Origin of the sequence: Inhella gelatinilytica, from assembly GCF_016093295.1 — a bacterium.
Lineage (GTDB): Bacteria > Pseudomonadota > Gammaproteobacteria > Burkholderiales > Burkholderiaceae_C > Inhella > Inhella gelatinilytica.
Genome location: NZ_JAEDAL010000007.1, coordinates 1 through 167,371, shown reverse-complemented (window position 1 = coordinate 167,371; position 167,371 = coordinate 1). Strand labels below are relative to the sequence as shown.

Below are 167,371 nucleotides of genomic sequence, written 5' to 3'. Positions count from 1 at the left end.
CAGCCAGATTGCGAGCTTGTCAACGGCCCAAGTAGTGGGTCTGGCATCCGAGGACTTTGGTGCCTTCGGTTCGAAGGAACTGCAGTCCTTCACTTCCAGCCATCTGGCAGCGCTCGGGACGGATCAGTTGGCCGGCTTGACCTCGGATCAGTTCGGTGACCTATTGACCACGCAATTGCGCGGCTTGGATTCCGCGGACATCGCAGCACTGACAACCGATCAGTTGGCCGGCTTCAACACGGCTCAGTTCGCCAGTCTGACCACGACTCAAGTTAAGGGGCTAGAGTCCGACGACCTCAGCTCGTTCGACTCCAGCGACCTGCGCGCATTCACCACGGCGCAAGTCGCCGCACTCGGGACGGAACAGTTGACGGGGCTCAATTCCGACCAATGGGCGATGCTGACGAGCCTACAGGTCACAGCCCTCGGCACGGCCGGAGTCGCGGCCCTAGAGAGTGATGATCTTGCCGCGATGACGTCGGTTCAGTTCGGGGGCTTCACCTCGGCGCAGTTGCAAGCATTGGATACCGTGCAATTGGCCGGTCTGGAGTCAGCGGACTTGTCCAAACTGAGTACGCTGCAACTGAAGGGCTTGGATTCGGACGATGTCAGCGCGCTGACGTCCGACCAGCTAGACGGTTTGACGTCGGCTCAAATCGCCAGCTTGACCACGGCGCAAGTTGTGGGCTTGGCATCCGAAGACTTCGCAGCCTTCAGCTCGACCGAGTTGCGCTCCTTCACCTCCAGTCAGTTGGGGGCATTGGGCACCGACCAGTTGGCGGGTATCAGTTCGGTCCAGATGGGCCAACTGACGACCAATCAATTGCGAGGCCTGGACTCGGCAGATGTTGCAGCACTCTCGACGGATCAGTTGGCAGGCTTGGCAACCGATCAGATCGCCAGCCTCACAACCGTACAAGTTTTGGGACTCGAGTCGGATGACTTTGTCGCCTTCAGCTCGTCCGATCTGCGTGCCTTTACGACTGCACAGATCGCCGCGATGGGTACAGAGCAATTGGTTGGTCTGGATTCCACACAATGGGCCAGCTTAGCCAGTACGCAAATCACGGCGCTGGGAACGGATGGCATCGCCGCCATCACCAGCGAAGACTTCGCCGCACTGACGACCCTTCAAATGGCAGGCTTTAGTTCTGCGCAGATCAACGCGATCGCGACCGACGCGTTGGCAGGTTTGGGGTCTAGCAATTTGGGCGCACTCAACTCTCTCCAAATCGATGGATTGAGCACCGATCAGATTGCGAGCCTCACGTCAGCTCAGGTGGTGGGTTTCGACACCTCTGACCTCGCCTCGATGGACATGGCGCAGGTCACGGCGTTCACCACCGATGCTGTGGCAGCACTGAATACGGCCCAGGTCAACGCTATGTTCCTGGCGACGCCGATCGTGCTTGACTTGGATGGCAATGGCATCCAGACCTTGAATGCTGCAGAAGGCGTGAACTTCGACCTGAACGGGGACGGGCAAGCCGCTCGTTACGGTTGGGTTGCCGGGCAGGACGGCTTCTTGGTCATGGACCGCAACGGAGACGGGCAAATCAACGATGGCCGAGAGCTCTTTGGCTCAGGCACTCGCTTGGCAGATGGCTCGCGCGCAGCAGATGGCTTTGTGGCCCTGTCAGCGGAAGATAGCAACCACGATGGCCGTATCGACGCCTCAGACACCAACTTCAGCAAGCTGCAGGTGTGGGTGGATGCGGACCGCGACGGGGTAACGGACGCGGGTGAGTTGAAGTCGCTGACCGAACTGGGCATCACGAGCATGAGCCTCGGGGCGACCAAGGGCACAGAAGTCGACAACGGCAACCTGTTGGGCCTGGTCTCCAGTTTCACCAAGGCCAACGGTGAAACCTCAGCCATGACCGACGTCTGGTTTGCCAAGGATGCTGCGCTGCCCACAGCCGAAGAGCTTGTCGCACCGGCTGAAAAGCCGCTGCCCTTGCCCGAGCGGACCGACGGCACTCCAGCCACCGCAGCGATGGAGCCGCCAAGCGCACCGCCTCCGCACCATGGCTGGCGTCATCCAAGACAGGACGATGAAGATCCGAGTGTGATCCTGCCGCTGTTCTAAAGGACAGTATTGGGGCTGACCGCCCCTTGATCAGGCCCCAGAGGGAGCGTGTTCACACGCTCCCTTTTCTTTTGTCTGACGCTGAACTGGGGATGGGACCCCGTGCAAATCAGTGGACTAGGGGCCTTTGCACCTCACTATGCTCCAGAAGGTCATCATTGGGGTACCCAGTCAGCATGGATGGTGTAGAAGAACCCTTGGTCAGCATCTTGATCCCAACCCACAAGCGGCCGGACTATCTGCCGTTGGCGTTGGAGAGTGCCCGTCGCCAAACCCATGTCCATTTGCAAATTGTCATCAGCGACAACAGCGGGGATGACAGTAGCCTCAACTCCATTCGAGACCAACTCGCGGCAGACCCTCGCGTGGAATACCACGTACAGGAGGGCGGCGGTGCTTGGGAGAACTGGAGCAACGCGCTACGGCAGGCGCGCGGCACCTATGTCAACTTCCTGATGGATGATGACCTGTTCCACCCCACCAAGGTGGAGCGCATGGTCCGCTACTTCGAAACCTTTCCGACGGTGGGGCTCGTCACCTCATTTCGACAGCTGATCGATGCGGCTGGCAACGAATTGCCACCCCTACCGGGCACCACCCGCTTGTTCGATCGCGACATGGTGGTCATCGGCCAGTCAATGGGGGACTTCATCCTTCGACATGGCATGAACCTCATCGGAGAACCCACCACCGCCATGTACCGCCGCTCGGATCTGGGTGCGGGCTTTGGGCGGTTTTGTGGACGTCAGTACGAAATCATGACCGACCTGTCGACCTGGATGGAGTTGATGCACGGTCGCCATTGCGTGTACATCTCCGAGCCACTGAGCTCCTTCCGAATTCACGGCGGACAGGATCAACGTAAAAAGACGACCGCCATCAAGGCCAACATGGAGTGGTTGCAGCTATTGATGGATGGGCACAAGCATGGGCGATATATCGTGGACCCCGCTGAGTTCCGCGTCATGCTGGCACACAAGCTGGGAATCTTGGTCCCCTACCTCACCGCCCAGCATGCGGACCTGCAGGCAGGGGACTACGACATCGAAGAGATGCTGCACCAGTTCCGGACCGCGTTTCGTTGGTTGCTGCAAGCCTAAATTTCAAGCCGCCAGATGAAAACCCGCCCTTACGTCATCGTCACTCCCTCCTACTGCGTCAGTGCTGGTGTTCGAGTGATGCACACGCTATGCCATGAACTCAATGCGCTGGGGTTGGATGCAAAGTTGTTAATCACCAGCAACCTGTCGCCCAGCCCAGCGGAAATGCTCAACCCCGCACTCAACACCCCCTGCATCAACCCAATTTTTGAGCGAGCGTGGCCACGGCTACAGGACGAGGCCATCGTGATCTGCACCGATGGTTTTCCGGGAAATCCCTTCGGCGCCAAACACGTCGTGCGCTACGTTTTGGGCAAAGAAATGCCCCGCGAGACGGACAACCCGGAGGAGTTCCGGGTGTACTACTCCAAGGCCTTTCCCGCACAGCGCGCGGGGCGTCATGCGGTGCTGTACCTGCTCCCCATCGACTTGGCGCTGTTTAACGCCAACAACGTGGTTGAGCGCCCCCAGAACATGCTCTGGCTCGGCAAGGGCGCGCGCTTTCTGAAGGATACGCACGAGGGATGCATCCCCATCACCTACAGCTGGCCGCCCACGCGGCCCGAATTGGCGTTTCACCTGCGCAGGACCTCACGCCTGTATTCCTATGACGCCGTCAGCGCCACCAATTTGGAAGCCGTGCTGTGTGGTGCAACGGTGGTGTTGAAACACCTGAGTTACCACGACTGGACGTGGACCCGAGCGGACATGGAAGCCATGGAGCAAGGAACCGGCGGTTTTGCTTTTGGCGACTCAGACTATGAGCTGGATCGGGCGGAACGGACGCGCCAAGAAACGATGGAGCGAATCCGTTATCACCAAGCTTCTTTCAAAATGCGCCTCCTTGAATTTGTGGAAGCGACGCAATACCGATTCCGAGCGAATTGACGCTCGTTGCGGAGGCAGCCTGGAGCAGCGATTTGAACGCCAGCATCCGAAGACTCCGGTATTTCAAAGCCTGTTACGCGATTTGCCTCGCAGGGCTGTGGTTAGGATGAGCTCTCGCGTGGCCTCACGCTACCGGAGCGCCTTTGTCCATCCCGCACCAAATCCATCTCGCCAATGGGCACCAGTGCCCCTCGGTTCCAGGTCAGAGTTTGCTGGACAGCGCTGCCCAAGCGGGTCTGATACTCGAACACAGTTGCCGCACAGGTCGATGCGGCAGTTGCAAGGCGCGCCTCCTGTCGGGCACCGTGAGTCCCCTGGCCGCCAGCCCCAGCCTCACATTAGACGAGCAGGCTGAAGGCTGGGTGCTTACTTGCACGTCCTCGGCAAGCTCAGATGTCAGTTTGGACATTGAGGACTTGGGGGAGCTCGCAGCGCTCAAACTGATGACGGTTCCCGCCCGCATCGACACCTTGGAGCACCTGAGTGAGTCCGTCTTGCGGGTGCGTTTGCGCCTCCCCCCTCAGCACGGATTTCGCTACCTCGCCGGGCAATATGTCAACATTGTCGGCCCCGGAAATATTAAACGCCCCTATTCCATTGCCAACGCACCGGCATCCGACGGAAAACTGGAATTCCATATTAAGCGAATCCCAGCTGGAGCCATGAGTGAGTACTGGTTCGAAAAAGCCAAACCTGGAGAATTGCTTCGATTCGAAGGGCCACGTGGCAGTTTTTTTCTGCGCCCGGTTGGCGGCGCTCGACTGATCTGCATGGCCACCGGGACGGGGTATGCGCCCATTCAGGCATTGCTGCAAGAACTGGCAACGCGACCTGCCTCCGAGCAACCCTCTTCGATTCATTTGATTTGGGGTGGGCGTCAACCCGCCGATTTTTATTTGGCTCCACCGCGTTTGGGTCCGGGTTCCCCGCCCGTGAACTTCATTCCAACCCTTTCACGCCCCCATGCCGACTGGACCGGGGCGCGGGGCTATGTGCAAGACATCGTGAAGCAGAAAATAAAGGACCTGGGGAACACCTGGGTCTATGCCTGTGGATCCGATGCGATGATCACCAGTGCTCAGTGCCTCCTGGAGCAGGCGGGTTTACCCAGAAAGCATTTTTTGTCTGATGCGTTTGTCGCGGCTTAATCTGCAGCATCCGCTATTTTCAAGGGATCACATATGAAAGCTGTCATTCTTGCTGGTGGTTTGGGGACTCGCCTAAGCGAGGAAACCGCCACGCGACCCAAGCCCATGGTCGAGATTGGCGGAAAACCGATTCTTTGGCACATCCTAAAACATTATTCCCACCATGGAATAAATGATTTTGTGATTTGCTGTGGATACAAAGGTTATGTAATCAAAGAATTTTTTTCAAATTATTTCTTGCACATGTCCGACATCACCTTTGACATGCGATCCAACCGAATGGAAGTGCACAGCAAACGGGCCGAACCCTGGAATGTGACCCTGGTCGATACGGGAGATGCGTCCATGACAGGGGGCCGTCTGAAGCGGGTGGCTAAATATGTGGAATTGGATGAGGCTTTCTGCCTGACGTACGGCGATGGCGTGAGTGATGTCGACATCACCGCCAGCATCGACTTTCACAAGTCTCACGGTCGACTGGCGACGCTGACGGCCACCTACCCTCCTGCCCGTTTCGGAGCACTGGATCTGGACGGCAACCGAGTCAAGAGCTTCAAAGAAAAGCCTTTCGGTGAAGGGGGCATGATCAACGGCGGCTTTTTCGTGCTCAATCCCAAAGTCCTTTCACTGTGTCAGGATGACAGCACGATTTGGGAGCGTGAGCCCCTGGACACGCTGGCCAATCAGGGTGAGTTGATGGCGTACGAACACCATGGTTTCTGGCAACCCATGGACACGCTGCGCGACAAAATCCTGCTCGACGACCTCTGGGCCTCCGGAAAAGCCCCCTGGAAAAAATGGGACTGATCGCGCCGTCCTCCGCAGGGGCAGCGGGCGTCGACCCCGCGTTTTGGCGCGGTCGCGTCGTGCTCCTAACCGGCCACAGCGGTTTTAAGGGCAGTTGGCTCAGCCTGTGGTTGCAGGCCCTGGGCGCCAAGGTTCATGGCTTGGCCCTCCCCCCGCCCACCACGCCCAGCCTGTTTGAAACCGCTCACGTCGCCGAAGGGCTGGCCAGCAGCGCCTGGGTGGACATCCGCGATGGGGCTGCAGTGCAAGCCCGTTTTGAGGCCGTGCAGCCAGAGATCGTCTTGCACCTCGCGGCGCAACCATTGGTCCGGCTTTCGTATGACCAGCCCGTGGAGACCTACGCCACCAATGTGATGGGGACGGTCCATCTGCTGGAGGCCGCCCGACGCACCGCCAGCGTGCGGGCCATCGTCAATGTCACGACGGACAAGTGCTACGAGAACCGTGAATGGGTCTGGGGCTACCGGGAAGAAGAGCCCATGGGAGGCCATGACCCCTACTCCAACAGCAAGGGCTGCGCCGAATTGGTCAGCAGCGCCTACCGCCGCTCGTTCCTCGCCGGGGCTGGGATTGCGCTGGCCACAGCCCGCGCGGGCAATGTGGTGGGCGGCGGGGATTGGGCGGCGGACCGATTGGTGCCCGACATCCTCAAGGCATTGCAAGAGGACCGCCCGGTGTTGATCCGCAACCCCCACGCTATCCGCCCCTGGCAGCATGTGCTGGAACCTCTCAGCGGCTACTTGGTGCTGGCTCAGGCCCTGATTGAGCAAGGTCAAGCCACCGCGCAAGCCTGGAACTTTGGGCCCCGCGACCAGGATGCCCGACCCGTGCAATGGATCGTGGAGCGCCTGTGTGGTCTCTGGGGCGGGCAAGCCCGCTGGACCCTGCAGCCAGGCGATCATCCGCACGAGGCCCACTTCCTCAAACTGGATATCTCCAAGGCCCGGCAGCACCTCGGTTGGCAGCCGCGCTGGGGATTGGAAGAAGCGCTCGCCCGCATCGTCCAGTGGCACCAAGCCTGGTTGCAAGGCCAGGACCTGCGGGCCCTGTGCCTGCAACAAATCAACGACTACCAAGCTTCACCATGACGACTTCCACGCCCGTTCAGTTTCAGCCCCGCCAGGACGCCTTGCGCCAGCAAATCGCCGAACTGGTGCAGCAGTACGCCGAACTGGCCCACGCACCCAAGCCCTTCGTCCCCGGTGAATCGGCCGTCCCCGTGTCGGGCAAGGTGATCGGCACGATGGAACTCCAATACATGGTGGACGCCGCCCTCGACGGCTGGCTAACTACTGGGCGGTTCAATGCGCGATTCGAGCTGCGACTGGCTCAGTTCCTGGGTGTCAAGCACGTCCTGACGGTGAACTCCGGTTCGTCAGCCAACTTGGTGGCGTTCTCCACACTCACCAGTCCCAAGCTTGGCGCCCGGGCCATTCAGCCCGGGGACGAGGTAATCGGTGTGGCGGCCGGCTTCCCCACAACGGTTAACCCGATCCTGCAATTCGGCGCCGTGCCCGTATTCGTGGACGTGGACCTGGCCACTCACAACATCGATGCCAGCCTCATCGAGGCCGCCATCACGCCCAAAACCAAGGCCATCATGCTGGCCCACAGCCTGGGGAACCCGTTCAACCTGGACGTGGTCACGGCCCTGTGCAAGAAGTACCAGTTGTGGCTGGTCGAGGACTGCTGTGACGCGCTGGGCGCCACCTACAAAGGCCAAATGGTGGGCACGTTCGGCGATATCGCCACGTTGAGTTTTTATCCAGCCCACCACATCACCATGGGGGAAGGCGGGGCCGTCTTCACCAACGACGACGAACTCAAGTCCATCGCCGAGTCCTTTCGCGACTGGGGGCGGGACTGCTACTGCCCCCCCGGTAAAGACAACACCTGCAACAAGCGTTTTTGCTGGACCAAGAAGGAGCTGGGCGGCGATCTGCCGGACGGGTACGACCACAAGTACACCTACAGCCATTTGGGCTACAACCTGAAAATTAGCGACATGCAGGCCGCTTGCGCCTTGGCCCAAATGGAGCAAGTGGAGGCCTTCATCGCCAAACGCCGCGCCAATTTCGATTACCTGAAGGCCCGCCTGCAAAGCTGTGCCGAGTTTCTGCACCTTCCCGAGGCCACGCCCCACGCAGAGCCCTCGTGGTTTGGCTTCCCGCTGATCCTGAAGGAAACGGCCGGCGTCGCCCGCACGGACTTGATCCAGTATCTGGAACAAAACAAGATTGGGACGCGATTGCTGTTTGCGGGCAACTTGACCAAACAGCCCTACATGGCCGGCCGTAACTTCCGCGTGGCCTCCAGCTTGGCTAATACAGACGTGGTGATGAACCAAACCTTCTGGCTCGGCACCTTCCCGGGCTTGGACACGCCGCAGCTGGACTACATCGCCGACAAGCTCGAGGCGTTCTTCGGCCTGAATTTCTGACGCCATGAATCCCAGCGCGCTCCCCTCCCCCCTGCTCCTGCTGCACCCCGCAGACGATGTCTTCATCGCGCGCAGCCAACTCGTGGGTGGGCAAACGGCTGAGGGCCTCACCGTCCGCGGACTGGTCCCGGCTGGGCACAAGGTGGCGCGCCGCGATCTGGCTGCCGGCCGCGCCGTTCGGCGCTACAGCCAAGTGATTGGCTTCACGCTGCGCGACATTGCGGCCGGGGAACACGTGCACGTGCACAACCTGGGCATGGGGGATTTCGAGCGCCACGCAGTGATCGGAGCCGACGTGACCCCGGATCGCCCCCCCCTTCAGACAGCGTTCATGGGCATTCGCCGGCCCAACGGTCAAGTTGCGACGCGCAACTACATCGGGGTTTTGACCAGCGTGAATTGCTCGGCCACCGTGGCGCGCGCCATTGCCGACCACTTTTCTCACCCCTTCCATGCGCGCCGGGCCGACGGTCCACTGGCGGCCTTTGCGCAGGTCGATGGCGTGGTTGCCCTGACGCACGGAAGCGGCTGCGCCATGGACGATCAGGGGCTGGGCTTGCAGGTGCTGCGACGCACTCTGGCCGGCTATGCGCGGCATCCCAACTTCGCCGCCATATTGGTCGTGGGTCTGGGTTGTGAGTCCAACCAGATTGATGCACTGCTCGCGGCGGAGGGCCTGGAGCCCGGCCCACTCCTGCAGACCTTCAACATTCAAAGTCTTGGGGGCACCAGTGCCGCCGTGGCGCGTGGCGTCGAACTGATCCGCGCGTTGCTGCCCGTGGCCAATGCCGTGCACCGCGAACCCTGCAGTGCCGAGCACCTGATCGTTGGCCTGCAGTGTGGCGGCTCCGATGGCTATTCCGGCATCAGCGCCAACCCCGCGCTCGGGCAGGCCGTGGACCGCCTGGTGCAGCACGGCGGCACGGCCCTGCTCAGCGAAACGCCGGAAATCTATGGTGCTGAGCACCTGCTGGCCCGCCGCGCCATCAGCCCGGCCGTGGGCGAAAAGCTGGCCGAGCGCATCCGCTGGTGGGAGGCTCATGTGGCCCAGCATGGTGGCAGCATGGACAACAACCCCTCGCCCGGCAACAAGGCGGGCGGGCTGACCACCATCCTTGAGAAGTCCCTGGGGGCCGTGGCCAAGGGCGGCACCAGCAATCTGGTGGACGTCATCGAGTACGCACAGCCGGTTCGGCGTTCGGGCCTGGTCTTCATGGACACCCCGGGCTATGACCCGGTCAGTGCCACCGGCCAGGTTGCCGGCGGCGCCAACTTGATCTGTTTCACCACCGGTCGCGGTTCAGCCTATGGCTGCGCCCCGGCGCCCTCGCTCAAACTGGCCACCAACACCGCCCTGTGGCAGCGCCAGGCCGATGACATCGACCTCAACTGCGGCGACATCATCGACGGCCGTTGTGACATCGACACCATGGGGGCTCGTATCTTTCAGGCGCTTCTGGACACGGCCTCCGGCCACAAAACCCGCAGCGAAACCCACGGCTACGGCCAGAGCGAGTTCACGCCCTGGCCGCTCGGCGCTGTGATGTGAAAACGCCCTCGATCCTATGAATTCCGACACCGCTGACACCGTCAAAGTCTCCGACTACCTCTGTGGACGCATCCCCGAGTTGACCGGGTCGCACCATGCCTTCCTGCTTTCGGGGGGCGGCATGATGCATTTGCTCGATAGCGTGGGGCGCAGCCCCCTTCAACCCTTCGCCCTCCACCACGAGCAAGCCGCCGGTATTGCGGCCTATGCCTATGGCCGCACGCTCAACACCACGGGGGTTTGTTTTGCCACCTCGGGGCCGGGCGCGACCAACGTCCTCACGGCAGTGGCCGGTGCCTGGAGCGACAGCGTGCCACTGCTGGTGGTATCTGGCCAGGTGTCGACCCTGTTTTCACAGCGGCCCTACGGGCTGCGTCAGCGAGGGTTCCAGGAGTTCAACATCGTCGATGTCGTGGCGCCAACCACCAAATACGCGCGCTACATCGAACGGGCTGCCGATGTGCGCTACGAGTTGGAGAAGGCCTGCTACCTCGCTCGCGCGGGTCGCCCAGGGCCGGTTTGGTTGGACATTCCCCTGGACATACAAGCCGCCCGCGTTGACCCGAAGACGCTGCGCGGTTTTGACCCGGTGGCCGAAGACCTGGACACGCTGAACCCACCACCGCCGACCGGCTTTGTCGACTCGGTGCTGGACAAGTTGCGAAGCGCCAAACGCCCGCTGATTGTGCTGGGCCATGGCATCTGGCTGTCCGGCGCCCAGGACGACGCGCGGCGCTTGCTCGAGCGCCTGCGGGTGCCCGTTCAGAGCACGTGGAATGCGATGGATGTGGTGCCGGATGACCACCCGCTGTATTTCGGTCGTGCCAATGCCTACGGGCCGCGTTTCGCCAACTTCATCATTCAGAACGCTGACTACATCCTGTCCATCGGCGCCCGGCTGGGTGTCCAGCACACGGGGTACAACGTCGAGGCCTTCGCGCGCGAAGCCTTCCTCGACATGGTGGAACTCGATGAGGCCGAGGCCACCAAACCGTTCTTGGGAGTTGACCGCTTCACCCGCTGCGACGCCGCCGCACTCATTCAAGCCCTCAACCGTGCGTTGTCGGACGACAGGGTGGCGGCCCCCACGGAGTGGCTGGCCTACTGCCAGCGCATGCGGCGCCAATACCCCGCTGCGCCCACGCTGGCGCAGGTCCGCGACGAGCCCTATGTGGATCCGTATTACTTCGTGGACCAATTGAGCGAGTTGGCTCCAGACGATGCGCTGGTGCCGCTGGGTTCCTCCGGCACCTCGTTCACCGTGTCAGGGCAAGCCTTTCGCTGCAAGGCGCGTCAGCGGGTGTTTCATGCCAAAGGCATGGCCGCCATGGGCTTTGGGATGCCGTCTGCCATCGGCGCCAGTGTGGCTCTGGGCAAAAAGATGGCCATCACCCTGGTCGGCGACGGGGGATTCCAGCTCAACATCCAAGAGCTGCAAACCATGGTGCACCACCCATTGCCGATCAAGATCTTCGTCATCAACAACAACGGCTACCACGCCATCCGGGTCACCCAGGAAGGCTATTTCAAAAGCCATTACGTCGCGTCAACGGCTGATACGGGTGTTTCCCTGCCGGAGCTGAGCCGCATTGCACACGCGTACGGCCTGGCTTACCGCCGCATTTCAAACAATGCGGAAGTGAGCGAGCACATTGCCGCCGCGCTGTCTCACCCTGGGCCCGAAATCATCGAGGTCATGGTGGACCCCGCCAAGCACCTGATGCCCAAGCTCGGTTCGGCCATTCGCCCGGACGGCACCATGGTCTCCCGCCCCCTGGAAGACCTGCTGCCCTTGCTGGACCGGGACGAGTTCCGCGCCAACCTGTTCATTCAACCCCTCGAGTGGTAACCGCAATGAAAACCAAAGTCCTGTTCATGGGGGCCGGCGCCATCGGGCGCGGCTACCTGCCTTGGACACTCGATGAAGCCCGCCACGAGTTCATCTTCATCGACAGCAACCCCGCCATCGTTCAGCGCATGCGCGACGTGGGGTCGTATTCGACCTACCGGGTCAAGGACGACACCTATGAGCACAAGCGCGTCCAGGTCAAAGCGGCCTACACGCCGGCAGAGTTCCGCCTGGCCGAGCATCAGGATGCCGTGGCCTGCTTTTTCTCGGTGGGCCCGCGCAACGTCGAAAAGGTCGCCCCCCTGCTGGCCGGCGCCGCGTTTCCCTTGATCCTGTGTGAGAACGAGCCGGAGACCGTGACTTGGGCCAAGCGAATTCTGGGGCATGACCGCATCTACTTCGCGGTGCCGGACGTCATCACCTCCAACACCGCCCCCGCCCACCTCCTGGCCGAGGACCCCTTGGCCATCACCACCGAGAACGGGGTTCAGTTCATCGAGCAGGGCCCGTTTGATCTTCACGGCGAGATGACCCTGTTGCCGCGCGAGGAGTTGCTGCGCCACCAATGGACCCCCAAGCTTTACCTGCACAACACCCCGCACTGCATCACCGCCTACCTGGGGGCATTGATGGGCTGCACCTATGTGCATGAGGCCATGGCCCACCCCAAGGCGGCTCAGTTGGTGGAAGGGGCGATGAACGAAATGCTGCAGGCGCTCAAGCTCTTGTGGGACATCCCGCACGATTTTCTGGATTGGTATGCCCAGAAAGAGCTGTCACGCTTCCGCTGCCAGTTGCTGTTCGACCCAGTAGCGCGGGTGGCGCGCGAACCGCTTCGCAAGTTGGAGCTTCACGGCCGTTTGATCGGCGCCGCCCAAATGTGTCTGACGCTGGGGGTACTGCCTCAAAACCTGCTCAAGGGCATCGTGGGGGCGCTGCTCTTCGAAGACGTCCACGACCCCGACCACCACATTCGCATGATGCACGAGGCCATGGCCACGAGTGATTTCAACCGCTATGTGCTGGGCCTGCGCCCGGGCGAGCCGCTGGACCTGATGCTTCGTGAACACATGACGGCCATCACCGCCGAACTGCGCAGCCTGCCGAGGAGAACCGCATGAGCGCGACTGAACACAGCGCCTGGATCCAGGTCGCCCTTGAGGCCGTGTTGGCGGGTGCCAAGCTTGCCGAAAACGCTGCCGCAGCGCAAACGATCCAGCAAAAAGACAGCCTGCGGGACATCGTCACCAACACAGACAGCCGCATCAGCGAACTGCTGTTGCATCACTTGGGCCAGACTGGCCTCCCGGTGGTGTCTGAAGAGGACACGGCAGCCGCACCCGCAACACCCCGCTTCTGGGTCGTGGACCCCATCGACGGCACAGTCAACTTTGCCCACGGTTTGGCGACCTTTGCGGTCAGCGCCGGACTGGTGGAAGACGGCCAGTGCCAGCTGGGCGTGGTTTGCGCGCCCAAATTGGACGAGTTGTACTTCACGCTGAATGCCGACAAGGCTTTGCTCAACGGGCGCCCGTTCACCCATCCCCACCGGGGCGTGGACGAAGCGTTAACGGCCGCGAGCTTCAGCGCACGGGCCGCCGCCGCCCAGTACACGCTGTTCCAGCGCGTCAACGAGAGCACACGCGGATGCCTGCGCACCGGCAGCGCCGCCCTGAACGTGTGCTGGGCAGCGGTGGGTAAGCTGCAAGCGGCCTACGGCTTCGACGCCAAACTGTGGGATGTGGCCGGTGCGCTCGCGGTAGCACGGGCCGCCGGTTGCGAAATCCGACTGCGTCCGCACGCCGATCCCATGCGGCTCGATTACATCGTCGGCTCGCGCGAGGTGGTCGAGCACCTGGCGAGCCTGGCCCACGACACGAAACTCTGGACCCGTTGAGGCCAACATGAACCAAGCATTTCACGAAGTTCCCGTCGTCTTGCTGTGTGGCGGCCAAGGCGTGGTCTTGGGCGAAGGGCAAAACCAGCGCCTGAACAAGGCCTTGGTGCGCGTCAACGGCAAGCCGCTGTTCTGGTGGGTGGTGTTGCATTACGCCCTGCACGGTGGGCGCCAGTTTTGGCTCGCAGCCGGGCTGCAAGCCGATCAGTTCCACAAAGTGTTGCGCGAGGAATGCGGCGCCCACGCCGATCCGATCCAGCCCGATACCTACTGTGTCGACTTGGGTGCGCAAAAGCTGCAACTGCATGTGGTTCACACGCCGCCAGAAGCCAACACCGCCGAACGCCTGCTCGCCTGCAAGCCGCACCTGGAACACGCAGCGCGATTTGCGCTCACCTATTCGGACACCCTCAGCGATGTGGACCTGAGCGCCGAGTTGGATTTCCACGCTGCGCAGCGAACGGTGGCGTCCCTGGTCTCCACGCAATGCCCCGTGCGCTTTCGTATCCTGGGCATGCGCCAGGGCCAGACCATCGTGCGTGCGTTTGCACCCAAGCCGGTGATCGAAGCGGCTGCCATCAATGGCGGTTACTACCTGTTTACCTCCCAAATCTGGGATCCGGTCTATGGGCTTGACGGGAATGCGGCGTTAGAGGCAGCACCGTTGGACAAGCTGGTGGCGCAGCAGCAACTGACCGCGTTTGAGCACCGCGGACAGTGGCAGCACTGCGACGCCGAGCGCGACCTCGCGCCCTTGCACCGCATTGCTCAGCAACTTGCGGCGCGATTTGCGGCGCGATTGGAGGGCTGAGCGCCTTGAGCGCCATCACCCCGGCCCAGATTGCCCTTCTGGATGGCAGCCTCGCCGCTGTTTTGCCGCGCGTCACGCTGGGCGGGTTGGCTGGGCGGCGCTTGTTCATCACGGGGGGGACCGGCTTCTTCGGGCTCTGGCTGCTCAGCGCCCTGCGGGCCCTGAACGCCCAGGGGCTGGGCCTCCACGCGTGTGTGCTGTCGCGCGACCCTGGGCGATTCCTTGGCCGGCACCCGCAGTTCGCGGGCCAGCCCTGGCTCCAATTCACCGCGGGGGATGTGAGGGACTTCCAAGCGCCTCCGGGATGCTTCGATGCCTTGATCCACGCGGCGACAGAAACGTCCATGGCCGTCCATGCCCAACCGCAACGCATGCTGGAGGACATTGTGCTGGGCACCCGCCGCGTGCTGGCCTTTGCAAGGGAGGCCGGTATTCAACGCTCGCTGCTGGTGAGCTCGGGGGCCGTCTATGGCCGCCAGCCGGCGGATTGGACGCATCAACCCGACGAATCCCCCCTCGCTTGCAACCCCCTGCTCCCGAGCAGTGCCTATGGCGAGGGCAAGCGGGTCATGGAATTGCTGGGAGCCATTTGTCAGCAGGACCATGGCGTGGCTTCTGTTGTGGCCCGCTGCTTTGCCTTCGCCGGTCCTGGCTTGCCGCTGGATGCTCACTTCGCCATCGGCAATTTCCTGCGCGATGCCCTTCAGGGCACCCACATTACCGTCCAAGGTGACGGCACTCCGGAGCGCTCCTACCTGTACGGCGCCGATTTGGCGCTCTGGCTGCTCAAGTTGCTCCAGGACGGTGATGCAGGGCAGTCCTACAACGTGGGCAGTGACCTTGCGCTCAGCATCGCCGATTTGGCCTACCAGGTGCGTGATCTCGTGGCCCCCGGGCTCGCAGTTCAGGTGTTGCAGCCGAGCCCCCCAGACGCCGGCCCTCCGCAGCGGTACGTGCCCGCCATCCACCGCGCACGGGCTCTCGGCTGCGCACCCTGGACGCCATTGGACGAGGCGATCCGCCTCAGCGCTGCCTACTGGCGTGCTGGGTAAGGCCTGTTGGTAGGCGCCAGACAATAGCGCCCATGCAGGTCTCCACCGTTCGCACCCAGCTTCAGGCCCTCGGCGCCAAACCTGAACATGTCAGCCGCGTGCTGCGGCATTGGTTGCAGGCCATCCCCCTGACCCAGGGCCGACGGGCCCTGCAGCATTATTTGCCGGCAGCGCTGCTTGAGGCCCTGCCCCGTTTGATGGCGGAGTGGTCGGGCTTGCTGCGGATCCACACCCAGGCACCGGGCGCTGACGGGTCCGAGCGGCTGTTGCTGGAACTGCAGGACGGTCAGTCAGTCGAAGCAGTGCTGCTGCCCCAGCGCAGCAAGGCCTGGGGGTTGTGCGTCTCGACCCAGGTGGGGTGCGCCGTCGGTTGTCGGTTTTGCATGACTGGCCGGAGTGGCTTGATTCGCCAGTTGAGCAGCATGGAGATCCTGGCTCAGGTGGCCCACGCGCGCACCTTGCGGACCGTGAACAAGGTGGTGTTCATGGGCATGGGCGAGCCCTCGCACAACCTGGAGGCCGTGTTCGAAGCCATCGAGACCCTGGGCACCGAGGGCGGCATCGGTCACAAGAATTTGGTTTTTTCCACGGTGGGGGACGAGCGTGCCTTTGAACGGCTCTCCGCCGCGCGTGTCAAGCCGGCCCTGGCCCTGTCCTTGCACACCACCGACGCTGCACAGCGCACGGACTTGTTGCCCCGCGCACCGGCCCTCAGCCCCGCTGAATTGGTGGCCCGCGCCGACGCGTACGCCCGTTTGAGCGGCTACCCGGTTCAGTACCAATGGACCTTGCTGGCCGGGGTGAACGATAAGCAAGAAGACGAAATCGTGTCCCTGCTCCAGGGGCGCTACGGGGTGCTGAACCTGATCCCGTTCAACCCAGTGGAAGGCCTGCCCTTTCAGCGGCCCGAGGCCGAGGTCAGCCGCGGCCTAATTCGGCGACTCCACCAGCGCGGCATCTTGGCGAAACTGCGCGATTCAGCCGGCCAGGATGTGGAAGGCGGCTGCGGCCAGCTGCGGGCCCGGATTCAGGCCGAACGCCCCGTGCGTCTCCAGCTGCGCCCCGCCCCGTCGCGGGCCTAAAACCAAAGCCAAAGTCGCCAGAGCCATCCGGGCAGCCGTACGTTTCTGGGGCAGTAGTGCTGCCGCAGTGCCAAGTCTGAAATGCGTGTAACTGTCTGCATATACAGTACTGTACATTCATACCGTTTTCGTGACAAGCTTTTCTTCGCTCGAATTCCTCCCCTAGAATCCGCCTCGCTCAGGAGAGCGTCCCGAAAAGGGGCCGCCGAAGGCGCAGGCTGGTCACCAGCCGAACGCTCAGGCAAAAGGACTGGGCAACCTGCATTCCTGCAGGTTCCGAGCTGGAGAGAGGCGAGCCCCCGTGGCCGCCCACCGAAGGGGCAAGCGGTCTTTATCGCCAATCTCTCAGGTAAAGCGGACAGCAAGGGCAAGCCGGCAAACCCACAAGGGTTTGCTTTGATTTGACTTGTCCCAAGGACCGCAATGACCGCTCTGCTCAAAACCCCTTTGCACGCGCTGCACGTCGAACTCGGCGCCAAGATGGTGCCCTTCGGCGGCTATGACATGCCCGTGCAGTACCGCGAGGGCATCCTCGCCGAGCACCGCCACACGCGAACCGCGGCGGGCCTCTTTGATGTCTCGCACATGGGCCAGCTGCGCTTGGTCGGTGCGAACGCCGCCGCCGCACTGGAAACCCTGGTGCCGGTGGACATCGTCGATCTGCCGGTCTTTAAGCAGCGCTATGCGCTCTTTACCGACGCAAACGGCGGCATCCTCGACGACCTGATGGTGTGTCGCCGCCCCGATGACCTGTTCGTGGTGGTCAATGCCGGTTGCAAGGATCAGGACACGGCTCACCTGCAAAAGCATTTGAGCGCCCACTGCGACGTGATTCCAATGCCCGAACGCGCGCTTCTGGCTCTGCAAGGCCCCCAGGCTGTGACCGCTCTGGCCCGCCTGGCCCCTGGCGTCGAGAAGCTGGTTTTCATGGATGGCGGCTTCTTCAAGCTGGGTGGCTTCGAGGTCTTCCTGACCCGCTCGGGCTACACCGGCGAGGACGGATTTGAAATCTCCATGCACGAGCGGGACGCTGAGGCGATCGCCCGCCTGCTGCTCGATCAACCCGAGGTCAAGCCCATCGGCCTGGGCGCCCGTGACACCTTGCGCCTGGAGGCCGGCCTGTGCCTCTATGGCCACGACATCAGCACCGCCACCACGCCGGCGGAGGCCGCATTGACCTGGGCGATCCAGAAAGTGCGTCGCAGTGGCGGTGCACGCGCCGGCGGTTACCCCGGTTACGAAGTCATCGACGCCCAACTGCCCAACACGCAATCCAGCCCGAAGCCAGCGATGCGCAAACGCGTCGGCCTGGTATCGAATGAAAAGATGCCCGTGCGGGAAGGCGCCAAGCTGATCGATGCCAACGGGACCGAGTTGGGTTCGGTGACCAGCGGCACCCTGGGGCCCACGGTGGGTCACTTGGTGGCAATGGGTTACGTTTCCACCAGCCATGCAGCGCTCGGAACCGAGATCTTCGCTCTGGTCCGCGACAAGCGCGTGGCCATGACCGTCGCCCCCACCCCCTTCGCCCCTCACCGCTATTTCCGCGGCTGAACGGTTTGTTTTCTCCTCAAGGACTCCTGTCATGACGATCAAGTACACCCCCGACCACGAATGGATCGACGTTCACGGCGATGGCACGGCCACCGTCGGCATCACCCACCATGCGCAGGATGCGCTGGGGGATGTGGTGTTTGTTGACCTGCCCGAAGTGGGCAAGAGCTTTGCTCCCAAGGAAATCGCTGGCGTGGTGGAATCTGTGAAGGCGGCCGCCGACGTGTACATGCCGGTCACCGGCGAGATCGTGGCGGTCAATGAGGACCTGCGCAATGATCCGTCTCTGGCCAACAGCGATCCACTCAAGTCGGGTTGGTTCTTCAAGGTTAAGTTGGCGAATCCGTCTGAGTTGGACGCCATGATGGACTCCACCGCCTACGACGAACTGCTGAAGAACGCCTAAGCCCCGCCCCAGCCCACGGCCCGCCCCCGCGGCGGGCCGTTTGCCATCTGCCGCTGCTGACTGCCCCCCACGATTGCCATGTCCACGCCCCTGCACCTGCTCGAAGACGCCACCGAATTCCACGCCCGTCACATTGGTCCCGATGCTGCCGATGAGGCCGTGATGTGCGAGGCCATCGGCGTCGCCTCACGCGCCGCCTTGATCGACAAAGTGGTGCCTGCCAGCATCCGCCGCGGCAACGCCATGGACCTGCCCGCCGCCTGCACCGAACAGCAGGCATTGGCCGAACTGAAGGAACTCGCGGGCAAGAACCAAGTGCTCAAGAGCTTCATCGGGCAGGGCTATTACGGCACCCACACGCCCGGCGTGATCCTGCGCAACATCCTCGAGAACCCCGCTTGGTACACCGCCTACACGCCCTACCAAGCCGAGATCTCTCAGGGCCGCATGGAAGCCCTGGTGAACTTCCAGACCATGGTCTGCGACCTGACCGGCATGGACATCGCCAACGGCTCCATGCTGGACGAGGCCACCTCGGCGGCCGAGGCCGTGACCCTGGCCAAGCGCTCGGTCAAGAGCAAGAGCAATCGCCTCGTCGTGGCTGGCGACTGCCACCCGCAGACCATTGAAGTCATCCGCACCCGCTGCGCGCCGCTGGGCCTGACGGTGGACGTGGGCATGGCCCCCGAGCTGATGAAGGACGGCGACTACTTTGCCGTCGTCTGCCAATACCCCAGCACCACCGGTCTGATCCATGACCTGAAGGCCACGGCCGAGGCCGTGCATGCCGTCGGTGCCGCCCTGATCGCCTGCGCCGACCTGCTGGCCTTGACCCTGATCCAAGCCCCGGGCGAGTTCGGCGCCGACATCGTGGTGGGCAACACCCAGCGCTTCGGCATGCCCATGGGCTGCGGCGGACCGCACGCCGCTTACCTCGCTTGCAAGGACGCCTTCAAGCGCTCCATGCCTGGGCGCTTGGTGGGCGTCTCCAAGGATTCGCAGGGCAACCCGGCCTACCGCCTGGCCCTGCAGACCCGCGAGCAGCACATCCGCCGCGAGAAGGCCACGTCCAACATCTGCACCGCGCAGGTGCTGCCGGCCGTGGTGGCCTCGATGTATGCGGTCTATCACGGCCCCCAGGGCCTGAAGCGCATCGCCGAGCGCGTGGCCCGCTTCACCGCCGTGCTGGCCAAGGGCCTGAGCCAAGCCGGCATCAAGGTCGTCACCCCGGCTGCCTTTGACACCATCACCGTCGAGTGCGATGCCGCGGCCGTGATGGCCCGCGCCTTGTCCGACGGCGCCAACCTGCGCCAGTTGAGCCCCCAGCATGTCAGCGTCGCGCTGGATGAAACCACCACCCGCTCCGATGTGGAAGCCCTGTGGTCATGGTTCGCCCCGGAGGCCAACCTGGACCTGGCGGCGCTGGCCGACACCGTGGACAGCCTGATCCCGGCCCATCTGCGCCGCGCCTCGGCGTATCTGACGCACCCGGTGTTCAACACCCATCACAGCGAAACCGAGATGCTGCGCTACATCCGCAGTCTCTCCGACAAGGATTTGGCTCTAGACCGCGCCATGATCCCGCTGGGCTCCTGCACGATGAAGCTCAATGCCACTTCGGAAATGATTCCGATCACCTGGCCCGAGTTCGCGCAGGTGCATCCCTTCGCCCCACAAGACCAATTGGCCGGCTACACCGAGCTCAATGAGCTGCTGACGGGCTGGCTGTGCCAAGCCACCGGCTACTCGGGCATCAGCCTGCAACCCAATGCCGGCTCGCAAGGTGAATACGCGGGCCTGCTGGCCATCCAGGCCTGGCACGCCAGCCGCGGCGAGGCGCACCGCAACATCTGCCTGATCCCCGAATCGGCCCACGGCACCAACCCGGCCTCGGCCCAGATGGTGGGCATGCAAGTGGTGGTCACCAAGTGCGACAAGGAAGGCAACATTGACTTGGTGGACCTGAAGGCCAAGTGCGAACAGCACGCCGCCAACTTGGCCGCCATCATGATCACCTACCCCTCCACCTATGGCGTGTTCGACACCCATGTGAAGGAGATCTGCCAGATGGTCAAAGCCCATGGTGGCCGCGTCTATGTGGACGGCGCCAACATGAACGCCCTGGTGGGTGTGGCGGCCCCGGGCCAATTCGGTGGGGACGTCTCCCACCTGAATTTGCACAAGACCTTCTGCATTCCCCACGGCGGTGGCGGCCCCGGCGTCGGCCCGGTCTGCGTGGTCGAAGATCTCGTGCCCTTCTTGCCGGCGCATCGCACGGCCGGCCTGGGCGCGGAAACCAACATCGGCGCTGTCTCGGCCGCGCCGCTGGGCAATGCGGCCGTGCTGCCCATCAGCTGGATGTACATCCGCATGATGGGCGCCGATGGCTTGCAGAAGGCGACCGAGACCGCCATCCTGTCGGCCAACTACATCGCCGCGCGCCTGTCCGGCCACTACGACATCCACTTCAGCGGCGGCATCGACGGCGTCAAGGGGGGTGGCGTGGCCCACGAGTGCATCTTGGACCTGCGCCCCTTGAAGGACAGCAGCGGCGTGAGCGCCGAAGACGTGGCCAAGCGCCTGATCGACTACGGCTTCCACGCGCCCACGCTGAGCTTCCCGGTGGCCGGTACCCTGATGGTGGAGCCGACCGAGAGCGAATCGCGTTACGAGCTGGACCGTTTCATCGACGCCATGATCCAGATCCGTCACGAAATTGCCGACGTCGAAGCCGGCAAGCTCAGCCGCGAAGACAACCCGCTGGTGAACGCCCCGCACACCGCTTTGGTGTGCAGCGCCAACGAGTGGACCCACGCCTACCCGCGCGAAGTGGCCGCGTTCCCGGTCCCCAGCCTGCGCCGCGCCAAGTACTGGGCGCCCGTGGGCCGTGTGGACAACGTGTACGGTGACCGCAACCTGTTCTGCAGCTGCGTGCCGATGAGCGCGTTCGCCGACGAGCAGGCCTAAGGCCTAAGCCCTACCCCCGACCGCACCCCAGGAGCCCCCATGGCCGTTTCGGTTTTTGACCTTTTCAAGATCGGTATCGGCCCCTCCAGCAGCCACACGGTCGGCCCCATGCGGGCTGCCCGGCTGTTTGGTCTGCGCCTGCAGACCGAGGGGCTTTTGGAGCGGGTGGCCCGGGTCCAGGTCGTCCTTTACGGCTCTTTGGGCGCCACCGGCAAGGGGCATGGCAGCGACAAGGCCGTGCTGTTGGGCCTGGCAGGTCACGAGCCGGACGTGGTGGATGTGGAGGCCATCCCTCGCTACCTGGAAGCGATCCGCGCCGGGGCTTTGGATTTGATTGGCCAACACCGCGTGGCTTTCAACGAGAGCACGGACCTGGTCTTCAAACGCCGAGAGTCCCTACCCTTCCACGCCAATGGCATGCGCTGCATGGCGTTCGACGCCAGTGGGGCCGAATTGGCCAACCGGGTGTACTACTCGGTGGGTGGCGGCTTCATCGTCAGTGACGAGGTGGCGGCCGACGGCAGCAAGCAAAAGGTCATCGCACCCGATGCCACCGTCCTACCCTACCCGTTCAAGACTGGCGATGAACTCTTGGCCCTGGCCAAGCGCCACGGTCTGTCGATTGCCGAAATCATGCGGCGCAACGAGGCGCACTGGCGCCCCGAGGCCGAGACCCATACCGGCTTGCTGAAAATTTGGCAGGTGATGCAAGACTGCGTGGCCCGCGGATGCCGCACGGAAGGCATCCTGCCCGGGGGCTTCAAGGTGAAGCGCCGGGCGGCGGATTTGCACGGCAAGTTGACCGCCAACCCAGAGGCCGCGCTGCGGGACCCGCTGCAGGTCATGGACTGGGTCAACCTCTACGCGCTGGCGGTCAATGAAGAGAACGCCGCCGGCGGTCGCGTCGTGACAGCACCCACCAATGGCGCGGCCGGCATCGTGCCCGCCGTGCTGCACTACTACTCGCGCTTTGTGCACGGCGCCACCGAGCACGGTGTGGTGGACTTCCTGCTCACCGCGGCCGCGATCGGCATCCTCTACAAAGAAAACGCCAGCATCAGCGGCGCCGAGGTGGGCTGCCAGGGCGAAGTGGGTGTGGCCTGCTCGATGGCCGCCGGTGCACTGTGTGCCGTGATGGGTGGCACCCCCGAGCAGGTGGAAAACGCCGCCGAGATCGGCATGGAACACCACCTGGGGCTGACCTGCGACCCCGTTGGCGGCCTGGTGCAGATTCCCTGCATCGAGCGCAATGCGATTGCGTCCGTCAAAGCCATCAACGCCGCGCGCATGGCCTTACGGGGCGATGGCACCCACTTTGTCAGCCTCGACAAAGTCATCAAGACCATGCGCGACACCGGCGCCGACATGATGACCAAGTACAAGGAAACCGCCCGCGGCGGTTTGGCCGTCAACATCGTCGAATGCTGATCGTTTGCCCTTCGCAATCCGGGTTCACCCGGTTTGCGCAGGGGCGTGACGCGGTACGCTTCAACGCATGAGTGCTCTTCTTTCGCCCCAGGAGGCGCGCCTCTTTGCCGCCACCCGGGTGATGACCGTTCACGAGTCGGACGCCATGCGCCGCGTTTCGCGCGCCCTGCTGGGTCAATTGGGGGTTCAGCACTTGCTGGAAGCGGCCGACGCCGCGCAGGCCCAAGCCCTGCTGAAGGATCAGCGGGTCGACATCGTGTTGTGCGATTGGCAACTTCCCGGTGAAGATGGGCTGGCCCTGCTGCAAGCTTTGCGGGCCAGCGCCGCGCATCGGTTGCTGCCTTTCGTGCTCATTACCGGTGAAACCGACCGCGATGTGTTGCAGCACGCCGTCAGTGCGGGGGCCAGTCACGTCTTGGTCAAGCCCTACAACGCCTCGACGCTGGCGGACCGCATTCGCCGGGCCATGGCCTCGGCGGCGCGAATCAAGCCCGAAGACGCGGTGCCCGCCCATTCCGGCGCGCAAAAGAACCGTTCCACCATTCTGGTCGTCGATGACGCGCCCGAGAACCTGGAGATGCTCGCCGCCCTGCTGCGCGATGACTACCAAGTCAAGGTCGCCATTTCTGGCGAGCGAGCCCTTCGCATCTCTCAAGGGGAGACGCCGCCAGACCTGATCTTGCTGGACGTCATGATGCCCGGCATGGACGGGTTTGAGGTGGCGCGGCGGCTGCGGGCGCATCCCGTGAGTGAGCACATTCCGGTCGTGTTCGTGACGGCGCAAACCGACAGCGAAACGCGACAGCGCGGCTTGGAGATGGGGGCCATCGACTTCGTTCCGAAGCCGATCGATCCCGCCCAACTCATGCTGCGCATTCGAAATTTCCTGCGCTACGTGGACCTGCGACGCCAAACCCAGGCCGAAGTCGATTCCATGCTGGAGCGTGCTCAGCTCGAAACCGACGCCCGCTTGCTGGCCAGCCAGGATGTACGCAGCCCATTGGCCACCGCCCTGGCGTTGCTGCAGCCGTTGCTGGAGCGGGCCGACCCCGAGTGGCACGAAGACCTCTTGGGTGTCGAAGAGAACCTTTTAGCCAGCCTCAATGCCCTGCACCTGTCCACCGAACTGATTCGCATTGAAAGCGGCCAGTACACACTGCACACCCGGGCCGTGCAGCTGCCGAAGGTGCTTCAGCGCGTGGTGCGTTTGAACCAACAGGCTTTCCTGGCCAAGGGCCTTCAATTTGAGTTTGCCGGGCGAGCAGGCGTACCAGCCAATCGACCGCAAGCCAGTGGGGACCCCTTGCTGTGTCACACGCTGTTTCATGAGCTGTTGGAAAGCGCGGGGCGTCTGGCGACCCCAAATTCACGCATTACCGTGACGATTGCCGACGAAGATCCCATTCAAGTAGGTATTCGGTTTACCGCGACCTGGGCGCCCGGAACCGAAGCTGCGTTCTTTCGCAAGGAATCCACCCAGGTGTGCCCCGGCTATGCCGCCAAGCGCTTGGCCGAGATTCAACGCGGGGGGGTCACATTGGACGTACAGGGCGACACGTCGCTGTTGACCGTGGTGCTCTTGCGGGCCGCACAAACCTTTGAGCGCGGCTAGCTGCGCTCAGCGATTGCGCCGTTCGCGCCGCTCGTTGCGGCGCTCTTCAATGGCCCGGCACTCGGCGTGTTCGGCGTACGCCGGTCGATCGCAGTGTGTTTGGATGCAATGCCAGTAGGCAAACAGCTGCCGGCCCTCACAGGCCTCGCGCGGATCCAAGGCCCCCTGAGCGCTGGCCCCAGCCGTCGCCGGGGCTGGCCCCCGACCTGACGAGCTCCCCCCACTGCTGGGCGCGCTGCTGGCGCTCCCTCCGACCGGCTTGGTCCGTGCGGCAACCGATGCCCGCGCCGCAGCGGGCAGGGCACCTCCAGCGCCAGTCTGACCCGGGCCTGCGGTCCGAGCGCTGTCCTGGCGGTTGGGTACGCCCGAACCCGCCGTAGGGCCCACGACCGGGCCTACCGCCGCGACCATGGGCTGGGCCCCACCCGGTGCAGCGGATGCCCCCAACCCTGAGGGGCCGACCGCCGCCAGCCCACTGGCCGGAACGGGACCCACCGACACCGAACTTGCCGAGCTTGCCCCACCCGCAGCCGCCGTGGCGGGCGCGCTGGCCCCCAGGCTGGAAGCCCCGAGGCCCGCGCCCTCACCCGGCGGCGTTCGATTCGCCAACACCGCCCAGAAACCCACCAACAGGGCAGCCGCACCGCCGCCCAGGGCCATCACGATCCAGTTCCGACCCCAGCCACTGACTTTGGGCGCGGCGGAACCCAAACCACCGTCTGCGGTTTGTTCACTGCCACGCCTGTCCCCCGCCGAGTGCCGGTCGGACGCCGAGCGCCGGCCAGCGGCCGCCTCATGCCCGCCCTGCGCGACTGTCGGATCCAAAGAGGGCAAGTGGGTTCGCACGGGCACGATCACTTGGGTGGGTTCGTAGGCCCGCGGGTCGACACCTGGGCTGGCCAGGATCGGTGGCGCCGGCTTGGGCCGCAACGGCACGGTGACTTCCCCTTTGAGCGCCCGACGCAATTCGGCCACTGATTTGGGGCGGTCCGCGGGCCGCACGGCCAGTGCCCAATCAATGGCCGCGCGAAACGGTTCAGAGTGCGCCGACCAGGCGTCCTGGTGAGCCAGCGGCATGGTCTCGTCGACCACGGCCCGGGTGGTTGCCAGGGGGGGTGGCTGGCCCGTCAGCAGGTAATGCATGACGGCACCGACCGAATAGATATCGGTCCAAGGCCCCTGCTTCAACGTGGTGGTCTCACCGTACTGTTCGATGGCCGCGTAGCTGGGCTTGAAGATCGCCGTGAGACTGTGGGTTCGCTCACCGATGACCTGCCGAGCCGCACCGAAATCCAACAGCATGGGCGACGCGCCATCGTGAAGCATCAAGATGTTGTCCGGGGCCACGTCTCGGTGAAACACGTGATCGGCATGCAAGTGCTCCAGCGCGTCCAGCAGCGGCAGCATGCGCTGGACGATCCAGGCTTCGTCCGGGGGCTCCGTCAAGCCTTCCCGCACTTTCTTCAAGGTATGGCCTTCCAGGTACGGCATCACCATGTACGCCGTCCCGTTGGCTTCCCAAAACCGGTACACGCGCACCAGGGCCGGGTGATCAAAACGCGCCAGTAGCCGGGCTTCATTCACGAATGAGCGAAGGCCCACCTCAAACGTGTCGCGCATCGCAGCGGACCGCACACTGATGGCTGCCGTGATGCCCCGTTCGGCCAATTGCGCGGGCATGTACTCTTTGATCGCCACGCGGCGATCCAGCGCGTGGTCCTGGGCCAAGTAGACGATGCCAAAACCCCCGACCCCCAGTGTGGCAAGGATCTCCAACTCACCAAACCGGGTCCCGGGTGGCAAGGCGTTGGGGTCCTCCAAAAGCGAGTCGAGCGGGTCGTTCATACCGGTTGAGGTGTTCAAGGGTGCACCTTACCTCAAAGAAAAAGCCCGCCGGAGCGGGCTTTAACGGGCGGCCACCCAAAGCGGGGGTCAGTGGCGATCCGCCGGCATGGCGGCCAGGGCCACCGGCTGGGCCTCGGCTTGCGCCTCCGTTTTGCGCTGGCGCCGAGCGAGGTAGCTGTACAGGACCGGCACCACGATCAAGGTCAGCACCGTGGAGGTGATCACCCCGCCGATGATGGCCCGACCCATGGGCGCCTGGATCTCCCCCCCATCGTTCAAGGCCAGCGCCAAGGGGAGCATGCCGAACACCATGGCCGCCGTGGTCATGATAATCGGCCGCATGCGGGTCAGCCCCGCCTCGACCAGGGCCTCCGTGACGGACAAACCGGCCTTGCGCATTTGGTTCGCACGGTCCACCAACAAGATCGCATTCTTGGTGACCAGACCCATCAGCATCACCAATCCAATCATGGAAAACACATTCAGGGTGGAGCCCCACAGCAAGAGGGCGACCATCACGCCAATCAGCGCCAGGGGCAGGCTGGCCATGATGGCGAGGGGTTGCACAAAGCTACCAAACTGACTGGCAAGCACGATGTAGATGAAGATGGCGGCCAGTGCCATGGCCTGCAGCAAGCCCCTGAAGGCCTCGGCCTGCTCCTTGCTCTGTCCGCCCACATCAAAGCTCAGCCCCGGCGGCAGTTCCGTTTCCTTGATCAGGCGATCTACCTCCGCGCTCACCTCACCCAAACTGCGACCATCCACACCGGCAATGATGGCTTCGCGGCGTTGCAGGTTTTGGCGACGAATCACCTCCGGATTCACAGCCGGTTCAATGGTGGCCACTTGATCCAGTGCGATTGGCGATCCGTCCCGGGCATAGGCCACCGGCAGCTTGGCCATCTGGTCCACCCGTTCGCGCATTTCTTTGGGCAAACGCAGATTGACTTCGACCTGGCTGCCATCTGGAGCCGTCCAATACGTGGCCGCATCGCCGTTGACGTAGGTCCTGAGTGCGGCAGCAATTTGCGGGGCAGTCAGACCCAGCTCCCGTGCAGCCGACTCCTTGAGCTTCACCGCGAAAGCAGGCAAGCCTGGCTTGGTCGTGGTTTCCACATCCACCGCACCCTTGATTTTGCGCAGCCGCGCAGCAAAGTCTTCGGCCGCCTTGGCCAGGGCTTCGCTGTCGTTGCCCAAGATGGCCACGTAGATCGGCTTACCGAAGCCCACGGAAAGTTCCACACCCGGAATTTGCTCAATGGCTTGGCGCGCAGCCGCTTCGAACTCTTTCTGGCTGCGCTTGCGCTCCTTTTTGTCTTTGAGCGTGATCTGCAATTGGGATTGGGCGCGGCCGGTGGAGAAACCCTCACCGCTGGCACCGACGATGGTCGAAACCGCTTTGACCTCCGGCATCGCCGCCACGATTTGCTCGACCTGTTGCGCCTTGGCGTTTGTGCGCTCCAAGCTGGATCCCGTGGGCATGCGAAGGTTGATCTGGGTGAACCCCTGGTCCGTTTCAGGCACAAATTCGCTGCCCACCACACCCGCTAGGCCCAAGGCCACGACGAAGCTGAAGGTGGCTCCCCACATCACCACGCCTCGCGGGGTCAAGGTGGCCATGCGCCAGCGGCGAGCTTGGCTCCTGTCGCGTTCGCCCTGCGCGTTGAATGGACGGGCATAGACCGGAACCGGGCAAATCCACGCGCGGTAGCGACGCCCGCTCAAGGCCCAGCGAATGCTGCGCTCATAGGCTCGGTGCAAGCCGTCCATCACGCGATCGCTGACATCCAGCAAGCGACCGATCGCCGGGCCAATGAAACGGGTACGGCGCATGCTTTCTGGGCCCGGGTCGTGCCACACCGCGGACAGCATCGGGTCCAGCGTGAAGCTAACAAACAGGCTCACCAACACCGCCACAGCGACCGTGATGCCGAACGGATAGAAGAATTTGCCGATCACACCCCCCATGAACGCCACCGGCACAAACACCGCACAGATGGCAAAGGTCGTGGCCAGCACAGCCAATCCGATTTCGTTCGTCCCTTCAAACGCCGCCTGACGGTGGCTCTTGCCCATGGCCACGTGGCGCACGATGTTCTCGCGGACCACGATGGCGTCATCGATCAGGAGGCCAATGACCAGTGACAGCGCCATCATGGTCATGAAATTCAAGGTAAAGCCAAAGGCATAAACCGCAATGAAGCTGGCGATCACGGCAATGGGCAGGGTCAAGCCCGTGATCACGGTCGAGCGCCAGCTGTGCAAGAACAGGAACACGATGGCAATCGTGAGCAACGCACCTTCGATGAGCGTGTGCTTGAGGCCATCCAGTGAGCCTTTAACAAAGTCGCTGGTGGAATAAATTTCCCGCAGCTCGATGTCGGCCGGCAAGTTCTTGCGCAGCTCGGCCATAGCCTCCTTGACCGCCTCACCCGCTTTCACGATGTTGGCATCCTGCTGCTTGAAGATGTTGAACGTCACGGCGGGTTGACCATCGATGCGTGACAAGCTGTCCGGCTCTCGTTCCCGTTCGGTCAGCGTGCCCAAGTCATTCAACGTGAGAGCCAAATTACCCCGTCGAGCCACCACGACCTGCCCAAAGGCTTTGGGATCGCGAACACGCCCCTCAACACGCAGGGAAGACTCGACCTGACGGTCACTCAGGAGGCCCACAGCTTGGTCCAGATTGGCCTCACGCAATGACTGAGCCACTTCCGACGCCGTCACGCCGTAGGCTCGCAGTCGCTGAGGATCCAAGTCAATACGGACCTCTCGGCTGGCTTGGCCGGAAACCCCGACGACCGCCACCCCTTCGGCACGCTGCAGCCGCTTGGCCACGGTCTGTTCGGCGATGAACGACAGCTCCCGCAGGCTGCGCGTCTTGCTGATCAGGGCCGCCACCGTCACGGGCTGATTGCCCTCCTGGAACCGGTTGATCATGGGTGCCTTAACGTCGCGAGGAAACGCCGACTGAGCCAGCGCGACCCGGTCCCGCAAGTCCTGCATGGCGCGATCCACTGGGGTGTCCAGCGAGAACTCCACGCTCATCTGAGCGCGGCCTTCGAAGCTGCGCGATTGAATGCGCTTGACCCCCGCGATGGTGTTGACGGCTTCTTCCAGCGGCTTGGCGACTTCCCGCTCCACAGCCTCCGGGTTGGCGCCGGGGTAGCGTACGTCGATCCAGGCACCGGGCAAGTTGATCTCGGGCATGTTCTCCACGCCCAGTCGCCCATACGCAAACAAACCGAGAACACACAAGGCCACCATCATCATGGTGGCGAAGACGGGGTTGTTGATGGAAACGCGGGTCATCCACATGGCAATCCCCTCAACGGTCCAGCGCCGCGACCTTGGACGCCGTGGCGTCGATCTGCGCCTTGGTGCCTTCGCGCAGGTTCGGATACTGCGCCGCCAATATCTGCGCCTTGGCGTCCACGCCGGTCAGGATCTCCACCCGGCCTTCCTGAGCATCCGTTCTGCCGGTGGTGACCAACCGGCGCTTCAGCGCCCCCTGATCGATGACCCAAACGGCCTGCTGACCGGTGGAGCCCACCAGCGCGGTCGTCGGCACGGTCAATCGCGGCGCTGGATCGTCCAGCGTGACCGTCGCAACCGCGTACTGTCCCGCCCGCAGCTGTTCGCTCGGATTCGGAACCGTGAGCGTGACGCCAATCGAGCGCGTCCCCGCCTCAGCGGCCGGACTGATCCGCGCCACGCGGGCTTGAACCGGCTCACTCTGCCCCTCAATCTGAACCTTGGCGACCATGCCGGGCTTGAGCCGACTGACCTCATGGGTCCCCACCAATCCAGCCAGTTCCAACTGGGACAGGTCAACCACGGTCACCACGGCCTGCTCCAGTTGCAGCTTTTCCCCCGGGACGGCGTGACGCTTGGCCACCCAGCCGTTAATCGGAGCGGTCAGTGAGGCTTGGCGCAACGTGACCTGAACGGTCTGCAACTGAGCTTGCGCAGCGGCCAGATTCGCACGGGCCGTATCCAACTGACTGCGGCTGGTCTCCAGGGCCGTCGGTGCAATGAAGTTTTGGCGCGCCAAGCTTTCATTCGCTTGGTGACTGCGCTCCACCTGCGTGGCTTGAGCACGCATGGCCTCAACGGATGCCGCCCGCTCATTCACGCGCTGGCGCAAATCCTCCAGGTCCAAAGTCCCCAGGCTCTGCCCTGCTTTGACCCGGCTGCCCTCAGGAGCCGTCAAAGCCAACAAGGTGCCGCCCCCTTTGGCGCGCACGATGGCCGTATTCGGTGCCACCAAAGGCCCACTGAATTCGATGCGAGCGCGCAGGGTCTCCAGTTGGGGTTGAACCACCTCGGCTGCGCTGAAGCGCAGCACCTTATCGGCCTTCTTCTCCTCTTTCTTGGGCGTCGGGTCAGCGCTGGCCCCGACTGCGAAGGTGGCGGCAACCGCCAAAGCCAATACGGTCAAACCACCGACCGTCCACAGTCGGTTGCGAGATTGGGTGAGAGTGCGAACTTGCATGGTGACCCCTGCATCTTGAAAACGAACGGATGCTAGGAATCAGGCGGTGACAGCGCACGCCAGGAGCGACCAATTGCAGGCCGGGGGCGACGAAATGCGCCCAGCCCGGATCAGACGAAGTCGGGTTTGCTAGGTTTACAGGTGCAAACCCGGCACCGCCGGCACCGGTAGCTCCACGTCCGCCCCTTGTGCCCGCTGCTGCAGCGCAGCGTCCATCAGCACCAAGGCCAGCATGGCCTCGGCAATGGGCGTCGCTCGGATGCCGACACAGGGGTCGTGGCGGCCGTGGGTCACCACGGTGGTGGACGCGCCGCTTCGATCGATGCTGGATTTCTCGAGACGAATCGAACTGGTGGGCTTGATGGCTAGGGTCACCACCAGGTCTTGACCGCTGCTGATGCCCCCCAGAACGCCGCCTGCGTGGTTGCTCGCAAACCCGCCGGGATGGATTTCGTCCCCGTGAAGGCTCCCGCGCTGGGTCACCACGCCGAAACCGTCGCCAATCTCCACCCCCTTGACGGCGTTGATTCCCATCATTGCGTAGGCGATCTGCGCATCCAGTTTGTCAAACAGTGGCGCGCCCCAGCCGGCCGGTACGTTCTGCGCCTCAACGCGCAGCTTGGCCCCCACGGAGTCGCCGCTCTTGCGGAGCTGATCCATGGCCGACTCCAGCATGGGCAAGGCCGAAGTGCTGGCGGCGAAAAATGGGTTTTGCGCCGTTTGGCTCCAGTCGTCGACGGGGATTTCGACATCCCCCAACTGCACCATGCACCCACGCACTTCAGTCCCGTAGCGCTCTCGCAACCATTTTTTTGCTACCGCGCCAGCCGCCACCATGGGCGCGGTCAAACGTGCCGAACTGCGCCCTCCCCCCCGCGGATCGCGCAGACCGTACTTGCGCCAATACGTGTAGTCGGCGTGACCAGGTCGAAACGTGTCGAGCAGATTCCCATAGTCTTTGCTGCGCTGATCCTCGTTGCGGATCAACAGTGCAATGGGCGTCCCCGTGGTCACCCCCTCGTACACGCCGGACAAAATTTCCACCCGGTCCGCTTCTTGACGCTGGGTCACATGGCGACTGGTGCCCGGCTTGCGCCGGTCCAGATCCGGCTGGATGTCCTCTGCGCTCAGCGCAAGACCCGGCGGACAGCCGTCAATCACGCACCCGATGGCAGGGCCATGGCTTTCGCCGAAATTGGTGACGGCGAACCAGCGCCCGAATGTGCTTCCACTCATTTGGCCATTCTAGAAATGAGCAGGGCGCCCACTGGGCGCCCCTTCTTTGGCGGCGAAAGCTCCTTACAACTTGGGTTCGGCCGCGTCTTCCGCGCCGACAGGCCAATCGCGGATATAGGCCTTGAGCATGCGATTCTCAAAGTCTTGGGCGTCCACCACCGCCTTGGCCACGTCGTAAAACGAGATCACGCCCATCAGGTTCTTGCCATCCATGACGGGCATGTAACGCGCATGGCGCCCCAGCATCATGCGGCGCACTTCGTCAATCTCGGTTTCTGGCGTACAGGTCAGCGGGTGGTCGTCCATCACGCTGCGCACGATCTGCGTGCCCACATTGCCGCCGTTCTTCACCACGGCGGCAATGACTTCGCGAAACGTCAGCATGCCCACCAACTCACCAAACTCCATCACCACCAGCGAGCCGATGTCACGCTCGGCCATCACGCCCAAGGCCTCCGCCAGGGACATGTCCGGTGCCGCCGTGAACAGCGTGCCGCCTTTGACTCGAAGGATGTCAGCGACCTTCATGATTGGCCTCCAAAAGTAGGGTCCCGATCCGATGGGGCCAACATAGCACACAATGCCCGCCCCGCCCTCCTGGGGCGCACCCTCGAACTCCTATGCCCGGCCCCCTTGATCCTGGTTTTGACACCCTGGCCCTTCACGCAGGCGCCAGTCCGGACCCCGCCACCGGCGCGCGCATCACGCCTTTGCACTTGAGCGCGAGCTTTGTGTTTGACAGCAGCGAAGAAGCCGCAGGCCTGTTCAACCTGGAGCGCAGCGGCCACGTGTACTCGCGCTTGTCCAACCCCACCACGGCGGTCTTCGAGGAGCGGATGGCGGCACTGGAGGGCGGCGTCGGGGCCATCGCCACGGCCAGCGGGCAGGCAGCCCTGTGGCTCGCCATCGTCACGATCTGCGGTGCGGGGGGGCACATCGTCGCCAGCAGCCAACTCTATGGCGGTTCGCACAACCTGCTGGCCTACACACTGCCCCGTTTGGGCATCCAAACCACGTTCGTGCCCCCGGGCGATTTGGATGCCTGGCGCACCGCCATTCGGCCCGAAACCCGCCTGTTGCTGGGTGAATCCCTCTCCAACCCCGGTATGGACGTGTTGGACATTCCGGCCATCAGTCAGATCGCCCACGCGGCCGGTCTGCCGCTCTTGGTGGACGCCACGCTTGCCACGCCGGCGTTGCAGCGCCCCATCGCGCTCGGGGCGGACTTGGTGATGCACTCGGCGACCAAGTTCCTCTGCGGCCATGGCACCGTGGTCGGTGGGGTGCTGATCGACTCCGGCCGTTTCGATTGGATGAAGTCGGGCAAGTTCCCGGAACTCACCGAGCCGTACGCGGGCTTCCATGACATGGTGTTCGCGGAAGAGTCCACCGTGGGCGCCTTCTTGCTGCGGGCCCGGCGCGAAGGCCTGCGCGACTTCGGCGCCTGCATGAGCCCGCACACGGCCTGGCTCTTGCTGCAGGGCTTGGAGACGCTGCCGCTGCGCATGGCGCGCCACGTCAGCAACGCCCAGGCCATCGCCACCTTCTTGGCGGCCCAGTCGCAGGTCAAGCAGGTGGGCTACCCCGGCCTGCCCAGCCACGACGGCCATGATTTGGCCCAAACCCTGCTTCCGAAGGGAGCCGGCGCAGTGTTCAGCTTCGAGATCGAGGGCACGCGTGCCCAGGGGCAAAAGTTGATCGAGTCTCTCAAGCTCTTCAGCCACCTGGCCAATGTGGGCGATGCGCGATCGCTGGTGATCCACCCCGCCAGCACCACTCACTCGCGCATGGACGACGCGGCGCTGCGCGCAGCCGGCATTGGCCCCGGCACGATTCGCCTCTCCATCGGCCTGGAAGATCCGGCCGACCTCATTGCCGATCTCAAAGTGGCCCTCAAGGCTGCCTTCAAATGATGGAACTCTGCGTTCAAAACCGGCGGGTCTACGCTTACACCGGGGGCAAGCCCTTTGCCCCCAACCTACCGTGCGTGGTCTTCCTTCATGGCGCGCTACATGACCATTCGGTCTTCACGCTGTTGGCGCGCCACTTCGCCCACCGTGGGTATGCCGTCTTGGCCGTCGACCTCCCTGCGCACGGCCGGAGCGAAGGCCCACCGCCGAGCAGCATCGAGGCTGCTGGGAGCTGGGTTCTCAGCGTGTTGGACGCTGCCGGGGTGGAATCTGCGGCGCTGGTCGGCCACAGCATGGGTTCACTCATCGCCCTGGAAGCCGCCGCACAAGCCCCTGCCCGAACGCGGCATCTGGCCCTATTGGGCACCGCCGCGCCGATGGCCGTGAGCGACGCCTTGCTCAAGACCGCAGCCCAGGATCCGTTGGGCGCCATGCGCATGGTGAACACCTTCAGCCACAGTGGCATTGCCAGCAAACCCGGCTACCCGGGCCCCGGCGCCTGGCTGCATGGCAGCAACCAAGCCTTGATGGAGCGAACCCAAGCGGGCTGGCCCAACGGAAATCTTTTTTTGCACGATTTCGAACTGTGCAACGGCTACTCGGGTGCGCCCGGTGCTGCAAGTCGGGTTACTGCCCCAACCACGGTCGTGATCGGGCAGCAAGACGTCATGACGCCAGCCCGGGCGGCCAAACCGTTGATCGACACCCTCAAGGCCCAGACGGTTCACCTGAACTGTGGCCACGCAATGATGCAGGAGGACCCCGAAGGCCTTCGGGCCGCGCTGGCAAGTGCGTTGAAGTAAGCGCTTAGAACCGGTAGGCGATACCGCCGTCCCAGCCCCACTGGGTTGCCCGTTCGACCAGCGGCGACCGGGCCGCCGGTCCGAGTAAGCGGTCCAGCGACAGGCCGCCAAAGCCCATCCAATGCCGCCCGTATTGCCGCTGCCAGCCAAGATACAGGCTGGCGTTGCGCAGCCCGGCCCCAGGCCGGTAAGCGACCCAACCGGGCGTACCGGTCGGAACACCAAAGTAGCTTTGCTGGTAGCGGCCACTGCCTGCGACGATCTGCGCCTGCAAGCTCCACTGCCCGCCGAACGGCAGCAGACTTGCCAAGCGGGGCAACTGCTCACGCAGGCCCAACTGAAGCAAGGCGCCCCCCGCGTGGCCCAACAGGTCGGGCGCGACCGACAGCGTCCAATCGCGTGCAGCGGTTTGGTGCCACGTCAGTGCCGCTCGGGCCCGTACGGTCGCACGGACGCTGGGCAAGGCCGCCAACCGGTCGCTCAACTCGTCCGAGCGCCCCCGGTCCAAACGCAGGCCGAGTTGAAAACTCAGATCAGCGTCATCCAACAGATCCAAGCTCAGCCCGGAGCCCGAGCGCTCGCCCAGCAAGCCGCTGGCCCCCCCGCTGGATAGCTGCACCGCGCCCAAGCGCACCGCCAGCATCGGGCGAACCGATAGGCTTCTTTCCCGTTGACCGAAATACACCGGCCCTGAACTCAGGCGTAGACCGATCAGGCTGGGTACGGTTTGATCCAACCCCCATACGGCCTGGGCCGAGGGGGCGGACCAACACACCGCCACCAACAGCCCTTGACTCACTGTGCGCATGCTCACCATGCGCATAGGCTACCTCAGGCCGTGCGCCTCAGGTTATCCAGCATGTCTTTGACCATTTCAGCCAAGCCGAAATCAGCCTTCCAACCCCACTGCGCGCGGGCAACCGAATCGTCAATGGAACGGGGCCAACTGGCCGCGATCTGTTGGCGGAAATCCGGCTCACACTGCATCACAAAGTCTGGCAGATGACGGCGGATTTCCTCCGCAATCTCGTCGGGTGTGAAGCTGCATCCAGCCAAGTTGTAGCTGCCGCGCTCCCGGATGGCATCGCTTGGCGCCTCCATCAGCTCCAACGTGGCGCGGATGGCGTCGGGCATGTACATCATGGGCAGACGCTGGTCGGCCGCCAAAAAACAGGTGTAGCGCCCCGTCTTGAGTGCTTGATGAAAGATGTCCACGGCGTAATCCGTGGTGCCGCCGCCCGGCGGGGTTTTCCAACTGATCAGCCCCGGATACCGCAAGGAGCGCACGTCCACCCCATGCATACGGTGGTACCACGCGCACCAGCGCTCACCGGCTTGCTTGCTGATGCCGTAAACCGTTGTCGGGTCCATGGCGGTGGTTTGGGGCGTGTGATCCTGGGGCGTGTTCGGGCCGAACGCGGCAATGCTGCTGGGCCAGAAAATACGCTCCAACTTGTGCGTGCGAGCCAACTCCAGCACGTTGAGCAGGCCCTTCATGTTCAGGTCCCACGCCCACTGGGGGTGCTTTTCCCCTGTGGCCGACAGGGCCGCGGCCAGCAAGTAAACCTGCGTGATGTGGTGCCGCTCGACGATGGCAGTTAGCGCCGCTGCATCGGTGCAGTCCAGCATCTCGTGCCGCAACTGCGGCAGCCGGCCCTGGGGGGCGATGTCACTGGTAATAACGTTTTCATTGCCGTGGCGTTCGGCCAGGGCTGCAGCGAGCTCGGTGCCAATCTGGCCGTTGGCCCCAACGATGAGGATGCGGGTCGTGCTCATGGACATCAAGCTCCAATCAGACCCAGTTCACGGCCAGCCTGGGTAAAGGCGGCCAGTGCTTTCTCCAGGTGGTGGCGATCCAGCGCGGCACTCATTTGGGTACGAATCCGGGCCTGACCCTTGGGCACCACGGGGAAGAAGAAGCCCACGGCATAAACGCCCAATTCCAAGAGACGCGCCGAGAGCTGCTGCGCTTTGACGGCGTCGTACACCATCACGGGCACGATGGGGTGAGTACCGGGCTTGATGTCGAAACCTGCCGCGGCCAGTCCCTCGCGCCAGAAACGGGTGTTTTCTTCCAGCTTGTCGCGCAAGGCCGTGCTGCCTTCGATCAAGTCCAACACCGCCAGCGACGCGCCAACGATGGCCGGAGCCAGGGTGTTGCTGAAGAGATAGGGGCGCGAGCGCTGGCGCAGCAACTCAATCACTTCCTTGCGCGCCGCTGTGAACCCGCCGCTGGCTCCGCCCAGCGCCTTGCCAAAGGTGCCGGTGACGATGTCGATCTGGCCGAACACACCGCAGTGCTCGGGCGTACCGCGGCCCGTCTTGCCCAAGAACCCGCTGGCGTGGCACTCGTCGATGCCCAAGAGCGCGCCGTACTGGTCGCACAGGGCGCGGATTTCCTTCAACTGGGCGATGGTGCCGTCCATGGAGAAGACACCATCGGTAAACACCATCACATGCCGAGCACCTTGGGCACGCGCCGCCTGCAACTGCTTCTCCAGGTCGGCCAGATCGTTGTTGGCATAGCGGAACCGCTGAGCTTTGCACAGGCGAATGCCGTCGATGATGGAGGCGTGGTTCAGCGCATCGGAAATGATGGCATCCTGCTCGGAAAGCAGGGGCTCGAAGAGCCCGCCATTGGCATCAAAGGCGGCGGCGTAGAGGATGGCATCCTCACACCCCACGAACGCCGCAATGCGACGCTCCAGTTCTTTGTGGATGTCTTGTGTCCCGCAAATGAACCTCACAGAGGAGAGGCCAAACCCGTGACTGTCCAGCGTCTTGTGAGCCGCGGCGATGGCATTGGGATGACTTGAGAGCCCCAAATAATTGTTCGCACACAGGTTGATCAGTTCCCGGCCGTCCGTGGTCTTGACCACGGCGCCCTGCGGGGTCGCCATCACCCGTTCACATTTCATCAGACCAGCGGCCTCAATGTCCTTCAGTTCGTGCTGGATGTGGGCGTAAAACGCGGCGGTGCTGGTCATGTTCGCTCTCCTGACGCAAAATGCATTAAATCGAACGTTGTTCACTATATCGAACGTTCGTGCACTAAGGCAAGCTTTTTATGAACGACATCGATCTGGCTCAGCCGCCTCAAGTCGGGGATGCGCTGGCACAGCTGCGGGCTCAACGCCAACTCACCCTGGATGAGCTCAGCCGTCGTGCGGGGGTTTCAAAGTCCATGCTCTCGCAGATCGAACGCGGCCAAGCCAACCCCACGGTGGCGGTGGTGTGGCGCTTGGCGCAGGCACTTGGGGTCGAGCTCAGCACCCTGCTAGACGGTGCCAAGTCCAACGAACGCGGTATCGACCATGTGGTGGCCCACGCCACGCCGGGGCTTACCAGCCCCGATGGCTTGGCTCAGTTGCGCATCCTTGGTCCCATCGAGTTGGCAGGTCAGTTCGAGTGGTACGAATTGACCGTCCAACCCGGTGGCGTGTTGGCATCACAAGCCCACGAACCCGGCTCGCGGGAACATGTCAGCGTATTGAGCGGCGAATTGGAGGTCGAATCAGGCCCGAATTGCCAACGTCTCCTCTCAGGCGAGACCGCACGCTACGCGGCAGACCAGCCGCACGCCATCCGCAATGCCAGCACTGAGCAAGCCGTGGCGCTTTTGGTGGTGCTCCACCCCTAACGTAAAAATGACACTAATGTCATGGTACGGCTCCCCCCCGCGGGCCCAATCCGCACCATGAGGATCTTGCTGATCGAAGATGAAGCCGGCATCGCCGACTTTGTGCGCTCAGGGCTTGAGACCCGGGGCTTCAGCGTCTGCTGGGAAGCGGACGGACGGAAAGGCCACATGCAGGCCCTTAAGCCCGATTGGGATGCCATCGTGCTTGACTTGATGCTTCCAGGGCGGGATGGCTTGGACATTCTGCAAGACTTGCGCCAGCGTCACATCAATACGCCCGTCTTGCTCCTCACCGCCCGAAACGAATTGGGAGACCGCATTCAAGGTCTTGCTCTGGGAGCAGACGACTACTTGGCCAAACCGTTCTTTGTCGAGGAGCTCGCCGCGCGCCTGCACACGGTCTTGCGACGGTTTAAGGGCGAGCGCCAATCCGAGTTGCAAGTCGGCGCATTGCGCCTGGATCGCATCACCCGAAGTGTTCAGCTAAGTGGCCGTGAGGTCGAATTGACGGCTCGAGAGTTCAGCTTGCTGGAGTACTTGATGCGCTCGCCGGGCGAAGTCTTTTCCCGGGCCCAACTCTTGGAACACGTCTGGGGCTACGACTTTGACCCTGCCACCAATGTGGTGGATGTTTGCATCAAGCGCATCCGCGCTCGACTCGCTGAATTCACCCCGACCGATGCCCATGGCGTCGAGCCTTTGATTGAGGCCGTCCGGGGCGTGGGCTATCGCTTTCGCCGTATCGACTGATGCGGCTTCATTTCCGCCTCTTCCTGCAAGCCAGCTTTGTGGTGCTCGTCACGGCTGCTGCGCTCCTGCTTATCGGCGGGCATGAACTGCGCAAACTCGAAATTGAGCAATTGGAAGAACGGCTGTGCATGGAGGCCCGTCGCTTGGGAAACCCGCGTCGCAGTACCGAACCCGAAGCGCGGCTCTTTGATGACATCTTGCGCAAATTGCGCCTGGACAGCCCCGACCAATTGCGCATGCACTGGCAAGACGGGGCCGCCGTCGCAAAGGGTCAACCAGACAAATCGCCAGAAACGGCGTGGTTTGGTATCCAAGCTCAACTGAAGTGGGATCCGGCCGTAGGACGGGACGCACCCGGCTCAGGGCGCACCGACCCCCGTGGCCGATGCGAAACCGCGGAAGTGCAAAGCACCAGCGCCGAATGGGCTGTCGTTCGGATTGAAACTCGGGCTGGTACCGGCTATCTCGCAGCCCAACTCACGTCGCTGGACGACGAGCTTAAAGCCCTTTGGCAGCGAACCTTGCAAGTGATGCTGCCGCTGGCCGTACTCCTTGCAGCGGTGAGCGCAGCGGGTCTCGCCATCACCATGATGCGCCCTGTCCAGCGGCTTCGCGAGGCAATGCGTTGCCTCACGCCGCAAGAGTTAAGTCGCCGGTTAACCGCCACCGGCGAACCGTCCGAGTTTCGTGAGTTGATTGCCGCCTACAACGACATGGCCGAACGCTTGGAAGCCAGCTTTCATCAGGCCTCTCGTTTCTCAGCTGATGCCGCGCACGAGCTTCGCACCCCGCTCACCATCCTGCAGGGGCGTCTGGAGCGTGCCATTGAAGCCACCTATGGGCGGGCCGTTCAAGCGGAATTGGGTGCGATCCTGGAGGAAGTCACGCGCCTCACCGGGATATCTCGCAAGCTGCTGCTGCTTTCGCGCGCCGATGCCGGCCGCCTGGACCTGCACCGTGAGCCCGTCAACTTGAGCGCTTTGCTGGACAACCTCGTCGCTGATGCGCACATGCTGAGCGATGAGCGGCAGCTCGACGTCAAGGTACCGCCTGGGCTGGTGGTTAGCGCTGACGCCGTGCTGCTGCGTCAGCTGCTCAACAACTTGCTAAGCAATTCCCTGCGGCATGGGCTGACCCAGGGGGCCCTGCAAATACACGCGCGCGACCTGGCGACTGGCGTAGAGGTCACCTTCAGCAACGCCACTTCGCCACTCACACCGGCCCAGCGCGCCCGCTTCTTCGAGCGCTTCTATCGGAGTGACGCGGCCCACAGCCGCCAGGTGGACGGCACCGGATTGGGCCTGAGCTTGGCTCGAGAAATTGCGCGCGCTCACGGCGGGTCGCTGAGCCTTCTGGATACCTCAAATGATCGTGTGACCATGCAGCTGATCCTGCCGCGCTAACTGCAGCCGCACGCTCAAGCGCGTCCGGCGACAAATGACTGCAATGTCATGAATCGTCGCGCTGCCGTTTCTAGCATTTCCCACGAAGTTCACGTTGAACTTGCCGCAGGGAATCACCATGCCCCACCCTTCTACGATCTTCAGCATTCCCTGCGGAGCGTTCGCTGCCGCAGCGGCACTGACCCTCGCCGCCTGCGGCGGAGGCGGCACCACAGATGCAGTCCCCGCACCTGCACCTGCCCCTGCACCTGCACCTGCACCTGCACCTGCACCTGCACCAGGTCCCGCCGGCTTTTCACTCGCCAGTCCGCTGGGGGTTGATGGCAGCGAATTGCCCGCCGACTACACCTGCGACGGGCCCGGCTCCAGCCCGCCGCTTGCCTGGGCCAATCCGCCCGCCGGCACCCGCGAGTACGCGCTCTTGATGAGCACGCTCCCTGGCGATGGCAGCATCAAGTACAACTGGGTGCTCTACAACATCGCCGCCAGCCGCACGGCTTTGGCGCGTGACGCCTTCGGCGCCGGCACGCTCGGTGTCGGCAGCGACGGGCCGATGGCGGCCTACCAACCCCCCTGTTCCCAAGGACCGGGTGCCAAGATCTACACCTGGACGCTGTACGCGCTGTCCGCCAGCCCGACCCTGGCCAGCGGGCCCGTCACGGGCGCCCAATTGGAGGCCGCGCTGGCGCCCCTGACCTTGGGCAAGGCCACGCTCAATCTGAGCTATGCCAGAACCGCCGCTTCCAGCGGCAGCACCGCACCCTGTGCGCTGGTGCGCAATTCAGTGGCGGTTTCCACCACCGGGCGCCCGACGGTGGGTTGCGACGCCAGCTACGCCTACATAGGCTCGGACGGCTTGACGAGCCACACCATGATGGACGGCATCACGGCCACCAACCTGCAAGTCCCCATTGCGCAAAACTTCTACGGCACCAAGGCCTGGCGCATTCCCCTGAACCCGGCCGTGGCCGCCACCTCCACGTCGGCCGTGGACGGCCCGATCGGCATGGCCATCAACGGTGTGCCCATCTTCAACCCCTGCAAGCAAGGCGGCTGCCAAAACGGCGACACCAAGGTGCTGGGCGAACTGGACGTCTGCAACGGCCACGCGGGCCGGGCGGACGACTACCACTACCACGCCGCCCCCGTCTGCCTGATGGCCACCAAGCCCGCGAGCTATTGGGACACGCACCCGCTGGGCTGGGCGCTGGATGGCTTTGCCATCTACGGCTACAACAACGCCGATGGCTCACCGGCACAACGCGACGGTGTGTGCGGCGGCAACACCAACCCAGTGAGCAATGGTCCCGCTGGCTACAGCTACCACGTGACCGACGCGTCGCCCTACGTGCTCTCGTGCTTCCGCGGCACCCCCAGCCCGGACCTGGCCGGACAGAGCGCCAAGTTCAGCCCCATGCGCCAGCCCCCGGTGACGCCCTTTGGTGTGTCGCAAATGACACTGACCCAAGATCCGTCAGATGGCTACCAAGTGCTGCAGTTCACGAGCGCACGCAGCTTCACCACCACGGAAACGGGCAGTGACAGCTATGCCAACGGACCGGGCACCTATCGAATTCGCTACCAGCGCCTCGCCGGTGCAGCCTTGGAGACACTGCTCGCCCAAACCGCCAACAAGGGCAAGTCCGCCTGCTGGAACTTCCAGTTCACCAGCGGCGCAGGCACCCCCACGCAGCCCACCATCACCTACTGCCGCTGATGCGACCGAGGAGAAGCGTCATGAAGTTCTGGATGGTTTGTCTCTGGCTGCTGATCGTGGGGCTTGGGTCCAGTGCGGCACAGGCCCACGAGATGGAGGCGGACCGTCTCACCCTGGTACGGCGCCACCCGCAGCAGGTGAGCCTGCGCTTCCATATGGACCTCGTCAGCCTTATGCACCGCAGCCTCGCACCGCAGTTGAGCGATGCGGAGTTCCTCGTCCAGACGGCGGCGCTGGATGCCGCCGCCTTCCGCACACAGTTTGAACGCCTGCAGCTCCGGATCCAGAGCAGCACCCAATTGGCACCCGCCCAGGGCGCTTGGCAAGCCCCCACACAATGGCAATGGCCCACGCCCAGCCGGGTGCAAACGCTGATCCAGCAACGCGCCATGCAGTCGGTCGTGGCCCCACATGACCACGCACACGGCCAGACCCTGGAGGTGAGCGCGGAGTGGCTGTCCAAAGCCCCCACGGCCGCCGTTCAACTGCGTTTGCCCCCCGAACTGCCGCGCGTGCTGGTGGTGCACTACGAACCCCAGCAACGCTGGGTGCGCAGCGCCCCCGCGGAGAAACCGCCCCTCTTCCGCTTTTGAAGCGCCTTTGAAAAGATCTCACCCATAAGCCCCCAGCTCTACACCTGCACTGCCTGGCTTTTGCTGAGCCTCAGCACCGGCCTCCACGCCAACGACGCCCCACCGCCGCGCGGCGAGCCGCCGGCGGAACAGCGCCGCCCACCGCGGGACGGCGACCGACCCCGCTCCCCGCGTGAGGGCGCACAGCGCTATTCGCTGCAGCAAGCCATGTCGGATCGCGCCCAACTCCACACCATTGCGTTCAGCGGTTTGGCGTTTTTGACAGGCGACTTTGCGGCGGACACCTTTCTGCCCCCGGGCAAGGTCTCGGACTATTTCGGCTTTCAATACATGCGCGACATCGATGCCGTGCAGGGAGGCCACAGCCCGGCCTTTCTGACGCGGATCGCCTTCAACACCCTGGCCATCTTGACGCCGGCACAGCGTGCCCAATTGATCGAGGCGGCCAAGCAGCAGCAAGCCGATGTCCGACGCTTCGCCCTGTTGCGCCTGCCGTTGATCCAGGCCTTCCGCCAAACCCTGGAGCGCAGCGGCCCGGCCGCCAAGGCCCCTTTGAGTCGTGCCGCCGTTGTTGCCCATTCCGCGGCCTTGTATGAACTCGACGGTCGGATCGCATGGGCCCGTGCCGACGCCATGGGCCAAGTCATCCAGGGCCTGAGCGCCGATCAGCGAGCGCAATTGGCCCGCCTGAAATTCGGCGACTCACGCACCTGGCCCGATGCACCCGACCCCGCAGAGCGCCGCAGCCTGCCCCACGACTTGGACGTGGCGATGATGACCCACGCCAGCGAGCTCTTTGCCTGGCAAGGGGGCAGCCTGGAGGCCGACACCTACTTCTGCCCCGAACGCCACGCCATGTACTTCGGCGGCTTTGGTCTCAAGACCGCGCCAGCCCTTGGCAAGCAAGACTTCTCCATCAGCACAGCGCTCACGGGCGACTCCGGCGCCGACTTCCTCACCCTGCTCAGCCCCACCCAACGCGCGCTGATCGAGGCCCTGCCCGACCGCCAGCGCGCCCAGTTGCAAGAGATTGCGTCGGTGCGGCGCGAGATCGCGCATGAGTTGCGGCGTTTCCTGGTTGGCGAGCGCCCCGACGCGCAAAGGGTCCAGACCCTTTCGCGCCGCTACGGCGAACTGGACGGTGAATTGGCGTACCTGTACGTGCAAGCCTTCGCCCGGGTGGGGCAGGACCTCAACCCCGCACAACGCAGCGCGCTGCAGCAGCTGCGCGCCCGCAGCCCCCACGACCCGCGCGACCCCAAGGGCCCGTTCCTGTATGCCGCGCCGTTGGATGCCGCAGGGATGGCGGAAGCGACAAGGACCGAGGGCTTCTTTGGCGCGGACAAACGCTGAGGCGCACGGCATGGCGCGGGCACGGGCACTGCGCCATCCGCCTGGCTCGCGCCGCGGTCGTTTACGCGGTCCACCGCCATGACGCCGATGTCATCGTCTCGCAGGTGCACCGGCCTAGATTGGACGCATCCAGACTACACACGAGCGCAGCCATGTGGCCCTCCCATTCGAAATCAGCGTCCATCCCTCGGCAGCACCGCGTCTGCGTCCTTGCTGTGGCGGCCTGCCTACCGGCCTGCGGTGGCGGTGGCGAGGAGCTCTCCGCAACAGCGAGCGAATCGCACCGTCAGCCCCTTTCGGTCGCCGTTCAGCCCGCCGCCCCGATCGCCCAGCCTTCCGCGGCAATTGACACAACACCCACCTATGACAGCCTCAGCGGCATGCTGTCGCTCACGGGCGTTCCGGTCAACATCGAGGGAGGCCGCACCTGCTACGACGCCAGCTTGCGCACCCTGTCCACCGCCCCCACCTACCGCCTGGAAGTCACCTCCGCCACCGCCCGCTCCTGCGCCAACCCCCTGCCGGCGTGGGGTGGGTTTGATGCCGCCACGGGGCTGCTGACACTCACCGGCTTGCGCGTGGTCATGGGGGCCGACAGCCGTTGCTTCAACGTCGAACTCACCCAGCGCGCGGCACCCACGCTGCAATTCGAACTGACCGGCGCCAGGGCAATGCCCTGCGACGACCCCAGCGCGCAATTCACGATGGCGCAAACCCTGTCCGACGGGGCGCAACGCACCACCCTGGCCTTTGCAGGCTTGGCCCTGCTGACCGGCAATCTCGAGGCGCAGTCGTTCTTCCCACCCGGCAAGGTGGCCGACTACACCGGCTTCCAGTACCTGCGCGACAACGACCCAGACAACATGGGTCACAACACCAGCTTTCTCACGCGCATCGCCAACAACCTGTTGTTCATCCTGAAGGACGAGCAGCTCGCCAAACTCAAGGCGCTCGCCGCAGCGCAATTGCCCCTGAGCAACGAGTACGGACTGCGCCGCTTCGCACTGATGAAAGCCTTCCGACGACTGGCCGATGGCGACTTGCCCCTGGGCAGCCCCGGTCTGAATTTGGCGGCGGTTCAAACGGCCTCGCGTGAGTTGTATCTCTTGGACGGGCAAATCGCCTTCGACCGCGCGGTTTTGTACGCCGACATCCTGCGCTCGCTCGATGCCACGCAACTGGCCTACTTGGCGGCAATGAAAGGCAAGGGCTGGTCCTCCTGGCCGGACGTCACGGACGCACAGGTGCGCAACAAGCTGCAAGGACTTCCCGCTGGAACCGCCGTGGCTGTCATGACCTATGCAAGCGATCTCTACAGCTGGTGGGCCGGTTCCCTGGCGGCTGATGTGTACTTTTGTCCCGAGCGGCACGGCACCTATTTCGGCTCGTTCTACATCAAGGACGCCCCTGCCATCGGGCACGAGGGCTACAGCATCGACGAACAACTCACAGCCACCGCAGGGGCCGTGCTGGTCGATGCCGGCTTGGGCTACGTGAACCCCACGCAGGCCCAGCTGATGTCCAGCCTGGTCGATCGCCAGCGTGGCCATTTGTACGGCACCCCGGGGGCGAACATCGTGGAGGTGCGGACCGAGATCGCCACCTTGTTGCGTTCGCTTCAGGATCCCCGCACCTCACCACAAACCGTTCAAGCGCGCGTGCAGGAACTTTCGGCCCGGTATGGCGATCTCGACGGCGCCAACAACCACGCCTATGCCACCGTCTTCGCGGCCGTTAAGAACTCGCTCAGCGCGGAACAGAAGACCAAGCTCACGGCCCTGCGCAAGACCATCCTGTCGGGCCGCTATGCGGACGGAACCGCGTTTGACTTCTCGGGGGCCGCAACAGCCTACCTCTATGCCGAGCCCATCAAAGACAGCACGGTGTTGGTGCCCTACCTGGCCAACAACGACCGCTTCTTTGCCGCCCCGTGAATGGAAAGGCGCGCTCGAAAGCGCGCCCTGACTCTTGCGGCAAAGCCTATGCCGACCGATGGATGATCGAGCCCGGTCTGTCCCATCCAGCCTCCTTCAGTCGCTGGACCAGGGCCGACCGATCGTCGGCGCTCAGATTCGCCAAGTCATAGCCGCCCAGAATGTCTTTCAGCGTCTGCAGTTGTTCCAGATTGGCCGGACGAGGCGCGGGCCCTGCCTCGGTTCTCTCCGGGTGCAGATCGGCAGGATTGAAGCCCGCGGAAGCGATCGCCTCGCGCAGCGCGGGGCCTCTTTGGATCCCCGCCGCCGAAAAGGCCTTCTTGATCGCCTCCACATCGCTGCCACTGAGGGCGTTGGCGTCGTACTTCTCCAAGACGGCAAAGACCTCGGCCCGTTTCTCGGGACTCAGCGGCGGCTGCCGAGGCGCTTGCCTTGAGGCATCCAGCGCAGGTGAGGGGCTTGCATTGACGTTCAGCATGTGAGTCTCCTGGTTGAGCTATTGAAAATCACGACCGGATCCGACCCACCGCACTGGGCGTCCGAGCGGTACCGAAGCGATGACCGTCTCCCAAAGGGAGGTCCTCACCCCGGCATCGAGCACTCTCTCTCAGGCCGCCCACCCGACGATGACACTTCGGTCATGTCAGCCGACCGAGCATCCGATCCGCCCGGGGCCGGCAGACAGGCCAACCCAACGGCGAATGGACGAACCCAGCAAGTGCACACGCGGCCGGCTCGGGGGCATCGCCCCCTTTCGGTCGGCCGCGCAAAAGGCTCTCAGCCCCCGTCAAGGCGCACTGGCCGCGCGCTGGCTCGGCTTGGCTCGGCCGGCCGCCTGATCGGCCTTTGCCGCCGAGCGCGCAGCCTGCAATTGCGCCTTGTCCCGCTGCAACGCTGCGCGATCGGCCGCCACTGCCGCCCGATTGCCCGCGGCCTTGTCGGCGCGCAGGCGGGCCTTGTCGGCCTCGAGTTGTTGCTTGGCCTCCGCCACCGCGGGCTTGGCGTCTTTGGCCACCGCCGGGGCACAGAGCAGGAGTGCAGATGACAGCGCGAGGCCGGCCGCGCGCAGGATGGATGGAATGACGTGGAATCGGTGCATGGTGCCTCCTACGGCTGAGGTTGACGGGACAGCCTCATTGCAACCCGTCATGCCGCCGGGCGGATGACAAGGCTGTCACCCGACGGTTCCATGACGCACTTGTCATTCACCCAAGGGCCAGGGTTCCTAGCATCGAGCCCGAGATGAAGCCCTGATTGGGGCAATCAAGGAATCCCATGCCCATGCGTCGCCCCCCTCGCCACCCGAAACCCTCCCCGCGCTGGGCCAGCCTGGGGGCGGCTCTGCTGGTCTTGAGTGCTTGCGGCGGCGGTGGCTCGGCCGAGAGCCCAGCGCCCGTGCCTGTGCCCACGCCAGCCCCCGCGCCGAGCCCGGCTCCAGCCCCCACGCCCGCACCCAGTCCGGCTCCGGCTCCGGCTCCTGCGCCAAGCCCAGCTCCGGCACCCAGCCCCGCACCGGCACCCAATCCAGCGCCGGCGCCCGGCACCAGCAGCTTCCGCGGCAACGTGGTGTTGGGCTCGCCGACCGACAGTGGCATCAAAGCCAACGTCTACGCACCCGATCAGTCGGGCACGGTGTGGCTGGCCTACGGCACGCGCTCGGGTGCGCTCGACACCCAAACAGCGGCCCAGCCTCTGCAGGCGGGGCAGCCGCTTGAGATCGCCTTGACCGGGCTGAGCGCCAACACGCGCCACTACTACCGCCTCTACTTCCGGCCCACCGACGGCACGGCGGGCGCTCCTGGTGACGAAGCCAGCTTCATGACTGCGCGCCCCGCCGGCAGCAGCTTCACGTTCGCCCTGCAGGGCGACTCGCACCCCGAGCGGCTCAAGTCCCAGTTCGATCCGGACCTCTACACGCGCACCCTGACAACGGCCGCGGCCGACCAGCCCGACTTCTACGTGCTCATGGGGGACGACTTCAGCGTCGACACGCTGGACCCCACCACCATCGACTCCGCCAAAGTACGGGAGCGTTACACCCTGCAGCGCCCCTACCTGGGCCTGATCGGCCGCCAAGCCCCGCTCTTCCTCGTCAATGGCAACCACGAACAAGCCGCGGGTTACCTGCTCGATGGCACAGCCAACAACGTGGCGGTGTGGGCGCAGAACGCCCGCAACAGCCTCTATGCGCAACCGGCCCCGGATGGGTTCTACGGCGGCAACCCCACCCCTGTGCCGCACATCGGCTTGCTGCGCAACTACTTCTCATGGACCTGGGGCGACGCACTCTTCGTGGTCATCGACCCCTATTGGCACTCCCCCGTCGCAGTGGACAACGTGTTTGGCGGCTCGGACAAGCGCAGCAACATGTGGGATGTGAGCCATGGCGACGCCCAGTACCAATGGCTGCAGCGCACGCTGGAGGGCAGCCGGGCCCGCTACAAGTTCGTCTTTGCGCACCACGTGATGGGCACAGGCCGTGGTGGCATCGAGCTCGCCAAACAGTGGGAGTGGGGCGGCGAAAGCGCCAACGGTCAGTTTGACTTCCCCCTGAAGCGCCCCACATGGACCGAGCCCATCCACCGTCTGATGGCCCGCACCGGCGTGACGATCTTCTTTCAGGGGCATGACCACATCTGGGTCCGGCAAAAGCTGGACGGCGTGACCTATCAGACCGTCTCCGAGCCGGCCGACCCGAACTACACCCTGTGGAACGCCGACGCCTACGCAAGCGGCGAGAAGTTCCCCAACAGCGGCTACACGCGTGTGCGGGTCGCCCCAGACGGCGTGCAGGTGGACTACGTTCGCTCGTACCTGCAGCGCGACGAATCCGCCACCCGTGTCCACGGCTCCACCGCCTTCAGCTACCGCCTGCCATGACCACCACCACCCGCATGCGCGCCTTGAGCGCCACCCCACTGCTGCTTGCCCTGCTGGCCTGTGGCGGCGGTGGGGGCAGTTCCGCGCCCGAACCCGCTCCGGTGCCTGCGCCGACACCCGCACCCGCGCCTACTCCAGCGCCTGCACCCACTCCGGCACCCACACCTGCGCCCAGCCCGGCTCCAGCACCCGCGCCCGCTCCCGCGCCCACACCTGCTCCCGCGCCGGCACCGTCGGCTGCCTTCGATGGCACGGTCCTGCTCGGCGCACCCACGCTCAGCACCATCACGCTCAAGCTGCTCTCCGCCACCCAGTCCGGCCAAATCAGCGTGGCCTACGGGCCCGCCAACGCTGGGGCCCTGCAGCAGACGGCCAGCAGCGCCTTGCAGCCGGGCGTCCCGCTGGAAATCAGCCTGTCCGGCCTGAGCGCCGACACGGACTACCGCTATCAGGTGCAATTCCTGGCGACGGGTGCGGGCGCCGCCAGCACCACTGGTGAGGCGCGCTTCCACACCGCCCGCGGGCCGGGCAGCTCGTTTGTATTCACCCTTCAAGCGGACTCGCACCTGGACGAGAACTCCAGCCTGCCGGTGTACCAGCGCACCCTGCAAAACGTGCTGGCGGACCGCCCCGATTTCCACATCGACTTGGGCGACACCTTCATGACGGAAAAGCACAGCGACCCCCTGGTGGCCCTGGTCGACGACGCCGACAGCCCCGAGGTGGTGAACCGTCGCTACGTGTACGAGCGCACCAATTTCGGTGCCATCAGCCACTCCGTGCCGCTCTTCTTGGTGAACGGCAACCACGAAGGCGAGCTGGGCTGGCTCGCGCCCAGCAACAGCCCCAGCAACCTACCTGTGTGGGCCACCCAGGCCCGGCAGCGCTACTTTGCCAACCCCCAGCCGGGCATCTTCTACCGCGGCGACACCCTGCCCGACCCCCTGGTCGGCGCACGAGCCGCCTACTACGCATGGACGTGGGGCGACGCCCTGTTCATCACCCTCGACCCCTACTGGAACAGCCGTGCGCAGGCCAGCAAGGATGGCTGGAACCTCACGCTGGGGGAACGCCAGTACCGCTGGCTGGCCGACACCCTGGCCAGCAGCACCGCCAAATACAAGTTCATCTTCATCCACAACCTGGTCGGCGGCCTGGACGGCCAAATGCGCGGCGGCATCGAGGCGGCCCCCTTCTACGAATGGGGGGGCAAGAACGCCGACGGCAGCGAAGGCTTTGCGACCCACCGCGCCGGTTGGGGTGTGCCCATCCACACCCTGCTGGTGCAGCACAAGGTGTCGGCCGTGTTTCACGGACACGACCACCTCTACGTGAAACAGCAATTGGACGGGGTGGTGTACCAAGCCGTGCCCCAACCCAGCGCCGTGAACTTCTCCAGCGGCGCAACGCTGGCGCGTGACTACCACTACAACTCTGGCACCATTCAAAGCAGCTCGGGCCATTTGCGCGTGAGTGTCGGCCCCAGCGGCGTCACCAGCGAGTACGTGAGGGCCTGGCTACCCAGCCAAGAAACCAGCACCCGCCGCAATGGCCAAGTGGACGACCGATGGACCGTGACACCCTGATCCCCGCCCTGCGCAGCCTGAGACGCCTGGTGTGGGGTGTCAGCGCCCTCGTCGGCTTGGCCCTGACGGGCTTCGCGCTCGCGCAGCCCGACGGCGGCGACACGCGCAAGCGCCAAGGGCCCCCACACCAACCCGCCCCCTTTGTCGCGCAACCGGACGTGGACGTCATCTTGGGGCGCCCGGACCTGCGCGGCGTCACGGCCCTGGTGTTGTCCCACCGGCGCGATGTCGAGGTGCATTGGCGCCACGGCCCCCAGGGCAGCCCGATGGACACCCATCACGTCCTGCGTCTGGTCAAGGGGGACCCCAAGCCCTTGGTGCTGACCGACTTGGCACCGCATCGCGCCTACCGCTACACCCTGAGCGATGCCGATGGGCACCCGCTGGCCAGCGGGCACTTCCGCACCGCACTCCCCGCCGGCAAGACCTTTGGTTTCACGGTCAGCGCTGACACGCACCTCGACCAGAACACCGACCCGGCGCTGTACGAACGGGCGCTGGGCCAGGCGCGTGCCGCCGCGCCGGACTTTCACATCGACCTGGGGGACACCTTCATGGTCGACAAGCACGCCAACCGCGTAGCGGCCGCCCAGCAGTACCTGCAACAGCGGCACTACTTCGGGCAACTGGGCGTGCCGCTGTTTCTGGTGCTCGGCAACCACGACGGCGAAGACCGCAAGCTCTTGCGCAGCGGCACCGAGAGCCTCGCCGTCTTTGCCAATCAACTGCGCAAGCGCCACTTCCCCAACCCGGAGCCCGATGGCTTCTACAGCGGCAATTCGCAACCCGACCGCCATGCGGGCCCGCTGCAGGACTACTACGCCTGGACCTGGGGCGACGCACTCTTCGTCGTGCTCAACCCCTATTGGCACGGCAGCGCCAAGCGTGGTGAAGAGCGCTGGGACCTCACGCTGGGTGAGCCCCAGTACCGCTGGTTGCGAGACACGCTGGAGCGCAGCCGGGCACGCCACAAGCTGGTGTTCGTGCACCAACTGGTGGGGGGTGCCGATCGCCAAGGCCGCGGTGGCGCCGAGGCCGTGCCCTATGGCGAGTGGGGCGGCCTGAACGCCGATGGCAGCCCGGGCTTTGCCCAGCAGCGCCCCGGCTGGGAGGAGCCCATCCACACTCTGCTGGTGCGCACGGGCGTGAACCTGGTGCTGCACGGCCACGACCACCTCTATGCCTACCAGCAGCGCGATGGCATCGTGTACCTGGAAGTGCCCCAACCCGGTCATCCGGGTGACCGACACGAGGGCGATGCCTATGGCTACCGCGAGGGCGTGATCCGTGGCGACGCCGGCATTCTCAAAGTCCTCGTCAGCCCCGACCAACTGAACGTGCATTACCTCAGCGCCGCCCGACCCGGTCAGGTGTTGCACGCCTTCCACGTCACCCCGCGCACCCCATGAGCACCCTCTCCACCTGCCGCTGGGCCGTCGGCCTGCTCCTGCTCGCCCCCCTGCTCGGCACCGCCCAAGACGAGAAGCCGCGCCGCCAGGGGGCGCGCACGGCCCTCGCCCTGCCCGCAGATGTGGTTGAGCTGGAGCGGTTCAGCGTGATCTTGGGCCGCCCGACGGCGCACTCCATCGCCCTCAGCCTGCTCAGCCAATCCGACACGGAAGCCCAGGTGCAGCACCGACCAGCTCACGCCCAGGATTGGGTGAGCGGCCCCTGGCTGCGACTCACGGGCGCGGTACCCCAGGAAGTGGAATTGGCCGATCTCGCGCCCAATCAGGCCTACCGCTACCGGGTGCTGTTGCGGCCCAACGCCCAAGGGCCCTCGCGGATGGGTGCGGAGCACAGCTTCCACACCCAACGGGCACCCGGCAGCCGCTTCGTGTTCGAGTTGCAAGGCGACTCCCACCCCGAGCGCGGCCATCAGTTCCATCCGGAGCTCTACGCCCAAACCCTGCGCGCGGCGGCAGCGGATCGGCCGGACTTCTATCTCACCCTCGGGGATGACTTCAGCGTCGACACCCTGCCCGAGCGCACCGCCGCCACCGTGGCGCAGCGCTACCAACTCCAGCGCCCCTTCTTGGCCCTGGTTGGGCAAACCGCCCCGCTCTTCTTGGTAAATGGCAACCACGAGCAGGCCTCGAGGGCCAATCTCGACGGCAGCCCTCACAACGTCGCCGTCTGGGCGCAAACGGCGCGCAACCGCCTCTTCCCCCTCCCCGCCCCCAACGCGTTTTACAGCGGCAACACCACGCCGGTGGAACACATTGGCTTGCTTCGCGATTACCACGCTTGGACCTGGGGGGACGCGCTGTTCGTCATCATCGATCCCTACTGGCACAGCCCCCAGACCGTGGACAACCCGCTGGGCCATCGCGACAAGGCCGGAGGCGGACGCCCCGCCGGCGACTCCGCCGAAGGGCCGGGTGCGGCGCTCAAAGGCAAGCGGGACCTCTGGGCCATCACCCTGGGAGAGGCGCAGTACCGCTGGCTGGCCGAGACCTTGGCCAGCAGCTCGGCCCGCTTCAAGTTTGTCTTTGCCCACCACGTGCTGGGCACTGGGCGCGGCGGGGTGGAGATGGCCGGCCTCTACGAGTGGGGCGGCAAGGACCCGCGAGGCCGCGACGAGTTCGCCCAGCGACGCCCCGGTTGGCCCCTGCCCATCCACGGGCTTTTTGTGAAGCACGGCGTGACGGCCTTCTTCCAAGGCCACGACCACGTGTTTGTGCGGCAGGAACTCGACGGCGTGACCTACCAAACCGCACCTGAGCCGGCCGATCCCAACTACGCCGCCTACTTCTTCGACCGCTACCGCAGTGGTGACCGCCTGCCCAATTCGGGGCGCATCCGCGTCACCGTAGAGCCTGATCTTGCACGTGTCGAATACCTTCGAAGTTGGCTGCCTGGGGAGCACCCTGCCGGCCAATCGGCTCAGTCACCGGCCTTTGTCTATGAGCTCAGGCCGCGTTGAGGAACAGATGTCCCAGACCTAACTACTTGACCTGGATTCGATTGACGTAATCGATCAATGTCAGGATGCGCGCCCGCACATAGGCTTCGGGGTCGTAGGGGACTTCACCGTAGTATTCCCCTGCTTGCAGGCGGAGTTCACGCCCCCAGACGGGCATATCACGCGTGCCGTGAGCTGCAATTGCCCCGCCTTCAATGACTTCATACATGCGCGCAATCGGCAGCACCCCGCCATTGCGCTTGGCTAGAAGCGTCAAGTCCGTCGCGCTCTTGGTTAACAGTCCCGCGACGGGTCCATTGCCCTTGCCGGTCACGCCATGGCAGGACGCACATTTAGCTTCGAACTCTCGCTTGCCGATATCCACCCGCTCCGGCTTGGCCTGCGCCAAGGCCCCAGAGGCGAGTGCGGCGAGCACGAAACTGACGAGATATGGGGCAACTTGAATCATGAGGCTCTCCTAATGCCCTTCAAGCATGAATCCGACCTGCTCATAAGGCTTTGATTTGCCGCAAACGCTCGGCATGCTTTTTCAGGCTGACTACACTGACAGTTGACCCGCTGAGAGCCCCTCGTGTCCTTGATTCGTCCCGATACCGCAACCCAGCGCATCGTTGATGCCATCACCACGGCCATCGTGGAGCGTCGATTGATGCCCGGCACCAAGTTGGTGGAGCAGCAGTTGGCGGATCACTTTCAGGTCAGCCGTACCCTGATCCGGCAGGCGCTCAACCAACTCAGCCGGAATCACTTGGTTCGCCTAAGACCCGGGCGTGGGGCCTTCATTGCGGAGCCCAGTATCGAGGAGGCCCGTCAAATCTTTGAAGTGCGACAGGCGTTGGAGCAGCAACTGATCCGTCGCATGTGCGCGCAAGCGACCGAACTCGACATTGCCGCCCTTCGCGCCCATCTGGTCGAAGAGTCACAAGCCCTTCAAGGCGGCGACGTTCCGCGTCGGACCCGTCTTCTGGCTTACTTTCACGTTCTGCTGGCTCAGCGCGCGGGGAACCTCGTCTTGGCCGATTTGCTGGCGGAGCTCTCGGCGCGGTGCTCCCTCATCGCACTGATGTATCAAAGTCGTCACGCCGCAGAGCACTCGGTCCACGAACATCAAGCCTTGGTGGATGCCATCGAACGACGGGATGCACCGGCGGCGGAACACCTGATGCACTGCCATTTGGGTCATGTTGAACAGGGCTTGCAGTTGCAACCCCGCTCGACGGACTTGGGCGCAGCACTGAATCGTCACATCACCTGAGCAGATCCATGCGCACTTTTGTTTCCCTGGCGCTCTGCGCGCTGAGTTCATGGGCCCAGGCCCAACCCCTCAAGGTCGCCACCTGGAATTTGGGCTGGCACCTGGATAAGGAGCTGGCGGCCCAATGGCGCGCTTCGTGCAGTGCACCGTTTGAATTGAATCCCCAGACCGGCCGATGGCAAGCGGCGGAGCGGGGGACCGCCGAAACCAAGAAGGGGTGGGAGCTGCCGTGGGGGCGCAACGCGCCCATTGAGTGGAACATTGGCAAGTTACCCCCCTGCAATGTGTGGGAAGTCCAGCGTCAAGCAGTCCCTGTGGAATTGGCAGCCGACACGCAGCGACGCGAGCGCTTGCAATCGGTCCTGAGTCAAGTCAGCGCAGATGTCTGGGCTTTCCAAGAAGTCAGTGGAACGGCGGCTGTGCAGCAGCTTCTGGGGCCGGACTACCGAGTGTGCAGTTACTCGGGTCACAAGGTGCAACGGCTTGCCCTGGCTTGGCGCAAGAGTCTGGGCGAAGGAAGCTGCGACGTGGAATGGCCCTTGGCGCTCCTGGACCGTCCCGAAGCCGAGCAACTCCGCCCTGGACTCGCGCTCACTTTAAATATGAACGGAAAACGCTGGCGATTTCTGACGGTTCACCTCAAGTCCTCCTGCGTTTCGCCCTTGGATGGCCTAGGCGCTTCCAGTCGAGGGCAGTTGGAGGGTGACGACCCCGCCTGTCAAGCCCTCCAGGCCCAGGTGGCCCCGATTGAATCCTGGGTCGAAAAATCGGCACAAGGGATGGATGCTCTGGTGTGGATGGGGGACTTCAACCGAAATTTGGCGCATGAAGACGCCGAACCCCTGAATCGCCCCGTGCGCTCCGACAGTTCAGACGCAACGCAGCCCCTGGTGCCCCCCGCACGCAGCCGCAACCTGTGGCGAGAAGTGAACGATGAGCGCCCCTCGGGCATGCCCCAACTGACGTTGCTGGAGGTTCATTGTGACGAACCCGCCTGCCTGCTAGCGCGGCGCGAAGCGATTTCCCGCGAAGCCTATGGTCAAGTCCGCAACACCTTGGGCTGCCGTAACCCCCTGGGGTTGGACCACATCGTGGTTTCCGCTGGCCTTCGGGCGCCCGAAGGCGCACACAAGGTTTCATTGGGCGCCTGGGGAAGGACCGAGGTCAAGCCAGGTGAAACCGCGGCCTTGGCCCTGTCGGATCACTGCCCTCTGACCGCGGTTTTGACAGGCCCTTAAGCGCACTTGCTCTGGCACACACCGTGTCAGGGCTCAGGACGTGCGGGCTTGATGCCCCAAGTCCGTCTGTCGCCGATCGGCAATCCCCAGCAGCACCGCTACCGAAGTGCGCTCCCAACCACTGGCCCGCCACAGCGCCTCAGAAGCCAGGGTGCGCGGCACGAGCAGTGCATGCAAGAGCGGACTGGCGCTGGTTTCATGGGGATTGCGCAGCAGGACCAACCGCTGGGCTCCTTCCTCTTCCAAACGTGCAACCCAATCCAATCGCCGCAGCGCTTCCAAAACGGGTTCCAGTTGCAGTGGATCCACCCGTTGCGCCTGGGCCAAGGCCAACGGCGTCGCACCGGCGGCCCCACGCTGCTGACGCCCCCACAACTCCCGGATCACACCCAACGCCAACTCATAGTCCACCCCCGGCCCCGGCGGGCGATAAATCAAGCCTTGCGTCAAGCCGGGTGCATTCGCCGCCACCAAGGCACCCATCAATACCACCACCCAGCCCAAATACACCCAGATCAAAAAAATAGGCAAAGTGGCAAAGGCCCCATACACGGTGGCATAGCTCGGGGCGTAGTGAATCCAAACACTCAGTCCCCACTTTCCAACGCTCAGGCCCACCGTCACAAAAAGTGCCCCCAAGACTGCGTGGCGCCAACGCACCAACGTGTTCGGGACATAGCGAAAGAGCGCCGCCACGGCAAGCAGCATCACGACCGCCTGAACGCCATCCAAAAAGGTTTCCATGCCCCCTGGGAGGCGCGTAACGAGGCCCCGGCTCGCTGAAATGGCATAGCTGGTCAAGGCCAAGCTACCCCCCAGCAACAGCGGTCCCAATGTCAGCGTTGCCCAATAAACCAAGACGCGTTGCCCCATGGGACGCGGACGCTGCACCCGCCAGATGGAGTTCAGTGTGCGATCGATGGTCAACATCAAACCCACGCCTGACAGCCCCAAAGCGATGGCACCCACGGTCCCCAAACCCTTGGCCTTCCCAGCAAATGCGGTGAGGCTTTTCAGCACGGGCCGCGCGATGCTGTCCGGCACCAAGTTCGAGAGGAAATACTGCTCCAGCGCCTTTTGAAACGCACCGAACACCGGAAACGCCGTAAAAAGCGCCAAACCCAGGACGATCAAGGGCACCAAAGAGATCAGCGTGGTGAACGTCAGTGAGCCCGCGGTAACGCCAAGACGAAGCTCGCGGAACCGCAATCGGACGCCCGCCCAAGACGCCACCCAGGGCCATTCACGCAAATCACGCCAACTGCCGGCCAATAGACGCAGCCACCCTGCATGCCGCAAAGTTCGGTATCGAAAGTGCATGCGCCGCAGTGTAGAGAGCCCCTTCGTACACTTCCCGCATGGACACCCTTTCTCCCGTATCGAATTCCAACCCCCCCAGCGCAAGAGCCCGTGGAAGCCGTTCGGCAACGCTTACGGCTGTGGTGGCGCTGATTGCATTGGGCGTGCTCTGGGAGACCCTGTGGGCGCCGACCGGTAGCGGTCGGTTGGCCATCAAAGTGTTGCCCCTGTGTTTGGCCCTCCCGGGCCTTTTGCGTTATCGGCTTTATACCTACCGCTGGCTTGCACTCCTGGTCTGGCTGTACATCGCGGAGGGCCTGGTGCGGGGTCCCAGCGGTGTCGGCGTTGAAGCTGCCCTGGGCTGGATCGAGGTCCTGCTGGGATGCCTGGTTTTTGGCTCCGCAACCGCCCACATTCGTTGGCGATTGGCCGACGGTCGGGCCCAGACCGAATCAGCCTGAGTGCACAAGGTGTTCAACGCACAGGTGCTGGCTCTCCAGCAAGAGTTCGGTTCGGAACAGGTTCTGAGCGGCGCCGAAAGCGAGCCCTTTAACCAGGAACCCCGCGGGCGGTTCATGGGTCAAGCCGACTTGGTGCTTCGGCCCCGAACCCGCAGTGAAGTACAGGCCATGGTCCGTGCCACCGCGCGGATGGGTTTGCCGCTGGTGGCGCAAGGCGGTGCCACGGGGCTCGTGGGGGGCGCCACCGCGCAACGCGGCGAAGTCTTGCTGTCTTTGAAACGACTGAATCAGATCCGTCAGTTGGATACCGTGGGGCTCTCGGTGACCGCCGAAGCGGGCTGCATCCTCGCCGATCTGCAGCGCGCCGCGGCTGAAAAGAACCTTTTAATGCCCCTGAGTTTGGCGGCCGAGGGTTCCTGCACCCTGGGTGGGAACTTGGCGACCAATGCGGGCGGAACGCAGGTTCTGCGCTGGGGCAATGCCCGGGATTTGTGTTTGGGCCTTGAGGTGGTGACCGCTGATGGCGACTGTTGGTCCGACCTGGATGGCCTGCGCAAGGACCATCGCGGCCTGAACCTGCGCGACCTGTTCATCGGCAGCGAAGGCACGCTGGGCATCATCACCGCCGCCGTCATGAAGCTGGCACCCGCGCCGCGCAGCCGCATGGCGGCGTGGGTCACCCTGGATTCGCTGGCCCAGGCGCTGGACCTGCTCTGCAGCGCACGCACCGTGCTGGGAGACGCCCTGTCCGGTTTTGAGGTCATGGGCGAGGCCGCACAAACCTTGATCGCCCCCCTGCCCCTGCCCGTTGCGCCTTGGGCGGTGCTACTGGAACTTTCCAGCCCGCGAGACGAGGCGCCCGTGCGCGAGGACTTGGTGGCCTGGTTGGGCCAAATGCTGGAGCGGGCTTGGGTGCGCGAGGCCTGTGTGTCGCATAGCCTTGCGCAATTTCAGGCGTTTTGGGCCCTGCGCGAATCGATTCCCGGCGCTCAAACCCGCGCGGGGGGTAACCTCAAGCACGACATTTCACTGCCGCTGCGCTGCATTCCCCAATTCGTCCATGAATGCGAAGCCGCGCTGGCCCAGCACTTTCCGGGTGCGCGTCCCGTCGTCTTTGGGCATCTGGGAGATGGAAACCTGCACTACAACATCGCCCCCCCCGAGGGCCAGACACTGGCCACCTTCAGCGCTCAGGAGCCGCTGATCAATCGGGTGATATTCGATCTGGTTGCGAAACACCAGGGATCCTTCAGCGCGGAGCATGGCATTGGTCGACTGCGAGCTGAGGAACTGGCCCATCGAGGCAACTCGACGGGCCTGGCGCTGATGCACCGCATCAAGCGCGCTTTAGACCCTCAGAACCGACTCAACCCAGGACGGGTGCTGCTTGCCTCGCGCCCCGACGGCCCCTGAGCCGCTGAACCAGCCCCCAGGCGCCCCACCCCACCAAGACCAGCGGTGCCAAAGCCAGCAGCAGGATCGACACCAGGATGCGGCCGATGACCTCCAAGCCCGTCACGCCCAGCGCGTAACCCCGGCCTCGAGCGGCAAAGCGCGTGCGGAAATTCGCCGCCATCTTGCCTTTGAAGATTTCGAGCGAGTCATAGAAGCTTGGCACCATCAAGAGCGTCAGCACCGTCGAGGTGATCGTGCCACCGATGATGGCCACCGCCATCGGACGGTAGAACTCGCCCCCTTCACCCACCCCAATGGCCACGGGCAACATGCCCGCGATCAGCGCGAAGGTGGTCATCAAAATCGGACGGAACCGCTTGCGCCCGGCGTGCATGAGTGCCTCTTCACGATCCACACCGGCCTTTTCCTCCTGTCGCGTGGCGTCGAGCAACAAGATGGCATTTTTGGCCACCAAACCCATGAGCATGATGACGCCAATCAGGCTCATCAAGTTCAGCGTGCCCTTGGTGAGCAGCAGGGCCAGCACCACGCCGATCAGCGAAAGCGGCAGCGAGAACATCACCCCCAGCGGCGCACTGAAGCTATTGAACTGAATCACCAGCACAAAGTACATCAGCGCAATGCCCGAGAACAACGCGGTGACCATGGCAGTGAAGACCACCTGCTGATCGCGGGCCGAGCCCGCCAGCTCAATGCCGTAGCCCGGTGGGAAGTCGATCTTTTCCGCCATCTTCTTGGCCTCAGCGGTGATTTCGCCAGGCGACCGGCCTTGGGCATTGGCGCTGACCGTAATCATGCGCTTGCCATCGGCGTGCTGAATCTGCGAGGGACCCTTGCCCATGCGCACGGTAGCAATCTGGTCCAACGGCACCATGCGGTTGCTGCCCGCCACCGCAATCGGCAGGCGCTCAATGTTGCTGGCATCCACCCGATCCTGCGGGTGCAAACGAACGGCCACATCCCGCGTTTCACCGGCCGGATCGACCCAATCCCCCACCTCAACGCCCGCAAACGCCACGCGCAACGCTTGGGCCGCATCGGCCACCGAGATGCCCAGTTGGTTGGCCAAGCCTCGGTCGAGTTCGATCTGCAACTCTTGCTGCGGATCCTGCTCGGAGTAGCCGATGTCCACCGCCCCCTTGATCGTGCGCATTTGCTGCATGAAACCGGTGGTGATTTCCTGCAGCTTGCGCGTGTCTGCCCCATAAAAGCGGATTTGGACCGGCTTCTGGGCGCCGTTGTTCAGGTCATCCAGAACCACGAACTCAGCCCCCACCAGCGTGGCCATGCGCTCGCGCAGTTCAGACGCCACTTGGGTGGCCGAGCGCTTGCGCTCCGTGCTCTTGCCGATATCCACGTAAATCCGGCCACCTGCGGCGTTCGGATAGGCGCTGGTGTGCCGCGCTTCCTTGATTTGACGCGCCTCGGTCGCGGCTGCATCCAGCTTGCGCTTGCTGTACTCCAGACTGCTGGACGCTGGCGTGCGCACATCAATGGCCAGGAAACCCGCATCCGCTGCGGGCAGGAAGGACGACCCCCCCCAAATCGCCTGCGCCCCACAAGAGGCCTGCAAGGTCGTGACGGCGATCAGCGACATCAGCAGCCGGTGCTTCAGGGCCCAGGCAATGACCTTGCCATACCGGTCCGCCTGGTGGTCAAACCAGTGGTTGAAGCGCTGCAAGAGGGCGGAAATCCCCTTCTTGGGCGCCTCGTGATAGCCCGGAGGGTCTCCCCAGTACGCGCTCAACATCGGATCCAGCGTAAAGCTGATGAGCAAGGACACGAGAACCGAGGCCACCACCGTGAGGGCAAAGGGCTTGAACCACTGCCCTGGGCCCGATCCCATGAAAGCCACGGGCACAAAGACCGCCACGATGGCAAACGTGGTCGCGGCCACCGCCAGCCCAATCTCAGCTGTCCCCTCGCGCGCCGCCGTCACCCGATCACTGCCCCGCTCCATGTGGCGCACGATGTTTTCTCGGACCACGATGGCGTCATCGATCAAGACGCCGATGGCCAAGGACAGGCCCAGCAGGCTCATGAAATTGAGCGAAAAACCCATCAGCCAAACCGCAATGAAAGCGGCCAGCACCGAAGTGGGCAGTGACAGCGCGGTGATCAGCGTCGAGCGCCAGCTGTTGAGAAAGACATAGACCACGAACACCGTCAGCCCGGCACCAAACACCAAGGCATGAATCACGTTGTACAGGCTGCTCTCTGCATCCTTGCCGCCGTCTTGCGTCACTTCCATCAGGGTGCCGCCAGGCAATTCCTTCTTGATTTCATCGACAAGTTTGCGTACCTCGTTGGCCACCGTCACCGTCGAAGCCTCACGCGATCGCGTGATCGAAAGGCCCACGTTGGGTTTGCCATCCCTGAGGCTGAAGCCGGTCAGGTCGGCAAAACCATCCCGCACCGCCGCGACTTGCCCCAAGCGCACCACATCGGTTCCGCGGCGCTTAACCACCATTTGCTCGAATTCAGCGGGCGACTCGATGCGGCCAACCAAGCGGATGCTTTGATCCGCAAATTCACCACGCACTTTGCCCACCGGGGCCGTGGTGTTCTGCGCCCGCAACGCCGCGACCACCTCAGTGACGGAGACACCAAATTCGCGAAGTTTTTCTGCGCGCAGCAGGACCGACAGCTCCCGGCGTAGGGCCCCGTTGACGTTGACGACGGCCACCCCAGGAATGCCGCGGAATCGTTCGGCCAACTTGTCCTCGACCAACCGCGACAGCTCCGCATGGTTGAGCGAAGTGCTGGTGAGCGCAAGCTGCATGATGGGTTGCGCGCCCGGATCAGCGCGCGTGATCACGGGCTCGCGAATCTCGGTCGGCAACTTGTGGCGCACCGACGCGATGGCATTGCGCACCTCATCTGCCGCCTCAATCATGTTTTTCGAGAAATCGAACACCACGGTGATGCGCACACCGCCTTCGACCGCCGCAGACTGCGTTCGGTCGACGCCCGAGATCGAGCTCAAGGATTTCTCGATTCGGTTCAGCACCTCCCGCTCGGCCGTGTCGGGCGACGCGCCGGGATAGCTGATATTGACAAACAACAGCGGGGGCTCGATGTCTGGGAACTGGTTGACGCGCAGTTTGGTCAACGCCAACACCCCAAGCAACATCATCCCAATGATGACCACAACGGTCGCAATGGGTTTGCGAATACTGAAATTGGACAAGAACATGGACGGCTCCGGTCCTTAACGTTGAGCGGCTGAAGCAGACGATGCAGCGGCTACCGGAGGCGTCTTCTGGCCTGCCCGTCGGAGGGCCTGCCCGTCAGCCAACTGCCCTGCTGGGCTGCGCAACACTTCATCCCCCAACTTAAGGCCCGACTGGATCACCCATTCCCCCCGACGCGCATCGCGTTCACCCAGTTGCACCGACACCTTCTTCAGTCGGTCTCCGTCCAGGCGCCAGACGAACGCTTCCTCGCCCTGACGAACCAAGCTCGATTCCGCCAACACCAGGGCTGACTTCGCGCCCGTATTCACCCGACCTTCGGCATACAACCCAGCGACCTTTGGCGCTTGGGCGGGGTTATCAAAGCGAGCCATCACTTCGACCTGACGCGTGGTGGGGTTGGCTGCCGCATCAATGCGCTCGAGTTTGGCGCTGTACTCACCTTCTGACACGCCATTCACGCGCAAGGCCACGGCCTGTCCGACGCGAATTTCGCCCAACCGATCGGCACTGACCTGCCCTTCAAATCGAAGCGAGCGCGGATCGACCACCTTCACAATCTCACGGCCCACTTGCACTGTGTCACCCACGGAGACCTTGCGCTCGCTGACCACCCCATCAAACGGCGCTTTAATTTCCGTTCGGGTCATTTGCTGTTTGGCGCTCACCACGCGGGCGCGCGCCGCGGCCAGCTCTGACTGCGCGGCATTCCGCCGCAACTCGGCATCCTCCAACGCCTGCATCGACGTCATGCCTTGTTGGTTCAAGGTGCGCTGGCGCTGCAAAACCCGTTCCGTTTGTTCAAAGCTTTGCGTGGCGGCTCGGAGTGCCTCTTCCGCACTGGTCAGGTTGTCACGGATGGCGGTGCTGTCCAGACGCACGATGACGTCCCCCTGGCGGACGGGTTCGCCGTTGTCTTTGGTCACCTGGAGCACAACGGCTGCAACCTCCGCCCGCAGATCCGCTCGGCGGGCCGCCTGAATGGAGCCCGTGAGCACCGGACCGCCAATCAGTCCATTGCTGCCCACCGTCACCACGTCTTCCGCTGCGATCTGGAGCGTGGCACTCGGCCCCGTCTTGTCTTTGTTCTTGGCGTCGGGGCGTTGGCAGGCCGTCAGACTCAAGGCCAGAACGAGAGCGGACAACAACAAGGGCTTGCGTTGGGTCAACATGGAATTTTGGGCTTATGGGAAAAAGCGCAGCTTAATGCGCACGTGGCAACCCTGCCAATCCACAGGGATGAAGCGCATGCTTTGGGGCGCGAGCGGCGGGATTTGAGGGGCGATTGGCGACGCCCGTGAGAACAGGCCATGTGCGCCTCAGGCGATCGTCACGGTCGCGCTGACGGGGAGACGATCCAATTCACCGGCCACTGGCCCTGGTTGACCTTCTGCAGCCACATCAGCCCAATCAGGGTTTTGGCATCCGTCACCCGTCCCTCGGCGCAGGCGCAATCCAGCTCCTCTGCCGTCATCAAGACGGGTTCGACAAATTCGCCCGGATCAAGCTCCTGAGGGCCCGCAATCAAACCACGCGCAAGAAAGACGTCAATTCCCTCGGTGGAATAAGCAATGGCATTGTGCAAAACCCCGACATGGGCCCATTCGCTGGCGACGTAGCCGGTTTCTTCGCGCAGCTCCCGCTGCGCGCAGGCCAGGGCACTCTCCAGCGGATCTTTCTTGCCTGCTGGGAACTCCAGCATGACTTGCCCCATCGGGTGACGGTACTGCCGCTCCAAGACCAGGCGCCCATCCGCCAGAAGCGGAACAATCATGACGGCACCCGGGTGCACGATGTACTCCCGAAAAGCCGACGTGCCGTCTGGCAGGCGCACCCGGTCACGCCGGACCTTGAGAAAGCCGCCGTCTAGCATGGCCTCCCGAGAAAGCAAGTGCTCCGTGAGGTCAGTCACTGGCTGTAGCGTGACGTCGCAGATACCGCCATACAAATCCAGGGGCGGCGAAAGTCAACAGCAAACAGAGCAGGACCACATAAAAACCCCACTCTTGGGCGTGCCGTTGGCCCATGCGGGCTTCCACGGTCCAGGCCATCACCAGCCAAACCGCCCCCAACAGCAGCAATTCAAGCAAACGCCATCCGAATGCGCGGTTGGGCCGCAGCGGCCCAATCAGCAAAACCCGGGTGCTCATGAAGGGCAGATTGGCCGCTAGCACCAGCAAGACCCAGAGTGCGGCCGTCGCTGCCATCGCTAGTTAGCCAACCAAGGTGCCAACGATGGCCTGCTTGCAGGCTTCCATCAGGGCGGCGGGCAAGACACCCAAAGCCAGTACGGCGACCCCATTCGCCGTGAGCAGCGCCTGGACATCCCAGGGCGCTTGAATTGGCTGGCGGTCTTGGGGCGCATCGAACCACATGACTTTGATGACACGCAAGTAGTAGTAGGCGCCAATCAGCGACAGCACCACGGCGGCCACCGCCACTTGGTAGTACAGCGCTTCCTGCGTGGCGATCATCGCCTGCAAAACAGACAACTTGGCGTAAAAACCAACGGTCATTGGGATACCCGCCAGCGAAAGCATCAGCAGTGTCATCACACCGCCAAACCAGGGGCTTCGCTGGGCCAATCCCGCGAAGTCGCTGAGTTGTTCGGCCTCATGGCCCTGGCGAGCCAGAAGCATGATCATGCCGAAGCTGCCGAGTGTGGTGAGCACATAGGTCACGGCATAGAAAAGCGCCGAGCTGTAGGCGCTGGCGGCAGGCAGCGCGTCCCCTTTCACCACACCACTGGCCAGTGCGAGGAGCATGAACCCCATTTGGGCAATGCCGGAATAGGCCAACATGCGTTTGATGTTGGACTGAGCAATCGCGACCACATTGCCCACGACGAGCGACAACACGGCGAGCACCAGCAACATCTGTTGCCAATCCACGGCCAGTGCGAACAGACCCTCCACCAACAGGCGAATGGTGATAGCAAACGCCGCGAGTTTGGGGGCTGTACCGATCAACAACGTCACGGCGGTCGGGGCGCCCTGGTAGACGTCAGGAACCCACATGTGGAAAGGTGCCGCACCCAACTTGAACGCCAAACCCGCCACGATAAAGACCAGTCCGAAGACCAGCACGCCCTGATTGAGCCCCCCCGCTGTCACGACAGCAAACACCTGCGGAATGGACAGCGAGCCCGTCGCACCGTACATCATGGACAAGCCATAAAGTAGGAAGCCACTGGCCAGAGCGCCCAGCACAAAGTACTTCATGGCCGCTTCCGTGCTCACCGCGTGGTCACGCCGCAGGGCGACCAGGGCATACAACGAAAGGCTCATCAACTCCAGGCCCAGGTACACCACCAGGAAGTGGCGTGCGGAGACCATGATGCACACCCCGAGCACCATGAAAAGGCTCAAGGTGAAAAACTCACCTTTGAGCAACTCACGTGCTTGCGCATAGGGGCGCGACAACAGCAATACGCCGGCGGTGACGAGTGCAGCAAAACCCGCCAACAAGTGCCCCAGGGGGTCGACCGACACGAGGTCCTGGAACGCCACGAAACGCCCCCCCGCCTGGAAAGCCTGCAAATGCATACCGCCGACCAGCAGCAAAGTCAATTGCGTTAGCCAATAGGTCACCCGACGTGCGGGATCTTTGACCCACAGGTCCACCATCGCCACGAACAAGGCCATGCCCAGCAGCAGCAGCTCCGGCGTCATGACCGACCAATTCATGTTCGTCATCTTGTCGTCCTCGATCGCTCAGGGCAGCTTGGAAACCGCGACGTGGCGCAGCAGCTGATCCACCGAGGCGTTCATCACATCGGTAAAGGGCTTGGGATAGAGGCCCATCGCCAGCACCGCCAGGGCCAAGATGCCCAGCATCCAAAATTCGCGCGCACTCAGGTCGCTCAATACCTTCACGTTGTCATTAGCGACCGCGCCAAAGTAGACGCGCTTGACCATCCACAGCGAGTAGGCGGCGCCAAAGATCAAGGCCGTGGCCGCGAGTGCGCCAATCCAGAAGTTGAACTGCACCGCACCCAGGATCACCATCCACTCGCCAATGAAGCCTGCCGTTCCCGGCAACCCGCAATTGGCCATGGCAAACAGCACGGCAAAGGCTGCAAACTTGGGCATGGTGTTGACCACGCCCCCATAGGCCGCGATTTCACGTGAGTGGACACGGTCGTACAGCACGCCGATGCAGAGGAACATGGCACCGGAAACAAAACCGTGGGCAATCATTTGCACCAAACCGCCCGCAACTCCGAGTGGATTGAAGAGGAAAAAGCCCAGCGTCACAAATCCCATGTGCGCCACGGACGAGTAAGCCACCAACTTCTTCATGTCTTTTTGCACCATCGCCACCAGACCGACGTAAATCACGGCAATCAGCGACAACGTGATGACGAATGGCGCGTAGGCATGGGCCGCATCGGGCGTCACGGGCATGGAGAAGCGCAAGAAGCCATAGGCCCCCAGTTTCAGCATGATGGCAGCCAGCACCACCGAGCCACCGGTCGGCGCCTCGACGTGTGCATCCGGCAACCAAGTGTGCACCGGCCACATCGGCACCTTGACCGCAAAGGCGGCGAAGAAGGCAAAGAACAGCAGGGACTGCGCATCCATGGCCAGCGGCAACTTGTGCCACATCAGGATGTCAAAGCTACCTACGCCATTGACCTTGGCGCTTTGGAAATAAAGGTACAGCAGGGCCAGCAGCATCAAGAGCGAGCCCGCCAAGGTGTACAAGAAAAACTTAAAGGCGGCATAGACACGCCGCGGCCCGCCCCATACGCCGATGATCAGATACATCGGGATCAGCGTGGCCTCGAAGAAGACGTAAAAGAGCAAGCCATCGGTTGCAGCAAACACACCGATCAAGAGGCCCGACAAGATCAAGAACGCGCCCATGTATTGGTTCACGCGCTCTTCGATCACGTCCCAAGCCGCCACCACCACGATGATGGTGATGAACGCAGTGAGCAACACAAACCACACCGAGAGGCCATCCACGCCCAGCGCGTAGTGGGCATTGAAGCGGTCAATCCAACGTGCCGACTCGACAAACTGCATCGCGGCCGAAGCCGTATCGAACCCAGTGATCAGCGGCAGTGTGACCGCAAAGCTCGCCAGCGCCGACACAAGTGCCAACCAACGCACCAGACCCGCCTGGCTGGGACGGCTGAGCGTGAGCATGAACGCCCCACACAGCACTGGCAGCCAGATCGAAAGACTCAACCATTGCATTTCTTGTTCTCCGGCTTCTCGCTCACTGGCCCAGCAATGCGCGCAATTGCGGCGCAATCGTGGGCCACAGCTTCCAGCTCATCAGACCCACCACGCCGAGGATCATGGCGAAGGCGTAGGCCGTCAGGTGGCCGCTCTGGATGCGCCGCATCCAGGCTGCCAGACGCCCCACCACTTTGGCCGAGCCATCAATGGCCACCCCGTCGATCAGGGCTGCATCGCCGCCCTTCCACAACCCAACGCCCAAACCTCGAACCGCGCGGGCCAAAATTTGCTCGTTGATCCAATCCATGTAGTACTTGTTCTCCATCACCGTGATCAGCGGACGCAGCACGCGAGCGCACGCCGCGGGGATGCTGGGCTGCAGGATGTAGAACCAGTACGCCACCGCCACCCCAGCCAGAGCCAGCCAGAACGGCAGCGTGGTGAACGCGTGCAAGCCCATGGCCATGGCGCCATGGAAATGCTGCTTGAGGAGGTCCATCGCCCCGTGGGCCGTCGTATTGACCGTGATGGCATCCGCGAAGAACGTGCCGTGCACCATGGGTTCGATGGTGAAGTAGCCAACGAGCAGCGAAGGAATGGCCAGAGCCACCAGCGGCAGCCAAACCACCCACGGCGTTTCGTGCGGCTTCTCGCCCGGTGCCAAACCATGATGGTGGTCGTCACCGTGATGGTCATCGTGCCCAGGGTGGGCATGGCCGAATCGCTCCTTGCCGTGGAATACCAGGAAATACATGCGGAAGGAGTAGAAGGCCGTGACAAACACCCCCACCGTCACCGCAAAAGCCGCAAAGTGTGCGCCTGGCAGGGCGCTGCCATGTACGGCCTCGATGATGGAATCCTTCGAGTAGAAGCCCGACAGGAATGGCGTGCCAATCAGGGCCAAGGAACCGATCAGGCTGGTGATCCACGTGATGGGCATGTACTTCCTCAAGCCACCCATGTTGCGGATGTCCTGATCATGGTGCATCCCGATGATGACCGAGCCCGCTGCCAGGAACAGCAGCGCCTTGAAAAACGCATGCGTCATCAGGTGGAAGACCGCCACCGAATACGCCGACACACCGAGCGCAACCGTCATGTAGCCCAGCTGCGAGAGTGTCGAGTACGCAACCACGCGCTTGATGTCGTTCTGGATGATGCCCAGGAAGCCCATGAAGAGCGCTGTGATGGCCCCCACGACCAGCACTACGTTCAGCGCCGTATCCGACAGCTCAAACAGCGGCGACATGCGGCTGACCATGAAGATGCCAGCCGTCACCATGGTGGCGGCGTGGATCAGCGCCGAGATCGGCGTCGGGCCTTCCATCGAATCGGGCAGCCACACATGCAACGGGAACTGTGCTGATTTGCCCATTGCACCGATGAACAGGCAGATGCAGGCCACCGTGATCAAGCGCCAACCGTCGTCGCCCCACAGGGGCAACGGGAAGGCAATGGCTGCCAGCGCGTCTTTTTTGGCGAAGATTTCGGCGTAATTCAACGAGCCGGAATAGGCCACCAGCAGGCCGATGCCAAGAATGAAGCCAAAGTCACCCACGCGGTTGACCAGGAAGGCCTTCATGTTGGCGAAGATCGCCGTTGGTCGCGTGTACCAGAACCCAATCAGCAGATAGGACACCAGACCCACCGCCTCCCAGCCGAAGAACAGTTGCAGCAGGTTGTTGCTCATCACCAGCATCAACATGCTGAAGGTGAACAGCGAGATGTAGCTGAAGAAGCGCTGGTAGCCCGGGTCTTCTGCCATGTAGCCGATGGTGTAAATGTGCACCATCAGAGACACCGAGGTCACGACCACCATCATCATGGCCGTCAAGCCATCGACGAGGAAACCAATTTCCATCTTGATGCCGCCGACCACCATCCACTCATAGAGCGTTCCGGAGAAACGGGCGCCATCCAGGGCCACGGCCTTGAGCGTGACCAGGGAAATGGCCGCCGCAATGGCCACCCCCAGAATGGTCACCATGTGCGCACCGCGCCGGCCAATGGTTTTGCCGAACAAGCCGGCCAAGATGCAGCCGATCAGCGGAGCCAGGGGCACCCAGAGCAGCAGGTTCGGATTGAGCATGGGCGTGGTCATCGGATCAGCCCTTCAGAGAATCCAGCTCATCCACGCGGATGGAGCTGCGGTTGCGGAACAGCACGACAAGGATGGCGAGACCAATCGCCGACTCCGCCGCTGCCACCGTAAGGATGAAGAACACAAACACCTGACCGGCGATATCCCCCAGGAAATGGGAGAACGCAATGAAGTTGAGGTTGACAGCCAGCAGCATCAACTCAATCGCCATCAGCAGAACGATCAGGTTCTTGCGATTCATGAAGATGCCAATGACCGAGAGCGCAAAGAGCAAGCCGCCCAGCGTCAGGAAATGGCCGAGGGTGAGTTCCATCACGCGGCTCCTTCTTCTTTTTGAGACTGGGCCGGCTTGACTGCGTTCATCTTGACCAAACGGACCCGATCCTTCGCTTTGACTCGCACCTGCTGGCCGGCGTCCTGCCAACGTGCATCTTTGCGCTCGCGCAGGGTAAGCGCGATGGCGGCAATGATTGCCACAACCAGCAGCACCGCAGCCACTTGAAGCGGATACAAATAGTCGGTGTAGATCGCCACACCCAGCAGCTTGCTATTGCCGAGCTTGAGCGCCTCCGCAGGCAGGGCGGCTGGCTGACTCACCTGGAAGCCGCCCATCAGGACCGCTGCCATTTCCAACGCCACAACCACCCCCACCACGGCGGCCAACGGCAGGTGCTTCCAAAAACCCTGCCGGACCTTGTCGGTTTGGGAGTCCAGCATCATCACAACAAACAAGAACAGCACCATCACGGCACCGACATAAACCAACACCAAGGTGATGGCCAGAAATTCAGCCTTTAGCAGCATCCAAATGCAGGAGGCATTGAAGAAGGCCAGTACAAGAAAGAGTGCCGCATGCACGGTGGACTTCGCGGTAATCACGCGAAAGCTGGCACCCAGCAAGATGGCTGAAAACAGAAAGAACAACGCGGTGGTGATGTTCATAGTTATTACGGCCTCAGTACCTCAGCGGTACTTGGCATCCGCCTCCTTGGCTTTGGCGATCAGCGGCTCGTAGCGATCACCCACCGCCAGCAGCATGTCCTTGGTGAAGTACAGATCTCCCCGCTTCTCACCGTGGTATTCAAAGATCGGCGTTTCAACGATGGAATCGACCGGACAGCTTTCCTCGCAGAACCCGCAAAAGATGCACTTGGTCAGGTCAATGTCATATCGCGTGGTACGCCGCGTGCCGTCGTCCCGTACGCCGCTTTCAATCGTGATGGCCATCGCGGGACACACGGCCTCACACAGCTTGCAGGCGATGCAACGCTCTTCCCCGTTGTCATAGCGGCGCAGGGCGTGCAGTCCGCGAAAGCGGGGGCTGAGAGGGGTTTTTTCTTCCGGGAACTGAATGGTGATGTTCGGTGCCAGGAAGTGTCGGCCGGTCAGGGCCATGCCCTTGAACAGCTCAATGAGCATGAAGCTCTTGAAGAAATCGATGAGTGCACTCACTGCTCAGGCCCTCATTTCCAGATATTCCAGGGGGACTGGATCCACAGACCCACCACGATCAGCCAAACCAAGGTGACCGGGATAAAAATCTTCCAACCCAGACGCATGATTTGGTCGTAGCGGAAGCGGGGGAATGATGCGCGAACCCACAGGAAGAGGGTCACAACCACGAAGGTCTTCGCGAACAACCAGAACCAGTTCCACAGGGCCATGGTGTTCTGAATGAACACCGGGGTTTCAAGGCCAAAAAGGGCAAAACTCACTGGCGCCGCCCAGCCCCCAAGGAACATCGTCGCCGCCAAGACGGAAACCAGCCACATGTTGGCGTACTCAGCCAAGAAGAACATCGCAAACGACATGCCCGAGTACTCGATCATGTGGCCGGCGACGATTTCCGACTCACCTTCGACGACGTCAAACGGGTGACGGTTGGTTTCAGCCAGTCCCGCGATGAAGTAGACAACAAAGATGGGGAGCAACGGCAGCCAGTTCCAACTCAAGAAACCCAGCCCCATGTCAGCAAACTGACCTTTGGTTTGCCCCAACACGATGTCCGTCATGTTCAGGCTGCCGGTCACCATCAAGACGACGACCAGTGCAAAACCCATCGCAATCTCGTAACTGACCATCTGAGCCGACGCCCGCATCGCCCCCAAGAAGGCGTATTTGGAGTTGGAGGACCAACCAGCAATGATGACCCCATACACCTCAATGGACATGATCGCCATCAAGAACAGCAGGCCCGCATTGATGTTTGCCACGGCCGCTTCCGGACCGAACGGAATCACTGCCCATGCTGCCAAGGCCGGCATGATGGTCATGATGGGGCCCAGGAAGAACAAGCCCTTGCTGGAGGCCGTGGGCAAGATGATCTCTTTGAAGATCAGCTTGACCGCATCCGCAATGGGGGTCAGCAGCCCATAAGGGCCAACGCGGTTGGGGCCCGGTCGAAGTTGCGAAGCCGCAATGCCCTTGCGCTCCCACAACGTTAGGTATGCAACCAAAATCATCAACGGCGCAACCACCGCAACGATTTTGATCAGGGACCAAACGACAGGCCAAAGAATGCCCAGAGTTTGCGATCCCCAGACGTTGAACTGGTCAATCATCACGCCTTCTCCACGGTGATGGCGGCAAATCCAGCACCCAGACTGACCGTCTGGGTCAGGCCGCCAGCGACACGGACGACGCCATCCGCCAAGTTCGCATTGCACTGCACAGGCAAGACCGCATGCCCTTGACCTTGAGATACACGGACCAAGTCACCGTCCGTCAGTTGCAGTTGCAGGGCCAACGAGCGCGAAATCTGCACCCCGGACGCCTGACGGCCGTCCCGAGTGGCTTGGAGGCTCGGGGCTTCACGCACCAGCATGTCCGCTGCGTAGATGGGCAATTCATTCAAGCGCACCAAGCCAGCCGGCTCGGTCGATGGAATCTGCAGTGCCGCCACCTCAGCACTCTGCGCATTCAGGTTCACCGAGGCTCTAACGGACTCGCTGCTTTCATAGTCGAATCCCGGAAGTCCCAGATGATTGGCCAGGACGCGCAGCACTTTCCAACCTGGGCGCGTTTCACCCAAGGGCGGCACAACGCCCACGAAGCTTTGAGCCAGCCCTTCCGCATTGACGAACGTGCCTGAAGTTTCGGTGAAGGGCGCCATCGGCAACAGCACATCCGCCAGATCCAACAACGAATCCGTCCGATGCGAACTCAGCGCCACCACCATGTCGGCTTGCGCCAACGCGGCGTGGGCTGCTTGGGGATTGGCACTGTCCAGCAGCGGGTCCACACCGACCATCAAAACGCCTTGAGCTGGCGCCTCGCCCAACAGGGCTCTCGCACTACGCCCGCCGGCACCCGGTGTTGCACCGACCAGTTGGACACCCACAGCGTTAGCAGCCTGGCCCAGAACCCCAACCGTAGCCCCGACCTGTGCCGCGATCCACGCGGCGAGCGCGTACAGCTGGCTGGCTTGCGGGTGTTCCATCGCGGTATTGCCGAGCAAGACCGCTTTTTCTTGCCCTTGACGCAGGGCCTGCGCAAGGCGAAGCGCCTCGTCGCTGACCTGTGCAACCGGAACCGGTGCGGCGATACCCTGGCCCAGCACCAAGGCCGACGCGACTTCGGCCATGAATGACAACCAGCGGTCGGGAGCACAAGTGGCGTGCTGATGAACCGGCATGGCCCAGTCATCAGCCACCGCATGCAGGCTCAGCACCGCGGCGCCATGACGCGCCGTTTGGCGGATCCGCTGAGCGAAGAGCGGGTGCTCCTTGCGCAGGTTCGAGCCAATCACAAACACCGTATCCAGGTGCGACAGGGAGGCAATCGAACGTCCCAGCTGGAACGCACGCCCCGCTCCGGCTCGCAATGCGTCGTCTTGCTGACGCAGCGCCGAATCGATGTGCTCGCTACCCAGCGCACGCATCAGCTGCGCGCTTAGCGCGGCCTCTTCCACAGTGACATGCGGTGACACGAGTGTGGCCAGGGCGCCGCCCTGTTGCTTGACCCCCTGAAGGCCTTTGGCGGCGTAATCCAGGGCCACGGCCCACTCCACCTGCTGCCAAGCGCCGTCACGCTTGATCATGGGGCGCGTCAGACGGCTGTCGGCATTCAGGCCTTCGTAGCTGAAACGATCACGATCGGCCAACCAGCACTCGTTGACAGCCTCGTTTTCATGCGGAACAACACGCATAACGCGGTTGTTCTTGATCTGGACGATCAGATTGGCACCGGTGGAATCATGCGGACTCACCGACTTGCGCCGAGCCAATTCCCAGGTCCGGGCGCTGTATCGGAAAGGCTTGCTGGTCAAGGCCCCAACGGGGCACAGGTCGATCATGTTCCCCGAGAGCTCGGAATCCACACTTCGACCCACGAAGGTGGTGATCTCAGCGTGCTCGCCACGATTGGGCATCCCCAATTCCATGACGCCGGCCACTTCCTGCCCAAAGCGAACGCAGCGCGTGCAATGGATGCAGCGGCTCATCTCCTCCATGGAGATCAGCGGACCCACGTTCTTGTGGAATACCACCCGCTTTTCTTCAGCGTATCGACTCTTGCTGCCCCCATAACCAACCGCCAAATCTTGGAGTTGGCACTCTCCACCCTGGTCGCATATTGGGCAGTCCAATGGGTGGTTGATGAGCAAAAACTCCATCACACCCTGCTGGGCTTTTACCGCCTTCTCCGAGCGTGTGCGCACCACCATTCCCGGGGTCACCGGCGTTGCACAGGCGGGCAGGGGCTTGGGGGCCTTTTCAACCTCCACCAAGCACATGCGGCAGCTGGCTGCGATGCTGAGCTTCTTGTGGTAACAAAAGTGCGGTACGTACGTCCCCACCTTTTCGGCCGCATGCATGACCATGCTGCCTTCCGGAACGGCCACTTTCTGACCGTCAAGTTCGATTTCAACCATCTCAGGCGGCCTTCTTCACGTTGGCGGCTTCGATCTTCTGCACGAACTCGTGCTTGAAGTTTTTGAGCATCGCTCGGACCGGCATGGCAGCCGCGTCACCCAGGGCACAAATCGTGCGACCTTGAATGTTGTCCGCCACACTATTGAGCAGGTCAATGTCCTCCGTGCGACCTTGACCGTGCGCGATGCGTTCGATCACACGGTGCATCCACCCTGTGCCTTCTCGGCACGGCGTGCACTGCCCGCAGCTTTCGTGCGCATAGAAATACGACAGACGCAACAGGCTTTCCACCATGCACCGACTGTCGTCCATCACGATCACAGCCCCCGAACCCAGCATGGACCCCGCCTTCGCGATCGAGTCATAGTCCATCGTGCACTGCATCATGACGTCAGCAGTCAGCACCGGTGCCGAGGAGCCCCCGGGAATCACCGCTTTGAGCGTGCGGCCCTTGCGCACGCCACCCGCCAACTCCAGGAGGGTGCTAAAGGGTGTCCCCAGCGGAACTTCGTAGTTACCAGGTCGCTCCACATCCCCAGACACCGAGAAAATCTTTGTGCCCCCGTTGTTGGGCTTCCCGATCTCGAGGTACGCCGGCCCCCCGTTTCGGATGATCCAGGGCACCGCGGCAAAAGTTTCAGTGTTGTTGATGGTGGTCGGTTTACCGTACAGGCCAAAGCTGGCTGGGAACGGCGGCTTGAAGCGCGGCTGGCCCTTCTTGCCCTCGAGCGACTCCAACAGCGCCGTTTCCTCACCGCAAATGTAGGCACCAAAACCATGGTGAGCGTGCAGCTGGAAGCTGAAAGCCGAACCAAGGATCCTGTCACCCAACAGACCCGCTGCGCGAGCCTCTTCCAGGGCGGACTCAAAGCGCTCATAAACCTCGAAGATCTCGCCGTGGATGTAGTTGTAGCCCACGGAGATTCCCATCGCATAGGCGGCGATGGCCATGCCTTCGATCACGGCGTGGGGGTTGTACATCAGGATATCGCGGTCCTTGCAGGTCCCCGGTTCCCCTTCGTCCGAATTGCAGACCAGGTACTTGGCGCCCGGGAACTGCCGTGGCATGAAACTCCACTTCAGACCCGTGGGGAAGCCCGCACCGCCACGACCGCGAAGACTCGACGCTTTGACTTCTGCAATCACTTGCTCAGGCGTCATGCCGCCGTCCGCAGCCAGGATTTTTCGCAGCGCTGAATAACCGCCACGCGCCTCGTAGTCCTTCAAGCCCCAGTTCTTGCCGTTCAAATCGGCGTAAATCTGTGGCTGGATGTGACGCCCGTGAAAGCAGGTGTGCTCGCCGGTGCTTTGAAATTTGGAAAGGTCGAGCATGGTTCTCAGGCCTTCTTCAGCACGTCCAGCAGCTCATCCAGCCGCTCATGGCTCATGTAGCTGCACATTTGACGGTCGTTGACCAGCATCACCGGCGCGTCGGCACAAGCCCCCAGGCATTCGCACTGTTGCACGGTGAACTGGCCATCGGCGGTGGTACCACCGGCTTCGACACCCAGCTTGTCCAGCACGTGCTGCAAGGCCTGCTGCCCGCCACGTAACTGACAAGGCAGGTTGGTGCAAACGTTCAGCTTGAACTTGCCCACCGGCTGCTGGTTGTACATGTTGTAGAACGACGTGACCTCGTGCACGGCGATCGGCGCCATTCCCAGGTACTGGGCCAGCGCCTCTTCCGACTCGCGGGACACGTGGCCCTCTTCCTGCTGAATGATGGACAGGCAGGCCATGACGGCCGACTGCTTTTGTTCTGCAGGGTATTTGGCGACTTCGCGATCCCAACGGGCGCGCGTCGCATCGGTCAATTGATAGCTGCTCATCGATCGATCTCGCCGAACACGATGTCCATGGTGCCAATGATGGCCACCGCGTCCGCCAGCATGTGACCGCGACTCATCTCGTCCATGGCGGCCAAATGGGCAAAACCCGGGGCCCGAATCTTCATGCGATAGGGCTTGTTGGCGCCATCACTCACGAAGTAAATACCGAACTCACCCTTGGGGTGCTCAACGGCCGCGTAAGCCTCACCGGCCGGGACGCGGAAGCCTTCTGAGAAGAGTTTGAAGTGGTGGATCAACTCTTCCATGTTGGACTTCATGGATTCGCGCGCCGGGGGTGCCACTTTGTGGTTTTCTGTGATCACCGGACCGGGGTTGGCCTTCAGCCAGTCCACGCACTGCTTGATGATGCGATTGGCCTGCCGCATCTCTTCCATCCGAACCAGATAGCGGTCGTAGGTGTCCCCATTCACACCGACCGGGATATCGAAATCCATGCGGTCGTACACGTCATAGGGTTGGTTCTTGCGCAGATCCCACGCGATGCCCGAACCCCGCAGCATGGCGCCGGTAAAGCCCAGGTTCAGCGCGCGCTCGGGCGTCACAACGCCGATCCCGACGGTGCGCTGCTTCCAAATGCGGTTGTCCGTCAGCAGGGTTTCGTAGTCGTCGACACAAGCCGGAAACCGCTTCGTAAAGTCGTCAATGAAATCCAGCAACGTTCCTTGGCGGTTGTCATTCAAACGCGCCATCGTTTTTGCGTTGCGCACCTTGCTCGCTTGATACTGCGGCATGGTGTCCGGCAGATCGCGATACACGCCACCGGGTCTGAAGTACGCCGCATGCATGCGCGCCCCAGAAACCGCTTCGTACATATCGAAGATGTCCTCGCGCTCGCGGAAGGCGTAGATGAAGATGTTCATCGCGCCGCAATCGAGGCCGTGACAACCGAGCCACAGCAGGTGGTTCAGCAAACGGGTCAGTTCGCTGAACATCACGCGGATGTACTGCGCACGCACCGGAACGTCGATCCCGAGCATCTTCTCTACTGCCAAACAGTAGGCGTGCTCATTGCACATCATCGAAACGTAGTCCAGTCGATCCATATAGGGCAACGACTGGATATAGGTCTTGCTCTCCGCCAACTTCTCAGTGGCACGATGCAGCAGACCGATGTGGGGGTCGGCGCGCTGAATGACCTCGCCATCAAGCTCCAACACCAAGCGCAGCACACCGTGGGCTGCGGGGTGCTGCGGACCAAAGTTCAGCGTGTAGTTTTTGATTTCGGACATGGTGCTCACAGACCCCCGTAGTGGTCTTCGCGGATGACGCGGGGCGTGTTCTCGCGCGGTTCGATCGTGACCGGTTGGTAAATCACCCGCCGCTGCGCAGCGTCGTAGCGCATTTCCACATGACCAGAAACCGGGAAGTCTTTGCGCATGGGGTGGCCAATGAAGCCATAGTCCGTCAGGATGCGCCGCAAGTCTTCATGGCCTTCGAACAAGATGCCATAGAGATCAAAGGCTTCCCGCTCAAACCAATTGGCCGCTGTCCACAACGGCGTCACCGAGGCCACCACAGGAAGATCGTCCTCGGGTGCAAAAACTTTGAGTCGAACCCGCTGGTTCAAGGTGACCGACAGCAAATGACTCGCAACGCAGAAGCGAGGCCCTTCCCAAGGCTTAGCGCCATACGTCGCGTAGTCCAGCCCACACAAGTCAATCAGCTGCTCGAAGCGAAGTTCGGAGTGATCCCGCAAAGTCTTCGCTGCGCTGAAGTAATCAGCCGCCGAGACCTCGACGGTCAGTTCACCCAATGCCCGAGTGAGCTTCTTGACCCGCTCACCGAGCGCATTTTTGAGGCTGGATTCCAGCCGATCCAAACAAGGTGCTGTCGTCATAAGGTTTAGCGGGCAATCGTGTTTTCGCGCCGAATCTTGGCCTGCAATTGCAGGATGCCGTACAGCAGGGCTTCAGCCGTCGGGGGACACCCAGGAACGTACACGTCCACTGGCACCACCCGGTCACAACCGCGCACCACCGAATAGCTGTAGTGGTAGTACCCACCGCCGTTGGCACACGAGCCCATACTGATGACCCAGCGCGGCTCGGCCATTTGGTCGTACACCTTGCGCAGTGCGGGAGCCATTTTGTTGCACAAGGTGCCTGCCACGATCATCAGATCGGACTGACGTGGACTGGGGCGGAACAACATCCCAAAGCGATCGATGTCATACCGCGCGGCGCCGGCGTGCATCATCTCAACCGCACAACAGGCCAGCCCAAAGGTCATTGGCCACAGCGAACCGGTCTTGGACCAGTTCATCACTTTGTCAACCGACGTGGTGACAAAGCCTTCTTTCAGAACGCCTTCAATGCCCATTGCTTATTCCCAGTCCAGCGCGCCTTTTTTCCACTCGTAGGCAAAACCCACGACGAGGATGGCGAGGAAAACCATCATGGCCCAGAAGCCCGCGGGACCAATTTCCTTCAGCGTGATGGCCCAGGGAAAGAGGAAGGCGATTTCAAGGTCAAACAGAATGAACAGAATGGCCACGAGGTAATAGCGCACATCAAACTTCATGCGCGCATCTTCAAAAGCCTCGAAGCCACATTCATAGGGGGAGTTCTTGGCCGCATCCGGTCGATGGGGCCCGACGAGCGCACCCAAAACTTGGGGGATGACCCCCACGGCCGCGCCGACCAGGATGAAGAGGATGACAGGGAGGTACTGTTCCAAATTCATGGTCTTTATTGCTACAGACAAAACCGCAGCATCTTATTCGCTAGAAACGAAAACGGGCGCCTGGCTTTTTGTGCTCTGCGCCCGTCTTTGCGATTGGTCAACCCTTGGGTTAACGCTTAATTTGGTGCGGTCGGCGAGACTCGAACTCGCACAGCTTTCGCCACTACCCCCTCAAGATAGCGTGTCTACCAATTTCACCACGACCGCTTTACTAACCCTTCACAGCGCATGAGGATTGCCTGCTGTAAAGAGCCTTGCATTCTATACCGAAAAAATCGCTTATTGCGATGCTGCGGAAGCAGGAGTCGATGCAGCCGTCGGTGCCACAGGGATAGCCGCCGCGCCCGTCTGGGGTTCAGACGCCACCACGGCCGGCGCCGCATCCAAGATCGAGCCCTTGTCCTCCGAGCTGGCGCGCCGTTGTGTGCCGGTGTAGGCAAGCACCAAGGTGCAGGCAAAGAACAGGGTGGCACACAGGGCCGTTGCCTTTGACAACACGTTGGCGCTGCCGGTCGCACCAAAAAGCGTGCCCGACGCCCCAGCGCCAAAGGAGGCGCCCATGTCTGCGCCTTTGCCGTGCTGCATCAGCACCAAGATGATCATTGCCACGGCACTGATCAGTTGAACGGCCAAAACCAGGTTGAGTAGAAATTGCATGTTGAGATCCTCAGTAAATCAGTGTCCCGCGCGGCAAATGGCGTCGAAGTCCGCCGCTTTGAGGGCGGCTCCCCCAATCAGCCCCCCGTCGATGTCGGGCTGGGAGAACAGTTGGGCAGCATTCTCAGGTTTGACGCTACCGCCATACAGAATGCGAACCTGGGCCGCCGCGGGCGTCGCCGCCAGCAATTGCTGACGCAGCCGGGCATGAACTTCTTGCGCCTGCTCAGGGGTCGCCGTCAGCCCCGTTCCGATGGCCCAAACGGGTTCGTAGGCCACCACCACCTCGCCAATTCGCGCACCCAAATTGCGGATCAGGGTGCCGAGCTGGCGCTGAACCACGGCCTCGGTGTGACCCGCCTCGCGTTCCGCCCGTGTTTCCCCGACGCACACGATCGGAATCAAATCCTGGGCCAGCGCCGCTTTCGCTTTGGCAGCCACCAGCTGATCGTTCTCTGCGTGATACGTCCGGCGCTCGCTGTGGCCGACGATGGCATAGCGCGCGCCAAACTCTTTGAGCAGGGTAGCCGAGACCTCGCCGGTGTAGGCCCCTTGCCCGTTGTGCGCCGACACGTCTTGCGAACCCCACGCGATCGGGCTGCCGCTCAGCAGGCGTTCGCATTGCGCCAAATAAGGCAGCGGCGGGCAAACCACCACATCACTCGACCACGGTCCAAGACTCTTGAGATCGCTCAGCAAGGACTCAACGAATGCCTTACCACCGTGCATCTTCCAGTTGCCGACCACCAAGGTCTTGCGCATCTTCACACTCCTCAATTCCACCGCAGCACCAGTTTGCCGACATGTGCGCCAGCCTCCAGCGCCTCATGCGCCCTCACCACGTCCGCGGCGGGAAAGACCGCAGCCAGGACGGGCTTGATTTGCCGCGTCACCAACAACGGCCACACTCGATGCCGCAACTGCTCGGCAATCGCCGCCTTGAAGGCGTTGGCGCGGGGTCTCAGCGTCGAACCGGCAATCCGTTGACGCTTGCGCAGCAGCAAGCCCGCATCCACTTCGGCCTTGGTGCCACCCTGTACGGCAATCACCTGGATACGACCATCTTCCGCGAGACAGCGCTGATCTCGCCCCAAATAGTCCCCGCCCACCATGTCAAGAATGAGGTCAGCGCCCCGCCCCGAGGTAAGGGCCAACACCTCGGAGACAAAGTCCTCTTCACGGTAGAGGATTGCGGCATCCGCACCCAATGCACAGCAAGCCGCTGCCTTTTCTTTGTTGCCCACCGTGACCAAAACGTGCGCACCGAAAGCTTTCGCCAACTGGATCGCCGTGGTTCCAATGCCGCTCGATCCCCCATGGATCAAGAGCGTTTCACCGGCGCGTAGGTTTCCTTGATCAAACAGGTTGGACCAAACTGTGAAGAAGGTCTCCGGAAGACCCGCCCCCTCCTCCAGGGTCCACCCCGCGGGCAGGGGCAAGCAGTGACTGACCGAGGCCACGCAGCGCTCGGCATAACCACCGCCACCAACCAGAGCCATCACCGCATCGCCCACCGCCAATCCTTGGGCGCGCAGCGCCGCTGGGTCGCCGGACAGCACATGGCCAGCCACCTCCAAGCCAGGCAAGGAACTACAACCCGGTGGTGGCGGATACAGACCTCGGCGTTGCAACAGATCGGGGCGATTTAGCCCAGATGCCACCACACCGATCAGGCATTCCCCTTCGCCAGTCCGTGGCTCTGGGCACTCGATCATTTCGAGTACTTCAGGACCGCCGGGTTGGCGAATGGCAATACCCTTCATGGGCCGTCTTACTCCTGTGCAGGCGCGGCCGCCGGGCGCTCCAGCAACGCCTTGATCGAGAGCTTGACGCGGCCCTTCTCGTCCGTATCCAGCACCTTGACCTTAACGATCTGGCCTTCCTGCAGCACATCGGTCACCTTGCCGATGCGCTGGTGGGCGATTTCGCTGATGTGAACCAAGCCATCCTTGTTCGGGAGGATTTGCACCAGGGCGCCAAAGTCCAAGATCTTGACGACCGGACCTTCGTAAGTCTGTCCCACCACGGCTTCGGCCGTGATGTCTTCGATGCGCTTCTTGGCCAACTCGGCCTTGGCGGCATCGGTCGAAGCAATGGTGATGGTGCCGTCTTCGCCAATGTCGATCGTGGTGCCAGTTTCTTCCGTCAACGCACGGATGGTGGCACCGCCCTTGCCGATCACGTCACGGATCTTCTCGGGATTGATCTTCATGGTGTACAGACGCGGTGCGAATTGCGACACCTCGGTGTTGGCGCCCGCGACGGCTTCCACCATCTTGCTCAAGATGTGCAGGCGGGCTTCCTTGGCCTGCGCCAGTGCCACTTGCATGATCTCTTTGGTGATGCCTTGGATCTTGATGTCCATTTGCAGCGCCGTCACACCCCCGGTCGTGCCGGCCACCTTGAAGTCCATGTCACCCAGGTGATCTTCGTCACCCAGGATGTCGGTCAGGACGGCAAACCGGTTGTCTTCCTTGATCAGGCCCATGGCGATACCGGCCACGTGTGCCTTCAGGGGCACGCCGGCATCCATCATCGACAGACAGCCGCCACAGACCGAAGCCATCGACGACGAGCCGTTGGACTCGGTGATTTCCGACACCACGCGCAAGGTGTACGGGAACTCTTCCTTGCTGGGAAGAACGGCCATCAGCGCACGCTTGGCCAGACGGCCGTGACCGATCTCGCGGCGCTTGGGGCTGCCCACGCGACCGGTTTCGCCGGTGGCAAAGGGGGGCATGTTGTAGTGCAGCATGAAGCGGTCGCTGAACTCTCCCGCCAGGGCGTCGATCAACTGCGCATCACGGTCGGTGCCCAAGGTGGTGGCCACCAAGGCCTGGGTCTCGCCGCGGGTGAACAAAGAAGAACCGTGGGTGCGCGGCAGCACGCTGTTGCGGATCTCGATCGGCCGCACGGTGCGGGTGTCGCGACCGTCAATGCGCGGCTCACCGGCCAAGATCTGGCTGCGGACGATCCGGGCTTCGATTTCGAACAACAGGTTGTCCACTTCGACGCCGTCGAACTCGGTGCCAGCGGTTTTGAGGGACTCTTTAACCGCGGCGTAGGCGGCGCGGCAGGCCTCGGTTCGAGCTTGTTTGCTGCGAATTTGGTACGCGGCGCGCAGCTGCGGCTCGGCCAGCTCGGTCACTTGGGCAATGAAGGGTTCGTTCTTGGCGGGAGCGGCCCAGGTCCAGGTCGGCTTGCCGGCTTCACGCACCAATTCATGAATCGCGTTGATGGCGACCTTGCCGGCGTCATGACCGAACACCACAGCGCCCAGCATCACTTCTTCGCTCAGTTGGTCGGCTTCCGACTCGACCATCAGCACGGCCGACTCGGTACCGGCCACCACCAAATCCAGCTTGCTGTTGGCCAGCTCGGTCTTGCCGGGGTTCAGCACGTACTCGCCGTTCACGTAACCGACGCGGGCAGCGCCGATCGGACCGTTGAACGGAATGCCAGAAACCGCCAGAGCGGCACTGGTGGCGATCATGGCGGCGATATCCGCCTGCACTTCAGGGTTCAGGCTCAGGGTGTGAATCACCACCTGAACTTCATTGAAGAAACCCTCCGGGAACAGCGGACGGATCGGACGGTCGATCAGGCGACTGGTCAGAGTCTCGAGCTCGCTCGGGCGACCCTCACGCTTGAAGAAACTACCGGGGATCTTGCCGGCGGCATAGGTCTTCTCGATGTAATCGACCGTCAGGGGGAAAAAGTCCTGGCCGGGTTTCGCCTCTTTGCGCGCCACGACGGTGGCCAGCACCACGGTGTCGTCGATGTTGACCAGCACAGCACCGGTGGACTGACGGGCGATTTCGCCCGTTTCCATCGTGACCGTGTGTTGGCCCCATTGGAAGGATTTGGTGACTTTATTGAACAAGCTCATGGGAACTCCAGTGGAAGGTCTAAACCGGGCTCAACAAGCCGTTCGCCATGTCATTCCCAAAATGCCCAACGAGCACTTTGGGGATGGCATGCGGTCACGGGTTGCGTGGTCTCCGGTGGGGATGAAGAAAGAGCCTGCTTTCGGCAGGCTCTTTCAGGCAGCAATTACTTGCGCAGGCCGAGCTTCTTGATCAGCTCAACATAGCGGCCGCTGTCACGATCCTTCAGGTAAGCCAGCAGGCGCTTACGCGAATTGACCATCTTCAGCAGGCCGCGACGGCCATGGTGATCCTTGGGGTTGGCCTTGAAGTGCGGCGTCAACTCATTGATGCGGGCGGTCAGCAGCGCAACTTGCACTTCGGGGCTGCCGGTATCGTTGGCAGCACGGGCGTTGGCCTTGACGATTTCGGCCTTGTTGATATCAGCGACGGACATGATGTTTCCTTCGAGCGGAAGCCGTCGTGCACTCCGATGTCAGGAGCGAACCGAACGGTTTCCAGGTTGAACTTGCGAGCGGAGGTGAAACCGACCCCCGTCGTGCGAAGCATCGCCTACCACGCCAACGCAGTACGTTGGCACAATAGAAGAAGCCTATGAGTATATCAGGACATCTCGAGCGGCCACCGCGGCCGAATTTCGAAACTGCCGGTAGAGAGTGGCGGCAGTGGCGTACCCCTCCCCGCCTCCTGGTTCATGGCCGCCGCAAGGGCGATCATGGCGCCGTTGTCGGTGCACAACCCCAATTCGGGATAGTGAACCCGGACAGCGCGCCGACTACACGCCTCGTTCAACTGGGCACGGAGACTGGCGTTGGCCCCCACTCCGCCTGCCACCACCAAGCGTTTGAGCCCGGTTTGCTTCAGTGCGGCCAAGCTCTTCTTCACCAGCACCTCCACGATGGCCGCTTGCGTGGACGCGGCCAAATCAGCCCGTGCACTGGCGTCTTCGATGGGGAGCCTTTTGGCCTGTGTCATCACCGCAGTTTTGAGGCCCGCAAAACTGAAATTCAAATCCCCGCTGTGCAGCAGTGGCCTCGGTAACGGAAAGGCATCCGCACGCCCCTGTTCCGCCAACCGGGACAAGTGCGGCCCGCCGGGATAGGGCAAGCCCAGGAGCTTCGCACTCTTGTCGAATGCCTCTCCCGCCGCATCGTCGATGGTTTCGCCGAGCAATTCGTAGGAGCCCACGTCACGGACCCACATCAACTGCGTGTGCCCCCCTGACACCAACAAACACACGAACGGAAACTCGGGCGGATCCTCCGACAAAAAAGGCGAAAGCAGGTGACCCTCCAGGTGATGGACGGGCAATGCCGGGATCCCCAAACTGGCCGCCAAAGCGACCGCAGCCCCCGCCCCGACCAGCAGCGCCCCCGCCAATCCCGGCCCCTGGGTGAACGCGACGGCGTTCAGGTCTTGCAGGGTCAGCCCGGCGTCGCGCAGCACTTGCCGGGTCAGCGGCACCACGCGACGGATGTGGTCTCGAGAAGCCAACTCGGGAACAACCCCCCCATAGGCTTGGTGCATGTCGATTTGACTGTGCAATCCCTGGGCCAAAAGGCGCGGCCGCACACCCCGTGCACACTCCACGAGTGCGACACCGGTTTCATCGCAACTGGATTCGATACCCAGAACGCGCCAAGGCTCCACGGCCGTCAAACCTTTTTTTCCTTGGCGTGGTTGATGGAATACTTGGGGATCTCCACCGTCAAGTCCTCGCGCCCAATGATGGCTTGACACGCCAAGCGCGAATCGGCCTCTAGGCCCCAGGCGCGGTCCAGCATGTCCTCTTCACCCTCTTCCATTTCCGAGAGCGAAGCAAAGCCTTTGCGCACGACCACATGGCAGGTCGTGCAGGCGCACACCTGGTCGCAGGCGTGCTCAATTTCGACCCCATGGTCCAAGAGCGCCTCGCAGATGGAAGTGCCCGGCGGCGCCTGAACGGTGCGGCCTTCTGGGCAGTACTCCGGGTGCGGGAGGATGGTGATGGTGGGCATGTGAGTTAGATCTCCTCAACTGAGCGCCCAGCCAAGGCGGATTGAATACTGCGGTTCATTCGAGCCGCCGCAAAACCTTCAGAGCCCTTGGCAAGGGCCGCCACGGCGGCCTCAATGGCGACCGCATCACCTTGGCCCATGGCGCTGCGCAAAGTCCGAAGCAAATCATCCAAGTGCTGGCGATCCAGCACCGGCACCAAATCGCCGTCGACGGCCAGAGCGGACTCCGTCGCCATGCACAAACGCTCCCCCTCTACCCTCGCTTCGCGGAGTTGGCGAGCCTGCCGATCCCCGTGCGCACTGGCAAATCCGTCCCGGAGCATGGCCGCAATTTGCTCATCGCTCAGGCCGTAGCTGGGCTTAACACTGATGGCCGCTTCCACGCCCGACAGGATTTCGCGCGCCGAGACTGACAGCAGGCCATCCGCATCCACTTGGAAACTGACCCGTATGCGCGCCGCGCCGGCCGCCATCGGCGGAATGCCACGGAGTTCGAAACGGGCCAGCGAGCGACATTCACTCACCAAGTCGCGCTCGCCTTGAACGACATGGAGCGCCAAGGCGGTTTGCCCATCTTTGAAGGTCGTGAAGTCCTGCGCTTTGGCAATCGGCAAGGTCGCGTTGCGCTCAACAATGCGCTCGACCAGCCCCCCCATGGTCTCCAGCCCCAAGGAAAGCGGGATTACATCCAATAGCAGCAATTCCCCATCCGGCGCATTACCCGCCAAGGCATTGGCCTGAACTGCTGCGCCAAGCGCCACCACCTCATCCGGATTCAGATCCGTCAGCACCGGCCGCCCAAAAAGCTGGCTCACTCGTTCGCGAATGACGGGCATTCGGGTGGATCCACCAACCATCACCACACCCTGCACATCGTCGGCCGCCACCGCAGCATCACGGAGAACGCGACGCACCACCGACAGTGTGCGATCCACCAGCGGCTTGGTCAGCCCCTCGAACTGCTCGCGCGACACCGCACAGCCCACGGCACCCGAGTCCAAAACCAGCTCAAGCTCAGTCGCTTCCACCTCGGACAAACGCTCTTTTGCCTGTCGTGCCGATGACCGTACGCGTTGACGATCCGCCGCGCTAACCGCCGTTCGGTGCGCTTGGCTCAACGCCCAATCCGCCAACAACTGATCGAAATCATCCCCCCCCAAACGCGCATCACCGCCGGTGGCAACCACCTCAAAGACGCCGCGTGTCAATCGCAGCAACGACACATCGAAGGTGCCCCCACCCAGGTCATAGACGGCATATAGACCCTCTGCGCTGCGGTCAAGCCCATAGGCGATTGCCGCTGCCGTGGGTTCATTGATCAGCCGCAGCACTTTGAGGCCCGCCAGCTCGGCAGCATCTTTGGTGGCTTGCCGCTGGGCATCGTCGAAGTAAGCGGGAACGGTGATGACCGCACCGTAAAGCTCGTCATCGAAACTGTCCTCAGCACGCTGACGAAGTGTGGCCAATATTTCCGCCGACACCTCGACGGGCGACTTGGCCCCCTCTCGGGTTTGAACCGCCACCATGCCTTGCCCTTCCTCCAGGGCATAGGGCAACTTGACGGCCTCCGTCACATCCGCCAACTGCCGACCCATCAGACGTTTGACCGAGGCAATCGTGTTCGCCGGATCAGCGGCTGCATTCGTCACCGCGGCCCATCCCAGCGCCCTCCGCCCTTGTCCCAGGTATTGAACAACGGAGGGAAGGATGACGCGCCCTTCACTGTCTGGCAGGCATTCCGGGTGCCCGTGACGGACGGCAGCGACCAACGAGTGTGTCGTACCCAGATCCATGCCGACCGCGATTCGACGCTGGTGCGGGTCGGGGGATTGGCCGGGCTCAGAAATCTGCAACAGCGCCATGGTTCAGCGTCTAGCTTTCAAATGGGAAAGAGCGCGTCACGGCGGCGCTCAATGTCTTTTAGGAATCGGGCGACGAACATCAGCGACCGTACCGCCTGAGCCGCCTGGTTGGGGCACCCGTCGGGGCTGTCCAGTTCCCGGGCGACCGTGTCGAACAGGCCGCGTTGGCGCCGGTGTACACGGGCCTGAAGCGCATCAATGCCCGCCTCATCCTCCGCCTCGTCCAGGCACTCGCGCCACTCCATCTGTTCGCCGAGGAAGGCCATGCACATGTGGGTATTGCTCTCTGCCTGAATCGGCGCCCCACGCAACTCACACAGGTAGGCCCCACGGGCCAGCGGATCTCGCAAACGCCGGTAGGCTTCATTCACTCGCAAGGCCCACTGCATGGCCTGAGCCTGCGTCGCCGCACCCTGCCCCACATGGCGATCAGGATGAACCTGAGCGGCCAGTCGCTTCCAACGGGCATCCAAGTCGGTTCGCTCCACTTGGTAGCGAACCGGCAGGCCAAACAGTTCGAAGTCGTTGCTCGACAGCTGCATCGGAATCAGTGAAGAAATGAAAAAAGCGCGGCCTCGCACCGCGCCTTCACACCCTGCAGGGGTTAAACACGGAAGGATTCACCGCAACCGCAGCGGTCTTTCTCTTGCGGATTGCGGAACTTGAAGCCTTCGTTAAGGCCCTCTCGAACGAAATCCAATTCAGTTCCATCCAAGTACGCCAGGCTCTTCGGGTCCACCAAGACTTTGACGCCCTGATCCTCAAACACCACGTCCTCAGGGGAAACCTCGTCGGCGTATTCCAGCTTGTAAGCCATCCCCGAACAGCCCGTCGTTTTGACACCCAAGCGCACCCCCACGCCCTTGCCGCGACGCGCCAAGTATTTGGTGACATGCCGTGCCGCCGCTTCCGTCAGGGTCACTGCCATTTCAGGCCTCCTGCGTATTTTTGGCCCGGTAATCCGCCACGGCTGCTTTGATGGCATCTTCCGCCAAGATCGAGCAATGAATCTTCACGGGCGGCAAGGCCAATTCCTCCGCGATCTGGCTGTTCTTGATGGACAGTGCTTCGTCCAGGCTCTTGCCCTTGACCCACTCTGTCACCAACGAACTGCTCGCAATCGCCGAACCACAGCCATAGGTTTTGAAGCGTGCGTCTTCGATGAGACCTGTCGCCTGATTGACTTTGATTTGCAGCTTCATGACGTCGCCGCAAGCCGGTGCGCCAACCATACCGGTGCCCACCGCCGCATCGCCTTTTTCAAAGCTGCCCACATTGCGGGGGTTCTCGTAGTGATCCACCACTTTGTCGCTGTATGCCATGTCAACTCTCCACTATCAGTGCGCGGCCCACTGGATGGTCGACAAGTCGACGCCATCCTTGAACATCTCCCACAAGGGTGAGAGGTCGCGCAGTTTGGCCACCCGGTCCTGAAGCAAGCGAACCGCCGTATCGATGTCTTCTTCGGTGGTGAACCGGCCAATCGTCATGCGCAGCGACGAGTGAGCCAACTCATCGGAGCGGCCCAACGCACGCAGCACGTAACTGGGTTCCAAGCTGGCAGAGGTACAGGCCGAACCCGACGAGACCGCCAACTCTTTCACGCCCATGATCAACGACTCCCCTTCCACATAGTTAAAGGAAATGTTGATGTTGTGCGGCACCCGACGCTCCAAGTCGCCGTTGACGTAAGACTCTTCAATCGAGGCCAACCCCGCCAGCAATCGCTGCTGCAAAGCCCGCACGCGCGACAATTCCGTCGCCATCTCCTCCCGCGCAATGCGAAAGGCCTCGCCCATACCGACGATTTGATGGGTAGGCAGCGTACCCGAGCGCATGCCCCGCTCGTGACCCCCACCATGCATCTGCGCCTCCAAGCGCACCCGCGGTTTTCGACGAACGTAAAGAGCGCCGATCCCTTTGGGGCCATAACTCTTGTGGGAAGCCAGACTCATCAAGTCAATCGGCAAGGTCGACAGGTCGATGGGCATCTTTCCCGTCGCCTGCGCGGCATCCACATGGAAAATGACCCCCAACTGTCGGCACAGCGCGCCCAGGGCCGACAGGTCCTGAATCACCCCGATTTCGTTGTTGACCGCCATAACGGACGCCAAGATCGTTCCAGGCTTGCTGACCGCAGTCTTGAAGGTCTCGTAATCCAGCAGGCCGTTTGGCAACACATCCAGATAGGTCACGTCGAAACCGCGGCGCTCCAACTCGCGGCACGTGTCCAAGACCGCCTTGTGCTCCGTCTTCACGGTGACGATGTGGTTGCCGCGGGTCTTGTAGAACTCAGCAGCGCCCTTCAACGCCAGATTGTTGCTTTCGGTTGCCCCACTGGTCCACACAATTTCCCGCGGATCGGCCTGAATCAGGGCCGCCACTTGCTCCCGCGCTTTTTCGATCGCTGCTTCGGCCTCCCAACCATAAGCGTGACTGCGTGAGGCCGCATTACCAAAATGCTCGCGCAGCCAGGGAATCATGGCGTCAACCACACGGGGGTCCACCGGCGTGGTGGCACCGTAATCCAGATAAATGGGCAAATGAGGAGTCATGAGAGAACTTACTTGCTCAGCACCGTGCCGAGATCAAAAACAGAATTGGGGGCGTTCACGCGGATGGGCTTGGTCAGCGGCGACGGCTGGAAAGCCCGTTTGATCGAACTCACCGGGATTTCTTCGACCGCCACGCCTTTGGCGCGCTGCTCTTCGACGATCTGCCCCAGGCTAACCCCAGAGAGAAAGTCCAGCATGCGCTCGTTCAACCGGGTCCACAAATCGTGAGTCAAACATGCCCCCGTGTCGTGACCCATGCAGTTTTCATGGCCACCGCAGCCCGTCGCATCCAGCGCTTCATCCACGGCTTGAATCACGTCAGCCACCGTGATGGTGTTGCTCGAGCGCGCAAGGGTGTAGCCCCCACCGGGACCCCGCGTCGACTCCACCAAGTCCGCGCGCCGCAGCTTGCCAAAAAGCTGCTCCAGGTAAGACAGCGAAATTTGCTGTCGTTGCGCGATAGCCGCCAAGGAAACCGGCCCGCTGTGTTCGCGCAAAGCCAAATCAACCATGGCGGTCACGGCAAATCGACCTTTGGTGGTCAGGCGCATGGCGTCACTCCCTCAGAGGAAACGGTGGCACGGAGCCCTTGATCAGGGCATACCCTTGTAATTGTCGAGCATTTTAGTCACCTATTTCAGGAGCGGATCAAAACAAGCTGATGGCCGCCATAGCGATACCCTATGAAACTGGCGGCGAGTCTAGGCATCTCTCTTGCTGGCACCCAACATTTGCTCTTTGAATTGCGCCAATTGATCCCGCAGTCGTGCTGCCTGCTCGAACTCCAGGTTGCGGGCGTGTTCCAGCATCTGGCGCTCAAGTTGCTGAATGCGCCGGCCGAGTTCTTTTTCACTCAAGCCCTCGACGCCTGGGACCACAGGCGCTGCCGCGACATCGCGCCCCCGATCCGACACCACGCCGTCAATCAAGTCCCGCACCCGTTTGGCAACACCGCGCGGCGTGATGCCGTGCTCCGCATTGAACGCCAACTGTTTGGTGCGACGACGTTCGGTCTCTTGGAGCGCCCGTCGCATCGAGTCCGTCATGCGATCGGCATACAGAATGGCCTGGCCGTGAAGGTGGCGGGCCGCCCGCCCAATCGTCTGAATCAGACTGCGCTCACTGCGCAGAAAGCCTTCTTTATCGGCATCCAGGATGGCCACCAGTGAAACCTCGGGAATGTCAAGGCCTTCCCTCAAGAGATTGATCCCGACCAGCACATCGAAGGTCCCCAGGCGGAGGTCGCGGATGATCTCCACACGCTCCACCGTGTCCACATCGGAATGCAGGTAGCGAACTTTGACGCCGTTTTCGTGCAAGTAATCGGTCAACTGCTCGGCCATGCGCTTGGTGAGCACCGTCACAAGCACCCGTTCCTGCACGTCAACGCATTTGCGAATCTCGCTGAGCAGGTCGTCCACTTGATGAGTGGCTGGTCGAACCTGCACCACGGGATCGACCAACCCCGTCGGCCGCACCACCTGCTCGACAACTTGTCCAGCTTGACGCTTCTCGTAGTCCGCCGGTGTTGCCGAAACAAAGATCGCCTGGCGCATCTTGCGCTCAAACTCTTCGAACTTCAGAGGGCGGTTATCAAGTGCTGAAGGCAGGCGAAATCCATACTCCACCAAAGTCGTTTTGCGTGCCCGATCCCCGTTGTACATGGCCCCGAACTGCCCGATGGTGACGTGGCTCTCGTCGATGAACATCAAGGCGTCAGCCGGTAAGTAGTCCACGAGCGTCGGCGGGGCATCACCCGGCGCAGCCCCGCTGAGGTGCCGTGTGTAGTTTTCAATACCCTTGCAGTGCCCGACTTCCTGAAGCATCTCGATGTCAAACCGGGTGCGCTGCTCAATCCGCTGGGCCTCCACCAATTTGCCGTCCTTCAGAAACTCCCCGACACGCTGGCGCAGTTCTTCTTTGATGGTTTCCAGGGCCGCCAAAACACGCTCCCGTGGCGTCACGTAATGGCTGCTCGGATACACCGTGAACCGGGCCAACTTCTGCTGAACCCGCCCCGTCAAAGGATCGAAAAGACTCATGCTTTCGACCTCGTCGTCGAACAGCTCGATGCGCAGCGCCAATTCCGAGTGTTCGGCCGGGAAGACGTCCACCGTGTCGCCGCGAACGCGGAAATGCCCCCGCGTGAATTCCAGTTCGTTGCGGCTGTATTGCATCCGCACCAACTGCGCAATCAGGTCACGCTGACCCAGGGTGTCGCCGATTCGCAGGGTCATGACCATTTGGTGATAGTCGCTCGGATTGCCAATGCCATAGATGGCTGAAACCGATGCCACGATGACCACGTCCCGCCGCTCGAGCAAACTCTTCGTGCACGACAGGCGCAATTGCTCGATTTGCTCGTTGATGGCGCTGTCCTTTTCAATGAACAAGTCCCGCTGTGGGACGTACGCCTCCGGCTGGTAGTAGTCGTAATAGCTGACGAAATATTCAACGGCGTTCTTGGGAAAGAACTCACGGAACTCGCTGTAGAGCTGGGCAGCCAGCGTCTTGTTGTGGGCAAACACGATAGCCGGTCGCCCCATGCGAGCGATCACGTTGGCCATGGTGAAGGTCTTGCCCGATCCCGTCACCCCCAACAGGGTCTGGTAAGTCAGCCCATCCTGTAGGCCTTCAACCAACTGCTCAATCGCGCGCGGCTGGTCACCGGCGGGCGGAAACGGTTGGTGCAACTGAAAGGGAGAACCCTCAAATTGCACCCATTCGCCCGCGGGTGCTGCAGTGGTTTCTGACATGACGGGGCCGAGTGAGAAAAACCGCGAAGCTTACTTTGACCGCGCCAAAATTCACACCTTGCCTCTCGTCGCCGCCGGGAAATTCGATTTCCATGTTGCAGCGCACCATTTGAGGCAAGATGCACCTTCCTCTCGCTCGGATCCCCTCCATGCTGTACCAACTCTACGAAGCCCAGCGGGCACTGCTCAGCCCATTCGCCGAGGCCGCCTTGGCCGCCGGGCAGTTGTACAGCCACCCGCTGTCTCCCTTTGCCCATGGCCCCCTGGCGCCCCGTGTGGCAGCGGGCCTGGACCTGATGCACCGCCTGGCCAAGGCCTACGAAAAGCCCCCATTCGCCATCGATCAGGTTGAGGTCAATGGCGTTCAGGTCGCCGTTCAAGAGCGCGTGGCCATCGAAAAGCCGTTTTGCCGTCTGGTCCGCTTCAAACGTTTCACTGACGATGCCGAGCAACTAGAGCGCATGAAAGATCAGCCCACCGTACTGGTCGTGGCGCCCCTCTCCGGACACCACGCGACGCTCTTGAGAGACACGGTGAAGCAACTACTCAAGGAACACAAGGTTTACATCACCGACTGGATCGACGCGCGCATGGTGCCGCTGGATGTCGGGCCCTTCCATCTGGATGACTACGTAACCTATGTACGCGAGTTCATCGATCACATTGGCCCCCATGCTCACGTGATCTCGGTTTGCCAACCCACGGTGCCCGTGCTGGCAGCGGTCTCTTTGCAGGCTTCAGCGGGGGGCGTCGTCCCTCGCTCCATGACGATGATGGGGGGCCCCATCGATGCCCGCCGCAGCCCCACGGCCGTCAACAACTTGGCCATGAACAAGAGTTACTCCTGGTTCGAAAACAACGTGATTTACCGCGTTCCGAGCCATTTCCCCGGCGCCGGACGTGCGGTTTATCCTGGCTTCTTGCAGCACACCGGGTTCGTGGCGATGAATCCAGGGCGACACCTGTCCAGTCATTACGACTATTTCCTCGACTTGGTGCGCGGCGACGAGGAGTCGGCCGAATCGCATCGAGTCTTCTACGACGAGTACAACGCCGTACTGGATCTGCCTGCGGAGTATTACCTGGACACCATCAAGACCGTGTTCCAAGACTTCGCCTTGGTCAATGGCACCTGGGTGGTTCGTGGCGAACCCGTTCGCCCTCAGGACATCCGCAATTGCGGTTTGCTGACGGTGGAGGGGGAGTTGGATGACATTTCCGGGGCGGGGCAGACCCGCGCAGCACACGATCTGTGCACCGGGATCACCAAAGATCATCAGCACCATTACGACGTCAAGGGCGCCGGCCACTACGGGATTTTTTCGGGCCGACGTTGGCGGGAACACGCGTACCCCGTCGTGCGCGACTTCATCCGAGCGCATGACCGCCGTCAGCGCAGCGTTCCGGTCAAAAAACAAAGGCGCATGGCTTGATGTCTTGGCAGGATTTGAGTGCCCATCTTCTGGATGCCCTCCCGCAGACCCAGTGCACCCGCTGTGGCTACCCCGACTGCCAAGCGTACGCCGAGGCCATCGCACGGGACGGTATCGCCATCAACCGTTGTCCTCCCGGTGGGCAGGCGGGCGTGGTGCGCCTGGCTGAAATTACCGGGCGGGCTGTGATTGCGCTCGACCCAACCTGTGGCATCGAGGCCGAGCGCGCCGTCGCGTACGTCGACGAAGCTTGGTGCATTGGCTGCACGCTCTGCATCAAAGCCTGTCCGGTCGATGCCATCGTCGGCGCGGCCAAAGCCATGCACGTGGTGCAAGCCGATGCCTGTAACGGCTGTGAACTGTGCCTGCCCGTGTGTCCCGTCGACTGCATTCGTATGGACCCCGTCGCGCCAGGCCTGACGGGTTGGGCTGCCTGGAGTGCGGACCAAGCCACTGAGTCGCGCCGGCGTTATCAACACCACAAGGATCGGCAGCCCGAGGCGGCACGCCGGCAAGCCGAGCGCTTGGCACACAAAGCGGAGGCCAAACTGGCCCACCTGCCCGATGCGCTCAAGCACCCCGAATCTGCAGAACGCAAACGGGCCACGGTTGAAGCCGCCCTGGCCAAGGCCCGTGCACGCGCAGCGGCGCGAAACGGCTCATGAAATCGGGGGCAGTTGAAGCCTTCTTCGCCACGCTTCAGGCTGCGAATCCGCATCCTGAAACGGAACTGATTTACGCCAGCACCTTCGAACTGCTGATCGCTGTCCTGCTGTCTGCCCAGGCCACCGACGTCGGTGTCAACAAAGCCACACGGCGGCTCTTCGCCATGGCCCCTACGCCGGCGCGCATGCTGAAACTGGGTGAAGCCGGCGTCATTGATTGCATCAAGACCTTGGGGCTGTTTCGTAGCAAAGGCAAACACGTGATGGCCACCTGCCAGCGCCTATTGGCCGAGCATGGCGGCCAGGTGCCACCGGACCGCGACGCGCTGGAAGCCTTGCCGGGCGTCGGCCGAAAGACAGCCAACGTCGTGCTCAATGTGGCCTTTGGTCAGCCCACCATGGCGGTCGATACCCATATCTTTCGCGTGGCAAACCGAACCGGGCTGGCGCCCGGAAAAACGCCGCGGGCGGTCGAAGAAGCCCTGCTACGCCGTATTCCACCGCCCTATCTTCTGCACGCCCACCATTGGTTGATTCTTCACGGCCGCTACGTCTGTCAAGCCCGTCAACCGCAGTGCGCAAAATGCGCCGTGCGGCCCCATTGCGACCAGGGCCGCACGGCCTAAAATCAACCTCTTTCGTGCCCGCTTTGACCATGGCCCCGCTTCCCGACTTGCTTGACCGCGTTGAACGATTGCTGGTGCGCCATGAGGAACTGGCCCGCACCAACGCGCTGTTGAACGACCAGATCACGGCCATTACGCAAGAACGTGACAGCCTGCGCTCGCGTCTTGCTGCCGCCCGTAACCGGGTCGATCAATTGCTCGCTCGACTGCCGGTCGAAACGCCAGGAGACCCGGCGTGAAGCAAGTGGATGTCAGCATCATGGGGCAGGCCTATCGGTTGTCTTGCCCGCCTGGTGGCGAAGCTGCCTTGACCCAAGCTGTGGCGGCAGTGGACCGCGAAATGTGTGCCATTCGTGATGCGGGCAAGGTTCGCGCACGGGAACGCATCGCAGTCCTGGCGGCACTGAACCTCGCCTTCCAGCTGGCTCAGCCCTCGCGCACGGCAGCATGGATTGACGCCAGACCCCAAGCTGAGGGCGGCGACGTGCCCGATTTGAGTGATTTGTTGCGTCGTTTAGATCAGGCGCTCGCCGCGGACGGCAACCTCCTCTGACACAATCTCCCTTGTCCATTGCGTTCGCGCGGGCTCTATATTTCCTTGAACCGATGCTCTTGTGAGCTTGGGCTTGGAACATGCCCAGCGGGCGTGATCGTCTCGCGTCAGATGAACCCGAAGCTCGGCTGACCTCGCCCACCTGAACCACCCTGGGTTCAGGAATGCGGTCCGCGGTGCGCGATGGACACCCCCAACCCCTTCCACCACGCTGCATTCCATGCAAACTTGGCTCATGAAATCGGAGCCCGATGAGGCCTCCATCGACGATTTGGAGCGGGCGGGGCGACTGCCCTGGACGGGTGTCAGGAACTACCAAGCACGCAACTTCATGCGCGATGAGTTTCGACTGGGGGACCGGGTGCTGTTCTATCACTCGTCCTGCCCCGAGCCGGGCATTGCGGGTTTGGCGTACGTGGCCTCGGCCCCCTACCCAGACCCCACGCAGTTCGATGCAAACAGCCCTTACTTCGACTCCAAATCGACCCCAACAAACCCTCGTTGGCTGCTGGTGGATGTTCACTTCGATCGAAAGACCGCGCTGCTTCCGTTGCAAGCACTCAAGGAGCACCCGGGCCTCGCCACGCTGCGCATCCTGAAAAGAGGAAATCGACTGAGCATCACCCCGGTCACTGACGCCGAGTGGCAGGTTTTGGAAGGGCTCCTCGCGTGACCGCCGCGCTAATGCTAGGCCTGATTGCACTGGGAATCGGGACGGGCTTTTTGGCCGGTTTGCTGGGTATCGGGGGCGGCATGGTGATGGTGCCAATTCTGACGGTCCTGTTGGACGGTTTGGGCGTCGCAGCGGACCAAGCTGTCAAAGTCGCCATTGCGACCTCCATGGCCTGCATCAGCTTCACCTCGTTTTCCAGTTTGCGTGCGCATCACCGCCGGGGTGCCGTCCGTTGGGATTGGGTTCGCCAACTGGCCCCCGCCATGGTGATCGGAGGGTGGGTGTGCGGAGGCGCACTCTTTGCCGCGCTCAAGGGGACTTGGTTGACCGGTTTTTTTGCGTGCTTTGTCGGCTTTTCCGCCCTCCAGATGTGGCAAGGCCCCCGACCCTCGCAGGCCGCAGATCAGGTGCCTCCTCGAGGACTCGTTTGGGCGGTCGGGGCCTTGATCGGCCTGTTCTCGGGCCTCGTGGGTGCGGGAGGCGGGTTCTTGACCGTGCCCTTCCTGAGTTCCATGGCGGTGCCGCTTCACCAAGCCGTGGCGACCAGTGCCGCAACGGGATTTCCCATCGCTGTCGCGAATTCGCTGGGTTATCTGCTGAGCGGCTGGCACTTGCCCAGTCCCGTTCCCGGGCTCTGGGGCTACTTTTACCTGCCCGCACTGGCGGTCTTGATTCCGTGCACCATGGTGACGGCACCCTTGGGCGCGCGGGCGGCGCACGCACTGCCCGTGGCCAAACTCAAAAAGCTGTTCGCCGGCTTGCTCGTGCTGCTGGCCACCTACATGGGCTGGCGCGCTGTGCAGCTCAGCGTGTAAATCAAGCCCTGAAGGGAATGGACGCCAGCGCCATCTGCTGGCCCCCGCGGCTTTGCGCCGCCTTCAGCGCACGCTGCGCCGCAGCAATCAACTCTCCCGCCGATGCGGCACTCAACGGAAAGCTGGCCACGCCCATGGACAGCGACAGCCCAAGATCCCGCCCGTCCCAGGCAACGATCTGCTGAATGGCTTGCCGTCGAACCTGGTCCATGCGTTGGTAAGCGGTGGCCAAGCCAACACCCGACAACAGAACCGCAAATCGTGCCTCGTCAACCCGGCTCGCCATGTCCATGGCCCGGGTATTGGCTCTTAACAGCCGCCCCACAGCGGCCAACAAGCGCTTGTTGCCCTCTGGGTCGAGCGAACTGGCGGGCGTGGTTTCCGCCCCGTCCAGGGCCAACAAGACCACCGAGAACTCGCGCTGTTCGCGCAGTGAAAGGTCAATCTCTCGCTGCAGCGCTTCCTCAAATGGGCCGCGGACCTGCAGCCCCGTGAACTCGTCGCGCTCCAGCCCCGCCTGCATTTCCCGCCGCAAGCCCTCGATCTCGGCCTGGTGCTGCTCGATTTGACGCATGGCCCGCGCCAGCTGGGTATCCCGCTGAACCGAATCGGTCCGCTCCAACCAAGCACAGGCCAAGCCTGCGCCATCCAGCGGCAGGCGGACCAGCGTAAATGCGCGACGCCGCCCACCCACCTCGACACGTTGCTCCACGGTCTGAGGCTGGCCCAACGCCAACGCCTGCTGATCGCCGCGGCGAAGGGCCGCTGCATCTTCACTGTGGAACAAGTCGACGTCCGCCAGCGTACCCAGCTCGCCCTCACCAATACCCAGCAAGCGCTTGAACTGGGTCGACGCGGCGACATACGGCCCACCCGGGGCCCGCTTCACAGCCCAAAACGCCCCCAAGGCTTCCAGCAAAGCCCACTGGGGCCCAGCCATTTCGGGCCCCGCGTGGTCCGAATCCAATCCAGTCATGCGCTGTCAGACGTAGATATCCAGCATGACGCCGGACACCTGAAGCTGGGTTTGGAGCACCCGCAAATTCGCGATGAACTGATACGCCGCCGTCCGCTGCTCCACCAGCGAACGCGCCAAGTCCGGGTCCTGAGCCGTCAACTGAAACTCACTTTGAACCCCCCGATTCAGCGCCGGCCGTGCCTCCGGATCGGCACTCATGAGCTTGGTCGACGCCAAAACCACATTGTTGGCCGAAGCGCGCAACTTCTCCTGCGCAACCGACAGGCCGGCCAACGCGGTAGACAGCTGAACGCTCATGGTGGGGCTCGCAGGTCAGTGTTGAATCGGGAGCAAATTATCAACCCGCGACGGTTTCAAAGCTACCACTGGAGACAAACACCCGAACGCAGTCACCGCCTGCGGCCTTGGCCTCACCGCAAGCCAGATTGGCAGCGGCCAGGACTGAGTCGGGGGTTTCTAGGCTCGGCTGTAACAACACCACGCCAATGCTGACTTTGACCCGTGCCCGGTGCAGCCCCCAGCGCATGCGGAAAGCCGCGATTCCGGAGCGCATCTTTTCGGCCACGATTTCAGCGAAATGCTGGTTGCAGTCCGGCAGCAGTACCGCAAACCGGTCCTTTTCAATGCGCGCCACCGAATCCGAGGCGCGCACCCGGGCTTGCAGCAGCTGACCGACGCCATACAGGAAATGATCGGCGGTTTCTTGCCCCATGCCGGTCACGATTTCACCGAACCGGTCCAAGTCCAGCCACAGAACCGACACCGGCTCGTTGCGCCGACTTCCAATGTGGTCCGACAGCCGACGCTCAAACTCCCGTCGGTTGGCCAATTCGGTCACAGGATCGTGCTTGGCCGTCCAAGTCGGGGCGAGCCGGGCCGCACGGGCCGCGGTGACGTCTTCAACGATCCAAAGCGCCTCGCCTTTGGGTTCCTGCCAGTCCAGGGGACTGGATCGCAACTTCCCCCAAAAACGCCCGCCATCCCCCCGAACGAATTCAATTTCTTCCGTGAACGGCTGACCCGACACATGGGCCGACGTCATCCGTTCCGCTGCGGCGGTGTGGCTGGCATCCGACACAAACACCGTGCGGATGGGTTTATTACTCAGTTCGTTGTCATCACCATGTCCGAACAGGTGATGAAACGACTCGCTGACCGACACAAATTGCCCGCCTTGGACAAAGGCTGCAGCCACCGGCGAGCGGGAGAGCAGGGCCTGCAGGCGGGGAGCGGCAAATGGATCCGACATGATCACTCCTGGACGGTTCTTGCCCTATCTTCCCTGATCGCGGGACCGGGTCAAGCGGCGCAATCCCTCAATTTGTACCTAAAGCACAGTCCTCGAACGGTGGCACCACGGCTTCCACCCAGTCCACCAGCGATTCCAGCACATGAAGGGCCCGTTCGTCCTCGCGCTCATGGGCTTGGTCCTGCAGTGCATCCAAGCGCTGGAGGTAGTCCGCCAGCCCCCCCCCGCCGGCTTCACCCCGGTGCAAGCGACGCGCCCGCTGCCCGCGCCAGCGCTCTTGCTCCAGTGGCGTGAGCGTACTGGGTTGGTGTCGCGCTCGAAAGCGCCAAACCAATTCCTCCAGGCGAGCATCCGAAAAGTTCAGGCGGCCCTCATGGATGCGCTCAGCCAGGGCTTGGGGCGCCAACCCGAGAACGTCACGCAAGAGGCGCCGGTCACCGTCTCCCACAAAGCCGCCGTATAGATTTGCCTCGGGATCGCATTCACCCGGCGCGACCACGGGGTAGACGTCCTCCCACACCCCTGCCAGCGCCGAACCGTGATCACGCAGCCACGCCGCGTGCAGCAGCTGCTGACGCAAATCCAGCCCCCAACGTTCCGCCAACTCAGGTCGCAGCGTTTGCAAACTGCTGACCACAAAGGGCGACTTGTTGGCATGCAAGGTCTTGATCGGCAGCCGCACGACCCCCTCCGGCAACTCAGACTGACGCACAAACAGGCGCGCCCGGATTTCATCCGCCTTCAACTCCAGCAACTCCCGAGGGTCAGCGGCCAAATCCCAGACGATCAATTCATTTTTATTGCGCGGGTGCATGGCCAAAGGCCACACGAGGGCTATACAGCCCCGCTCGACCCCATACATCCCCGACACGTGGAGCAGCGGTCGCGGCACTTCGCCGACTTCGGCCCAGACCGCTTCTTTTTTACGCAGCCGCAAGGCGAAGTCAAACAGCCGCGGCTGTCTTGCTTTGATCAAGCGGGCCAGCGCGATGGTGGCGCGGACATCAGACAACGCATCGTGCGCCGCCTCATGGGCCAATCCATTCGCCCGCGACAGGTTTTCAAGTTTGAAACTGGTTCGGCCGTCCTCCGCCGTTGGCCATTCAATGCCTTCCGGGCGCAATGCGTACGTGGCGCGAACCACATCCAGCAAGTCCCAACGGCCACAGCCGTTTTGCCACTCCCGCGCGTAAGGGTCCCTTAAATTGCGCCACAACAAATGACGCGTGAACTCGTCGTCAAACCGCAGGGTGTTGTAGCCGCAACCAACGGTACCGGGCCACGCCAATTCCCGCTCGATGCGCGCGGCAAATTCAGGCTCCGGCACCCCAAGCGCCTGACACTGCTGCGGGAGGATGCCCGTAATCAGGCAGGACTCGGGATCCGGCAAAACGTCGTCGGCGGGCTGGCAGTACAACATGACCGGATCGCCCACCTCATTCAAATCCCAGTCCGTGCGCACCCCGGCGAACTGGGCCGGTCGATCCCAGCGAGGAGAGCGACCAAAGGTCTCATAGTCGTGCCAAAAAAAGCAAGGGGGTGGCGAGGCTGCGCGATTCATGCGCTCAGGATAATGCCCCTCCCCTCTCGCCGAGTCCCGCATTGAAACGTCTCGCCCTTTGGATCCTGAGCCTGGCGGCTGGTGTCGCCTTGCTGACCGGCACGCTCGCCGCGGTGCTGTGGCAGCAGCTGCCCGACTTGAACGCGCTGTCTGACTACCAGCCCAAACAGGCCCTGCGCATCCTGAGTGCGGACGGCGAATTGCTCGGCGAGTTCGGTACCGAACGGCGCCGGTTTGTGCCCCTCAGTGACATCCCGAAGCCCCTGCAAGAGGCCCTGCTGGCGACAGAAGACGTTGATTTTTGGGAACACCCGGGCTTGGATTTCAGCGGCATCGTGCGGGCGGTCTGGCACAACCTCTGGCACGAACGACCGCACGGTGCCTCCACCATCACCCAGCAGCTGGCCAGGGATGTTTACCTAACCAAGCAGCAGGTCCTGAGCCGCAAGTTGGTGGAAATGTTGCTGGCCCTGAAGATGGAGCGGGAGCTGGGCAAGACCAAGATCCTCGAGGTCTACATGAACCACATCTACCTGGGACACCGGGCGTATGGGTTCGCCTCCGCGGCGGAGCGCTATTTCGGCAAGGATCTGAACACACTGACCCTGGCCGAGCACGCCATGTTGGCCGGCCTCCCCCAGAACCCAGTTCAAGTGAACCCCGTTGTGCACTGGCAGCGTGCGGTTCAGCGCCAGCACCACGTGCTTAACCGCATGCAGACCGTCGGTTTCATCAGCGCCGCCCAAGCCCAATCGGCAAAAAACCAAACCCTGCGGCTGCGAGCCCAGCCGAAGTGGGCCGGGACGGCCGATCACGCACTGGAAATGGTGCGCGCCGAGCTGTACTCCCGCTGGGGCGAAGACGTGTACGCCCGTGGCTTAACCGTCCACACCACCCTCAAAGTACCCGAGCAGATGGCCGCGCACGCGGCGCTTCACAAGGCCTTGTGGGCCCTTGAGCGGCGCCAGCCCTATCGCGGCGCCGAGGAGGGCCTGGCCGATCTGGCCGAAGATGGCAGCCTTCAACTCGCCAGCTTCACCGACCACGACGATTTGGATGACACACGAGCGGGCGTGATCCGAGCGGTGAGCCGTGATGCGCTGGAGGTGCAATTGCGTGACGGGAGTCGCATCACACTGAGCGGCCCGGCGCTCCGTCCCGCCCTGCCCTTCATCGGCGCCCAGGTTGCTGTGGCCCAGCGCCTGCAGAAGGGCTCCAAAGTTCGGTTGCTGGAGGTCAGCCCAGGCAAGTGGCAATTGACCCAACGGCCGCAGGTCGAAGGGGCGGTGGTGAGTTTGGAGCCCCAAACCGGCGCGATTCGGGCCCTGGTCGGGGGATTCGACTTCAAGCGCCTGCAGTTCAACCACGCGATTCAGGCCTATCGACAGCCCGGTTCGGCTTTCAAGCCCTTTGTGTACTCGGCATTGATTGAATTGGGCGCGGACAGCGAGACCCTGGTTCAGGACGAGCCCTTGCAAATTGGCGACTGGGCGCCGCAGAACTACGACCATCAGTTCGACGGGACGCTGACCCTGCGCCAGGCTTTGGCACGCAGCAAAAATACGCCGACAGTTCGTTTGCTACAGGAAATCGGCGCTGACCGCGGCCGTGCGTGGGCCGCGCAGTTCGGCTTGGAGTTGAATCGGCAACCCAGCAATTTGACCCTCGCCTTGGGCACCGGCGCCGTGACGCCGTTGCAAATGGCGGGGGCTTACGCAGCGTTCGCGGCTGGCGGCGAACGCCCTGAACCGCAATTGATCACGCGCGTCGTGGATGCCCAGGGACAGCTGATTTGGGAGGCCCCTCCGGCCCCGAAACTCCGGGCCGTCTCCGAGCGCAATGCCTTCATGACGGCGCAGCTGCTACAAGCCGTGATGGTGGAAGGCACGGGTGCCAAAGCCAGCGTGAGCTTGGCTCGTCAGGACTTGTATGGCAAGACCGGCACCACCAATGATGCCGTTGACGCGTGGTTTGTCGGATTCCAAGCCGACCGGGCGGCCGCCGTGTGGATCGGCTATCCGCAGCCGCGGTCACTGGGCGAACGCGAAACAGGCGGGGGTTTGGCCTTGCCGGTGTGGGTTGAAACCTTAAGGCCGGCACTCAAAGACCGCCCCCCGTCCCCGCTGCAGCCGCCGGACGGCGTCATTGATGTCCAAGGGAGCTGGCGCTATGAAGAATTCCAAGGCGATGCCAGCCTCCGCAAGATTGGCAGTGCCCCCACTGCGACGCCCGCCTCCGTACCGGCTTCCAGCGCCATCAACTCAGGCGCTTGACGATCACGCTGCCGATCGAATAACCGGCGCCAAACGAACAGATCACCCCCACATCGCCGGCCTGCAGATCCTGGCGGTGGCTGTGGAACGCAATGATGGATCCGGCTGAGGCGGTGTTCGCCCACTCGTTCAAGATCAACGGTGCGCGATCCGGCCCCGCGTCGTCGCCCACCAGCTTCTTCAGCACCAACTGATTCATACCCAAGTTGGCCTGGTGCAGCCAGAAGCGACGCACCGCCGCAGGCACCAGCCCCAAATCCCCCAAGTGCGCTTCAATGTGCGCAGCAGCCATGGGCACCACCTCTTTGAAAACCTTGCGGCCTTCTTGCCGGAAGGTTTTGTCGCGCTCCACGAAGTTGCTGTCTTCACAGCGGTTCATGAAGCCGAAGTTGTTGCGAATGTTGTTGGAGAACTGAGTCGCCAACTGGGTTCCTTCGACGGCCCATCGTTCCGCGGCCACAGCGGTATCGGCACGCTCGATGAGGATCGCTGTGCAGGTGTCGCCAAAGATGAAATGGCAATCTCGATCCCGCCACTCCAAGTGGGCGGAGGTGATTTCTGGGTTGACCACCAGTACGCACTGCGCACTGCCTGTCTTGACAGCATTCACGGCTTGAGCAATGGCAAACGTCGCCGACGAGCACGCCACGTTCATGTCAAACCCGTACCCCTTCGCGCCCAGTGCCGCTTGGATCTCGCAGGCCATGGCCGGGTAGGCTCGCTGCATATTGGCCGCAGCGCAATACACCGCATCAATGTCTGCAGGCGACCGTCCGGCCGCGGCACACGCCTGGCGGGCGGCATCCACAGCGATCTCCGCCATCAACGACAGTTCATCGTCCGCCCGGGCTGGCAGGCGGGGATACATCCGCTGGGGATCCAGCACGCCGTCGCGGTCCATGACGTAGCGGTTCTGAATGCCGCTGGCCTTTTCGATGAACTCCACGCTGCTGGGGGCCAACGCGACAACCTCGCCATCGGCAATGGCCGCGGCGTTTTCAGCATTGAAACGCTCAACGTAGGCATTGAAGGCCGCAACCAAGTCGGCATTGGGCACCGCATGGGGCGGCTTGAACAAGCCCGTTCCGGTAATGACGGCATCAAACATTCAGCACCCCCAATGGCAATCAAAAAAACGGATCAGTGTAGGGAGGGCCCCCGACCCCTGAGGACCCCAGATTGGAGTCAACGCTCCAAAGCCTGCAGTTCCGGCAAGCGCACATGCGAAGCCCACTCTGACCCCATGTGGTAGCGCAGGATGCGTTCAATGCTGCCATCGGTGTGCAAGCTGTGCAGCGCGTTCCTGAGCCGTCGCCGATCCGGCTCAGAGACCGTGAGCTTTGAGACGATCAGCCCGTGCACGATGCGCTCCTGAGGCGCCCAATCGAGCACCTGCACCTGGTCCTCCAGGTTGTGACGGCGAATCACCAAGGCCCAACTCGTGGGGAGTGCCAGAAAGGCATCCACCCGCTTGCCCACGAACAATCGCACCACGGTGTCGAAATCGGCGGCCTCCACGACCCGCCCTTGCGATCGCAGACGCTCCAACCACTCGTCGTAGAGCGGCCCATGCTTGAAACTCTTGACCACCGCAACCTGCAGTTCAGGGCGGGCCAAAAACCCGCTGGGGTCCAGGCCCGCGGCCACCGCTTCCCGCCGCCCCACCAAAAAATTCCGGGTGGAAAAGTAGGGCATGAATTCGGCAAATCGCTCGCGCTCCGGCGTCGCGATCCCAGACACACTGACATCCAACTGACCCGCAGCCAAGCGGCTCCAGATCCGCACCCGCGACTCCAGCACGGGTTCGAACGCACAACCGCTTCGCGCCTTCAAGGCTTCAATCACATCCAGATCGATGCCCTGCGCCGGCCCCTGCCCCGAGCGGTAATACAGCAAGCCCAACTCGTAAAAACCCAGGCTGAACGGCCCACAAGCCAGGGCGAATCCGGGGCCAAAGAGCAAAACCCCAATCGCCAGCCAACGCCGCCAAACGGGGGGCAGGACGACGTACTGCATCCAAGGCTCAAGGCGGGCTTTCATGCGTCGATTTTGCGGCGCACGCCCGCACCCGTCCAGCCGATCTCGCCCCTAGACGAGGTCCCCCCCGTTGCCCACAATCCGGCCATGGTCGCCCAACGCCACATCTGCACTTCGAAGGGGGTGTTTGCCCGAGGGCTCCTTCTCTTGGGCCTGTTGACCCTTGGGGGAGCCGTTCAAGCCTGCGGGCCTTACCGCGTGGCGTTTTATGAATTTGGGTTGCTGTATTACCGTGACTTGCAGGGTGTGGCCCGCGGGATCGATTTGGATGTCGTGGATGCGGTTCGCGAACGCAGTGGCTGCCGGCTTGACACCTGGGTGGACTCCCGCGTGCGCATCTGGAACCAACTGGCCGAAGGCCATTTGGACGTCACCGTGTCAGGCATTCCAACCGCCGAACGGGAGTTCCATTCGGAGTTCATGCCCTACATCTACACACGCAACATGCTGGTGTTGCGCCGGGGCTTGCCCAGAGAGCTGAAGACGCCCTCTGGCTTTCTGGGCGCGCACGACCGCCGAATCGCGGTGGTCAAAGGTTTTAAGCACGGTCATTTCTTTGACGAGTGGCTGGACAAGCTACGCACCCAGGGAGGCCGCACCGTCGAGGCCGCAGATTTCGAGGCGGTGGTGCGTCTGTTCAAGGCGGGGCGGGTCGATGCCTTCCTCGCTCTGCCCACCAGTTGGATCCTGGCGGCCCGTCGCCACGACATTGAAAGCTTGGCTGAACTGCAAGACTGGGCCCCTCAGGATCGGGTCATTGGCAGCCTGGTCGTGTCCCGTCACACCGTTCCTGAAGCGGACCGGCGACGCCTGAGAAGTGCCGTGCTCAGCCTGTTGGCCGACGGCAGCATCGATGCCATCCTGCGCCGTCACGTCGGTCCCGACTTGGCAGCCACCATGCGCTACCTGCCGCCGAGCGCAGATCGCTGAGATCGCACGCGCAGGCTCCCAAAGCGCCACTCTCTAGAATCTCGCGCTCTGCGCGGCGTTGAGAGCGCCCGCTGCGCCCTGTTTTTTGATCCGTTTGCCCCCCTGTGGGACCCGCCATGACCGAACTCGCCAAGTCCTTCGAACCCGCCGCCCTGGAAGCCCATTGGGGCCCGACCTGGGAGCGCGAAGGCCTCTATGCCCCCACGATGGAGGCCAGCAAGCCCAGCTTCTCCATCCAGCTGCCCCCGCCCAATGTGACGGGCACGCTGCACATGGGCCATGCGTTCAACCAGACCATCATGGATGCGCTGACCCGACTGCACCGCATGAAGGGCCACAACACCCTCTGGGTGCCGGGCACCGACCATGCCGGCATCGCCACCCAGATCGTGGTGGAGCGCCAGTTGCAGGGCCAGGGCGTGAGTCGCCATGACCTGGGCCGCAAGAACTTCGTCGCCAAGGTTTGGGAGTGGAAGGAAGAGTCCGGCAACACCATCACCACCCAAATGCGCCGCATGGGCGCCTCGGTGAGCTGGGACCACGAGTACTTCACGATGGACGAAAAGCTCTCGGCCACTGTGACCGACACCTTCGTCAAGCTGTATGACGAGGGCCTGATCTACCGCGGCAAGCGCCTTGTGAGCTGGGACCCGATCCTGAAGTCCGCCGTCTCCGACCTGGAGGTCGAGAGCGAGGAGGAGGATGGCTCGCTCTGGCACATCCGCTACCCGATGGCCGAGGGCTCGGAGTCGCTCGTGGTGGCCACCACCCGCCCCGAGACCCTGCTCGGCGACACCGCCGTCATGGTGCACCCCGAGGACGAGCGCTACGCGCACCTGATCGGCCAGCAGGTCAAGCTGCCCATCACGGGCCGGCGGGTGCCGGTGATTGCCGACGAGTACGTCGACAAGGCCTTCGGGACGGGCGTTGTGAAGGTCACGCCGGCGCATGACACCAACGACTACCAAGTCGGCCAGCGCCACGGCCTGCCGATGCTGACCATCTTTGATCTGGACGCCAAGGTCAGCAGCCATGAGGCCGCCGACATCCCGACCGCTTACGTCGGCCAGGATCGCTTCGTCGCCCGCAAGGCCATCGTGGCCGACCTGGAAGCGCAGGGCTTGCTGGTCGAAGTCAAGAAACACAAGCTGATGGTGCCGCGCTGCGCTCGCACGGGCCAGGTCATCGAGCCCATGCTGACTGACCAGTGGTTCGTCGCCATGAGCAAGCCGGGCAAGGGCGGCAAGTCCATCGCCCAGGGCGCCATCGAGGCCGTCGAGTCGGGCGAAGTGAAGTTCGTGCCCGAGAACTGGGTCAACACCTACAACCAATGGATGAAGAACATCCAGGACTGGTGCATCAGCCGCCAGCTCTGGTGGGGCCACCAGATTCCCGCTTGGTATGACGAGGACGGCAAGGTCTACGTCGCCCGCACGGAGGCCGAGGCGCAGGCCCAGGCGCCGGGCAAGACCTTGACGCGTGACCCTGACGTGCTCGACACCTGGTACTCCTCGGCCTTGGTGCCCTTTTCGACCCTGAACGAGTCCGAGAAGGACCTGTTCCTGCCCAGCTCGGTGCTGGTCACCGGCTACGACATCATCTTCTTCTGGGTCGCCCGGATGATCATGATGACCAAGCACTTCACCGGCAAAGTGCCCTTCCATCACGTCTACATCCACGGTCTGGTGCTCGATGCCCATGGCAAGAAGATGAGCAAGAGCGAGGGCAATGTGCTGGATCCGGTCGACCTGATCGACGGCATCGAGCTCGCACCCCTGCTTGACAAGCGCACCACCGGCCTGCGCAAGCCTGAAACCGCCCCCAAGGTGCGCAAGGCCACCGAGCAGGAGTTCCCCGAAGGCATCCCCGGCTACGGTGCCGACGCGCTGCGCTTCACCTTCGCCTCGCTGGCGACCCTGGGCCGTTCGATCAATTTCGACAGCAAGCGCTGCGAGGGCTATCGCAACTTCTGCAACAAGCTCTGGAACGCCACCCGCTTCGTGCTGATGAACACCGAAGGTCAGGACTGCGGCTTGCGCGAGCATCCCGGCGGCCTGTGCCCGCAGGGCTTCAACTTCTTCAGCCCGGCCGACCGGTGGATCGTCAGCCGCTTGCAGCGCGTCGAAGCCGAGGTGGCCAAGGCCTTCGCCGACTACCGTCTCGACCTGGTCGCCAACGCGCTCTACAGCTTCGTCTGGGACGAGTATTGCGACTGGTACCTGGAGATCGCCAAGGTGCAGTTGCAGGAGGCCAAGGCCGCGGGTAATGAGGCCGCGGCGCGCGGCACCCGACGCACGTTGATCCGTGTGCTGGAGACCGTGTTGCGTGCCTTGCACCCCATCACGCCCTTCATCACCGAGGAGCTGTGGCAAACCGTGGCCGTGGTCGCCGACCGCAAGAAGGCGGACGACGGTCAGCGCCTGGTATTGGCTCGCTACCCGGAGGCCAATCTGGACAAACTGGACGAGGCGTCCGAGGCCTGGTTGGCGCGCCTGCAGGAGGCCGTGGGCATCTGCCGCAGCCTGCGCTCAGAGATGAAGCTCAGCCCGGCCGAACGCGTGCCCCTGCTGGTGTGCGGGGACACCGCCTTCCTGGCCGAGGCTGCGCCCTTGCTCAAGGCTTTGGCCAAGTTGAGCGAGGTTCGGGTCCTGGAAGAGGCAGCTTTTGCTGAAGCCAGCCGCTTGGCGCCGGTGCTGGTGCTGGGGCAGGCCCGTTTGGCACTGGAAGTGCAGATCGACCTGGAGGCCGAGCGGGCCCGTGTGGGCAAGGAAGTGGCGCGCCTCGAAGGCGAGATCACCAAGGCCCAGGCCAAGCTGGGCAATGAAAGCTTTGTCGCCCGCGCCCCCGAGGCCGTCGTGGCGCAGGAGCGCCAACGCCTGGCCGACTTCGAGTCCCAGCTCAAGCAGCAGCGCGAGCAACTGACCCGTCTGGGCTAAGGAACAGCATGAGTGCCGCCGTCACCAAGGCCGTATTTCCCGTCGCTGGGCTCGGCACCCGCTTCCTGCCCGCCACCAAGGCCCAGCCCAAGGAAATGCTGCCCGTGGTGGACAAGCCACTGATCCAGTACGCCGTTGAGGAGGCCTACGCGGCAGGGGTGCGTGAAATGATCTTCGTCACCGGCCGCCACAAGCGGCCGATCGAAGACCATTTCGACATGACCTTCGAGTTGGAGGTCGCCCTTGAACAGGCCCAGAAGCAGGAACTGCTGGACGTTGTGCGCTCGGTCAAACCCGACGACATGGAGTGCATCTACGTGCGCCAGGCCCAGGCCCTGGGCTTGGGCCACGCCGTGCTGTGCGCCCAGCGCCTGATCGGTGACGACCCTTTTGCCGTCTTGCTGGCCGATGACCTGATGGTGGGCGAAACCCCCGTCTTGCAACAAATGGTCGAGCAGTTTGATGAGTGGCGCGCCTCGATCCTGGCCGTTCAGGAAGTACCGGCGGAACACACGCGGCGCTACGGCATCGTCGCCGGCACCGAGGTCAATGAGCGGCTGCTGGACATTCAACGCATTGTCGAGAAACCCGCACCCGAGGCCGCACCCTCGCGCCTGGGTGTCGCCGGTCGCTACATCCTGACGCCCGGTGTGCTGCGCGAGATCGCCAGTCAGCCGCGCGGTGTCGGGGGCGAGATCCAGCTCACCGATGGCATTGCTGGCCTGCTGCGCCGGGAAAAAGTGTTCGCGTACCGCTACGAGGGCCGACGCTACGACTGCGGCAGCAAAGAAGGTTTCCTGGAGGCCAACGTGGAGTTGGCCCTCGCCCACCCGGCCCTGGGGCCGGGGTTCAAGCAATTCTTGAAGACCTTGGCGCTTTAACGCGCGGCCTTTAGCGGCGGCCCCCGCGCCAGTGGCGCATCAACCCATAGGCGCCCACCATGCCCCCAAGATGGGCAAAGTGGGCGATACCCAGTCCGCCCGTCAAACCGAAGAACAGTTCCATCGCGCCAAACACCGCCACAAAGACCTTGGCCTTCATGGGAATCGGTGGGAACAGCGGCATGATGACGCGGTTCGGGAAGAGCAGCGCGTAGGTCAGCAACAAGCCGAACAGGGCGCCAGAGGCCCCAACGGTGGGCGCATTCACACCAGCGAGCGCGGTAAAGAGCAACTGCGCCGCCGCCGCACTCAGGATGCTGGCCCCGAGGAGTTGCGCATACCGTCGCGGCCCGAACACCGTTTCAATTTCACTGCCGAACATCCACAAGCCCAGCATGTTGAAAAAAAGGTGCAGCACATCGCCATGCAGGAAGGCGTAACTCACGACCTGCCAGGGTAGAAAGTACGGCGACTGCAAAGGAAACAGCGCCAACCACAGGCCCAGAGCGGGCCACAGGATCTGCAAACAAAACAGCGCCACGCAGGCCAGCATGAAGGCTTGGGTAAGGGGCGGGAGTTTGGGCATGGTGCGATGGCAAGAGCGGGTTCACAACTGCGGCGCAGTGTAGGTTGGGCAGCGAGCCATCCCTGCTGCCCTGCGGGGGCGCCGACAACCCGATCACCACAACCGGAAAAACAAAAAGCCGCTTAACAGCGGCTTTCTATTTGGTGCCCAGGGTCGGACTCGAACCGACACGCCTTGCGGCGAGGGATTTTGAGTCCCTTGCGTCTACCGATTTCGCCACCTGGGCAGGTGCTCTGCTGAGCGACTCAGCATGCTTTCAAGGCCTCGCCTTGATCGGAGCCCGCTATTCTGCCACAGCTTTTTTGAGTTCTTGCGGCGGCACAATAAGGCTCATGAATGTCGTGTACCCCACCCTTGAAGACGTCATTGGTCAGACGCCGCTGATTCGCCTGCAACGCTTGCTGGGTCCGGAGCTTGAGGCCCGTGGCAACGTGCTTCTGGCGAAGCTGGAAGGCAACAACCCCGCTGGCTCCGTCAAGGACCGCCCGGCCATCAGCATGATCCGTCGTGCCGAGGAGCGAGGAGACATCCGACCGGGTGACACCCTGATCGAAGCGACCAGCGGCAACACGGGAATTGCACTGGCCATGGCCGCAGCCATCCGCGGATACCGCATGGTGTTGATCATGCCGGAGGATCTGTCCATCGAACGGGCGCAAACGATGAAGGCCTTCGGCGCCGAACTCATCCTCACCCCGCGCAGCGGTGGCATGGAATACGCCCGTGACCTGGCGGAGCAGATGCAGCGCGAAGGCAAAGGCCGCGTGCTGGACCAGTTCGCCAACGCGGACAACCCCCGCGTGCATTACGAAACCACGGGGCCCGAGATTTGGCGCGACACGGGTGGCCGTGTCACGCATTTCGTGTCCGCCATGGGGACCACCGGAACGATTACCGGGGTTTCTCGGTTCCTCAAAGAACAGAACGCGGCCATTCGCATCGTCGGTGCCCAGCCCCAAGAAGGTTCGCGCATTCCGGGCATTCGCAAGTGGCCGCAAGCCTATTTGCCCAAAATTTATGACCCTGCGGGCGTTGACGAATTGGTGCTGGTCAGTCAGTCGGATGCCGAATCCATGGCCCGCCGGCTGGCCCGCGAAGAAGGCCTGTTCGCGGGCATCTCCGCCGCCGGCGCCTGCTGTGTGGCGCTGTCCATTGCACAGCGGGTGGAAAACGCGACCTTGGTTTTTGTGGTCTGCGACCGCGGCGATCGCTACCTGTCAACCGGAGTCTTCCCCGCATGAGCACGCCCAGTTTTGACCGTGAATTGGACGTTCGGGGCTTGAACTGCCCGCTTCCCATCTTGAAAGCCAAAAAAGCCCTGGCGGAAATCGAAAGCGGTCAGGTGCTCAAAGTGGTCGCCACCGATGCGGGCTCGCTGCGCGACTTTCAAGCCTTTACTCGACAGACGGGACACGGACTGCTAGCCCAACAGACTGAAGGCGCAGAGTTCCTTCACTGGGTGCGTAAAAAGTAGTTACCACCCCATCTCCGGGAGTGGAAACTTCAAAGTAAAGCGCAGCTCACGCTTTAGTCGTTCGTTGCCGATGCGGCGACTCTCCTGCAAAAAGCTCAGGGCCATCGGACTCAGTGACTGCGCCAACTCGTCTCGACCAACGCGGGGCGGTCGTGGCAATGCGAACTGATCGGCCACGAGGTCGAAGTGCTCGCCCATACGCCGGTCGCTGTCGTCGACGACGTTGAAAACACGCAGCGGCTGGGCGACCCACAAGGCGCGCCAGCAGGCCCGCGCCAAGTCATCGGCGTGGATGTGGTTGGTGTACACATCGTCCTCCGGCCGAAGCAGCGGCTTGCCGGAAAGCACGCGCTCACGCGGATGCCCATCCCGGTCCGCGGCATAGATACCGGGGGCGCGCAAGATGCTGAGGCGCACACCCCGCCGTCGTGCCCAAGCTCGCAGCTGAGTTTCTGCATCCACGCGTCGCCTCGCACGGTCGGTCTGCGGACTGCAGGGCGTGGACTCCGAGGTCCACGCCCCTGCCCGGTCTCCGTAGACGCCCGTCGTCGAGACATAGACCATGGCACGCGGGGCCTGGCAAACACTAAGCGCCGCGATGAGATTTCGAGTGCGGGTATCGCGGACACCATTCGGCGGGGGCGGCGCCAAATGAACGACGGCCTCAGCCCAGCCCGCCAAACGCCGGAGCGTTCGTGGATCGTCCAGGTCCCCCGCGTGGACGCGAAAGCCGACGCGGCGACAGTGCGCCAAGGATTCCACACGGCGGGCGAGGGCCAGCACTGAAACAGCCGAAGGAATCCGATGCAACAGCCGTTGGCCCACATCCCCACAGCCCACGATGAGCACCCGCATGCAAGCCTCCTCTCCTGCGGGGACAATCGCCACCCAGTTTGGTGCCCATTGAATTCCCCATGTCATTGACTGTCACTGTTCAACCCGCCGGCCGCACGCTCACCGTCGCGCGCGACACCACCATTTTGTCCGCAGCCATTGCGCAAGGTATTGCCCTGCCGTACGGCTGCAAGGATGGCGCCTGTGGGTCCTGCAAATGTCGGCTGGTCGAGGGCCGTGTGATTCATGGCGTTCACCAACAAAAGGCACTCAGTGATGCAGAGGAAGCCGCGGGCTTGATCTTGACCTGCTGTGCAACGCCGCAAACCGACTGTGTCTTGGAAGCGCGGACCGTGCCCGCGGAAGGCGCCCACCCGGTGCTGAAAATGCCCGTCCGGGTGGTGACGGCGGAACGGGCCGCGGCCGATGTGCTGATCTTGCGCCTGCAGCTCCCGGCCAATCAGTCGTTCCAGTACCACGCGGGTCAGTACTTGGAGTTCATCCTGCGCGATGGCAGCCGCCGTGCCTACTCCATGGCCACCGCGCCGGGCGCCTTGGAGAACCAAGTGGATTTGCACATCCGCCACATGCCCGGAGGCAAGTTCACCGACCACGCGTTTTCGGCGCTCAAGGAGCGGGACATCCTGCGGGCCGAGGGGCCGTTTGGTAGCTTCTTCCTGCGCAAGGACAGCAACAAGCCCATGGTTTTCTTGGCCAGCGGCACGGGTTTCGCCCCCATCAAGGCGTTGATCGAGCAACTGGAGCGCGAGGGCAACGCGCGCCCCGTCACGCTGTATTGGGGCGGGCGGCGTCCGGCCGACTTGTACCTGAGCGCATGGGTGGACGAGGCCCGTGCTCGCCTGAGTTGGCTGCGTTACGTGCCCGTGTGCTCGGACGCGCTGGCCGAAGACGGGTGGAACGGCCGGACCGGTTTCGTGCATCAGGCCGTGCTGCAAGACCAGCCGGACCTCAGCGGCCATGAGGTCTATGCCTGTGGCGCACCCATCGTGGTCGACTCGGCCCGGCGCGACTACACGCAAGCGGGCCTGCCGGAGGACTGCTTCTACGCCGACGCCTTCACCAGCGAAGCCGACAAGCACGGAGCCTGACCGCGTGTTCATCCCGCCCTTCATTGATGGCCCCATGGCCGACCGAGCGCTGGTTCAAAACGGCCAGGCTGTGCTGTCACCCTCGGGGATGGCCGCCTGGCTCGGGGCGTCGCTGGACGACGTGCTGAGCCTGCACCGCTATTGGAACGACCTGCCCCCCGACCCGCACCTGCGCGATGGCGGCCGCTACCGTTACCGCCGCCATGGCAGCCATGTGGTGACAGGCAACACCATCCAAGACATGCCGCACCGCGCCCACTGGCAGCCGCTGGACTACAACGCCTTGCACGGCGGCATTGAGCGATGGTTCGAGCCCTTGCCACCGACTCTGGCGGCTGAGCCCGCTTGGCAACGCCTGCTGCAACGCTTGGCCCGAAGTGCCTCGGCCTTGCGGGGCGAGCAGCCCTGGTTTGTGGAATCGCACCTGTTTCGCATCACCACCGAGGGCGGCATCGGTCGGCCCACGCCCGAAGGCGCACACCGCGATGGCGTGGACCTGGTGGCTGTGCTGCTGCTGGCGCGCCAGCACATCAAAGGTGGCGAAACCCGCGTCTTCGACGCCCAAGGCCCGGCCGGTCAACGCTTCACCCTGACCGAACCGGGCTGCCTGCTGCTGCTGGACGACGCTCGCGTCATTCACGAAGCCACACCCATCCAACCCGATGGGAACACGACCGGCTACCGCGATACCCTCGTGATCACCCTGCGCAGTGGCGCGTTTCAGGACCCCTGAGACGGCCCGGCGCCCCTCTCGCCCAAGGGCCACAAGCCCAACCGGCTTTTTTCTTGTACGAAAGCGCTACCCCATGCCTTCCTTCTTCGGTCTTCCCCACCAAGTCCCTCACGAGCGCGTGCTCATTGCCGCGGACGCCGCCACCGGCCTGCGCACCATGATCGCCATCCACAGCACGGCCCGCGGGCCGGCCTTTGGCGGTTGCCGCTTCTGGGCATACGAGAACGACCTGGCGGCGCACCACGACGCGCTGCGCCTGTCTCAAGGCATGAGCATGAAGAACGCCCTGGCCGGCCTGCCCTTCGGCGGCGGCAAGGCGGTGATCGTCAAACCCAAGGGCGACTTTGACCGGGCCGCACTCTTTGCGGCCTTTGCTCGGGCCGTCGACAGTCTGCAAGGCGCTTACATCACGGCGGAAGACGTCGGCACCACGACCGCCGACATGCGAGGGGTTCAGGCTCTCACGCCTTACGTTTCGGGCATCCCCCGCGAGGGCGCGTTCGGTGGTGACCCCAGTCCCAAGACAGCTTGGGGCGTTTTCGTGTCCATTCAAGCCGGCGCCAAGACCTTGCTGGGCCGCAGCGACTTGCAGGGTTTTCGTGTGGCGATTCAGGGCCTCGGGGCTGTGGGATGGCACCTGGCGGAATTCCTGCACCAAGCTGGCGCCCGCTTGGTGGTCGCCGACATCGACGCGGCCAAGACCGCCAAAGCCCAGGCGCAGTTTGGCGCCGATGTGGTGAGCGTCGAAACCATCTTGGCGCAGCCTTGTGACGTGCTCGCTCCTTGCGCGCTGGGCGCCTCGCTCAATGCTGCGTCCATCCCGCAACTGAATGCGCGCTTCATCTGCGGTGCCGCCAACAACCAGCTGGCGACGCTGCAGGACGGCAGTGCCCTGGCAGAACGCGGCATCACCTACCTCCCCGACTACTTGGTCAACGCGGGCGGCATCATTTCCGTGGCCCGCGAATTCCGAAACGAGGGGGAAGAAGGCGCCGTGATGGCGGAAGTCAGTCGCATCGCGGATCGGGTGCAGGAGCTGTTGGCTCGCATTCAAACCAGTGGCCGCACGCCCGCGGCGGAAGCCGATGTCTGGGCGCAGAGCCTCTTGGTTCGCGCCTGAGCCCATCACTCCCACCATGGCGCCGAGTTTCATCGTTCGTAACCTTCTCGGTGCCCTGGGGGCGCTGCTGGTGGCCGCCGCGGTTCACGCCACCCCCACGTGCCCGGACCGCAGCACCGTCGAACAAGCCCGAGCCGCGGACCAGCGGGAAGCCCTGCTGCCCGCCCTGGTGCAATGCCTGGGATCAACCGACCCCACTCAGCGGGACGCTCTGGGCTTTGAGACCCTGTCGCTCTGGTTGCGCGGCAAGCAACTCGGGCCCAACGCGCACCTGCGCTTGCTGGCCGAGTTGGAGGGCCAGTGGCTGCTGGACGACAACGGTGTGCGGCGCAGCTTCGTGCTGCTCAGTCTGGCGGAAGTCGCCCGCAGCGACCGGATTCAACCCTGGTTGAGCACCGAGGGCCGCCGTGCCTTGCTGGACAGCGCACTGCAGCGGGTTCAGGCGTGGTCAGACTACCGAGATTTTGATGACACCGTGGGTTGGCGCCATGGCATCGCCCATGGGGCTGACTTGCTTTTGCAGTTGGCCCTTCACCCCGCGCATGGGCCTGCCGAGCAAGCGCAAATCCTCACCGCCTTGGGCAGCCAGGTCCTGGCCCAGGGGCAACACGCTTATCAAGCTGGCGAAGGCGCGCGTCTGGCTCGGGCCACGATCTGGGCACTCATCAAGAGTGACTGGAATGACGCCAGGTGGCGGGCCCATCTCCAGCGCTTGGCGGGCGGCCTGGGACCGGACACGAACTGGAGTCGGGCGCGCCTGATTCGGTTGCACAACTGGCGTGAGTTCCTGTGGCCCCTTTATGTGGCCCTCCAGGAACAACCCGACGCGGCACTCAAAGCCCGCTACCTGCCGGCCCTGCAGGAACAGCTTCGTCGCCTGCCCTAACGGCTCTCTCCGCTCCGCGGGTCGGCGCATGCCCCACATGGGGGCTGATTTCGCGTCCGCGTCTCCTTACACTCGATCCAAAGCTGGTGAACAGCGACCTCGGTGAAGGAGATCCATCATGCAACATCCGGTGAGTTCAAGCACTCAATGCTCAGGTTCGCGCCAGGCCTCCAAGCGCCTCCCTTTGTTGGCTCTGCTGGGGGCCATTGGGTTCGGTGCCCTTTCTCCGGCCCAGGCCCAGGAAGGTAACCCTTCGCCCACCGCGGGTTCGTCTTACTCCCAAGACGCCAACCGACGGGCAGATCAGGCCAAGTACGCCCCCATCGAGTACGCCAACGCCAGCAAGCCCGGACCGAAGCTGATCGTCCTGCCGGGGGAGATCAAGGCCAGCAATGCCAGCTTCACGCAAAAGGTGACGCCCACCAACATTGCTGATTTCGCGGAGATCGAACTCACGCGGGCCAATTTCGTGGTGCTGGAGCGCAGTGACTTGGGCCCCCTGCTCCGTGAAGTGGAATTGGCGTATCAGATGGGCGACCCTCAGCAATCCGCCCGACTCTTCCAAAAAGGCAAACTCAGCGCCACCAAATGGCTGCTGAAGTTCGACGTTCTGAAGGCGGAACCTGTGGCGTCGTCTGGCGGGGGCATCAGCGGTGGCACGGCAGCGCGCTTGCTGAGCATTTTTGGCCGCACCCAGGCCGCGCATGCGGGCGCCGTGGTGGCGGACTCGGTGCGAACCGATGAGCAGGTGCAGGTCTGGTTGGTGGGGCTGCGCTACAAGATCCTGGATGCCAACACCTCCGAGCAAGTGGCCAATGGCTACATCGAAGACAAGCTCGAAACCGGGCGAACCAGTACCTCGGTGGCCGGGATCAGCAGCAACGCCGCGGGTGGCCTGGGCCTGGACAGCTTGGTGCAGCGCCTGGTGCAGCGCAGCGTCGCCGAAATCGACGCCCGCTACAAATGAACGTCAACGCGGTAGCACGGCGGGCGGCCATGGCCCTGCTGCTGGGGCTGGGACTGGTGATGAGCGCTGCGGCCGCCGAACTCAAACGCATTGCCCTGGTGATCGGCAACGCCGGCTACGCCAATTCGCCCCTGGTCAACCCGCTCAACGACGCCCGCGCCGTGAGCGAGAGCCTGCGGCGGCTTGGGTTCCAGGTCGTCAGTCTGGAAAACGCCTCGCAAAAACAGATGTTTGATGCGGTGCGCAGCTTTGGCGACGGGCTGCGCAACAGCGTGGGTCTGTTTTATTACGCGGGTCATGGCGTGCAGGTCAAAGGGCGCAATTTCCTCGTGCCCGTGGACGCCCAGATCGAGCGCGAGGACGAGGTGGCCTACAAGGCTTTTGACGTGAGCCAGGTGCTGGAGAAGATGGAGACGGCCAAAAACCCGCTCAACATCGTCATTCTGGACGCCTGCCGCAACAACCCCTTCGCGCGAACGGCCCGGTCGGGAGGCGGCGGCCTGGCGCAGATGGATGCACCCTCGGGCTCCATCGTGGCCTTCGCCACCGCGCCCGGCGCCGAGGCCTCGGACGGCAGCTCCGGCCACGGCCTCTACACCGCCCAGTTGCTGCGCCACATGAACACGCCCGGTCTCAAGGTCGAAGACGTGTTCAAGCGCACCCGCGTTGGCGTGCGCCAGGCTTCCTCGGGCCGGCAGATTCCCTGGGAGAGCACCTCGCTGGAAGGCGATTTCTACTTCGCCGCCGGCAGTACAGTCGCGGCGCCCGCACCGGCCACCGCGGTCGACCTGGACCAGGAGATGTGGCAACTGGTGGCGGACTCGGGCCAAACGGGTGCCTACCGCGCCTACCTGGACAAATTCCCGCAGGGTCGCTTTGCGGAGCAGGCGCGCAGCAAGGTGGTGCAAGCGGACACCCCAGAGCGCTCGGCGGGCGGGGCCCCGACCCGTTCGGGCCGCCGCTTCTCGTTCTCCGAAGAAGAAGAGAAGATGGACCGCGCCACCGTCGCCGGTCGCGAACTGGCCTTTGAGCGGCAATTGGCCGCGCTGGACTGCCCGCTGCAGCGCCGCCGCGCCCGCGTCTCGCTGCAGGTGGACGAACCCAGCGGCAGCGGCTTTGGCCTCGAACTGGCCCGACGCCTGCGCCAAGCCGGGTGGCAGGTGGGGCCCGGTGGGGATTACACCGTGGTCGGCACCGTCAGCGCCCAGCGTCAGGCCCATCGCATGCTGCGGGTGTACGAGCTGAGCCTCAACGTGGCCTTGCAGCTCTTCAATGCCAAGGGCGTGAGCCTGGTCAGCAGCCTTTCGCGCGGCGAATCCTTCGCCGGCGGCAATGGTGAGGCGGCCCTCAACGAACTGCAGCAAGGCCAGGCTCTCGACGCCGCCAGCCAGTTGGTGACCCAGTTTTGCCGCAACTGAAACGGCCGGTGGAACAAAAACGGCGCCCCCGCGGCGCCGTTTTTGCATGAAGGGCCGCGCCAAGCGCGACCGCCCCTCAAGTCCGGTTCAAGCCAGCCATTGCGCCGGGTTGGCGTAAGGCTTGCCCAGGTCCTTGGCCACGGCTTCATACGTGATGTGGCCTTCATGCACCGTCAGACCGGCGGCCAGGTGCGCATCGTCCGCGCAGGCTTTGCGCCAGCCCTTGTTGGCCAGCGCCAGCGTGAACGGCAGCGTGGCGTTATTCAGCGCGAAGGCCGAGGTGCGCGGCACGGCGCCGGGCATGTTCGCCACGCAGTAGTGGACGATGCCATCCACCTCATAGGTGGGCTCGGCGTGCGTGGTGGCGTGCGAGGTCTCGAAGCAGCCGCCCTGGTCGATGGCGACGTCCACGATCACGGCGCCGGGCTTCATGCGGCTCAGTTGCCCGCGGCGGATCAGCTTAGGCGCCGACGCGCCCGGCACCAGCACCGCACCAATCACCAGGTCAGCCGACAGCACAGCGGCCTCGGTGTTGTCGATGTTGGCGTACTGGGTTACCAAGCGGCCGCCAAACACCTCGTCGAGTTGCCGCAGGCGCGGTAGCGAGCGGTCCAGCACCACCACCTCGGCGCCCAGGCCCATGGCCATGCGGGCCGCATGCGTGCCCACCACGCCCCCGCCAATCACCACCACCTTGGCCGGCGCCACACCGGGCACGCCGCCCAGCAGCACGCCCCGGCCGCCATTGGCCTTTTGCAGCGCCACCGCGCCCACTTGGATGGCCATGCGGCCCGCCACTTCGCTCATAGGCGCCAGCAGGGGCAGGCCGCCGCGCGAATCGGTGATGGTTTCGTAGGCAATGGCGGTACAACCGCTGGCGATCAAGCCCTCAGCCTGCACGGGGTCCGGTGCCAGGTGCAGGTAGGTGAAAAGCAGCTGACCTTTCTTCAGCATCGCCGTCTCAGAGGGCTGCGGTTCCTTGACCTTGACGATCATGTCAGCCTCGGCAAACACCGCAGCGGCATCCGGCAGGATGCGCGCGCCCGCGGCCACGTACTCCTCGTCCGGGCAGCCAATGCCCTTGCCCGCACCGGCTTGCAGCACCACCTCGTGGCCGGCAGCCACCAGTTCCCGCACGCTCGGCGGCGTCAGGCCAACGCGGTACTCGTGGTTCTTGATTTCGGTCGGTACGCCAATACGCATGAGGGGCTCCGTGAGGTGAAGGATGAAAGTCCGTTACTGTCGGACGATCCGCCTCGAAGCTTCTCGCATTTCAATCAAGGGTTATCCCTTGGTTCGCACAACTTTATTCGAAGAATCAAAGACACTACGCCGCATGACACCGGAACTGGACCGAATCGACCGTGAGCTGTTGCGCCTCCTCCAGGATGACGGTCGACTCAGCAACGCCCAGTTGGCCGAGAACGTTGCGCTCAGCCCGTCGGCTTGTTTGCGGCGCTTACAGCGGCTGGAAGCCGATGGCGTGATCCAAGGCTACCGAGCCCTGCTGCAGCCAGACGCCATCCAGCGCGCGCTGACCGTGTTCATCGAGGTGACGCTGTCCGGGCAGGGCAGCCACGCCCTGGACGCCTTTGAGCGCGCCGTCGCCGCCTGCCCCGCCGTGCTGGAGTGCCACCTGATGAGCGGTGACTTCGACTACCTGCTACGCGTGGCGGTGGCCGACATGGCGGACTACGAGCGCCTGCATCGCCATACCATCAGCGCCCTGCCCCATGTCACCCGCTTGCGCACCGCCTTCGCCATGCGCTCGGTGATTCCGCTACGGGGCTACCCGCTGTGACGTCGCTGGAGCACTTCGCTGCGGCCTTGCAGGCGGGAGGCTTGGTCATGCCGCATCCCGGTCTGAGCTTGCCCCAGGCGTATCAGGTTGCAGCCCTGCGCCACCGCCTACGGCTGGCGGCGGGCGAGCGCCCCATCGGCCGCAAGATTGGCCACACCAACCCGGCGAACTGGCCGGCCCAGGGCTTGAGCGCGCCCACTTGGGGCTGGCTGTATGCGAGCAGCACCGAGGCCCCGGGCGAGCGACTCCGCATCAGCGCCTGGCGCGAGCCCAAGGTCGAGCTGGAATGCGTGCTGCGCCTGTCGCGCACGCCGGCCTCAAGCGACGAGTTGCCCGACTGCGTCGACGCCATGGCCATGGGCCTGGAAATCGTCGACCGGCCCTACCCCAGTTGGGCCATTGGCGTGCCCGATTCGGTCGCCGCCGGGGGCGTCCACGCCGGCCTGCGCGTGGGCCCCTGGTTGCCGCTGGATAGCGCCGTGCTGCCAGCGCTGCAGGCCGAGCTTCAGGTCGGGGCGGCGCGCAGCGAAGGCGGCAGCGCTGGGGTCTTCGGCAACCCCTTGAGCGCGCTGGCGCGATTGATGGATGTGCTCGCGGAACAAGGGGCGCCACCCCTGCAGGCGGGCGAGTGGGTCACCACCGGTGCGCTGGCCCCAGCGTTGCCGCTGCGCGCTGGAGAGCCCTTGTGGGCACAGGCAGCGGGCTTGGGGACTTTGAGCTTGCGCGTGGTGTGAGCGGCGCCGGGTGAGCAGCCCAGGCGAGCGGGGCCACGTTCAGCCTACCGGCCCATTCGCCGCCCGCAAGCGCGCCAGCTTGTCCGCGATCTTGGCCTCCAAGCCGCGGTCATTCGGCTCATAAAAGCGCTGGGCTTCCAGCCCCTCGGGCAAATAGGTTTGCCCCGCCGCAAAGGCCTCGGGCTCGTCGTGGGCATAGCGGTAGGCCACGCCATGACCCATTTGTTTCATCAAGGCCGTGGGGGCATTGCGCAAGTGCAAGGGCACAGGGCGGGCCCCGTCCGACGCCACCACGGCGCGTGCCGCCTTGAGGGCCAGGTAGCCCGCGTTGGATTTGGGCGCGACCGCGAGGTAAATCGCCGCCTCGGCCAGGGCCAGTTCGCCCTCAGGAGAACCCAGGCGTTCGAAGGCCTGCGTCGCTGCCACGGTGAGCTCCAGCCCGCGCGGGTCCGCGAGGCCCACGTCTTCGGCGGCGATGGCCAGCATGCGCCGCGTGAGCACCTTCCCATCCGCCCCGCCATCCAGCATGCGCACCAACCAGTAGATGGCCGCATCTGGGTCCGAACCGCGCACCGATTTGTGAAAAGCGGAGAGCTGGTCGTAAAACGTATCCCCGCCCTTGTCGAAACGGCGTTGGCGCGCCCCCAGCACCTCGGCCACACCTTGGGGCGTGAGCGCGCCGGGCACCCGCGCCACCGCCTCGGCGGCGTTGAGCAGGCGCCGGGCATCGCCGTCGGCCCAGGCCATCAGGGCTTGCGCGGCGTCTGCCGGAATCGTCACCCCCAGTGCTTGCGCCGCCCGGCTCACGAGCGCTTGCTGCTCTGCTTCGCTCAGCGACTGCAGCACATGCACGCGGGCCCGGGAAAGAAGTGCCGCATTGACCTCAAACGAAGGGTTCTCGGTCGTGGCGCCGATGAAGACAAAAAGCCCCGATTCCACATGCGGCAAGAAAGCGTCTTGCTGAGCTTTGTTGAAACGATGCACTTCATCGACGAACACCACGGCTTGGCCCCTCAAGCGCGCCTGTTCGACAGCGTCGCGGATGTCCTTGACGCCCCCAAGCACAGCGCTGATGGCGATGAAAGGCAAGCCGCTGGCCTCAGCCAATAAGCGGGCCAGCGTGGTCTTGCCGACCCCCGGTGGCCCCCAGAGGATCATGGAATGCAGTTGCCGGCTCTCAGCCGCCACCCGCAGCACCTTGCCGGGGCCGAGCAGATGGGTTTGACCCACGACCTCGTCCAAGCGCGTGGGCCGCAACCGCTCGGCCAGGGGCGCCGCCGGCGCCGTGGCAAAGAGGTCGTCAGTGCTCACGGCGTGTCGATCACGTCCATGCCCGCGCTGGGTGTGAAGCGGAGGCGCTCGGCCGCGATCGACACGTTGGCCTCAAAGCCCGCAAACACCAGACGGGAGCGTTGACCCAAGCCATCGACGATTTCCAGCAAGGCGAGCTCCCGACCCCGCAGGCCGATCCGCAGGCTCTGAATGCCCGCATCGGTCTGCTTGGGCGTGGCGGCGACCCAGGCAATGCCGTCCTGCTCGCCATCGTTCTTGAGCTTGAACGCGTCGCCCAGTGAGGCACCCGCCAGCAGCGCCACCGGGGTGCTGGAGAGCACCGCATCCAAGGGACGGCTGCTGGCCTGGTTCAGGTCCGGATCGATCATCCAGACTTTCTTCCCGTCGCCAATCAGGGTTTGGTTTTGCGGTGCGGCGTAGTCGAAGCGAAAGCGATTGGGCCGTTGGAACTCAAACTGCCCCTTGTTGCTGCGTGCCTTCTTACCATCGGGCGAGGTCACGGTCTGCACAAACTGCATGCGCGCGCTTTGAATCTCACGCTGGAAGCGGAGCAATTGCTCCAGAGCATCGGCCTGAGCCACCCAGGGGGCGATGGCCAAGACGGCCGTCAAAAAGGGTTTCATTCGTCGTTGCGCCGCGGGACGATGATCTCGCGGTTCCCATTCGTGGCCATGGTGGACACCAGGCCGGACTTTTCCATTTGCTCCAACAACCGGGCGGCCCGGTTGTAGCCAATGCGCAGATGGCGCTGTACCAGGGAGATCGAGGCGCGCTTGTGCTCCAGCACCACGGCCACGGCTTGGTCGTACATCGGGTCGGCCTCGCCATCGGCGTGGCCATTGCCTGATGCACCTTCGCCGCCCTCGCCCTCCAGCACACCACCTTCCAGGATGCCCTCGATGTAGTTGGGCTCGCCGCCTTGCTCCTTCAGATATTCGACGACCCGGTGGACCTCCTCGTCGCTGACAAAGGCACCGTGCACACGCACCGGCAACCCCGTGCCACTGGCCATGTAGAGCATGTCACCCATGCCCAGCAGAGCCTCGGCGCCCATTTGATCGAGGATGGTGCGGCTGTCGATCTTGGAACTCACCTGGAAGGAGAGTCGCGTCGGGATGTTGGCCTTGATCAGGCCAGTGATCACATCGACCGAAGGCCGCTGCGTGGCCAGGATCAGGTGGATGCCGGCGGCGCGCGCCTTCTGTGCCAAGCGAGCGATCAACTCCTCGATTTTCTTGCCCACGACCATCATCAGGTCCGCGAGCTCGTCGATGACGACGACGATGTGCGGCAAGCGCTCCAGCGGCTCGGGGCTTTCCGGCGTCAGGCTGAAAGGGTTGGGGATGCTCTGCTCTTTGGCCGTGGCTTCGGCAATCTTTTTGTTGTAGCCGGCCAGGTTGCGCACCCCCAGCTTGCTCATCAGTTTGTAGCGGCGCTCCATCTCGCCCACGCACCAGTTCAGCGCGTTGCCGGCCTGCTTCATGTCGGTCACGACCGGGCACAGCAGGTGCGGAATGCCTTCGTAGACGCTCATTTCCAGCATCTTGGGGTCGATCATGATCAGGCGCACGTCCCGCGCCTCGGCCTTGTAGAGCAGGCTGAGGATCATGGCGTTGATGCCGACCGACTTGCCCGAACCGGTCGTGCCGGCAACCAAGCAGTGCGGCATCTTGGCGAGGTCAGCGACAACTGGCGCACCCACGATGTCCTTGCCGAGAGCCATGGTGAGCATGGAAGCCGCGTCGGCGTACACCTGTGAGCCCAGGATCTCGCACAGGCGGATGGTCTGTCGCCGTGCGTTGGGCAATTCCAGGGCCATGCAGTTTTTGCCCGGAATGGTTTCGACGACCCGAATCGAAGTTAGGCTCAACGAGCGCGCCAAGTCCTTGGCCAAATTGACAATTTGGGAGCCCTTGACCCCGGTGGCTGGCTCAATTTCATAGCGCGTAATGACCGGCCCCGGATAGGCGGCGACCACATGCACTTCGACTCCGAAGTCACGCAATCGTTTTTCGATCATGCGGCTGGTCATTTCCAGCGACTCCGGCGTGACGGTCTCGATCCGCTGCGGAGGCGGGTCCAGCAGGTCAATTTGCGGCAGCTTGGTGTCAGCCAATTCCTGGAACAGCGGCTGCTGACGCTCGGCAACCACTCGGGTCGAAGGCGCCAAATCCACGATCTCGGGCTCGATCAGCAAAGGCTCATGCTGAACATCCTGAGTCCGCCATTCCTCCTTGGCTTCGAGCACCTCCGCCTCGCGGTCGACCATGGCTTGCTCGCCCAAGCGACGGTCCTCCAACTGCTCCCGTTGCGCGGCACGCCGCTGATTCCAACCCTCCAGCGATGCCCCGATGCGCTCCGCCCAGGCACCCCATGAAAAGTCAAGCGCCCATGCGGAGCCCATCAAGGCCAACACAATCGCGGCAAGGCCCGAGCCCACAAAACCGAGCCACTGCATGGCCAGCGGCCCCAGACCGTAGCCCAGAACCCCACCCGCATGACCGGGCAACCGGGACTCAAAGGCATAGAGCCGGGTCCACTCCAAGGTGCAGCTGGCCATCAGCAAAAGGGCGGTGCCCAGCCACCGCTTGACGGTGATTCGCAGGGCAGGCTGCGCAGCGCCCTCCCGCCACAAAGCAGCCAGCGCACTGAGCCAGTGGCGTGCCATGACCACAACGATCCACCAGGCGGAATATCCGAGGGTGAACAGCAACCCATCGGAAATCCAAGCACCCAAGGTCCCCAGACGGTTGTGCGCCAGGGTTCGTTCCGTGGCAATTGAAAACGCGGAGTCCAGCGCGTTGTGGCTACTCAGTGCCACGACCAGCAAACCCCAGATTAGGGCAGAGCCCACCAACCCAATCGGGTTGCGAATCCAGCGCCCCCCGCTCGCCCCGTTGGGCGCGGTATCCATCATCAATGCCATACGCTCATTGTGGCCCACCCCGCCCGATGCGGCGGGTCAGGCTCATTCGTCCTCGGCACCCAGGTCGAGCGCAGATTCAATGGTCTTTAGCACAACCGACCCGTCTTCCTGGGTCTCAATCTGCCCCCGCTCCTCGAGGTCTTTCATGACCCGACTGACCATTTCTCGCGAGGCGCCCACCACTTTGGCCATGTCCTGCCGGGACACCCGCCCCTTCACGATGCGACGCCCCTCCACCTCTTCAGCCATGTCGAGCAAGGTCCGCGCCACACGACCATAAACATCCAGCAAGGCCAGCGACTCAATTTGTCGGTCCGCGTTACGCAAACGGGCCACCAGCCCCTTGAGGATGCCTGCAGCCAAGCTTCCAGCTTCCGGCAAGCAGCGTGCAAATTCCGTACGCCCCAAAACCAGCATGTCGGTGGGCTGCTCGCAGCGGACCGTGGCCGAGGCCAGTTCGCCATCAATCAGACTCATCTCCCCAACATGATCGCCCGCTTCGAGCACCGCCATGATGACTTCGCGCCCACGTCGATCGGCTGTAAGGACCCTGGCCCGGCCGTTCAACAGGATGTACAGCGATTGAGGCTGCGTACCCTGCTCCACCACCACCTCACCCCGTTTGAAACGCCGCTTGCTCACGCTGTCGGCAATGATTTGCGCTTGCTCCGGAGTCAGCATCGAAAACAGGCGCACCCGTCGAATCAGGTCAAGGTTGGACAGCATGGCCATGGCAATCTCCTGTTTTCAGCCCTGAAAAAGACCGACTTTTAGAATGCCCCCATTCTTCCTCAGGCATCCAGCGATCTCAGGTGCGGACAAGCCCCTAGGTCGCCCCAATTCAATCATGAGCGCCATTCACCACCGCCTCGTTATTCTGGGCTCCGGCCCGGCCGGTTACACCGCCGCCATTTATGCCGCCCGCGCCAATCTGAAACCGGTGTTGATCACCGGCATGGCGCAAGGGGGCCAGCTCATGACCACCACCGAGGTCGACAATTGGCCGGCGGATGTCATGGGCGTGCAAGGCCCCGAGTTGATGCAGCGTTTCCAGCAGCATGCCGAGCGCTTCAACACGGAAATCGTGTTCGACCACATCAACGCGGTCGACCTGAGCCAGCGCCCCTTCACGCTCACCGGCGACAGTGGCACCTACACCTGTGATGCACTCATCATCGCCACGGGGGCTTCCGCCAAGTACCTCGGTCTGCCCTCCGAAGAGGCGTTTTCGGGTCGTGGTGTCAGCGCCTGTGCAACCTGTGACGGGTTTTTCTACCGCGAACGGGACGTCTGCGTCGTGGGCGGTGGCAACACCGCGGTCGAAGAAGCCTTGTACCTGTCCAATATCGCGAGCACTGTTCATCTGATTCACCGTCGTGACAAGTTCCGCGCTGAACCGATCATGATCGACAAGCTGATGGAAAAAGTTCAAAGCGGGAAGATCGTTTTGCACACTTTCCACACCCTGGACGAAGTGCTGGGGGATGCCAGCGGTGTCACTGGCGTGCGCCTGAAGTCCACCGAAGATGGCAGCACTCAAGAGCTCTCGCTACACGGATGCTTCATCGCCATTGGGCATCAACCCAACACAGGCATCTTCCAGGGCCAGATTGAGATGCGCGACGGCTACATCCGTACGCGCTCCGGTCTGGATGGGTTTGCCACCATGACCAGCGTGCCTGGGGTTTTTGCGGCCGGGGATGTCCAGGATCACGTCTACCGCCAGGCCATCACCAGCGCCGGCACGGGCTGCATGGCTGCCCTGGACGCGCAGCGCTTCTTGGAGCAATAAGCCCGGCCAACTGCCCCGCGGCGGCAGGGCGGGGTTTTCACGCTATAATCTTTGGCTTTCCGGCTGGCGCGCCTTCTTCTGTGGGGCGGCCGTGTCAGGAGGAACGGGGTACCGCCACCCGCGTACAAAAAGTACATCTGGCGAGGTGAGGCCGCCGCCGACGGGTCCAATGGGAGCTGTCACGGTCGCCGGATAAAAGTAGGAGTGTCCTCATGGCACGCGTCTGCGAAGTCACGGGCAAGAAGCCCATGGTCGGGAACAATGTTTCCCACGCCAACAACAAAACCAAGCGCCGGTTCCTGCCGAACCTGCAATACCGTCGTTTCTTCGTCGAGAGCGAAAACCGTTGGGTGCGCCTGCGCATCAGCAATGCGGGTCTGCGCCTGATCGACAAGAAGGGCATCGACGCCGTGCTGGCCGATCTGCGTGCCCGCGGTCAAGCCTAATTACTTGAAGGAGCGACACCATGGCTGCTAAAGGCGGACGCGAAAAGATCAAGCTGGAGTCCACTGCGGGCACCGGCCACTTCTACACCACGGCCAAGAACAAGAAGACCACGCCGCAAAAGCTGGAATTCATGAAGTTCGACCCCAAGGCACGCAAGCACGTGCTGTACAAGGAAATCAAGCTGAAGTAATCAGCTTCTCTCCTTGCAAAAAGCCCGCCATTGGCGGGCTTTTTTCTTTCAGGGGCCTCCAACCGCACTCATCGACGCCCACTCGCTACAAATGTGGCCTGGAACCACCGTTCCAGCAGGCGCTTCTCGTGCTCCAGCGTGGCCCCTTTGAGCGAATCCCCACGGGCGTAGAGGTAGTTCAGGTCTTTCAAGTCGACCGTTCCGCCGCCCAACACCTGACTCCCCTCGCGCCATTCATAGCGCAACTGAATGCGCGGGATGGTGACATCGCGCAAGATCCGGGCGCCCTGCCCGCGCCGCCACAGCGGATCTTCCTCCCCAGCGAGATTCACATCCAAAATCTCGATCTTCAGCGCCTGGCTGGTCGGAAAACGCCCGGCCAAGGATTGAATAAAGGCCGCCAATTCAGCTTGATTGCGCTCGCGCTCCAAGGCGCCAAAGCCAAAGTCAGCAAACCCAGCAGGGTCGGCAAACTTCACCAGGACTTCTCCCGCGTAGGCCGAGGTGACGGAGGCCACGGAGCCCGCTGAAAGCACCAGTGCCGCTATGAATGTTCGCATCGCTCACTCCTTTTGATCGGGGATCAAAAAAAAGCACCCAACCTTGCGGCGAGTGCTTTGAGTATAGGCAGCCGCCCTCGGCGGCTCCAGGACAGCAAAGAAGCTTTACACGGCCATGGGTAGCAAGCGCGCAGACCGAACCCGAACGGAGAGGGCCCGCAACTCCTCGATGCCGCTGGCCTCCGCCTTGGCACACCAGGACTGCAGCTCCCGCACCAACTGCTCCGCCGAAACATTGGTGCGAGTCCAGAGTTGACGCAACTCATCACGCATGGTGACCCACTGATCCAGCAGTGGACTGCTGGCCCGCAATGCCGCCAACTCAGCACCCAGGCGCGCCGGAATGTGCGCTTCATCGCGCGGCAACCAGCGCTTGGCCAGCTTGAACTGAGCCCACCGCGCCGTGTGTTTCTCGCCCTCCGCCTTCAGGCGCTGCAACTCCGCACGGCACGCGGCTCGCATGGCCCGGGCAAATCCCGCCATCACTTCATATCGATTGGCGATCAGCGCTTCCAGTGTGTCTCGATTGGCCTCTTGCACGGCCCCTTCAATCACACGCGGGGGAACTTTACGGGGCTTGGCCAAGCCAAAGAACTGGAGCAAACGGATGTAGCCCCAGCCGATATCGAATTCAAACCGCTTGACCGAAAACTTGGCCGACGTGGGAAAGGTGTGATGGTTGTTGTGAAGCTCTTCGCCGCCCACGATGAATCCAATGGGCGACACATTCGTGGACGCGTCCGGCGCCTCGAAATTGCGGTAACCCCAGTAGTGACCGATGCCATTGATGACCCCGGTCGCCCACAGGGGAATCCACAACATCTGGATCGCCCACAGCGTGATCCCCAAGCCGCCAAACAGCAACACCTGCAGCACCAACAACGAACCGATGCCCCAGACGCCAGGGCTGGAATACACGTTTCGTTCCACCCAATCGTTGGGCACGCCGTGGCTGTATTTGGCCAGCGTCTCCTCGTTCTTGGCCTCTGCGCGGTACAGCTCCACCCCGGTCAGCAACAGCGCCTTCAACCCGCGCGTTTGCGGGCTGTGCGGGTCCTCTTCCGTCTCGCACTTGGCATGGTGCTTGCGGTGAATAGCGACCCACTCCTTGGTCACCATGCCGGTCGTCAGCCACAGCCAAAAGCGAAAGAAGTGGGAGACCGCCGGGTGCAAATCCAACGCACGGTGCGCCTGCGCACGGTGCAAGTACAGGGTGACGCTGACGATGGTGATATGGGTCGTGACCAGCAAGTACGCCAGCATCGTCCACCCACTGGCGTCGAGCAGGCCATTGGCCAGGAAGTTCACCACGCCATCCCAGGCGGAGGTCCAGTCAATCATGAGGCAAGCGCCGCCGCGCGGCGTCCAAAGGGAAGCAATCCGGCAATTTTAAGTTGCCCACCCTCAGGCTTGATGCGCATCAAGCCCTTCATTGTTGGGAAACCTTACCGCTTTTGCCACGCCACAGCAAAGAAACCGTCACAGGCATGTCGGTGAGGCCAGAGTCGCAGCGCCTGCCCCGTCACCAGTTCGGCCGCCCGGGACACATTGGCCTGCAGCAACTCAACGGGGTTCAGCCGCTCGAAGTCGGGGTTCGCCGCCTCGAAAGTCGCCGCCACGCCTTCGTTTTCGGCCGTCAACAAACTGCAGGTGGCATACACCAAACGCCCGCCAGGCTTCAACAGCTTCGCCGCTGAAGCCAAGATAGCTTGCTGCTGGGGAACGAGCGCCGCCACGGTTTGGGGTGATTGGCGCCACTTCATGTCAGGGTTGCGGCGCAGCGTACCAAGCCCGGAGCACGGTGCGTCCACCAGCACCCGATCCAACTTGCCCCGCAGTCGCTTGACGCGTTCGTCTCGCTCGTGAGCAATTTGAATGGGATACACATTGGAGAGTCCGCTGCGCGCCAACCGGGGACGCAGTGCATCCAGTCGGTGCCCAGAAATATCAAACGCATAAAGGCGGCCGGTATTGCGCATGGCAGCACCGAGCGCCAGGGTTTTGCCACCCGCCCCAGCACAGAAGTCCGCCACCATTTCGCCGCGCTTGGCATCCAGAAGCAAGGCCAGCAACTGACTGCCCTCGTCCTGAACTTCAAGGCTGCCATTCTTGAAAAGCGGCCAGTGGTTGATGTTGGGCTTTCCCTGCAAACGAAGTCCCCAGGGAGAGAACGGCGTCGGCACCGCACCGAATTCCGCCAACTCGGCCAGCACGCTCTCGCGCTTGGTCGTCAGGGTGTTGACCCGCAAGTCCAAGGGCGCGGGTTCCAGCAAGCTCGCAGCGAGATCCTCAAATTCGGCCTCCCCCAGTTGACTCTTTAGGCCGTCGGCAAGCCAATCGGGCAAGTTGTGCCGAAGCTTGGCGGGCAAACTGGATCGATCTACGCTGGCGCAACGAGCCAGCCACTCACGCTCGCCATCCTCCAAAGCGGCCTCTAACGTTCGAGGCTCACCCCGCCAAGCCAACAACGCCAACCGGCGCTCCATCGGCCCTTTTCCAGACTGCGCAAGATTTTGGAAAAGCAAGCGTTGACGCAGCAGTGCGTAGGTCGTTTCCGCCAGCGCCCCCCGCTCTCGCGAGCCCAGTGCGCGGTTTTCTTGGAAAAAAGCAGAGACCACGCGATCAGCCGGGTGATCGAACGTCAAGACACGTTGCAGGAGGCCCGTGCACAGGGTCATCAGAGCTTTGGGGTGCATGAGGCGCCTTTAAACAAACAATTGGCTTTCGCCGGTCCGGTGACGAACAACCAAGCCATCGATCTGGAGTTGATCCTCGAGCAACCACCGCACCGCCCGGGGATACATCTGATGCTCCAGCGCCAAGACCCGCGCCGACAGTCGCGCCTCGTCGTCGTCCGGCAGCACGGGCACCAGGGCCTGAGCCAAGATCGGCCCATGGTCCAAATCGGCTGTGACCAGATGAACCGTAGCCCCCGCGAGTTTGCATCCCATCTCTAACGCTCGCTGATGGGTATGCAGGCCCGGAAACGACGGCAACAAGGAGGGATGAATGTTGACCAAGCGACCCGCGTAGTGCGCCGTGAACTCAGTGGTCAGAATGCGCATAAACCCTGCCAGCACCACGACATCCGGGTCGAAAGCGTCGATGGCTTGCATGAGCGCCGCATCAAACGGCTCGCGCCCCTCAAAGGCTTTGTGATCCACCACCGCCGTCTGAATCCCTTCGCGTTGCGCGAAATGCAAACCAGCGGCGTCGGGCCGGTTACTGATCACCGCAGCGATCTGCGCGGGCCACTTCTCGCGCTGCGCACATCGAACGATGGCTTCCATGTTGGAGCCTCGTCCCGAAATCAAAATCACCACCTTCTTGCTCATGCTCGCAGTGTAGGTGGGGCTCCATAGAATCCCTGACCCTGATCCCCGAGCACCATGCAACACCCCGTCCGCGTTGTTTCCGGCATGCGCCCCACCGGCGCCCTTCATCTTGGTCACTTCCATGGCGTCTTGCAGTCCTGGCTGCGACTCCAGGGCGAGCACGACTGCTATTTTTTCGTTGCGGACTGGCACGCCCTGACCGATCAGGTGCAGCCGGTTGCCGAAACCGCGATTTACGACATGGTGGTGGACTGGCTGGCCGCGGGCATCGACCCCCAGCGCACCACCCTGTTCATTCAGAGTCGCATGCCTGAACACGCAGAGCTCTTCACGCTTTTGGCGATGCACACCCCGCTGAGCTGGCTCGAGCGCGTCCCCGGGTTTAAAGAGGTTGCCGAAAGGCATCCCAGCTTCGGACGCCTGGGTTACCCGTTGCTTCAGGCCGCCGACATCCTCGCGTACAAGGCAACCCATGTGCCGGTGGGGCAAGACCAATCTGCGCATCTGGAGTTGTGTCGCGAAGTCGCCCGCCGCCTTAACCAAGTGGTCGGGGCCGCACTCTTCCCTGAACCGGCCGCGGTCTTCTCGCCAACGCCCCGGTTGTCCGGCCTGGACGGACGCAAGATGAGCAAGAGCGCGGGCAACGCCATCGGCATGCGGGAAGCCCCTCAGGAGGTCCGCAAGAAAGTCGTGCGCATGCCCACGGACCCGCGCCGTGTTCACCGCGGTGACGTGGGAGAGCCCGAACGCTGTCCGGTGTGGGCCCTGCATCAGGTCAGTACGCCGTCGGCGGAATTTGCCCCCCTGGCGTCAGGCTGTCGATCGGCCGCCATCGGCTGCGTGGACTGCAAACAGGTGCTTCTGGATCATTTGTTGCCCCAACAGGCCGAATGGCGCGCCCGGGCCGTGCAGCACATGGCGGAGCCCAAGCAGGTTCACTGGCTCGTCGAAGTGGGGACGGAACGCGCTCGGGTCATGGCGCGCAAAACGCTTCGGGACGTTCGCGAAGGTCTGGGGCTCAAAGTCTGAGCACGAGGTCCTGATCTTTATGGCCACACTGCACATCAGTGATCTGGAACTTGCCATCAACTGGTGGCGGGAGCGCCAGCCATCACCCGATGGCATCAGCGCTTGTGCACAAGTGCGGGCGCTGGCGGAGGTCTACGCCCTGATGGTGTATCACCACGATGCCCAGTGGGATGAGCAACTGCTCCAGGGCGCGGCCCGCGCCGCCTTTTTGGACTGGTACGGGTCGACCCAGGATTCACCGTGCATCGCCATCTGCTCCACCACCCAAGGCGATGCGCTGTGCAAAGGGTGCGGGCGCACCTTTGAAGAGGTCAAACACTGGACCGAGCTCGGCGCCTTCGAGAAACGTGCCGTTTGGCGCCGCATCTTGAGAGAGGGCACGGCATGGCGCTTCAACCGGTATGCCGAGCGCGTGGCAGGCAGCACGCCAGCCGAGGATCCCAAGTCGTGAAACGCTGGCTACACAGTGGTCGCGAGTTGGGGGCATTGGCCTGGCCGGTGCTGATCGGGCAAATCGCCGTTTTGGCCTACTCCACCGTCGACACCTTGATGCTGGGGCGGCTCGGCAGCGACGCTCTGGCAGCTTTGGCCGTGGGTTCCTCGGTCTTCTTCTCGGTCTTCGTTGGCTTCATGGGCATGGTGCTGGCCATCGGGCCCATTGCCGGCCGTCTGTTCGGGGCCCGCGAGCCCAGACAAGCGGGCTGGCAAATGACGCAGTGCCAATGGCTGGCGCTGATGCTGTCCATTCCGGGCACAGGGCTGCTGCTCTGGCCCGAGCCCTTCTTGTGGATGGCCCAACTCAATGATCAAGCAGCAGAGTCTGTGCGGGCCTATCTGCGTCCACTAGCCTTTGCTCTGGCCCCCGCCCTCTTGTTCACGGCCTACCGAGGATTCAACACCGCGGTTTCGCGCCCCAAAGCGGTGATGGCCCTGCAAGTGGGCGGCTTGTTGCTCAAGATTCCCCTCACCGCCGCGCTGGTGTATGGGGTGGGGCCTGTTCCAGCCCTCGGTGCCCAAGGCTGCAGTTGGGCCACCGCCCTCGTGATGACTGCGCAATGGCTCATCGGCGAATGGGTGTTGCATCGCGATCCGTTTTATCGCCCTTTTGCCTTTCAATCGTGGTGGCGGGTCCGGCCGGCTTGGCCAGACCAATGGGCCTTGCTCAAGCTGGGGCTGCCCTTGGGGGGATCGGTGTTGGTGGAGGTGACTGGCTTCACCTTCATGGCCATCTTCATCGCTCGCTTGGGACCAACGCCGGTCGCCGGACACCAAATCGCCGTGAACCTGGTGGCGATGATGTTCATGGTGCCGCTGGCACTGTCCAATGCCGCCACCACCCTGGTATCCCAAGCCCTCGGCGCGAAGCAATGGGCAATGGCCGCTCAGATCGGCCGGCACGCCTTGCTGTGGGGTCTGGTGGTGGCCACGGTCCTGGGCGGCTGGGTCGCACTCTGGCGAGAGCCCATCCTCCGGCTGTACACCTCAGATGCCGCGGCGATTGCCGCCGCCCTTCCTCTACTGGTTTGGCTGTGGGTCTTCCACATCGGAGACTCGCTGCAATACGTGGCCGCAGGCGTGCTCCGGGCTCACCACGTCGTCAATTGGCCTATGGGCATTTACGTTTTTGCGCTGTGGGGTGTTGGAATAGGCGGCGGCAACTGGCTGGCCTTTCGCCAAGGACTTGGGGCCGTTGGTTTTTGGATGAGCGCAACCGTGGGCCTGTTGCTCGCAGGGAGTCTGCTCAGCGCGCTTCAGATTTGGGTTGAGCACCAATCACAGCGGACCCCCTCCAGCCCAACGTCCGAAAGGCTGGGCTAAGCCACCGGCAGCCGCAGCACAAAACAGGCGCCGCCTCCGGGGCGATCCTCGCAACGCACCTCACCGTGATGCGCACGGGCAATCTGGCGCACCAAAGCCAGCCCCAGCCCCACGCCGCCCGCGACCTCTGCATGTCCGGGAAGACGGAAGAAGGGTTCGAAGATTCGGTCTCGCAGCAACTCCGGCACCCCCGCCCCGCGATCGAGCACCTGCAATTCAACCCATCCCGGGAGCAACACTTCGCGCAACTCCTGGCGATTGCCCCCGTAACGCCGCGCGTTTTCCAGCAAGTTCCGCAGCGCACGGCGCAACAAGCGTTCATCTCCCAAGACCATCACCTGGCCCCACTCGCCCTCCAGCGGGATACCGGCCTGCGCCGCTTCCTCCGCCGCCAGGCCCAGCAAGTCCACGGGTTGCCGGGCGGGATCAGCCGCCTCAAGCCGCGCTGAAAGCAGCAGTTCTTCGATCAGGGCATCCAGCTCCGAAAGGTTCTTGGCAATCTCAGCCTCCATCGGCTGCGCGGATTCCCCATCGCCCCGCAACGCCATGGCCATCTTCAAACGCGCGAGCGGCGATCGGAGCTCGTGGCTGGCATTCGCGACCAGATTTTGGTGAGCACGCAACAACGCCGAAATTCGATCCGCCGACTGGTTGAAGGCCTGGGCCACGGCCGCCACTTCGTCGCGTCCATCCAGTTGGACGCGGTGACTGAGGTCCCCCTGTCCAAAGCGTTCGACACCGCGCTGCAAGGCCTCAAGTCGGCGAGTGAGGCGGCGCACGACCGGGTAGGCGCCAACGGCCACACCGACAAAAAGCAGCACAAAGAGAAAACCCAGAGCCGGTGCGCTGGTCAGCGGCCCCCAGGGTGCCGGCAAACCATTTCGGGGCCGCCAAGGCCGCAAGACCAGCAAGCGGCGGCCATCGGACAGAGGGATCGCGTCCACGGCGGCGGAGTCGCCCATTTCTTCGCGGCGTTCAAAGCGCGGCGTGCTCGCCACACGCTCGCCGCGCTCGTTCTCAAGGGCCAGCGGCAAACGCAACTGCTGCCCCCAGCGCCGCAGCGCCAAGCCCACCTCGGCCTGGGGGGCCTCTGGACCCGGCAGCGCCTTCTCAAGGAGAGCCCCCATGGCCTGCAGTCGCTCGGTCTGGGCCGCCTCGGCCACATCGCGCTCGCGGTCAATTTGCCGGTGGGCCAACCAACCGCCCGCCAGCGCAAAAGCAAGCAACACGCCAACCACCGTGAGGTAGATTCGCCAGAAGAGCGAGCGCATCGAAACCTACTCGCCGTCCTGCTTGCGTGCAAAGACGTAGCCCGCTCCACGGACCGTTAGCACCCGCTTGGGCGCCTTGGGATCATCCTCAATCGCAGCGCGAATGCGCGAAATATGGACATCAATGCTGCGATCGAAAGCTTCGAGCGGGTGGCCTTTCAGCGCATCCATGATCTGATCGCGCGACATCACCCGACCGGCATGGCGGGCCATCACCAACAGCAACTCAAACTGATGGCTGGTCAGGTCGCACACCTGACCACTCAGACGCGCAACGCGCTCGCCCAGGTCGATTTCCAAGCGACCGAAGCGCAAGGTCTCCGCAGTTGCCGGCGCCCCGCGTCTCAAAAGCGCCTTCACCCGCGCCAGCAATTCGCGCGGCTCAAAAGGTTTGGGCAGGTAATCATCGGCCCCCAACTCCAATCCCAAGACCCGATCAAGCGGCTCGCCGCGTGCTGACAACATCAGAACAGGAAGCGCCCGAAGGTGCGGTTCGGCCCGCAGTAGGCGGCAAAAGTCCAAGCCATCCCCATCGGGCAGCATCAAGTCCAGGATCACCAAGTCGGGCAGCGCACTGCGAAGGGCCAATTGACTGCGTGCCTGCGTGAGGTTGGGGGCGACCATCACCCGAAACCCGGCACCACCGAGGTAGCCCTGCAACATGTCGGCCAAGCGCGCATCGTCATCGACGATGAGCACCTGGCCGGCGCTGCGTCCACTGTCAGGACTTGCGACCATGCTGCTCATGGCGGCGTTGCATGCGCTCCATGCGCTTGCCCATCTTGTCGGCCCATTGCGCCCGCTGCTCCGGGGTCAGGATGCGCGCAGCCTCCACCATGGCTCGGCTCATGCGCTGGCTGACCTGTTCGTGGTGGGCTGCCTGTTGCTTTCGCAACGCTTCAACGGCATTGGCATCCACATTTGGGGCCGCAAACGCCTGAAGCAATTGCCGGTGCAACTGCTGACCCTGCTGATGCAATGGCTTCAAATCGGTCCGTGCCGCTTTGAAGATGGCCTCGATTTGCTGGCGTTGAGCCTCAGTGGCATTGACATCGTCGAGCACAGCCATGATGCGCATGCCACCAAAGCCAGGCCCGCCCATACCAGGATGACCCTCGCCCCGTTGGGCGAAAACGGCCGGACTGGCCGCGCTCAGAACCAAGCCAACCGCCAGGACCAGGGACTTGAGAGAGTAGGACGATTGCATTTCAAACCTCCGTCGAGTGGGAATGATGGCATCGTCGGCGCGCCGCGTTACGCCGCCATGCAGCAAAGGTAAAGATCCTTTGCCGCCTCTCGCGCCGTTCTCCCTTTACACGATGGGCTTGTAACGCACCCGCTTCGGGCGCGCACCTTCTTCGCCCAAACGTTTCTTCTTGTCCGCCTCGTACTCGCTGTAGTTGCCGTCGAAGAATTCCCAGTGACTCTCACCCTCGCACGCCAGGATGTGCGTGCAAATGCGATCCAGGAACCAGCGGTCGTGGCTGATGACCATCGCCGAACCGCCGAACTCCAGCAGCGCCTCTTCCAGCGCGCGCAGGGTTTCGACGTCCAGGTCGTTCGAGGGCTCGTCCAGCATCAGCACGTTGCCGCCCTCCGCCAGGGTCTTGGCTAGGTGCAGGCGGCCGCGCTCCCCGCCGGAGAGTTGGCCCACCAGTTTCTGCTGGTCATTGCCCTTGAAGTTGAAGCGCCCCAGGTAAGCACGGCTGGGCATGACGAACTTGCCCACAATGATGTTGTCCAGCCCACCACTGACGTCTTCCCACACCGTCTTCTCGCCATTCAGTGAGGCCCGGCTTTGGTCAACAAAGGCGAGCTTGGCGGTCTTACCAATCACCACCTCACCACGATCCGGCACCTCGGTACCCTGAATCATGCGGAACAGGGTGGACTTACCTGCACCGTTAGGACCAATGATGCCCACGATGGCCCCCGGCGGTACCTTGAAGCTCAAGTCGTCAATCAACACGCGGTCGCCAAATGATTTGGTGACGTTTTTGAACTCGATCACCTCATTGCCCAAGCGCTCGGCCACCGGAATGAAGATCTCGTTGGTTTCGTTGCGGCGCTGGTAATCGACATCGCTCAGCTCCTCAAAACGAGCCAGGCGCGCCTTGCTCTTGGCTTGGCGCCCCTTGGCATTGCTACGCACCCATTTCAGTTCTTCCTTCATGGCCTTGGTGCGGGCCTCATCCTGGCGCTGCTCGGTCTCCAGACGACGCTCTTTTTGGTCCAGCCAATCCGTGTAGTTGCCCTTGTACGGGATGCCCAAGCCACGATCCAGTTCCAGGATCCACTCAGCGGCGTTGTCGAGGAAATAGCGATCGTGAGTCACGGCCACCACCGTGCCCGGGAAGCGTTGCAGGAACTGCTCCAACCACTCCACCGACTCTGCATCCAAGTGGTTGGTCGGTTCGTCCAACAGAAGCATGTCAGGCTTAGAAAGCAGCAACCGGCACAGCGCCACACGGCGCTTCTCGCCCCCCGACAGCTTGTCAATCTTTGCGTCCCAGGGCGGCAGGCGCAAGGCATCGGCAGCCAACTCCAGTTGCAAGTCCGTGTTCTCGCCCCCGCTGGCAGCAATGATGCCCTCCAGCTCCGCTTGTTCTGCCGCCAAGGCGTCAAAGTCGGCATCGGGTTCGGCATAGGCGGCGTACACCTCATCGAGACGCTTCTTGGCAGCCATGACACCGCCCACCCCCTCTTCAACCGCTTCGCGCACAGTCTGCTCAGGGTTGAGCTGGGGCTCCTGAGGCAAGAAACCAATCTTGATGCCCGGCATCGGATACGCCTCGCCTTCGAACTCCTTGTCGAGGCCAGCCATGATCTTGAGCACCGTGGACTTGCCCGCGCCGTTCAGGCCCAACACGCCAATCTTGGCGCCGGGGAAGAAGGAGAGCGACACCTCTTTCAGGATCTGACGCTTGGGGGGCACCGTCTTGGTGACCCGGTTCATCGTGAATACGTATTGAGCCATGGCAGTAGGAAGAGGTTCAGGCGCCCACCCGCCCGCCACGCAGTGGCGGGAGCAGGCCGTTCAGGGGGAAAACCGCGGATTATCGCGATTCGGCAGGGGGGAGTTCGGCCAACACCGACTCCGGCAGGGCGCCTTCGAACAAAGGCCGGGGCAATTTGGCCCAACTTTCACGCAACTGGATGAGCGATTGGACCGGCATGGGACGGGCCACCAAAAAGCCCTGAATGGAGCCACAGCCTACGTGCTGCAGCACCTCCAATTGAGCAGGCTCCTCCACGCCCTCAGCGACCGTGTCCATGCCCAGCACCCGAGCCAATTGCAAGATCGTGCGCACGATGGCGCGCGCATCGCTTGTGCTGGTGAGCTCTCGGATAAAAGCGCGATCAATTTTAAGTTTGTCGAACGGGAAGCGGCGCAGATAGGCCAACGAGGAATACCCCGTGCCAAAGTCGTCCAAGGCGATCCGAACCCCCAACTGCTTGATGGCGTGGAGGTTTTCCAGGGCGGTTTGCACGTCCTCCATCAAAAGGGATTCGGTAATTTCAATTTCCAGCTGCCCCACCGCCAACTCTTGCCGCTGGAGCAATTGGCGAACCTCATTCACAAAACTGGCTCGCTGCACCTGTGCGGCCGAGGCGTTCACCGCGATGCGAAGGCCCGGCAAAAGTTGTTTCGCATCGCTGCTCGCTTTGGCCAAAACCCAGGCGCCGATGTTGTGAATCAGCCCGGTAGCTTCGGCAACAGGCACGAACTCCGCCGGCGAGATCGAGCCCAGGTCAGGGTGGTGCCAGCGAACCAAGGCTTCAGCGCCGCAAATCGTCCAAGTCTTCAGGTCCACCTGCGGCTGGTAATACACCTCTAACTCGTCACGGGCCAACGCCTGGCGTAGCTCCCGCTCCAAAGTGGCGCGACGCCGCTGAATCTCTCCCAGCTCACTCGTGAAGGCTTCCACCCGTCCACGACCCGACGATTTGGCGGAGTAAAGCGCCAGGTCAGCAGCCACCATGGCCTCGTCCACGGTCTGGGCATGGTCCGGCAAGAAGGCCAATCCGATGCTGACCCCTGTGGTGACCGATGCCTGCTCGATCTCAATGGGCACGCGCATGGACACCACCAAGCGCTGCGCAAAGGCCTGCACTTCGTCATCAGAGCGGGCATCCGCAATGACCACGGCAAACTCGTCCCCCCCCAATCGTCCGCACACGTCGCCCTTGCGGACATGCACTCGCAGCCGCCGCGCCACTTCTTGCAGTACTTTGTCGCCGAGGGTGTGTCCGTGCGTGTCATTGATCAACTTGAAGTTGTCCAAGTCCATGCACAGCAGCGCGCCTCGGCGCCCGCCCGCCTCCAGGGACTGCGCCACCCGATTGCGAATGGTCGTGCGGTTGGCCAGTCCCGTGAGGGCATCGTGCTGGGCCAGATAGGCAACATGCTGGTGCGACTGCCGCGCCGCGGTCACATCACTCAGCACTCCGCGCCAGCCACACGGTACGCCCTGTTCGTCGGTGAGGGGTTTGCCCGTCACCGCCCACCAGCGCTGTCCGCTGGCGACCTGAACCCGCACCGGCACTTCCCGAAATGCTTCACCACGGTCCAAGGCCTGTTGCAGGCGCTCAACGCCTGATGACCCTTCCGGCTGCAGCGACTTCATCAACTGCATCAGCGTCAGCTGGGTCAAGCGATCGGCGGGCCGTTCGGCCCAGCCTGCCAGACGCCGCGAGGGATTCACAAACCGACCGAAGCGATCCACTTCCCAGAGCACGTCCGCGCTGCTTTCCTCGAAATCTCGCAGCAGCAGCCCAAACACCTCGCCTTGACGGCTGGCTTCCCGCTCCGTCAAAACACCCCGCGCGTAGAAGTGCGCCGCTGAAACCACCAGGGCCGCCATGACGACGGCATAAGCGCCGACCAAGCCGATGAGGGGGGCCACCAGTTGCAGTTCGGAGCGCGCCAAGCCCACCCAAAGCCCCGATGTGATGATCGCCAAAAAACTCAGCGCTGCCGAAGGAATCAACGACAGCGCGACCGTGCCTCCGCACATCAGCGCCATCAACACCACCACCATCCACACCTGCTGCGTGGGATCCAAGACGGGCAACCAAGCCCCGGACGCAGCGGCCCAACCCAGCCCCATCACCGCCGCATGGGCCGTAGCACGCCGGATGGCCACCGGGCCGGCCGTTTCCGGGTGGAGATTTCGGCGTTTCCACCAGCCTTGGAAGCCGTGAACACACAGCGCCAGCAAGCTGCCGGACCACAGCACCAAAGCCAGCGAAGAAATGGTGGTCTGCAACATCCAGGCGGTGAGCACCACGCTCAGCGCGGTGGCCCCCATGGTCAGCGGAGCCACGCGGAGCATGGCCGACAGGTGACGTGCCCGCATTGCCCCGGCCGCGTCGTCCAGCCCGGACCAAAGGGCTCGCCCCGCATGCCACCAACTGGCGAATTCCGCGCGCGCGACGCCGCGCTGACCATTGATTCGATCCATGGGGCGACTCTAGCCGCTGCCCAGCCCCTGACAAGCCCGTGCTTATCCCTGAGAATGGCAACAGGCCGTACACTTGCACACCTGTGCCCTCAGGACCGTCCAGGGCCAGGCTGCACTTCGCATCACTGTTTGACCCTCGCACCGCCTTGACGGCGTCCCCTCAAGCTCTGGGGTGGCTTCGGTGCGGACCCCGCCACTGACGCGGGCCCCTACCCCATGAAATTTACTGATCTCGGCCTGTCCGAGCCAATCCTGCGCGCGGTTCGCGAACAGGGTTACGAAACCCCCACGCCCATTCAACAGCAAGCCATTCCGATGGTGTTATCGGGGGGCGACCTCCTGGCGGGCGCTCAGACCGGTACCGGTAAAACAGCGGGCTTCACCCTGCCCCTGCTGCATCGGTTGATGCTGAGTCAAAAACCCAGTGCCAAAAGGACGGTACGCGCCCTGGTATTGACCCCCACCCGTGAGCTGGCGGCTCAGGTTGAAGAGAACGTGCGCGCCTATGGCAAGCACCTGCCGCTGAAGTCCATGGTGATGTTTGGTGGCGTGGGCATGAACCCGCAAATCGATGCACTGCGCCGTGGTGTCGACATCTTGGTGGCCACGCCGGGCCGCTTGCTCGACATCCATCAGCAAGGGCATTTGGACCTCAGACACGTGGAGATTTTGGTTCTGGACGAGGCCGACCGCATGCTGGACATGGGGTTTATCCACGACATCAAAAAGGTGTTGGCGCTGCTGCCCGCCACCAAGCAAAGCTTGCTCTTTTCCGCCACCTTCAGCGACGACATCAAGGCGCTGGCAGACCGTTTACTCAAAAGTCCTCAGCACATTGAAGTGGCGCGGCGCAACGCCACCGCCGACACGGTGGCTCAGCGTGTCTACTGGACGGGTCGGGAGCGGAAAAAAGATTTGCTGGCCCACTTGATCCAATCGAATGACTGGCATCAAGTGCTGGTGTTCACCCGCATGAAGCACGGCGCCAATCGCTTGGCCGAGTTCCTTGTCAAGCAAGGCGTGACCGCGATGGCGATTCACGGGAACAAGAGTCAGGGCGCACGGACCAAAGCGCTGTCGGAGTTCAAGACGGGCACGCTGCAGGTTTTGGTGGCAACCGACATCGCTGCACGGGGCATTGACATCGATGAATTGCCACACGTGGTGAACTTTGAACTCCCCAATGTGCCGGAGGACTACGTCCACCGCATTGGCCGTACGGGCCGCGCCGGGTGCGAAGGTGAGGCGGTGTCGCTCGTTTGCCCTGATGAAGAACTCTTCCTGAAGGACATCGAACGCCTGATCAAGCGCAACTTGCCCCGCGAGACCCTTGCTGGGTACGACGTGCCCGCGGGAGAAAAGGCCGAACCGATTCAAATCGGTCGCCAAACCATCGGGGTGCGAGCAGCGCGGGGAGCCAAGCCCGCTGCGCCCCATGGCCGCCCTCCGCGCGCCCCGCAGCACGCCCCTCAAAGCCGCGGGGGTCAACCCAAATCGGCCGCCCCGCGCGCGCCAGGGATGGGTCCGACTGGCCCCAACGGTGCAGCACGCGGTGCCGCCAAACCCGGGAACCCTGCGGCCAAACCAGGGCCCCACCCCGCGCACGACCCGCGCCGTGACGCCCGCCCCGGAGCTCGCCCGGGTGAGCGAACTGACGGTCGGCCGGCCCGAAACGGCGACCGCCCCGCGGCCTTGCTTGGGGGGCGCCCCCCCCGCAACCCAGCGCGCTAACCGTAGAAAGGCCCGATCCGGGCCTTTTTCCATTCAAGCCGGCGACTGCGCCGGCGTGTCAACCGCGCCCACGCCCACCGCAGCACGGTAGGCATGCCAGCTGGCATGACCCAGGATGGGCGCCACCACCGGCAAACCGGCGAACCAGGGGAGCAGGGCCAATCCGATCAATAGGGTGATCAGTGCGCCCCACAGCAGCATCACCCCCGGTTGGGTCAGCACCAGACGCAAACTCGTCAGCGCGGCGGTCACCGCATCCACGGGGCGATCCAACAACATCGGGATGGAGACCACGCTGAGCGCAAAGATCAGCCCGGCAAACACAGCGCCCACACTGCAATACGCCACGATGAACCCGAGGTTTTCGGGGTTCAGGAGCGCCATCAGGGACCCCTTGAAGTCGGGCATGCCGTCGAAACTCACGGCAAATACCACCAAGGCCGCGCGCCCCCACACCATCTCCAGCACCAGCAGCACCATGCTGAAGAGGGCCAAGGGCCCGATCCGCGACTCGAAGGCCAGCAGGGCATCGCCAAAATCTGGCTTCCCCCCTGCTTCCAACGTTTGACTGATTCGATACAGACCCAGGCACAGCACAGGCCCCAACAGCAGGAACCCAGCCGCCAGCGCCAACACGTAAGCAGGCATGCGCTCGTAGGCTTTCAACAGGGCCCAGCCCATCACCATGAAGGCGCCACCGAAAAACAGGCCGATGAAGGGCGCGCGCAGAAAGTCGCGCACACCCAATCGCAGCCACTCAAAAGGCTGACGCCAAGAGAGGGGGTGAAGGGGAATACTGAAAACCCCCGACGACGGGGTGGGGGAATTCGCCGGTGACGGCGCGCCAACGGGGCTGGGAGCAGCGTTATTCATGGCGCGCGAGCGTGACCTCATCCCCCGTTTGGCGCATCGGGACAAACCACCAAGGGCAGGTCCTGCGTTCGCGCCAATTCACGCAAAGCTGCCCCGGTTTGTCGTCGAACCCACCGCGCAACCGCCCGATGCGTTTCAACCCCCATCGGGTTCCACCCGGCCGCCAAGCCCGCCACCTGCGCCACCCTGGCGGCAAAGTGCGGCTCCAGGGCCGCCAACGCCACCCACCCATCCTGGCAGCGTAGGAAGCGATAAAACGCGTGCCCACCCCCCAAGACGGCACCAGGTGCCGTCACCCCCCATGTGACCGGACGCGCCAACTCCGCCGCCGCCTCCGCCAAGCCGATTTCCAAGTAACGGGGTCGGGCACCTTGTAGCCGGCCCAATGCCGCCATCAGCAGGGCCTGCGTGGCCTGCTCGGCACCGGCCATGTCGGCGAGCAAACTGCGCGGCATCGGGCTCCCGGGGGCCAACAGGCCAACTTCGGCCTGGTACGTCAAATCGTGGCCGGCCTCGTCGGCCCGCTGGCCTTGGCCGCTGACCACCGCCACATGCCACAGCTGCGGGTGAGCCCGCTGCAGCGTCCGCCAACTCAGGCCCAACCGGTCCATCGCCGATCGCCGAAATGACGTGAGCAGCACATCGCAGCGGGCCAGTTCGGCCTGCAACCACGCCAAGCCAGACTCTGTCTTCAAGTCCTTGTGAACGATGCGGATGCCCGCGTTCAAGTCGGCATAGGCACGGGGCGCCGCCTGCGCCAAGGCCTCGCCCCCCGGCGGCTCCACCTTGAGCACCTTGGCGCCCAAGGCCTTGGCGCGCTGCAGTGCGATGGGAGCGGGCACGTTCAGGCCCAGACTGAGGATGCGCAGACCGCGCAGCGGACGAAAGGAGGTGCTCATGCTCAGGGATGATAGGCAGATGTCGGCCCCTTCTCACCCCACCCCTCCCATCGAACCCGCCGCGCTGGACTCCAGCGATCCGCTGCACTGGCGCAGCCCCCGCTTTCAAGACGGCTACGCCTCACGAGCCGGAGCCTTGGCGCAGGCGCGCGAAGTTTTCTTGCGCGGCAATGGCCTACCGGACCGCTGGCAGCATCGGGATCGCTTCGTGATCCTCGAAACGGGTTTCGGACTGGGGAATAACTTCCTGGCGACCTGGGCGGCCTGGCGGGCGGATCCGCAGCGCAGTCGGCGCCTTTTTTTCCTGAGTCTGGAGCGCTACCCCCTGTCCCAACCGGAGTTGTTCGCCGCGCACGCCCACTCGGAACTCGCTGCCGAGGCCCAGGCGTTGATGGACGCCTGGCCGCCCCTGACGCCTGGGCTGCACCGGCTCGACTTTGACGACGGGGCGGTCACGCTCCTGCTGGCGCTGGGGGACATTCAGGAGACGCTGCCCGAGTTCCGCGCCCAAGTCGATGCCTTTTACCTGGATGGCTTTGCACCTGACCGCAATCCGGACATGTGGGATGCCGCCACCTTGCAAACGCTCAGCCGTTTGGCCCAGCCCGGGGCAACGGCCGCGACCTGGAGCGTGGCGCGCGCCACCCGGGAAGCCCTGACTCAGGCGGGCTTCCACGTTGAAAGGGTCGCGGGCTTTGGCGGCAAGGCCCAGCGCCTGGAAGCGCACTGGACGCCCCGCTTCGTGCCCCCAAGACCCATCGCCCATCAGCCGCTGGCACCGCATGCCCGCCGTGCCGTGGTGCTCGGCGCCGGTGTGGCGGGGGCGGCCTGCGCGCGGGCGCTGCGACGCGAAGGGCTGGCCGTCACCGTGCTGGACGCTCGCGCTGCCCCCGCACAGGCCGCCAGTGGCAACCCGGGCGGGTTGTTCCATGGCAGCGTTCACCCCGACGACGGTCCCCATGCCCGCTGGAACCGCGCCAGTGCCCTGCGAACGGCGCAACTCCTCGCCCAGCAGCGGCTCAGTTGGTATCAACCGGGGCTGTTGCGCCGCGCCCCCGGACAGTCGACGGCCGACATGGGCGGCCTACTGGCCCGCCAAGCCTTGTCTCCGACCTACTTACAGGCCCTGGACTCGGAAGCGGCTAAGGCCTTGAGCGGCCTGCCCCTGGGCGATCCCGCGTGGTTCTACCCGGCGGGCGGTGCCCTGCCGCCGCCGGAGCTCGTGGCGGCGTTGTTGGAGGGTGTCGAAGTGCGCGTCAACACGGCGGTAGCCCGTATCGAGCCCCATGAGACACACTGGCGGCTGTTTGACGAACGGGGGGCGCTGGTGGACGAAACGCCGCTGTTGGTCCTGGCCACCGGGCACCAGACACCGGCCTTGATTGCCCCGTGGGAGCCGGACTTGGCCCAGCGATTGACACCTCAGCGGGGTCAGGTTTCCCTGTTGCCCGCAACGTGGGCCGCGCAAGGCGCCATGCCGCGCCAACCCGTCGCGGGCGGCGGCTATGTCATCGGCCTGCCGGATGGTCGGGTGGTGTCCGGCTCCACCGCCCAGGGGCACGATCCGGATCCTCAGTGCCGTGAAGCCGACAGCGCCCACAACCTGGACGTGTGGCGGCGTCTTTGTGGCTCCACAGTGAACACCGCCGAATGGGCCCAGCAACTGCCCGGACGTGTCAGCTGGCGTCTACTGGCGCCCGACAAACTGCCCTTGATTGGCGGCCTGCCCTTGGAGGCACCGAAACACCGGGCCACACAGGCCAGCCACTGGCCTCGACGCCCAGGCTTGGTGTTGTGCACGGCCATGGCCTCACGCGGCTTGACCTGGGCCACCCTGGCCGGTGAATTGGCCGCGGCGTTGGCGTTGGGCTTGCCCGCGCCGGTCGAAGCCCGGCTGGTGGCTGCGGTCGACCCGGCCCGTTTCCGGGTCCGTCAAACGCGCAAGACGACCTGAGCAACCGCTGGGGCGGTTACGCCGCACCCCATTGAACCACCCGCCCTTGAGCATCGAAGGGCAGCAGGCCCTCGACTTGCCCGCTGTGAATCCGTTTCACGAGGCTTTCCAACGCCGATTGAACCTCGCCCTCGGTCGGAGCGCGACCACCGCGACCGGTTAGGGCCGCAGTGAACATCAACGTCCAGGGCGGGCCGGCCTCTCGGGCCTCCGCGGCCAGCGCGGCAAAGCTCGCCAAGTCGTGCGGGCTTTTGTCCACACACATCAGCAAGTTCAACACCCCCCCTTCACCCGCCTCAAATGCCCGACGCTGGGCCGCACTGGCGCCCGGTGGCAAGCCGGCCTCGGCAAAGACCAAGAGCAAACGCTGGGGCTCGGGCTGGGCTTGGGCGGCCGTCAAGAAGTCGTCAAAGGTGTGGAGTTCCATCGTTTGAGATCAGGGGCAAGTGAATGGGCACACCATAGCGCCAATCCAGCGCCCTCCCCCTCGGTCACTTGGCGGGCCCTCCCCTCCCACCAAAGAACGATGCGGGCAAACCCACCCGATTCGGTGGCCACCGGCATGCGCGGCCCAGCCCACAATCTCGCCTCCAAATTTGAATCGGGGAGCACAGATGAAAACGGGAATCAAGGTGCTGGGGGCAGCCGGAGCCGTCGCCGGATTGTGGGTGGGGGCGTCTGTCCTGAGCGGTCAGCGCGTCCAGGCTGCGATGGATGCACAGGTTCAATCGTGGCAAGGCAACGCCAACAGCCTGCTGCGCCTCACCAACGTGAGCTACAGCAAACGTTTGACGGGGGCAACGCGCACCCTGAACGTGGAATTGGGTTGCCCCACAGGGGATCAAAAACCCTTGCGCATCACGTGGCGCGATGAAATTGAGCACGGCCCCTTCCCCGGGTGGCGCGGCTTTGGCGCTGCCCGCATCCGCAGCGAGTGGGTTTTGGACGCAGACACCCAAGCCAAACTGAACGAACTCAAAAAAGGGGCCGAGCCTTTTGAGTTGGTCACTTACGTGGGGTGGAACGGCAGCACCGACACCCAGATTCGCATGCCGGCCCTGGCCTACCAGCAGCAGGACATGCAGTTTCAGTTCGACGGCCTGACCGGTCGCCTGCAATTGGATCGCGCAGGCCATGGGCGCTATGAGGCAGTGCTGCCGGGTTACCGGGTTCAGGACGGCAAAGGCGCGGACATCGTGATGAAAGATGTCAAGTTCGCGGGTGAGACCCTGGGCCCCACTTGGTGGGTAACCACAGGCAAGGGTAACGGCAGCCTCAAGGAGATGAGCTTCACCGGCCCCAACCCAGCCGATGGCAGCACCCGCAAGTGGTTTGCGCTTCGCGATCTGCAATTCAGCCAAACCGGCAGTGTCGAGAACGGGCTTTACACCGCCCAGGCCGAAGCGCATGGCAAAGGAGAGATTGCCGGCCTGCCCTTGGATGCGCTCAGCGTTCAGTACAGCCTGCATCGGTTCCGCGTGGCGGCTTATCTGGATTTGATTACCGGCGCCCTTCAAGACGGGTGCGCCGGCAATCCTGACCCCAAGGCTCGCTTGGCGACCGTTGAAAAGAGTTTCGCGGGCCTGCTCAGCGCCAACCCGGAATTTGCCCTCGACAAGCTCTCCGTGACCGTTCAGGGGCAAACCGCCCACCTGCACTACCGAGTGGGCGCTCAGGGCGTAACCGATGAAGAGGCCAAGGGTGGCATCAATCCCAAGCTCTTCCAGAAACTAAATGTTGAATTGGGTGCCGAGATTCCCGTACCCCTGATTCAAACGGTCCTGGAAAAAACCGGACAGGCCTTACCGCCAGAGGCTTTGGAGGCCCAGATCAATGGCGCGGTCGAGCGGGGTTTTCTGGAACGCAAGGGCGACCGCTTGAGCCTAGCCGTGCAATTCAAAGGCGGCGCCGCAACACTGAACGGCAAACCGCTGCCCATTCCGGGCCTCACGCCGCCGGCCATGCCCCACACCGACCCCCACTGAGCATCAGCTGACCGTCAGACCCGGGACCCGGGGCCCTGGCCCCGGGCCTCAGGCGAACTTCAGCGTGCGTACACCGTCGGGGGTCCCAATCAAAGCCACCCGGGCCCGGTGACGGGCAAAAATACCCACGGTGACCACGCCCGGCCATTGGCTCACTTCCGCCTCGACGGCGAGCGGATCGGCGATCGACAAGCCGCGCACATCCAAAATGAGTTGGCCGTTGTCCGTGACACACCCCGGGCGAACCTGGGCCTGACCGCCGAGCTGAGCAAAGCGGCGAATCAATTGCGGCGCGGCCATGGGAATGATTTCCACGGGCAAGGGGAAGCGGCCCAGCACATCCACACACTTGCTGGCATCCGCAATGCAGACGAAACGATCGGCCAAGTCGGCCACGATCTTTTCGCGTGTCAAAGCCGCTCCCCCGCCCTTGATCATGTGGCCCATGGGATCGATTTCGTCAGCGCCATCGATGTAGGTGGACAGGCGTTCCACCGCCGCCGCCTCCAGCACCTTGAACCCCGCGGCTGTGAGCGCTTGGGTCGAGCGCTCAGAGCTGGAGACGGTGCCGGCGAGTTCCATGCCGCTCGCGGCCAAGGCTTCGATGAACAAGTCCACCGTTGAACCGGTGCCCACGCCCAGCACGGTGCCCGGTTCCACATAGGCCAGCGCTGCTTGCGCGACCTGGCGTTTGAGTTCGTTTTGGTCCATGGGCCGCATTGTGCGTCCCCGGACATGGGAAAACCCGGATCCGTCAGGCCGCGAATTGGAAGTGGCCGTGAAATCCGAGCGGTGCCCAGTACGGGAGCCACACCGTAGCCACCGGTCCGGCGGACACCGCTTCGGCATCAAATACCGTGCAAAAGCTGCGTTGGCGGCGGCTGTCAAAGCCCGTCCCCACCAGCCAGCCCTGACCTTCGCGGGAACGGCCAGGTTTGGGCACCAGGAGTTGCTCCTCGACGATCACCCCAGGCCCAAAGTCGAACCGTTCGGTTCGATCCCGCTGCAGATCCACCCGCAGCACGGCCGCCCCCTCCCCCCAGCGACGCCCCCGGGCTTCCGGATAGAAAACGTACCGGTAGGCACGCCCCACCACCCGAGGGTCTACCTGAGGGAATTCAACTTGCTCCAGACGCGACGCCAGGGTGACGCGGCGCTTGCGCAAGTCAATCTGCACCAGGCGGGGGTTGGAGGGAGAGAAAGGTTCACTCCGGTGGCCGTGCAGCATGCTGTTGAAGCCGCCGCTCAAAAACCGCTGGTGATCCGTGGACACGTAATCCAATCGGATCAAGGCATCGCCATCGTCCCAAGCATTGCCAAAGTGGAAGAGCAATTCCGGCGGGGCCTCCAACACGGTTCTGACGCTCAGATCGCTCTTGTCGATCACCACGATGCGATTGGGCTGCTCGGCGCGCCATCGCATTGCACCCACGAGGGAGCGCCCTTCGCGCAGGCCTTGAGGATCCAACTCCAGCGGCGGCAGCACGAACACGAGAAACCGTTCCGTCAGGACAAAGTCATGCACCATCGCTGCCACGGGCAGGTCCAGCACCCGACTGCGCACCAAAGCCCCATGGGGTCCTATTTGATAGAGCGCCAACTTGCCCATGAAAGCGCCAAAGTTCCACAGGGTTCCATCCGGCTCGCGCTTGGGATGGGCGCTGAAGGGCATGCCCGTGAGCTCCGGAGCCCACACTTTGCGCCCTCGCGTGTGCAAGGTCTCGGGGTCCAACTCGTGGGCCGACCCACCCTCCCACAGCGCATACAGGCGGCCGCCCTGAAGGATGACCCCCGTGTTGGCGGTGTTGACATCGTCGCTGCTTCGCAGCGGACGTCGCGCGGGAATGGCCGTACCGAACGCCGGCAAAAGGAACGCACCCGCTTCGTGCTCGAGTTCGAACTTTCGGGTCCGCACAAAGCGCGCGGTGTGGCGAACCGCCGCACCCTCGAAGTGCCAGGCCTGAACCAGACCATCGCCGTCAAACCAGTGCGCGTAGCGCTGACCCGCGCGCTCCAACAGCCCCGGCCCATTGCGATAGAGCGTGCCGCGCAAGGCCGCCGGTAGCCGGCCCTCCACGCGCAGCCCCTCGGCCAAGCGGTCCTGGGCATCCACCCAACCGCGCAAGGGCTGCAGGGCGGGTTCGGTTCCAAAAGGCCCGGTGTACAGCGCATCGGGATGCCCAAGGGCGGCGTGAGCGCCAAAAGGACTCCCCAGCGTCAGCCCCCCAGCCACCAGCCATTGACGGCGATTCAACATGGCCAGTTCCTCAGTTGAGCGTCAGCGTGGCTTTGGTGTGACCCTGCACCGTGATCTTGGCGGCCTCAAAGCTGGGCGGGCCAAAACTGCCCGCCGCATCCCGGCTGAAGCCATAGGGCTCCATGGGCATGCCCACGGCATTGCGGTCCATTCGACCGTTGCCGTTCAGGTCCTGAACGGCGCTCACCGCCACTTCGGCCCCGTCCGGCAAGTCATCGATCACCACGGTCAGGCTCCGCCCCTCAACCTTGACCCGCGCCCCTTTGAGGGCGGCGCCTCGCAGCCACACTTCGGGCCGATCAAACACCGCCACCAGCAACTGACCCTCACTTGCCTTCAGGCCTTCGATCGTGAGTTCCAGAGTTGCAGCCTGGGCGCTTGGGTTGACGCCCATCATCAGGGTAGCGGCAAGGGCGGAAGAAGCCATCAAACGTTTCACCATCTCAATCTCCATGCAAAAAAAAGTGCGATGGAGGGCATGGTTTCAAAGTCCGGCCCTTCCGTCCTACCCCGCGCGACGACCCGCAGGCCAGCGGCGCCAGCGGGGATTTCGCGGCGTGAGCGGCCCCGGCTTATTGACGCTTGAGCACCAACGTCGCCGGGCCTTGCTTCAGTGTCGCGCTCTGGGCCGCACCGGGCTCGTCCGAGAAACTCAGCGTCGCATCCAACCCCACCGCAAAGAGTTCGCGGGGCGATTGGGCTTTGAGCAAGATGACGGGTTGCCCTGGCGCTTGACTGGCCAAGCGACCCTGCGCGTCCACAAAGATGCGCAGCTTCAATTGCGGCGATGCGAATTCACCCACCAAGGCCGCACGCTGGGCCTCGTTCAATTCCACTTCGGCACGCTTCTCCACCTCCGCCACCTTGACCCAGCGCTGCACCTCCCCGTCGCCGTCAGGGAAGAAAGCCAGGACAGGGCCTTGGGTACTCTTTTCAATCTGCGCCTGAGCCAGTGAGTTCTCAAAGGCAAACCGGTCGTTTCCGAGCGGAGTGAGTGGGATCGGCTGAGAGCCGCTGCGCGTGCTGGTGAGGCGACCGTCGATCACACGCAGGGTGCGCGAGGTCTTGCCGCCGTCGGCCGAGTAGACGCCTTCGAGTTTGTGCAGAGCGGCCACCTCCACCGTCACCGGTTTGATCAGCGGGTACGGTTTGCCCAGCGCGTGCGCCGCGAGTTTGCGAGCCAATAAATCCAGGTTGACACCGGCGCTGTCACTGTTGGCCATCAGGGCCACGGTGATTTGACTGGCGGGCTGATAGACCAGGAGTGACACAAACCCATGGATACCCCCGCCGTGCTGCAGCATGGGCTGGCCGCGCAGGGTGTCCAGCCCAATGCCAAAGCCGTAACGGTTGGTGGCGGCCGCCCCCTCGGGGGTGATCATGCGCTGATAGGTCGCCGGCTTGAGCAGCTTGCCACCATGCAGCGCTTGATTCCAACGCCACAGCGACTGAACATCGCCGACCAAGGCGCCGGCGGCATGGGGTTGCGTCATGCTGATGGCGGTGGCCAAAGCCAGTTCACCCTCTTCGCCACGGGAGTACCCCTGTGCCATGCCCGGCACCAAGCCTTGGTCCCCCGGATAGCGGACATCAATCCGCTGCGGCTTCAAGAGCGCCGCATCCAATGCCGCATGCCAAGGCTTGCGCTCAATGGCCTCAATGACCGCTCCGAGCAACACATAGCCGCTGTTGTTGTACCGGTACTGCTGACCGGGCGCGAAATCGGGCTTGAGATCCTTGAACACCTTGATCATCTCGTCGGTGTCCAACTTGGACCGAACGGGATTGCCCATGTAGCCACCGATACCGGTGTAGCTCTTCACGCCTGAGCTGTGATTGAGCAACTGAGTCAGTGTGATGGCTTGGCCATTCGGATAGTCGGGAAGGTACTTGCTGAGTGGATCCTCCAAACTGGCTTTGCCCTCATCCACCAGCTTAAGCAAGGTGGCAGCAGCGAACTGCTTGGTCACCGAACCCATGCGCAGGCGGTGTTCGGGGCTGAGGGGGACCCCCAGCTCGATCGAGGCCATGCCACGCGCTCCCTGGTACAGCAGTTTGTCGCCTTGGGCCACGAGCATCACCACACCTGGCCCATCCTTCTTGACCCCTTGCTCGTCCAGCAATTGTTCGGCATAGGTGGAAAGCGGCTGAGCGGGGGCCGCGAACGCCAGCTGGCATCCCGCCAGGGTCAATGCCACCACCAAGGTGGCACGCGAGGGAGTCAAAACAGAAGCGCGCATGGGGTCGTCCGAAGTTCGAAAAACGCAATGGTGCCGTTCGTAGCCCTGGAGCACCACTCTCCTGTGATGACCCGCAGCGCCTCATGGACAAAATGCAGCGGTGCCGGATGAATGGGCCAGAATCCGCGCCTTTCCTGCCACCGCTCACCGTCTGTGTTCAAGGCCCTCACCCTTTATCGCCTGCCGCTGGCAGGACAGCCCGACTGGTCCCAGCTCGACGCCCAGCTGGCCACACAACCCTTTACGCCCTGCGGCCCCACCCAACCCATTTCGGTGGGCTTTGTACCGCCGCGCGGCCATGCCGAAGGCCCATTGGTGGAATGGGTCAATGGCCATGCTTTGCTGAAGCTGCAATTCGAGCAGCGCCTACTCCCCGGTTCGGTTATCAAGGACCGGGTCGATGAACTGGCCGAGAAGCTGGAGCAAGAAAGTGGCCGCAAGCCTGGCGCCAAGCGCCGGCGCGAACTCAAAGACGAAGCCCTGCTTGATCTTCTGCCACTGGCTTTCACACGGACTACCGCCCTGCGCGTGTGGATCGCACCGCAGTTGGAGTTACTGGCCTTCGACTCCACGACATCAGCCCGCTGTGATGCGGGCCTGACCTTGCTGAGCAAAGCATTGGTGGGCCTGACCCCCGAGCCCCTGATGACCGCAGAGAACCCCGCCACCTGCATGAACGCCTGGCTGCTGGATGGCGTGGCACCCGCGGGCTTTGGCATTGGCCGCGATGCCGAGCTCCGGTCCAGCGACACGCAAGCGGCCACGGTTCGCTACACACGGCACGGACTGGATGGCCCGGATATTCAGCAACACCTGACCGCAGGGAAACAGGTCAAGAAATTGGCGCTGAATTGGCGCGATCGATTGGACTTTGTGCTCACCGATACGCTGCAACTCACCCGGCTCAAAGTCGACGACGGCGCGTTTGAACAGGACGGGTTGCAAGACAGCGAAGCCGATCCGTTCGATGCCGACGCCTTGCTGGCGACGGCGGAATTGAGTCAGTTGCTGCCAGCACTCTTTGAGGGGCTGGGCGGATTGGTCGATGGTTTGGGGGTGGCTACGGCCCCTGCCGTACCGGCACCGCCCATGTCGGGCTCGGATGACGCCCCCCCGTGGGAGGCGTAATCAACCTCAGGCGACGGCAGCGGCCGCGACCCCCAAGCGTGCCGCCGTCGCCATCGCCTGCACGGAGCGGGGGCTCTCTGTTTTGAGGCGGTGATCGCTCCAGACCTGCCGCCAGCGGCGCGAACCGGCCGTGCCGTTCCAAAGCCCTAAAGCATGACGTGCGGCCGGCGCCCAAGGCTGCCCCTCATTCCAGCGCAGCTGCAAGTACGCCACCCAGGCGTCTTCGACACCCTCGCGGGTCAAGCCTTGCGGCGGAGCACCGAAGAACTGCTCATCCCACGTGCTCAAGGCCCAGGGCTCGTGATAAGCGTGACGCCCGACCATGACCCCATCGACCCGCTCCAGCTGCGCGGCCACGGTCGTGTCGTCCTTCACACCACCATTGAGCACCACGGTCAGTTGCGGGAAATCTGACTTCAACCGGTGCACGACCTCGTAGCGCAGGGGCGGAATTTCCCGGTTGTCCTTGGGGCTGAGCCCGTCGAGCCACGCATTTCGCGCATGCACGATGAAGACCGTGCAGCCCGCCTCGGCCACCGTGCCCACGAAGTCGCGCACAAAGTCGTACCGCTCGATTCGATCGATGCCAATGCGGTGCTTCACCGTCACCGGCAGCCCCGTGGCATCTCGCATGGCCCTGACCCCGTCCGCCACCAGCGCGGCTTCTCCCATCAGACAGGCTCCAAACGCACCCCGTTGCACGCGCGGGCTGGGACATCCGCAATTGAGGTTCACCTCGTCGTACCCCCAACGCTCCGCCAAGCGCGCGCACGCAGCCAAGTCGCCCGGTTCGCTACCGCCCAGCTGCAGTGCCACGGGATGCTCCACCGCATCGAAGTCCAGGTGTCGGGCTTGATCGCCATGCAGCAAAGCACCCGTTGTGACCATTTCGGTGTAAAGCCGGGCGTGACGCGTCAACAGACGATGGAAGACGCGGCAGTGGCGGTCGGTCCAATCGAGCATGGGGGCCACCGACAAGCGCCAAGGAGAAAAGCTCATGAGGGACAGAAATTCAGCAAAACGGTGAATTATCGGAAAGCACAAACAAAACGGCCCGCTTGCGCGGGCCGTTGGGGGCAGGGGTGCGAAGAATTAACGCACAACCGCCACTTGGTCGCGCGCACCACCCTTGTAGGTGAACAGCGTCAGAGCGCCATTCTTGATGTCGCCCTTCTCGTCGAAGGCCACGGTACCCGTCACGCCCTTGTAACCAGCCGTCTTGGCCAGCACGGGCAAGTACTTCGCGGGGTCCGCCGAACCCGCCTTTTCCATCGCCGCCGCCATCACCATGGTGGCGTCATACACGTACGGTGCGTAGATTTGCACGTCAGCATTGAACTTGGCGCGGAACTTGGCCTTGAAGTCATCCATCGACTTCTTGGCTTCGCCTTCGACACCACCGGCTTCGGCGCAGTACACCTGACCGTCACCCATGGAGCCGGCAGCCAACTTGGGCAACTCGCCGGAGCAGATGCCATCGCCACCCATGAACTTGGCATTGATGCCCAGTTGCTTCATCTGACGGAGCATCGGTCCGGCCACGGCATCCATGCCACCAAAGAACACCACATCGGGGTTGGCAGCCTTCAGCTTGGTCAGGATGGCCGAGAAGTCCGTGGCCTTGTCGTTGGTGAACTCGCGTCCCACCACTTTGCCGCCGGAAGCCTTGACGCCCTTTTCAAATTCGTCGGCCACACCTTGCCCATAGGCCGTACGGTCGTCGATCACGGCAATCGACTTGCCATTCAGGTTCTTCACCGCGTATTTGCCGAGCGTGCCGCCGAGGTGCACGTCATCGGCCACCACGCGGAACGTGGTCTTGAAGCCTTGGCGGGTGAACTTGGGGTTGGTGGCGGACGGGCTGATCTGGGGAATACCCGCGTCGCTGTAGACCTTGGAGGCCGGGATCGACGTGCCCGAGTTCAGGTGCCCAATCACGCCGTGAACTTTGGAGTCCACGAGCTTTTGAGCTGCAGCCGTGCCCTGCTTGGGATCACCTGCATCGTCTTCGGCGAACAGTTTGAATACCGCCACCTTGCCGCCAATCTTCATCTTCTTGGCGTTCAGGTCTTCGATGGCCATGCGAGCGCCCAGCTCGTTGTCCTTGCCCAAGTGCGCGATGGCGCCGCTGGTGGGGCCGACGTGGCCAATCCGAACTTCAATGGTTTCCTGCGCCATTGCCGCGCCACCCAGAGCGACCAATGCCGCCACGGCCACTTGATTGAACCGAACTTGCATGAATGATCTCCAACAGAGAAAAACGAGGTTGCTGCTCAACCCCAAAGCGGCGCAGACCTTACCGCACTTTGCACCGGTCGATCTCAGGGAAAGTCGGTAGGCGCGCACGGGGGAGCAACGCGGTAGTCCATGAATCGTTGACGGGCCACAGGACGTCACCCGCCCAAGGTCTTAATCCATGTCGCCCTGCCACTGCGACAGCGAAGCCAGCACGCGGGGCATCAGGGCATCCAGCAGCTGCTGCTCCAATTTGGGACTCAGCTCAGTGACAACCTCACGCACCAGCACCGGCAGCTGATCGATCAGCCACGTATCCAATTGCGCGGCCAGCTCTGGCGGGACCTGCAGTCGGGGCGCCGGGCCTTCGACAACGTCCGTTAACACTGGAACGTCGCGCTGGATGCCCTCCCGCTTCGATGCGTCGGTCATGCCGCCACCTCGTGATGTTCGGGCGTCAGTCCTTGAGTCCGGTAGTGCCGAAACCGGGCACGCCCTGCCTCCCGCGCCTCCGAGTCTTCGCCCACCACCTCAAAAACTTGGCGCACCCCGGTGGGTGCCAACACCACTTCAGCCCCCAAATGAATCAGGGCAGTGAAACCCTCGGCAGGCCCGGGCTCGACATCCAACACAAGGGGACTGCGGCGCTGGAGCGACGCCTCACCGGGGCCTGCATGCGCCCAAAACCCATCCAGCGCCCACAGACGGGCCGAAAGGCTTTTGAGCGCAGATTGCGGGCCGACCACCAGGGTTCGCCAGCCCCGTTGCTGGCACTTGCGAGCCAAGCGCAGGGCCACATCAACCGGGTCGGCACACCCGGTGTAGAAGCGAACCTCCAGCGCGTCCGCCACGCCTTAGACGACTTGCGAGAGCAAAAAGTGCGTGAGCAAGCCGACCGGGCGGCCCGTCGCCCCCTTAGCCGCCCCACCCTTCCAGGCCGTACCCGCGATATCCAGGTGTCCCCAGCGATAGGCCTTGGCGAAGCGCTTCAAGAACATGGCAGCCGTGATCGACCCCCCGGCCCGAGAGCCCACATTGGCGACGTCAGCAAAGTTGGACTTGAGGCCCTCGTCATACTCATCGTCCAAGGGCATGCGCCAGCAGGGATCCAACGCCGTTTCGCCGGCGGTCGACAAAGCCTGGGCCAACTCGTCATCGCTGGCGTACATGCCACTGCGCACCCCACCCAGTGCGATGACGCAGGCACCGGTCAGCGTGGCCACATCCACCACCATGCGCGGCTTGAACCGCTCGGCGTAGGTCAGGGCGTCACACAGGATCAATCGGCCTTCGGCGTCCGTGTTGAGGATTTCAATCGTCTGGCCCGACATGGAGGTCACCACGTCACCCGGCTTGACAGCCTTGCCACTGGGCATGTTCTCGCACGCCGGAATCAGCACGACCAAATTCAGCTTGGGCTTCAGTTCGACCACCGCACGCAAAGCACCAAGCACCGACGCGGCACCGCCCATGTCGAATTTCATCTCGTCCATCTCAGCCCCGGGCTTGAGGCTGATGCCGCCCGTATCAAACGTGATGCCTTTGCCCACCAAGACAACAGGCGCCTGGGTGCGCGGGGCGCCGTCATAGCGAGCCACGATAAATCGCAGCGGCTCATCGCCCCCTTGTGCCACGGCCAAGAATGAGCCCATACCCAAGCGCTCCACCGCCTTCTTGTCCAGCACTTCAACCTTCAGCCCGTGCTTGCGCCCCAGGTCGCGTGCGCAGTCGGCAAGGTGCGTGGGGGTGCAGTAGTTGCCCGGACGGTTGGCCAATTCCCGCGCCAACTCCACGCCTTCACCCACCGCCTGGCCCAAGGCCAATCCCGCCTTGGCCGCCTTGAGATCGGCCTTGTCAACCAGCACCGTCACCCGACTCACGCGTGGGTCTTTGGGCGCACTGGGTTTGGTGTGCTGATACAGGTACGCCGAGTCCCGCGTCGCCAGAACCCCCTGCTCAACGATCTGTTCACTGAGCGCGCCGAAACCGGCAAAGGCGATGGCGACATGGGCCACATTGCGGCCCTTGAGTTGAGCCAAGCCAGCCACCACCGCCGCGCGTGCCGATTTGGCACTGGGTTTGCCAGCGGCTGCCAGGATCAGTCGCGGCGCTTTGACGCCGGCGGCCCCGACGATCATTAGCGCCTTGCCGGTCTTCCAGTCAAAGTCACCGAGCTTGACCGCCGACTTGACCGCGTTGGCCAGGGCAGCATCCATTGAGGCCGGGACTCCATCCCCCCCCAGCACCACCAGAAGAGCGTCAGCCGTGGCCGAGGCCCACTTGTCGATCGAGACCGATTGAATACGAGCGTCCATAATTTCGCCGAGCAATAAGACCGAAGAATGTTATTCCATACCTCGTTTCGATCCGAACTGGCTCGTCAGTTCGGCGTGAGTTTGGTGGTCCTGATCACCATCGTCCTCACCTTTGCCCTCATCAAAACGCTGGGGGCCGCTGCCGGGGGCAAGGTGGACCCGGCCGATGTGCTGCTGGCCCTCTTCTTTGCCGGCGTGACCCAGTTGCCGGTGGTGCTGGCCCTTGCCCTCTTTATTGCCGTGGTGGGGAGCGTCAGCCGCCTGTATCGTGATTCTGAAATGGCGGTGTGGTTGGCCAGCGGGCAGCCCCTGCGGCGCTTCTTGGGACCCATTGCAAGCATGGCATGGCCTGTTTGGCTGGGCTTGGCGATCCTGATGCTGTGGGTAACCCCGTGGACCCAACGCGAGACCGTGCAAATGCGCGAGCGCTATGAAAAACGCAGTGATTTATCCCGTGTCGCGCCTGGACAGTTTCAGAGCTCTCGAGATGGCAGCAAGGTGTTTTTCATCGAGCGCGGCGGCGAGTCCCAGGGCATTGGGCGCAATGTCTTCATCTTGACTCAGAAAGCCGAGCAAGAAGCGGTGATTACGGCTGCTGAGGGGCGCGTGGAATGGGAGGGCGAAGACCGCTTTCTGAGCCTCACCAACGGCCAGCGTGCCGAAACCCTGACTGCCGCGGAGGGCCGCACGGTCGCCCGATTCGCGGGGTATCGCGTCTTGACCGACGCGGGCGCGGCTCGCTCCATGGATGAGCTCCCGCCCAAAGCCATGTCGACCCAGCACTTGGCTCTCTCCGAGCACCCCCGCCATCACGGTCAACTGGTGTGGAGAGTGGGATTGATTTGGGGCGCCATCAACTTGTCCATTCTGGGCGTCGGATTGGCGGCCTCCAATCCGCGCCGCCCCAACAACTGGGGCCTTGTAGCCGCCTTGTTGGTGTTCATCATCTACTACCACCTGATCAACCTCACCGAAGGTTGGGTGGGGCGTGAGCGCCTGACCCCAGCCCAAGCTTTACTCAGCGTGCATGGGTCGGTGGCTGTATTGGCCATCAGCCTCATCCTCTTGCGGGACGAGGGGCTGCGCTTTCATTGGCGGCGCTTCGTGGGGGCAACCTCATGAAGACCGTACGCCGCCTCCTCTACCGAGACATGGTGATGGCCGTGGCCTTTGTGGCTCTGGGCTTTTTGGGCCTTTTTTACTTCCAAGCCTTCACAGAAGAAATGGAGCGACTGCGCAAGGGGCAAGCCCTGACCCAGGGGGCCCTGTTGGCCGCCCTGGAGTTGCCCAACCTCTTTTACGAGGTGTTTCCGATTGCCGTGTTGATTGGCACCATTTTTTCGCTCTCCCGGATGGCGCAGTCAAGCGAGTTCACCATTTTGCGTACCGGTGGTTTGGGACCGGGGCGGGCGCTGAAACTCCTCGCGGCGCCGGCCCTGGCGTTCACCGCCCTAACCTTTGTAGCTGGGGACGTGCTTGCCCCCATGGCGGAGCGGTGGTCAGAAACGCTTCGGGCCCAGTTTTCTGGGGGGCTGGTGCAGCGCGCCGGGGGCGCTTGGATGAAGGATCGGTTAGTCGATGCGCAGGGGCAAGAACGGCTCTTCACCGTCCATGTTCGCAGTGCGTCCCTGGAGGGTCGGCTTGAGGGCATCCGAATCTTTCACTTCTCAACAGACGGTCGCCTGCGCGAGCGTTGGGAGGCCGAAACGGGCCAAGTGGATGGCGACGGGCGTTGGCGCCTGTTTGCAGCGCAGCAGATGGTGTGGCCGGAGAGCCCATCCGAAGGTGCGTGGGTCAAGCGGGGACCGACCGATGCCGAGTGGGCCAGCCATTTAAACCTAGGGGTGGTTAGCGCGGCACTGCTCAGTGCCAAGACCATGTCCACCTTGGAACTGTTCCGGTACACACGCCACTTGTCGGAGCAGGCCCAATCGTCCCAACGGTACGAAATCCAGTTTTGGCGGCGCGCCTTTTATCCGCTGGCTTGTTTGGTGATGGTCGCGCTGGCGCTTCCCTTCGCTTACCTCCATGCCCGAGCGGGCGGCGTCAGCGCCAAAGTCTTCGGCGGCATCATGCTGGGCATCAGTTTCGTGCTGCTGAGCAACCTTTCCGGACATTTGGGGGTGCTCAACAACTGGACTCCCTGGGCCGTGGCTGCAGCCCCCAGCCTGCTCTATCTGGGCCTCTCGATGGCCGCATTTGCCTGGTTGGTGCGATACCGATGACTGTTGGACTCATTCTGCTGGCCCACGGCGCTCGCAACCCAGCTTGGGCGGCACCATTCGAAACCGTGCTGGCGCGCGTGCAAGCCAAGCGCACCGACACGCCAGTTTCGCTCGCTTACTTGGAGTTGCTGGAGCCCAGCTTGGTGCAGGCGGCCCGTGATTTGGTGGGTCGAGGCGCGACCACCTTGGTGGTGCTGCCCTTGTTCTTGGGCGGTGCGGGCCATGTGCGCCGCGATGTGGAGCCGCAGATCCAGCAGCTACAGACCCAACTGGCGCTCCCAATTCGTATCCTGCCCGCACTGGGTGAACAAGCGTTTTTCCAAGACGCTCTGACGGCTTGGTGCCTGTCGGTGCTGGAGCAATCGCCGGAGGCGCCATGAATCTGCAGCAGTTTCGCTTTGTGGCTGAAGCGGCCCGTCGCAATCTGAATTTGACCGAAACCGCGAAGGCCTTGCACACCTCACAGCCCGGAGTGTCCAAAGCCATCCTGGAGTTGGAAGAGGAGTTGGGCGTCGACATTTTTTCGCGCCATGGGAAGCGCCTGCGTCGCATCACGGAGCCGGGCGAGCAGGTCCTCCGCAGCATCAGCATCATCTTGCGCGAAGTCGGCAACCTCAAGCGAATTGGTGAGGAGTTTTCTCGCCAAGACGGTGGTCAACTCTCCATCGCCACCACGCACACGCAGGCCCGTTATGTACTCCCGGCGCCCTTGGCTCAATTGCGCCAGCGGTTTCCGAAGCTGGGCATCGGCTTGCACCAGGGCAGTCCCACCCAAGTGGCCGAAATGGTATTGAATGAGGTCGCCGTGATTGGTCTGGCGACCGAATCACTTGACGAGTTTGGCGACTTGATTTCGCTTCCCTGGTACGAATGGCAGCACGTGGCCGTCATGCCGCGTGATCACCCCCTCGCGACCCAGTCGGTGATCACCCTGGAAGACTTGGCCCACCACCCGTTGGTAACCTATCACCCGGCGTTCACGGGCCGCTCTCGCATCGATCGGGCGTTCGCGGCGCGGGGCCTGACCCCCCAAGTGGTGCTGGAAGCCATTGATGCAGATGTGATCAAAACCTATGTCCGAATCGGACTGGGGGTTGGGGTCGTTGCGGAGATGGCCATGAAGGATGTCTCGACCGACCCCGATCTGGTGGCCAAACCCCTAGGCCATTTGCTGGGGAGCAACATTGCTCGGATTGCGTTCAAGCGCGGCGTCATGCTGCGCAACCATGTGATGGTGTTCGCTGAACTACTCTCTGACCGCTTTACTGGTGCGCTGCTCAACACAGCGCTGTCCGGTGACGCCAGTAGCTTTGAGCTCTGAAATCACGATGCATCCACGGCATTCAGACTGGATTGCCAACCCGAGACGCCCGACTGTGCCCAACTGACGCCCTCACTGATCAGTTGATCCACCCGTTTGGCCTCTTTCGCGGCCACCTCAGCCAGCCCAACAAAGGCCTTGATCTGATCGAGGGTCGGCTCTGCCACCGGCATTCGCAGGTACAGGTTGCCTCGCTGCACTTGCAACACAAAGGGAGTTCCCGCGGGCACCAGATCCTGACTGGCATGCGCCAGTGCGTCCGTCAGCGCCCCATCCAACCAAGCCGCCGCGACCTCTTTAGCCGCAGCGCACGCAGAGAAGCGAGCTCGGGCCAATTTCGACTTCCACTGGTCCCACTGAGCGAACATCACCAGCCAACGCATCTCTTCGGGCGTATCGGTTTCGATCCGCGTCTGCAAGGTATCGGTAAAAGCGTCAAAAACGGCTCGCTCTAGGCGATCACGAAGTTCACGCTCAATCACCATCAATTGCAGTTCTGGGTTGAGCTTCAATTCCCAGCGGACACGCATTTCTTGACCCGAGATGTAGCCTCGCTGTGAAGGTCCCCACTCGACCCGCAAATGCCCCAACGCGTGCTGGGGTTGATCAATCAAAAAACCATCGGCTTCTTGCGTTTGGACGAAGCGTGCCGATCGACTGGAGGCCCACTCGGCAATGCCCTTCCAGGCTGCGGCATTGGCCCGCTGTTTCATCCAGTGCTTGACTTGATCGAACATGGAATTTCTCTCGCTGTGGCGCCAATGCTGCGAGTCTAGTCTCGGCCAAAGCAAGAAGGGGTTTGCTTTTTCCAACAGATCAGTACAGTTGGTGACACCACCGGGAGTGCATTGATGCGTCCGAATGCTCACGTCTTGCTGTTGCTTTTGGGAAGCACCGTGTCCAGTTCGGGCTGGGGTCAAGAAGCGGACACCCTTGAAAAAGTCACGATCACTTTGGGGCGAGGGCAGATTCGTTCGGTGCTCGGACTCAGTCGATCGGAGTTCTCACAGTCCCTGGCCGGCACCAGCCCTTTGTCCGTGATGGCGCGCTTGCCAGGTGCCAGCTTCCAGGCGGCCGATGGGCTGGGCAACTACGAGTGGTCTGCTCGTTTTGCCATGCGTGGTTTTGCACAAAGCCAGCTGGGCTTTACGCTGGATGACATCCCCTTGGGGGACATGTCCTACGGCAACCACAATGGTCTGCACATCAGCCGCGCAATCGCCAGTGAAAACCTGGGCCAGGCCACCTTGTCCCAGGGTGCAGGCTCGCTGGATACCGCGTCCACCAGCAACCTGGGGGGCACGGTGCAGTTCTATTCCATCGACCCTCGGCGCGAAGCTGCGTTTCAGCTGCAGCAGACCCTGGGGGCCAACGACCAACGGCGCAGTTTCATGCGCTGGGACAGTGGAGAAGGTGCCTGGGGCGCCTTTAGTGTCAGCCTGGCCGATCACCGGAACGAGAAGTGGAAAGGCGCCGGCGAGCAACAGCAACGCCAAGTCAATCTGAAGTGGGTGCGCGCGATGGGCTCCCACCGCCTGAGTGCGTTTTTCAACACTTCGGATCGACAGGAGGTCGATTACCAGGACATGTCGCTGGAAATGATTCAGCGCCTGGGCTGGGACTGGGATAACAGTTACCCCGACTTCAATGCGGCGCTGACGGCCTCTCGCACACTGTGCGGCAATGCGGGCAGCACCTACACGCCGCGCTGTGACGATGCCTATTTCGCTGGTTCCGGGTTGCGCAAAGATCGGCTGGCGGGCGCTCAGGCGGCGTTTCAACTCGCGCCGGACCTCACGTGGCGCAACACGATTTACACCCACCGCAATGAAGGTCGGGGGCTCTGGTTTACTCCGTACACGGCCTCGCCGGACGGCACGCCCATCAGCGTTCGAACCACCGAATACGACATCGACCGCCAGGGCTGGATTTCTCACGGCACCGCCGAATGGGGCAACCACAAGGTGGTCGCGAGTTTCTGGATCGAGAACAACCGCTTTGACCAGGCGCGCCGCTTTTATGCCAGCCCGGCCAGCGCGGTCCCCAATGTGTATCGCTTCCCGACCCATCCCTTCCGAACGGATTGGGTGTTCGAATTTGATACGCGCACCCAACAGTTTTCACTGGCTGACACCTGGACGCTGTCCGAGCGATTGAGCCTCGGTTGGGGTTTCAAGAGCATGCGGGTGGTGACCGACGCGACCCTGTTGGAGGGCAGCAACCGCCCCACAGGAACCATTCGGTCCTCCAAGCCCTTCTTGCCTCAAATCGGGCTGCTGTACACCGCGCCGGATGGCAACGAGTGGTTTGCCTCCTTGACCCGCAATGCTCGGGCCTTTCAGGCAGCCGGCGCGGGTACTACACCGTTTGCCACGACAGCCGCTGGGTTTGAGGCGGTCAAGAATCGGCTGCGCCCCGAAACCTCCGACAGCTTCGAGCTCGGGTGGCGGCGCATCGGCCCCACAACCCAGTGGTCCCTTACCGCCTATTCGGTCACCTTCCGAGATCGACTATTGAGCGTGCAAGCCGGGAGTGCCATCGTGGGCAACCCCAGCATCTTGAGCAACGTCGGCACCGTGAAGTCAAGGGGTTTTGAGGCGGCGGTTTCGCACCGCCTATCGAAGCTCTGGTCGGTTTACGGAGGTCTGAGCCTCTTGAATGCACGGTATCAGGATGACGTCACCAGCGGCGGAACTACAGTCGCGACCGCTGGCAAGCGAGTGGTGGATGCCCCCGCTCAGATGCTCAAGCTGGGTCTGCAGTACGACGAAGGCCCCTGGTCAGCTACTACGGGGGTGGATCTTCAGGCCAAGCGGTATTACACGTACACGAACGATGCGCACGTACCCGGTTACGCCTTGATCAATGCACAAATTGGCTATCGCTGGGGCCAGGTTGGTGTTTTGTCAGATGCGCAAGCCCGCCTGAGCGTCCACAACCTGGGCAACCGACGCTACATCGCAACGCTGGGTTCGAATGGTTTCGTCAACTCAGACCCAAGCGGGACTGCGCAAACGCTTCTGCCGGGCGCCCCCCGGTTGTGGTCAGCCACGTTAAGTGCACGTTTCTGACTTTCCGAGCGCCTCTTGGACGGGAGGGACTCGAACTATCCCTGTCGCTTACCTATGAAAACAAGTGGCATCAGCCACTGTGAATTTTTGTTTGTTCCCCGGTTTGTTCCCCGGTTCCAAACCCACTACCCCCTTTGCCCAGGCTTCGGGCACGCTCGCGCTCTTGGCGTCAGGCCACTTCGATTGGCTTGATTGTTTTTCAAAGGGCAGCACACGCACGGGGCTCGGCTCCCTTTGAACGTTGCGAGCCAGCGAAGCGGTTTTGTCACCCCCTAAAGGCTGGCGCAGCTTGCAGGCGGCAGAAGTGAGGCAAGCCCACTCATGGAGTAAACCTTTGCCAGTGAATGGGTTTTTGAGCTGACTCGGTAGCGCAGCCCCTCCCGGCCGCGCCCTTTTTTCGCCTTTTTTAAAGGCTGTTATTTCCTGTTTGTTTATTGGCCAGTCAGCCCGTGCGAACCCGCCGGATATGGCCGCCTGCGAGTCCCCAGGAGGACTGCTTCCGCCTGGGACGACCGATCGAGCCCGACCAATTGCAGTCTGTCAGCCAAGTTCAGCGGCTCGCCAGGAAGCTGCCGCTCAACGCCGCCGCTCAACGAATGAAAGGGACTTCCCCGTCCCGAGCTAGCCGCGGTGAGCGGCAAACGGCAACAAGTGCCACGATGGGGTTGCGAAATCTCATCAACTCACTCTGAAAGGGGAAGTCCATGGCCATTGTCTG

Annotated in this window: 151 protein-coding genes, 2 tRNA genes, 1 other RNA gene, 1 pseudogene and 2 riboswitches; of the genes and pseudogenes, 74 read left to right on the top strand and 81 right to left on the bottom strand. The window is 63.1% G+C overall.

The genetic code is table 11. The annotated features are described in order from the left end of the window. From I7X43_RS13650 to I7X43_RS13560, 20 genes and pseudogenes are all read left to right on the top strand, one after another. On the top strand, positions 1-2,089 hold a 2,089-nt coding region (locus I7X43_RS13650), incomplete at its 5' end, for an SPM autocatalytic domain-containing protein (RefSeq protein WP_510602558.1). A 176-nt stretch (positions 2,090-2,265) separates the two neighbouring features. Beyond that, positions 2,266-3,189, top strand: coding sequence for a glycosyltransferase family 2 protein (locus tag I7X43_RS13645; RefSeq protein ID WP_198101500.1), 924 nt, complete (start codon positions 2,266-2,268; stop codon positions 3,187-3,189). A 15-nt stretch (positions 3,190-3,204) separates the two neighbouring features. After that, a complete protein-coding gene (locus tag I7X43_RS13640) occupies positions 3,205-4,077 on the top strand; it encodes a hypothetical protein (RefSeq protein ID WP_198101499.1) in 873 nt (290 codons plus the stop codon). Between the two features lie 143 nt (positions 4,078-4,220). Next, positions 4,221-4,448, top strand: a pseudogene (locus I7X43_RS16635) (2Fe-2S iron-sulfur cluster-binding protein); the annotation flags it as partial. 30 nt (positions 4,449-4,478) lie between these two features. Next, positions 4,479-5,225 (top strand): NAD(P)H-flavin reductase, encoded by a 747-nt coding sequence (locus I7X43_RS13635; protein WP_246480428.1) that lies wholly within the window; start codon positions 4,479-4,481, stop codon positions 5,223-5,225. A gap of 33 nt (positions 5,226-5,258) precedes the next feature. Continuing rightward, positions 5,259-6,032, top strand: coding sequence for a glucose-1-phosphate cytidylyltransferase (rfbF, locus tag I7X43_RS13630; protein ID WP_198101497.1), 774 nt, complete (start codon positions 5,259-5,261; stop codon positions 6,030-6,032). After that, on the top strand, positions 6,023-7,120 hold the full coding sequence (rfbG, locus tag I7X43_RS13625) for a CDP-glucose 4,6-dehydratase (protein ID WP_198101496.1): 1,098 nt from the start codon (positions 6,023-6,025) through the stop codon (positions 7,118-7,120). Before rfbF ends, rfbG begins: the two co-directional genes overlap by 10 nt. Then, the gene (gene rfbH, locus I7X43_RS13620) at positions 7,117-8,472 is read left to right on the top strand and encodes a lipopolysaccharide biosynthesis protein RfbH (RefSeq protein WP_198101495.1); all 1,356 of its coding nucleotides are present in this window, start codon (positions 7,117-7,119) and stop codon (positions 8,470-8,472) included. The genes rfbG and rfbH overlap by 4 nt, the downstream gene beginning before the upstream one ends. Before the next feature lie 4 nt (positions 8,473-8,476). Further along, positions 8,477-10,021 carry a D-arabinonate dehydratase gene (locus I7X43_RS13615; protein ID WP_198101494.1) on the top strand — a complete coding sequence of 515 codons (1,545 nt, stop codon included), beginning with the start codon at positions 8,477-8,479 and terminating at the stop codon, positions 10,019-10,021. 16 nt (positions 10,022-10,037) lie between these two features. Then, complete coding sequence (locus I7X43_RS13610) at positions 10,038-11,870, top strand: thiamine pyrophosphate-binding protein (protein ID WP_198101493.1); 1,833 nt, start codon at positions 10,038-10,040, stop codon at positions 11,868-11,870. 5 nt (positions 11,871-11,875) lie between these two features. Then, complete coding sequence (locus tag I7X43_RS13605; RefSeq protein WP_198101492.1) at positions 11,876-12,991, top strand: mannitol dehydrogenase family protein; 1,116 nt, start codon at positions 11,876-11,878, stop codon at positions 12,989-12,991. Next, entirely contained in the window at positions 12,988-13,767 is a 780-nt protein-coding gene (locus I7X43_RS13600; RefSeq protein WP_198101491.1) for an inositol monophosphatase family protein, read from the top strand. Before I7X43_RS13605 ends, I7X43_RS13600 begins: the two co-directional genes overlap by 4 nt. A gap of 7 nt (positions 13,768-13,774) precedes the next feature. Then, entirely contained in the window at positions 13,775-14,578 is an 804-nt protein-coding gene (locus I7X43_RS13595) for a glycosyltransferase family protein (RefSeq protein WP_198101490.1), read from the top strand. Between the two features lie 5 nt (positions 14,579-14,583). Next, on the top strand, positions 14,584-15,630 hold the full coding sequence (locus I7X43_RS13590; RefSeq protein WP_198101489.1) for an NAD-dependent epimerase/dehydratase family protein: 1,047 nt from the start codon (positions 14,584-14,586) through the stop codon (positions 15,628-15,630). Positions 15,631-15,662: 32 nt separating this feature from the next. Next, positions 15,663-16,712, top strand: a complete 1,050-nt coding sequence (locus I7X43_RS13585) for an RNA methyltransferase (protein WP_198101488.1) — start codon at positions 15,663-15,665, stop codon at positions 16,710-16,712. Between the two features lie 169 nt (positions 16,713-16,881). Next, a riboswitch (glycine riboswitch) is annotated at positions 16,882-16,975 on the top strand. An 8-nt stretch (positions 16,976-16,983) separates the two neighbouring features. Then, positions 16,984-17,084, top strand: a riboswitch (glycine riboswitch). A gap of 51 nt (positions 17,085-17,135) precedes the next feature. Further along, positions 17,136-18,266, top strand: a complete 1,131-nt coding sequence (gcvT, locus tag I7X43_RS13580) for a glycine cleavage system aminomethyltransferase GcvT (protein ID WP_198101487.1) — start codon at positions 17,136-17,138, stop codon at positions 18,264-18,266. A 31-nt stretch (positions 18,267-18,297) separates the two neighbouring features. Next, positions 18,298-18,672, top strand: a complete 375-nt coding sequence (gene gcvH / locus I7X43_RS13575) for a glycine cleavage system protein GcvH (protein ID WP_198101486.1) — start codon at positions 18,298-18,300, stop codon at positions 18,670-18,672. A 78-nt stretch (positions 18,673-18,750) separates the two neighbouring features. Beyond that, positions 18,751-21,639 carry an aminomethyl-transferring glycine dehydrogenase gene (gcvP, locus tag I7X43_RS13570; protein WP_198101485.1) on the top strand — a complete coding sequence of 963 codons (2,889 nt, stop codon included), beginning with the start codon at positions 18,751-18,753 and terminating at the stop codon, positions 21,637-21,639. 39 nt (positions 21,640-21,678) lie between these two features. Continuing rightward, on the top strand, positions 21,679-23,067 hold the full coding sequence (locus tag I7X43_RS13565; RefSeq protein WP_198101484.1) for an L-serine ammonia-lyase: 1,389 nt from the start codon (positions 21,679-21,681) through the stop codon (positions 23,065-23,067). Positions 23,068-23,134: 67 nt separating this feature from the next. Next, on the top strand, positions 23,135-24,679 hold the full coding sequence (locus I7X43_RS13560; protein WP_198101483.1) for a response regulator: 1,545 nt from the start codon (positions 23,135-23,137) through the stop codon (positions 24,677-24,679). 6 nt (positions 24,680-24,685) lie between these two features. Here the strand turns inward: I7X43_RS13560 and I7X43_RS13555 are convergent, their stop codons facing one another. From I7X43_RS13555 to I7X43_RS13535, 5 genes are all read right to left on the bottom strand, one after another. Beyond that, the gene (locus I7X43_RS13555; protein WP_198101482.1) at positions 24,686-26,524 is read right to left on the bottom strand and encodes a serine/threonine-protein kinase; all 1,839 of its coding nucleotides are present in this window, start codon (positions 26,522-26,524) and stop codon (positions 24,686-24,688) included. Between the two features lie 87 nt (positions 26,525-26,611). Then, on the bottom strand, positions 26,612-29,842 hold the full coding sequence (locus I7X43_RS13550; RefSeq protein ID WP_198101481.1) for an efflux RND transporter permease subunit: 3,231 nt from the start codon (positions 29,840-29,842) through the stop codon (positions 26,612-26,614). A 10-nt stretch (positions 29,843-29,852) separates the two neighbouring features. Next, complete coding sequence (locus I7X43_RS13545; RefSeq protein ID WP_198101480.1) at positions 29,853-31,019, bottom strand: efflux RND transporter periplasmic adaptor subunit; 1,167 nt, start codon at positions 31,017-31,019, stop codon at positions 29,853-29,855. Between the two features lie 135 nt (positions 31,020-31,154). Then, the gene (aroC, locus tag I7X43_RS13540; RefSeq protein WP_198101479.1) at positions 31,155-32,255 is read right to left on the bottom strand and encodes a chorismate synthase; all 1,101 of its coding nucleotides are present in this window, start codon (positions 32,253-32,255) and stop codon (positions 31,155-31,157) included. A 63-nt stretch (positions 32,256-32,318) separates the two neighbouring features. Then, a complete protein-coding gene (locus tag I7X43_RS13535) occupies positions 32,319-32,783 on the bottom strand; it encodes a CBS domain-containing protein (protein WP_198101478.1) in 465 nt (154 codons plus the stop codon). 92 nt (positions 32,784-32,875) lie between these two features. Between I7X43_RS13535 and I7X43_RS13530 the strand changes: the two genes are divergently transcribed. Continuing rightward, positions 32,876-34,168 (top strand): O-acetylhomoserine aminocarboxypropyltransferase, encoded by a 1,293-nt coding sequence (locus I7X43_RS13530; protein ID WP_198101477.1) that lies wholly within the window; start codon positions 32,876-32,878, stop codon positions 34,166-34,168. Further along, a complete protein-coding gene (locus I7X43_RS13525; protein WP_310737572.1) occupies positions 34,165-34,968 on the top strand; it encodes an alpha/beta fold hydrolase in 804 nt (267 codons plus the stop codon). The genes I7X43_RS13530 and I7X43_RS13525 overlap by 4 nt, the downstream gene beginning before the upstream one ends. Positions 34,969-34,972: 4 nt before the next feature. Here I7X43_RS13525 and I7X43_RS13520 read toward each other — a convergent pair whose 3' ends face one another. Genes I7X43_RS13520 through kbl form a run of 3 tightly spaced genes read right to left on the bottom strand, consistent with a single transcriptional unit; the run spans position 34,973 to position 37,955 of the window. Next, complete coding sequence (locus I7X43_RS13520; protein ID WP_198101476.1) at positions 34,973-35,776, bottom strand: MipA/OmpV family protein; 804 nt, start codon at positions 35,774-35,776, stop codon at positions 34,973-34,975. A 23-nt stretch (positions 35,777-35,799) separates the two neighbouring features. Then, complete coding sequence (locus I7X43_RS13515) at positions 35,800-36,750, bottom strand: NAD-dependent epimerase/dehydratase family protein (protein ID WP_198101475.1); 951 nt, start codon at positions 36,748-36,750, stop codon at positions 35,800-35,802. Further along, positions 36,750-37,955, bottom strand: coding sequence for a glycine C-acetyltransferase (gene kbl, locus I7X43_RS13510; protein ID WP_198101474.1), 1,206 nt, complete (start codon positions 37,953-37,955; stop codon positions 36,750-36,752). The genes I7X43_RS13515 and kbl overlap by 1 nt, the downstream gene beginning before the upstream one ends. A gap of 80 nt (positions 37,956-38,035) precedes the next feature. Here kbl and I7X43_RS13505 point away from each other — a divergent pair, with 80 nt between their 5' ends. From I7X43_RS13505 to I7X43_RS13475, 7 genes are all read left to right on the top strand, one after another. Beyond that, positions 38,036-38,608 carry a helix-turn-helix domain-containing protein gene (locus I7X43_RS13505; protein WP_198101473.1) on the top strand — a complete coding sequence of 191 codons (573 nt, stop codon included), beginning with the start codon at positions 38,036-38,038 and terminating at the stop codon, positions 38,606-38,608. Between the two features lie 57 nt (positions 38,609-38,665). Beyond that, positions 38,666-39,358, top strand: a complete 693-nt coding sequence (locus tag I7X43_RS13500; protein WP_198101472.1) for a response regulator transcription factor — start codon at positions 38,666-38,668, stop codon at positions 39,356-39,358. Continuing rightward, positions 39,358-40,761 (top strand): ATP-binding protein, encoded by a 1,404-nt coding sequence (locus I7X43_RS13495; RefSeq protein ID WP_198101471.1) that lies wholly within the window; start codon positions 39,358-39,360, stop codon positions 40,759-40,761. Before I7X43_RS13500 ends, I7X43_RS13495 begins: the two co-directional genes overlap by 1 nt. A 118-nt stretch (positions 40,762-40,879) precedes the next feature. Next, complete coding sequence (locus tag I7X43_RS13490; RefSeq protein ID WP_198101470.1) at positions 40,880-42,478, top strand: YHYH protein; 1,599 nt, start codon at positions 40,880-40,882, stop codon at positions 42,476-42,478. Positions 42,479-42,498: 20 nt separating this feature from the next. After that, on the top strand, positions 42,499-43,071 hold the full coding sequence (locus I7X43_RS13485; protein ID WP_198101469.1) for a hypothetical protein: 573 nt from the start codon (positions 42,499-42,501) through the stop codon (positions 43,069-43,071). 60 nt (positions 43,072-43,131) lie between these two features. After that, on the top strand, positions 43,132-44,424 hold the full coding sequence (locus I7X43_RS13480; protein WP_198101468.1) for a hypothetical protein: 1,293 nt from the start codon (positions 43,132-43,134) through the stop codon (positions 44,422-44,424). 152 nt (positions 44,425-44,576) lie between these two features. Beyond that, a complete protein-coding gene (locus I7X43_RS13475; RefSeq protein WP_198101467.1) occupies positions 44,577-46,358 on the top strand; it encodes a hypothetical protein in 1,782 nt (593 codons plus the stop codon). 46 nt (positions 46,359-46,404) lie between these two features. Here the strand turns inward: I7X43_RS13475 and I7X43_RS13470 are convergent, their stop codons facing one another. Continuing rightward, entirely contained in the window at positions 46,405-46,836 is a 432-nt protein-coding gene (locus I7X43_RS13470; protein WP_198101466.1) for a hypothetical protein, read from the bottom strand. A gap of 309 nt (positions 46,837-47,145) precedes the next feature. Further along, positions 47,146-47,457, bottom strand: a complete 312-nt coding sequence (locus tag I7X43_RS13465) for a hypothetical protein (protein WP_198101465.1) — start codon at positions 47,455-47,457, stop codon at positions 47,146-47,148. Positions 47,458-47,639: 182 nt separating this feature from the next. On the opposite strand from I7X43_RS13465, the gene I7X43_RS13460 reads away from it, so the two are divergent. The 4 genes from I7X43_RS13460 to I7X43_RS13445 are packed head-to-tail and all read left to right on the top strand — an operon-like array spanning position 47,640 to position 53,750. Further along, on the top strand, positions 47,640-49,238 hold the full coding sequence (locus I7X43_RS13460; RefSeq protein ID WP_198101464.1) for a metallophosphoesterase family protein: 1,599 nt from the start codon (positions 47,640-47,642) through the stop codon (positions 49,236-49,238). Next, entirely contained in the window at positions 49,235-50,824 is a 1,590-nt protein-coding gene (locus I7X43_RS13455) for a metallophosphoesterase family protein (RefSeq protein WP_198101463.1), read from the top strand. The genes I7X43_RS13460 and I7X43_RS13455 overlap by 4 nt, the downstream gene beginning before the upstream one ends. Next, complete coding sequence (locus I7X43_RS13450; protein WP_198101462.1) at positions 50,806-52,233, top strand: metallophosphoesterase family protein; 1,428 nt, start codon at positions 50,806-50,808, stop codon at positions 52,231-52,233. Before I7X43_RS13455 ends, I7X43_RS13450 begins: the two co-directional genes overlap by 19 nt. Beyond that, positions 52,230-53,750, top strand: coding sequence for a metallophosphoesterase family protein (locus tag I7X43_RS13445; RefSeq protein WP_198101461.1), 1,521 nt, complete (start codon positions 52,230-52,232; stop codon positions 53,748-53,750). The genes I7X43_RS13450 and I7X43_RS13445 overlap by 4 nt, the downstream gene beginning before the upstream one ends. A 22-nt stretch (positions 53,751-53,772) precedes the next feature. Here the strand turns inward: I7X43_RS13445 and I7X43_RS13440 are convergent, their stop codons facing one another. Beyond that, on the bottom strand, positions 53,773-54,198 hold the full coding sequence (locus tag I7X43_RS13440; protein WP_198101460.1) for a c-type cytochrome: 426 nt from the start codon (positions 54,196-54,198) through the stop codon (positions 53,773-53,775). Between the two features lie 123 nt (positions 54,199-54,321). On the opposite strand from I7X43_RS13440, the gene I7X43_RS13435 reads away from it, so the two are divergent. Together I7X43_RS13435 and I7X43_RS13430 are read left to right on the top strand one after the other, a co-directional pair. Beyond that, the gene (locus I7X43_RS13435) at positions 54,322-55,005 is read left to right on the top strand and encodes a GntR family transcriptional regulator (protein ID WP_310737571.1); all 684 of its coding nucleotides are present in this window, start codon (positions 54,322-54,324) and stop codon (positions 55,003-55,005) included. A gap of 8 nt (positions 55,006-55,013) precedes the next feature. Next, on the top strand, positions 55,014-56,243 hold the full coding sequence (locus tag I7X43_RS13430; RefSeq protein WP_198101459.1) for an endonuclease/exonuclease/phosphatase family protein: 1,230 nt from the start codon (positions 55,014-55,016) through the stop codon (positions 56,241-56,243). Positions 56,244-56,276: 33 nt separating this feature from the next. On the opposite strand, the gene I7X43_RS13425 is transcribed toward I7X43_RS13430, so the two are convergent. Further along, positions 56,277-57,563: a YihY family inner membrane protein gene (locus I7X43_RS13425; protein WP_198101458.1), complete on the bottom strand. Its 1,287-nt coding sequence runs from the start codon at positions 57,561-57,563 to the stop codon at positions 56,277-56,279. A 38-nt stretch (positions 57,564-57,601) separates the two neighbouring features. Between I7X43_RS13425 and I7X43_RS13420 the strand changes: the two genes are divergently transcribed. Further along, positions 57,602-58,003, top strand: coding sequence for a DUF2069 domain-containing protein (locus I7X43_RS13420; RefSeq protein WP_198101457.1), 402 nt, complete (start codon positions 57,602-57,604; stop codon positions 58,001-58,003). Next, a complete protein-coding gene (locus tag I7X43_RS13415; protein ID WP_310737570.1) occupies positions 58,004-59,416 on the top strand; it encodes an FAD-binding oxidoreductase in 1,413 nt (470 codons plus the stop codon). Here I7X43_RS13415 and I7X43_RS13410 read toward each other — a convergent pair. The 33 genes from I7X43_RS13410 to uvrB all read right to left on the bottom strand — a co-directional run bounded on the left by I7X43_RS13410 (position 59,370) and on the right by uvrB (position 93,020). Further along, complete coding sequence (locus I7X43_RS13410) at positions 59,370-62,615, bottom strand: efflux RND transporter permease subunit (protein ID WP_198101456.1); 3,246 nt, start codon at positions 62,613-62,615, stop codon at positions 59,370-59,372. The genes I7X43_RS13415 and I7X43_RS13410 overlap by 47 nt on opposite strands. A 15-nt stretch (positions 62,616-62,630) precedes the next feature. Further along, positions 62,631-63,785 (bottom strand): efflux RND transporter periplasmic adaptor subunit, encoded by a 1,155-nt coding sequence (locus I7X43_RS13405; protein ID WP_198101455.1) that lies wholly within the window; start codon positions 63,783-63,785, stop codon positions 62,631-62,633. Positions 63,786-63,943: 158 nt separating this feature from the next. Then, complete coding sequence (locus I7X43_RS13400) at positions 63,944-64,525, bottom strand: NUDIX domain-containing protein (protein ID WP_510602557.1); 582 nt, start codon at positions 64,523-64,525, stop codon at positions 63,944-63,946. Then, positions 64,518-64,763, bottom strand: a complete 246-nt coding sequence (locus I7X43_RS13395; RefSeq protein WP_246480418.1) for a DUF2818 family protein — start codon at positions 64,761-64,763, stop codon at positions 64,518-64,520. The genes I7X43_RS13400 and I7X43_RS13395 overlap by 8 nt, the downstream gene beginning before the upstream one ends. 63 nt (positions 64,764-64,826) lie before the next feature. Then, positions 64,827-66,308 carry an NADH-quinone oxidoreductase subunit NuoN gene (gene nuoN, locus I7X43_RS13390; RefSeq protein WP_198101453.1) on the bottom strand — a complete coding sequence of 494 codons (1,482 nt, stop codon included), beginning with the start codon at positions 66,306-66,308 and terminating at the stop codon, positions 64,827-64,829. 18 nt (positions 66,309-66,326) lie between these two features. After that, on the bottom strand, positions 66,327-67,817 hold the full coding sequence (locus I7X43_RS13385; RefSeq protein WP_198101452.1) for an NADH-quinone oxidoreductase subunit M: 1,491 nt from the start codon (positions 67,815-67,817) through the stop codon (positions 66,327-66,329). Positions 67,818-67,839: 22 nt separating this feature from the next. Continuing rightward, complete coding sequence (gene nuoL, locus I7X43_RS13380) at positions 67,840-69,903, bottom strand: NADH-quinone oxidoreductase subunit L (protein ID WP_246480417.1); 2,064 nt, start codon at positions 69,901-69,903, stop codon at positions 67,840-67,842. A gap of 4 nt (positions 69,904-69,907) precedes the next feature. After that, on the bottom strand, positions 69,908-70,216 hold the full coding sequence (nuoK, locus tag I7X43_RS13375; protein ID WP_198101451.1) for an NADH-quinone oxidoreductase subunit NuoK: 309 nt from the start codon (positions 70,214-70,216) through the stop codon (positions 69,908-69,910). Beyond that, the gene (locus tag I7X43_RS13370; protein WP_198101450.1) at positions 70,216-70,845 is read right to left on the bottom strand and encodes an NADH-quinone oxidoreductase subunit J; all 630 of its coding nucleotides are present in this window, start codon (positions 70,843-70,845) and stop codon (positions 70,216-70,218) included. Before I7X43_RS13370 ends, nuoK begins: the two co-directional genes overlap by 1 nt. 21 nt (positions 70,846-70,866) lie before the next feature. Next, complete coding sequence (gene nuoI, locus I7X43_RS13365; protein WP_310737569.1) at positions 70,867-71,355, bottom strand: NADH-quinone oxidoreductase subunit NuoI; 489 nt, start codon at positions 71,353-71,355, stop codon at positions 70,867-70,869. 11 nt (positions 71,356-71,366) lie between these two features. Then, positions 71,367-72,464 (bottom strand): NADH-quinone oxidoreductase subunit NuoH, encoded by a 1,098-nt coding sequence (gene nuoH, locus I7X43_RS13360; protein ID WP_198101449.1) that lies wholly within the window; start codon positions 72,462-72,464, stop codon positions 71,367-71,369. Beyond that, positions 72,464-74,773 (bottom strand): NADH-quinone oxidoreductase subunit NuoG, encoded by a 2,310-nt coding sequence (gene nuoG / locus I7X43_RS13355; protein ID WP_198101448.1) that lies wholly within the window; start codon positions 74,771-74,773, stop codon positions 72,464-72,466. Before nuoG ends, nuoH begins: the two co-directional genes overlap by 1 nt. A gap of 1 nt (position 74,774) precedes the next feature. After that, on the bottom strand, positions 74,775-76,106 hold the full coding sequence (gene nuoF, locus I7X43_RS13350) for an NADH-quinone oxidoreductase subunit NuoF (RefSeq protein ID WP_198101447.1): 1,332 nt from the start codon (positions 76,104-76,106) through the stop codon (positions 74,775-74,777). Positions 76,107-76,111: 5 nt separating this feature from the next. After that, on the bottom strand, positions 76,112-76,603 hold the full coding sequence (locus tag I7X43_RS13345; RefSeq protein ID WP_198101446.1) for an NADH-quinone oxidoreductase subunit NuoE family protein: 492 nt from the start codon (positions 76,601-76,603) through the stop codon (positions 76,112-76,114). After that, entirely contained in the window at positions 76,600-77,853 is a 1,254-nt protein-coding gene (locus I7X43_RS13340; protein WP_198101445.1) for an NADH-quinone oxidoreductase subunit D, read from the bottom strand. The genes I7X43_RS13345 and I7X43_RS13340 overlap by 4 nt, the downstream gene beginning before the upstream one ends. A gap of 5 nt (positions 77,854-77,858) precedes the next feature. Further along, the gene (locus I7X43_RS13335) at positions 77,859-78,461 is read right to left on the bottom strand and encodes an NADH-quinone oxidoreductase subunit C (protein ID WP_198101444.1); all 603 of its coding nucleotides are present in this window, start codon (positions 78,459-78,461) and stop codon (positions 77,859-77,861) included. 5 nt (positions 78,462-78,466) lie between these two features. Further along, positions 78,467-78,943: a NuoB/complex I 20 kDa subunit family protein gene (locus I7X43_RS13330; protein WP_198101443.1), complete on the bottom strand. Its 477-nt coding sequence runs from the start codon at positions 78,941-78,943 to the stop codon at positions 78,467-78,469. A 3-nt stretch (positions 78,944-78,946) separates the two neighbouring features. After that, complete coding sequence (locus I7X43_RS13325) at positions 78,947-79,306, bottom strand: NADH-quinone oxidoreductase subunit A (RefSeq protein ID WP_198101442.1); 360 nt, start codon at positions 79,304-79,306, stop codon at positions 78,947-78,949. A 122-nt stretch (positions 79,307-79,428) separates the two neighbouring features. After that, positions 79,429-79,513, bottom strand: a tRNA-Leu gene (locus I7X43_RS13320). A gap of 72 nt (positions 79,514-79,585) precedes the next feature. After that, positions 79,586-79,963: a preprotein translocase subunit SecG gene (secG, locus tag I7X43_RS13315; protein ID WP_198101441.1), complete on the bottom strand. Its 378-nt coding sequence runs from the start codon at positions 79,961-79,963 to the stop codon at positions 79,586-79,588. An 18-nt stretch (positions 79,964-79,981) separates the two neighbouring features. Further along, positions 79,982-80,725 (bottom strand): triose-phosphate isomerase, encoded by a 744-nt coding sequence (tpiA, locus tag I7X43_RS13310; protein ID WP_198101440.1) that lies wholly within the window; start codon positions 80,723-80,725, stop codon positions 79,982-79,984. A gap of 11 nt (positions 80,726-80,736) precedes the next feature. Beyond that, a complete protein-coding gene (locus tag I7X43_RS13305; RefSeq protein WP_198101439.1) occupies positions 80,737-81,726 on the bottom strand; it encodes an NAD(P)H-quinone oxidoreductase in 990 nt (329 codons plus the stop codon). A gap of 8 nt (positions 81,727-81,734) precedes the next feature. Then, positions 81,735-83,852 (bottom strand): polyribonucleotide nucleotidyltransferase, encoded by a 2,118-nt coding sequence (gene pnp, locus I7X43_RS13300; protein ID WP_198101438.1) that lies wholly within the window; start codon positions 83,850-83,852, stop codon positions 81,735-81,737. A 164-nt stretch (positions 83,853-84,016) separates the two neighbouring features. Then, positions 84,017-84,286 carry a 30S ribosomal protein S15 gene (gene rpsO, locus I7X43_RS13295; protein ID WP_198101437.1) on the bottom strand — a complete coding sequence of 90 codons (270 nt, stop codon included), beginning with the start codon at positions 84,284-84,286 and terminating at the stop codon, positions 84,017-84,019. Positions 84,287-84,453: 167 nt separating this feature from the next. Continuing rightward, entirely contained in the window at positions 84,454-85,500 is a 1,047-nt protein-coding gene (gene tsaD / locus I7X43_RS13290) for a tRNA (adenosine(37)-N6)-threonylcarbamoyltransferase complex transferase subunit TsaD (protein WP_198101505.1), read from the bottom strand. Between the two features lie 5 nt (positions 85,501-85,505). Then, positions 85,506-85,847, bottom strand: a complete 342-nt coding sequence (gene fdx, locus I7X43_RS13285) for an ISC system 2Fe-2S type ferredoxin (protein WP_198101436.1) — start codon at positions 85,845-85,847, stop codon at positions 85,506-85,508. 5 nt (positions 85,848-85,852) lie between these two features. After that, a complete protein-coding gene (gene hscA / locus I7X43_RS13280; RefSeq protein WP_198101435.1) occupies positions 85,853-87,709 on the bottom strand; it encodes a Fe-S protein assembly chaperone HscA in 1,857 nt (618 codons plus the stop codon). A gap of 17 nt (positions 87,710-87,726) precedes the next feature. After that, positions 87,727-88,251 carry a Fe-S protein assembly co-chaperone HscB gene (gene hscB / locus I7X43_RS13275; protein ID WP_198101434.1) on the bottom strand — a complete coding sequence of 175 codons (525 nt, stop codon included), beginning with the start codon at positions 88,249-88,251 and terminating at the stop codon, positions 87,727-87,729. Between the two features lie 62 nt (positions 88,252-88,313). Then, positions 88,314-88,637, bottom strand: a complete 324-nt coding sequence (gene iscA / locus I7X43_RS13270) for an iron-sulfur cluster assembly protein IscA (protein ID WP_198101433.1) — start codon at positions 88,635-88,637, stop codon at positions 88,314-88,316. Position 88,638: 1 nt separating this feature from the next. Further along, positions 88,639-89,031, bottom strand: coding sequence for a Fe-S cluster assembly scaffold IscU (gene iscU / locus I7X43_RS13265; protein ID WP_198101432.1), 393 nt, complete (start codon positions 89,029-89,031; stop codon positions 88,639-88,641). 15 nt (positions 89,032-89,046) lie between these two features. Next, complete coding sequence (locus I7X43_RS13260) at positions 89,047-90,264, bottom strand: IscS subfamily cysteine desulfurase (RefSeq protein ID WP_198101431.1); 1,218 nt, start codon at positions 90,262-90,264, stop codon at positions 89,047-89,049. Between the two features lie 8 nt (positions 90,265-90,272). Beyond that, the gene (locus I7X43_RS13255) at positions 90,273-90,815 is read right to left on the bottom strand and encodes an Rrf2 family transcriptional regulator (protein ID WP_198101430.1); all 543 of its coding nucleotides are present in this window, start codon (positions 90,813-90,815) and stop codon (positions 90,273-90,275) included. 150 nt (positions 90,816-90,965) lie between these two features. Next, entirely contained in the window at positions 90,966-93,020 is a 2,055-nt protein-coding gene (gene uvrB, locus I7X43_RS13250) for an excinuclease ABC subunit UvrB (protein ID WP_198101429.1), read from the bottom strand. 149 nt (positions 93,021-93,169) lie between these two features. On the opposite strand from uvrB, the gene I7X43_RS13245 reads away from it, so the two are divergent. The 8 genes from I7X43_RS13245 (at position 93,170) to I7X43_RS13210 (ending at position 97,785) form a co-directional block, all read left to right on the top strand. Continuing rightward, positions 93,170-94,453 (top strand): polyhydroxyalkanoate depolymerase, encoded by a 1,284-nt coding sequence (locus tag I7X43_RS13245; RefSeq protein ID WP_198101428.1) that lies wholly within the window; start codon positions 93,170-93,172, stop codon positions 94,451-94,453. Further along, the gene (locus I7X43_RS13240) at positions 94,453-95,118 is read left to right on the top strand and encodes an RnfABCDGE type electron transport complex subunit B (RefSeq protein WP_198101427.1); all 666 of its coding nucleotides are present in this window, start codon (positions 94,453-94,455) and stop codon (positions 95,116-95,118) included. Before I7X43_RS13245 ends, I7X43_RS13240 begins: the two co-directional genes overlap by 1 nt. Then, on the top strand, positions 95,115-95,744 hold the full coding sequence (gene nth, locus I7X43_RS13235) for an endonuclease III (RefSeq protein WP_198101426.1): 630 nt from the start codon (positions 95,115-95,117) through the stop codon (positions 95,742-95,744). The genes I7X43_RS13240 and nth overlap by 4 nt, the downstream gene beginning before the upstream one ends. Positions 95,745-95,773: 29 nt before the next feature. Beyond that, positions 95,774-95,983 carry a DUF904 domain-containing protein gene (locus I7X43_RS13230; RefSeq protein WP_198101425.1) on the top strand — a complete coding sequence of 70 codons (210 nt, stop codon included), beginning with the start codon at positions 95,774-95,776 and terminating at the stop codon, positions 95,981-95,983. Further along, positions 95,980-96,297: a cell division protein ZapA gene (locus tag I7X43_RS13225; RefSeq protein ID WP_198101424.1), complete on the top strand. Its 318-nt coding sequence runs from the start codon at positions 95,980-95,982 to the stop codon at positions 96,295-96,297. Before I7X43_RS13230 ends, I7X43_RS13225 begins: the two co-directional genes overlap by 4 nt. A gap of 9 nt (positions 96,298-96,306) precedes the next feature. Continuing rightward, positions 96,307-96,491: non-coding RNA, 6S RNA (gene ssrS, locus I7X43_RS13220), on the top strand. A 26-nt stretch (positions 96,492-96,517) separates the two neighbouring features. Then, positions 96,518-96,970, top strand: coding sequence for an EVE domain-containing protein (locus tag I7X43_RS13215; protein WP_198101423.1), 453 nt, complete (start codon positions 96,518-96,520; stop codon positions 96,968-96,970). Positions 96,971-96,981: 11 nt separating this feature from the next. Then, a complete protein-coding gene (locus I7X43_RS13210; RefSeq protein ID WP_198101504.1) occupies positions 96,982-97,785 on the top strand; it encodes a sulfite exporter TauE/SafE family protein in 804 nt (267 codons plus the stop codon). Position 97,786: 1 nt separating this feature from the next. Here the strand turns inward: I7X43_RS13210 and I7X43_RS13205 are convergent, their stop codons facing one another. The 4 genes from I7X43_RS13205 to sbcB all read right to left on the bottom strand — a co-directional run bounded on the left by I7X43_RS13205 (position 97,787) and on the right by sbcB (position 101,574). Next, positions 97,787-98,761 carry a GGDEF domain-containing protein gene (locus tag I7X43_RS13205; protein ID WP_198101422.1) on the bottom strand — a complete coding sequence of 325 codons (975 nt, stop codon included), beginning with the start codon at positions 98,759-98,761 and terminating at the stop codon, positions 97,787-97,789. 6 nt (positions 98,762-98,767) lie between these two features. Beyond that, entirely contained in the window at positions 98,768-99,061 is a 294-nt protein-coding gene (locus tag I7X43_RS13200) for a hypothetical protein (protein WP_198101421.1), read from the bottom strand. 40 nt (positions 99,062-99,101) lie between these two features. Then, positions 99,102-100,013 (bottom strand): GGDEF domain-containing protein, encoded by a 912-nt coding sequence (locus I7X43_RS13195; RefSeq protein WP_198101420.1) that lies wholly within the window; start codon positions 100,011-100,013, stop codon positions 99,102-99,104. A gap of 67 nt (positions 100,014-100,080) precedes the next feature. Next, positions 100,081-101,574, bottom strand: a complete 1,494-nt coding sequence (gene sbcB, locus I7X43_RS13190) for an exodeoxyribonuclease I (RefSeq protein WP_198101419.1) — start codon at positions 101,572-101,574, stop codon at positions 100,081-100,083. Positions 101,575-101,615: 41 nt separating this feature from the next. Between sbcB and I7X43_RS13185 the strand changes: the two genes are divergently transcribed. After that, on the top strand, positions 101,616-103,847 hold the full coding sequence (locus I7X43_RS13185) for a penicillin-binding protein 1A (protein ID WP_198101418.1): 2,232 nt from the start codon (positions 101,616-101,618) through the stop codon (positions 103,845-103,847). Here I7X43_RS13185 and I7X43_RS13180 read toward each other — a convergent pair. Both I7X43_RS13180 and I7X43_RS13175 read right to left on the bottom strand, forming a co-directional pair. Continuing rightward, entirely contained in the window at positions 103,831-104,955 is a 1,125-nt protein-coding gene (locus I7X43_RS13180) for a beta-ketoacyl-ACP synthase III (RefSeq protein WP_198101417.1), read from the bottom strand. The two genes, I7X43_RS13185 and I7X43_RS13180, sit on opposite strands and share 17 nt — an antisense overlap. A 77-nt stretch (positions 104,956-105,032) precedes the next feature. Then, positions 105,033-105,887 carry a substrate-binding periplasmic protein gene (locus tag I7X43_RS13175; RefSeq protein ID WP_198101416.1) on the bottom strand — a complete coding sequence of 285 codons (855 nt, stop codon included), beginning with the start codon at positions 105,885-105,887 and terminating at the stop codon, positions 105,033-105,035. An 84-nt stretch (positions 105,888-105,971) separates the two neighbouring features. Here I7X43_RS13175 and I7X43_RS13170 point away from each other — a divergent pair, with 84 nt between their 5' ends. The 3 genes from I7X43_RS13170 to galU all read left to right on the top strand — a co-directional run bounded on the left by I7X43_RS13170 (position 105,972) and on the right by galU (position 110,631). Continuing rightward, complete coding sequence (locus I7X43_RS13170) at positions 105,972-106,814, top strand: substrate-binding periplasmic protein (RefSeq protein ID WP_198101415.1); 843 nt, start codon at positions 105,972-105,974, stop codon at positions 106,812-106,814. 116 nt (positions 106,815-106,930) lie between these two features. Next, positions 106,931-109,750 carry a valine--tRNA ligase gene (locus tag I7X43_RS13165; RefSeq protein WP_198101414.1) on the top strand — a complete coding sequence of 940 codons (2,820 nt, stop codon included), beginning with the start codon at positions 106,931-106,933 and terminating at the stop codon, positions 109,748-109,750. 8 nt (positions 109,751-109,758) lie between these two features. Then, a complete protein-coding gene (galU, locus tag I7X43_RS13160; RefSeq protein ID WP_198101413.1) occupies positions 109,759-110,631 on the top strand; it encodes a UTP--glucose-1-phosphate uridylyltransferase GalU in 873 nt (290 codons plus the stop codon). A gap of 10 nt (positions 110,632-110,641) precedes the next feature. On the opposite strand, the gene I7X43_RS13155 is transcribed toward galU, so the two are convergent. Both I7X43_RS13155 and I7X43_RS13150 read right to left on the bottom strand, forming a co-directional pair. After that, positions 110,642-111,217, bottom strand: a complete 576-nt coding sequence (locus I7X43_RS13155) for a rhomboid family intramembrane serine protease (protein WP_198101412.1) — start codon at positions 111,215-111,217, stop codon at positions 110,642-110,644. Between the two features lie 141 nt (positions 111,218-111,358). After that, positions 111,359-111,443 (bottom strand) — tRNA-Leu (locus tag I7X43_RS13150). Positions 111,444-111,549: 106 nt separating this feature from the next. Between I7X43_RS13150 and cysM the strand changes: the two genes are divergently transcribed. Then, positions 111,550-112,458 (top strand): cysteine synthase CysM, encoded by a 909-nt coding sequence (cysM, locus tag I7X43_RS13145; RefSeq protein WP_198101411.1) that lies wholly within the window; start codon positions 111,550-111,552, stop codon positions 112,456-112,458. Continuing rightward, entirely contained in the window at positions 112,455-112,691 is a 237-nt protein-coding gene (locus I7X43_RS13140) for a sulfurtransferase TusA family protein (RefSeq protein ID WP_198101410.1), read from the top strand. Before cysM ends, I7X43_RS13140 begins: the two co-directional genes overlap by 4 nt. On the opposite strand, the gene I7X43_RS13135 is transcribed toward I7X43_RS13140, so the two are convergent. Next, on the bottom strand, positions 112,692-113,546 hold the full coding sequence (locus I7X43_RS13135) for an SDR family oxidoreductase (RefSeq protein ID WP_198101409.1): 855 nt from the start codon (positions 113,544-113,546) through the stop codon (positions 112,692-112,694). 59 nt (positions 113,547-113,605) lie between these two features. Between I7X43_RS13135 and I7X43_RS13130 the strand changes: the two genes are divergently transcribed. The 6 genes from I7X43_RS13130 to I7X43_RS13105 all read left to right on the top strand — a co-directional run bounded on the left by I7X43_RS13130 (position 113,606) and on the right by I7X43_RS13105 (position 119,758). Beyond that, positions 113,606-114,634, top strand: a complete 1,029-nt coding sequence (locus I7X43_RS13130; protein WP_198101408.1) for a CDP-6-deoxy-delta-3,4-glucoseen reductase — start codon at positions 113,606-113,608, stop codon at positions 114,632-114,634. A 34-nt stretch (positions 114,635-114,668) separates the two neighbouring features. Then, positions 114,669-115,367 (top strand): 2OG-Fe dioxygenase family protein, encoded by a 699-nt coding sequence (locus I7X43_RS13125; RefSeq protein WP_198101503.1) that lies wholly within the window; start codon positions 114,669-114,671, stop codon positions 115,365-115,367. Between the two features lie 73 nt (positions 115,368-115,440). Continuing rightward, positions 115,441-116,487 (top strand): Leu/Phe/Val dehydrogenase, encoded by a 1,047-nt coding sequence (locus I7X43_RS13120; protein WP_198101407.1) that lies wholly within the window; start codon positions 115,441-115,443, stop codon positions 116,485-116,487. Between the two features lie 16 nt (positions 116,488-116,503). Then, a complete protein-coding gene (locus tag I7X43_RS13115) occupies positions 116,504-117,373 on the top strand; it encodes a DUF2785 domain-containing protein (protein WP_198101406.1) in 870 nt (289 codons plus the stop codon). Positions 117,374-117,491: 118 nt separating this feature from the next. Beyond that, entirely contained in the window at positions 117,492-118,340 is an 849-nt protein-coding gene (locus tag I7X43_RS13110) for a CsgG/HfaB family protein (protein WP_198101405.1), read from the top strand. Beyond that, entirely contained in the window at positions 118,337-119,758 is a 1,422-nt protein-coding gene (locus I7X43_RS13105) for a caspase family protein (RefSeq protein WP_198101404.1), read from the top strand. Before I7X43_RS13110 ends, I7X43_RS13105 begins: the two co-directional genes overlap by 4 nt. Positions 119,759-119,845: 87 nt before the next feature. Here I7X43_RS13105 and ald read toward each other — a convergent pair whose 3' ends face one another. Beyond that, positions 119,846-120,961 (bottom strand): alanine dehydrogenase, encoded by a 1,116-nt coding sequence (gene ald / locus I7X43_RS13100; protein WP_198101403.1) that lies wholly within the window; start codon positions 120,959-120,961, stop codon positions 119,846-119,848. Between the two features lie 133 nt (positions 120,962-121,094). Between ald and I7X43_RS13095 the strand changes: the two genes are divergently transcribed. Both I7X43_RS13095 and I7X43_RS13090 read left to right on the top strand, forming a co-directional pair. After that, on the top strand, positions 121,095-121,559 hold the full coding sequence (locus I7X43_RS13095; protein WP_198101402.1) for an Lrp/AsnC family transcriptional regulator: 465 nt from the start codon (positions 121,095-121,097) through the stop codon (positions 121,557-121,559). After that, positions 121,556-122,293 (top strand): 2-keto-4-pentenoate hydratase, encoded by a 738-nt coding sequence (locus I7X43_RS13090; RefSeq protein WP_198101401.1) that lies wholly within the window; start codon positions 121,556-121,558, stop codon positions 122,291-122,293. The genes I7X43_RS13095 and I7X43_RS13090 overlap by 4 nt, the downstream gene beginning before the upstream one ends. Before the next feature lie 39 nt (positions 122,294-122,332). On the opposite strand, the gene I7X43_RS13085 is transcribed toward I7X43_RS13090, so the two are convergent. From I7X43_RS13085 to I7X43_RS13070, 4 genes are read right to left on the bottom strand one after another with little or no spacing between them, the layout of a single operon-like run. Continuing rightward, positions 122,333-123,604 (bottom strand): replication-associated recombination protein A, encoded by a 1,272-nt coding sequence (locus I7X43_RS13085; protein ID WP_198101400.1) that lies wholly within the window; start codon positions 123,602-123,604, stop codon positions 122,333-122,335. Then, positions 123,601-124,209, bottom strand: coding sequence for an outer membrane lipoprotein periplasmic chaperone LolA (gene lolA / locus I7X43_RS13080; protein WP_198101399.1), 609 nt, complete (start codon positions 124,207-124,209; stop codon positions 123,601-123,603). The genes I7X43_RS13085 and lolA overlap by 4 nt, the downstream gene beginning before the upstream one ends. Beyond that, positions 124,206-126,503, bottom strand: a complete 2,298-nt coding sequence (locus I7X43_RS13075) for a DNA translocase FtsK (protein WP_310737573.1) — start codon at positions 126,501-126,503, stop codon at positions 124,206-124,208. Before I7X43_RS13075 ends, lolA begins: the two co-directional genes overlap by 4 nt. 51 nt (positions 126,504-126,554) lie before the next feature. After that, positions 126,555-127,244 (bottom strand): Crp/Fnr family transcriptional regulator, encoded by a 690-nt coding sequence (locus I7X43_RS13070; protein ID WP_198101397.1) that lies wholly within the window; start codon positions 127,242-127,244, stop codon positions 126,555-126,557. A 115-nt stretch (positions 127,245-127,359) separates the two neighbouring features. Between I7X43_RS13070 and trxB the strand changes: the two genes are divergently transcribed. From trxB to rpmG, 3 genes are all read left to right on the top strand, one after another. After that, positions 127,360-128,304: a thioredoxin-disulfide reductase gene (gene trxB, locus I7X43_RS13065; RefSeq protein WP_198101396.1), complete on the top strand. Its 945-nt coding sequence runs from the start codon at positions 127,360-127,362 to the stop codon at positions 128,302-128,304. Positions 128,305-128,516: 212 nt separating this feature from the next. Then, on the top strand, positions 128,517-128,750 hold the full coding sequence (rpmB, locus tag I7X43_RS13060) for a 50S ribosomal protein L28 (protein WP_198101395.1): 234 nt from the start codon (positions 128,517-128,519) through the stop codon (positions 128,748-128,750). A 20-nt stretch (positions 128,751-128,770) separates the two neighbouring features. Beyond that, positions 128,771-128,941 carry a 50S ribosomal protein L33 gene (gene rpmG, locus I7X43_RS13055; protein WP_138856781.1) on the top strand — a complete coding sequence of 57 codons (171 nt, stop codon included), beginning with the start codon at positions 128,771-128,773 and terminating at the stop codon, positions 128,939-128,941. 68 nt (positions 128,942-129,009) lie between these two features. Here the strand turns inward: rpmG and I7X43_RS13050 are convergent, their stop codons facing one another. From I7X43_RS13050 to purN, 4 genes are all read right to left on the bottom strand, one after another. After that, the gene (locus tag I7X43_RS13050; RefSeq protein WP_198101394.1) at positions 129,010-129,501 is read right to left on the bottom strand and encodes a DUF3016 domain-containing protein; all 492 of its coding nucleotides are present in this window, start codon (positions 129,499-129,501) and stop codon (positions 129,010-129,012) included. A 105-nt stretch (positions 129,502-129,606) separates the two neighbouring features. Next, on the bottom strand, positions 129,607-130,842 hold the full coding sequence (locus I7X43_RS13045) for a DesA family fatty acid desaturase (protein WP_198101393.1): 1,236 nt from the start codon (positions 130,840-130,842) through the stop codon (positions 129,607-129,609). 104 nt (positions 130,843-130,946) lie between these two features. Further along, complete coding sequence (locus I7X43_RS13040) at positions 130,947-132,197, bottom strand: RsmB/NOP family class I SAM-dependent RNA methyltransferase (RefSeq protein WP_198101392.1); 1,251 nt, start codon at positions 132,195-132,197, stop codon at positions 130,947-130,949. Positions 132,198-132,206: 9 nt separating this feature from the next. After that, positions 132,207-132,836 carry a phosphoribosylglycinamide formyltransferase gene (gene purN, locus I7X43_RS13035; protein ID WP_198101391.1) on the bottom strand — a complete coding sequence of 210 codons (630 nt, stop codon included), beginning with the start codon at positions 132,834-132,836 and terminating at the stop codon, positions 132,207-132,209. Positions 132,837-132,890: 54 nt separating this feature from the next. On the opposite strand from purN, the gene trpS reads away from it, so the two are divergent. The 3 genes from trpS to I7X43_RS13020 are packed head-to-tail and all read left to right on the top strand — an operon-like array spanning position 132,891 to position 135,683. Further along, positions 132,891-133,865: a tryptophan--tRNA ligase gene (gene trpS / locus I7X43_RS13030; protein ID WP_198101390.1), complete on the top strand. Its 975-nt coding sequence runs from the start codon at positions 132,891-132,893 to the stop codon at positions 133,863-133,865. A 19-nt stretch (positions 133,866-133,884) separates the two neighbouring features. Next, positions 133,885-134,316 (top strand): DUF3717 domain-containing protein, encoded by a 432-nt coding sequence (locus tag I7X43_RS13025; protein WP_198101389.1) that lies wholly within the window; start codon positions 133,885-133,887, stop codon positions 134,314-134,316. Then, positions 134,313-135,683 carry an MATE family efflux transporter gene (locus I7X43_RS13020; RefSeq protein ID WP_310737568.1) on the top strand — a complete coding sequence of 457 codons (1,371 nt, stop codon included), beginning with the start codon at positions 134,313-134,315 and terminating at the stop codon, positions 135,681-135,683. The genes I7X43_RS13025 and I7X43_RS13020 overlap by 4 nt, the downstream gene beginning before the upstream one ends. On the opposite strand, the gene I7X43_RS13015 is transcribed toward I7X43_RS13020, so the two are convergent. The 5 genes from I7X43_RS13015 to I7X43_RS12995 form a co-directional block, all read right to left on the bottom strand. Further along, positions 135,680-136,954 (bottom strand): ATP-binding protein, encoded by a 1,275-nt coding sequence (locus tag I7X43_RS13015; RefSeq protein WP_198101387.1) that lies wholly within the window; start codon positions 136,952-136,954, stop codon positions 135,680-135,682. The two genes, I7X43_RS13020 and I7X43_RS13015, sit on opposite strands and share 4 nt — an antisense overlap. A gap of 6 nt (positions 136,955-136,960) precedes the next feature. Beyond that, on the bottom strand, positions 136,961-137,701 hold the full coding sequence (locus I7X43_RS13010) for a response regulator (RefSeq protein ID WP_246480416.1): 741 nt from the start codon (positions 137,699-137,701) through the stop codon (positions 136,961-136,963). Further along, positions 137,676-138,161, bottom strand: a complete 486-nt coding sequence (locus I7X43_RS13005) for a Spy/CpxP family protein refolding chaperone (RefSeq protein ID WP_198101386.1) — start codon at positions 138,159-138,161, stop codon at positions 137,676-137,678. Before I7X43_RS13005 ends, I7X43_RS13010 begins: the two co-directional genes overlap by 26 nt. A 105-nt stretch (positions 138,162-138,266) precedes the next feature. After that, the gene (gene ettA, locus I7X43_RS13000; RefSeq protein WP_198101385.1) at positions 138,267-139,931 is read right to left on the bottom strand and encodes an energy-dependent translational throttle protein EttA; all 1,665 of its coding nucleotides are present in this window, start codon (positions 139,929-139,931) and stop codon (positions 138,267-138,269) included. Between the two features lie 79 nt (positions 139,932-140,010). Then, the gene (locus I7X43_RS12995; RefSeq protein ID WP_198101384.1) at positions 140,011-142,419 is read right to left on the bottom strand and encodes a putative bifunctional diguanylate cyclase/phosphodiesterase; all 2,409 of its coding nucleotides are present in this window, start codon (positions 142,417-142,419) and stop codon (positions 140,011-140,013) included. Positions 142,420-142,635: 216 nt separating this feature from the next. Here I7X43_RS12995 and I7X43_RS12990 point away from each other — a divergent pair, with 216 nt between their 5' ends. Beyond that, positions 142,636-144,150, top strand: coding sequence for a DEAD/DEAH box helicase (locus tag I7X43_RS12990; protein ID WP_198101383.1), 1,515 nt, complete (start codon positions 142,636-142,638; stop codon positions 144,148-144,150). A 33-nt stretch (positions 144,151-144,183) separates the two neighbouring features. On the opposite strand, the gene I7X43_RS12985 is transcribed toward I7X43_RS12990, so the two are convergent. Together I7X43_RS12985 and I7X43_RS12980 are read right to left on the bottom strand one after the other, a co-directional pair. Further along, positions 144,184-145,023 (bottom strand): DUF2189 domain-containing protein, encoded by an 840-nt coding sequence (locus I7X43_RS12985; protein WP_198101382.1) that lies wholly within the window; start codon positions 145,021-145,023, stop codon positions 144,184-144,186. Between the two features lie 17 nt (positions 145,024-145,040). Continuing rightward, positions 145,041-145,922, bottom strand: coding sequence for a CoA transferase (locus I7X43_RS12980; protein ID WP_198101381.1), 882 nt, complete (start codon positions 145,920-145,922; stop codon positions 145,041-145,043). A gap of 19 nt (positions 145,923-145,941) precedes the next feature. Between I7X43_RS12980 and mnmC the strand changes: the two genes are divergently transcribed. Beyond that, positions 145,942-147,876, top strand: a complete 1,935-nt coding sequence (gene mnmC, locus I7X43_RS12975) for a bifunctional tRNA (5-methylaminomethyl-2-thiouridine)(34)-methyltransferase MnmC2/FAD-dependent 5-carboxymethylaminomethyl-2-thiouridine(34) oxidoreductase MnmC1 (protein ID WP_198101380.1) — start codon at positions 145,942-145,944, stop codon at positions 147,874-147,876. A gap of 16 nt (positions 147,877-147,892) precedes the next feature. On the opposite strand, the gene I7X43_RS12970 is transcribed toward mnmC, so the two are convergent. Continuing rightward, a complete protein-coding gene (locus I7X43_RS12970) occupies positions 147,893-148,303 on the bottom strand; it encodes a ribonucleotide reductase subunit alpha (protein ID WP_198101379.1) in 411 nt (136 codons plus the stop codon). Between the two features lie 187 nt (positions 148,304-148,490). Here I7X43_RS12970 and I7X43_RS12965 point away from each other — a divergent pair, with 187 nt between their 5' ends. Then, positions 148,491-149,861, top strand: coding sequence for a YdgA family protein (locus I7X43_RS12965; protein WP_198101378.1), 1,371 nt, complete (start codon positions 148,491-148,493; stop codon positions 149,859-149,861). 48 nt (positions 149,862-149,909) lie between these two features. On the opposite strand, the gene rpiA is transcribed toward I7X43_RS12965, so the two are convergent. The 4 genes from rpiA to I7X43_RS12945 all read right to left on the bottom strand — a co-directional run bounded on the left by rpiA (position 149,910) and on the right by I7X43_RS12945 (position 154,358). After that, positions 149,910-150,572, bottom strand: a complete 663-nt coding sequence (gene rpiA / locus I7X43_RS12960; protein WP_198101377.1) for a ribose-5-phosphate isomerase RpiA — start codon at positions 150,570-150,572, stop codon at positions 149,910-149,912. A gap of 43 nt (positions 150,573-150,615) precedes the next feature. Next, positions 150,616-152,118 carry a carotenoid oxygenase family protein gene (locus I7X43_RS12955; protein WP_198101376.1) on the bottom strand — a complete coding sequence of 501 codons (1,503 nt, stop codon included), beginning with the start codon at positions 152,116-152,118 and terminating at the stop codon, positions 150,616-150,618. A gap of 10 nt (positions 152,119-152,128) precedes the next feature. Then, positions 152,129-152,560, bottom strand: coding sequence for a DUF2141 domain-containing protein (locus I7X43_RS12950; protein ID WP_198101375.1), 432 nt, complete (start codon positions 152,558-152,560; stop codon positions 152,129-152,131). Positions 152,561-152,690: 130 nt separating this feature from the next. Continuing rightward, complete coding sequence (locus I7X43_RS12945; protein WP_198101374.1) at positions 152,691-154,358, bottom strand: serine hydrolase domain-containing protein; 1,668 nt, start codon at positions 154,356-154,358, stop codon at positions 152,691-152,693. A 153-nt stretch (positions 154,359-154,511) separates the two neighbouring features. On the opposite strand from I7X43_RS12945, the gene I7X43_RS12940 reads away from it, so the two are divergent. Next, the gene (locus I7X43_RS12940; protein WP_198101373.1) at positions 154,512-155,486 is read left to right on the top strand and encodes a recombination-associated protein RdgC; all 975 of its coding nucleotides are present in this window, start codon (positions 154,512-154,514) and stop codon (positions 155,484-155,486) included. Positions 155,487-155,492: 6 nt separating this feature from the next. Here the strand turns inward: I7X43_RS12940 and dusA are convergent, their stop codons facing one another. The 5 genes from dusA to I7X43_RS12915 all read right to left on the bottom strand — a co-directional run bounded on the left by dusA (position 155,493) and on the right by I7X43_RS12915 (position 160,036). After that, positions 155,493-156,485: a tRNA dihydrouridine(20/20a) synthase DusA gene (dusA, locus tag I7X43_RS12935; RefSeq protein ID WP_198101372.1), complete on the bottom strand. Its 993-nt coding sequence runs from the start codon at positions 156,483-156,485 to the stop codon at positions 155,493-155,495. 93 nt (positions 156,486-156,578) lie between these two features. Continuing rightward, positions 156,579-157,724, bottom strand: coding sequence for a branched-chain amino acid ABC transporter substrate-binding protein (locus I7X43_RS12930; protein ID WP_198101371.1), 1,146 nt, complete (start codon positions 157,722-157,724; stop codon positions 156,579-156,581). A gap of 171 nt (positions 157,725-157,895) precedes the next feature. Further along, on the bottom strand, positions 157,896-158,153 hold the full coding sequence (locus tag I7X43_RS12925) for a hypothetical protein (protein WP_198101370.1): 258 nt from the start codon (positions 158,151-158,153) through the stop codon (positions 157,896-157,898). Continuing rightward, on the bottom strand, positions 158,150-158,572 hold the full coding sequence (locus I7X43_RS12920) for a DNA polymerase III subunit chi (RefSeq protein ID WP_198101369.1): 423 nt from the start codon (positions 158,570-158,572) through the stop codon (positions 158,150-158,152). Before I7X43_RS12920 ends, I7X43_RS12925 begins: the two co-directional genes overlap by 4 nt. A gap of 3 nt (positions 158,573-158,575) precedes the next feature. Then, positions 158,576-160,036 carry a leucyl aminopeptidase gene (locus I7X43_RS12915; RefSeq protein ID WP_198101368.1) on the bottom strand — a complete coding sequence of 487 codons (1,461 nt, stop codon included), beginning with the start codon at positions 160,034-160,036 and terminating at the stop codon, positions 158,576-158,578. A 27-nt stretch (positions 160,037-160,063) separates the two neighbouring features. On the opposite strand from I7X43_RS12915, the gene lptF reads away from it, so the two are divergent. The 4 genes from lptF to I7X43_RS12895 are packed head-to-tail and all read left to right on the top strand — an operon-like array spanning position 160,064 to position 163,582. After that, complete coding sequence (gene lptF, locus I7X43_RS12910) at positions 160,064-161,158, top strand: LPS export ABC transporter permease LptF (RefSeq protein ID WP_198101367.1); 1,095 nt, start codon at positions 160,064-160,066, stop codon at positions 161,156-161,158. Then, positions 161,155-162,261: an LPS export ABC transporter permease LptG gene (gene lptG / locus I7X43_RS12905; protein ID WP_198101366.1), complete on the top strand. Its 1,107-nt coding sequence runs from the start codon at positions 161,155-161,157 to the stop codon at positions 162,259-162,261. The genes lptF and lptG overlap by 4 nt, the downstream gene beginning before the upstream one ends. Further along, complete coding sequence (locus I7X43_RS12900; RefSeq protein WP_198101365.1) at positions 162,258-162,641, top strand: sirohydrochlorin chelatase; 384 nt, start codon at positions 162,258-162,260, stop codon at positions 162,639-162,641. The genes lptG and I7X43_RS12900 overlap by 4 nt, the downstream gene beginning before the upstream one ends. Beyond that, positions 162,638-163,582, top strand: coding sequence for a CysB family HTH-type transcriptional regulator (locus tag I7X43_RS12895; RefSeq protein ID WP_198101364.1), 945 nt, complete (start codon positions 162,638-162,640; stop codon positions 163,580-163,582). The genes I7X43_RS12900 and I7X43_RS12895 overlap by 4 nt, the downstream gene beginning before the upstream one ends. A 2-nt stretch (positions 163,583-163,584) precedes the next feature. Here I7X43_RS12895 and I7X43_RS12890 read toward each other — a convergent pair whose 3' ends face one another. After that, the gene (locus I7X43_RS12890) at positions 163,585-164,319 is read right to left on the bottom strand and encodes a hypothetical protein (protein ID WP_198101363.1); all 735 of its coding nucleotides are present in this window, start codon (positions 164,317-164,319) and stop codon (positions 163,585-163,587) included. Positions 164,320-164,433: 114 nt separating this feature from the next. Between I7X43_RS12890 and I7X43_RS12885 the strand changes: the two genes are divergently transcribed. Then, positions 164,434-166,653, top strand: a complete 2,220-nt coding sequence (locus I7X43_RS12885) for a TonB-dependent receptor (RefSeq protein ID WP_198101362.1) — start codon at positions 164,434-164,436, stop codon at positions 166,651-166,653. Positions 166,654-167,371: the final 718 nt, after the last annotated feature.

Bases quoted from the DNA above. Each gene is read 5' to 3' on its own strand.
- I7X43_RS13645 (WP_198101500.1), top strand. From the start codon at position 2,266: ATGGATGGTGTAGAAGAACCCTTGGTCAGCATCTTGATCCCAACCCAC.
- I7X43_RS13640 (WP_198101499.1), top strand. From the start codon at position 3,205: ATGAAAACCCGCCCTTACGTCATCGTCACTCCCTCCTACTGCGTCAGT.
- rfbF (WP_198101497.1), top strand. From the start codon at position 5,259: ATGAAAGCTGTCATTCTTGCTGGTGGTTTGGGGACTCGCCTAAGCGAG.
- rfbG (WP_198101496.1), top strand. From the start codon at position 6,023: ATGGGACTGATCGCGCCGTCCTCCGCAGGGGCAGCGGGCGTCGACCCC.
- rfbH (WP_198101495.1), top strand. From the start codon at position 7,117: ATGACGACTTCCACGCCCGTTCAGTTTCAGCCCCGCCAGGACGCCTTG.
- I7X43_RS13615 (WP_198101494.1), top strand. From the start codon at position 8,477: ATGAATCCCAGCGCGCTCCCCTCCCCCCTGCTCCTGCTGCACCCCGCA.
- I7X43_RS13610 (WP_198101493.1), top strand. From the start codon at position 10,038: ATGAATTCCGACACCGCTGACACCGTCAAAGTCTCCGACTACCTCTGT.
- I7X43_RS13605 (WP_198101492.1), top strand. From the start codon at position 11,876: ATGAAAACCAAAGTCCTGTTCATGGGGGCCGGCGCCATCGGGCGCGGC.
- I7X43_RS13600 (WP_198101491.1), top strand. From the start codon at position 12,988: ATGAGCGCGACTGAACACAGCGCCTGGATCCAGGTCGCCCTTGAGGCC.
- I7X43_RS13595 (WP_198101490.1), top strand. From the start codon at position 13,775: ATGAACCAAGCATTTCACGAAGTTCCCGTCGTCTTGCTGTGTGGCGGC.
- I7X43_RS13585 (WP_198101488.1), top strand. From the start codon at position 15,663: ATGCAGGTCTCCACCGTTCGCACCCAGCTTCAGGCCCTCGGCGCCAAA.
- gcvT (WP_198101487.1), top strand. From the start codon at position 17,136: ATGACCGCTCTGCTCAAAACCCCTTTGCACGCGCTGCACGTCGAACTC.
- gcvH (WP_198101486.1), top strand. From the start codon at position 18,298: ATGACGATCAAGTACACCCCCGACCACGAATGGATCGACGTTCACGGC.
- gcvP (WP_198101485.1), top strand. From the start codon at position 18,751: ATGTCCACGCCCCTGCACCTGCTCGAAGACGCCACCGAATTCCACGCC.
- I7X43_RS13565 (WP_198101484.1), top strand. From the start codon at position 21,679: ATGGCCGTTTCGGTTTTTGACCTTTTCAAGATCGGTATCGGCCCCTCC.
- I7X43_RS13560 (WP_198101483.1), top strand. From the start codon at position 23,135: ATGAGTGCTCTTCTTTCGCCCCAGGAGGCGCGCCTCTTTGCCGCCACC.
- I7X43_RS13555 (WP_198101482.1), bottom strand. From the start codon at position 26,524: ATGAACGACCCGCTCGACTCGCTTTTGGAGGACCCCAACGCCTTGCCA.
- I7X43_RS13550 (WP_198101481.1), bottom strand. From the start codon at position 29,842: ATGTGGATGACCCGCGTTTCCATCAACAACCCCGTCTTCGCCACCATG.
- I7X43_RS13545 (WP_198101480.1), bottom strand. From the start codon at position 31,019: ATGCAAGTTCGCACTCTCACCCAATCTCGCAACCGACTGTGGACGGTC.
- aroC (WP_198101479.1), bottom strand. From the start codon at position 32,255: ATGAGTGGAAGCACATTCGGGCGCTGGTTCGCCGTCACCAATTTCGGC.
- I7X43_RS13535 (WP_198101478.1), bottom strand. From the start codon at position 32,783: ATGAAGGTCGCTGACATCCTTCGAGTCAAAGGCGGCACGCTGTTCACG.
- I7X43_RS13530 (WP_198101477.1), top strand. From the start codon at position 32,876: ATGCCCGGCCCCCTTGATCCTGGTTTTGACACCCTGGCCCTTCACGCA.
- I7X43_RS13525 (WP_310737572.1), top strand. From the start codon at position 34,165: ATGATGGAACTCTGCGTTCAAAACCGGCGGGTCTACGCTTACACCGGG.
- I7X43_RS13520 (WP_198101476.1), bottom strand. From the start codon at position 35,776: ATGCGCACAGTGAGTCAAGGGCTGTTGGTGGCGGTGTGTTGGTCCGCC.
- I7X43_RS13515 (WP_198101475.1), bottom strand. From the start codon at position 36,750: ATGTCCATGAGCACGACCCGCATCCTCATCGTTGGGGCCAACGGCCAG.
- kbl (WP_198101474.1), bottom strand. From the start codon at position 37,955: ATGACCAGCACCGCCGCGTTTTACGCCCACATCCAGCACGAACTGAAG.
- I7X43_RS13505 (WP_198101473.1), top strand. From the start codon at position 38,036: ATGAACGACATCGATCTGGCTCAGCCGCCTCAAGTCGGGGATGCGCTG.
- I7X43_RS13500 (WP_198101472.1), top strand. From the start codon at position 38,666: ATGAGGATCTTGCTGATCGAAGATGAAGCCGGCATCGCCGACTTTGTG.
- I7X43_RS13495 (WP_198101471.1), top strand. From the start codon at position 39,358: ATGCGGCTTCATTTCCGCCTCTTCCTGCAAGCCAGCTTTGTGGTGCTC.
- I7X43_RS13490 (WP_198101470.1), top strand. From the start codon at position 40,880: ATGCCCCACCCTTCTACGATCTTCAGCATTCCCTGCGGAGCGTTCGCT.
- I7X43_RS13485 (WP_198101469.1), top strand. From the start codon at position 42,499: ATGAAGTTCTGGATGGTTTGTCTCTGGCTGCTGATCGTGGGGCTTGGG.
- I7X43_RS13475 (WP_198101467.1), top strand. From the start codon at position 44,577: ATGTGGCCCTCCCATTCGAAATCAGCGTCCATCCCTCGGCAGCACCGC.
- I7X43_RS13470 (WP_198101466.1), bottom strand. From the start codon at position 46,836: ATGCTGAACGTCAATGCAAGCCCCTCACCTGCGCTGGATGCCTCAAGG.
- I7X43_RS13465 (WP_198101465.1), bottom strand. From the start codon at position 47,457: ATGCACCGATTCCACGTCATTCCATCCATCCTGCGCGCGGCCGGCCTC.
- I7X43_RS13460 (WP_198101464.1), top strand. From the start codon at position 47,640: ATGCGTCGCCCCCCTCGCCACCCGAAACCCTCCCCGCGCTGGGCCAGC.
- I7X43_RS13455 (WP_198101463.1), top strand. From the start codon at position 49,235: ATGACCACCACCACCCGCATGCGCGCCTTGAGCGCCACCCCACTGCTG.
- I7X43_RS13450 (WP_198101462.1), top strand. From the start codon at position 50,806: ATGGACCGTGACACCCTGATCCCCGCCCTGCGCAGCCTGAGACGCCTG.
- I7X43_RS13445 (WP_198101461.1), top strand. From the start codon at position 52,230: ATGAGCACCCTCTCCACCTGCCGCTGGGCCGTCGGCCTGCTCCTGCTC.
- I7X43_RS13440 (WP_198101460.1), bottom strand. From the start codon at position 54,198: ATGATTCAAGTTGCCCCATATCTCGTCAGTTTCGTGCTCGCCGCACTC.
- I7X43_RS13430 (WP_198101459.1), top strand. From the start codon at position 55,014: ATGCGCACTTTTGTTTCCCTGGCGCTCTGCGCGCTGAGTTCATGGGCC.
- I7X43_RS13425 (WP_198101458.1), bottom strand. From the start codon at position 57,563: ATGCACTTTCGATACCGAACTTTGCGGCATGCAGGGTGGCTGCGTCTA.
- I7X43_RS13420 (WP_198101457.1), top strand. From the start codon at position 57,602: ATGGACACCCTTTCTCCCGTATCGAATTCCAACCCCCCCAGCGCAAGA.
- I7X43_RS13410 (WP_198101456.1), bottom strand. From the start codon at position 62,615: ATGTTCTTGTCCAATTTCAGTATTCGCAAACCCATTGCGACCGTTGTG.
- I7X43_RS13405 (WP_198101455.1), bottom strand. From the start codon at position 63,785: ATGTTGACCCAACGCAAGCCCTTGTTGTTGTCCGCTCTCGTTCTGGCC.
- I7X43_RS13395 (WP_246480418.1), bottom strand. From the start codon at position 64,763: ATGAGCACCCGGGTTTTGCTGATTGGGCCGCTGCGGCCCAACCGCGCA.
- nuoN (WP_198101453.1), bottom strand. From the start codon at position 66,308: ATGACGAACATGAATTGGTCGGTCATGACGCCGGAGCTGCTGCTGCTG.
- I7X43_RS13385 (WP_198101452.1), bottom strand. From the start codon at position 67,817: ATGCAATGGTTGAGTCTTTCGATCTGGCTGCCAGTGCTGTGTGGGGCG.
- nuoL (WP_246480417.1), bottom strand. From the start codon at position 69,903: ATGACCACGCCCATGCTCAATCCGAACCTGCTGCTCTGGGTGCCCCTG.
- nuoK (WP_198101451.1), bottom strand. From the start codon at position 70,216: ATGGAACTCACCCTCGGCCATTTCCTGACGCTGGGCGGCTTGCTCTTT.
- I7X43_RS13370 (WP_198101450.1), bottom strand. From the start codon at position 70,845: ATGAACATCACCACCGCGTTGTTCTTTCTGTTTTCAGCCATCTTGCTG.
- nuoH (WP_198101449.1), bottom strand. From the start codon at position 72,464: ATGATTGACCAGTTCAACGTCTGGGGATCGCAAACTCTGGGCATTCTT.
- nuoG (WP_198101448.1), bottom strand. From the start codon at position 74,773: ATGGTTGAAATCGAACTTGACGGTCAGAAAGTGGCCGTTCCGGAAGGC.
- nuoF (WP_198101447.1), bottom strand. From the start codon at position 76,106: ATGCTCGACCTTTCCAAATTTCAAAGCACCGGCGAGCACACCTGCTTT.
- I7X43_RS13345 (WP_198101446.1), bottom strand. From the start codon at position 76,603: ATGAGCAGCTATCAATTGACCGATGCGACGCGCGCCCGTTGGGATCGC.
- I7X43_RS13340 (WP_198101445.1), bottom strand. From the start codon at position 77,853: ATGTCCGAAATCAAAAACTACACGCTGAACTTTGGTCCGCAGCACCCC.
- I7X43_RS13335 (WP_198101444.1), bottom strand. From the start codon at position 78,461: ATGACGACAGCACCTTGTTTGGATCGGCTGGAATCCAGCCTCAAAAAT.
- I7X43_RS13330 (WP_198101443.1), bottom strand. From the start codon at position 78,943: ATGGGCATTGAAGGCGTTCTGAAAGAAGGCTTTGTCACCACGTCGGTT.
- I7X43_RS13325 (WP_198101442.1), bottom strand. From the start codon at position 79,306: ATGAATTTGGAACAGTACCTCCCTGTCATCCTCTTCATCCTGGTCGGC.
- secG (WP_198101441.1), bottom strand. From the start codon at position 79,963: ATGCAATTTCTACTCAACCTGGTTTTGGCCGTTCAACTGATCAGTGCC.
- tpiA (WP_198101440.1), bottom strand. From the start codon at position 80,725: ATGCGCAAGACCTTGGTGGTCGGCAACTGGAAGATGCACGGTGGTAAG.
- I7X43_RS13305 (WP_198101439.1), bottom strand. From the start codon at position 81,726: ATGAAGGGTATTGCCATTCGCCAACCCGGCGGTCCTGAAGTACTCGAA.
- pnp (WP_198101438.1), bottom strand. From the start codon at position 83,852: ATGAGCTTGTTCAATAAAGTCACCAAATCCTTCCAATGGGGCCAACAC.
- rpsO (WP_198101437.1), bottom strand. From the start codon at position 84,286: ATGTCCGTCGCTGATATCAACAAGGCCGAAATCGTCAAGGCCAACGCC.
- fdx (WP_198101436.1), bottom strand. From the start codon at position 85,847: ATGCCCACCATCACCATCCTCCCGCACCCGGAGTACTGCCCAGAAGGC.
- hscA (WP_198101435.1), bottom strand. From the start codon at position 87,709: ATGGCGCTGTTGCAGATTTCTGAGCCCGGCCAATCCCCCGACCCGCAC.
- hscB (WP_198101434.1), bottom strand. From the start codon at position 88,251: ATGCAGCTGTCGAGCAACGACTTCGAACTGTTTGGCCTGCCGGTTCGC.
- iscA (WP_198101433.1), bottom strand. From the start codon at position 88,637: ATGGCAGTGACCCTGACGGAAGCGGCGGCACGGCATGTCACCAAATAC.
- iscU (WP_198101432.1), bottom strand. From the start codon at position 89,031: ATGGCATACAGCGACAAAGTGGTGGATCACTACGAGAACCCCCGCAAT.
- I7X43_RS13260 (WP_198101431.1), bottom strand. From the start codon at position 90,264: ATGACTCCTCATTTGCCCATTTATCTGGATTACGGTGCCACCACGCCG.
- I7X43_RS13255 (WP_198101430.1), bottom strand. From the start codon at position 90,815: ATGCGCCTGACCACCAAAGGTCGATTTGCCGTGACCGCCATGGTTGAT.
- uvrB (WP_198101429.1), bottom strand. From the start codon at position 93,020: ATGTCAGAAACCACTGCAGCACCCGCGGGCGAATGGGTGCAATTTGAG.
- I7X43_RS13245 (WP_198101428.1), top strand. From the start codon at position 93,170: ATGCTGTACCAACTCTACGAAGCCCAGCGGGCACTGCTCAGCCCATTC.
- I7X43_RS13240 (WP_198101427.1), top strand. From the start codon at position 94,453: ATGTCTTGGCAGGATTTGAGTGCCCATCTTCTGGATGCCCTCCCGCAG.
- nth (WP_198101426.1), top strand. From the start codon at position 95,115: ATGAAATCGGGGGCAGTTGAAGCCTTCTTCGCCACGCTTCAGGCTGCG.
- I7X43_RS13230 (WP_198101425.1), top strand. From the start codon at position 95,774: ATGGCCCCGCTTCCCGACTTGCTTGACCGCGTTGAACGATTGCTGGTG.
- I7X43_RS13215 (WP_198101423.1), top strand. From the start codon at position 96,518: ATGCAAACTTGGCTCATGAAATCGGAGCCCGATGAGGCCTCCATCGAC.
- I7X43_RS13210 (WP_198101504.1), top strand. From the start codon at position 96,982: ATGCTAGGCCTGATTGCACTGGGAATCGGGACGGGCTTTTTGGCCGGT.
- I7X43_RS13205 (WP_198101422.1), bottom strand. From the start codon at position 98,761: ATGACTGGATTGGATTCGGACCACGCGGGGCCCGAAATGGCTGGGCCC.
- I7X43_RS13200 (WP_198101421.1), bottom strand. From the start codon at position 99,061: ATGAGCGTTCAGCTGTCTACCGCGTTGGCCGGCCTGTCGGTTGCGCAG.
- I7X43_RS13195 (WP_198101420.1), bottom strand. From the start codon at position 100,013: ATGTCGGATCCATTTGCCGCTCCCCGCCTGCAGGCCCTGCTCTCCCGC.
- sbcB (WP_198101419.1), bottom strand. From the start codon at position 101,574: ATGAATCGCGCAGCCTCGCCACCCCCTTGCTTTTTTTGGCACGACTAT.
- I7X43_RS13180 (WP_198101417.1), bottom strand. From the start codon at position 104,955: ATGTTTGATGCCGTCATTACCGGAACGGGCTTGTTCAAGCCGCCCCAT.
- I7X43_RS13175 (WP_198101416.1), bottom strand. From the start codon at position 105,887: ATGAAAGCCCGCCTTGAGCCTTGGATGCAGTACGTCGTCCTGCCCCCC.
- I7X43_RS13170 (WP_198101415.1), top strand. From the start codon at position 105,972: ATGGTCGCCCAACGCCACATCTGCACTTCGAAGGGGGTGTTTGCCCGA.
- I7X43_RS13165 (WP_198101414.1), top strand. From the start codon at position 106,931: ATGACCGAACTCGCCAAGTCCTTCGAACCCGCCGCCCTGGAAGCCCAT.
- galU (WP_198101413.1), top strand. From the start codon at position 109,759: ATGAGTGCCGCCGTCACCAAGGCCGTATTTCCCGTCGCTGGGCTCGGC.
- I7X43_RS13155 (WP_198101412.1), bottom strand. From the start codon at position 111,217: ATGCCCAAACTCCCGCCCCTTACCCAAGCCTTCATGCTGGCCTGCGTG.
- cysM (WP_198101411.1), top strand. From the start codon at position 111,550: ATGAATGTCGTGTACCCCACCCTTGAAGACGTCATTGGTCAGACGCCG.
- I7X43_RS13140 (WP_198101410.1), top strand. From the start codon at position 112,455: ATGAGCACGCCCAGTTTTGACCGTGAATTGGACGTTCGGGGCTTGAAC.
- I7X43_RS13135 (WP_198101409.1), bottom strand. From the start codon at position 113,546: ATGCGGGTGCTCATCGTGGGCTGTGGGGATGTGGGCCAACGGCTGTTG.
- I7X43_RS13130 (WP_198101408.1), top strand. From the start codon at position 113,606: ATGTCATTGACTGTCACTGTTCAACCCGCCGGCCGCACGCTCACCGTC.
- I7X43_RS13125 (WP_198101503.1), top strand. From the start codon at position 114,669: ATGGCCGACCGAGCGCTGGTTCAAAACGGCCAGGCTGTGCTGTCACCC.
- I7X43_RS13120 (WP_198101407.1), top strand. From the start codon at position 115,441: ATGCCTTCCTTCTTCGGTCTTCCCCACCAAGTCCCTCACGAGCGCGTG.
- I7X43_RS13115 (WP_198101406.1), top strand. From the start codon at position 116,504: ATGGCGCCGAGTTTCATCGTTCGTAACCTTCTCGGTGCCCTGGGGGCG.
- I7X43_RS13110 (WP_198101405.1), top strand. From the start codon at position 117,492: ATGCAACATCCGGTGAGTTCAAGCACTCAATGCTCAGGTTCGCGCCAG.
- I7X43_RS13105 (WP_198101404.1), top strand. From the start codon at position 118,337: ATGAACGTCAACGCGGTAGCACGGCGGGCGGCCATGGCCCTGCTGCTG.
- ald (WP_198101403.1), bottom strand. From the start codon at position 120,961: ATGCGTATTGGCGTACCGACCGAAATCAAGAACCACGAGTACCGCGTT.
- I7X43_RS13095 (WP_198101402.1), top strand. From the start codon at position 121,095: ATGACACCGGAACTGGACCGAATCGACCGTGAGCTGTTGCGCCTCCTC.
- lolA (WP_198101399.1), bottom strand. From the start codon at position 124,209: ATGAAACCCTTTTTGACGGCCGTCTTGGCCATCGCCCCCTGGGTGGCT.
- I7X43_RS13075 (WP_310737573.1), bottom strand. From the start codon at position 126,503: ATGATGGATACCGCGCCCAACGGGGCGAGCGGGGGGCGCTGGATTCGC.
- I7X43_RS13070 (WP_198101397.1), bottom strand. From the start codon at position 127,244: ATGGCCATGCTGTCCAACCTTGACCTGATTCGACGGGTGCGCCTGTTT.
- trxB (WP_198101396.1), top strand. From the start codon at position 127,360: ATGAGCGCCATTCACCACCGCCTCGTTATTCTGGGCTCCGGCCCGGCC.
- rpmB (WP_198101395.1), top strand. From the start codon at position 128,517: ATGGCACGCGTCTGCGAAGTCACGGGCAAGAAGCCCATGGTCGGGAAC.
- rpmG (WP_138856781.1), top strand. From the start codon at position 128,771: ATGGCTGCTAAAGGCGGACGCGAAAAGATCAAGCTGGAGTCCACTGCG.
- I7X43_RS13050 (WP_198101394.1), bottom strand. From the start codon at position 129,501: ATGCGAACATTCATAGCGGCACTGGTGCTTTCAGCGGGCTCCGTGGCC.
- I7X43_RS13045 (WP_198101393.1), bottom strand. From the start codon at position 130,842: ATGATTGACTGGACCTCCGCCTGGGATGGCGTGGTGAACTTCCTGGCC.
- I7X43_RS13040 (WP_198101392.1), bottom strand. From the start codon at position 132,197: ATGCACCCCAAAGCTCTGATGACCCTGTGCACGGGCCTCCTGCAACGT.
- purN (WP_198101391.1), bottom strand. From the start codon at position 132,836: ATGAGCAAGAAGGTGGTGATTTTGATTTCGGGACGAGGCTCCAACATG.
- trpS (WP_198101390.1), top strand. From the start codon at position 132,891: ATGCAACACCCCGTCCGCGTTGTTTCCGGCATGCGCCCCACCGGCGCC.
- I7X43_RS13025 (WP_198101389.1), top strand. From the start codon at position 133,885: ATGGCCACACTGCACATCAGTGATCTGGAACTTGCCATCAACTGGTGG.
- I7X43_RS13015 (WP_198101387.1), bottom strand. From the start codon at position 136,954: ATGCGCTCGCTCTTCTGGCGAATCTACCTCACGGTGGTTGGCGTGTTG.
- I7X43_RS13010 (WP_246480416.1), bottom strand. From the start codon at position 137,701: ATGAGCAGCATGGTCGCAAGTCCTGACAGTGGACGCAGCGCCGGCCAG.
- I7X43_RS13005 (WP_198101386.1), bottom strand. From the start codon at position 138,161: ATGCAATCGTCCTACTCTCTCAAGTCCCTGGTCCTGGCGGTTGGCTTG.
- ettA (WP_198101385.1), bottom strand. From the start codon at position 139,931: ATGGCTCAATACGTATTCACGATGAACCGGGTCACCAAGACGGTGCCC.
- I7X43_RS12995 (WP_198101384.1), bottom strand. From the start codon at position 142,419: ATGGATCGAATCAATGGTCAGCGCGGCGTCGCGCGCGCGGAATTCGCC.
- I7X43_RS12990 (WP_198101383.1), top strand. From the start codon at position 142,636: ATGAAATTTACTGATCTCGGCCTGTCCGAGCCAATCCTGCGCGCGGTT.
- I7X43_RS12985 (WP_198101382.1), bottom strand. From the start codon at position 145,023: ATGAATAACGCTGCTCCCAGCCCCGTTGGCGCGCCGTCACCGGCGAAT.
- I7X43_RS12980 (WP_198101381.1), bottom strand. From the start codon at position 145,922: ATGAGCACCTCCTTTCGTCCGCTGCGCGGTCTGCGCATCCTCAGTCTG.
- mnmC (WP_198101380.1), top strand. From the start codon at position 145,942: ATGTCGGCCCCTTCTCACCCCACCCCTCCCATCGAACCCGCCGCGCTG.
- I7X43_RS12970 (WP_198101379.1), bottom strand. From the start codon at position 148,303: ATGGAACTCCACACCTTTGACGACTTCTTGACGGCCGCCCAAGCCCAG.
- I7X43_RS12965 (WP_198101378.1), top strand. From the start codon at position 148,491: ATGAAAACGGGAATCAAGGTGCTGGGGGCAGCCGGAGCCGTCGCCGGA.
- rpiA (WP_198101377.1), bottom strand. From the start codon at position 150,572: ATGGACCAAAACGAACTCAAACGCCAGGTCGCGCAAGCAGCGCTGGCC.
- I7X43_RS12955 (WP_198101376.1), bottom strand. From the start codon at position 152,118: ATGTTGAATCGCCGTCAATGGCTGGTGGCTGGGGGGCTGACGCTGGGG.
- I7X43_RS12950 (WP_198101375.1), bottom strand. From the start codon at position 152,560: ATGGTGAAACGTTTGATGGCTTCTTCCGCCCTTGCCGCTACCCTGATG.
- I7X43_RS12945 (WP_198101374.1), bottom strand. From the start codon at position 154,358: ATGCGCGCTTCTGTTTTGACTCCCTCGCGTGCCACCTTGGTGGTGGCA.
- dusA (WP_198101372.1), bottom strand. From the start codon at position 156,485: ATGAGCTTTTCTCCTTGGCGCTTGTCGGTGGCCCCCATGCTCGATTGG.
- I7X43_RS12930 (WP_198101371.1), bottom strand. From the start codon at position 157,724: ATGCAAGTTCGGTTCAATCAAGTGGCCGTGGCGGCATTGGTCGCTCTG.
- I7X43_RS12925 (WP_198101370.1), bottom strand. From the start codon at position 158,153: ATGACCGACGCATCGAAGCGGGAGGGCATCCAGCGCGACGTTCCAGTG.
- I7X43_RS12915 (WP_198101368.1), bottom strand. From the start codon at position 160,036: ATGGACGCTCGTATTCAATCGGTCTCGATCGACAAGTGGGCCTCGGCC.
- lptF (WP_198101367.1), top strand. From the start codon at position 160,064: ATGTTATTCCATACCTCGTTTCGATCCGAACTGGCTCGTCAGTTCGGC.
- lptG (WP_198101366.1), top strand. From the start codon at position 161,155: ATGAAGACCGTACGCCGCCTCCTCTACCGAGACATGGTGATGGCCGTG.
- I7X43_RS12900 (WP_198101365.1), top strand. From the start codon at position 162,258: ATGACTGTTGGACTCATTCTGCTGGCCCACGGCGCTCGCAACCCAGCT.
- I7X43_RS12895 (WP_198101364.1), top strand. From the start codon at position 162,638: ATGAATCTGCAGCAGTTTCGCTTTGTGGCTGAAGCGGCCCGTCGCAAT.
- I7X43_RS12890 (WP_198101363.1), bottom strand. From the start codon at position 164,319: ATGTTCGATCAAGTCAAGCACTGGATGAAACAGCGGGCCAATGCCGCA.
- I7X43_RS12885 (WP_198101362.1), top strand. From the start codon at position 164,434: ATGCGTCCGAATGCTCACGTCTTGCTGTTGCTTTTGGGAAGCACCGTG.